Source organism: Arthrobacter tecti (genome assembly GCF_054511355.1).
Genome location: NZ_JBTNCT010000001.1, coordinates 171,626 through 402,311, shown reverse-complemented (window position 1 = coordinate 402,311; position 230,686 = coordinate 171,626). Strand labels below are relative to the sequence as shown.

At 63.8% G+C, this 230,686-nt stretch carries 205 protein-coding genes, 2 tRNA genes, 1 pseudogene and 2 riboswitches (2 of these 210 cut by a window edge); of the genes and pseudogenes, 141 read left to right on the top strand and 67 right to left on the bottom strand.

What is annotated here, in order from left to right; genetic code table 11:
* The 4 genes from ACX80C_RS01845 to ACX80C_RS01830 all read left to right on the top strand — a co-directional run.
* A protein-coding gene (locus ACX80C_RS01845) for a proteasome assembly chaperone family protein (protein ID WP_459324513.1) crosses the window boundary here: on the top strand, window positions 1–481 show its final stretch. The gene continues 596 nt to the left of window position 1, outside the view; 481 of the gene's 1,077 nt are visible here — the last part of the coding sequence; its start codon lies off the left edge, out of view; the stop codon is at window positions 479–481.
* The gene (locus ACX80C_RS01840) at window positions 453–1,862 is read left to right on the top strand and encodes an MFS transporter (protein WP_459324512.1); all 1,410 of its coding nucleotides are present in this window, start codon (window positions 453–455) and stop codon (window positions 1,860–1,862) included. Before ACX80C_RS01845 ends, ACX80C_RS01840 begins: the two co-directional genes overlap by 29 nt.
* 48 nt (window positions 1,863–1,910) lie before the next feature.
* The gene (locus ACX80C_RS01835) at window positions 1,911–3,131 is read left to right on the top strand and encodes a DUF4192 domain-containing protein (protein ID WP_459324511.1); all 1,221 of its coding nucleotides are present in this window, start codon (window positions 1,911–1,913) and stop codon (window positions 3,129–3,131) included.
* A gap of 305 nt (window positions 3,132–3,436) precedes the next feature.
* Window positions 3,437–4,675: an RNA polymerase sigma factor gene (locus ACX80C_RS01830; RefSeq protein ID WP_459324510.1), complete on the top strand. Its 1,239-nt coding sequence runs from the start codon at window positions 3,437–3,439 to the stop codon at window positions 4,673–4,675.
* Window positions 4,676–4,853: 178 nt separating this feature from the next.
* Here ACX80C_RS01830 and ACX80C_RS01825 read toward each other — a convergent pair whose 3' ends face one another.
* Window positions 4,854–5,078, bottom strand: coding sequence for a DUF7455 domain-containing protein (locus tag ACX80C_RS01825; RefSeq protein ID WP_459324509.1), 225 nt, complete (start codon window positions 5,076–5,078; stop codon window positions 4,854–4,856).
* 253 nt (window positions 5,079–5,331) lie between these two features.
* Between ACX80C_RS01825 and ACX80C_RS01820 the strand changes: the two genes are divergently transcribed.
* Window positions 5,332–7,428: a DNA gyrase/topoisomerase IV subunit B gene (locus ACX80C_RS01820; RefSeq protein ID WP_459324508.1), complete on the top strand. Its 2,097-nt coding sequence runs from the start codon at window positions 5,332–5,334 to the stop codon at window positions 7,426–7,428.
* Window positions 7,429–7,494: 66 nt separating this feature from the next.
* On the opposite strand, the gene ACX80C_RS01815 is transcribed toward ACX80C_RS01820, so the two are convergent.
* Together ACX80C_RS01815 and ACX80C_RS01810 are read right to left on the bottom strand one after the other, a co-directional pair.
* On the bottom strand, window positions 7,495–8,526 hold the full coding sequence (locus ACX80C_RS01815) for a M56 family metallopeptidase (RefSeq protein ID WP_459324507.1): 1,032 nt from the start codon (window positions 8,524–8,526) through the stop codon (window positions 7,495–7,497).
* 5 nt (window positions 8,527–8,531) lie between these two features.
* Window positions 8,532–8,903 (bottom strand): BlaI/MecI/CopY family transcriptional regulator, encoded by a 372-nt coding sequence (locus tag ACX80C_RS01810; protein WP_459324506.1) that lies wholly within the window; start codon window positions 8,901–8,903, stop codon window positions 8,532–8,534.
* Window positions 8,904–9,117: 214 nt separating this feature from the next.
* On the opposite strand from ACX80C_RS01810, the gene ACX80C_RS01805 reads away from it, so the two are divergent.
* The 4 genes from ACX80C_RS01805 to ACX80C_RS01790 are packed head-to-tail and all read left to right on the top strand — an operon-like array spanning window position 9,118 to window position 16,092.
* On the top strand, window positions 9,118–10,707 hold the full coding sequence (locus ACX80C_RS01805) for a cytochrome ubiquinol oxidase subunit I (protein ID WP_459324505.1): 1,590 nt from the start codon (window positions 9,118–9,120) through the stop codon (window positions 10,705–10,707).
* Between the two features lie 39 nt (window positions 10,708–10,746).
* On the top strand, window positions 10,747–11,769 hold the full coding sequence (cydB, locus tag ACX80C_RS01800; protein ID WP_459324504.1) for a cytochrome d ubiquinol oxidase subunit II: 1,023 nt from the start codon (window positions 10,747–10,749) through the stop codon (window positions 11,767–11,769).
* Window positions 11,766–15,125 carry a thiol reductant ABC exporter subunit CydD gene (gene cydD, locus ACX80C_RS01795; RefSeq protein ID WP_459324503.1) on the top strand — a complete coding sequence of 1,120 codons (3,360 nt, stop codon included), beginning with the start codon at window positions 11,766–11,768 and terminating at the stop codon, window positions 15,123–15,125. The genes cydB and cydD overlap by 4 nt, the downstream gene beginning before the upstream one ends.
* Window positions 15,112–16,092, top strand: a complete 981-nt coding sequence (locus ACX80C_RS01790) for a GNAT family N-acetyltransferase (protein WP_459324502.1) — start codon at window positions 15,112–15,114, stop codon at window positions 16,090–16,092. The genes cydD and ACX80C_RS01790 overlap by 14 nt, the downstream gene beginning before the upstream one ends.
* A 9-nt stretch (window positions 16,093–16,101) precedes the next feature.
* On the opposite strand, the gene ACX80C_RS01785 is transcribed toward ACX80C_RS01790, so the two are convergent.
* The gene (locus ACX80C_RS01785; RefSeq protein WP_459324501.1) at window positions 16,102–18,588 is read right to left on the bottom strand and encodes a DNA gyrase/topoisomerase IV subunit A; all 2,487 of its coding nucleotides are present in this window, start codon (window positions 18,586–18,588) and stop codon (window positions 16,102–16,104) included.
* Window positions 18,589–18,716: 128 nt separating this feature from the next.
* On the opposite strand from ACX80C_RS01785, the gene ACX80C_RS01780 reads away from it, so the two are divergent.
* Genes ACX80C_RS01780 through ACX80C_RS01765 form a run of 4 tightly spaced genes read left to right on the top strand, consistent with a single transcriptional unit; the run spans window position 18,717 to window position 24,067 of the window.
* On the top strand, window positions 18,717–21,395 hold the full coding sequence (locus ACX80C_RS01780) for a bifunctional acetate--CoA ligase family protein/GNAT family N-acetyltransferase (RefSeq protein WP_459324500.1): 2,679 nt from the start codon (window positions 18,717–18,719) through the stop codon (window positions 21,393–21,395).
* A gap of 60 nt (window positions 21,396–21,455) precedes the next feature.
* Window positions 21,456–22,130 (top strand): DUF5998 family protein, encoded by a 675-nt coding sequence (locus tag ACX80C_RS01775; RefSeq protein ID WP_459324499.1) that lies wholly within the window; start codon window positions 21,456–21,458, stop codon window positions 22,128–22,130.
* Window positions 22,131–22,138: 8 nt separating this feature from the next.
* A complete protein-coding gene (locus ACX80C_RS01770; RefSeq protein WP_459324498.1) occupies window positions 22,139–23,332 on the top strand; it encodes an alkaline phosphatase family protein in 1,194 nt (397 codons plus the stop codon).
* A gap of 3 nt (window positions 23,333–23,335) precedes the next feature.
* Window positions 23,336–24,067 carry a thymidine kinase gene (locus ACX80C_RS01765; protein ID WP_459324497.1) on the top strand — a complete coding sequence of 244 codons (732 nt, stop codon included), beginning with the start codon at window positions 23,336–23,338 and terminating at the stop codon, window positions 24,065–24,067.
* A 45-nt stretch (window positions 24,068–24,112) separates the two neighbouring features.
* Here ACX80C_RS01765 and sepH read toward each other — a convergent pair whose 3' ends face one another.
* Window positions 24,113–25,360, bottom strand: coding sequence for a septation protein SepH (gene sepH / locus ACX80C_RS01760; protein ID WP_459324496.1), 1,248 nt, complete (start codon window positions 25,358–25,360; stop codon window positions 24,113–24,115).
* A 322-nt stretch (window positions 25,361–25,682) separates the two neighbouring features.
* On the opposite strand from sepH, the gene ACX80C_RS01755 reads away from it, so the two are divergent.
* Window positions 25,683–25,982 carry a DUF4193 domain-containing protein gene (locus ACX80C_RS01755; protein ID WP_167992509.1) on the top strand — a complete coding sequence of 100 codons (300 nt, stop codon included), beginning with the start codon at window positions 25,683–25,685 and terminating at the stop codon, window positions 25,980–25,982.
* Window positions 25,983–26,007: 25 nt separating this feature from the next.
* On the opposite strand, the gene ACX80C_RS01750 is transcribed toward ACX80C_RS01755, so the two are convergent.
* The gene (locus ACX80C_RS01750) at window positions 26,008–26,469 is read right to left on the bottom strand and encodes a DUF3093 domain-containing protein (protein ID WP_459324495.1); all 462 of its coding nucleotides are present in this window, start codon (window positions 26,467–26,469) and stop codon (window positions 26,008–26,010) included.
* Window positions 26,470–26,674: 205 nt separating this feature from the next.
* Between ACX80C_RS01750 and dut the strand changes: the two genes are divergently transcribed.
* From dut to ACX80C_RS01730, 4 genes are all read left to right on the top strand, one after another.
* Window positions 26,675–27,154 carry a dUTP diphosphatase gene (gene dut, locus ACX80C_RS01745; protein ID WP_459324494.1) on the top strand — a complete coding sequence of 160 codons (480 nt, stop codon included), beginning with the start codon at window positions 26,675–26,677 and terminating at the stop codon, window positions 27,152–27,154.
* A 65-nt stretch (window positions 27,155–27,219) separates the two neighbouring features.
* Window positions 27,220–27,972, top strand: coding sequence for a DUF3710 domain-containing protein (locus ACX80C_RS01740; RefSeq protein ID WP_459324493.1), 753 nt, complete (start codon window positions 27,220–27,222; stop codon window positions 27,970–27,972).
* On the top strand, window positions 27,965–28,333 hold the full coding sequence (locus tag ACX80C_RS01735; RefSeq protein WP_459324492.1) for a hypothetical protein: 369 nt from the start codon (window positions 27,965–27,967) through the stop codon (window positions 28,331–28,333). The genes ACX80C_RS01740 and ACX80C_RS01735 overlap by 8 nt, the downstream gene beginning before the upstream one ends.
* A gap of 77 nt (window positions 28,334–28,410) precedes the next feature.
* On the top strand, window positions 28,411–29,073 hold the full coding sequence (locus tag ACX80C_RS01730; protein WP_459324626.1) for a DUF3159 domain-containing protein: 663 nt from the start codon (window positions 28,411–28,413) through the stop codon (window positions 29,071–29,073).
* A 3-nt stretch (window positions 29,074–29,076) separates the two neighbouring features.
* On the opposite strand, the gene ACX80C_RS01725 is transcribed toward ACX80C_RS01730, so the two are convergent.
* Complete coding sequence (locus ACX80C_RS01725; protein WP_459324491.1) at window positions 29,077–29,787, bottom strand: potassium channel family protein; 711 nt, start codon at window positions 29,785–29,787, stop codon at window positions 29,077–29,079.
* On the bottom strand, window positions 29,784–30,458 hold the full coding sequence (locus ACX80C_RS01720; protein WP_459324490.1) for a potassium channel family protein: 675 nt from the start codon (window positions 30,456–30,458) through the stop codon (window positions 29,784–29,786). Before ACX80C_RS01720 ends, ACX80C_RS01725 begins: the two co-directional genes overlap by 4 nt.
* A 108-nt stretch (window positions 30,459–30,566) precedes the next feature.
* On the opposite strand from ACX80C_RS01720, the gene ACX80C_RS01715 reads away from it, so the two are divergent.
* From ACX80C_RS01715 to dxs, 4 genes are all read left to right on the top strand, one after another.
* Window positions 30,567–32,543, top strand: a complete 1,977-nt coding sequence (locus ACX80C_RS01715; protein ID WP_459324489.1) for an APC family permease — start codon at window positions 30,567–30,569, stop codon at window positions 32,541–32,543.
* Window positions 32,540–33,862, top strand: a complete 1,323-nt coding sequence (locus ACX80C_RS01710; protein ID WP_459324488.1) for a class I SAM-dependent RNA methyltransferase — start codon at window positions 32,540–32,542, stop codon at window positions 33,860–33,862. Before ACX80C_RS01715 ends, ACX80C_RS01710 begins: the two co-directional genes overlap by 4 nt.
* 155 nt (window positions 33,863–34,017) lie before the next feature.
* Window positions 34,018–36,813 carry an aconitate hydratase AcnA gene (acnA, locus tag ACX80C_RS01705; protein WP_459324487.1) on the top strand — a complete coding sequence of 932 codons (2,796 nt, stop codon included), beginning with the start codon at window positions 34,018–34,020 and terminating at the stop codon, window positions 36,811–36,813.
* Window positions 36,814–37,011: 198 nt separating this feature from the next.
* Window positions 37,012–38,985: a 1-deoxy-D-xylulose-5-phosphate synthase gene (gene dxs / locus ACX80C_RS01700; RefSeq protein WP_459324486.1), complete on the top strand. Its 1,974-nt coding sequence runs from the start codon at window positions 37,012–37,014 to the stop codon at window positions 38,983–38,985.
* 10 nt (window positions 38,986–38,995) lie between these two features.
* Here dxs and ACX80C_RS01695 read toward each other — a convergent pair whose 3' ends face one another.
* Complete coding sequence (locus tag ACX80C_RS01695; protein ID WP_167992534.1) at window positions 38,996–39,229, bottom strand: hypothetical protein; 234 nt, start codon at window positions 39,227–39,229, stop codon at window positions 38,996–38,998.
* 771 nt (window positions 39,230–40,000) lie between these two features.
* On the opposite strand from ACX80C_RS01695, the gene ACX80C_RS01690 reads away from it, so the two are divergent.
* From ACX80C_RS01690 to ACX80C_RS01630, 13 genes are all read left to right on the top strand, one after another.
* A complete protein-coding gene (locus tag ACX80C_RS01690; protein WP_459324625.1) occupies window positions 40,001–43,039 on the top strand; it encodes an Rne/Rng family ribonuclease in 3,039 nt (1,012 codons plus the stop codon).
* 103 nt (window positions 43,040–43,142) lie between these two features.
* A riboswitch (TPP riboswitch) is annotated at window positions 43,143–43,260 on the top strand.
* Window positions 43,252–44,811 (top strand): bifunctional hydroxymethylpyrimidine kinase/phosphomethylpyrimidine kinase, encoded by a 1,560-nt coding sequence (locus tag ACX80C_RS01685; RefSeq protein ID WP_459324485.1) that lies wholly within the window; start codon window positions 43,252–43,254, stop codon window positions 44,809–44,811. It overlaps the preceding riboswitch by 9 nt.
* A 153-nt stretch (window positions 44,812–44,964) precedes the next feature.
* Window positions 44,965–45,273, top strand: a complete 309-nt coding sequence (rplU, locus tag ACX80C_RS01680; protein ID WP_459324624.1) for a 50S ribosomal protein L21 — start codon at window positions 44,965–44,967, stop codon at window positions 45,271–45,273.
* Between the two features lie 57 nt (window positions 45,274–45,330).
* Complete coding sequence (gene rpmA, locus ACX80C_RS01675; RefSeq protein WP_026545518.1) at window positions 45,331–45,591, top strand: 50S ribosomal protein L27; 261 nt, start codon at window positions 45,331–45,333, stop codon at window positions 45,589–45,591.
* Window positions 45,592–45,723: 132 nt separating this feature from the next.
* A complete protein-coding gene (gene obgE / locus ACX80C_RS01670) occupies window positions 45,724–47,313 on the top strand; it encodes a GTPase ObgE (RefSeq protein WP_459324484.1) in 1,590 nt (529 codons plus the stop codon).
* A 53-nt stretch (window positions 47,314–47,366) separates the two neighbouring features.
* Entirely contained in the window at window positions 47,367–48,515 is a 1,149-nt protein-coding gene (gene proB, locus ACX80C_RS01665; protein ID WP_459324483.1) for a glutamate 5-kinase, read from the top strand.
* A gap of 41 nt (window positions 48,516–48,556) precedes the next feature.
* Window positions 48,557–49,894, top strand: a complete 1,338-nt coding sequence (locus tag ACX80C_RS01660) for a glutamate-5-semialdehyde dehydrogenase (RefSeq protein WP_459324482.1) — start codon at window positions 48,557–48,559, stop codon at window positions 49,892–49,894.
* A 127-nt stretch (window positions 49,895–50,021) separates the two neighbouring features.
* Entirely contained in the window at window positions 50,022–50,258 is a 237-nt protein-coding gene (locus ACX80C_RS01655; protein WP_459324481.1) for a hypothetical protein, read from the top strand.
* 41 nt (window positions 50,259–50,299) lie between these two features.
* The gene (nadD, locus tag ACX80C_RS01650) at window positions 50,300–50,959 is read left to right on the top strand and encodes a nicotinate-nucleotide adenylyltransferase (protein WP_459324623.1); all 660 of its coding nucleotides are present in this window, start codon (window positions 50,300–50,302) and stop codon (window positions 50,957–50,959) included.
* Between the two features lie 249 nt (window positions 50,960–51,208).
* Window positions 51,209–52,162, top strand: coding sequence for a hypothetical protein (locus ACX80C_RS01645; protein WP_459324480.1), 954 nt, complete (start codon window positions 51,209–51,211; stop codon window positions 52,160–52,162).
* 18 nt (window positions 52,163–52,180) lie between these two features.
* Window positions 52,181–52,573 (top strand): ribosome silencing factor, encoded by a 393-nt coding sequence (gene rsfS / locus ACX80C_RS01640; protein ID WP_459324479.1) that lies wholly within the window; start codon window positions 52,181–52,183, stop codon window positions 52,571–52,573.
* Window positions 52,570–53,268 carry a histidine phosphatase family protein gene (locus tag ACX80C_RS01635; protein ID WP_459324478.1) on the top strand — a complete coding sequence of 233 codons (699 nt, stop codon included), beginning with the start codon at window positions 52,570–52,572 and terminating at the stop codon, window positions 53,266–53,268. Before rsfS ends, ACX80C_RS01635 begins: the two co-directional genes overlap by 4 nt.
* Window positions 53,269–53,363: 95 nt before the next feature.
* Window positions 53,364–53,439 (top strand) — tRNA-Ala (locus ACX80C_RS01630).
* Between the two features lie 57 nt (window positions 53,440–53,496).
* On the opposite strand, the gene ACX80C_RS01625 is transcribed toward ACX80C_RS01630, so the two are convergent.
* Together ACX80C_RS01625 and ACX80C_RS01620 are read right to left on the bottom strand one after the other, a co-directional pair.
* Complete coding sequence (locus tag ACX80C_RS01625; protein ID WP_459324477.1) at window positions 53,497–55,476, bottom strand: RICIN domain-containing protein; 1,980 nt, start codon at window positions 55,474–55,476, stop codon at window positions 53,497–53,499.
* Window positions 55,477–55,714: 238 nt separating this feature from the next.
* Window positions 55,715–56,380, bottom strand: coding sequence for a LuxR C-terminal-related transcriptional regulator (locus tag ACX80C_RS01620; RefSeq protein WP_459324476.1), 666 nt, complete (start codon window positions 56,378–56,380; stop codon window positions 55,715–55,717).
* 224 nt (window positions 56,381–56,604) lie between these two features.
* Between ACX80C_RS01620 and ACX80C_RS01615 the strand changes: the two genes are divergently transcribed.
* Together ACX80C_RS01615 and ACX80C_RS01610 are read left to right on the top strand one after the other, a co-directional pair.
* The gene (locus ACX80C_RS01615; protein WP_459324475.1) at window positions 56,605–57,819 is read left to right on the top strand and encodes a hypothetical protein; all 1,215 of its coding nucleotides are present in this window, start codon (window positions 56,605–56,607) and stop codon (window positions 57,817–57,819) included.
* 73 nt (window positions 57,820–57,892) lie between these two features.
* The gene (locus tag ACX80C_RS01610; protein ID WP_459324474.1) at window positions 57,893–58,615 is read left to right on the top strand and encodes a class F sortase; all 723 of its coding nucleotides are present in this window, start codon (window positions 57,893–57,895) and stop codon (window positions 58,613–58,615) included.
* A 4-nt stretch (window positions 58,616–58,619) separates the two neighbouring features.
* Here the strand turns inward: ACX80C_RS01610 and ACX80C_RS01605 are convergent, their stop codons facing one another.
* Window positions 58,620–59,567, bottom strand: coding sequence for a 5'-3' exonuclease (locus ACX80C_RS01605; protein ID WP_459324473.1), 948 nt, complete (start codon window positions 59,565–59,567; stop codon window positions 58,620–58,622).
* 369 nt (window positions 59,568–59,936) lie between these two features.
* Here ACX80C_RS01605 and ACX80C_RS01600 point away from each other — a divergent pair, with 369 nt between their 5' ends.
* Window positions 59,937–61,046: an App1 family protein gene (locus ACX80C_RS01600; protein ID WP_459324472.1), complete on the top strand. Its 1,110-nt coding sequence runs from the start codon at window positions 59,937–59,939 to the stop codon at window positions 61,044–61,046.
* Window positions 61,047–61,054: 8 nt separating this feature from the next.
* Here ACX80C_RS01600 and ACX80C_RS01595 read toward each other — a convergent pair whose 3' ends face one another.
* From ACX80C_RS01595 to ACX80C_RS01585, 3 genes are read right to left on the bottom strand one after another with little or no spacing between them, the layout of a single operon-like run.
* Complete coding sequence (locus tag ACX80C_RS01595) at window positions 61,055–61,951, bottom strand: DUF817 domain-containing protein (RefSeq protein ID WP_459324471.1); 897 nt, start codon at window positions 61,949–61,951, stop codon at window positions 61,055–61,057.
* Entirely contained in the window at window positions 61,948–62,730 is a 783-nt protein-coding gene (locus tag ACX80C_RS01590; RefSeq protein ID WP_459324470.1) for an oxygenase MpaB family protein, read from the bottom strand. The genes ACX80C_RS01595 and ACX80C_RS01590 overlap by 4 nt, the downstream gene beginning before the upstream one ends.
* Window positions 62,731–62,739: 9 nt before the next feature.
* Complete coding sequence (locus ACX80C_RS01585; protein ID WP_459324469.1) at window positions 62,740–63,825, bottom strand: aromatic acid exporter family protein; 1,086 nt, start codon at window positions 63,823–63,825, stop codon at window positions 62,740–62,742.
* A gap of 350 nt (window positions 63,826–64,175) precedes the next feature.
* On the opposite strand from ACX80C_RS01585, the gene ACX80C_RS01580 reads away from it, so the two are divergent.
* Together ACX80C_RS01580 and metE are read left to right on the top strand one after the other, a co-directional pair.
* Window positions 64,176–65,120, top strand: a complete 945-nt coding sequence (locus tag ACX80C_RS01580; protein ID WP_459324468.1) for a methylenetetrahydrofolate reductase — start codon at window positions 64,176–64,178, stop codon at window positions 65,118–65,120.
* A 34-nt stretch (window positions 65,121–65,154) separates the two neighbouring features.
* Window positions 65,155–67,482, top strand: a complete 2,328-nt coding sequence (metE, locus tag ACX80C_RS01575; RefSeq protein WP_459324467.1) for a 5-methyltetrahydropteroyltriglutamate--homocysteine S-methyltransferase — start codon at window positions 65,155–65,157, stop codon at window positions 67,480–67,482.
* 87 nt (window positions 67,483–67,569) lie between these two features.
* Here the strand turns inward: metE and ACX80C_RS01570 are convergent, their stop codons facing one another.
* Complete coding sequence (locus ACX80C_RS01570) at window positions 67,570–68,505, bottom strand: LysR family transcriptional regulator (protein WP_459324466.1); 936 nt, start codon at window positions 68,503–68,505, stop codon at window positions 67,570–67,572.
* A gap of 153 nt (window positions 68,506–68,658) precedes the next feature.
* Here ACX80C_RS01570 and ACX80C_RS01565 point away from each other — a divergent pair, with 153 nt between their 5' ends.
* The 4 genes from ACX80C_RS01565 to ACX80C_RS01550 are packed head-to-tail and all read left to right on the top strand — an operon-like array spanning window position 68,659 to window position 73,304.
* Complete coding sequence (locus ACX80C_RS01565) at window positions 68,659–70,008, top strand: NAD(P)/FAD-dependent oxidoreductase (protein WP_459324465.1); 1,350 nt, start codon at window positions 68,659–68,661, stop codon at window positions 70,006–70,008.
* Window positions 70,005–70,730, top strand: a complete 726-nt coding sequence (locus ACX80C_RS01560; protein WP_459324464.1) for a DUF1365 domain-containing protein — start codon at window positions 70,005–70,007, stop codon at window positions 70,728–70,730. Before ACX80C_RS01565 ends, ACX80C_RS01560 begins: the two co-directional genes overlap by 4 nt.
* Window positions 70,727–72,022, top strand: a complete 1,296-nt coding sequence (locus ACX80C_RS01555; protein ID WP_459324463.1) for a class I SAM-dependent methyltransferase — start codon at window positions 70,727–70,729, stop codon at window positions 72,020–72,022. Before ACX80C_RS01560 ends, ACX80C_RS01555 begins: the two co-directional genes overlap by 4 nt.
* 10 nt (window positions 72,023–72,032) lie before the next feature.
* Entirely contained in the window at window positions 72,033–73,304 is a 1,272-nt protein-coding gene (locus ACX80C_RS01550) for a class I SAM-dependent methyltransferase (RefSeq protein ID WP_459324462.1), read from the top strand.
* A 26-nt stretch (window positions 73,305–73,330) separates the two neighbouring features.
* Here the strand turns inward: ACX80C_RS01550 and ACX80C_RS01545 are convergent, their stop codons facing one another.
* Window positions 73,331–73,909: a GIY-YIG nuclease family protein gene (locus tag ACX80C_RS01545; protein WP_459324461.1), complete on the bottom strand. Its 579-nt coding sequence runs from the start codon at window positions 73,907–73,909 to the stop codon at window positions 73,331–73,333.
* A 401-nt stretch (window positions 73,910–74,310) separates the two neighbouring features.
* On the opposite strand from ACX80C_RS01545, the gene nrdH reads away from it, so the two are divergent.
* The 4 genes from nrdH to nrdF all read left to right on the top strand — a co-directional run bounded on the left by nrdH (window position 74,311) and on the right by nrdF (window position 78,317).
* On the top strand, window positions 74,311–74,556 hold the full coding sequence (nrdH, locus tag ACX80C_RS01540; RefSeq protein WP_459324460.1) for a glutaredoxin-like protein NrdH: 246 nt from the start codon (window positions 74,311–74,313) through the stop codon (window positions 74,554–74,556).
* 46 nt (window positions 74,557–74,602) lie between these two features.
* Entirely contained in the window at window positions 74,603–75,061 is a 459-nt protein-coding gene (nrdI, locus tag ACX80C_RS01535) for a class Ib ribonucleoside-diphosphate reductase assembly flavoprotein NrdI (protein ID WP_167992621.1), read from the top strand.
* Complete coding sequence (nrdE, locus tag ACX80C_RS01530; protein ID WP_459324459.1) at window positions 75,058–77,208, top strand: class 1b ribonucleoside-diphosphate reductase subunit alpha; 2,151 nt, start codon at window positions 75,058–75,060, stop codon at window positions 77,206–77,208. The genes nrdI and nrdE overlap by 4 nt, the downstream gene beginning before the upstream one ends.
* Before the next feature lie 134 nt (window positions 77,209–77,342).
* Complete coding sequence (gene nrdF, locus ACX80C_RS01525; protein ID WP_459324458.1) at window positions 77,343–78,317, top strand: class 1b ribonucleoside-diphosphate reductase subunit beta; 975 nt, start codon at window positions 77,343–77,345, stop codon at window positions 78,315–78,317.
* A 400-nt stretch (window positions 78,318–78,717) separates the two neighbouring features.
* On the opposite strand, the gene ACX80C_RS01520 is transcribed toward nrdF, so the two are convergent.
* The 8 genes from ACX80C_RS01520 to ACX80C_RS01485 form a co-directional block, all read right to left on the bottom strand.
* Window positions 78,718–79,119, bottom strand: a complete 402-nt coding sequence (locus ACX80C_RS01520) for a toll/interleukin-1 receptor domain-containing protein (protein WP_459324457.1) — start codon at window positions 79,117–79,119, stop codon at window positions 78,718–78,720.
* The gene (locus tag ACX80C_RS01515; protein WP_459324456.1) at window positions 79,097–79,495 is read right to left on the bottom strand and encodes a DUF1883 domain-containing protein; all 399 of its coding nucleotides are present in this window, start codon (window positions 79,493–79,495) and stop codon (window positions 79,097–79,099) included. Before ACX80C_RS01515 ends, ACX80C_RS01520 begins: the two co-directional genes overlap by 23 nt.
* 168 nt (window positions 79,496–79,663) lie before the next feature.
* Window positions 79,664–80,143, bottom strand: coding sequence for a hypothetical protein (locus ACX80C_RS01510; RefSeq protein WP_459324455.1), 480 nt, complete (start codon window positions 80,141–80,143; stop codon window positions 79,664–79,666).
* 226 nt (window positions 80,144–80,369) lie between these two features.
* On the bottom strand, window positions 80,370–81,521 hold the full coding sequence (locus ACX80C_RS01505) for a hypothetical protein (protein ID WP_459324454.1): 1,152 nt from the start codon (window positions 81,519–81,521) through the stop codon (window positions 80,370–80,372).
* A 475-nt stretch (window positions 81,522–81,996) separates the two neighbouring features.
* The gene (locus ACX80C_RS01500; RefSeq protein ID WP_459324453.1) at window positions 81,997–82,764 is read right to left on the bottom strand and encodes an SCO1664 family protein; all 768 of its coding nucleotides are present in this window, start codon (window positions 82,762–82,764) and stop codon (window positions 81,997–81,999) included.
* Window positions 82,764–83,312 carry a DUF3090 domain-containing protein gene (locus ACX80C_RS01495; protein WP_459324452.1) on the bottom strand — a complete coding sequence of 183 codons (549 nt, stop codon included), beginning with the start codon at window positions 83,310–83,312 and terminating at the stop codon, window positions 82,764–82,766. Before ACX80C_RS01495 ends, ACX80C_RS01500 begins: the two co-directional genes overlap by 1 nt.
* Window positions 83,313–83,321: 9 nt before the next feature.
* Entirely contained in the window at window positions 83,322–84,068 is a 747-nt protein-coding gene (locus ACX80C_RS01490) for an MSMEG_4193 family putative phosphomutase (protein WP_459324451.1), read from the bottom strand.
* Window positions 84,069–84,087: 19 nt separating this feature from the next.
* A complete protein-coding gene (locus ACX80C_RS01485; protein WP_459324450.1) occupies window positions 84,088–84,222 on the bottom strand; it encodes a hypothetical protein in 135 nt (44 codons plus the stop codon).
* On the opposite strand from ACX80C_RS01485, the gene ACX80C_RS01480 reads away from it, so the two are divergent.
* The gene (locus tag ACX80C_RS01480; RefSeq protein WP_459324449.1) at window positions 84,221–84,937 is read left to right on the top strand and encodes a VOC family protein; all 717 of its coding nucleotides are present in this window, start codon (window positions 84,221–84,223) and stop codon (window positions 84,935–84,937) included. The two genes, ACX80C_RS01485 and ACX80C_RS01480, sit on opposite strands and share 2 nt — an antisense overlap.
* A gap of 57 nt (window positions 84,938–84,994) precedes the next feature.
* Window positions 84,995–85,351: a VOC family protein gene (locus ACX80C_RS01475; protein WP_459324448.1), complete on the top strand. Its 357-nt coding sequence runs from the start codon at window positions 84,995–84,997 to the stop codon at window positions 85,349–85,351.
* A 45-nt stretch (window positions 85,352–85,396) separates the two neighbouring features.
* Here ACX80C_RS01475 and ACX80C_RS01470 read toward each other — a convergent pair whose 3' ends face one another.
* Window positions 85,397–85,597: a hypothetical protein gene (locus tag ACX80C_RS01470; protein WP_459324447.1), complete on the bottom strand. Its 201-nt coding sequence runs from the start codon at window positions 85,595–85,597 to the stop codon at window positions 85,397–85,399.
* 284 nt (window positions 85,598–85,881) lie between these two features.
* Between ACX80C_RS01470 and ACX80C_RS01465 the strand changes: the two genes are divergently transcribed.
* The 8 genes from ACX80C_RS01465 (at window position 85,882) to ACX80C_RS01430 (ending at window position 94,063) form a co-directional block, all read left to right on the top strand.
* The gene (locus ACX80C_RS01465; protein WP_459324446.1) at window positions 85,882–88,047 is read left to right on the top strand and encodes a heavy metal translocating P-type ATPase; all 2,166 of its coding nucleotides are present in this window, start codon (window positions 85,882–85,884) and stop codon (window positions 88,045–88,047) included.
* A 71-nt stretch (window positions 88,048–88,118) separates the two neighbouring features.
* Window positions 88,119–88,616, top strand: coding sequence for a hypothetical protein (locus tag ACX80C_RS01460; protein ID WP_459324445.1), 498 nt, complete (start codon window positions 88,119–88,121; stop codon window positions 88,614–88,616).
* An 80-nt stretch (window positions 88,617–88,696) separates the two neighbouring features.
* Complete coding sequence (locus ACX80C_RS01455; protein ID WP_459324444.1) at window positions 88,697–89,371, top strand: DUF305 domain-containing protein; 675 nt, start codon at window positions 88,697–88,699, stop codon at window positions 89,369–89,371.
* Window positions 89,372–89,474: 103 nt separating this feature from the next.
* Entirely contained in the window at window positions 89,475–90,938 is a 1,464-nt protein-coding gene (locus tag ACX80C_RS01450; RefSeq protein ID WP_459324443.1) for a protein adenylyltransferase SelO, read from the top strand.
* A 113-nt stretch (window positions 90,939–91,051) separates the two neighbouring features.
* Window positions 91,052–91,831 carry a thioesterase family protein gene (locus ACX80C_RS01445; protein ID WP_459324442.1) on the top strand — a complete coding sequence of 260 codons (780 nt, stop codon included), beginning with the start codon at window positions 91,052–91,054 and terminating at the stop codon, window positions 91,829–91,831.
* 101 nt (window positions 91,832–91,932) lie between these two features.
* Window positions 91,933–92,217, top strand: coding sequence for a DUF427 domain-containing protein (locus tag ACX80C_RS01440; protein ID WP_459324441.1), 285 nt, complete (start codon window positions 91,933–91,935; stop codon window positions 92,215–92,217).
* A 22-nt stretch (window positions 92,218–92,239) separates the two neighbouring features.
* The gene (locus ACX80C_RS01435) at window positions 92,240–93,268 is read left to right on the top strand and encodes an aldo/keto reductase (RefSeq protein WP_459324440.1); all 1,029 of its coding nucleotides are present in this window, start codon (window positions 92,240–92,242) and stop codon (window positions 93,266–93,268) included.
* 48 nt (window positions 93,269–93,316) lie between these two features.
* The gene (locus ACX80C_RS01430; RefSeq protein WP_459324439.1) at window positions 93,317–94,063 is read left to right on the top strand and encodes a lipoate--protein ligase family protein; all 747 of its coding nucleotides are present in this window, start codon (window positions 93,317–93,319) and stop codon (window positions 94,061–94,063) included.
* An 11-nt stretch (window positions 94,064–94,074) separates the two neighbouring features.
* Here the strand turns inward: ACX80C_RS01430 and ACX80C_RS01425 are convergent, their stop codons facing one another.
* The 3 genes from ACX80C_RS01425 to ACX80C_RS01415 form a co-directional block, all read right to left on the bottom strand.
* Window positions 94,075–94,704, bottom strand: coding sequence for an MBL fold metallo-hydrolase (locus ACX80C_RS01425; RefSeq protein ID WP_459324438.1), 630 nt, complete (start codon window positions 94,702–94,704; stop codon window positions 94,075–94,077).
* Complete coding sequence (locus ACX80C_RS01420) at window positions 94,704–95,789, bottom strand: S-(hydroxymethyl)mycothiol dehydrogenase (RefSeq protein ID WP_459324437.1); 1,086 nt, start codon at window positions 95,787–95,789, stop codon at window positions 94,704–94,706. The genes ACX80C_RS01425 and ACX80C_RS01420 overlap by 1 nt, the downstream gene beginning before the upstream one ends.
* Before the next feature lie 93 nt (window positions 95,790–95,882).
* The gene (locus ACX80C_RS01415) at window positions 95,883–96,140 is read right to left on the bottom strand and encodes a mycoredoxin (RefSeq protein WP_167992679.1); all 258 of its coding nucleotides are present in this window, start codon (window positions 96,138–96,140) and stop codon (window positions 95,883–95,885) included.
* Window positions 96,141–96,298: 158 nt separating this feature from the next.
* Between ACX80C_RS01415 and ACX80C_RS01410 the strand changes: the two genes are divergently transcribed.
* The 7 genes from ACX80C_RS01410 (at window position 96,299) to ACX80C_RS01380 (ending at window position 103,091) form a co-directional block, all read left to right on the top strand.
* Window positions 96,299–96,622: a chorismate mutase gene (locus tag ACX80C_RS01410; RefSeq protein WP_459324436.1), complete on the top strand. Its 324-nt coding sequence runs from the start codon at window positions 96,299–96,301 to the stop codon at window positions 96,620–96,622.
* A 165-nt stretch (window positions 96,623–96,787) separates the two neighbouring features.
* Window positions 96,788–98,842 carry a threonine--tRNA ligase gene (gene thrS, locus ACX80C_RS01405; RefSeq protein WP_459324435.1) on the top strand — a complete coding sequence of 685 codons (2,055 nt, stop codon included), beginning with the start codon at window positions 96,788–96,790 and terminating at the stop codon, window positions 98,840–98,842.
* Window positions 98,843–98,848: 6 nt separating this feature from the next.
* Window positions 98,849–99,472 (top strand): HIT family protein, encoded by a 624-nt coding sequence (locus ACX80C_RS01400; protein ID WP_459324434.1) that lies wholly within the window; start codon window positions 98,849–98,851, stop codon window positions 99,470–99,472.
* Entirely contained in the window at window positions 99,462–100,067 is a 606-nt protein-coding gene (pgsA, locus tag ACX80C_RS01395) for a phosphatidylinositol phosphate synthase (RefSeq protein WP_459324433.1), read from the top strand. Before ACX80C_RS01400 ends, pgsA begins: the two co-directional genes overlap by 11 nt.
* 136 nt (window positions 100,068–100,203) lie before the next feature.
* Complete coding sequence (gene pdxS / locus ACX80C_RS01390; RefSeq protein ID WP_459324432.1) at window positions 100,204–101,118, top strand: pyridoxal 5'-phosphate synthase lyase subunit PdxS; 915 nt, start codon at window positions 100,204–100,206, stop codon at window positions 101,116–101,118.
* Between the two features lie 111 nt (window positions 101,119–101,229).
* A complete protein-coding gene (locus tag ACX80C_RS01385; RefSeq protein ID WP_459324431.1) occupies window positions 101,230–102,486 on the top strand; it encodes a CapA family protein in 1,257 nt (418 codons plus the stop codon).
* A 110-nt stretch (window positions 102,487–102,596) separates the two neighbouring features.
* Entirely contained in the window at window positions 102,597–103,091 is a 495-nt protein-coding gene (locus ACX80C_RS01380) for a DUF4262 domain-containing protein (protein ID WP_459324430.1), read from the top strand.
* Between the two features lie 22 nt (window positions 103,092–103,113).
* On the opposite strand, the gene ACX80C_RS01375 is transcribed toward ACX80C_RS01380, so the two are convergent.
* Both ACX80C_RS01375 and ACX80C_RS01370 read right to left on the bottom strand, forming a co-directional pair.
* Entirely contained in the window at window positions 103,114–103,830 is a 717-nt protein-coding gene (locus ACX80C_RS01375) for a GNAT family N-acetyltransferase (RefSeq protein ID WP_459324429.1), read from the bottom strand.
* Window positions 103,827–105,845 (bottom strand): M3 family metallopeptidase, encoded by a 2,019-nt coding sequence (locus ACX80C_RS01370; RefSeq protein WP_459324428.1) that lies wholly within the window; start codon window positions 105,843–105,845, stop codon window positions 103,827–103,829. Before ACX80C_RS01370 ends, ACX80C_RS01375 begins: the two co-directional genes overlap by 4 nt.
* 127 nt (window positions 105,846–105,972) lie before the next feature.
* Here ACX80C_RS01370 and ACX80C_RS01365 point away from each other — a divergent pair, with 127 nt between their 5' ends.
* Window positions 105,973–107,190 carry a CapA family protein gene (locus ACX80C_RS01365; protein ID WP_459324622.1) on the top strand — a complete coding sequence of 406 codons (1,218 nt, stop codon included), beginning with the start codon at window positions 105,973–105,975 and terminating at the stop codon, window positions 107,188–107,190.
* Between the two features lie 17 nt (window positions 107,191–107,207).
* Here ACX80C_RS01365 and ACX80C_RS01360 read toward each other — a convergent pair whose 3' ends face one another.
* Both ACX80C_RS01360 and ACX80C_RS01355 read right to left on the bottom strand, forming a co-directional pair.
* Window positions 107,208–107,963, bottom strand: coding sequence for a type 1 glutamine amidotransferase (locus ACX80C_RS01360; protein WP_459324427.1), 756 nt, complete (start codon window positions 107,961–107,963; stop codon window positions 107,208–107,210).
* Window positions 107,960–109,231 (bottom strand): MurT ligase domain-containing protein, encoded by a 1,272-nt coding sequence (locus ACX80C_RS01355; RefSeq protein ID WP_459324621.1) that lies wholly within the window; start codon window positions 109,229–109,231, stop codon window positions 107,960–107,962. The genes ACX80C_RS01360 and ACX80C_RS01355 overlap by 4 nt, the downstream gene beginning before the upstream one ends.
* A 134-nt stretch (window positions 109,232–109,365) precedes the next feature.
* Between ACX80C_RS01355 and pdxT the strand changes: the two genes are divergently transcribed.
* The 9 genes from pdxT (at window position 109,366) to ACX80C_RS01310 (ending at window position 119,510) form a co-directional block, all read left to right on the top strand.
* Window positions 109,366–110,079, top strand: coding sequence for a pyridoxal 5'-phosphate synthase glutaminase subunit PdxT (gene pdxT / locus ACX80C_RS01350; protein ID WP_459324426.1), 714 nt, complete (start codon window positions 109,366–109,368; stop codon window positions 110,077–110,079).
* Window positions 110,063–110,821: a YebC/PmpR family DNA-binding transcriptional regulator gene (locus ACX80C_RS01345; protein WP_459324425.1), complete on the top strand. Its 759-nt coding sequence runs from the start codon at window positions 110,063–110,065 to the stop codon at window positions 110,819–110,821. Before pdxT ends, ACX80C_RS01345 begins: the two co-directional genes overlap by 17 nt.
* Before the next feature lie 44 nt (window positions 110,822–110,865).
* Window positions 110,866–111,441: a crossover junction endodeoxyribonuclease RuvC gene (ruvC, locus tag ACX80C_RS01340; RefSeq protein WP_459324424.1), complete on the top strand. Its 576-nt coding sequence runs from the start codon at window positions 110,866–110,868 to the stop codon at window positions 111,439–111,441.
* A gap of 110 nt (window positions 111,442–111,551) precedes the next feature.
* On the top strand, window positions 111,552–112,172 hold the full coding sequence (ruvA, locus tag ACX80C_RS01335) for a Holliday junction branch migration protein RuvA (RefSeq protein ID WP_459324423.1): 621 nt from the start codon (window positions 111,552–111,554) through the stop codon (window positions 112,170–112,172).
* A 20-nt stretch (window positions 112,173–112,192) separates the two neighbouring features.
* Window positions 112,193–113,296 carry a Holliday junction branch migration DNA helicase RuvB gene (gene ruvB / locus ACX80C_RS01330; protein ID WP_459324620.1) on the top strand — a complete coding sequence of 368 codons (1,104 nt, stop codon included), beginning with the start codon at window positions 112,193–112,195 and terminating at the stop codon, window positions 113,294–113,296.
* A 221-nt stretch (window positions 113,297–113,517) separates the two neighbouring features.
* Window positions 113,518–113,991: a preprotein translocase subunit YajC gene (locus ACX80C_RS01325; RefSeq protein ID WP_459324422.1), complete on the top strand. Its 474-nt coding sequence runs from the start codon at window positions 113,518–113,520 to the stop codon at window positions 113,989–113,991.
* 74 nt (window positions 113,992–114,065) lie between these two features.
* Complete coding sequence (secD, locus tag ACX80C_RS01320) at window positions 114,066–115,862, top strand: protein translocase subunit SecD (RefSeq protein ID WP_459324421.1); 1,797 nt, start codon at window positions 114,066–114,068, stop codon at window positions 115,860–115,862.
* Complete coding sequence (secF, locus tag ACX80C_RS01315) at window positions 115,859–116,875, top strand: protein translocase subunit SecF (protein WP_459324420.1); 1,017 nt, start codon at window positions 115,859–115,861, stop codon at window positions 116,873–116,875. Before secD ends, secF begins: the two co-directional genes overlap by 4 nt.
* Before the next feature lie 289 nt (window positions 116,876–117,164).
* Window positions 117,165–119,510 (top strand): RelA/SpoT family protein, encoded by a 2,346-nt coding sequence (locus tag ACX80C_RS01310; protein ID WP_459324619.1) that lies wholly within the window; start codon window positions 117,165–117,167, stop codon window positions 119,508–119,510.
* Window position 119,511: 1 nt separating this feature from the next.
* On the opposite strand, the gene ACX80C_RS01305 is transcribed toward ACX80C_RS01310, so the two are convergent.
* From ACX80C_RS01305 to ACX80C_RS01295, 3 genes are all read right to left on the bottom strand, one after another.
* Window positions 119,512–120,141: a hypothetical protein gene (locus tag ACX80C_RS01305; RefSeq protein WP_459324419.1), complete on the bottom strand. Its 630-nt coding sequence runs from the start codon at window positions 120,139–120,141 to the stop codon at window positions 119,512–119,514.
* Window positions 120,142–120,240: 99 nt separating this feature from the next.
* Window positions 120,241–121,860 (bottom strand): DUF349 domain-containing protein, encoded by a 1,620-nt coding sequence (locus ACX80C_RS01300; RefSeq protein ID WP_459324418.1) that lies wholly within the window; start codon window positions 121,858–121,860, stop codon window positions 120,241–120,243.
* 53 nt (window positions 121,861–121,913) lie between these two features.
* A complete protein-coding gene (locus ACX80C_RS01295; RefSeq protein ID WP_459324417.1) occupies window positions 121,914–122,699 on the bottom strand; it encodes a peptidylprolyl isomerase in 786 nt (261 codons plus the stop codon).
* A gap of 184 nt (window positions 122,700–122,883) precedes the next feature.
* Here ACX80C_RS01295 and hisS point away from each other — a divergent pair, with 184 nt between their 5' ends.
* Window positions 122,884–124,218: a histidine--tRNA ligase gene (gene hisS / locus ACX80C_RS01290; protein ID WP_459324416.1), complete on the top strand. Its 1,335-nt coding sequence runs from the start codon at window positions 122,884–122,886 to the stop codon at window positions 124,216–124,218.
* A gap of 7 nt (window positions 124,219–124,225) precedes the next feature.
* On the opposite strand, the gene ACX80C_RS01285 is transcribed toward hisS, so the two are convergent.
* On the bottom strand, window positions 124,226–125,473 hold the full coding sequence (locus tag ACX80C_RS01285; RefSeq protein ID WP_459324415.1) for an APC family permease: 1,248 nt from the start codon (window positions 125,471–125,473) through the stop codon (window positions 124,226–124,228).
* 114 nt (window positions 125,474–125,587) lie between these two features.
* On the opposite strand from ACX80C_RS01285, the gene aspS reads away from it, so the two are divergent.
* The 10 genes from aspS (at window position 125,588) to hisF (ending at window position 133,956) form a co-directional block, all read left to right on the top strand.
* Complete coding sequence (gene aspS / locus ACX80C_RS01280) at window positions 125,588–127,366, top strand: aspartate--tRNA ligase (protein WP_459324414.1); 1,779 nt, start codon at window positions 125,588–125,590, stop codon at window positions 127,364–127,366.
* 61 nt (window positions 127,367–127,427) lie between these two features.
* Window positions 127,428–127,564, top strand: a riboswitch (FMN riboswitch).
* Window positions 127,565–127,672: 108 nt separating this feature from the next.
* Window positions 127,673–128,359 (top strand): nicotinamide riboside transporter PnuC, encoded by a 687-nt coding sequence (gene pnuC / locus ACX80C_RS01275; RefSeq protein ID WP_459324413.1) that lies wholly within the window; start codon window positions 127,673–127,675, stop codon window positions 128,357–128,359.
* Window positions 128,356–129,429 carry a bifunctional diaminohydroxyphosphoribosylaminopyrimidine deaminase/5-amino-6-(5-phosphoribosylamino)uracil reductase RibD gene (gene ribD / locus ACX80C_RS01270; protein WP_459324412.1) on the top strand — a complete coding sequence of 358 codons (1,074 nt, stop codon included), beginning with the start codon at window positions 128,356–128,358 and terminating at the stop codon, window positions 129,427–129,429. The genes pnuC and ribD overlap by 4 nt, the downstream gene beginning before the upstream one ends.
* Window positions 129,430–130,053 (top strand): riboflavin synthase, encoded by a 624-nt coding sequence (locus ACX80C_RS01265; protein ID WP_459324411.1) that lies wholly within the window; start codon window positions 129,430–129,432, stop codon window positions 130,051–130,053.
* Window positions 130,050–130,748 carry a 3,4-dihydroxy-2-butanone-4-phosphate synthase gene (ribB, locus tag ACX80C_RS01260; protein ID WP_459324410.1) on the top strand — a complete coding sequence of 233 codons (699 nt, stop codon included), beginning with the start codon at window positions 130,050–130,052 and terminating at the stop codon, window positions 130,746–130,748. The genes ACX80C_RS01265 and ribB overlap by 4 nt, the downstream gene beginning before the upstream one ends.
* Complete coding sequence (gene ribA / locus ACX80C_RS01255) at window positions 130,745–131,389, top strand: GTP cyclohydrolase II (protein ID WP_459324409.1); 645 nt, start codon at window positions 130,745–130,747, stop codon at window positions 131,387–131,389. The genes ribB and ribA overlap by 4 nt, the downstream gene beginning before the upstream one ends.
* 41 nt (window positions 131,390–131,430) lie before the next feature.
* Window positions 131,431–131,919 carry a 6,7-dimethyl-8-ribityllumazine synthase gene (gene ribH, locus ACX80C_RS01250; RefSeq protein WP_459324408.1) on the top strand — a complete coding sequence of 163 codons (489 nt, stop codon included), beginning with the start codon at window positions 131,431–131,433 and terminating at the stop codon, window positions 131,917–131,919.
* 63 nt (window positions 131,920–131,982) lie between these two features.
* A complete protein-coding gene (locus ACX80C_RS01245; protein WP_459324407.1) occupies window positions 131,983–132,246 on the top strand; it encodes a phosphoribosyl-ATP diphosphatase in 264 nt (87 codons plus the stop codon).
* An 82-nt stretch (window positions 132,247–132,328) separates the two neighbouring features.
* Window positions 132,329–133,171 (top strand): ATP phosphoribosyltransferase, encoded by an 843-nt coding sequence (gene hisG / locus ACX80C_RS01240; protein WP_459324406.1) that lies wholly within the window; start codon window positions 132,329–132,331, stop codon window positions 133,169–133,171.
* Window positions 133,172–133,185: 14 nt separating this feature from the next.
* A complete protein-coding gene (gene hisF / locus ACX80C_RS01235) occupies window positions 133,186–133,956 on the top strand; it encodes an imidazole glycerol phosphate synthase subunit HisF (protein WP_459324405.1) in 771 nt (256 codons plus the stop codon).
* Window positions 133,957–133,983: 27 nt separating this feature from the next.
* On the opposite strand, the gene ACX80C_RS01230 is transcribed toward hisF, so the two are convergent.
* Window positions 133,984–134,628 carry a TIGR03085 family metal-binding protein gene (locus ACX80C_RS01230; RefSeq protein ID WP_459324618.1) on the bottom strand — a complete coding sequence of 215 codons (645 nt, stop codon included), beginning with the start codon at window positions 134,626–134,628 and terminating at the stop codon, window positions 133,984–133,986.
* Window positions 134,629–134,764: 136 nt separating this feature from the next.
* Between ACX80C_RS01230 and hisI the strand changes: the two genes are divergently transcribed.
* From hisI to pyk, 11 genes are all read left to right on the top strand, one after another.
* Entirely contained in the window at window positions 134,765–135,166 is a 402-nt protein-coding gene (hisI, locus tag ACX80C_RS01225) for a phosphoribosyl-AMP cyclohydrolase (protein ID WP_459324404.1), read from the top strand.
* A gap of 109 nt (window positions 135,167–135,275) precedes the next feature.
* A complete protein-coding gene (locus ACX80C_RS01220) occupies window positions 135,276–136,838 on the top strand; it encodes an anthranilate synthase component I (protein WP_459324403.1) in 1,563 nt (520 codons plus the stop codon).
* A 2-nt stretch (window positions 136,839–136,840) separates the two neighbouring features.
* Window positions 136,841–137,452, top strand: coding sequence for a Trp biosynthesis-associated membrane protein (locus ACX80C_RS01215; protein ID WP_459324402.1), 612 nt, complete (start codon window positions 136,841–136,843; stop codon window positions 137,450–137,452).
* An 87-nt stretch (window positions 137,453–137,539) separates the two neighbouring features.
* Window positions 137,540–137,851, top strand: a complete 312-nt coding sequence (locus tag ACX80C_RS01210) for an HGxxPAAW family protein (RefSeq protein ID WP_459324401.1) — start codon at window positions 137,540–137,542, stop codon at window positions 137,849–137,851.
* Window positions 137,852–138,652: an indole-3-glycerol phosphate synthase TrpC gene (gene trpC / locus ACX80C_RS01205; RefSeq protein ID WP_459324400.1), complete on the top strand. Its 801-nt coding sequence runs from the start codon at window positions 137,852–137,854 to the stop codon at window positions 138,650–138,652.
* A 50-nt stretch (window positions 138,653–138,702) separates the two neighbouring features.
* The gene (trpB, locus tag ACX80C_RS01200) at window positions 138,703–140,037 is read left to right on the top strand and encodes a tryptophan synthase subunit beta (protein ID WP_459324399.1); all 1,335 of its coding nucleotides are present in this window, start codon (window positions 138,703–138,705) and stop codon (window positions 140,035–140,037) included.
* Entirely contained in the window at window positions 140,034–140,834 is an 801-nt protein-coding gene (gene trpA / locus ACX80C_RS01195) for a tryptophan synthase subunit alpha (protein ID WP_459324398.1), read from the top strand. Before trpB ends, trpA begins: the two co-directional genes overlap by 4 nt.
* Before the next feature lie 2 nt (window positions 140,835–140,836).
* Window positions 140,837–142,027, top strand: a complete 1,191-nt coding sequence (gene lgt / locus ACX80C_RS01190; RefSeq protein ID WP_459324397.1) for a prolipoprotein diacylglyceryl transferase — start codon at window positions 140,837–140,839, stop codon at window positions 142,025–142,027.
* 271 nt (window positions 142,028–142,298) lie between these two features.
* A complete protein-coding gene (gltB, locus tag ACX80C_RS01185) occupies window positions 142,299–146,912 on the top strand; it encodes a glutamate synthase large subunit (protein ID WP_459324396.1) in 4,614 nt (1,537 codons plus the stop codon).
* The gene (locus ACX80C_RS01180; RefSeq protein ID WP_459324395.1) at window positions 146,905–148,362 is read left to right on the top strand and encodes a glutamate synthase subunit beta; all 1,458 of its coding nucleotides are present in this window, start codon (window positions 146,905–146,907) and stop codon (window positions 148,360–148,362) included. Before gltB ends, ACX80C_RS01180 begins: the two co-directional genes overlap by 8 nt.
* A 57-nt stretch (window positions 148,363–148,419) precedes the next feature.
* Window positions 148,420–149,913 (top strand): pyruvate kinase, encoded by a 1,494-nt coding sequence (gene pyk, locus ACX80C_RS01175; protein WP_459324394.1) that lies wholly within the window; start codon window positions 148,420–148,422, stop codon window positions 149,911–149,913.
* Window positions 149,914–150,027: 114 nt separating this feature from the next.
* Here pyk and ACX80C_RS01170 read toward each other — a convergent pair whose 3' ends face one another.
* Window positions 150,028–150,630 (bottom strand): ANTAR domain-containing response regulator, encoded by a 603-nt coding sequence (locus ACX80C_RS01170; RefSeq protein WP_459324393.1) that lies wholly within the window; start codon window positions 150,628–150,630, stop codon window positions 150,028–150,030.
* A 167-nt stretch (window positions 150,631–150,797) separates the two neighbouring features.
* Between ACX80C_RS01170 and ACX80C_RS01165 the strand changes: the two genes are divergently transcribed.
* Window positions 150,798–150,879: transfer RNA gene (locus tag ACX80C_RS01165), tRNA-Leu, on the top strand.
* A gap of 58 nt (window positions 150,880–150,937) precedes the next feature.
* On the opposite strand, the gene ACX80C_RS01160 is transcribed toward ACX80C_RS01165, so the two are convergent.
* Complete coding sequence (locus ACX80C_RS01160) at window positions 150,938–151,558, bottom strand: L-threonylcarbamoyladenylate synthase (protein ID WP_459324392.1); 621 nt, start codon at window positions 151,556–151,558, stop codon at window positions 150,938–150,940.
* Window positions 151,559–151,601: 43 nt separating this feature from the next.
* Window positions 151,602–152,081 (bottom strand): hotdog fold thioesterase, encoded by a 480-nt coding sequence (locus tag ACX80C_RS01155; RefSeq protein ID WP_459324391.1) that lies wholly within the window; start codon window positions 152,079–152,081, stop codon window positions 151,602–151,604.
* Window positions 152,082–152,217: 136 nt separating this feature from the next.
* Here ACX80C_RS01155 and polA point away from each other — a divergent pair, with 136 nt between their 5' ends.
* The 3 genes from polA to rpsA all read left to right on the top strand — a co-directional run bounded on the left by polA (window position 152,218) and on the right by rpsA (window position 157,993).
* A complete protein-coding gene (polA, locus tag ACX80C_RS01150; RefSeq protein WP_459324617.1) occupies window positions 152,218–154,851 on the top strand; it encodes a DNA polymerase I in 2,634 nt (877 codons plus the stop codon).
* A 62-nt stretch (window positions 154,852–154,913) separates the two neighbouring features.
* Window positions 154,914–156,206 (top strand): GNAT family N-acetyltransferase, encoded by a 1,293-nt coding sequence (locus ACX80C_RS01145; RefSeq protein ID WP_459324390.1) that lies wholly within the window; start codon window positions 154,914–154,916, stop codon window positions 156,204–156,206.
* Window positions 156,207–156,511: 305 nt separating this feature from the next.
* Window positions 156,512–157,993, top strand: coding sequence for a 30S ribosomal protein S1 (gene rpsA / locus ACX80C_RS01140; protein WP_459324389.1), 1,482 nt, complete (start codon window positions 156,512–156,514; stop codon window positions 157,991–157,993).
* A 105-nt stretch (window positions 157,994–158,098) separates the two neighbouring features.
* Here the strand turns inward: rpsA and ACX80C_RS01135 are convergent, their stop codons facing one another.
* Window positions 158,099–159,262, bottom strand: coding sequence for a class I SAM-dependent methyltransferase (locus tag ACX80C_RS01135; protein ID WP_459324388.1), 1,164 nt, complete (start codon window positions 159,260–159,262; stop codon window positions 158,099–158,101).
* A gap of 92 nt (window positions 159,263–159,354) precedes the next feature.
* Here ACX80C_RS01135 and coaE point away from each other — a divergent pair, with 92 nt between their 5' ends.
* The 4 genes from coaE (at window position 159,355) to ACX80C_RS01115 (ending at window position 165,716) form a co-directional block, all read left to right on the top strand.
* Window positions 159,355–160,566 (top strand): dephospho-CoA kinase, encoded by a 1,212-nt coding sequence (gene coaE / locus ACX80C_RS01130; protein ID WP_459324387.1) that lies wholly within the window; start codon window positions 159,355–159,357, stop codon window positions 160,564–160,566.
* Window positions 160,567–160,642: 76 nt separating this feature from the next.
* Window positions 160,643–162,724 (top strand): excinuclease ABC subunit UvrB, encoded by a 2,082-nt coding sequence (gene uvrB, locus ACX80C_RS01125; protein ID WP_459324386.1) that lies wholly within the window; start codon window positions 160,643–160,645, stop codon window positions 162,722–162,724.
* Between the two features lie 3 nt (window positions 162,725–162,727).
* On the top strand, window positions 162,728–164,500 hold the full coding sequence (locus ACX80C_RS01120; RefSeq protein WP_459324385.1) for a hypothetical protein: 1,773 nt from the start codon (window positions 162,728–162,730) through the stop codon (window positions 164,498–164,500).
* 181 nt (window positions 164,501–164,681) lie between these two features.
* Window positions 164,682–165,716 (top strand): TerC family protein, encoded by a 1,035-nt coding sequence (locus tag ACX80C_RS01115; protein WP_459324384.1) that lies wholly within the window; start codon window positions 164,682–164,684, stop codon window positions 165,714–165,716.
* 99 nt (window positions 165,717–165,815) lie between these two features.
* On the opposite strand, the gene ACX80C_RS01110 is transcribed toward ACX80C_RS01115, so the two are convergent.
* Genes ACX80C_RS01110 through ACX80C_RS01100 form a run of 3 tightly spaced genes read right to left on the bottom strand, consistent with a single transcriptional unit; the run spans window position 165,816 to window position 170,160 of the window.
* Window positions 165,816–167,084, bottom strand: coding sequence for an alpha/beta fold hydrolase (locus ACX80C_RS01110; RefSeq protein WP_459324616.1), 1,269 nt, complete (start codon window positions 167,082–167,084; stop codon window positions 165,816–165,818).
* A 38-nt stretch (window positions 167,085–167,122) separates the two neighbouring features.
* Window positions 167,123–167,602 (bottom strand): GNAT family N-acetyltransferase, encoded by a 480-nt coding sequence (locus ACX80C_RS01105; RefSeq protein WP_459324383.1) that lies wholly within the window; start codon window positions 167,600–167,602, stop codon window positions 167,123–167,125.
* A gap of 23 nt (window positions 167,603–167,625) precedes the next feature.
* Window positions 167,626–170,160: a DEAD/DEAH box helicase gene (locus ACX80C_RS01100; RefSeq protein WP_459324382.1), complete on the bottom strand. Its 2,535-nt coding sequence runs from the start codon at window positions 170,158–170,160 to the stop codon at window positions 167,626–167,628.
* Between the two features lie 202 nt (window positions 170,161–170,362).
* Here ACX80C_RS01100 and ACX80C_RS01095 point away from each other — a divergent pair, with 202 nt between their 5' ends.
* The gene (locus ACX80C_RS01095; RefSeq protein WP_459324381.1) at window positions 170,363–171,148 is read left to right on the top strand and encodes a trans-aconitate 2-methyltransferase; all 786 of its coding nucleotides are present in this window, start codon (window positions 170,363–170,365) and stop codon (window positions 171,146–171,148) included.
* Here the strand turns inward: ACX80C_RS01095 and ACX80C_RS01090 are convergent.
* Window positions 171,134–171,772, bottom strand: a complete 639-nt coding sequence (locus ACX80C_RS01090; RefSeq protein ID WP_459324380.1) for an MBL fold metallo-hydrolase — start codon at window positions 171,770–171,772, stop codon at window positions 171,134–171,136. The genes ACX80C_RS01095 and ACX80C_RS01090 overlap by 15 nt on opposite strands.
* A gap of 109 nt (window positions 171,773–171,881) precedes the next feature.
* Between ACX80C_RS01090 and ACX80C_RS01085 the strand changes: the two genes are divergently transcribed.
* The 14 genes from ACX80C_RS01085 to ACX80C_RS01020 all read left to right on the top strand — a co-directional run bounded on the left by ACX80C_RS01085 (window position 171,882) and on the right by ACX80C_RS01020 (window position 186,665).
* Window positions 171,882–172,259, top strand: coding sequence for a GntR family transcriptional regulator (locus tag ACX80C_RS01085; protein ID WP_167992794.1), 378 nt, complete (start codon window positions 171,882–171,884; stop codon window positions 172,257–172,259).
* A gap of 122 nt (window positions 172,260–172,381) precedes the next feature.
* Entirely contained in the window at window positions 172,382–175,237 is a 2,856-nt protein-coding gene (gene uvrA, locus ACX80C_RS01080; RefSeq protein ID WP_459324615.1) for an excinuclease ABC subunit UvrA, read from the top strand.
* A 63-nt stretch (window positions 175,238–175,300) separates the two neighbouring features.
* A complete protein-coding gene (locus ACX80C_RS01075) occupies window positions 175,301–176,008 on the top strand; it encodes an HAD hydrolase-like protein (protein WP_459324379.1) in 708 nt (235 codons plus the stop codon).
* Window positions 175,995–176,660, top strand: a complete 666-nt coding sequence (locus tag ACX80C_RS01070; protein ID WP_459324378.1) for a lysophospholipid acyltransferase family protein — start codon at window positions 175,995–175,997, stop codon at window positions 176,658–176,660. Before ACX80C_RS01075 ends, ACX80C_RS01070 begins: the two co-directional genes overlap by 14 nt.
* Window positions 176,661–176,703: 43 nt before the next feature.
* On the top strand, window positions 176,704–178,707 hold the full coding sequence (gene uvrC, locus ACX80C_RS01065) for an excinuclease ABC subunit UvrC (protein WP_459324377.1): 2,004 nt from the start codon (window positions 176,704–176,706) through the stop codon (window positions 178,705–178,707).
* Window positions 178,708–178,870: 163 nt separating this feature from the next.
* On the top strand, window positions 178,871–179,770 hold the full coding sequence (gene rapZ / locus ACX80C_RS01060; protein WP_459324376.1) for an RNase adapter RapZ: 900 nt from the start codon (window positions 178,871–178,873) through the stop codon (window positions 179,768–179,770).
* Complete coding sequence (locus ACX80C_RS01055) at window positions 179,770–180,801, top strand: gluconeogenesis factor YvcK family protein (RefSeq protein ID WP_459324375.1); 1,032 nt, start codon at window positions 179,770–179,772, stop codon at window positions 180,799–180,801. The genes rapZ and ACX80C_RS01055 overlap by 1 nt, the downstream gene beginning before the upstream one ends.
* A 10-nt stretch (window positions 180,802–180,811) precedes the next feature.
* A complete protein-coding gene (whiA, locus tag ACX80C_RS01050; protein ID WP_459324374.1) occupies window positions 180,812–181,792 on the top strand; it encodes a DNA-binding protein WhiA in 981 nt (326 codons plus the stop codon).
* Between the two features lie 135 nt (window positions 181,793–181,927).
* A complete protein-coding gene (locus ACX80C_RS01045) occupies window positions 181,928–182,554 on the top strand; it encodes a superoxide dismutase (protein ID WP_459324373.1) in 627 nt (208 codons plus the stop codon).
* A gap of 232 nt (window positions 182,555–182,786) precedes the next feature.
* A complete protein-coding gene (gene gap / locus ACX80C_RS01040; protein WP_459324372.1) occupies window positions 182,787–183,797 on the top strand; it encodes a type I glyceraldehyde-3-phosphate dehydrogenase in 1,011 nt (336 codons plus the stop codon).
* A 6-nt stretch (window positions 183,798–183,803) separates the two neighbouring features.
* Window positions 183,804–185,051, top strand: coding sequence for a phosphoglycerate kinase (locus ACX80C_RS01035; protein ID WP_459324371.1), 1,248 nt, complete (start codon window positions 183,804–183,806; stop codon window positions 185,049–185,051).
* Window positions 185,052–185,087: 36 nt separating this feature from the next.
* Window positions 185,088–185,903 carry a triose-phosphate isomerase gene (gene tpiA / locus ACX80C_RS01030; RefSeq protein ID WP_459324370.1) on the top strand — a complete coding sequence of 272 codons (816 nt, stop codon included), beginning with the start codon at window positions 185,088–185,090 and terminating at the stop codon, window positions 185,901–185,903.
* A gap of 19 nt (window positions 185,904–185,922) precedes the next feature.
* Window positions 185,923–186,174 carry a preprotein translocase subunit SecG gene (gene secG, locus ACX80C_RS01025; RefSeq protein WP_167992815.1) on the top strand — a complete coding sequence of 84 codons (252 nt, stop codon included), beginning with the start codon at window positions 185,923–185,925 and terminating at the stop codon, window positions 186,172–186,174.
* 116 nt (window positions 186,175–186,290) lie between these two features.
* Window positions 186,291–186,665, top strand: a complete 375-nt coding sequence (locus ACX80C_RS01020; protein ID WP_459324369.1) for an RNA polymerase-binding protein RbpA — start codon at window positions 186,291–186,293, stop codon at window positions 186,663–186,665.
* A gap of 26 nt (window positions 186,666–186,691) precedes the next feature.
* On the opposite strand, the gene pgl is transcribed toward ACX80C_RS01020, so the two are convergent.
* From pgl to tkt, 6 genes are read right to left on the bottom strand one after another with little or no spacing between them, the layout of a single operon-like run.
* On the bottom strand, window positions 186,692–187,522 hold the full coding sequence (gene pgl, locus ACX80C_RS01015; protein WP_459324368.1) for a 6-phosphogluconolactonase: 831 nt from the start codon (window positions 187,520–187,522) through the stop codon (window positions 186,692–186,694).
* The gene (locus tag ACX80C_RS01010; RefSeq protein WP_459324367.1) at window positions 187,512–188,453 is read right to left on the bottom strand and encodes a glucose-6-phosphate dehydrogenase assembly protein OpcA; all 942 of its coding nucleotides are present in this window, start codon (window positions 188,451–188,453) and stop codon (window positions 187,512–187,514) included. Before ACX80C_RS01010 ends, pgl begins: the two co-directional genes overlap by 11 nt.
* The gene (gene zwf / locus ACX80C_RS01005) at window positions 188,450–189,991 is read right to left on the bottom strand and encodes a glucose-6-phosphate dehydrogenase (RefSeq protein WP_459324366.1); all 1,542 of its coding nucleotides are present in this window, start codon (window positions 189,989–189,991) and stop codon (window positions 188,450–188,452) included. Before zwf ends, ACX80C_RS01010 begins: the two co-directional genes overlap by 4 nt.
* Entirely contained in the window at window positions 189,991–191,628 is a 1,638-nt protein-coding gene (locus tag ACX80C_RS01000; protein WP_459324365.1) for a glucose-6-phosphate isomerase, read from the bottom strand. Before ACX80C_RS01000 ends, zwf begins: the two co-directional genes overlap by 1 nt.
* A gap of 6 nt (window positions 191,629–191,634) precedes the next feature.
* Complete coding sequence (gene tal / locus ACX80C_RS00995; protein ID WP_459324364.1) at window positions 191,635–192,747, bottom strand: transaldolase; 1,113 nt, start codon at window positions 192,745–192,747, stop codon at window positions 191,635–191,637.
* 47 nt (window positions 192,748–192,794) lie between these two features.
* Window positions 192,795–194,966, bottom strand: a complete 2,172-nt coding sequence (tkt, locus tag ACX80C_RS00990; RefSeq protein ID WP_459324614.1) for a transketolase — start codon at window positions 194,964–194,966, stop codon at window positions 192,795–192,797.
* 405 nt (window positions 194,967–195,371) lie between these two features.
* Here tkt and ACX80C_RS00985 point away from each other — a divergent pair, with 405 nt between their 5' ends.
* Window positions 195,372–196,322 (top strand): heme o synthase, encoded by a 951-nt coding sequence (locus tag ACX80C_RS00985; RefSeq protein ID WP_459324363.1) that lies wholly within the window; start codon window positions 195,372–195,374, stop codon window positions 196,320–196,322.
* Window positions 196,323–196,352: 30 nt separating this feature from the next.
* Window positions 196,353–197,276, top strand: a complete 924-nt coding sequence (locus ACX80C_RS00980; RefSeq protein ID WP_459324362.1) for a dihydrodipicolinate synthase family protein — start codon at window positions 196,353–196,355, stop codon at window positions 197,274–197,276.
* Here ACX80C_RS00980 and ACX80C_RS00975 read toward each other — a convergent pair.
* The 3 genes from ACX80C_RS00975 to ACX80C_RS00965 are packed head-to-tail and all read right to left on the bottom strand — an operon-like array spanning window position 197,248 to window position 199,875.
* Window positions 197,248–198,186: a COX15/CtaA family protein gene (locus ACX80C_RS00975; RefSeq protein ID WP_459324361.1), complete on the bottom strand. Its 939-nt coding sequence runs from the start codon at window positions 198,184–198,186 to the stop codon at window positions 197,248–197,250. The two genes, ACX80C_RS00980 and ACX80C_RS00975, sit on opposite strands and share 29 nt — an antisense overlap.
* 4 nt (window positions 198,187–198,190) lie before the next feature.
* Entirely contained in the window at window positions 198,191–198,931 is a 741-nt protein-coding gene (locus ACX80C_RS00970; protein WP_459324360.1) for an ABC transporter permease, read from the bottom strand.
* Window positions 198,928–199,875 carry an ABC transporter ATP-binding protein gene (locus tag ACX80C_RS00965; protein WP_459324359.1) on the bottom strand — a complete coding sequence of 316 codons (948 nt, stop codon included), beginning with the start codon at window positions 199,873–199,875 and terminating at the stop codon, window positions 198,928–198,930. Before ACX80C_RS00965 ends, ACX80C_RS00970 begins: the two co-directional genes overlap by 4 nt.
* A 192-nt stretch (window positions 199,876–200,067) precedes the next feature.
* Here ACX80C_RS00965 and ACX80C_RS00960 point away from each other — a divergent pair, with 192 nt between their 5' ends.
* The 6 genes from ACX80C_RS00960 (at window position 200,068) to ACX80C_RS00935 (ending at window position 205,250) form a co-directional block, all read left to right on the top strand.
* Window positions 200,068–200,895 (top strand): helix-turn-helix transcriptional regulator, encoded by an 828-nt coding sequence (locus ACX80C_RS00960; protein ID WP_459324358.1) that lies wholly within the window; start codon window positions 200,068–200,070, stop codon window positions 200,893–200,895.
* Window positions 200,895–202,370 (top strand): Fe-S cluster assembly protein SufB, encoded by a 1,476-nt coding sequence (gene sufB / locus ACX80C_RS00955; protein WP_459324357.1) that lies wholly within the window; start codon window positions 200,895–200,897, stop codon window positions 202,368–202,370. The genes ACX80C_RS00960 and sufB overlap by 1 nt, the downstream gene beginning before the upstream one ends.
* Window positions 202,370–203,668: a Fe-S cluster assembly protein SufD gene (gene sufD, locus ACX80C_RS00950; RefSeq protein ID WP_459324356.1), complete on the top strand. Its 1,299-nt coding sequence runs from the start codon at window positions 202,370–202,372 to the stop codon at window positions 203,666–203,668. Before sufB ends, sufD begins: the two co-directional genes overlap by 1 nt.
* Window positions 203,668–204,036 (top strand): non-heme iron oxygenase ferredoxin subunit, encoded by a 369-nt coding sequence (locus ACX80C_RS00945; RefSeq protein WP_459324355.1) that lies wholly within the window; start codon window positions 203,668–203,670, stop codon window positions 204,034–204,036. The genes sufD and ACX80C_RS00945 overlap by 1 nt, the downstream gene beginning before the upstream one ends.
* 71 nt (window positions 204,037–204,107) lie before the next feature.
* On the top strand, window positions 204,108–204,893 hold the full coding sequence (gene sufC, locus ACX80C_RS00940) for a Fe-S cluster assembly ATPase SufC (RefSeq protein WP_459324354.1): 786 nt from the start codon (window positions 204,108–204,110) through the stop codon (window positions 204,891–204,893).
* 27 nt (window positions 204,894–204,920) lie between these two features.
* On the top strand, window positions 204,921–205,250 hold the full coding sequence (locus ACX80C_RS00935) for a metal-sulfur cluster assembly factor (RefSeq protein WP_459324353.1): 330 nt from the start codon (window positions 204,921–204,923) through the stop codon (window positions 205,248–205,250).
* A gap of 54 nt (window positions 205,251–205,304) precedes the next feature.
* Here the strand turns inward: ACX80C_RS00935 and ACX80C_RS00930 are convergent.
* Window positions 205,305–205,786 (bottom strand): annotated as a pseudogene (locus tag ACX80C_RS00930) (O-acetyl-ADP-ribose deacetylase).
* A 118-nt stretch (window positions 205,787–205,904) separates the two neighbouring features.
* Between ACX80C_RS00930 and ACX80C_RS00925 the strand changes: the two are divergent.
* Together ACX80C_RS00925 and ACX80C_RS00920 are read left to right on the top strand one after the other, a co-directional pair.
* Window positions 205,905–207,323, top strand: coding sequence for an AMP-binding protein (locus tag ACX80C_RS00925; RefSeq protein WP_459324352.1), 1,419 nt, complete (start codon window positions 205,905–205,907; stop codon window positions 207,321–207,323).
* Window positions 207,307–208,479 (top strand): thiolase family protein, encoded by a 1,173-nt coding sequence (locus ACX80C_RS00920; protein ID WP_459324351.1) that lies wholly within the window; start codon window positions 207,307–207,309, stop codon window positions 208,477–208,479. Before ACX80C_RS00925 ends, ACX80C_RS00920 begins: the two co-directional genes overlap by 17 nt.
* Window positions 208,480–208,491: 12 nt before the next feature.
* On the opposite strand, the gene ACX80C_RS00915 is transcribed toward ACX80C_RS00920, so the two are convergent.
* From ACX80C_RS00915 to ACX80C_RS00905, 3 genes are read right to left on the bottom strand one after another with little or no spacing between them, the layout of a single operon-like run.
* Window positions 208,492–209,133 (bottom strand): energy-coupling factor transporter transmembrane component T family protein, encoded by a 642-nt coding sequence (locus tag ACX80C_RS00915; RefSeq protein WP_459324350.1) that lies wholly within the window; start codon window positions 209,131–209,133, stop codon window positions 208,492–208,494.
* Window positions 209,130–209,840 carry an energy-coupling factor ABC transporter ATP-binding protein gene (locus ACX80C_RS00910; protein WP_459324349.1) on the bottom strand — a complete coding sequence of 237 codons (711 nt, stop codon included), beginning with the start codon at window positions 209,838–209,840 and terminating at the stop codon, window positions 209,130–209,132. The genes ACX80C_RS00915 and ACX80C_RS00910 overlap by 4 nt, the downstream gene beginning before the upstream one ends.
* Complete coding sequence (locus tag ACX80C_RS00905; RefSeq protein WP_459324348.1) at window positions 209,837–210,472, bottom strand: biotin transporter BioY; 636 nt, start codon at window positions 210,470–210,472, stop codon at window positions 209,837–209,839. Before ACX80C_RS00905 ends, ACX80C_RS00910 begins: the two co-directional genes overlap by 4 nt.
* A gap of 176 nt (window positions 210,473–210,648) precedes the next feature.
* On the opposite strand from ACX80C_RS00905, the gene ACX80C_RS00900 reads away from it, so the two are divergent.
* A complete protein-coding gene (locus ACX80C_RS00900; protein ID WP_459324347.1) occupies window positions 210,649–212,247 on the top strand; it encodes an ABC-F family ATP-binding cassette domain-containing protein in 1,599 nt (532 codons plus the stop codon).
* A 10-nt stretch (window positions 212,248–212,257) separates the two neighbouring features.
* On the opposite strand, the gene ACX80C_RS00895 is transcribed toward ACX80C_RS00900, so the two are convergent.
* Genes ACX80C_RS00895 through ACX80C_RS00885 form a run of 3 tightly spaced genes read right to left on the bottom strand, consistent with a single transcriptional unit; the run spans window position 212,258 to window position 213,772 of the window.
* A complete protein-coding gene (locus ACX80C_RS00895) occupies window positions 212,258–213,088 on the bottom strand; it encodes an SURF1 family cytochrome oxidase biogenesis protein (RefSeq protein ID WP_459324346.1) in 831 nt (276 codons plus the stop codon).
* A 1-nt stretch (window position 213,089) separates the two neighbouring features.
* The gene (locus ACX80C_RS00890; RefSeq protein WP_459324345.1) at window positions 213,090–213,335 is read right to left on the bottom strand and encodes a hypothetical protein; all 246 of its coding nucleotides are present in this window, start codon (window positions 213,333–213,335) and stop codon (window positions 213,090–213,092) included.
* Window positions 213,335–213,772: a DUF3099 domain-containing protein gene (locus ACX80C_RS00885; protein WP_459324344.1), complete on the bottom strand. Its 438-nt coding sequence runs from the start codon at window positions 213,770–213,772 to the stop codon at window positions 213,335–213,337. The genes ACX80C_RS00890 and ACX80C_RS00885 overlap by 1 nt, the downstream gene beginning before the upstream one ends.
* 122 nt (window positions 213,773–213,894) lie before the next feature.
* Here ACX80C_RS00885 and fabG point away from each other — a divergent pair, with 122 nt between their 5' ends.
* Window positions 213,895–214,638 carry a 3-oxoacyl-ACP reductase FabG gene (gene fabG / locus ACX80C_RS00880; RefSeq protein ID WP_459324343.1) on the top strand — a complete coding sequence of 248 codons (744 nt, stop codon included), beginning with the start codon at window positions 213,895–213,897 and terminating at the stop codon, window positions 214,636–214,638.
* A 68-nt stretch (window positions 214,639–214,706) separates the two neighbouring features.
* The gene (locus ACX80C_RS00875) at window positions 214,707–215,450 is read left to right on the top strand and encodes an SDR family oxidoreductase (protein WP_459324342.1); all 744 of its coding nucleotides are present in this window, start codon (window positions 214,707–214,709) and stop codon (window positions 215,448–215,450) included.
* 126 nt (window positions 215,451–215,576) lie between these two features.
* Here the strand turns inward: ACX80C_RS00875 and serB are convergent, their stop codons facing one another.
* The gene (gene serB / locus ACX80C_RS00870) at window positions 215,577–216,458 is read right to left on the bottom strand and encodes a phosphoserine phosphatase SerB (protein WP_459324341.1); all 882 of its coding nucleotides are present in this window, start codon (window positions 216,456–216,458) and stop codon (window positions 215,577–215,579) included.
* 167 nt (window positions 216,459–216,625) lie between these two features.
* On the opposite strand from serB, the gene ACX80C_RS00865 reads away from it, so the two are divergent.
* From ACX80C_RS00865 to ACX80C_RS00845, 5 genes are all read left to right on the top strand, one after another.
* Complete coding sequence (locus ACX80C_RS00865) at window positions 216,626–217,414, top strand: ABC transporter ATP-binding protein (protein ID WP_459324340.1); 789 nt, start codon at window positions 216,626–216,628, stop codon at window positions 217,412–217,414.
* A 17-nt stretch (window positions 217,415–217,431) separates the two neighbouring features.
* The gene (locus tag ACX80C_RS00860; RefSeq protein ID WP_459324339.1) at window positions 217,432–218,208 is read left to right on the top strand and encodes a sulfite exporter TauE/SafE family protein; all 777 of its coding nucleotides are present in this window, start codon (window positions 217,432–217,434) and stop codon (window positions 218,206–218,208) included.
* Window position 218,209: 1 nt separating this feature from the next.
* Window positions 218,210–219,019 carry a TrmH family RNA methyltransferase gene (locus tag ACX80C_RS00855; RefSeq protein ID WP_459324338.1) on the top strand — a complete coding sequence of 270 codons (810 nt, stop codon included), beginning with the start codon at window positions 218,210–218,212 and terminating at the stop codon, window positions 219,017–219,019.
* A gap of 139 nt (window positions 219,020–219,158) precedes the next feature.
* Window positions 219,159–219,413: a type B 50S ribosomal protein L31 gene (locus ACX80C_RS00850; RefSeq protein ID WP_459324337.1), complete on the top strand. Its 255-nt coding sequence runs from the start codon at window positions 219,159–219,161 to the stop codon at window positions 219,411–219,413.
* A gap of 109 nt (window positions 219,414–219,522) precedes the next feature.
* Window positions 219,523–220,596, top strand: coding sequence for a lipoate--protein ligase family protein (locus tag ACX80C_RS00845; RefSeq protein WP_459324336.1), 1,074 nt, complete (start codon window positions 219,523–219,525; stop codon window positions 220,594–220,596).
* A gap of 11 nt (window positions 220,597–220,607) precedes the next feature.
* On the opposite strand, the gene pepN is transcribed toward ACX80C_RS00845, so the two are convergent.
* On the bottom strand, window positions 220,608–223,232 hold the full coding sequence (pepN, locus tag ACX80C_RS00840) for an aminopeptidase N (RefSeq protein ID WP_459324335.1): 2,625 nt from the start codon (window positions 223,230–223,232) through the stop codon (window positions 220,608–220,610).
* A gap of 36 nt (window positions 223,233–223,268) precedes the next feature.
* Complete coding sequence (glgC, locus tag ACX80C_RS00835; RefSeq protein ID WP_459324334.1) at window positions 223,269–224,516, bottom strand: glucose-1-phosphate adenylyltransferase; 1,248 nt, start codon at window positions 224,514–224,516, stop codon at window positions 223,269–223,271.
* 81 nt (window positions 224,517–224,597) lie between these two features.
* Here glgC and glgA point away from each other — a divergent pair, with 81 nt between their 5' ends.
* The gene (glgA, locus tag ACX80C_RS00830) at window positions 224,598–225,791 is read left to right on the top strand and encodes a glycogen synthase (protein WP_459324333.1); all 1,194 of its coding nucleotides are present in this window, start codon (window positions 224,598–224,600) and stop codon (window positions 225,789–225,791) included.
* 56 nt (window positions 225,792–225,847) lie between these two features.
* Here the strand turns inward: glgA and ACX80C_RS00825 are convergent, their stop codons facing one another.
* Window positions 225,848–227,953 carry an acyl-CoA dehydrogenase family protein gene (locus ACX80C_RS00825; protein ID WP_459324332.1) on the bottom strand — a complete coding sequence of 702 codons (2,106 nt, stop codon included), beginning with the start codon at window positions 227,951–227,953 and terminating at the stop codon, window positions 225,848–225,850.
* Complete coding sequence (locus ACX80C_RS00820) at window positions 227,950–228,729, bottom strand: TetR/AcrR family transcriptional regulator (RefSeq protein WP_459324331.1); 780 nt, start codon at window positions 228,727–228,729, stop codon at window positions 227,950–227,952. The genes ACX80C_RS00825 and ACX80C_RS00820 overlap by 4 nt, the downstream gene beginning before the upstream one ends.
* A 127-nt stretch (window positions 228,730–228,856) precedes the next feature.
* Between ACX80C_RS00820 and ACX80C_RS00815 the strand changes: the two genes are divergently transcribed.
* Together ACX80C_RS00815 and ACX80C_RS00810 are read left to right on the top strand one after the other, a co-directional pair.
* Window positions 228,857–230,197 carry an acetyl-CoA C-acetyltransferase gene (locus ACX80C_RS00815; RefSeq protein ID WP_459324330.1) on the top strand — a complete coding sequence of 447 codons (1,341 nt, stop codon included), beginning with the start codon at window positions 228,857–228,859 and terminating at the stop codon, window positions 230,195–230,197.
* A gap of 2 nt (window positions 230,198–230,199) precedes the next feature.
* Window positions 230,200–230,686, top strand: the beginning of a protein-coding gene (locus ACX80C_RS00810) for a 3-oxoacyl-ACP reductase (protein WP_459324329.1). Its footprint extends 854 nt past the window's final position; the window shows 487 of its 1,341 coding nt (coding positions 1–487); the start codon lies at window positions 230,200–230,202; its stop codon lies off the right edge, out of view.

The window sequence follows — 230,686 nt, the reverse complement described above, 5'->3', positions numbered from 1 at the left end:
CACGGATGTCGTCGGGTACGTGGTCCACGTACCGCACTACCTCGCTGAGGCTGAGTACCCGCCTGCCGCCGTCACGGCAATGGAGTACCTGGGCGCCTCGATCGGTCGCGTACTTCCAACGGACAGACTGCGGGAAGCAGGGCGGGATGTCGAGCGTCAGATCGCCCGTCAGGTAGACAATTCCCTTGAAGTCCAGGGCGTTGTCTCTTCCCTGGAGAAGCGCTACGACGAGCGGTCTGAGGGTTCCGGGCGTTCGTTGCTCGTGAAGCAGAACATGGAATTGGCGAGCGCTGAGGAGATAGGGTCCGCCGTCGAAGCGTATCTGTCCGGTCCCCGTGCGGCGGATGAGCTCGCCGAGACGCTGGCTGCCTCGCTCGACGAGCAGGAGGACGACTCCACGGCCTCCGGCGAGAATTCTGACCGTGCAGGTGAGGGCTCCGTAGACCGGGGAGATGACGGGAGTTCCACGCCTGGCAACTGAAGAATCCCGCACCACGGACCGACGCGCCTGGCTGGTTTGGGGCGCCGGCGTGCTGGCGTACCTGATTGCGGTAACCCAGCGCACGTCATTCGGTGTAGCCGGCATCGAGGCCACCGAGCGGTTCAATGCCACGGCTTCGGCACTCGCGATCTTCACCGTTGCCCAACTGGTGATATATGCCGGCATGCAAATCCCGGTAGGGGTTCTGGTGGACCGGTTCGGACCGCGGGTGATGATTGTCAGCGGCGCAGCGTTGATGGCGCTTGGCCAGACACAGCTGGCTTTCGCGGAGGCAGTGCCTGCGGGGATCGTTGGCCGCCTGCTGGTGGGCGGGGGCGATGCCATGACATTCGTCGCAGTGCTGAGGCTGCTTCCGGCGTGGTTCGAGTCGCGACGTATCCCGCTGTTGACACAGCTGACAGGGATCCTTGGTCAGTTCGGGCAGATTCTTAGCGTGGTTCCGTTCCTTGCGGTCCTGCAGTACGCGGGCTGGAGCACAGCGTTCCTATCAGCCGCCGGGCTGGGTGTGTTCGCGGCCGTTCTGGGTCTGTCGATGATCCGGGATGAACCGTATGGCGCGGCGCAGCGCAGCCGTGTATCCCTCCGACAGACCGGGGTATCCCTGGCCGACGCCTGGAAGCAGCCCGGTACGCGGCTGGGGTTATGGTGCCACTTCACCACCCAGTTCTCGGGCACGGTGTTCGTGCTGATCTGGGGTTATCCGTACCTGGTGAGCGCGCAGTCGCTCCCAGCCGCCACCGCTTCTGTGCTCATGACGCTTTTCGTAGTGGTCGGCATGGTCTGCGGTCCATTGCTGGGCGTTTACGTGGCGCGTCATCCGCTGCGCCGCTCCACGATGGTGCTGGCCATCACTGCGGCAACTGCGCTCGCGTGGTTGGTGGTCCTGACCTACCCGGGACAGGCACCGCTCTGGCTGCTGGTCCTGTTCGTGGTGACGCTCGCGGTGGGCGGGCCCGGCTCGATGATCGGATTCGATTTTGCCCGCACCTTCAATCCCGCCTCCCGCCTTGGAACCGCCACCGGAATCGTCAATATCGGCGGCTTCACCGCAGCGCTGATCACGATGTTCGCTGTTGGACTGATCCTGGATCTGCTGCTTGCCAGCGGCTTCTCCAACGGAGACTTGTACGCGCTCGACTCATTCCGGATCGCTTTCTCCGTGCAGTTCCTGATACTGATCGGCGGCACTGCGGCGATTCTCGTACTCCGCCGTCGTGTAAGGGCGCAATTGGCCCGGCAATCGATCGTCGTGCCACCGCTGCGTGAGGCTCTTGCCCGCGAATTACGACGACGGCGACAGGTCCGCCGGACAGGCACTGCCCCTCCACAGTCGAAAGATTCGGGCGACTTACCCACATAGCGCGGGCAGCGCAGCCGGCGAAGTGAAATTGGCGCCAAAGTCTTATCCATGACTTCCAACGCACCCATTTCTGTCACCACTCCCGCAGATATCCTGAGTTACGTCCCGCATGTGCTTGGTTTCCAACCCCGCGAAAGCCTTGTGTTCATCACTATGGCGGGTAAGCGGGTGGGGGCAACCCTGCGGCTGGACCTCCCGAAGGACTCGGTTGATCCGTTGGATTACGCACAGGGAGTACGGGAGTACCTTGAGGCTGATTCCGCCGCGGACGGTGTGCTTATGGTCCTCTACACCGAGAAGGAGTGGACAGAGCCGGAAGCGCCGCCGTTCGCGCCACTCGTGCATTGCCTCGATCTGATCCTGGGCGCGGTGGGACTCAGGCTCCTCGACGGCTGGCTGATCAGTAGCAGTTCCTGGCGCGACTATTTCTGCGATGATGCAGCTTGCTGTCCGTGGCCGGGCCACCCCATTGCTGCCATCACCGAAAGCGTCCTCAACGCGGAACTGGTTTTTCAGGGCAGCAGTTATGAGGACTCACTGGAAGCAGCGGTGAGTTTGCCCGGATCTGTTCGTCAAGAGGACGTTCACCGGCTGACCTGCCAATACGCTGAACAGTGGGTAGGAAACTGGGAGCGAACAAGCCTTGGACACGATTCCCTGGTGCTGTGGGACAGCCTCATCGTCAGACTGCTGGATGGCGGCGCGCTCGAGACTGAACCCGAGGTGATCGCCTTCCTGCTTGCCGGGCTTACCCGCGGTTCTGTAAGGGACGGCGTGATAGTACTGGCTGGTGCGGGCCTGGATGCAGCAGCGGACGTCGCGGACCAGGCCGGGATCCTGCCGGCGGGGATGCCCCGTATCGAGCTTCCTGCAGGATGCGCTCGCCTCGTGCGAGAGCACTTGGCCAAGCGGGCTCCTGGAGAATCATTGGTCTCAGGGTCGGGCGGATCACTCTTCAGCGAGGTCTTCCTGGCGACGTCGGATCTTCCGGACTGGCAGCGGTTGGACGCCGCCTATTCCATCTTCCTGGGGTTCTCGGCCATCGCAGAGGGGGAATCACGAGCGGCGCTGCTAAGTATTCTTGGATGGCTCGAATGGGCCAGGGGCAGGGGCTCGCGGGCCCACCGCTACCTGCAGGAGGCGTTGGAGGAGAAACCCGCCTACACCCTGGCGGAGCTCCTCCTCCAACTCGTTGGATCCGGAAGCCTTGCTCCTTGGGCCCGGCGCCGCGACACTTCCTGGACCTCAGAGCCCCGAAGAGTTGCCTGAGGCGGGCGGAAGTCCACGACCGGTAGCTACGTGTGGGAGGTGATAGGGAATTACGCGCCGTTCCCAAAGCGTGCGACAATGGAACCGAGACCCGGTTGGGTTCGTGTTTCAGGTTGGAGTGCCGCAACCGGTGGAAGCTGAAGTAGTTGACTACAACGCATCCACCAGGGAATAGCGCACTCAGCGGAGCTGTTGTCTTGACGTACAGTTTCGCTGATCCGCCTGAGTTCAGGCACGGACTTGACAGGGTCATAGTGGTGTTGCCCCCTTGGTGGCGCCACACACCGCCGTATGAAAGGTTCTCTGTGTCGGCCAAGAAGACAACAGCACCGGTGTTAACAGAACCCGGTACAACTGCAACCAAGCGCAAGCCCGCTGCAACAAAGACGGCCTCAAAGGCCGGGTCCGCACGCGGCACCAAGCGCACGGCAAACGAAGGCAGCGTCGACACGAATGGTGCCGCGGCAGCCCCTGACGAGGAAGCCACGGATCAAGAGGTCGAGCCCGCAGCAGCAGACGTGGACACCGCCGAGTCGGACACCGCAGAGGTTGCCGAGGCAAGCACCGGAAGCGGTTTCGTCTACTCCGACGCGGACGATGACGATGCGCCTGCGCAGCAGGTCGTCTCAGCGGGAGCTACCGCTGACCCGGTCAAGGACTACCTGAAGCAGATCGGAAAGGTAGCACTGCTTAACGCCGAGCAGGAAGTCGACCTCGCGTTGCGCATTGAGGCAGGTCTCTTCGCTGAAGAGAAGCTTGCGGCCAACGCGAACATCGACCCCAAGCTGCGCCGTGAGCTCGAATGGGTTATCCACGACGGAAAGCGGGCCAAGAACCACCTGCTCGAAGCAAACCTTCGGCTCGTCGTATCCCTTGCCAAGCGCTACACCGGTCGCGGGATGCTCTTCCTTGACTTGATCCAGGAAGGCAACCTCGGCCTGATTCGAGCAGTAGAGAAATTTGACTACACCAAGGGCTTCAAGTTCTCCACCTACGCCACCTGGTGGATTCGGCAGGCCATCACCCGCGCGATGGCAGACCAAGCCCGCACCATCCGCATCCCTGTGCACATGGTTGAGGTCATCAACAAGCTTGCGCGGGTCCAGCGGCAGATGCTGCAGGACCTCGGACGGGAGCCCACGCCGGAAGAGCTCGCGCTCGAGCTTGATATGACCCCTGAAAAAGTGGTTGAGGTGCAGAAGTACGGGCGTGAGCCCATCTCACTGCACACACCGCTCGGTGAGGACGGCGACTCGGAATTCGGCGACCTCATCGAGGACTCCGAGGCTGTTGTGCCCGCTGACGCTGTCAGCTTCACCCTCCTGCAGGAGCAACTGCACTCGGTTCTGGACACCCTGTCCGAGCGTGAGGCAGGCGTGGTTGCCATGCGCTTCGGGCTGACCGATGGGCAGCCGAAAACCCTGGACGAAATCGGGAAGGTTTACGGCGTAACGCGTGAACGCATCCGCCAGATAGAGTCAAAGACAATGTCCAAGCTCCGCCACCCGTCCCGTTCGCAGGTGCTGCGCGACTACCTCGACTAATTCTTCTCCTGCCCGGGCAGGAGAAGAGCAGACGAAAAGGAACCCCTTTCCGCACTTGGCTGAAAGGGGTTCCTTCTGTCTCTGGTCATCTTTTTGTTTCGGGACGTTTATGTCACGGGACTTCTTCGCGAAGTTTGCCTGGGCGATCGCCGACGGACGAACGGCGTTCGCAGGCTCGCTATGGCTCTACGGTGGCCGGAGCCTTCTCATTGAGCCGGCCCGTTTCATCCTGCCACTCCGAAGTCTGCGGCCGCAGAGTACTTTCTACAGCGCGGGCATGGTGCCCGCAGAAGAGAAGCTCGCCACCGGAGGAAGAAAGGACTGCGCGGACGTATGCCTGGGCTCCGCACCGGTCGCAGCGATGCAGTGCGGTCAGCTCGCGGGTTGCTGTAGCTGTTGTCATGGGTGCCTCCTTAGTGGTTCCTGTAGTTCATATAACCACTATTCGTAGCCGTTTCTTCGCAAGCTGGGTTGGCTTTCGCTGAGCGCGTACCGCCCATGACGGCGACCGGAGGGGTGTAACAGCAAGCTACGGCATGCCTGCACGCCAGCCGATGTTGAAGCGAATATGCTGGTTACGGTGCGCCGATTTCGGTTCACAGCATCGACCACCGGTAACAAATCCGGGTATTACTCCCAAGGAGTTTCCAAGGAACGTGGCCCCCAGCTCTGAATACACAGCCCGCCATCTGTCCGTGCTTGAAGGACTGGAAGCGGTCCGTAAGCGCCCAGGCATGTATATCGGCTCCACCGACTCACGTGGACTCATGCACTGCCTGTGGGAAATCATCGACAATTCGGTCGATGAGGCCCTTGCCGGCCACGGACAGAACATCCGGGTGATCCTCCATGCAGACGGTTCGGTTGAGGTGCACGATGACGGCCGCGGCATACCGGTTGATGCTGAGCCGAAGACGGGACTCAGCGGTGTGGAGGTGGTCTTCACAAAACTGCACGCCGGAGGCAAGTTCGGCGGCGGTTCATACACGGCGTCCGGTGGGTTGCACGGTGTAGGGGCAAGCGTTGTCAATGCGCTTTCCGCCCGGCTCGACGTGCAGGTGGACCGTGGCGGGAAAACGTACCAGATGTCCTTCCGCAGGGGAGAACCAGGTCGGTTCGAGGACGAACGCAAACTCGCTCCAACGGCAAAATTCGCGCCCTTCGTGGATAGTTCCCGGCTGGAGGTCGTGGGGAGTACAAAGCGCGGCGTCACGGGGACCAGGATCCGTTATTGGGCGGATCGCCAGATCTTCACTCCCGACGCGAAGTTCTCCTACGAAGAACTGCAGGCACGTGCCAGGCAAACTTCCTTCCTTGTTCCGGGCCTGCGCATCACCCTCCGCGATGAGCGGGGCCTGCCGGGCACGGACGGTGTCATCGAAGAGGTCTTCCATCATGACGGCGGTATCTCGGAGTTCGCGGAGTTCCTTGCGATCGACCATGCGGTGACTGACGTGTGGCGCCTGCACGGCGCCGGCCGTTTCAAGGAGTCCGTGCCTGTCCTCGACGAGCACGGTCACAGCCGGATCGCTGAGGTGGAGCGTGACTGCGAGGTGGACATTGCGTTGCGGTGGGGGATCGGCTATGACACCACAGTCAAGAGCTTCGTCAACATCATCGCTACACCCAAAGGCGGAACCCACCAGGCAGGCTTCGAACAGGCACTGCTCAAAACGTTTCGCAAGGTGGTCGAATCGAACGCCCGCAAGCTCAAGGCAGGCAACGACAAACTGGAGAAGGACGACGTCTTTGCAGGCCTCACTGCCGTTTTGACGGTCCGTCTGGCCGAGCCTCAGTTCGAGGGCCAGACCAAGGAAATTCTCGGAACCTCAGCCGTACGGGCGATTGTCGCAAAGGTGGTCGAAACGCAGATCCTGGCCCGCCTGAATTCGTCGGCGCGAGCAGACAAGGCGCAGTCCGCGCTCCTGCTCGAGAAGGTCGTCGCCGAGATGAAATCCCGGGTTTCGGCGCGGGTCCACAAGGAGACCCAACGCAGGAAGAACGCCCTGGAGACCTCGTCCATGCCCACCAAGCTCGCGGACTGCCGCATTGACGACGCCGAGCGTTCGGAACTGTTCATCGTCGAGGGCGACAGCGCCCTGGGAACGGCGAAACTCGCGCGCTCCTCCGACTATCAGGCGCTGCTGCCCATCCGGGGCAAGATCCTGAACGTGCAGAAAGCATCGGTAGGGGACATGCTGTCCAACTCCGAATGTGCGGCGTTGATCCAGGTGGTCGGAGCGGGCTCGGGACGGAGCTTTTCGCTGGAGGCCGCACGCTACGGCAAGGTGATCCTGATGACGGACGCGGACGTCGACGGGGCGCACATTCGAACTCTCCTGTTGACCCTTTTCTTCCGCTATATGCGTCCACTCGTTGACGCAGGTCGCGTATTTGCCGCCGTCCCACCGCTGCACCGGGTGGAAGTGGTCGGTGCGGGCAGCAAACCGACCGAAACCCTCTATACCTACTCGGAACAGGAATTGCATCGTCTGCTCGCCACGCTGGAGCGCGAGGGTAAGCGGTACAAAGAGCCGATCCAGCGCTACAAGGGGCTCGGGGAGATGGACGCCGGCCAACTCGCGGAAACCACCATGGATCCACGCCACCGGACGCTCCGCCGTGTCCGGATCCAGGAAGCAGAAGCCGCTGAGCGTGTGTTCGACCTACTGATGGGCAGCGATGTCGCACCGCGAAAGGACTTCATTATTGCGGGGGCTGCGTCACTGGACCGGGAGCGGATCGACGCCTGACCTCCGGGCTCGGGACGCTTGAGCCTGAAGACCACGATCACGCCTGGCGGGGTAGTCCCTCGGTGTCTAGCCGAAAAGACCCGGTGCGATCAGCAGAACCGTGGGCGCCGTCAGCAGAAGGGCGGCGGCGGTCAGCACACCGATCGTCTGCGCATTGGACAGCGGGGGCTGGGGCTCGAGCAGCCTCCGGAGGCGATGGACAGTCGCCACTGAGCTGCCTTCAGCTCCAGGTTCCTCATCAGGGGCGTTCGGCGCGGCGTCCACGCGTGGTCGGCCACCTGCGGATCCGGCGCCGGATCCATCCGTAGCGGATACATCTCTACGAGATCCGTCCATTGCCGGCCCGTGGGATCCGATAGCCACGATGGCTATCGCGCCGACCAGTACTTTCTCGTCCACCTGCTTGACGGCTTCGTCGTCGGCAAGCATCTCGATCAGCTCATTGACCGCCCGCTGCGCAAGTTGCGATGTCGGCAGCCAGGGTAGCGCTGAGCGCCAGGCGGCAAAGGCCCACAGCAGCAGGTGGTGACGCTGCTTCAGGTGCGCCCGCTCGTGAATGAGGACGGCCTGCAGCTCCTTCTCCGACAGGAGGCCCATGAGGCCGTCGGAGAGAACGGTGACGGACCGTGCACCTCCGGGGAGGCAGTAGGCCACCGGAGCGGGGTGCTTGATGACGAGGGTTGATGGATTACCGTGCGAGGGCGAGCTGAGTAGATTCAGCAGGTTGCGGTGCCGGCGTCGTTGCCCCCGGATGCGCGCGTAGGTCAAGAGCAGCGTGAACACCAGGTGGGCGGTCAAAAGGCTCGCTGCGCTGAGTGCGAACACATGGACCAGGCCAAGGGTTTCAGCCGGGCGATTGTTCAACACAATGTCCCACAGGGCGCCGAGTGCCTCCAGGAGGTTATCTCCGAGTGGCTCCAGTCCCCACACGAGCATGGCGCCGATCATCGAGAGACCACCGGCGAGCGCGATCGCCTGCCACAGGATCATTGCGGTGAATGGGGACCGGGCGGGCCATTTCGCGCGGGACAGGGCGATCGGGGCAGGCCACGCCAGAACCACGGCAAGCGTGGCCAGCAAGTGCGAGGCCCAGAACACCGGTGCTAGCTGCTGCCCAGAAGCCGCCGGAGCGTGCGGGCCTCGCTCTCGGACACGCTGCCGATGAACCGCGCAAGGACTGCTTCCCGGTCCGGTGCGGTCACGAGAACCTCATGCATGAGTTCGGCGGTGTGATCCTCGCGGCTGGTCACCGCGCGGTAGCGATGAGGGCGTGTGTCCCGCTCGCGTTCCACCAGGCCCTTCTTCTCCAGGCGGGAGAGCACGGTGAGAACCGTGGTCACCGCCAGTTCCTTGCCCTCTGCCGTGCCTGCCGGAGCAAGCGCCAATGCGTCGCGAAGCACGTTCGCGGTCATGGCCCCGGGGGTGCCCCACAGCAGGTCCATCACTGTGCGTTCGAGTTCACCGAGCGTGGCCATTTCTATTCCTTTGTTGAGCATTCCTGAGCTGGACGACGGCGGTAGCCTTCGCTTTCGCCTGTACCAACCACCTCTTAACTTACAACGTTTTTGTGCAGGGTTCTACATCACGTAGAAGTAACGTTGTAGTTGTTCTACGATGTGTAGAAGAAGAATTTCTACAACACGTAGAAGTTGTGTCAGGCATCGACCGTGCTTGAGGAATCGAGGATCCATGGAAGCTCTCGAAATCGCCCGCTGGCAGTTCGGCATCACCACCGTCTACCACTTCCTGATGGTGCCGCTCACTATCGGACTGGGCCTGGTTGTGGCCCTTATGCAGACTTTCTGGTACCGGACGGGCAAGGAACACTACCTGCGGATGACCAAGTTCTGGGGCAAGCTCTTCCTGATCAACTTCATCATGGGTGTGGCGACCGGCATTGTGCAGGAGTTCCAGTTCGGACTCGCCTGGAGCGAGTACAGCCGTTTCGTGGGCGACGTGTTCGGGGCGCCGCTCGCCATGGAGGCCCTCCTGGCGTTCTTCGTCGAATCGACTTTCCTCGGGCTCTGGATCTTCGGTTGGCAGCGCTTGCCCCGTCTGATTCATCTCGGCTCGTTATGGGCCGCAGTCTCCGCTTCGGTCTTCTCGGCCTACTTCATCATCGTGGCCAATTCCTGGATGCAGCACCCGGTCGGCGTCGAACTCGTGGACGGTAGGGCGCGCATGGTCGACGCGTGGGCGGTCTTCACGAACAACACCGCGCTGGTTGCCTTCACGCACACGATCTTCGGTGCCCTCGCCGTGGCCGGCGGCTTCCTGCTCGGCATCGCCTGGTACCACCTGTGGAAGCGGCGCCACGACGGCCTGGATAGTGTCGGCGCCGACTGCCGTGTTCTTCCGGGCGGGGATGAAACTGGGGGCCGCGGCCGCACCGACCATCAGGTGTGGCTCCGCTCGGCGCGGATCGGCGCCGTCGTCGCTCTTTTGTCCTTCGCCGGCACCGCCGTCTCCGGTGACCTGCAGGCGAAGCTGATGTTCGAGCAGCAGCCCATGAAGATGGCTGCCGCTGAAGCCGCGTGCCACGACGGGACCGGATTCTCGATCCTTTCCGTCGGCAACCTCGGCGCGCAGGACTGCGATGACATTGTCGCCGTGATCGAGGTGCCCGGGGTGCTCTCCTTCCTGGCCAACGGCGACTTCACCACCGAGGTCAAGGGCGTGAACACTCTGCTCCCCGAGTACAAGGAGCAGTACGGCGAGACCTTGCCGGACGATCCGATCTACGGCGAGCGTGCCGGGATGCCGATCGACTATCTCCCGGTCATGGAGGTGACGTACTGGGGCTTCCGCATCATGATCGGCTTCGGCGCGGTGGCGGCCTTCGCGGCGCTCGTGGCGCTGTGGGTCCTGCGGAAGGGCACCGTCCCGCAGTCCCGCTGGCTCATGCGCCTTGCGGTCTTCGGGATCCTCGCGCCGTTCGGCGCCAACTCGGCCGGCTGGATCTTCACCGAGATGGGCCGCCAGCCCTTCGTCGTCGCCCCCAATCCGGATCCCAACGGTATTGACGGGGTCTTCATGTTCACCGCGGCGGCCGTGTCGCCGGGAGTCGAACTGTCGGAGCTCATTTTCTCCCTCGTCGCCCTGACCCTGGTGTATGCGGTGCTGCTGGTGGTCGAGGTGAAGCTGCTCGTCACCTACGTCCGCGGCGGCGTCGCCTCCGCGATGCCGGAACTGAAACACCAGCACGACGACGGCGACACCGACGACAATGAGCGCCCCGGTGGGAAGGACAAAGACGATGTGCTCGCCTTCGCCTACTGATCGAACTTACCGAGCGCTCCAGGGAGAGGAACCCCTCGCATGAACGAGTTGCTGCCGACGATTTGGTTCATCCTCATCGCCGTACTGTGGACCGGCTACCTCTTCCTCGAGGGCTTCGACCTCGGCGTCGGCATGCTGATGAAGGTCTTCGCCCGCACCGACCGCGAGCGCAGGGTGCTGCTGAACACGATCGGCCCGGTGTGGGACGGCAACGAGGTGTGGCTGTTGACCGCCGTCGGCGCGACGTTCGCCGCATTCCCGTTCTGGTACGCCTCCCTGTTGTCCTCCCTGTACCTGCCCCTGGTGCTCGTGCTATTGGCATTGATCTTCAGGGCGGTCGCCTTCGAGTACCGGGGGAAGATGAACAGTGATCGCTGGCGCCGCCGCTGGGACCGCGCGATCTTCGCCGGTTCGCTGACATCGGCGGCGGGCATCGGCGCTACCCTCGCTGTGACCACCACGGGTCTGCCGCTGAACGCGAATGGCGACCGGGTGGGCGGACCCTTCGCGTGGCTGAACTTCGATGCCCTCCTGGGGGCTGCCGCCGTCGTCCTGTTCTGCCTGGTCCATGCCCTGGCGTTCCTTGTCCTGAAGACGGCCGGTCCCATCCGCGAGCGCGCGCGGCGGGTATTGATCCGTCTGCTCCCCGTCGCCGTCGTACCCCTGCTCCTGTGGGGCGGGCGGGTTCACATGGCCGGTGGAACGTTCTGGACCGGAGCGCTGCTCACGCTTGCGGTGGTTGCGGTCGCGTGCGCCTGGCTCGCCCAGCGCAAGTCCCGGGACGGCTGGGGCTTCGTGTGGCTCGGTGTGTTTCTGGCGGCCAGCCTGGCCTGCATCTTCGGCTCGGCATACCCGGTTGTGCTGCCATCCACCCTGGACGAGGCATTCAGCCTCACCGTCCAGAACGCCTCAAGCTCGCCCTACACGCTGGGGCTGATGAGCATCATTGCCGCGTTCGGCGTGCCGCTCGTGCTGGCCTACCAGGGGTGGACCTACTGGGTGTTCCGCAAACGCGTAAGCGAGCAGAGCATCCCCGAAGCGCACACGGTGAGTCCGCTGTGATCGAGCGGTTGCTTGCCCGGGGCCCGGCCGGCTCGCTGGTACCCGCCGGGCCGGTCTACCTGCTCGGCTTCTTCGCCGCACTCAAGGCGGTGGGACTGGTTCTGGTTGCAGAGGCAATCGCAGCAGGGATAGCAGGCCTGGCGCAGGGAGCGCTGCCCGGAATGGATCAGTTGTGGCTCGGACTCGCCGGGGTTGGGCTGCGAGCCGTTGCCGTGTGGCTGCAGCAGGGCACGGCGCACCGGTTGGCGTATGGAGTGAAGGAACGGCTCCGGCGGCAGGCGCTCGAACGGGTTCTGGCCGACGGCGGTCCCGCGGACTCGGGCGAGGGCACCGGAGCGCTGGGCGTGTTGCTGACACGCGGTCTCGACGGCCTGGACAAGTACCACACGCAATACCTCCCGGCGCTGATCACGTGCGCCGTAGTCCCATTGATGATCGGCGCGAGGATCCTTGCGGCGGACTGGGTGAGCGCCGTCGTGATCGTCGTGACCATCCCGCTGATCCCGGTATTCATGGTCCTTATCGGCTGGCACACCCAGGAGCGCACCAGCGAAGCGCGGGCATCGCTCGACCGGCTGTCCAATCACCTGCTCGAACTCGCCAGGGGACTGCCCGCGCTGGTGGGCCTGGGACGCGCGTCGGCGCAGACACGTGCCCTGCAGGACATCAGCGCCGGATACTCGACCCGCACGATGGAAACCCTCCGCGTGGCCTTCCTGTCCTCCCTCGCGCTGGAACTGATCAGCACCATCTCAGTGGCCGTTGTCGCCGTCTTCGTCGGGGTTCGCCTCATCCACGGCGATGTGGGCCTCGAAACCGGTCTGCTCGCCCTCATCCTCGCCCCCGAGTGCTACCTCCCGCTGCGCGACCTGGGCGCCGCCCACCACGCCAGCGAGGAAGGACTCGATGTCGGGCGCCGGGTCCGCAGCCTGATCGACCGGCCGCAGGCTGCGGCACAGCCCAAGCGCGACGACGACGACGGCCCGGCCGCCCGGGCTGAGCACCTCACCGTGCGCTTCGCGGGCAGCCGCGAACCCGTACTGCGTGATGTCACTTTCGAGATCGCGCCCCGGACGATCACCGCGCTGCGCGGCCCGAGCGGATGCGGCAAGTCAACTCTGATGGGACTGCTTGCCGGGATGCCGCAACCGTCCCTCGAAACGGAGGGGAGTGTACTGCCCTTCTCCGGCCCCGTTGCGTGGGTGCCGCAGCATCCGGAACCGCTCCTTGAAACGGTGCGTCAGGAACTTGAGTTCTACGCTGCCCCGGACACGGGCGACGACGAGCTTGCCGCCGCCCTTGCCGCCGTCGGAGGGATCCGGCTCCTCGAGAAGACAACCGGCGAAGTGAGTCCGGGCGAACTGCGTCGGCTCGCGGTCGCGCGGGCCCTGCTCCGGGTGCAGGCCGCGGGTGGGACCCTCCTGCTTGATGAACCTACCGCCCATGTGGATGAGGAGACCTCCGAGACAATCCGGCAGGCGGTGGCCGGTCTACGTGGATCAGTGACCGTCCTGCTCATTGCACACGATGCGGCCACCGCAGACCTTGCTGACACCACCATCGAGCTTGGAGCTACGGCATCTTCGCCGCCGGCGGTTAGTCCCGAAACGGACAAGGAAACGGCATGCCACACTTCCGTCGTACCGAATGCTGCGGTAGCCCGCCCATCTGATTCCGGCACCTCCTCCATTCGGGGCTTCACGCGATCGGCCCGGCAGGCACTTGTCCTCGTCCGCCCCTGGTCAGCGCGGTTCCTCGCCGCACTGGCCTTCGGCACCGGCTCATCGGCCTTTGGCATCGCGCTCACGGCCCTCTCCGGCTGGCTGATTGTCCGCTCCGCCGAGCAGCCACCCATTCTCTACCTCCTGGCCGCCATCGTGGGCGTACGGTTCTTCGGCATCGGCCGGTCTCTGCTGCGGTACTGCGAACGGCTCTGGCTGCACCACGCGATTCTTCAGGCCGCTGACGCAATCCGGCTCAGATTGTGGGAAGCACTGCTCACCCGGGCTGAATCCTGGCGTTCGCTTTCCCGCGGCTCGGGCGGCATCGAACGGCTGGTGGGCGACATTGATGAGATCCGTGAGAGCGCAGCACGCGCCGTCTTTCCGCCGCTGACAGCTGCGGTGACTGGCATCGGAGCCATAACGACGACGGCGCTCATCCTCCCGACGACTGTGGGCTGGCAGGTGCTCGCCGTGGTCATCGGAATAGGAGTGGCGCCCGCTGCGGCACTACTGGCGGACCGGGCCGCAGGCGCTGCGGGGATCCGGGTCCGGGCGGCCTCGCTGGCCCAGACCACCACCCTGCTGCGTGCCTGCCCTGACGTCACAGTGAACGGACTCACAGACAGGGCGCTGAACCGCCTTGCACACCTGGATGCCCGGTCCGCCCGCCTCGTCCGCCGTAGCTCCTGGGCCGCAGGTGCCGGCCAGGCCCTCGTGATCCTCGGCTGCGGAATAGCTGCGCTGGGGATCCTGGGCGGGTCCGGGGGCCTGCCGGCCGAGGCGGTCGCCGTCGTCGTCCTGATGCAGCTTGCGCTCGCCGAACCGCTGATCCTCGGCGTGGCGGCGGTCCAGCAGTGGGGTCCGCTCGTTGCCGTCGCCGGCCGGATCAGTCCTGAGCTCCGCGCCGCCGGCGCGGAGCCGCGCCCGCATGCAGTCCACCAGGCCGGTTCCGGTGAAAAGATTGCGCTCGAGAACGCCGCTGTGGCGTACGAGCCTGGCCGACCCGTGGTTGAGGGCGTTACCCTCCGGATCCGCCGGGGGGAGTGGACCGCACTGACCGGGCCGTCAGGGAGCGGCAAATCAACCCTGATCGGTGCCCTGCTGGGCTTCCTGCCGCTGATGCGGGGACGGTACGTCATCGGAGGTGCGGAAGCCGCGACCGGGGCCGTCCCGAAGGTCGCCTGGTGCCCGCAGGAAGGTTACCTGTTCAACTCGACGGTTCGCGCCAATCTGCAGCTCGCACATGTCCCGGCCAACCCGGCGACAGAGCAGCAACTCTGGGAAGTGCTTTCCGCCGTCGGACTCGCATCCACCGTCCGGAACCGCGAGGGTGGACTCGACGCCGGGATCGGGCCGGCGGGCAACCGTCTCTCGGGCGGTCAACGGCAGCGGCTCGCTGTGGCACGGGCGCTGCTCAGCGACGCCTCCACCCTCATCCTCGACGAACCGACCGCGCACCTTGATCCGGACGGCGCCGCCTCACTGATGAGGGACCTGCGCGCGGGCCTGGGAGACCGTCCGGTTCTGCTGGTCACCCACGATCGCGGGCTTGCGCTGACCTGCGACACCGGTGTTGAACTGGCCGCCGGAACGGCCGGCGATCACCTACGCTGGGAGCATGCCTACACCTGAACTGAGGCCGGCTGACCACCAGTTGAGCTGGCGACCGATTACGAACGCCGACATTGACGGTTGGGAAGCGCTGCTGCGCCGTATGGCCGAAGTGGACAAGCCCGACTGGATCGAGCAGAAGGCAGATCTCGAGGAAGTCTTTTCCGCCTCGAAGAACGACCCTGCGCTTGACACCGTCATGGGATTCGACGAGGAGGGCACACCGCGTGCTTTCGGGCGCATCAGCGCCAACGCCGGTTCCAACCTCGTGCATGCTTTCGGCGGCGTTGATCCGGCGTGGCGGCGTCGCGGTATCGGCCGCGCCATCCACGAGTGGCAGGTTGAGCGGGCGCGCCGCCGACTCACCGATGCCGGGATCCCGGATGGCTTCATCCGTTGTTATGTCGAGGAGAACAACCCCGGACACCGGGCGCTCATGGAGGCCGCCGGCAACAGGATCACCCGCTGGTTCACCGAGATGACCCGGGATCTTTCCGAGGAGATCCCCGAGGTTGACCTGGATCCGGAATTCGAGATCGTGACCTTCAGCGATGATATTTCCGAGGCGGTTCGCCTGGCGCACAACGAGGCCTTTCAGGACCACTGGGGGAGCGAACCACGCGACGAGGAAAGCTGGCACTTCACCATCAGCCACCCCGAGTTCCGTGCAGAGTGGAGCCTCGCGGTGATCGACAACTCCTCCGGGGAAGTAGCGGCGTACGAGATCGCAAGCTATGACCCGGAATCGAAGCAACTCGTGGGACACGATGAAGGCTACACCGAGCTGCTCGGTGTCCGGCGCGACTGGCGCGGACGCCGGCTCGCTCCGGCGCTCCTCGCTGAAGCGATGCGGCGGTTCAAGGCTGACGGCATGGAAAACGCCGGCCTCGGCGTTGACACGGAGAACCCGTCCGGGGCTCTTGGCCTGTATGAGCGGATGGGCTACACACCCACCCGCCGGTCGATGGCGTTCGAGCGGCTGCTCTAGCTGTACTGATCAGGCAGGGCTCGGGCCGATCGCCTCCACGGGCTGAGAGAGGGCAATCCCCGAACCGTCACGGCGGCCGTGCTCGGTGGGCAACGCGCGGGCAACCCCGGTTGCAGATACCGCCTTGGCAGGGCCATGGCCGGCCCACGCAAGCTCAAGGTGGTCCTCGCCCTTCAGGAAGCGGTGCGCGCGCACTCCGCCCGTTGCCCGGCCCTTCACCGGATACTCCGAGAACTCCGTCACTTTCACTGAGCCGGCCGTGGTGCCCGGAAGCGCCTCGCTGCCCCCGGCAATGGTCACGACGACGGCGGCGGGATCCCCGGCGCGGACCGCGCCGAAGTGGACGACGGCGTCGTCGGCTGCCAGCTTGATGCCCGCCATGCCGCCGGCCATGCGCCCCTGGGGGCGGACCGAGGAGGCCGGGAAGCGCAACAGTTGGGCTTCCCGGGTGATGAAGACCAGATCGATGGAATCTGCTTCGTCCCCTGCCTGAGCAACCCCGATCACCTCGTCTTTCGGCTTCAGCGTGACGGCTTCGAAGTCGTCACGGTTCAGCGGATAGTCCGGGCTAACCCGTTTGACTACGCCCTGTGCGGTGCCGAGTGCGAATGCCTTGTCCAGCGGCACCAGTCCCACCAGGGACTCGCCGCGCTCAAGCGTGATGAATTCCTTGACGGACACGCCTCCGGCGAGGTTCGGGATACCGTTGGTCGGCGGCAAGGCCGGCATGTCGACCACCTGGAGCCGCAGCATCCGGCCCGCTGAGGTCACGGCGCCGATCTCGGCCCTTGCCGTGGTCGCCACAACGGACGTGTAGGCATCGTGCTTGACCCGTTGTCCGCCGTCGACGATCGGTTCCTGCCCGGTGGTGCGCGCCAGCTGGCCGGAGGTGGAGAGAAGGACCCAGCACGGATCGTCTGCGATCTCGAGCGCGAGCGGCGCCTTGGCGCCCGTACCCGCCGGTGTTGGCAGAACCGTCCCCTTGAGTGGGGCACTCGCCTCGGATTCAAGCAGGACGGTCCGCCGGGGCGTCGCAAACTGTTCGGAGATGGCGGCCAGCTCGTCCGAGACCAGCTCCCGCAGCTTCTGCTCCGAACCCAGGATCTCCTCCAGCGCGGCGATCTCCCGCCGAAGCTCATCCTGTTCCTTCTCCAGTTCTATGCGCGAGTACTTTGTCAGTTGCCGCAGCCGGAGTTCAAGGATGTAGCTGGCCTGGATTTCGGTCAGGTCATAAATGGCCATGAGCCGTTCCCGGGCTGCCGCGGCCTCGTCCGAGGAACGGATGATCTGGATGACCTCGTCGATGTCCACGATGGCGATCAGCAGGCCCTCGACCAGATGGAGGCGGTCCTTCTTCTTACCGAGACGGTACGCGGTGCGCCGCCGGACCACTGAAATGCGGTGGGTGACGTACACCTGAAGCAGTTCGAGCAGTCCAAGCGTGCGGGGCTGCCCGTCAACCAGGGTCACGTTGTTGATGCCGAAAGAATCCTCCATCGGCGAATACCGGTACAACTGGGCCAGCACCGCATTGGGGTTGAACCCGTTTTTCAATTCGATGACCAACCGCAGGCCGTGCGTGCGGTCCGTCAGGTCCACGATGTCGGAGATGCCCTGCAGCTTCTTCGCAGTGACGGCGTCCTTGATCTTCTCGATGACCTTCTCCGGGCCGACCGTGTAGGGGAGTTCCGTTACCACCAGGCCGGTCCGCCGGGCCGAGAGCTGCTCGACCTCAACCTTGGCACGGGTCTTGAAGGATCCCCGGCCGGTGGCGTAGGCGTCGCGGATACCGTCGAGTCCAACGATCTTTCCGCCGCTGGGCAGATCCGGCCCGGGGACGAAGCGCATCACGTCATCCAGGGTCGCGTCCGGATGCTCGATGAGATGCCGGGCCGCGGCGATCACCTCGCCAAGATTGTGCGGGGCCATGTTCGTGGCCATACCCACAGCGATACCGGTGGCACCGTTGACCAGCAGGTTCGGGAAGGCGGCGGGCAGCACTTCCGGCTGGGTGAGCTGATTGTCGTAGTTGGGAATGAAGTCGACAACGTCTTCGGCGAGGTGGTCGGTCATGGTGAGCGCTGCCGCCGCCAGGCGCGCTTCGGTGTATCGGGCTGCGGCCGGGCCGTCATCCAGGGAGCCGAAGTTGCCGTGCCCGTCGATCAAGGGAAGGCGCAAGGAGAAATCCTGGGCCATACGGACCATGGCGTCGTAAATTGCGGCGTCACCGTGGGGGTGCAGCTTGCCCATCACTTCGCCCACCACGCGGGCGGATTTCACATGCCCGCGGTCCGGCCGCAGCCCCATGTCCGTCATCATGTAGAGGATGCGCCGCTGCACGGGCTTGAGGCCGTCGCGGGCGTCAGGCAACGCACGCGAGTAGATCACCGAATAGGCGTACTCGAGGAAGGAGCCCTCCATTTCGGAGGTCACATCGATATCGATGATGTTCTCGGTGTAGTTCTCATCCGGTGGTGTTGCTTGGCGCCTCGCCATGGTTCCTGAAGTCCTTCAGCAGCTAAATGTTCGGATCATAAGTTGCAGTGGCACCTACAGTGGGCAGTTACACCGGTGTCGAAAGCAGGTGCTGTTGCCCGGGCGTGCCCGGCCACTACTGTGAGTCTATGGTGGCTGAGCGTCTTTACCCGCAATATTGGGAGGCGGACGTCGTGTTGCGGGACGGCTCAACGGGTCACCTGCGCCCTATTTCGCCACACGATGCGGACGCCGTCCAGGCGTTCCATCAGCGGCAGTCGCAGAACTCGATCTACCTGCGGTTCTTCACCTACAAATCCTCATTGAGCGCAAAGGAACTCAAGCGTTTCACCGAGGTGGACCATGTGAGCCGCGTGGCCTTCGTGGTCACGCGCGGCGCTGACATCATCGGTATCGGCCGCTACGACCGCCTCGACGATCCCGCCCTGGCGGAAGTCGCGTTCAACGTGTCGGACGCACACCAGGGCAGGGGCCTTGGCTCCATCCTGCTGGAACACCTTGCCGCCGCCGCACGCGAGAACGGCATCAGCCGTTTCACGGCGGAGGTGCTGCCGGAGAACCGGAAGATGATCACCGTTTTCGCGGAGGCGGGCTACGAGGTGGACAGGCATTTTGACGACGGCGTCGTGGAACTGACCTTCAACATCGACCCCACGGAACGCTCACGGGCCGTCATGGAGGCACGCGAGCACCGCGCTGAGGCGCGAAGCATGGAAACCCTCTTGACGCCGTCGTCGGTTGCCGTAATCGGCGCGAGCCGCAGCTGGGGGACCGTCGGATATTCCCTCCTGGAACACATCATCGACGGCGGCTTCACCGGCACGGTGGCGGCAGTGAATCCCGAAGCCTTCGAGCTGAACGGGATGGTTGCCTACGGATCGATCGGGGAGGTCCCCGGGCCGGTGGACCTCGCCGTCGTCGCCGTTCCCTACGACCACGTCGCGGCCGTGGTGGAAGAGTGCGGCAAGGCAGGGGTGAAGGGGCTGCTGGTCGCCACCGCGGGATTTGTCGACGACGGCGACGGACTCGCACGCCAACGTGCCCTCGTGCACAGCGCGCGGTCATACGGCATGCGTGTTATCGGACCGGCGTCCCTCGGAATAGTCAACACGGATCCTGACGTCCGGCTGAACGCCTCCATGGCGCCGCTGCTGCCCAGCGCGGGGGGACTCGGCCTCTTCAGCCAGTCTGCCGCGATCGGGGTGATGCTCCACGCGGCCGCGATGCGCAGGAACCTTGGTCTCTCATCAGCGCTCTCAGCGGGTAACCGCGCCGATGTCTCCGGAAACGACGCCATGCAGTACTGGGAGGACGATCCCCGGACCCGCGCTGTGGCGCTCTACCTCGAATCGATCGGTAACCCGCGAAAGTTCTCCCGCATTGCGCGCAGGCTGTCCAGGATGAAGCCCGTGCTTGTCGCGAAATCGGAGGTGATGGGACTGCAGCTCCCGCCCGGGCACGCCGTGCGCACCACCCAGGCGCCGGGCGGAGCGCTGGACGCCATGTTGCGGCAGTCCGGCGTCATCCGGGTTGAAACCACAGAACAACTGATGGACGTCGCCCAGATCGTGGTCGGCCAACCTCTTCCGCTTGGGCCGGGGGTTGCAGTATTAAGCAATTCACTGGCTCTCGGGAAGGTGGTGGCGGACGGTGCGGGGGCACAGGGCCTCGATGTTGTCCACCTGAACGCCGCACTCGATCTGGAGACCGGGCAATCCATAGCCCTTCCCGCATTCGAGGCTGCACTGCAGGCGGCCCTCGGCGACGCAGCCGTGCACTCCGCCGTCGTGACTCTCCTGCCGGCCGTCGGACTTACCCCGGCCGCCATTCTGCCGGTCCTACGGGCGTGCGGCGGCGACGCCGGCAAGCCGGTCGTTGCCTGCTTCACCGGTGCGCTGGACGCGGCGGAACAGGTGGAGGGTCTCGGCGCGCTGGACGACGCCGGCATCGGCGTACCGTGTTTCGGGAGCCCGGGGGCGGCGCTGGCTGCGCTTGGCGCGGTTGCGCGTTACAGCCTGTGGCGGGAAGGGGATCACGGACAGTTCGCGGAGCTTGCAGATATCGCCCAGGACGACGCCGCCGCACATTTGACCGGCGCCCTCGAGCGGGTCAGCGACGTCGGGCTAGCACGGCTGGACGGCGGGGAGACCGGGCGGCTGCTGGCAAGCTACGGTATCGGGCTGGTGCCATCGGTGCCCTTCGAAACGGATGTCGAAGCGGTTGAGGCGGCCGAAGACCTCGGCTGGCCGGTCGCGCTGAAGACCGTCGACGAGCACCTGCGGCACCGCCTGGACTTCGGGGGCGTACGGCTCAACCTTGCAGGCGCCGAGGAACTGCGGACAGCGATCGAAAGCATGCGCCGGGAACTTGCCCCCTTCGGCAATCCGGGGCTCGAAGTCCAGAAAATGGCACCCCCAGGGCAGGCATGCGTAATCCGGGCGATCGAGGACCCGCTCCTGGGCCCGGTCATCTCCTTCGGCATGGCCGGTGACGCGGTGAACCTGCTCGACGACTGGGCTCACGCCATCCCGCCGATGACCACCCTGGACGCTGCGGAACTGGTGAGGACGCCGCGTGCCGGCCGACGGCTGTTCGGCTATCAGGGTTTGCCGCCGGTCAATGTTCCCGCACTGGAAGACCTGCTCCTGCGGGTGGCGCAACTCAAGGAACGGCATCCCGAGATCGCCCTGCTGTCATTCAATCCGGTCCTGGTCTCCGCCGCTGGCCTGGCCGTCCTGAGTGCGGAACTCAGCGTCGGCAACCCGCAGCAGCGCACCGACAGCGCCCGCCGCGCACTGCGGGACTGACCCTCCCCAAGAGTTCTTCCCGGTTATGCGGGCGCCGCTGCGATAGGTCACACTGGAACCATGACTCCATCGCTGTCGGCTGAGCGCCGCGACCTGGATGCCTCCCTCGAACGTGCGGGCTTCTACCCGAGGCTCGTGGCCGACGTCGTTCATGACGCACTGGACGGGCGTGAGCCCCTCTCGCATGTGGTCCACCTCGAGACTCACTTCGAACGCACAGAGGTGCGCAGGCACATCACAGTGCTCGTCCTCACCGAGGACATGCTTGTGGTCACCCACGTCGATGACCAGCAGCTTGACGACGCCGGCGAGCTGGTCTCAGCGCAGGTATCCACCGAATCGGTACCGGTAAGCCAGATCCGCTCGGTGGTGCTCAGCTACCTCTATGCGCAACCGCAGGATTACAAGCCCTCGGATCCAGCACGCGAACTCACTTTGGGGATCGCCTGGTCCGGCGGCCAGCGGCTGGACATGGGACCGGCAAGCTGTGGGGACCCGCAGTGCGACGCCGACCACGGCTATACCGGAACCATTGCCCAGGAAGACATCGTCCTCCGCGTCAGCGCGGAGGCTGACGGCCTGCAGGCAGTCCAGAATGCCAAGTCCTTCGCGCGTGCGCTGCGCACAGTGAGCACGGCCAACCCATCGGTGGCCGGCGTCGTTAATCAGCCGCAGCCCGGCCGCCGTCAGCCGGGCCTGGCAACGCGCTTCAGCCGAGCGCACCACGGGCGGTAAAGCCACACGTGACAGGCGCTATCCTTCACCGGGAACCCCTCCCGGCAAAACCCGCGTACGGCCGCGGAACCATCGGTGAAGTATTCACCAGCTCCGCTGCCGCACTGGGCCTGCCGGGCTTCGTCAACGCACTGGATCTGCCCGTTGCCCGGCGGGTCTGCGTTGTACTCGTCGACGGCCTCGGCGCGGCCCTCCTGAGACAGCGGTCGGGGCATGCCCCCTTCCTGCGCGGCTTCCTCGACTCTGCGCGGAAGATCGGTTCGGTCTTTCCCAGCACGACGGCGGCCGCCCTCGCCTCCCTGGGCACCGGCCTGCCGCCCGGGCAGCACGGCCTGGTGGGTTATGACGTACTTGATCCGGCGCAGGGAAAGGTAGTCAACATGCTCGGCGGCTGGGATGCGAATGTTGAACCCGCCCGCTGGCAGCCGCACAGCACAGTCTTCGAACGCATCGCTGCAGACGTGCCGGTCACCAGCGTCGGGCTGCCGCGGTTCGACAATTCGGGGCTGACGCGCGCGGCCCTTCGCGGGAGCACCTACGTCGCCGGCAGTACGCCGCAGGCCCGCGTGGAAGCCGTATGCTCGGCCCTTGCAGCCAGCGAACAGGCACTGGTCTACCTCTACCTCAATGACCTGGACAAGACCGGACACCGCTCGGGTTCTGCCTCGCCTGAGTGGGGCGAGCGGCTGGAGGACCTGGACCGCAGCATGCGTAGTCTCGCCGCGAAGCTCCCACCGCACACCCTGTTTCTCCTCACGGCCGACCACGGCATGGTGGATGTCGAGCGCCGTTCCCGTATTGACTACTCGGCCGAGCGGCGCCTGACCGATGGCGTCGCCCACACGGCCGGTGAACCCCGCATGGTGCATCTCTACACCGATCCCGATCTGACGCGGTCCGGAAGGGAGAGCCTGTTGCAGTCGTGGCGGGAAGCACATGGTTCCCGGGCCTGGGTTCTCACCCGCGCCGAAGCGATCAGCGCAGGACTGTTCGGCAGCGTGGGGCCAGGAGTGGAAGCAAGGATCGGTGACGTTCTTGTCGCTGCACGGGAACCCGTAGCTTTCTACGACACCCGCCGGGTACCCGCCTCGGCGCTCGAGGTGGTAGGCCAGCATGGATCGATCACCCGGGCGGAACGGGAAGTGCCGCTCCTGACACTTAAGAAGCCCGGTCCCGCCCCCTCGCGCATCGTGGGGCGCTGACCTGTGGCCGAGCTGGTTTTCTTCTCCGGAACCATGGACTGCGGCAAATCCACCCTCGCGCTGCAGATGGACCATAATCACAGTGCCCGTGGTCGGGGAGGTCTGCTTTTCAGCTCGCATGACCGCGCTGGAGATTCGGTAATTTCGAGCCGCCTGGGCCTACAGACTCCCGCGATCGAAGTGCGTGCCGACACCAATTTCTGGGACGAGATAGTTGCACGGCGCACGCAGGGCACGCGGGTGGACTACCTCATTTGCGACGAGGCGCAGTTCTACGTGCCGGAGCAGATCGAGCAGCTCGCCCGGATTGTGGATGACATGGACATTGACGTGTTCGCCTTCGGCATCACGTCCGATTTCCGGACCCAACTGTTCCCCGGCTCGCAACGGCTCATCGAACTGGCCGACCGCACGCAGGTTCTCCAGGTCGAAGCGCTGTGCTGGTGCGGCCGCCGCGCCACACACAATGCGCGCACGGTGGACGGCATCATGGTCATTGAAGGCGAGCAGATGGTTGTCGGGGACGTTGGCGCAACGGCCTCCGAGGATGATCCCCGACAGGAGAAGCTCACCGGCGGGGGTCTGGATGCGCTGGACGCATCGGGCGAGCCGGTGGTCGGTTACGAGACCCTGTGCCGCCGGCACCATATGCGCAGAGTCACGGCACGTACGGCGCGCACCCTTGCCGGCAGTGATACTCCTCTACCGTTCGATCCTGCCGCAGCACTGCTCTGACGGGTTCTTGCCGGCTTACTGAGAGCAGCATGTTTGAGCGCCGAATCAGTCTCCCTTGGTGCCGAAAACAATCTCGTCCCAGCTCGGCACACTTGAGCGCCGCGGACGGATCTTCCGGTCTGCACTGCTTTCAGCGGCTTTCGCCCCGGAGCTGCCAGCTGTCTCAGGGGTGCTTTCAGTGCCGTGCTTGTCCTGGTCCCGCGGATGGTCCGGCGCGGGGGAGGCGTCGTCGTCAATCCGGCTGGACGGACCAGCGAGCATACTGATTTCCCTCGTGTGGGTGCTCACGCCCTCGAAGAGGCGTGGCGTGCCGTCGTCGTACGTGTCCTGGATGTCTTCGTCATCGAAGATCGACGGCGCCAGGCTCAGGCCCGGGAAGGGACGCGGCTCCGCGTCCTGATGGCCGGTATCGGATTCTGTGTGGTCCGGGCGAGGGTGAGCGGCGGGAATGTGTCCCTTCGCGAGCATGAGTGCGAGAGCGTCATCGCCGTCTTCATCGGCACCGAGCCGCTGCCCGCGACGGGACCGCAGTACATCCAGCAGTTCGTCGGACTCATCGCCGGATTGGGCGTCCGGCTCTTCTTTCCCCGTGTCGGTCTCGAAGTCGAAGACCTTGTCCGCGACCGCACTGAGCCGGCGTGATGGCAGCGGACCGTCGAGCGGCTCGAGTTCACTGAGCACCTGCGCCCACCGGTTCGCGTTAAGCACTGCACGTCGCGAGGGATTGAACGTCCACTGAGCGGGCGGTTCCTCGCCAACGGAAGCGGTGGAACCGCTTGGCAGGCCGAAGCGGACAACTACTGTCCACAGTCCGTCCGGCTTGCGCCAGGCGTCCCACTCGACGGCGTCCGGATCCACACCGAATGCCTGGAGGCGGAAACGGACCATATCTTCCAGTTGCGCCGGGTTGTCTCCGAACGCTGAGCGGTAGCCATCGTGGGACGGCACGGGCGAGGCAACCTCGACGCGCCGGGCCAGTTGCGCCATGTAGTCCCGTTCAGCGCGCACCGGACCCTCATACCGACGGACATGCTCCAGGTCCACCCCGGTCTCATCCACGATCTCCTGTGCCGTGGCGCCGGACCGTATTCTCGCCTGGATATCCCTGGGGGTGAGCGTTGGACGCTTCTGCACGCCGTCGGAAACCTCATGGCGCACCGGACGTGTGGACGGCCTGGTGCTCGCCATCCGCAGCGCCTCGTTGACGGGCAGACGGAAGGCGGCACCACCTTCGCCGCTCAACAGCAGATGACCCCCGTCCTCATCCACTCCCACCAGCCGTAGCTCCTGCATCAAAACCCTCCAGCCGACGTTTCTTTGCTTTCGGTGAAACTCTGCCATTCATGAGGTCTGGTTCCTACTTCTTCCTTGGTGTGGCGCGGAAGTTCTGTAGGTTTAGCGGATGTTAACGCGTGGACATCGCGCGATTGAGTGATTGTCCGGCCGTCCGATTGGCTTTTCGGGGGATGATCAGCAACAATCTCTGCGGTACGGGCACAAATCTTGCCCCCTCGACGTTGTGAAACGGACAGGACGCCGTGGGCTCCAAGCCCACGGAAGACCTGTCCAACGAATACGACTTGATAACTATCCACCGGAGCGTGAACAACTAACTATGGCGACTGATTACGATGCGCCGCGCAAGACCGACGACGAACTCAGCGAAGACTCCATTGAGGAGCTGAAGTCGCGTCGCACGGACAAGCAGTCTGCGGTTGTCGATGAGGATGAGGCTGATGCCGCGGAAGGGTTCGAACTCCCCGGCGCCGACCTCTCCGGTGAGGAACTTCTGGTTCGGGTCCTGCCCGCCCAGGCAGATGAATTCACGTGTGCATCCTGCTTCCTGGTGCGTCACCGCTCCCAGATAGCCAAGGAAAAGGACGGTCTCGCCTACTGCAAAGACTGCGAGGGCTAGGAATCCCGCTAAGGGATTGTGTTCCTCACGACGAGGCGGTCAGTGCGGCTTTCAGCTGCTCAGGCCGCCTCGTTGACGTTAACCAGTACGGCGTGGGGTCTTCGGCGTCCTCGATTTCGATCCTGACGACAGGAGAAATCCAGCCCCGGATGCACAGGTATGCCTTGCCATGCAGTTGCGGCCCACGCTGGGCTGTTGCCTCTGCACCAGAAAAGGTAGCAACAGCTCCAACATATTTGCGTTCAATCTGCGCCCGTCCAATTTGGAGGTCGCTGGCGGTAACGCAGATGCGGGGTGTGGAGAGGACCAGCAGGGTAGTGAGGATCGCTGCAACGACGATCGCTGCGATGATTCCAGCTTCGACGCTGATGGGGATAAAGGTGAACACAGACGCAACGGCAGCGCCGGCCACCACCACCCAGATCCACGGGGCCGGCCACAGCTTCTCTTCGTAGATAACGGTACCGGCGGGGGATCCTGTAGACATGGTTGTTAGCTAAGCACCTTTCGGGCGGCTTTTCATCCCGGCCGCGTCGTACCTCCAGTCCTGGCCGGGGTTCTACTGCGCGTCCGCAGCCGGTAGGGAAGCGATACAGTAAGGGAAGCATCAGGGCAGCGGCGCGGTAGGCGCCGGCTAACCGTAAACGGGGCCCTGGAGAATCATCGAGATCCATCCACCGTGCAGGAATAACATGCAGGAGATAGACGTGCTGGAGACCGCGGAGGCACTGTCCGTGCACATCAAGATGCTCGACGACGGCCTTGAGCCTCCCGCCTACGCTCACCACGACGACGCAGGGGCCGACCTCCGCAGCCGCATCGACTTTGAGCTCGGCCCGGGGGAGCGCGCACTTATCCCCACGGGAGTGGCCATTGCCCTGCCGGCAGGGTACGCCGCGTTCGTGCACCCGCGCTCGGGCCTGGCCGCCAAGCACGGGATTACTGTTGTCAACGCACCGGGAACCGTGGACGCTGGATACCGGGGAGAAATTGCTGTCACGCTGCTCAACACCGATACCTCGCACGCACTGGCCTTCCGTAGGGGGGACCGGATCGCGCAGTTGGTGATCCAGAAGGTTGAGTATGCGCATTTCGTTGCCGTGGACGAACTGCCTGAGTCGGTTCGCGGTGCCGGTGGGTTCGGCTCGACCGGGGGATTCGCGCCGGCTTAGGCGCAACAGCAAAGGAATCGACAGGCGGGCAACAGCCGCCGACGACATGAAGGAGGAACCCGGTCATGGTATTCGGGCGCCGAAAGAAAACAAGTCCAAACGAAGCAGTTGAGGAATCCGCGCAGGAATCCGTTTCGGAGACCGCGGAGGTCGGCGAAGACACCGATGTTGTCGCAGAAAGCCCGGTTGAAGCCGACCGCGCGGCTGCAGGGCCGTTCGACGTGTCGGAAAAGGACACCGACACCGGGTATATCGATCTGGGTGCTTTGCGGATCGGAGCGGCAGAGAACCTGCAGTTGCGCCTCGAGGTGGAGGAACGCACCAAGCGGGTCATCGCGGTCACCCTCGACATGAACGGTTCGAACCTTCAACTGCAGGCGTTCGCCGCGCCGCGATCTGTTGGTCTGTGGGAAGAGATCCGCGGCCAGATCGGCGGATCGGTCGGTTCGCAGGGTGGAACCATCGAAGAACGCGACGGTGAGTTCGGCACTGAACTGGTGGCGAAGCTTCCAGCCCAGACCCCGGACGGCCGGTCCGGCTTCCGGGTAGCCCGGTTCGTCGGCGTCGACGGACCGCGATGGTTCCTGCGCGGAGTCTTCGGCGGTGCTGCCGCCGTGGACAAGGCCGCGGCAGAGCCCATGGAGCAGCTGTTCAGAAGCGTCGTCGTCGTGCGCGGGGATCATCCCCTGCCGCCGCGTGAGCTTCTTCCACTGAGATTGCCGAAGGACGCGGGAGCGCAACCCAAACAACCGCAGGACGCGAAGGACTCCCTCGACAACCCCCTCCGCAGGGGCCCCGAGATTACCCACATTGGCTGATCCGGCCGGGCACGGGGACCTCCCGGCTGGTCACATCGCGGGAGACCGCCGCGGGCGCACTACCGGCCGGGGTTTTGTTGACCGCGTGACCATCCTTCCCCGGAGCGCCGCACCGCGCTTCTCCGCTTTCATCTCGGATGCCGCGCACAGTCCCGGCCCGGTCACCGGGGAACCACAGGCTGCTACGACGCGTTACTCCGGCACCGGTGTCCGGCTGGTCTGGACGGGACAGCGGAAGATTCCCGGAATAGATCCCGGCGTTGAACTGGCATTCGAGGGGATGCTCAGCATCGTCGACGGGGTGCCCACCATCTACAACCCGCGGTACGAAATCATCGGCCGTCTGGAGGAGACACTGTGAACGACGCCGCGAAAGACCGGACGCACCCCGCGGACAACGAGGGTCCGGCAGCGGATGCAGCCGGAGCCGGGTCAGGCATGGGTGCCTTCGCCAACCAGTACGCCGCGAAGGCAGGCGTCCGCCAGGATGCCAGCGGACGAATTGATGTCCTGCAGTCCATCGGCGGCGTACGCGGCCTCGCAGAGAGCATCCTTCCCGGCCTGTTGTTCACCATCGTCTTCACGGTCAGCCGCGACTTATCGTTATCCCTGATTGTCGCTCTCGCGGTGGCGGCCGTGTTCACCGTTGTGCGGCTGTTCTCAAGGACGCCCCTCACCCAGGCGCTCTCGGGCCTGGTTGGCGTGGCGATCTGCGCCTTCGTGGCCAACCGGACCGGCAACGCGGAGGACTTCTTCCTGCCGGGCTTCATCACCAATGCGGCCTACATAGTTGGAATGGTCATTTCAATCGCCATCAGGTGGCCCCTCGCCGGACTGCTGTTCGGATTCATCCGGGGCGAGGGCACTGAGTGGCGGAAGAACGCATCACGGGTTCGGGCCTACGTTCTCGCTACCTGGCTGATCGTCGCGGTGCTAGCCCTGCGGTTGATCGTCCAGGTGCCGCTTTACCTGGCGGACAATATCGCTGCCCTGGGAGCCACGAGGGTGGCAATGGGTGTCCCGCTCTACGCACTCGGGCTGTGGTTCGCCTGGCTGGTATCGCGGCCGGCAGCCCAGAAGGAACAGGACCCGCCCGCCTAGGCTTCAGGCGCCGTCGTCGACTGGTTCCTGGTCCGGGGTGTCCGGTTCCTCCGGTTCCGTCGGAGAGAGGGCGTCGCGCAGAGCATCCTCTGCAGCGATCGCAGCGACGAAGAACAGTTCGTCTCCGGCTTCCACCACGTCATCCTGGCTGGGAGTGATGGGTGCGTCGTCGCGCAGGATCGCCACCACCGTGCAGTCCATGGGCAGGTCGATGGACCCCAGTGTCCGCCCGATCAGGAGCGAGTCCTGCGGGACCGTGAATTCGACGATCGCCGAAACTCCGGTCTGAAGCGTCAGCAAACGGACGAGGTCGCCGATCTCCACCGCTTCCTCCACAAGTGCGGTCATCAGCCGCGGTGTGTTGACCGCTACGTCCACTCCCCAGGAGTCGTCGAACATCCAGTCGTTCTTCGGGTTATTGACCCGGCCGACGGTGCGCCCCACCCCAAACTCGCTCTTGGCCAGCAGGGACACCACCAGGTTCACCTTGTCGTCCCCGGTGGCCGAAACGACGACGTCGGCCTCTTCCAGTTTGGCGTCCTTCAGCGTGGTCAGCTCGCAGGCGTCCCCGATAAGCCAGCGGGCTCCCTTGAGCCCGCTTCGCCCAATGACCTCGGGCTTCTGGTCGATCAGGAGGATGTCGTGCTTGTTCGAAAGCAACTCCCGCGCAATGGACGAACCAACGCTGCCTGCTCCCGCAATGACAACTTTCATTCCGACTCCTCCTGCGGCTTCTTGGACAGGATCCGCGCGACCTCGTCCGTCGCCGCCGTTTCCATCATGGCGTGCACAACGTCGCCTTCCTGGTAGTTGGTGCCCCTGACCGGAAGCATCCCCTCGCCGAAGCGGGTGATGTAGGCAACCCGGACCCCGGAAACCGCCTCGATATCCTTGATGGACCTGCCGAGCCAACCGTCGTGCAGGGCCAGTTCACCCAGAATGAGCCTTCCTGAGGATTCCCGGAAGTCGCCGTTGATGCTCTGCTCCGGCAGGATGCGCCGAAGCACCTGGTCGGCGCTCCACCGCACGGCGGCGACGGTGGGGATGCCGAGCCGCTGGTAGATTTCGGCCCTGCCGGGATCATAGATCCGTGCGACGACATGCGGGACATGAAAGATCTCCCGGGCGACGCGTGTTGCGAGGATGTTCGAGTTGTCGCCGCTGGACACCGCTGCGAAAGCATAGGCGTTCTCAATCTCGGCGTTCTTCAGCGTGTCGCGGTCAAAGCCGACGCCGGTCACCTTGCGTCCGCCGAACGAACCCCGCAGGCGGCGGAAGGCGCGTTCATCCTGGTCAATGATGGCCACGCTGTGGCCTGACTCATCCAGTGTGTGCGCCAGGCTGACGCCCACCCGGCCGCAGCCCATGATTACGAAATGCGCCACTGCGCCACCCCTGGTTGTCCTTGAGAGCTGCCCGGCAGAACTTCGGTTGCACGCTGTTCCCGCCGGCACTGAATACTCCACCAAGCCTAACGCGCTAGTCTGTGGGCTGTGCTGACATTCTTCGAGGCCGCCAAGCGGGTGCTGGTGGGCAAGCCGTTCCGCAACGACCGGCTGCGGCACGAGACCCTGCCGAAGAAGATCGCCATGCCGCTGTTCTCGGCGAACGCGCTCTCCTCGACGGCGTACTCGCCCGATGAGATCCTGCTCACCCTCGCACTGGCCGGCGTAGCCGCCGTCGCTGTCTCGCCCTGGGTGGGCCTGGCCGTGATCGTGGTGCTGCTGGTGGTCATTGCGTCCTACCGTCAATCTGTCCATGCCTACCCGTCAGGCGGCGGTGACTACGAGATCGCCCGTCGCAACCTCGGCAACGGAGCCGGCGTGACCGTGGCGGCGGCGCTCATGGTTGACTACGTCCTCACTGTCGCGGTCTCGGTCTCCGCCGCCGCGCACTACCTGATTTCACTCGCGCCGGCGCTCGCGGGTAGGCAGGCCACCCTGGCGGTCGGCGCCGTCGTCGTCCTGGTCTTGGTCAACCTGCGTGGCTTCACGCGCGACGCACGCGTCCTGGCAGTGCCCACGTACATCTTCATGGCGGCCATTGCTGCCCTGTGCGTCACGGGTATCATCCAGCGGCTGACCGGCACGCTGGAGGAGGCACCCAGCGCACGCTTCGAGATCATCCCGGATTCCGCTTTCGATTCCGGGCTCGTGGGCCTTGCCGGTGCCCTGCTCATCCTGCGCGCGTTCTCCGCCGGGGCGGCAGCGCTCACCGGCGTGGAGGCGCCGAGCGCTAATGTGCCGAGCTTCAAGCCGCCGCGGGCCAGGAACGCCGCGAGTACGCTGCTGATCCTGGGTGTTGTGGCGAGCGTGCTGACCGCAGGCATCATCTACCTGGCGAATGCGACCAGGGTCCACGTGGTCCAGAATCCGGCTGACCAGCTGCTGCTGGACGGCCGGCCGGTGCCCGATTCCTACGTCCAGAACCCGGTCATCAGCCAGCTGGCGCGAACCGTGTTCGACGACGGGACACTGCCCTTCGTCATTGTCGTCTTCGCTACGGCCCTCATTCTCCTCCTGGCCGGCCATGCGGCGTTCAACGGCTTCCCGGTCCTCGCCTCCATCCTGGCGAAAGACGGCTACCTTCCGCGCCAGCTCAGTACCCGCGGAGACCGACTGACGTTCAGCAACGGGATCATGGCGCTTGGGGCAGGTGCGGTCCTGCTGATCCTCGTGTTCCGTGCCGATGTCACCCAGCTGGTGCAGCTCTACATCGTGGGCGTCTTCGTATCCTTCACCGCCACCCAGCTTGCACTGATCAAACACTGGACCCGCGAGCTCCGGAGCACCGCTGACAAGAAGCGGCGCTGGCAGATGAACAAGTCACGGGCCATCAACTCCATCGGGTTTGTCCTGACCGCGGCCGTACTCGCAGTGGTGCTGGTCACCAAGTTCGAGTTCGGCGCGTGGATAGCGGTGCTGGCGATGGTGGTGCTCTTCGCGATCATGCTCAGCATCAAGGCCCACTATGACCAGGTAGCCCGGGAGCTGGCCATCGAGGACCCCTCGGCCGTGCGTGCCCTTCCTTCGAGAGTGCACGCGGTCATCCTTGTGTCGCACGTGCGCAAGCCGGTGCTGCGCGCACTGGCCTTCGCCCGGGCATCACGCCCTTCGAAGCTGGACGCGATAGTGGTCGACGTGGATCCGGAGGAGACCCGCCGCACCCTGGAAGACTGGGACAGGCTTGAGGTTCCGGTTCCCATCACTGTTCTCGCCTCGCCCTACCGGGACACCATCCAGCCGATCATGGACTACATCAAATCCATGCGCCGCGACTCCCCGCGTGACCTTATTGTGGTCTACATTCCCGAGTACGTTGTGGGGAAGTGGTGGGAACAGCTCGTCCACAACCAGACGGCGCTACGCATCAAGACCAGGCTCCATTTCGAACCCGGTGTCATGGTGGCCAGCGTCCCATGGCAACTCGCGTCCTCTGACGCCGCCCGCAAATTCCAGGACCTCAGGTGACTCAAACTCCAGAACTCGAACTGACAATCGGCCCACCTGCCCACGGCGGACACTGCGTTGCCCGCCATGAGGGCCGGGTCATCTTCGTCCGGCATGCGCTGCCGGGGGAAGTGGTGAAGGTGCGCCTGACCGAGTACGACGACGACGCCCGCTTCTGGCGCGCGGACGCCACGGACATTGTGCGCCCCTCCGATGACCGGGTGAACCACCCCTGGCCGCTGGCCGATGCGGTGTTGGCGGGAATGCGGGGAACCCGCCCGGTGGGCGGTGCGGAGTTCGGGCACATGGACCTCGCGGTGCAGCGAAGGGTGAAGGCAGGTATCTTCGAGGAGCAGTTGGCCAGGCTCAGCAAGGTGGAGCGGAGCGTATCCGTGGAAGCGGTGCCGGATGAGTCCCCGGACGGTCTGAGATGGCGCACCCGGGTAGGATTCGCCGTGGATTCTTCCGGCCACCTGGCGATGCACGGACATCGCTCCACGGAGTTGGTGCCGGTTGCCGATATGCCCCTGGCCGTCCCCGCCATCAACGTGCTTGGACTGTGGAACGTCGATTTCACCGGCGTCGACGCTGTTGAGGTGGCGGCAGGCTCGGGTGAGGGGGAGCCACTTGTGCTGCTGACCGTCTTCGGGGACACATTGAGCCGTACCGTGCGGTCGCTCGCCGAGGCCATCCCGGGAGCCTCCGTGGCCGCCTGGAATCCGGAAAGTGGATCCCTCCAGCGCTTGCAGGGCCGCACCTGGGTCCAGGAGATCGTCGGGGAGAACCGTTTCCGGGTGACCGGGGAAGGTTTCTGGCAGATCCACCGCAGCGCCCCGCAAGCCCTTACCGACGCAGTCCTGGACGGACTCCAGCCGGAGCCCGGGCAACGGGTGGCCGATCTGTACGCCGGAGCGGGGCTGTTCACGGCGGCGCTGGCGGACCGGGTAGGGGAGTCGGGGATGGTGCTGTCCGTGGAGGGCTCTCCTGCTGCGAGCAAGGACGCCCGGCGCAATCTCCATGGCCGCGCCCACGTGGACATCGTGCAGGGCAAGGTAGAGAAGGTGCTGCGGGAACGTCGCCCGCACCTCGACGCCGTCGTCCTCGATCCGCCCAGGGCCGGCGCTGGCAGGGAAGTCATCCGGGCCATCACCGGGACGGGGGCGAAGTCTGTTCTCTACGTGTCCTGTGACCCGGCGTCGTTTGCACGCGACGTCAGCTACTTCGCCGACGCGGGTTGGAGCCTGGACACGCTGAGGGTCTTCGACCTTTACCCGCACACACACCATATGGAGTCAGTCGCGGTGCTGCGCCCGCACACAGCGGCACCCGTAGGCCGGTAACGGATAGGATGAATCTGGTTGTTCCGCGTGGTCTACGCGCAGCCTTCGGCTCTGAGCCGATACCTGTGCCGCTGCCGGCTCCTGTCTTAGGTCTTCCTAACTAGCAGGTGGCGCCCGCCGGAACAAGGATAGAAGACGGCGAGAGGAGTCCTGACATGAGTAGTGTGGACAGCTTCGGTTCCAAAGGCGTACTAGATGTCGCCGGGGCCGAATACGAGATTTTCCGGTTGAATGCGGTTGAAGGTGCCATGAGCCTTCCCTACAGCCTCAAAGTGTTGCTTGAGAACCTGCTGCGCACCGAGGACGGCGCGAACATCACCGCCGACCACGTGCGCGCCCTCGCCGGCTGGGACGCTGATGCGCAGCCCAGCACCGAAATCCAGTTCACGCCCGCCCGGGTGATCATGCAGGACTTCACGGGTGTGCCGTGCATCGTGGACCTTGCGACAATGCGGGAGGCCGTGAAGGAACTCGGCGGAGACCCCTCACGGGTCAACCCCCTCGCGCCCGCCGAAATGGTGATCGACCACTCGGTGCAGATTGACGTCTTCGGTAACTCCGATGCGATCGAGCGCAACATGGAGATCGAATACGAGCGCAACGGCGAACGCTACCAGTTCCTGCGCTGGGGCCAGACGGCCTTCGATGACTTCAAGGTGGTTCCCCCGGGCACCGGCATTGTGCACCAGGTCAACATCGAATACCTTGCCCGGACCGTCATGACCCGTGAGGTCGAGGGTACGTTGCGCGCTTACCCTGACACCTGCGTGGGCACCGACTCCCACACCACCATGGTCAACGGTCTCGGCGTTCTCGGCTGGGGCGTCGGCGGCATCGAGGCCGAGGCAGCGATGCTTGGCCAGCCCGTGTCCATGCTGATCCCGCGCGTTGTCGGCTTCAAGCTCACCGGTGAGATCCCCGCCGGCGCAACCGCAACAGACGTGGTTCTGACCATCACCGAACAGCTGCGCAAGCATGGTGTCGTGGGCAAGTTCGTAGAGTTCTACGGCGATGGTGTTGCAGCGGTGCCGCTGGCGAACCGCGCGACCATCGGCAACATGAGCCCCGAGTTCGGCTCCACCGCCGCCATGTTCCCCATCGACGAAGTAACCCTCGAGTACCTGCGCCTGACCGGTCGCTCGGATGAGAACGTCGCACTTGTTGAGGCTTACGCCAAGGAACAGGGCCTCTGGCACGACCCGTCCAAGGAAGTCCGCTTCTCCGAATATCTCGAACTCGACCTGTCCACGGTGGTTCCCTCCATCGCCGGCCCGAAGCGCCCACAGGACCGCATCGAACTGACGGACGCCAAGGAACACTTCCGCAAGGACATCCACAACTACGTCAGCAACGCCGACGAGGCTGCACTGGATGAAGCACTTGAGGAGTCCTTCCCGGCCTCCGACGTCCCAGCCATGACCTCGTCACTCAAGGCGTCCGCCGCGGCATCGGCTGACGGCCGCCCGTCGCGTCCCGTCGAGGTGAAGATGCCGGATGGCCGCGAGTTCGTCCTGGATCATGGTGCGGTCACGATCGCGTCGATCACCTCCTGCACCAACACTTCGAACCCGTCCGTGATGCTTGCCGCCGCGATCCTTGCCCGAAACGCGGTGGATAAGGGGCTGGCGTCCAAGCCGTGGGTAAAGACCTCGGTAGCCCCCGGTTCCAAGGTCGTGACCGATTACTACGACAAGTCGGGGTTGACACCGTACCTGGAGAAGCTCGGCTTCTTCATCGTCGGCTACGGTTGCGCCACCTGCATCGGCAACTCCGGGCCGCTCGAGGAGGAGATCTCCAACGCGATCCAGGGCAATGACCTCTCCGTGGCTGCCGTGCTGTCCGGAAACCGCAACTTCGAAGGCCGGATCAACCCGGACGTGAAGATGAACTACCTTGCGTCGCCGCCGCTCGTGATTGCTTACGCTCTCGCCGGAACCATGGACTTCGACTTCGAGAATGATCCACTGGGCCAGGACGAGTCCGGCGCCGATGTATTCCTGCGGGATATCTGGCCGAGCCCTTCAGAGGTCCAGCAGGTCATCGACTCCTCAATTGATGAGGCGATGTTCTCCAAGGGCTACGAGGGTGTCTTCGACGGCGACGATCGCTGGAAGGCTCTCGATACGCCTGAGGGCAATACCTTTGCCTGGAGTGAGGACTCCACCTACGTGCGGAAGCCGCCGTACTTCGAGGGCATGCAGACGCAGCCGGAGCCGGTGGCGGACATCGACGGTGCCCGCGTGCTAGCCAAGCTCGGCGATTCGGTGACCACCGACCACATCAGCCCCGCTGGTTCCTTCAAGTCGGACAGCCCGGCCGGACGCTACCTGCTGGAGCATGGCGTCGCCCGAAAGGATTTCAACTCCTATGGCTCACGTCGTGGTAACCATGAGGTGATGATCCGCGGTACGTTCGCGAACATCCGTCTGCGCAACATGCTGCTCGACGGCGTGGAAGGCGGCTTTACCCGCGACTTCACCCAGACGGGCGGCCCGCAGACCTACATTTACGACGCCGCCATGAACTACCAGGCTGCCGGCACTCCGCTGGTTGTACTGGCAGGCAAGGAGTACGGATCCGGTTCGTCACGTGACTGGGCCGCGAAGGGAACCGCGCTGCTTGGAGTCAAGGCGGTCATCGCGGAAAGCTACGAGCGTATCCACCGCTCCAACCTGATCGGAATGGGAGTCCTGCCGCTGCAGTACCCTGCGGGTGAAAGCGCAGCAACGCTGGGGCTGACAGGCACCGAAACCTTCTCAATCGAGGGCGTCACTGAACTGAATAACGGCAACACGCCGTCAACGGTGAAGATCACGGCCACGCCCGAGGAAGGCGGCGAGTTAGTCACCTTCGACGCGGTGCTCCGCATCGACACGCCCGGTGAGGCAGATTACTACCGCAACGGCGGTATCCTGCACTACGTTCTGCGTCAGTTGACGGCGGCTTCCTGACCGCCTGAGCGTCGTCATTAGCACGCCGCGTCCCTCTCATGGGGCGCGGCGTGCTTTCTTGTTCCGCCGTCCTGGAACAGGATGAACCGGCACGCACTGATGACCCGCCGCGTTAGAGTTAACAGCCAGTGACCATGCAACCGGCCGTAACACCCTTACGCCGGTGGCTCGAATCAAGAAGTACCAGAAGGAGGCGCGATGGGACTCCTGGAGACCATCCACGGCCCACAGGACCTGAGCCGGTTGTCGGGGCAGCAGCTCTCCCGGGTTGCCGCCGAGATCCGCGCCTTCCTGATCAGCAATGTCTCCCGGACCGGCGGGCATCTGGGTCCGAACCTAGGCGTTGTGGAGCTGACCCTCGGGATTCACCGCGTATTCGACTCACCGCGCGACAGCATCGTCTTCGATACCGGCCACCAGTCGTACGTCCACAAGCTCGTAACCGGCCGTCAGGACTTCGCTTCGCTGCGCCAGACGGGCGGACTTTCCGGCTACCCCTCCCGGGCGGAATCAGTGCACGACGTCGTCGAAAGCTCGCATGCCTCGTCCTCGCTTTCCTGGGCGGACGGTATTTCCCGCGCGAGGGTCCTTATGGGCGAGCCGGACCGCACGGCCGTCGTCGTCATCGGAGACGGCGCGCTGACGGGCGGAATGGCCTGGGAGGCCATCAATAACATCGCCGCGGACAAGAGGCGCCGCGTGGTGATTGTCGTGAATGACAATGGCCGCTCCTACGCGCCGACCATCGGCGGTGTTGCCGACTATCTGGCGTCGCTGCGGCCCACATTGGACACGGTGCGAACCCACCGCGTCTATGAGCGGACACTCGACTGGCTGAAGCGGAGGCTGCAGGACGGCGGACCGGTGGGGCAGTTCACCTATAAGAGCCTGCATGCGACGAAGAAGGGCATCAAGGACTGGTGGGCTCCCCAGGGTCTCTTTGAGGACCTTGGCATGAAGTACATCGGACCCATCAACGGCCATGACCTCACCGCCGTCGAGCATGCGCTGACGCAGGCGAAGAACTACGGCGGTCCGGTGATCGTCCACGCTATGACGGAGAAGGGCCACGGCTACGCGCCCGCGCGTGCCCACGAGGCCGACCAGTTCCACGCGGTGGGCATCATTGATCCGGAGACGGGCGAGCCGGTTGAAGCCGGCGGAGTGCAGTCCTGGACTTCCGTGTTCGCCGAAGAGATCGCGGACATTGCAGATGAGCGCGAAGACATCGTGGGCATCACCGGAGCTATGCTCATTCCGGTTGGGCTGCACCGGTTCGCTGCCAAGCACCCCGACCGGGTGTTCGACGTCGGCATCGCCGAGCAGCATGCGCTTACCAGCGCTGCAGGTATGGCATTCGGCGGGCTGCATCCCGTTGTGGCCCTGTACGCCACCTTCCTGAACCGCGCCTTCGACCAGCTGCTGATGGACATCGCGCTTCATCGGGCGGGTGTGACCATTGTCCTGGACCGGTCCGGGGTGACAGGGCCCGATGGCGCCAGCCACCACGGCATGTGGGATCTCTCCATGCTGCAGATCGTGCCGGGGCTGCATCTTGCTGCGCCGCGGGATGCAACCCGCCTGCGTGAGGAGTTGCGCGAGGCCGTGGCGATCGACGCCGCTCCTTCCGTAGTCCGCTACTCCAAAGGGAACGTCGGTCCGGAAGTGGAAGCCGTCGAACGGCTCGCTGACGGCGTCGATGTCCTCTGCAGGCGTCCGGCAGGGTCGCGGCAGAACGATGTCCTGGTAGTCAGCGTCGGTGCCATGGGCGAAATGGCCCTGGATGTTTCCAACCGGCTCGGCGCCCAGGGGATCAGTTCAACTGTCATCGATCCGCGCTGGGTTCTTCCGGTTGCGCGCTCGGTCATCCGGATGGCGGCTGAACACCGGATCGTCGTCGTCATCGAGGACGGCGTGCGTGCCGGCGGAGTGGGCTCCCGGATCCGGCAGGAAATGCGCTCCGCGGGCGTTGATACCGCACTCAATGAAGTGGGGTTGCCGGTGGAGTTCCTCGACCACGGGTCGCGAAGCGAAGTAATGGAACGGGTTGGGCTGACGGCGCGCAAGGTGGCGCAGGACATCGTGGAACAGGTGCTCGGAACCAAGGTCCCGGTGGCGCGGCCGCTCCCGGGGCAGGTACCTACCGCAACAGGTCAGCTGCCCAAACTCTGACCCGGTACAGCTAGCGCTTCCAGCGGACCCAGCGGTAGTTGCTGCCGTAGGCGAACTCATGAATGTATCCGCAGTCTGTGCAGATTGCGCCGTCCGAGGACTTGTTCGCCCAGTCCATGTCAAAAGCGGTCAGGCCGGCTGTGTTCAGCAGGATGTCCCGCTGGGTAAATTCGGGGTTCTGGCATACCAGGCACTTGAAGGTGTACCCCTTCACTTCCAGACCCAGGAAAGACTCTCCGCTCATCAGCCCAGCTTAGTGCGCGCCGGGCGGGGAGATTGACGGGCGTGTGAGACAATGAACGTGGCTGGTTCGGGAACCACATTCCCGAATCGGTCCAGTGACACAGCTTCCGGTTCTGCCGGCGACGCTCCTGCGGATTTTGGCACTTGTATTGGTGAACGCCGCAGAATCCGCCGGGCAGACCCCGTACTGATTTCAGCGATCGGGCAGGAAAAGCGCCACTGGTCTTCGAGTGATGCCGCGCCCCATGGTTGGCGCGACCTCGAATGACACTATAAGGACTTCCGGTAACGCGAGCACACGGACCGCGTACAGCCGACCAAGCGCCTTGCGGGCGCCGGAATGTGGACGGTGCCCCGCGAGGGTGGAGCACAGCCGAATATGGATACAAACGCATCAGATACCTCAGAGGCAACCGAGGTAGGCAACGAGCAGGCAACCGTCGAGCGCAAGCTGGCGCGAACCCGACGCAAGAAAGCGGATGACTCCGCTGCAGCGAATACGTCGGCATCGCAGACCAAGCCGGAAGCCGAAGCGGAACCTCAGCCGGAAGCCGCAGCGGGTACCTTGCCGGAGCAGGGCAAAGCCGCAGCTTCCTCCCCGCGGCGGCGTACCACCCGCAGCAGGAAAGCCGACGCCCAGACCGAAATTTCACTCCCGGCCGCACCTTCAGGGCAGCCGTCCATCGGGACGGATTCCGTTAATTTCCCGGCCGCTGACGCTCCCGCGACGGAAATTCCTGACACCGGTGTTCCTGCCTCCGAGCACACCGATATGGACGCCTCTGCCGGGCTGGAGAGCGCCGGGACGGTGCCGGAAACGGCGAAACGGAAGCCGGCACGCGCGCGCCGAACGGCCAAGGCCGGATCGGGTTCCAGCGCGGAGGAGGACCCCGGGAAATCGGCAGTCCAACCGCCTGAGACGGCGGGTATGCCGGAAACGCCCCAAAATGAACCGAAGGCACCTGTCCGCCGGCGCCGTGCGGGAACCAAGGCGGGGGCGCCCGCAGCAGGGGATGCGGAGTCCGCTCAGGGCGAGGGCGCCGTGTCCGTGGATGCGGGGTCCAGCGAGGCTGCAACCGACGCCGGATCGTCCGCAGCCGGTGCGGCGAATGGGCAGACACCGGTGCCTGAGCAGACGCCCGGGCAGGCACCAACCGAAGAAGAGGCGCCAGCCAGGACGCCCCGCCGTGCACGTACAACGCGCTCAAGGAGCAAGAAGGCAGCCGAAGACGTGGCCCCGGCGGCCGAAACTTCAACGCCGGCAGGTCCGACCGCCGACCCCCCGGCCGCGGAGGAAGCCCCTGCGGAGGAGGCGGCGTCCGAGTCCGTTGAACCCGTACCGGATGCCGGACTGGACCCGTTCGCGGTGCCGGACTCACTGGGTTCGCTGCTTTTTCACGCGCCGGACCTCAATACGGTCGTGCCCCGAAACACTGCCAAGGACGCGCCCGGCGCTGAGACGGTTACCGACGACGAGGGCGACGACGAGAGCGGACGCGGCCGACGCCGGAACCGCCGGAGCCGGAACCGTGCCGGGGATGGAGTCGCGGGAGATTCCGAGTCGTCATCGCAGGGTCCGGATGAATCCGCTGACTCTCCCGAGGCGGTGACGTCCCGCCGTCGTCGTCGCAGGCGGCGCGGCGAGGAAGATCTTGAGCTCACCGGCGGCCAGGATGACGATCCGCCCAACACCGTGACCCGGGTCAGGGCGCCGCGGCAGAACTCTGACGCGCCGTCGGACCGCGTCACCAGCGTCAAAGGTTCAACGCGCCTGGAAGCCAAGAAGCAGCGCCGCCGTGAATCACGGGATTCGGGCCGGCGCCGCCATGTCATCACCGAGGCGGAGTTCCTCGCCCGCCGAGAGTCGGTCGACCGGCAGATGGTGGTGCGCCAGCGCGACGACAGGATCCAGATTGCCGTCATGGAGGACGGCGTGCTCGCCGAACACTTCGTGTCCAAGACGCAGCAGGACTCCCTGATCGGCAACGTGTACCTCGGCAAAGTCCAGAACGTGCTGCCCAGCATGGAGGCGGCGTTCATCGACATCGGACGCGGGCGCAACGCAGTGCTGTACGCAGGCGAGGTCAACTGGGACGCTGCAGGCCTGGACGGACAGCCACGGCGGATCGAGCTTGCGCTGAAGTCGGGGGACTCGGTGCTCGTTCAGGTCACCAAGGATCCCGTCGGACATAAGGGTGCCCGGCTGACCAGCCAGATCTCATTGCCGGGCCGGTACCTGGTGTATGTACCGGGCGGTTCAATGACGGGTATCTCGCGGAAACTCCCGGATGTCGAGCGCAATCGCCTCAAGCGGATCCTGAAGGACCGGCTCCCGGAGAACGCCGGAGTCATTGTGCGCACCGCCGCCGAAGGGGCCAGCGAAGAGGAACTCACCCACGACATCAACCGGCTCAGGTCCCAGTGGGAGACGATCGAGGGTAAGGCATCGTCAACCAAGACGCTTGCCCCGGAGCTGCTCTATGGGGAACCGGACCTGACAATCAAGGTTGTCCGCGATGTCTTCAACGAGGACTTCTCGAAACTCATTGTTTCCGGCGAGGAAGCATGGGACACCATCGAGGCATACGTCATGTACGTGGCTCCGGATCTGGTTGGCCGACTTGAGAAGTGGACCCAGAACGAGGACATCTTCGCCGCACGCCGGATCGATGAGCAGATCCATAAGGCACTGGAGCGCAAGGTGTTCCTGCCCTCGGGCGGATCGCTGGTCATCGACCGGACAGAGGCTATGACCGTTGTGGATGTGAACACCGGCAAGTTCACCGGCAGCGGCGGCAACCTCGAAGAGACTGTCACCAAGAACAACCTCGAGGCAGCCGAAGAGGTTGTCCGGCAGCTTCGTCTCCGGGACATCGGCGGCATCATCGTCATCGACTTCATCGATATGGTCCTCGAAGCGAACCGCGATCTGGTGCTGCGGCGACTGGTCGAGTGCCTCGGCAGGGACCGCACCAAGCATCAGGTAGCCGAGGTTACCTCGCTCGGGCTCGTACAGATGACGCGTAAGCGGATGGGCACCGGTCTCCTCGAGGTCTTCGGTGAGAACTGTGAGCACTGCGCCGGCCGCGGCGTTGTCACGCACGATGAGCCGGTGGAACACCGCCGTCACGCTGTGTCTTCGGAGAATCACCAGCAGCACCTGCGCCAGGAAAAGATGTCCCGCAGCGAACGGAAGCGGAACCGCGTCAGGAACCAGCCGCAGGAGGAGCAGCCGCAGCCTGCCGAGCCAAAGGCCGACGACGGCGAACGCCAGGCACGTGCAGAAGCCGCACGTGCCGCGCTGGCAAACATTGCTGCTGCTACTCACGCCGCGCACGAACATGAGCACGAGCATGAGGGGCACAACGAACCGGCGGCGGCATCGAGCGCCGTGCTCACGATCAACGGTGAGAAGGTAAGCCTCCCACGGGCGGAATCGGCGCCTGGCTCCACCAGGGAAGAGCCGCGACTGACGCTGGAAAGCCTCACGGAAGCCTTCAACCGGTACCCATCGGCCGAATCCGTGGCTCGGCCGGAGACATCAGCTGAGGCTCCCCGTGGCGAGGACCAGACCGCTGCTCCGGCACAGGAAGAACAGCCCGGTTCCCGCGGGCGCCGCGCCCGGCGCCACCGTTCGGCCAGCAGCGCTCAGGGCTCTGCCTCGGACGCCACGATCGAACGCCGGGCAGGAGAGTCCAACAGTGCAGCGGGCACGCAGTACGTGGCCAAGGTGCAAAGGGACGCACCCAAAGCACCCCCGGCGGAGGAGCCGATGATCCTTGGAGTCGGAGTGCCTGCTTCCGACCTCTAAGTCTCACAGCAGCCGCTACAGGGCGCGCCGTCCCGGAAGGGAAGGCGTGCCCTGCGTCGTCTACAGGCAGGGCGGCGCCCCCTCCAGCCTGCGGTAGGGTAGACGCAGTGACACGCGGTGCCGGCATCTGCCGGCTGAGATGAAACGCGTTGAACCTGATCTAGAGATGGCCGCCGTCCGGTGGTCCTTGGCCTAGCGGAGGGATGTCGCGAATGAGTATTCGCACGCTCGTGCAGCACACAGAAGATTTTCAGTCCACCGTGCCCGGGGTACGGACCGTTCCCCGGGTGCTCAGCATCGCGGGTACCGATCCCACCGGCGGTGCAGGGATCCAGGCGGACCTCAAGAGCATCGGCGCCCACGGCGGGTACGGCATGGCGGCCGTCACTTCCCTCGTGGCGCAGAACACCCGGGGCGTCCGCTGTGTGCACACCCCGCCGTCGTCGTTCCTTCGTGAGCAGCTCACTGCGGTCAGTGACGACGTCGTGATCGATGCCGTCAAAATCGGCATGCTGGGGGACACACAAACCATCCAGACAGTCCGGGAGTGGTTGCCGCGGGCGGGAAGCGCCGTCGTCGTTCTTGACCCAGTCATGGTCGCTACCAGCGGTGACCGGCTGTTGGCCACTGACGCGGAAGACGCGCTGCGGGCGTTGGTGCCGCTTGCTGCGCTGGTAACGCCGAATGTTCCTGAGCTCGCGGTGCTGCTGAGCGAACCGGTCGCGACAACGTGGGAAAACGCACTCGAGCAGGGAAAACGGCTTGCTGCCGCCACGGGCACGGTTGTGCTGGTGAAGGGTGGACACCTTGGGGGTTCGGACTGTCCGGACGCACTGGTAGAGCCCTCGGACGGCCCGCCGCTGGTGACGGAGGTTGGCGGTCCCCGGGTGGCAACGCGGAACACCCACGGCACCGGCTGCTCCCTGTCCGCCGCGCTGGCGACCGTACAGGTTCGTACCCAGGATTGGCACAAGTCGCTTGTCCTGGTGAAGGACTGGCTACGCGGTGCCCTGGAACACGCGGACGAGCTCGAGGTAGGCCAGGGCAACGGGCCGATTCACCACTTCCACGCAATGGGGGCCCCTGAGACAACCGATCCCAGACCCTTCAGTGAGCGGGCCTGGGAGCTCACCGCGCAACACCGCGCGGCCATCGGGACGCTGGGGTTCGTGACATCGCTGGGAGACGGAACGCTGCCTGCGGACCAGTTCGCCTACTACCTCGCGCAGGATGCGCTGTATTTGCGGGACTATTCGCGGGTATTAGCCCGCGCCAGCTCCCTCGCTCCCACCGAGGCCGAGCAACTGTTCTGGGCAAGCGGGGCGAAGAACTGCCTTGAAGTGGAGTCCGAGCTGCACCGGACCTGGCTGGCCGGTAGCGAGACCATGCCCGAACAGGGCCCGGTCACCAAGGCGTATGTAGACCACCTCCTCGCGGCATCCGTCAATGGGAGCTACCCGGTTGTGGTCGCCGCTGTGCTTCCCTGCTACTGGCTGTATGCGCACGTGGGCAATACGCTCCACGCGCAATGGACTGCGGCGGGAGCCGGGCGGGAGCACGCCTACGCAACCTGGATGGAAACCTACGCCGACCCGGCTTTTGCCGAGGCCACATCGCAGGCAATCGCCTACGCGGATGCGGCCTTCGCCGGTGCTTCCGGGCTCGATCGGCGTGCCATGCTGGCCGCTTTCGAAGCCTCCGCCTGGTACGAGCACGAGTTCTTCGACGCGCCGACTCGCCTTGATTTGCGGGAATCCGCGAAATTGCCGTAATCTTGATCTTCGGTGCAGGCGCCCTCGTATGACTATTTCCGGGCGCCAGGACACCGCAAGTGCACAAGCACCTCCGGCTACGCTCATTTTCAGCGTACGGTCCCGGAGACAGTATGCAAACAGTTTTGATCGTCGAGAGAAGTGAGTTCCCAAGTGGTGTACGCGATTGTCCGCGCAGGCGGCCGCCAAGAAAAGGTTTCCGTGGGAGACCTCGTTACCCTTGACCGCGTCCCCGGTGAGGCCGGCACCAGCTTCCAGCTGCCTGCTCTCCTTCTGGTCGACGGCGAAAAGGTAACGTCAGCAGCAAAAGACCTTGCAAAGGTCACTGTTACTGCCGAGATCGTGGAGAATCTCCGCGGTCCCAAGATTGTCATCCAGAAGTTCAAAAACAAGACCGGCTACAAGAAGCGCCAGGGCCACCGTTCAGAACTCACCAAGGTCAAGATCACGGGGATCAAGTAGCCGTTACCGGTTACTCATCCACTGGTTTTCAGTTTTAGTAGAAGGCAGGCATAACAGATGGCACACAAGAAGGGTGCGAGCTCCACTCGCAACGGTCGCGACTCCAACGCCCAGTACCTCGGCGTGAAGCGCTTCGGCGGTCAGGTCGTCAAGGCAGGCGAAATCATCGTCCGCCAGCGCGGAACCCACTTCCACCCCGGCGCCAACGTTGGACGCGGCGGGGATGACACGCTGTTCGCCCTCGAGGCCGGAGCCGTTGAATTCGGTACCCGCCGCGGGCGCCGCGTCGTCAACATCGTGGGTGCGGCAGCGGAGTAGTACCCGCAACCGCACACCGCGCGTGAGCACCAGCTCAGATTTATCGGTGGGGTGAGCCAGCAAGGCTCGCCCCACCTTCTTTTAAGCCGGATAGAATCGGCATCGATGTGACATTTTCAAGAGGAGTACACCGTGGCAAGCTTCGTTGACCGGGTGGTTCTGCATGTCTCCGGCGGTACCGGCGGACATGGCTGCGTCTCGGTCAAGCGGGAGAAATTCAAGCCACTGGGCGGTCCCGACGGCGGTAACGGCGGCGACGGCGGTGGGGTGATCCTCCGCGTGGATCCGCAGACCACCACCCTCCTCGACTATCACCACGCACCGCACCGCCATGCCACCAACGGCGGCAACGGAATGGGCGACTGGCGCGAAGGCCGGAGGGGCGAAACGCTGATCCTTCCCGTGCCGGACGGCACCGTGGTCAAGACGCGCGACGGCGAAGTCCTCGCAGACCTGGTCGGGGCGGGGACCGAATACGTTGCAGCCGCCGGCGGACAGGGGGGTCTCGGGAACTCTTCGCTTTCCTCCCAGAAGCGAAAGGCACCGGGATTCGCACTGCTTGGCATTCCCGGTGATGCACGGGACGTTGTCCTGGAGCTCAAATCCATCGCAGACATCGCCCTCGTTGGATTCCCATCGGCCGGAAAATCGAGCCTGATCGCCGCTATGTCGGCTGCCCGTCCGAAGATCGCCGATTACCCCTTCACCACGCTTCGGCCGAATCTGGGTGTAGTTGAGGCCGGCGAGGTGCGGTTCACCATCGCCGACGTACCCGGCCTGATCGAGGGCGCCAGCGAGGGCAGGGGGCTCGGCCACGACTTCCTCCGGCACGTGGAACGCTGCGCTGCCCTGGTGCACGTCCTCGACTGCGCCACGCTCGAATCGGAGCGGGATCCACTCAGCGACCTGGAGATCATCGAACGCGAACTGGAGCGTTACGCGGTGGACATGAGCTACGCCGGCCCCGGCGGGGAAGTTATCCCGTTGAACGAACGTCCGCGCCTAGTAGCACTGAACAAGGTGGACGTCCCTGACGGGCGCGACATGGCACAGTTTGTTCGCCCGGAACTGGAGTCCCGGGGTTACCGCGTGTTCGAGGTTTCAGCGTCCAGCCATGAGGGACTGCGCCAACTTGGCTTTGCCATGGCTGAGATCGTGCGCGACGCCCGGGAAAAGCTCGAAGCCTTGCCGCCCGTCGTCGTTCCTCCCGTGCTGCGTCCCCGCGCAGTCAACGAAAAGGGTTTCACCATCCGGCGTGAGGAAAAGAACCTGGAACCTCTCTTCCGTGTATTGGGCGAGAAACCTGAGCGTTGGGTGAAGCAGACCGACTTCACAAATGACGAAGCCGTTGGCTATCTTGCCGACCGGCTCGCTAAATTGGGCGTCGAGGAACAGCTCTTCAAGAGCGGAGCCAAGCCGGGGGACACGGTGGTGATCGGCGAGGGTGACGGCGTCGTCTTCGACTGGGAGCCAACCATGATGGGCGGGGCTGAACTCCTGGCTTCACCGCGCGGAACTGACCTCCGTCTCGCGGAGTTCGTGCGTCCAACGCGCGAAGCGAAACGTGATGATTACCAGAGCCGCAAGGACGCGCGCGCAGCGGCCCGCGACGAACTCGAAGCCGAGCGGAAAGCCGGAATCTGGACCGAATCGGTCAACTACAAGCACTCCCGCACCGCCGCAGCATCGGCCGACAAGGACGCTCCTGCCGACGAAGACTGACAGGCGCGCGAATCAGCCGAAACCTGAAAGCAAGAACCCGACAGAAGGAATAGATGACCGCAAAGCGCTCTCTCAAGACCCGATCCGGACTGGCCAAAGCCAAGAGAATTGTTGTCAAAGTAGGTTCGTCCTCCCTCACTTCACTCTCCGGAGGACTCTCCGACGAAGCGCTGTTTGCACTCTCTGATGTGCTTGCCGCGCGCCACAACGAAGGCACGGAAGTCATCCTCGTCTCGTCCGGGGCGATCGCGGCGGGCCTGGCGCCCCTCGGCCTGGCCAGGCGGCCCAACCAGCTCTCGTCCCAGCAGGCCGCGGCAAGCGTTGGCCAGGGGCTCCTGATGGCCCGTTACACCCACGCGTTCGGTGCGCACGGCGTGACCGTGAGCCAGGTGCTTCTGACCCTGGATGACCTGATGCGGCGAAGCCACTATGCGAACGCCCACCGTGCCATGGAGCGGCTGCTGAACTTCGGCGTCGTCCCCATTGTGAACGAAAACGACACCGTCGCCAGTTCGGAGATCCGATTCGGGGACAACGACCGGCTGGCGGCGCTCGTTGCACACCTGGTGAAGGCTGATGCGCTGGTTCTGCTGTCCGACGTCGACTCACTGTATGACGGACCGCCCAAGGAAGGCGCCAAGCGGATCCCGGAAGTCCGTGGTCCCGAAGACCTGGAAGGCGTGAGCATCGGCCGGACGGGTAAAGCCGGCGTCGGTACCGGCGGCATGGTCACGAAGGTCGAGGCGGCGACCATCGCGGCCGCCTCCGGCATTCCGGCCCTGGTGACTTCCGCGGCAAACGCTGGGCCGGCACTGGCAGGGGAAGACGTCGGCACCTGGTTCAGCACAGCCGGTCGCCGTCAGCCGATCCGTCTCCTGTGGCTCGCTCACCTTGCGCGCATCCAGGGGACGCTTACGCTCGACGACGGCGCAGCGAAGGCTGTGGGGGAGCGACGGCGATCGCTACTGCCCGCCGGTATCATCTCGGTCAGAGGTGAATTCGAGGCAGGAGATCCGGTGGAGATGGTGGACCGTAACGGCGCTCCGATCGGGCGCGGACTGGTCAATTACAGTTCCTTCGAACTGCCCCGGATGCTTGGCAGATCCACGCGTGAACTTGCCCGCGAACTGGGTAGGGAATACGAGCGGTCGGTAGTCCACGTGAACGACCTAGTGGTCCTGAACACTGTTGCGCCGTCCTGAGCCCGCTGGGGTTCCGGGGCGCCGCTCGGTAGAATTGCCTGATGACTGACGTGACAACACAGCAGACTGCCCATCCGACCATCACCGACACCGCTTCCTCGAAGCAGCCGGAACCAGCCGGAAACGTTGAGCAGGCAGTGCACGCCGTCGCGGATCGCGCCAGGACTGCGTCACGGCTGATAGCGCGGGCAAACCGTGCCCATAAGGACAAGGCATTGCAGGCAATCGGCGAAGCTTTGGTAGCCCGCCGGGACGTCATTCTCAGGGCAAATGAGTTGGACCTCAAGGCCGGAGAAGCGAATGGCACATCGAAGGCCCTGCTTGACCGGCTAAGCCTCACTGAGGAACGGATCGCGGGCCTCGCCGCTGCCCTGGACAACCTTGCCGGTCTGCCGGATCCCGTGGGAACTGTGGCCCGTGGACAGACGCTGCCGAACGGCGTCCGCCTGCGCCAGGTACACGTACCCCTCGGCGTAGTCGCGGCGATCTATGAGGCGCGTCCAAACGTCACCGTAGATATCGCCGGACTGGCACTGAAGAGCGGCAACGCTGTAATCCTTCGGGGTGGAAGCGCTGCCGCGAATACCAATGCCGCGCTGCTTGGGATCATCCGTGACGCCCTTGACCGCACCGGACTGCCGGCCGACGCCGTGCAGACCGTCGACGAGTACGGGCGGGAGGGAGCAAACGTCCTGATGAAGGCACGCGGCCGGGTGGATGTCCTGATCCCGCGCGGGGGCCACGACCTCATCCAGACCGTGGTCACCAATGCCGCGGTTCCCGTTATCGAAACGGGGGAAGGCAACGTCCACATCTACCTCGATGAAGGCGCTGACGAGGAGATGGCAGTTGAGATCCTCCTCAACGCCAAGACGCAGCGTCCCAGTGTCTGCAATACGGTCGAGACGCTCCTGGTTCATAAGGATGCAAAGGCAGTCCCTGCTGTACTCAAGGCCCTGGCGGAGGCGGGGGTGCGGATTCATGCAGACGCACGGATCCAGGAAGTCCTGCCCGACGGCGTGAGCGCGGAAGAAGCCAACGACGACGACTGGGCGCGTGAGTACATGGACCTGGATATCGCGGTGGCAATGGTCGACTCCGTGGATGGTGCGCTTGAGCACATCAGAACCTGGAGCAGCGGCCACACCGAAGCCATCATCACCAACAACCTGGCCCGCTCGGAACAGTTCATTGCGGGGGTTGATTCAGCTGCGGTCATTGTGAACGCCTCCACACGATTTACCGACGGCGGCGAGTTGGGACTCGGTGCCGAAGTGGGAATCTCCACACAGAAAATGCACGCACGCGGGCCGATGGGCCTACGTGAACTGACCACCACCAAGTGGATCATCCAGGGCGACGGTCACATCCGCCGGTAGCCGCCGGCCTGCCGGGCGGGGCGTTCACGGTTCGAGCGCCGGAAAGTTAGCGCGTACCATAGTAGGGAACCAAGCGCTGGCCCGCGCCCGGTAGGCGGGCCCATCTATCATTCCCAAGGGGAGAAGAATGCTGACCATCCTCAACGTCGCAGTCGTTGCAGGCGAGACCGCTGAACACCACACAGAGCTTCCCATGCCGGCCATCGCGTACGGCGGTCTCATCATGGGTGCGCTTCTACTGCTGATGTTCGCAACCATCGCCTTCACGAGCCTGGGCCATCGTCACGAGGCCGTTGAAGAGCACGCCGACCCGCATCGCCAGCACCCGAACAAGCACGATCACGGCGAAACCTCGCAGCACTGATTTCCTTGACTGTTCCTTCCGAGACCACCGCCGGGCATGGGATCAGCCCGAACGCCCCGGCGCGCGAGGGGTCTTCCCACTGGCGTTTGGGTGTCATGGGTGGAACGTTCGATCCCATACACCACGGACACCTGGTCGCAGCAAGCGAGGTGGCGGCCGCATTCAATCTGGATGAGGTTGTGTTTGTGCCCACAGGGCAGCCCTGGCAGAAGGACGCCAAAGAGGTCAGTCCGGCGGAGCACCGTTATCTCATGACCGTGGTCGCCACGGCATCGAACCCGAGTTTCACGGTGAGCAGGGTGGACATCGATCGTCCGGGGCCAACCTATACGATCGACACCCTCCGGGACCTTCGGGCGACACGTCCGGAAGCGGAGCTTTTCTTCATCACGGGAGCGGACGCTATGGCGCAGATCCTGTCGTGGAAGAACGCCGAGGAGCTGTGGTCCCTGGCCCATTTCGTGGGGGTCACCAGGCCAGGTCACGAGTTGAGCAGTCGAGGCAAGGATGTCAGCCTCATGGAGGTTCCTGCAATGGCGATCTCCTCGACAGACTGCCGCAGGCGGGTCTCCGCGGGCGAGCCGGTGTGGTACTTGGTACCGGATGGCGTGGTCCAGTACATCGCCAAGCACGGGCTGTACCGGAAAGAGGGATCCGTCTCGGAGGATTCGTTCCAAATTGGTAAGTCCCCAACAACATGACAACCATCGGGTGAAGAAGTAATGAGCAATGGTCACGAGGCCGCACGAAGCCGGCGGTCCCTCCGGCAATCGCGCGAGAGGCCTGCCGAGGATCAGTCGCATCCCCAGGAAGCGCGGGGGCCGGAATCGCGTGGTTCTTCCGATTCGGGCAGCGCTTCGGGATCGGTAGGCCCAACAACAGAGCGCCGAAGCCGTCGGGCAGCGAATGCGCCCGTGGACGCGCCGTCACCAACGCAACCGGGGGAACGTGTGTCCCAGGCACGTGCCCGCAACCGTGAAACCCTGCGTAGCTATCGGGCCCTGGCCGACCAGCAGCAGGAGCGGGAGCAGAACGTTCCCACCCGGCGCCAGCTTCGTCTGCAGCAGCAGGCAGCTGCCCGTGCACAAGATCAGCATGCGTCTCCCTCCGAGGCTCCTACCGCCGTAGGTCCGCCGGACACCGATGCGGGTGAACGTGGCGAGATGACGGTCGAACAGGCGCTGGCTGCGCGCCAGGCGATCATCGGGCAGGCCCAGAACCAGGTCGCGATGATGGAAGCGGCGGCGAAGGACGACCCGTTCTCCGTGGATCTCGAGATACTCGCCCAACAGAAGGCGCTGGCCGAACGGGCGGCGATCCTCAACACCCGTGCGCAGAAGATTCAGCAGCTTACGCAGGAGAACCGGCAGCGCAAGCCGGTGCTGAATGACCCCACAACGGCGCACAACCTGTCGATCGTTTCTCCGGTGGAGTTCGCGCGCGGTCCGCTGTCGGAGGATCCGTCCTCGCCGGCACCCTCAACCTCGCACATCCCAGTGGTCACCGGTGCCATGCCGAAGCTTCGCGAAGCGCCCCGCGGAACGGTGGCTCCCGCCGTCATGCCGAAGAATTCCGCCCCGGATGAGCGCGAGGTCCAACCGGTTGTCACCGCCCCGGCCGTGCCCAGCCAGGAGCCGTTGTCGGCTCTCTCTCCCGATTCCGCAGGCCGGTCGCGAGTGCTTGCCCAGGCGGAGGCGATGGTCCGTGAGCAGCGTCGGCCAGGATCCGACGGCGCAACACCCATCCGCGCCCGCAGCGCCTACGGCCTTGAGCCGCTGGATGCAATGACCGCTGGCCTGGCACGTGTGCAACGCATGCGGATAGTGCAGTATTCAGTTGTCGGTTTGGGCGCCTTGGCGCTCATTACCGGAATCATGATGATTGTTGGCGGCTTTGGCGGCTGACCACACTTTAGGAGATCAGTGAGCGCATCGGAAACGTCCATCGCGATTGCCCGCACCGCGGCACGTGCGGCGTCGGAAAAAATCGCCCAGGACATCGTGGCTATGGACGTCAGTGAGCGCCTCGCTATCACAGACGTATTTCTCGTCGCCTCGGCGCCGAGTGAGCGGCAGGTGAACGCCATCGTTGACGGCATCGAGGAGGAACTGGCCAAGCAGGACCTCAAGCCGGTCCGCCGGGAAGGGCGAAGCGAAGGGCGTTGGGTGCTGCTCGACTACGCCGAAGTGGTTATCCATGTGCAGCACCAGGAGGACCGCGTGTTCTACGCGCTTGAGCGGTTGTGGGGCGATTGTCCGGCCGTGGACCTCCAGCTTGACGACGCGGTGCGTACCGGCGCCGGAGAGACTGAGTGAATCCACAGACTGCCGACACGGCAGCCGGGGACTCAAGGCCAACAGCACGGCGAATCATCTTTTGGAGGCACGGACGCACGGAATGGAACGCCCGGCGGTTGTTTCAGGGTCAGGAAGACATCCCGCTCGATGACCTCGGACGCAGGCAAGCGGCTGAGGCTGCCGTTGAGCTGAAGCATTTCTCCCCGTCATTCATCGTTTCCTCGGATCTGAGCCGCGCCTTCGACACCGCGGCTGAGTTGGGCGCTGTCACCGGACTGTCCGTTGAGACTGATGCCAGGTTCAGGGAAACGTATGCTGGCCGGTGGCAGGGGCTTGCGTTCGATGAGATCAGTCGGCGCTTTCCGGAAGAGCAGCACCTCTGGCACGAGGGCGATCCCACAATCGGTGCAGGCGGTGGGGAGAGCCGGGTCGAGGTCGGCACGCGCATGACCGAAGGCGTTAACGACGCCGCGTCCCGCCTCGAATCCGGCCAGACGGCTGTCATTGTGAGCCACGGTGGTGCCATCCGTTCCGGGGTTGCCGCGCTCATGGGCATTGCACCGGAAATCTGGGGCTCGCTCAGCGGGGTGGCAAACTGCCACTGGACTGTACTTGAGGAGCTCAATACCGCGTGCACCGGAGCTCCACGATGGCAGTTGACCGAACACAATGTCGGGTTGGCGTCGATGCCCTCCACACCCCTGGAAGGCTAGAAAAGCGCCGTTTGCCGATTTTGCGGCGGCTCGAAAATTTACTACACTGAACAAGTTGCTTCGGCCGCTCAAGGGACGATGTGAGAACTGATTTTGGGGCTGTGGCGCAGCTGGTAGCGCACCTGCATGGCATGCAGGGGGTCAGGGGTTCGAGTCCCCTCAGCTCCACCATATAAAAGCACCCCGGTTCCAGGAACCGGGGTGCTTTTGTTCGTGCCGGGGGTGGGATCAGGCGGGCACTAGATCCCATCGCTGGTTGGCTCCTGAGCTGCAGGTCCACTGAATGACCTTCGCGCCATCGGCGCTACTGGCACCGGAAACATCGAGACATTTCTGGCTGTGTTGGGCAACAACCTGGTATCCGCCTCCGGTGTCGACCAGTGAGAACTTCTGGTTTGATCCGGAGGAGCACGACCACTGCAGGATATCCGCACTGTTGGTTGTGCTTGCTCCTGAGACATCAACGCACCGGTTGCTGTGCTGCGCTACGAGGTTGAATGCACCGTTGCCTGCGTCGACCAGTTCGAACTCCTGACTGGACACACCGGAGCAGGTGGACTGCTCAACCAGAGCACCGCTGGAGGTGCTGCCGCCAGCCACGGTCATGCATTTGTCACTGTGCTGGGCAACAAGGCTCACAGTGTCCCCGGCCTGCGGACCGTCACCACCGGTGGCTGAAATCGTGTACGCGCCCACACTGCCGTAGCCCGAATAGCCGGTGGTCCGCGGGTCCCCGAAACCGGTGCCCCTGACCCGTGGGTAGTAGGTGCCGGCCGGAAGAGAACGCGTGAGTGTGGCGTCCAAGCCGAAGGAAACGGATCCACTGGACTGTCCCGACGAAGGGTTGGCGGTCTGGAGCAGGGTGCCTGCGCTGTTATACAGTTCCAGTCGCACATCGAGATTCGCACTGACGGGATTTACGTCGACCGATATGGTCAGATCGCCACCATCGTGGGCTACCGAATACGTATCGTTGTCACCTGCATCGTGGATGATGCCTTCAGCGCTGCCCGTCATCGCCGTGGCGGCGCTGATCAGGTTGCCGTGATCGTCGGAGCGAAGAGGGGCGCCGTTACTCGCCATGACCGCGAAATCGTCCTGCGATTCATTGGCATCGGCGTATTCACCCTTGCTCCAGTGAGTGATCGCCTTGTTGTACCCGACGCCCATGATCGGAGCCCAAGCGCCATGTCCGCCGTAGTAGCCTGTCGCTGAGGTCCCATCGTGGTTAAGGCCGAGGTTATGGCCCGCTTCGTGGGAGGCAACCTCGGAGAGGTTCTTCCACCCTGTGCCCACACCGCGCGTGAAGGCCCATGCAGGCTGGTAATACTCGTGACTCGAGCCCGTTGAGTCGAACACTCCCAGGTAGGCGACGCCTCCGCAACTGCAGGTCGACCCACCGTAACTTGTCGGACTCAACACCACTCGGGTGCCATAGATGGAGTCCGTCGAGCTGCTGCGCGTGATAGCGGACTGTTCCGGTTCCTTCGTGGTGACATTGATGTTCAGGGCGGCGTAATCCTCCGCCACGACCTCCCACACTTTGACTATCGTTTCGCGCTCGGAGGTGCTGAAGGAACTTGGGCTCCCGTCAGTGTCATAGGCGTCTGCGAAGTAAGGATTGCCGTTGTTATAGCTGTTGTTGAATGCTGTTCCCGTAACCTGATGTCCGTTGAAGTCGAGGTAGATCGTTCGCTGTGCGCCCGGAAGGCTGCTCAGATTGAATGCGTCAGCGGGTGCTGCGCTGAGTGCTGCGACTGAAGCATCGTCGACGTCGTGCCTATGCTTGTTCCCATGCTCGTGGCCGTGATCCGAGCCTGCCTGGTCTTGCTGATCTTTCGGTATGGCAGGTTCGACGTAGAGCGCCTGTCCGCTCTGGTCGAGCCACAGGGTTTCATCGGACTCTGCCAAGCTGCGCAGCTGGGCGACGGACTGCCCATTCAGCTTCGCCACTTCAGGCAATGACAACGCCAGCTTATCCAGGGCCTGAGCGGCAGGTTGCGGCCGCTCTAGGAAGCGCTTCTTGCCGGGCGGTAGATGAGGACTGGGGTCCGCGTTAGGAGTCGTGGTGTTTGGTGCAATCAGGTCGGTAGTGCCGGAATTCTTCAGGTCGTCCGTCTGATTGACGGCGAGGGCCGGACTGTTCATTGTAACGGCGCCCACCAGCAAGGCGCCCGCCGTTGCCAGCGGTAGAAATCGAGACCGCATGTGTTCTCCTTTGAAAATGCGAGTGATGAGTGAACCGGCAACTCCCCAACGACCAGAACATCGCCGAACCGGTTGACACATAAAAGACCGGAATCCGAATACTTGTCAATGGTGAGCGCGAAAGCGCTGAATTAATCATTCACAATCACTGCTGGCTCTGGACAGGGCAGAGACGGGCTTCTATTGTGCGATGCTGCGGGACCAATCCACTTAGCTCGTACCCTCGAAAAGGTCCGTGCTAGAGGCCGGCCTGGACAGCGGCGACGGCGAGCTGCACACGGTTCTCGACGCCGAGTTGATGAATCACACGGGTGAGCCGGGCCTTGATGGCGGTCTCGCTCAGATGCACCTCGCGTGAGATCTGGGCGTTGGTCCGGCCCTTTGCGAGCGCCCGCACGATTCGTTGGTCCCTGGTATTGAGCAGCTGTAACCGGGCAAGCACGGCGGAATCGGCCCCGCTGGTGGATTCTGCGGCCTTCCGGCGGGGGAAGACTCCCGCGACGAAGCCCCCACGGTGGGCGATACGCAACGCAGCCGCAATGTCCTCAAGAGTGAAGTCCCGGACCAGGAAGCTGCATGCGCCTGCCAGGAGCGCGGCTTCCATCTGGTCGACCGTTCGGTCCGAGCGCGGCGCCAACACGACAACCTTGACCGACGGGGCGACCCGCCGAACTTCCGGAATCGCCTCAAGAGCCCCATGGTCGGTGATTTGCGAGTCAAGAAGAAGGATGTCCGGGCTTTCCTCGCGCGCGCTGACCACGGCGTCGCGGCCGCGGCTGCTATAGCCGGTCAGCTCGACGAAGGTGGATGTGCTGAGCAGTTGAACCAGCCCGAGCCCGCTCAGGTAGTCCCCGCCAGCAACATGGACAGTCAATTGGCTCGCGTCCGAGCTATTGAGATTCACGTCTACGTGCCCCCATATGCCTCATTGGTCACCCCCCAGTGACTTTCAGCCAATCTACAGGACTTTCTAAGCATGCTTCGTAACGAAAGGATCACCATTCACGGGCCTATCGGGCCTTCCATGAGTCCGATCGGCTGTGTGACATGGGCTAGAGGAGGCGCAACACACTAGGGAATTGCGCACCCCCTGGGGGACCAGGGTCTTTTTATGAGGTGGAGTTGGACATGAATAGTCGCAAAAAATTGCTCGCTGTCGGTGCCACGGCCGCGCTTACCTCGGGGAGCTTCTTCCTGGCCGCTGCTCCGGCGCAGGCGGACATCGATTCCCCCGAATGCCTGTCAGCGCAGGCACAGTTCGAGGCCGCGCTTGCCGACGCTGACCTGAGCGCCGAAGTTGTCGCACAGTTGGGGATAGCACTTCAGGCGGTTCTGGATGCACAGGCAGTGCTGGATGGACTTGAGCTGGAAGTGGCCCTGGCTGTGGAAGCTGCGCAGGCCGAGCTTGACGCCGCTTTGCAGCTTCTCGCGGACGCACAGCTGACCGTCGATGGCCTTCAGGCGGACGTCGAGGTAATCCTTGACGGATTGCTGGCGGAGCTCTTGGTTGATCTCGGCGACGCGGAGTCCGACGAGGCACTGGCAGCAGGGGTTGTTGCTGGATTGCAGGCCCAAATCGACGCGCTCCTTCCGGGGAGCCCGCTTCTGCCGGCCCTGGAGGCCCAACTCGACGTTGCGCTGGACGTGCTTGCCGATGCGGAGGCTGTCGTCGCCGGTCTTGAAGCTGACATTTCGCTCCTGCAAAGCGGCGACCTGGATGCGATCCTTGCTGCAGACCTGGGCGCACTGTTGACGGCTGATGAGCTGCAGGCGCTGGTTGATCTCGATGCCGCCTTGGACGTTTTGGCCCAGCTCGAGCTCGACATCCTGGATCTCCAGGCTGCTTTGGACGCCGCACTGAACCTCAACCTCGACGAGATCCTCGCAGCCCAGCTGGACCTGGACATCGCCCTGGGCCTGCTCGATGATCTCCGGATCATCGTCGGGGACATCGACGTTGACGACGCCGAACTCGAAGCACTCTTCGCGGCGGCGATCGCTGCGTGCAGCGGAGCGGACGCCGGCATCGACATCGACATCATTGTCGACGTCAACGTGGACGGCTCCGATGTCAACGTTGACGGGTCGGATGACGACGACGACCACGACGGGGATGGGGCCGGTGGCGGAGGGTCCTCCTACAATGACGACGATGACAAAGTCACCGCTGCGGGTGGAACCTACCGGTCAAGCAACCGCGGGATGAATATCCAGACAGCGGCCGCGTCTACGACAGCTGAGCCTGCCAACCTCGCAGGGCTTGCCGGCATAGCAGGAGTCGGGGTACTGCTGAGCGCGGCGGCTCTCCGGATGCATTCCCGGAAGTCCTCCAACCAGGCATAGCGGTCAGGGTGCGGACGCAGTAGCCCTGCGTCCGCACCTTAGCTTTTGCGGATTGACAAGCGAAGAGGCACGCATGGATCAGGAAGCCACCACAGTAAGTAGAATCTCCGCCCGGAAGGGCGCGTGGGTGATTGTCGTCGTCGTCGCTTTTCTGGTGGCGGCGCTCAGCCTTTCGGTGCTGTTCCTCGGGCTGCCATCAGAACGCGCTGCGGACGCACTGTCGCCAGATGATCCAACCGGGGTCGTCTCACTTGAGGCGAGTGAGGAACCTGGCGAACCTGGCCTTGCGGCGCAGGCTCCCGCGCCATCAGCGACACCGACTGGCGTACCCTCCGAACAGCCGGAAGCAGAGGCGCAGGCGGGCGCACCGACCTGGTTGACCTACCCGGCAGCAGGAATCGATATGGCCATCACGCCCCTGACGCCATCACCGGCCGAGGTCGAGAGCCAGTCGCTTGTCCCTCCGCTCACCAAGGACCTCTATTGGCTCACACCGTTTGGTGCGCCGGGGGAGGGTTCGGATGACACTACGTACCTCACGGGGCACAGTTGGAACGATCAGGCTGCGCCGATGAACAGCTTGAGCACGCAGGCGGCCGTCGGCGACACCATCACTGTGCGCACTGAGGCCGGGACGGTCGAATACACGGTGGATTCGGTCACCACCCATGACAAGGACACGCTGCGCAGCAGCGATATCTGGGCGATTTCACCGCACCGGCTGGTCCTGATCAGCTGCTATACCGAGGATCTTTGGGGCAGGAATGTCGTTGTCACAGCGATGCCGAGCCAATAATCGCTCAGGTGGAGGGCGCTACCAACGGATCATTCCTGTAGGCCTTGAGGACGCGGTCAGCCGCGCCGCCGAGGTTCCATTCGACGGCTAGCCGCTTCAGCTCGCCGTAAGCGGAGGCATCAAGGGGGTGGATACGGGACTCAAGGGCCCCAAGGTCCAGGTCCCTTACGACCCCGACGACGACGGGGGCCACAGTGAGGTAGTCCGCCGCAGCCCTGAGCTTCTGTCGGATCGACGCGGACATGGTCGCGGACTCATCAACACTTGCCTCGATGATCCCGTCCAGGTCCACGAACTCCTTCAGCAGGCCCGCTGCAGTCTTCTCACCAATCCCGGAGACCCCCGGCAGCCCGTCGGACGTATCACCCCGCAGTGCAGCGAAATCCGCATACTGTCCGGGCAGAACACCGTACTTCCCTACGACCGTCACATCCGTCACGGACTCAAGCTTGCTCATCCCGCGTGCCGTATAGAGCACCCGCACGCCACTGTCGTCATCGACCAGTTGGAAGAGGTCCCTGTCTCCGGTGACTATGTCAACCGGGATGTCCGACTGGCTCGCGAGGCTGCCGATGACGTCGTCGGCTTCGTGGTCGGCAGCGCCGATCACCGGGATCCCGAGGGCGGCCAGCACTTCCCGGATCAGTGGGAGTTGACTGATCAGCCCGGGCGGGGTCTCCTCCACGTCGACGCCGCCTTTCACGACCTTCGCGACACGGTGCTCCTTGTAAGTGGGAATCAAGTCGACGCGCCACCCCGGCCGCCAATTGTTGTCCCAGCACGCCACCAGGTGAGTTGGTTCGTAGTCGGTGACGAGCCGGGCGATCATGTCGAGCAGGCCGCGCGCAGCATTCACGGGCGTACCGTCCGGCGCCTTCAGGCTGTCCGGCAACCCGTAGAAGGCACGGAAATAGAGGGAGGGAGTATCCAGAAGCATCAGTCGGTCGGCCACACCTTAGATACTGCCACGACAGGCGGCAAGGCATGGCCGGCAATTTATCCACTCGATTGAAGAAAACCCTTGAAGGTTCGAGCATTTCGGTACAAACTAGTGAGCGGGCAACTTACTCGCAAGCGAAGGTTGGGGAAATCATGAGTGGAATGATGCGGTGCCGCCACTGCCAGCGGACCTGGGTTGTGGAGAGCAAAACCGCTGAAACGGTAACCTCGCAAAACCACGCCTTCCTGAATCCCGGCCACAAGACTGTGACCGTCTGGAAACCGTCCGCGGAGCCTGCCGGCGCTTACGCCTGATGGCCCTCCCAAGCAATCGGGAAGCTCATGTGCCCGTGTCGATACCCGGCCGTGAAAGACTATTTGCATGGCAACCGAAAGCTCATCCGCCCCGTCTCCCAAGGAAGGTGTGCGGGAACGCACCCACCTCGGCCTGCTGATCGGCGATACCTGGCATTCAATCCAAACCCGGATTGCGGAGCAGCGCGGACGCGTCGAAACGATCATCCCCTACACCGGCTACGGAACCACCACCTGGATCCGGGTCCTCGGCCGGGTGGTGTTGTCCAACCCACGCGATTTGAAGCCGATAGCGGGCAAGGAAATGATGAAGCCGCTGAAGGAAGGGCTGCGGGGCTGGCGGAACTTCACCAGTGCTCCGGTCCGCTATGCGGAGGTGACGCTGGAGTTCAACGGCTCCAGCGCCGTCGTGCATGCTGATCGCGGCGGGGTGATCGATGTCCACATTGAAGCCGACCTGGAACCCGGGTGGCACAACGTACGCCTGCGGTCCGGCGACTCCGTGGTGGCGGACGCACCGGTGCGCGTCGTTGAGGACGATGTGAGGTTCGGTGTTGTGTCAGACATCGATGACACAGTCATGGTCACTGCGCTCCCGCGGCCGTTCCTCGCCGCCTGGAACACCTTCGTTCTCGACGAGCATGCCCGCACCCCCACTCCAGGCATGTCGGTCCTGATGGAGCGAATCGTCCGGAAGAATCCCGACGCGCCGGTCCTGTATCTGTCCACCGGCGCCTGGAATGTAGCTCCTGCGCTGACCCGCTTCCTGTCCCGGAACCTGTATCCGGCCGGACCGAAACTGCTGACGGACTGGGGGCCCACCCGTGACCGCTGGTTCCGTAGCGGCCAGGAGCACAAACGCTCGTCGCTGGAGCGCCTGGCGAAGGAGTTTCCCGACGTCAAGTGGCTTCTGATCGGCGACGACGGCCAGCACGACGAGGCGATCTACGCCGAATTCGCGCGCAACCACCCGGACAATGTCGCGGCGATCGCCATCCGCCAGCTTTCCGCCGGTGAGGCGGTTCTCGCCGGTGGACGGTCGAAGTCACACCCGACGGGGTCCACGCCCGGGGTCCCATGGATCTACGCGCGGGACGGCGCCGGCATGTCGGAGCAGCTGAGCGCACTGGGCATCGTGGAGGACGTTGTGCGCATTGACCCCGAAGACGAAGCCTAGGGCAGGGCTCACGGCGACCGTACGACGCCGTCACGCGCGTTCGCTGCCTTCGCGGGGGCATCGGGCGGCAGGGGTTTGTAAACCCAGGCCACGAGTACCACGGAAATGATCATGAGCAGGAACCAGGAAACAAGCTTGTCCGGTGAGACGGGATGCCAGCCGTCCGCCTGATCCGGGTACAGCCAGGCACCGGACAACGTTCCGATGTTCTCTGCCAGCCAGATGAAGGCGGCAACAAGCAGGAAGGCCAGGATCAGCGGCATTCGATAGTGCCTGCGGAACACGCGGAAGTGCATGATGCACGGACCGTAGATGACCAACACCGCGGTGAGCAGGACCCAACGGGCGTCGAAGATGAAGTGGTGGGTGAAGAAGTTCGTATAGATCCCGCCCGCGACGATCGCAGTGATCCAGCGGCGCGGATACCGGGTGAACTTCAGGTCGAACAGCCGGTATACGCGCACCATATAGGAACCTACTGCCGCGTACATGAAACCGCTGAACAGGGGCACGGCTCCCAGTCGCAGAACGCCGTCCGCCTCGTAGGACCAGGAGCCCACGTCTGTCTTGAAGAGTTCCATGACGGTCCCGACAAGGTGGAACAGGATGATGACGCGGAGTTCGCGGGCCGTCTCCAGCCTGGCGGTGATCATCAGTATCTGGATGATGATCGCGGCGATGGTCAGGAAGTCGTTTCGGGCGAGCACAGCGTCCGCGGGATACCAGAGCCGCGCACCCACAATAAGCACGAGGAGGGCGGCTCCGAAGATGCAGGCCCAACCCTGCTTGAGTCCAAAGACAACGAACTCCGCGAGCCTGGCACGGCCACCGTTGGCCGGAGCCCGGTCCAGGAAACCGTGCGCCCAGTCATCGATCCGCTGCTCCAGGGTGGTGAACTTCTTCACGCCGTCGCCTTGGGGTCCAGCCGGCGGAGGCAGTAGTTCCTGAAACCGTGCCGCATCCGCTCCGGCAGCCGCGGGTAGACGACGGCCGTCATCCGCATCAGAAGATCGAAGCACCGGTCATGACGGCTACTCCATTCGAACCGGAACTCCTCCCGTACGCCAGGAGGCAGCAGGCCGGCAGTGAGGAAACGGGCCAACGGCATGCACAAGCGCAACCAGCGCGGTCCGCTCACGGGATGAAGCAGGTCCTGCGCCAGTTTCCGCGCGGACGGGTCCACGCTCAACCCGGTCAGCCCCGCCCTGAAGTAGTCCTCGAAAGCGGATCGGTTCGGTGGCCACAGGTCCGCAGGCAATTGCAGCGCCGTGCCAATGGCCGCGTAATCGGAATAGACAAGGTCGGCAGCATCCTCATCGAGCGGGCCGTACACCCGTTCATGCACGGTGACAGCAGTGTCATACAGCGTGGCAACCACCCAGAGCTGCAGGTCCGGGTCGTAGGCACTGTAGCCGGGAGTGCCGCCGATTGCTGCTGTGCGCACCGGAGCATGCGCCCGATTGACCCGTCTCCGGACTTCAGCCCGCTGGGCTTCGGTCCCGTACACGATGGCGTACACGTACGTCATCGTGCCGCGGAGGCGGTCCAGTGGGCGGGCGGCGAAGTCGCTGTGAGCTGCAATGCCGCGGCCGATGGGCGGGTTCGCCAACTGCAGCAGGATTGCGCGGCCAGCACCGGCGAGCAGCACCCCCTCTGCGCCGATATCCGCGAGTCCCCGAACCATTCCTTCACCCTACTGGTTGGACTTGGACGCGCTGTGAGCGGCTTCGCCGGCCCTGCCCGATTCGGCCCGCGCCGTGAGGAGGATGCGGCGCAGGCTCATCCCCAGGCTGGCTGTCGCCTGCACGCGGCTGTGGGCGCCGGCCTCGGTGTCAATGTTGCGCATCAATTCCTCGAGCGTCGTCTCGGCGTCCGTCATCGCCTGCCCCTCCGGGTCCCAGTCTTCGATGGCCTCGGCAGTGCGGCTCATCGCATCCCCAAGCGGCTTGACCAGGGCAGGTGCAAGGGGAGTGACCTCGGGGCTACGCCAGATCGCCCCAGCCAATACCTCAGTCATGTCCTGCAGGTGGAAAGCGATTCGTTCCATCGCCTGAAGCGAGTGATAGTCGGCGTTGAGGTCGCGGTCGTGGCGCCGTCGTCGTACGTTGCCGCGACTGCTCGAGTCCGCAAGCTGTACGGCGGAGCGCACCTGCTGCCCAAGCTCCGTCAGCCGGCTCTGGCGCTGTGCCCACTCCTCGTGTTCGGGTGGCCAGGCCTCGTCCAGTGCTGCCGCCATGTCGGACAGCTGGCGCGCAAGTGTGCCGCGGAAGTTCTCCAGGCCACGAATGGCGCCATTGAGGTGCAGGGGTGGGAAGACGAGCATGTTGACCGCAAGGCCCACAACCACGCCCACCAGCATCTGGATGAGGTACCCGAAGGAGTATGCCTCGGGGTCGTCGCCGCCGAGGAGCAGGACAAAGAGGGAGGCGATGGGGATCCAGTCCCTGCCGGCACCGAGTTTCGGTAGTCCGGCCGCAAGCACACCCACACCGACGACGACGGCGACGCTCAACACGGATACGCTCCAGAGGAGAATCACCGGGATCGCCAGGGCGAATCCCACGGCGAGCCCGAGCAGGGTTTGCATGCCCTGACGGGCTGAACCGGCCACGGTCGGATACATGCAGGCCACTGCTCCCAGCGGCGCGTAGTACGGGTACTGTGCAGCGACGCCCGGAACATGCAGGGCGATCCACCAGGCGATCGCCGCCGCAAGCGCCGTTTTTACTGCCAGCAGCAGACGTTCGTGTGTGATGAGATGCTGTGCACGGGTGCGCACGGTAGAACTCCTAAGCATGCTTGGCATTCGCCCAGTATGACAACCGAAAATGAGAGTTCCGTGTGTTCTCGTTCGTTGGCATCGGAATTGTTGCGGACGGGCGCAACAATTCTTGATGGGCCGCGCGGCAGTGCCGTAACGTGAACGCCAAGTTACTTCCGTAACGGGTCAGCGACTCCCCTTCAGGGGAGTGTGGGTGCCCCCATGTGGGCCTGACATTTGTTTCGCAGGAGTTCCCTGGCGTGTTACGCGCTGATCAGGGCTATTTCTGCGTCCCCTTTCCTTATTACATACCGGTGTAGCCGCGCTCGAAGCGGTGCGCACGGATGTCCTAACGACCGAGGATACGAATGTCCCCACCGTCCAAATCCGCCCATTCCGTCGGCCCCCCATCGCTCGAGCCGTACCATGCGCTGTCCTACGAGCTGTGGCCGCCGCGCACCCCCAACGCCTCAGAGACGCTCTGGCGTACCATCCGGGAGCTCGAGCAGACCAGCCCCGATTACGTGTCAGTCACCTACGGTGCATCCGGCTCCAACCGGGATACCGCCTTCGAACTCCTCGGCCGCCTGCTGGGGGAAACCTCGCTCCGTCCGCTTGCGCACCTGACGTGCGTGGGCCACTCCCGGGAAAACCTGGAAAACCTGGTGGACGAACTTATCACCCGGGGCATACGGGGGATCCTCGCGCTGCGAGGCGATGCCCCGAAAGACAAGACCCTCCCGCCGGGCGATCTCTCCTATGCCAGCGACCTTGTGCGGTTGGTGCGCGAAACCGAACGCAAACGTACAGCGCACCTGTGCGCGGGCCGTCTCGCCGTCGGGGTCGCCGCCTATGCCACGAAGCATCCAGAGTCGCCGAGCTTTGATCACGACGTCGAAGCCCTCCTTGCCAAGCAGGCCGCCGGCGCTGACTTCGCCATCACCCAGCTGTTCTTCTTCCCCGACCAGTTCCGGCGCCTGATCTCCGCAGCGAGGCGCGCCGGCGTTGAAATCCCCATCATCCCGGGCCTCATGCCGCCCACCAGCGTCCGTCGCCTGGACCGCGCAAGCGAGCTGGCCGGTCTCGAGATGGACTACAGGCTCCGGGACCGCCTCGCAACTGCCGACAGCGACGCCGCCCGCCGCCGCATCGGCGTGCAGGCCACGGTGGACCTCGCCAACGCAGCGCTCGAAGCCGGTGCCCCCGGCATCCACCTCTACACCTTCAACGAGCACGCGGCTGCCCTCGACGTGCTCGAACACCTTGACCTGCGCCGGCCATCCGTCCCGGGCGGGCTGGGCCGCACCGCTTGAAAACCTTCCGAACGAACAGAACAGGAACCAAGAAATGAGCACTGAATTTCCCAAGGCAACCATCGTCGGTTACCCGCGCATCGGCCGCCGTCGTGAGTTGAAGAAAGCGGTGGAAGCGTACTGGGCGGACCGGATAACCACCGCTGAACTTGAGGAGACCGCCCGCGAGCTGCGCACAACAACCTACGGACGCCTGTCCGCGCTCGGCTTTGACGCAGGCAACTACTCCATCCCGGCGTCGTTCTCGCTCTATGACCAGGTTCTGGATACCGCCGTCACCTTCGGTGCCGTCTCAGACCGTTTCAAGGACCTGTACGACGCCGACGGCTCGCTCGGTCTCGACGCCTACTTCACGCTGGCCCGCGGCGACAAGGAACGCCAGCCGCTTGAGATGACCAAGTGGTTCGACACCAACTACCACTACCTGGTTCCCGAAATCGGTCCCGACACCGCGCTTTCGCTTGCCAACGACTGGATCCTCCGCGACGTTGCTGAAGCCGCTGAAGCCGGGTACAGCGTGCGTCCCACCCTGATCGGCCCGGTCACGTTCCTGCTGCTCAGCAAGGCCGCTGACGAGGCGCCGGCCGGCTTCAACCCGCTGTCCCGCCTCGAGGACATCCTCCCGCTGTACGTCGAGCTGCTCGGCAAGCTCGCAGCTGCCGGCGTGAAGTGGGTTCAGCTGGAAGAGCCCTCGCTCGTGGCTGACCAGGTCATCGACGAAGCAGAGGTCGCTGCCGCCGTCGAGCGTTCCTATGCTGTGCTGGCCACAGAAACCACGAAGCGTCCGGCCATCCTGGTCACTACTCAGTACGGCTCCCTCGGATCGCTGCTCCCGGTGCTGGCCGGAACAGACATCGACGCACTGCACATCGACGCCTTCAAGGGCACCGTGCCGACTGCTTCGGAGCTCTCCAAACTCGGTAATACCACCCTGGTTGCAGGCCTGGTTGACGGTCACAACATCTGGAAAGCGGACCTCGGAGTGGCCGCGCAGAAGCTGACCGAGCTTGAGGCAACGGTCGGCTCGCTCGCGGTTTCCACTTCCTCCTCGCTGCAGCACGTACCGCACGACGTCGAGGACGAGCAGCAGCTCGACGCCCAGCTCCGCAGCTGGCTCGCCTTCGCGGAACAGAAGGTCGTTGAGGTTGTCACCCTCTCGAAGCTGATCGGCAACCCGGGTGCGATCGACGCCGAAATCGCAGGCGCTGCCGAGGTCCTGTCCTCGCGGGCCGGTGCCGCCGGAGTGAACCGCAAGGAGGTCCGGGACCGCGCTGCCGCGCTCTCACCGTCGGACTTCTCCCGTGGAGACTACAACGCACGGCTCGCCGCACAGGATGAGGCCCTCGGGCTGCCGGCACTGCCGACCACCACGATCGGTTCCTTTCCGCAGACGGCCCAGGTGCGCTCTGCCCGTGCCCGCGCCAACAAGGGTGACCTTACGGCTGAGCAGTACGAGCAGCTGATGAAGGACGAGATCAAGCGCGTCATCGACCTGCAGGAGGACCTCGGCTTCGACGTCCTGGTTCATGGTGAGCCCGAGCGCAACGACATGGTCCAGTACTTCGCCGAGAACCTCGACGGTTTCGACGTCACGGTGCACGGCTGGGTCCAGTCCTACGGTTCGCGCTGCACCCGCCCCTCAATCCTCTGGGGCGACGTCAGCCGTCCGGCGCCGATCACGGTGCCGTGGGCGCAGTTCGCGCAGTCGCTGACCGAGAAGCCGGTCAAGGGCATGCTCACCGGGCCGGTGACCATCCTCGCGTGGTCCTTTGTCCGTGACGACCTTCCGTTGGGCGAAACCGCCAACCAGGTTGCGCTCGCCCTCCGCGACGAGGTCTCCGACCTCGAGGCCGCCGGTATCAAGGTCATTCAGGTGGATGAGCCGGCTCTGCGCGAACTGCTGCCGCTGCGGAAGGCAGACCAGCCCGATTACCTCGTGTGGTCCGTGGATTCGTTCAAGCTCTCTACGGCATCCGCGGCGCCATCCACGCAGATCCATACGCACCTGTGCTACTCCGAGTTCGGCGCGATTATCGACGCCATCGACGGCCTGGACGCCGACGTAACCTCGATTGAGGCTGCCCGGTCCCGGATGGAGGTGGTGCATGACCTCGAGTCCCACGGCTTCAAGCGCGGCGTCGGCCCGGGTGTGTACGACATCCACTCGCCGCGGGTTCCCGGCCAGGACGAGGTTTCCGAGCTGCTCGAGAAGGCCGTCCAGCACGTCCCGGCCCGTCAGCTGTGGGTCAACCCCGACTGCGGCCTGAAGACCCGCGGCTACACCGAAACCGAGGAGTCGCTGCGGAACCTGGTGAACGCCACAGTTGCTGTGCGTGCGCAGCTAGAGGCGCCGGTTTCCTAAACCTGTGACGCGCTGAGTGCGCAGATCACCACCTTTCGCTTCGGTGAAGCGGTGATGATTTGCGCACTCAGCGTAGTTTAACGGGCCTCAGGCCGGACGGCGGGTGATTCGCGGGGCAATGCTGCGGTTTTTCAGGATGTCCGCCAGCTGATCCATGAACAGACGCACCTGGGTGGTCTGCTTCCCGGCGATCTGCAGGGCGAAGATACTGCGGGCGAGGCGGATCTCCGGCACATCGAGGGCCACGATGCCCTGCGGTGCGTGCAGCATCGCCAGTTCGGGGACCAGCGCCGCACCCAATCCTGCGGCGCTCATCTCCAGGCTGGCGTTGAAGTCGTCGCAGTGCGCAGCGATGCGGGGGTGCAGGTTGCAGCTCGCGAAGAGCCGCTCGATGACCGTGGCATCGGCCGTGCCGGGATGATGCATGATCCAGGGCATGTCAGCCAGTTGCTCTGCGGACACGGCCGAGCCTTCCGGGATCCCCCACGCGGCGGGAAGCACCACCCGGAAGTTGTCGTCCCCGATCCATTGCCGGTTCACGGTGGACGGCCAGGCAAGTCCGCCCTGTCCCACCTGGAACACCAGCGCGAGGTCCAGTTCCCCGCCCGTCCGCAGTCCGTGGATGGTTTGCGCCGGTTCCCCGACGAAAACCTTCAGGCTGATCCCGAGTTGCTGCCACTGCGGCGTGCGCAGGAGCCGGGGGAGGGCGAACGTCGCGAGGCTGGGGAAGATCCCGAGCCGCAGTTCCTGTGACGTCGCCGCCCCGGCTTTGGCCGTGGAGGCCATCAGCGTGTCGATGTCCGTGAGCACCTTGGTGGCATGCCGGGACATCACGACGGCGGCTTCCGTAGGCACGGCGCTCCGTGCGGAGCGCGTGAACAACGTGACACCGGTATCGCGTTCCAGGGCGGACATCTGCTGCGACACAGCTGACGCCGTGTATCCCAGGCGTGCGGCGGCGGAGGCGAAGGAGCCGTGCCGGATAACTTCAAGCAGCGTTCGAAGATGAACAGGATTGACCACGTCCCCATCCTTCCACCGCACCGGATCGGTAAGAGTCACCTGACCAATCCGGTTTCGTTTCGTCTCCGAACAATATCCGAACTATCTCAAGCAGCAGGGTTAGCTTCGCACGACATGTCGTCGGCTCCTGCTGATCGCGAAAAAGGAGCTTAGATGACAGGCAGTGCCGACGACACCCACATTCCCGGACGGCGTCGTATCGCGGTTGTGGGGAGCGGTGTCGCAGGGCTTACCGCCGCCTGGATTCTCAAGCGCGACCACTCGGTGACCCTGTACGAGTCGGACAACCGCGCCGGCGGACATGCCCACACCCACCCGATGGAACTCGCGGACGGCAGCATCACGGGCGTCGACACAGGGTTCATCGTCCACAACGACCGCACCTATCCCACCCTCACGCGCCTGTTCGAGGAACTCGGTGTCCAAACGCAGGAATCGGACATGACCATGTCGGTGCGCTGCGACGGGTGCGGGCTGGAGTACGCCGGCGCCAAGGGCGGACAGGGCGTGTTCGCGCAGCCGCGGTCCTTCACCCGTGGACGCTACCTGCGCATGCTGGTTGAGATCCTGCGCTTCCAGGCAAGCGCCCGGGCGCTGCTGCGGGAAACAGAAACGGCCGACGACGACGGCGCCACGCTGGGCGAGTTCCTCAGCAGGGGGAAGTTCAGCGACTACTTCACCGCCCACTTCATGACACCCGTCGTCTCGGCGGTCTGGTCCTGTGATCCTCGAACAGCGCTTCAGTATCCCGCGCGCTACCTGTTCACCTTCCTTGACCACCACGGCATGCTCACCATCCGCAATTCGCCGCAGTGGCGAACCGTGACAGGGGGATCCGGTGAGTACGTGCGGAAGATCACCGACAGTCTCGACGAGGTCCTGCTCGGCACCCCGGTGACGGGCGTCCGGAAGGTGGCTGACGGCGTCGTCGTGACCGCGGACGGTGAATCGCGGCTCTTTGACGGCGCGGTGATTGCCGCGCACCCCGAACAGGCTCTGGCGATGCTGGGTGAACCTACCCCGCTCGAGGAAGCGGTCCTCGGTTTCCTGCCGTATTCGCGTAATCACGCACTCTTCCACACCGATGAATCTGTGCTGCCGCGAAGCGAGAACGCACGTTCTTCCTGGAACTACCGCCTGCCCGCCTGCCACACGCAGCCTGACCGCGTCCTGGTCACCTATGACCTGAGCCGGCTGCAGCGCCTTGATGCCAGCGCAGGTCGGCGGTTCCTCGTCAGCCTCGGCGAGGACCGGATCGATCAGTCAAAAGTGATCGAAACCATGACCTACGACCACCCCCAGTACACACCCACCTCGTTTGCGGCCCAGGGCAGGTTGGCAGAGCTGAGCGATGAGCTTGTTGCCTTCGCGGGCGCCTACCATGGGTGGGGATTCCACGAAGATGGTGCGCTGTCCGGCCGCCGGGCCGCTGAACGCCTCGGCGGATTGTGGCTCCTCGATACCGATGCCGACTACGGTGACCTCGTGGACTCGCCGGTATGAAACCAAGCCTCTACGCGACAAACATCCGTCACGTCCGGCGAAGCCCGCTGCGCAACGAATTCACCTACCGGAGCTTCAGTTGGTTTGTGGACCTCGACGAGCTGCCGCAGTTGCCAAGGTGGCTGCGTCCCTTTGCGGTATTTTCACCGGCCGACCATCTGGGGGACCCGGCGTCGTCGCTGCGGTCCAACGTGTCGGCCTTCCTTGCCTCCCGGGGAATCGACGACGACGGCGGCACCGTCACGATGCTGGGCAGCGCCCGGGTGCTCGGCCACGTCTTCAACCCGTTGACCCTCTTTTGGTGCCACGACAGAAACGGTGAGCCAAGCGCCGTCATCGCCGAAGTGCACAACACCTACGGTGAGCGGCACTGCTACCTCCTCCAGCCTGACCACGGCGGGCGCGCCGAGGTGGCCAAGGAGTTCTACGTCTCACCGTTCAACGACGTCTCCGGCACCTATGACATGCGCGTGCCGCAACCGGACGAGCAACTGGCCATCGCCATCACCCTCCACCGGCCGGACCACTCGCCCTTCATCGCCACCATGACCGGACGCCGGATGCCCGCCACGACGTGGAACATCATCCGCATGACCGCCGCCATACCGATGGCGCCGCTCCGGGTGGCCGTGCAGATACGGTGGCAGGGAATTAGACTCTGGCTGCGCCGACTTCCCGTCCACGCCAGAGAACACCATGAACAACAGGAGCCAGTGAGATGAGCACCACCGTCAGCCGGTCCCGCGCCAACGTCGATCCGCAGATCTGGCCGGGGATCGCATACGTTCCCTCCGGCCCGCGGACCCGCATAGCCGCGGCGCTCGCCGAGAAGATCTTCACCGCGGCCGTGAACCGGCTGCCGCTGCGGGTCGTGTACGACGACGGGACCGTGCTGGGCGGCGCACGCCTCCGCACTCTGGAAGACAACACCCCTGAGATGCGGATCCACCGGCCGGGGGACTTCTTCGCGAGGTTGGGCGACAACGGGCTCATCGGGTTGGGCGAGTCGTTCATGGCGCAGGACTGGACGGCGTCGGACCTCACATCCGTCATGGAGGTGTTCGCGGCGCAGGCAGCGCACCTCGTGCCGGTTCCCCTCCAGAAGCTGCGCGGGCTCTACTTGCCGAAGCCGCCGCGGAAGGAACGCAACAGCACAGCCAACACCCGATCAAACATCTCCCGGCATTACGACCTCTCCAATGAGCTCTTCGCGCTGTTCCTGGACAACACCATGTCCTATTCAAGCGCCCTGTTCGAAGCCGCCGGTCCGCGGCTCCTCGACGTCCGGTGGGAGGACTTCGCCGAGGCACAGCAGCGCAAGATCGACCGCCTGCTGGATCAGGCTTCGGTCGGTGCGGGGACACGCGTGCTCGAGATCGGTACGGGCTGGGGAGAGCTGGCCATCAGGGCAGCCCGGCGCGGAGCGCACGTGGTCTCAGTGACCCTGTCCAGCGAACAGAAGCAACTGGCGGAAGAGCGCATCGCAGAGGCCGGGTTCTCCGGGCAGGTCAGGGTGGAACTGAAGGACTACCGGGCGGTGGAGGGAGAGTACGACGCCATCGTGTCGGTGGAGATGATCGAAGCCGTCGGGCACGAGTACTGGGGTGTCTACTTCCAGACGATCGACCGGCTTCTCGCTCCCGGAGGGCGCGTTGCCATCCAGGCGATCACCATGCCGCACGAGCGGATGATGGCTACCCGCCGTTCCTACACCTGGATCCACAAGTACATCTTCCCCGGCGGTTTCATACCTTCCGTGCGCGCTATCGAGGACATCACGGACCGCTCCACCAGCCTGCGCGTGCGCGAGCGGCTGTCGATGGGAGACCACTACGCACAGACCCTCCGGCTGTGGGAGGAGCGGTTCCTGGCCAACAGCGCGGAGGTTGAGGACCTGGGTTTCGACGAGGTATTCCAGCGGATGTGGTTGTTCTACCTTTGCTACTCGCGCGCCGGTTTCCAGGCCGGCTACCTCGATGTCCAACAGCTGATCTTCGACCGCCGTCCCTCATGAGGAGTTCCCAGTGACCAATACGCAGCAGGACCGGCAGTCCGCAGGCATCAACCGGAACGTGGCGCCGGCCATCGCACGCATCCTGGAACCGATAGTGGGCGGAGAGCTTCCCGTACGCCTGAGCGCATGGGACGGGAGCGTTGCCGGTCCGGCTGGAGCGCCCGAAGTCCAGCTGAACAGCGCCGACGCACTGCGACGCATCCTCTGGAGCCCGGGAGAACTTGGGGCGTCCCAGGCCTACGTCACGGGAGAACTCGACGTTCCGGGCTCACTTGAGGGCGCGCTCACCCACCTGTGGACAGTGGTGGGAAACCGTGGCCTCTCAATGCCGAAGCTGACTCCCCAGCTGCTGCTCCAACTCGGGAAGCTCGCCCGGGACCTCGGCGTCCTGGGCGGACCCCTTCCCGCACCGCGGTCGCAGGCGAAGATCACGGGGAAACTGCACAGCCTGCTGCGGGACCGCGCGGCCATCAGCCACCACTATGACCTCTCCAACGACTTCTACCAGTTGATCCTGGACCGCCACATGGCGTACTCCTGCGCCTATTGGCGCTCCGAGGCACCCGACTACACGCTGGAAGACGCACAGCGGGACAAGCTGGACCTCGTGTGCCGCAAGGTTGGCCTCGACACAATGTCCAACCAGCGGTTCCTTGACGTGGGCTGCGGTTGGGGCTCACTCAGCCTGTACGCTGCGGAGCATTTCGGCGCGAAGGTCACGGGGGTGACCATCGCGAAGGAGCAGAAAGCCTTCATTGACCGGCGCATCGCCGAGCGGGGACTCGAGGACCGTGTGGAGATCCGCTTGCAGGACTACCGCGACGTGGCAGACGGGCCATACGACGCCGTCGCGTCACTGGAGATGGGGGAACACGTGGGGGAGTCGAACTACGGCGTCTACACGTCCACGCTGTTCCGGAACGTGAGGCCGGGCGGGAAGGTACTGATCCAGCAGATGTCACGCTCCGGCCGGCATCCCGGCGGGGGACCGTTCATTGAGTCCTTCATCGCACCGGACATGCACATGCGCCCGATCGGGGACACCGTCAACCTGATCGAAGGAGCCGGGTTTGAAATCCGGGGCGTCGAGGCTATGCGGGAACACTACGTCCGCACCATCGCTGCCTGGTTGGACACCTTTGAATCCAACTGGGATGAGGCCGTAGCGATGATGGGCGAGGAAGTGGCCCGGGTGTGGCGGCTCTACCTGGTGGGTGGAATGATGACCTTCCGGGACGGGCGCATGGGCGTTGACCAGATCCTGGCCCGGCGCCCGGAGTAGACAGTCCAGGCCTTCGATTTCCCAGGTCAGCCGCGGAGTGCGGCGGCCTCGCTGAGCCAGCGGGCGTAGCGTGCCCACGGGTCTTCAACGCCCGCGGCGAGCTCGGCGATGTGATCTTCGAGGACCGGCGCGACACTGAACCATTCGGAGCGTTCCAGCCGCAACTGCGCAAACTGCTGATGCCGCCGTCGTTCCACCAGCCTGTCCCCGCGCTCGAACGCGAGTACGTCATCGTGCCACAGTCTGGCGAGGCGTTGCCGGGGATTGGCGGTAGTGCCGATCTTGATCCGGTTCCGGAAGCGGATGTAGTAGACCACATCCACCCTGGGCGGAGGCAGCCCTTCGTCAAGGACATCGCCCAGCTTCCACTCGCAGGTCCCACAGACCCAGGCCGAGGGATAGCGCACACCGATCCGCGATCCGCACCCAGGACAAGCGGACGGCAGTGAGTCTGCGGTGCCCACCTCGGTACCCGCCCATTCAACGACGACGGCGACATGAGCCGCGCAGAGTGCGAACGGCGAATCGACCGCCGGACGGCCGCAGGGATGGCCGCCGTCGTCGGGAATAACGCAGGTGTTCTGCTTCTTATAGTGTTCGAACACAGGTTCGATTCTGCCCTACACTTGGTGGACCTCGCAATGGGTGCCGCGGGCCGGAGTCGATCCTCGCGACACGCCGAAGTTTGCGCGACACGCTCACAAAGTTTCTGTGCACTGAACGCTCCACAGGCTGTGGACCGGGATGGGTGGAACCGCGGATTTGAGCGCTTCCGCAGGCCTGGAAGGTGTGGATTACCTGTGGACTAACAGGCGGGTAAATGACATACTTGTAATACATCATCTTGGGGTCGGCGCCACTGCGTTGCACTAGATGTAGTATCTAGATATCGAAAACTTGCTGGCGAGGCAGTCTGGCGCATCACCTGAAGATCTTCGGAAGATGTGCGGCTTGAAGCCCACCAACATTCGCCGAATAGCAGCACTTCACAAGGGGAGTTAGGGACATGACCGTCACGGTTTACACCAAGCCAGCATGCGTACAGTGCAACGCCACCTACCGGGCTCTGGACAAGAAGGGCATCGCCTACCAGAGCGTCGACATCTCGCAGGATCCGGCGGCGCTGGAGCGGGTTCGCTCGCTCGGGTACATGCAGGCTCCCGTCGTCATCACTGACGAGGACCACTGGTCCGGATTCCGCCCTGACAAGATCAACGAGATCGCCCAGGGCGCTGTTACTTCAGTCGCCTAGAGCCCGCTGAAGCCACACCTACTCGCGAGGGGCGGATGCGGTCGGTATGACAACGTCAACCATCGATCGAGGCACAAGCGCACAGGCAACTGGGGGTGCGGTGGACACTGACGCAGCGTTGATCTATTTCTCGTCGACGTCGGATAACACGCATCGATTCGTCAGCAGACTGCCTGTCCGGTCGGCCCGCATTCCGCTCCTCACCAAAGATGACACGCTGTGCGCACACAGCCCGTACGTCCTGATCCTGCCGACCTACGGTGGGGTCAACGGAAACGGTGCGGTGCCCAAGCAGGTCATCAAATTCCTCAACGTCGAGGAGAACCGCGCGCTGCTTCGAGGCGTCATCGGCGCCGGAAACACCAACTTCGGGGACACCTACTGCCTGGCTGCGGACATCGTGGCCGCCAAGTGCGGTGTTCCCGTTTTGTATCGATTTGAGCTCATGGGAACGTCCGAGGACGTTGACCGGGTAACCCAAGGATTGGAAGAGTTTTGGACATGACCGTCGCTGAAACAGAAGCCCCCGCACTTCCCGAGCGTTTCAACGGGCTCGGCTACCACGAGCTGAACGCGATGCTCAACCTGTACGGACCGAACGGGGAGATCCAGTTCGAGGCGGACAGAGAAGCGGCGCACCAGTACTTCCTGCAGCACGTCAACCAGAACACCGTGTTCTTCCACGACCTCGAGGAACGCCTCGACTATCTCGTGAAGAACGAGTACTACGAGCGCGAAACGCTCGACCAGTACACGATGAACTTCATCCGCGGCCTTTTCGACCGCGCGTACTCCAAGAAGTTCCGGTTCGAGACGTTCCTCGGCGCGTTCAAGTTCTACACCTCGTACACACTGAAGACGTTTGACGGCAAGCGTTACCTGGAGCGCTACGAGGACCGCGTGTGCATGGTCGCCATGCACCTTGCGCGGGGTGACGAGGAACTTGCCGGCCGCATGGTGGACGAGATCATTGAGGGCCGTTTCCAGCCCGCCACGCCGACGTTCCTCAACGCCGGCAAGCGTCAGCGCGGCGAATTGGTTTCCTGCTTCCTGCTTCGCATCGAGGACAACATGGAGTCGATCGGGCGCTCCATCAACTCGGCGCTCCAGCTGTCCAAGCGCGGCGGCGGCGTGGCTTTCGCACTGACCAACATCCGTGAGGTCGGTGCACCGATCAAGCAGATCGAGAACCAGTCCTCCGGCGTCATCCCGGTCATGAAGCTCCTCGAAGACAGCTTCTCCTACGCTAACCAGCTCGGCGCCCGCCAGGGTGCCGGGGCTGTCTACCTGCACGCGCACCACCCGGACATCAACCGCTTCCTGGACACCAAGCGTGAGAACGCGGACGAGAAGATCCGCATCAAGACGCTGTCCCTCGGCGTTGTGATCCCGGACATCACGTTCGAGCTGGCGAAGAAGGACGAGGACATGTACCTGTTCTCGCCCTACGACGTCGAGCGCGTGTACGGCATGCCGTTCTCGGATGTCTCGGTCACCGAGAAGTACTACGAGATGGTTGATGATTCGCGGATCAAGAAGACCAAGATCAAGGCCCGCGAGTTCTTCCAGACCCTCGCGGAAATCCAGTTTGAGTCCGGCTACCCGTACATCATGTTCGAGGACACCGTGAACCGGGCCAACCCGATCGACGGCAAGATCATCATGTCCAACCTGTGCTCGGAGATTCTGCAGGTTTCCCAGCCCACCACCTACAACGATGACCTTTCCTATGCGGACACCGGCAAGGACATCTCCTGCAACCTGGGCTCGCTGAACATCGCGAAGACCATGGACTCGCCTGACTTCGGCAACACCATCGAAACGGCCATCCGTGCGCTGTCGGCAGTGTCCGACATGTCCCACATCAGTTCGGTGCCGTCGATCGCCAAGGGTAACGATTCCTCGCACGCCATCGGGCTCGGTCAGATGAACCTGCACGGCTACCTCGCCCGGGAGCGCGTGCACTACGGCTCCGAAGAGGGCCTGGACTTCACGAACATCTACTTCTATTCGGTGGTTTACCACGCCGTGCGGGCCTCGAACCTGCTGGCGAAGGAGACCGGGCAGACGTTCGGCGGCTTCGAGAAGTCCAAGTACGCCAGCGGTGAGTTCTTCGACAAGTACACCGAGCAGGAATGGGTTCCACAGACTGAGCGGGTCGAGGAGTTGTTCGCCAAGGTCCACATCCCCACGCAGGAGGACTGGCGTGAGCTGAAGGCCACCGTCATGGAGCACGGAATCTACAACCAGAACCTGCAGGCCGTGCCGCCCACGGGCTCGATCAGCTACATCAATAACTCGACGTCCTCCATCCACCCGGTGGCCGCGAAGATCGAGATCCGCAAGGAAGGAAAGATCGGGCGCGTCTACTACCCGGCACCGTACCTGACGAACGACAACCTGGATTACTACCAGGACGCGTACGAGATCGGCTTCGAGAAGATCATCGACACCTACGCCGCTGCCACCCAGCACGTGGACCAGGGGCTGTCGCTGACGCTGTTCTTCAAGGACACCGCCACCACCCGCGATATTAACAAGGCTCAGATCTACGCCTGGCGCAAGGGGATCAAGACGCTCTACTACATCAGACTCCGCCAGCTCGCGCTGGAGGGCACGGAGGTGGAGGGTTGCGTCAGCTGCATGCTTTAGTAGCTTCAGGCAACTAAAGTACGACGACGTCGGTGGGCCGGCATGGATGAGCCAGGCCCGCTGTCGTCGTACATTAACTAGTGGAATTAACCGCCCGTTACGGGCGAATCGAACGAACGGGACAAGGGGCCGAAATGACCGAGAAGGTTAAGTTGCTGTCGCACGTTGAGGCGATCAACTGGAACCGTATCCAGGACGACAAGGATGTCGAGGTCTGGAACCGCCTGGTCAACAACTTCTGGTTGCCCGAGAAGGTGCCCCTGTCCAACGACGTGCAGTCGTGGAACACGCTGACGCATGACGAGCAGCAGCTCACCATGCGGGTGTTTACGGGTCTGACCCTGCTGGACACCATCCAGGGCACCGTTGGCGCCGTCTCCCTGATTCCGGATGCGGTGACGCCGCATGAGGAAGCGGTGTACACCAACATCGCGTTCATGGAGGCTGTGCACGCGAAGAGTTACTCGTCGATCTTCTCGACGCTGTGCTCCACCAAGGAGATCGACGACGCGTTCCGCTGGTCCACGGAAAATGAGTACCTTCAGAAGAAGGCTCAGATTGTCATGGATTATTACCGCGGTGACGATCCGCTGAAGCGCAAGGTCGCCTCGACGCTGCTGGAGAGCTTCCTGTTCTATTCCGGCTTCTACCTGCCGATGTACTGGTCCTCGCGTGCCAAGCTGACGAATACCGCAGACCTGATTCGCCTGATCATTCGCGACGAAGCTGTGCACGGCTACTACATTGGGTACAAGTTCCAGCGCGGGCTGGAGAAGGCTACGCCGGAGAAGCGCCAGGAAATCAAGGACTACACGTTCGAGCTGTTGTTCGAGCTGTACGAGAACGAGGTCCAGTACACCCACGACCTGTACGACGGCGTGGGGCTGGCGGAGGACGTCAAGAAGTTCCTGCACTACAACGCCAACAAGGCACTGATGAACCTTGGGTATGAGGCAATGTTCCCGTCCTCGGTTACTGACGTGAACCCGGCGATCCTGTCGGCGCTGTCACCGAATGCGGATGAGAACCACGACTTCTTCTCGGGCTCGGGCTCGTCCTACGTGATCGGCAAGGCCGTCAATACTGAGGATGAGGACTGGGACTTCTAGGGGCCATGATCTAGCCCGGCCCAAAGGATAGAAACGGTCATCAGTCGCTTTGCTTGTTTCTTGAACTCTTCCGATGTGGAGCAGATCGGGTACTGAATCCGCTCTGCCTTCGGCGGAGGGTACCGTCCGGACGTCGCCGCGGCGAGGGCGTACGGCCGTTGTCCAGCGGCGCCCGTAGGGAGCCATCCACTCCGAGAAGGTCAGGGCCGGATCGACCGGAGCGGGCTCCCGCGTGACAGCGAGGATATCAAAGGTTCTGAAGCCAACGTTCTGCCCGTCGATGCCCCAGGGCGGACCGAAATGTAGTTCGTCCAGCACGCGCCGAACTCACGCCGCTTTGCCTTCGCGCGGTCGTGCCTGCGAAGACTGCCTTGTAGAGCTACTGGATGCAGCTACGCACCTACGGCGTCTGGACGACTTTGAAGATCTCGTCCGCAATCTCCGCCACCGTGTTCAGGGAGGTGCTACGGGCGATCTTGTCGACCAAGGAGGGCGACTGCCTGGCGATCTCGTCTCGAGAGATCTCGTGCCAGATCGGCAGCATCCGCTGGTCGCCGCTCACGCTCATCCCCACGATCCCGTCCAGCTCGTACTGCGGCCACCCCTTGGCGAAGAACGACTTGGACAGGATGACAACACCGAACGTGCTATGGGCGAGCCCGTAGTCGATCTTGCGGCGCAGGCTGTCCCCGATACGCAGCTCGGTCTTGTCGAGCCATACCTTGAGCCCGCGGGCTCGCAACTCTTCGGCGAGCGGCTCCGCGACCGCCTCCTTGTCCTCACCGGCATGGGAGATAAACACGTCCCAAGTCTCGCCGTTGTCGTCCGGCACGATAGGAGGACGCTCGTGGCGGATACCACTCAGGGACTGGAGTGGGGCGGACTTCGCGGTAGGCAGTGGCGGCGGATCTCACCTCTACCGAGTGCCGGACACTGGTGGCTTTGAGCCCCATGAGATCGATCGTCAGGTACCAACTGCCGGTGCGCGGTATGTGGATACGGAATGGTGTCTTCGTGACCAGACCACCGCTGTAGCGGTGGCTTCGTCCATTCTTATAGGCGTTGAGGTTGGTGCTGTCCATGAGGCGGACGTTGGCCGCCTTGCTCAGGCTGACGACGACAATGGAACCTTTCTCCAGCCGGTTCCAGTGGTACTTGAAGAATTTCGCTCCTGCCATGACGTTACTTCACCGAATCTGCTCGAGCAGCAGGCGGAGGCGCGTGGCGCCTCGGTCTGAGATTCCCTTGGCCATGACGTAGGACACCGCTTGCTCCGGAGCGAGTTGACCTGCCCGGACGTGATGTGCAAGATGATTGCGGGCGTGCTTCTTCTCGTGTGACCCGGTTCAGCCGTTGTTGCCACCGAAGAATAGCGCGTGGTCAAGGTCGGCCTTTACGTCATCGGACAGGTTGCTGGCGTTGGTACTGCCGTCCAGCAGGTTGATCGCACCGGAGTCGGACGCCCACTCGGCCAATGGGAAGCTCACGGTCTCGACCACGGCGAGCGAGTACCCGCGAGCCAGGTTGAGAGCGAGCTTCAAGGTCCGCTCGTCCGGCACGTAGGCCAGCACCGGACCACGTTCGAACCGCTCCTTGCCCTGCGGCGTGGCCTGACCACCCTCCCGAGCGATCTGTTCCAGGCTCTCGATGCCCCGAGCGTTCTGGAAAGTGTTGGTCACCAGCAGTACCTTGACGCCCTCGGCCTCGCTGCGCTCCCGGATCCAGTCGGTAGCCAGTTCTGCCGCCTCATCCCAAGGACGCTCGGGATCGTCGTCGGGCACCCAGGCGGCGGCCTGTAGGTGGGTCGTTGGGTGTAGGTCGACCACCGTGCACCTTCTTTCATGTGTTGTCGAAGTAACTGCTTCAAGCCTGTCACAAGGCACCGACAGTTTCGAGTGGCGCGCGGCCCCCGCAAGGTTGTCGGCGCGCGGGTGCAGATTTGCCGCACCTGATGGGACGCCCTGAGCGACCCCGCGCACTTATTCCTAAAGACTCGTCCCACGGTCCCAGACAACCGGTCACCAGGCTGACAAATCTCCCTGGACATCACAGCTAATGAAACGTCACCACTTCTCCCGTGTGACTTGCAGGGGTGTACTTGATCCCGACCTGGTAGCGGCGGACCTTGGCCGTGTCGTCGGGGAATTCCACTGGCACGGTGAACATTAGAGCGTTGTTCTCGGGAGCGGGCTCGCCATCACGGGTCCCGCGGATGAACCGCAGGTGGAACATGAGACCGCTCCGGATCTTGGCTTCAATCGCCTGGACGAGTTCCTCGCGACTCAGTCCATCCAGTCCAGCCCTGCGAAAGGAGGCTCTGTGGCCATTGGTCTCGCTCGTCAGATGGTTGAACCGTCGCTCGTCGAGATCAAGCTTCAGCTCTCTGAGCGGGCTCTGCATGCCACCAAGCGCAGTGAGCGTGAGCGCACTGTCTTCGTCCGCCCACTCCGGTATGCCATTGTCCATCCGGTGGTCGAGTAGCACGCCGTAGAGCGGCTCCTCCACTCCGACGAGGCGGAAACCGTTGTCTGTGGTGGGCGGGATGACGTGCGGTGAGCCGTTCTCGTCGGCTGGAACGACGAGCGCATCGTCGTCGCGGATCGCGTACTGCGGAAGCAGCATGAACGACTTGAGTGGAGTCCATGTTGAGCAGTCGATGTACCCCAAGTACGCGGCGGTCGAATCTCGCAGTGCGGCGTCCATCGTGCTGACCTGTGTTCGCGACATATTCGTGAGATAGAGGGCGTAGTACTGTTCGGTGGCCAATCGAGGAAAGTCGTCCGTGCGGACAAGGTGCTCGTCTAGTTCTTTCCAAACCCAGTCCGGCGGCGCATTGAGTATGTCGCCCTGGCTGATCGCTGTCCGATGAGGCCCGTGACGCCAAAGCGCCGGCAACCAAGCTTTCGAGAGTTCGAACCCGTAGTAGTTGCTCCCGACGGCGGTGGAGTCGAAGAGGAAAGCGACCTCCGCATGTGTCGTTCGAGGAGTCAGCGCCCATCGCAGGTTGGTGTACTTCACGCCGCCTTTGGCGAGTTCTCGGGTCGTCTCGCGATGCAACTCGTGAATCAGGTCGCCTACATGTTCGCTGTCGAGGTTGAGCGCTGTTGCACTCGAGGAGACATAGACGTTCGTGTAGTTGTTCAGCGAATGGATAGTAAAAGCGGAATCTGGCGCTTCTATAGGTGCTTCGGACTCGCTGGTCATACGCCAATAGTCTCGCAGAGCGTTCCGCTCTACCAAGTCGGTTACTCGATCAGGAGGCGCCATTGATCTACCGTCGCTGCCCTAAACCGCTCGGTGAGGGACTAGTTTTCGCTTGGATCGCGGCAGCAAGTCCCCCGTGGGTCCACACCGGCATCCTATGCACTTCAAACCGCCGACAAATGGAGACTACGCTACGGATAGCGTTTACTTGGCTGTTCGACAGGCTGTTCGACAGGCTGTTCGAACTCGTATCCTGCTTCGAGACAACGACCGGCTTGTCCTCGGCAACATCATCGGGCGCGTCGTCGATTACGAGTTTCGCTTGAGCGTCCAGCCAGGTCGACTGGGAGTGCGTGTCGAGGTCCAGCGCGACGGCAGAACCAGCTCTTAGTGGGAGGGGCACGCATAGGGCACGGAGTTGCGGACGGGCTGCAGAAGCCGCATGATTCCGCGCTTCCCGTTAGGACTGGGACCTCTAGAACAACGGCCAGGGCACCGCTGACATCCGTCCTCTTGGTGCCGGGAACCGTCCAGCGGAGCGCAACACGGCGCAGCGCTCGGTGAGTGCAGCAATTTCGTCGACGGTGAGCAGGTCCGCCAGGTCTTGGCCGAGTTCACCCTGCAATGCCTCGCTCACACGTTTGACGCCGTCGAGCTCTTCGGTGGTCAGCGGGTCTCCCAGCCAACCCCAGAGCACCGTGCGCAGTTTGGGCTCGCTGTGGAAAGTCAACCCGTGGTCAACGCCGTACCGGTGACCGGTGCTCAGGGGAAGGATGTGGTCGCCTTTACGGTCGGCGTTGTTGACGATCACGTCGAACACCGCCATGCGTCGGAGCGCCGACGTATCCTCGTGGACGAGGGCGACCATACGGCCCTGCTCGTCCTGACCTTCGAGGACCTGCTTCCATCCCGTCTCCGGTACCTCGTCCGCCGCGACGAGGTCCACCGCGTTCTGGTCAGGATCCGTCTCCTGCCAAAGCTGCACCATTCCCTCGCCGAACGGGCCGTCACGCAGCCAGGTGCGCGGGACTACGTTCCACCCGAGAGCCTCCGAGACGAGGTAGGCGGCTACCTCCCGGTGGGCCAGGGCGCCATCGGGGAAATCCCAGAGCGGACGTTCACCCGCAACCGGCTTGTAGACCACGGTTGTGTCGCCGATGCTGCCCAGGAATGTCGCGTTCGACGCCGTCGTGATGCGACCGGTGAGCGTCAGCTCGGCGGTCGCGAGGTCGGGCGCCGGCATCAGGCCTCGGGAATGGCGCAGGTGTGACCGTCGGTGTCGATGGGCTCACCGCAGAGCGCGCAGATCGGACGCCCGGCGCCCACAACTTCCCGCGTGCGCTTGGCGAACGCACGGGCGGTACCGACCGGCATCCGCACCCGCAGCACCTCGGACGCGTCAGTGTCGTCCTCGAGAAGTGCGTCGTCCTCAGCATCACCGTCGGGAAGCGGGTAGGCCTCGATGACGAGCTGCGCCGTCGTCGGATCCCACGCCAGGCTCATCACGCCGGTGCGGAACTGCTCCTCCACCGCCTCGAGTTGGTCATTGTCGACCAGTTCGATCGGTGTGCTCGTGGGAACGCTGAAGGGGTTCCCCTCGAGGGTGATGAGCTGGTCGAGGATCTCGTCGATCTTCTCGGCAAGCTGGGCCGACTGCTGCTTCTCCAGCGCGATACTCACGATCTGCTTTCCGGTGCGCACCTGCAGGTAGAACGTGCGCTGCCCGGGAACACCAATGGTGCCAACGACGACGCGGTCAGGCCAGGCAAACTCGTGAACAGTTGTAGGCATAGGACTATTTTAGGCTGATCGGGCTGATCGGGCTGATCGGGCTGATCGGGCTGATGACGGCGTGTGCCCTGCACCACCGCCCACCGGCGCATCGTCGGAGTTCACAGTGTTCGCCAGCCATGACAGATCCCCGGCTTCGGTGTTGGTTGCGTGGACCGTCGGCCGAACCGCACCGTAGTGCACGATTGAAATTGAAGCCGGACCCGCGCTGATGCGCTGGAACAGGTCGAGGTGCATGCCGAGCGCGTCGGCGAGAATGGACTTGATGATGTCGCCGTGGCTCACCGCGGCCCACACAGCCCCTGGCCCGTGCTCCGCCTCAAGGACCGCATCGCGGCGTCGGATCGCCGCTACCGATCGGGCCTGCATCGCAGCCATGGACTCGCCGCCGGGAAAGGTCACGGCGGACGGTTGCGACTGCACGACCGACCACAAATTCTCCTTGGCCAGATCGCTAAGCGTGCGGCCCTGCCACTGGCCGTAATCACATTCAGTGAGATCGGAATCGAGACTGATGTCGAGCGGGGCGCGTCGGGCGCCCGTCTGGCGCTTGAGGATGAACTGGGCGGTCTCCTGGCACCGCTCAAGGGGGCTCGACACTACGTCAAGGATGGGTACGGCCGCGAGCCGGTCAGCCGCTGCCGCCGCCTGGTCGCGGCCAATTTGATCCAGGCTGACGCCGTCGGCCCGACCGGCCAGCATGCCTGAAGCATTCGCTGTGGTGCGGCCGTGCCGCACGAGAATAACTGTCGCCATCCACCCAGCCTAGCCATGCTCACCCGCCCAGCCCGACGGCGGGACTCACCTCCGGCGGCGGGTGGCCGCCGTCGTCGTCGTGCTGGATCTTCACAGCCCTTGAAGCGCCGATGCGTTGAGCAGTGGGCTGCGACTGGCCTACGGTGAGATCCATGTACCTGGAGAATGTGGTGTTCGACGCCCTTGACCCGCAGCGACTCGGCCGGTTCTGGGAGACGGTGGTCGGCGGGGAGAGGCTCACTGATGAGCATGACGGGTTCGAAACGAGGCTCGCGATACCGGACGGACCAACACTGGATCTGTGTTTCCAGCGCGTGCCGGAGCCACCGTCGGCGGAACCGCGAATCCACCTCGACTTCCACGGCGGGTACCGCCAGGAGCAGGAGGTGGAGCGGCTGATCGGATTGGGTGCGCTCCGGCTCGATATCGGCCAGGGCGAGGTTCCCTGGGTGGTACTGGCAGACCCGGAGGGGAATCCCTGCTGTGTAATGGGGGACCGGCCAGCCTTTGAGGACACCGGGCCGATCGCGGGGATTCCGCTCGACTCGGCTGATCCTGACCGGGACGCAGCTTTCTGGTCATGGCTGACTGGGTGGACGCCCTCGACCCAAGTGCCGCGTTCCCTCCGGCACTCTTCCCGGCGGGGCCCGGTCCTCGAACTGTGTGACGAACTGCGTGCGAAGGGAAACGTGAAGAACCGGATGCACCTCGACGTTCGGCTCGATCCCGGGGAAGACCCAGATGGCATTGCGGTGGCCATTGCAGAGCGCGGCGGCCGTGAAGTGACTGCGCAGCCGAATGGGTTGCCGTGGCGGACCTACCAAGACCCTTCCGGTAACGAGTTTTGCGTGCTGCCGGCTAGCCCGTGACGACGACCGGTGGCATACGGACACAGGTTGTCCGCAATGGCCGCTAATCTCGCTGACATGGCTATTGCACGCTTTCCAACGATCGTTCTTGACTGCCCGGACCCCGAAGCGCTGGCAGCTTTCTATGGCTCCATGCTCGACTGGGAGATCAAAGGAGAGGCGGATTGGGTCGAAATCCGCGCCGACTACGGTCAGGCCATCTGCTTCCAGCAGGTGAACTCCTATGCGCCGCCCCAGTGGCCTTCACAGGAACATCCCCAACAGATGCACCTCGACATCGTTGTCGATGACCTGGACGCAGCGGAAACCGCCGTCGTCGGCCTCGGCGCTGTCAAGCACGAGAATCAGCCCGGTACCACCTTCCGGGTGTTCCTGGACCCCGCCGGGCACCCGTTCTGCATTTGCTCCAACTAGCGTTATTCCGCGACTAAGCGGTTCCCGGCTACCTCATCGGCGGGGCTATCCCGGGAACGGCATGAAGGGTACGTCCGGCTTGCCGTCGCCGTCCTTGTCCCCGTAAGCCCTCATCGCCAATTCGTCGGCCTTCTTCTCACTCCCCTGGATGTGGACGTACCCCTCCCGGAAGTCCTTCTGCTGGGCAGATGCAGCAGCGGCTTGCTTGCGCTCGAACGTGCTTTTCCTGCGCCGGAAAATGGACATACTTGGCTCCCTTCGATCCCGCAGTCCCAACGGCGCCAGGCGGAAGGCCCATCGCCGACATAGATCAAAAATACGCCCGGCCAGCGGGGAAAGCGATAGATGGCGGACGGCGTTGACGCATGAGCCGAGGTGATCGCCAACTTGGTACGACAGGCTTGACATATACCCCTAGGGGGTATATGTTTTCCAGTACCGGAGCGGGAAGTCCGAGCCCCCAATGGGCCGCTTACTCCTTGAAGGTCACCTCATACGGCAATCAAGTCGACCTCCGGAGGAGATTGACCATGAAACATCCCTCGAATGACCAACCGGCATCCGTCGAAGCGGATCACCACACGCATGGCAATACCAGCATGAGAAGCCGGACAGCTCCCGGCGCAGACAAGCACGGCGGCCATGACGCCCACGCGTCGCACGCCGATCATGAAGTGCATAGCCACGGTGAACACGCAGGGCACTCAACGGCAATGTTCAGGAATAAGTTCTGGGTCAGCCTGATACTGGCCGTCCCTGTCGTGCTGTTCAGCCACATGTTCGCCATGATTGTTGGCTACACGCTGCCCGAGTTCCCCGGCTCGCTGTGGATCTCGCCGATCCTGGGCACCATCATCTTCATCTACGGCGGTGCACCGTTCCTCAAAGGCGGCATCGCCGAACTGAAGTCCCGTCAACCGGGAATGATGCTCCTGATCGCGATGGCAATCAGCGTAGCCTTCATCGCGTCCTGGATCACCACCCTCGGCATTGGTGGTTTCAACCTCGACTTCTGGTGGGAGCTCGCGCTCCTGGTGGTGATCATGCTGCTGGGCCACTGGATGGAGATGCGCGCCCTCGGCTCGGCCGCCGGCGCGCTGGACGCCCTGGCCGCTCTGCTGCCGGACGAAGCGGAGAAGGTTACGGAGGACGGAACCGAATCCGTCCCCGTGAGTACCCTTGCTAGCGGTGATGTTGTGCTTATCCGTTCCGGTGCCCGGGTGCCGGCAGATGGCACCATCATCGACGGCGCTGCCGAATTCGATGAATCCATGATCACCGGTGAATCGCGCACGGTCTCCCGCACAATCGGTGAGGTGGTGGTTGCTGGAACGGTAGCAACCGACAACGCGGTCCGTGTGAAGGTCACGGCGGTCGGCTCGGACACCACGCTGGCCGGTATCCAGCGACTGGTTGCCCAGGCGCAGGCATCGTCGTCCAGGGCACAGGCCCTGGCCGATCGAGCAGCAGCACTGCTGTTCTACTTCGCGCTCATCTCGGGCATCCTCACCTTCGGAGCATGGCTCCTGATCGGCAGCCCGGATGACGCCGTCATCCGCACCGTCACGGTGCTGGTCATAGCCTGCCCCCACGCCCTGGGCCTTGCGATCCCATTGGTCATTGCTATCTCCACCGAGCGTGCAGCGAAAGCCGGTGTGCTGATCAAGAACCGAATGGCTTTGGAGCGGATGCGCACCATCGACGTCGTATTGTTCGACAAGACCGGCACCCTCACCGAAGGGCGCCCCGCTGTCACCGCCGTCACCTCAACGGGAGGCGTCAGCGAAGCGGAGCTTCTGGCCCTCGCGGCAGCAGCCGAAGCGGACAGCGAACACCCTGTTGCCAGGGCGATCGTCAACGCTGCGGCCGAGAACCAGGACGCGGGAGCGCTCGGATACCGGGGGAGCGAATTCTCCTCAATGACCGGCCGCGGCATACAGGCAACCGTGAACGGCTCTGCGGTGATTGTCGGTGGGCCGAACATGCTCAAGCACCTTGGCCAACAGACGCCCACGGAGATGAGCGCCACAGTCGCCGAATGGGTGGGCAGGGGAGCATCCGTTCTACATGTCGTGCGCGATGGGGTGGTCGTCGGGGCGCTGCGCCTCGAGGATCGTGTCCGTGGGGAGTCCCGGGCAGCGGTCAAAGCGCTGCAGGACCGGGGCGTGAAGGTTGCCATGATCACCGGAGACGCGCGCCAGGTCGCCGATGCCGTCAGTGCGGAGCTCGGTATTGACGAGGTTTTCGCTGACGTCCTGCCACAGGACAAGGACTCGAAGGTCGCTGAACTGCAGTCCCGCGGACTCAAGGTCGCAATGGTGGGCGACGGCGTGAACGACGCCCCGGCGCTGGCCCGCTCAGAGGTGGGAATCGCCATCGGCGCGGGCACCGACGTCGCAATGGAATCGGCCGGCGTCGTGCTGGCAGGAAATGACCCGCGGTCAGTCCTTGCGATGATTGACTTGTCCAGGGCCAGCTTCCGGAAGATGATCCAGAATCTCGTCTGGGCGACGGGCTACAACGTCCTGGCCGTCCCGCTGGCGGCCGGGGTGCTTGCTTTCGCAGGTATCGTTCTATCACCTGCGGCGGGCGCGGTTCTCATGAGCGTCTCGACGATCGTAGTCGCGCTGAACGCGCAACTGCTTCGTCGGATGAACCTCGACGCGAATCGCATCACCACTACGCCGGCGCAGTAACCGTACGACGGCGGCGACCTCCTTCCTGATCGGGGGAGGTCTAACTCGGAGCCAGGGAAAGGAGGCCAGCCATGTTAGGCAGCCGTTATAAGACGACGCGGCTTCTGGAGCTCCCGCGCGCCGCCCTGACTTTCGCCGGCCTCACCGCCGTGATCGTCGGAATCCTTGCCATGCACGTCTGGATGGGCGGACACGGTCCGACGGCAGCCCATGGCGCCAATGCCGGGCCAGCGTCGGTCATAACCGGATTTCCGACCTCCAGTAGCGGCTGGCACGACGAGGGCCATCTACACCACGAGGACACCGTCCTCGCAAGCATCGATCCCGCTGCGGTCGCAGATCCCTCTGACAGCGGTACGGCATACAGCTGCACTGGCCCCTGCGAGGACGGCATGGCGATGGGCGTATGCGTGCTGGCGCTCATTGTCGTAACCCTGCTGACCTTCCTGCGCCCGGCAGGCAGACCCGTTCCCGGCTCTGCCCTGCTGCGGTGCCTCCTGCGCGTCCGCGTACTGCCGCTCGCAATCCCGGCTCCGTCCCTGATCCGACTCTGTATCAGCCGCACCTGACGTCGGCCTCAGAGCGCCACGGCCCCGGCCGGTGCGCACTGCAACAGACACCCTACGTAGAACAGAAGGATCAGATCAGCATGAAGCAGTACCTTTCCCTCTCAGCCCTGACTCTCGCAGCCGCCATCACTCTCAGCGGTTGCGGTAGCGATGCCGGCAACTCCGCACCGGCAGGCGACGGTTCATCGTCGAGCCAGGAGACAGCCGAGACCTCAACCGAGCACAACGATGCGGACGTCTCGTTCGCGCAGCTGATGATTCCGCACCATCAGCAGGCAGTCGAGATGAGCGAGCTCATGTTGACCAAGCAGGACATCAGCCCTGAGGTATCCGACCTCGCCACCCGGATCAAGGACGCACAAGCGCCGGAGATCGAAACCATGACGGCCTGGCTGCAGGCCTGGGGTGAACCCGTTCAACCTGACGACATGGATTCCGCCGATGGCCACAGTATGGAGGGCCACGACATGGGTTCCACTGATGGAGCGGATGAAGCTGATGGATCGGATGGGGCAAATGAAATGGCCGGCATGTTGAGTGAAGACCAGATGGCCGAGCTTGAAACGGCGACCGGCAACGAAGCGGTTCGGCTCTTCCTCGAATCCATGATCGCCCACCATGACGGCGCCGTCGACATGGCGCAGGATGAGATCGAAAACGGTAAGAACGCTGAAGCGATCGCCCTCGCGGAGGAGATCGTGGAAACGCAACAGGCGGAGATTCAGCAGATGGATGAGATGCTCGCCGACCTCTAGGATCGCCACTGCCGTGGAGGGGAGGCAGCCCCTTCCCTCCACGGAACATCAGGCGAAGCGCGGTCAGGGAACAAAGGGTGCGGCCGCGGCTGTTATTCAAGGCGTGAGCGCATCAACAGCACCTACCCTGGTCTTCGGCAACAGCTTCGCCCGCGAACTCCCCGAGTTGGGAGCTCCCTGGCGGGCCGACGAGTGCAGCGACCCGCAGCTTCTTCTCCTCAACGAGCAGCTCGCAGCCGAGCTCAGCTTGGACGCCGACTTCCTGCGCAGCGCGGACGGTGTGCGCCTGCTGGTCGGCGAAGTGGTTCCGGACGGCGCCACACCGGTTGCACAGGCGTATGCGGGACACCAGTTCGGCGGGTACAGTCCGCGCCTCGGCGATGGGCGGGCACTGCTATTGGGCGAGGTGACCCACGTTGACGGCCGCCTCCGGGACATTCACCTCAAGGGCTCAGGCCGTACGCCCTTCGCGCGGGGTGGAGACGGCCTGGCTGCACTTGGCCCGATGCTGCGTGAATACATCGTCAGCGAGGCGATGCACGCCCTTGGTATCCCGACCACGCGCTCCCTCGCCGTCGTCGGCACCGGCAATTCGGTGCGCCGCGAGACACACCTTCCCGGAGCAGTCCTGGTCAGGGTGGCCGACAGCCACGTGCGTGTGGGTACCTTCCAGTATGCAAACGCAACGGGCCAAACTGACCTGCTCCGGCGTGCTGCCGACTATGCCATGAACCGTCACTACCCGGATGCAGCACAGGCGGCGAACCCATACCTCGCACTGCTCGACTCCGTCATCGCGGCCCAGGCCTCCCTGGTGGCCCGGTGGATGCTGGTGGGCTTCGTACACGGGGTGATGAATACCGACAATATGACAATCTCCGGCGAGACCATCGATTACGGGCCGTGCGCGTTCATGGAGGCGTTCGATCCATCCGCCGTCTACAGTTCCATCGACGACGTCGGGCGCTACGCCTACGCCAATCAACCGGTCGCAGCCCACTGGAATCTCGCAAGGTTCGCCGAAGCGCTCCTGCCCCTGCTCGATGAAGACCAGGACCAGGCGATCAGGCTCGCCGAAGAATCGTTGGCCGGATTCCCCGGGCTGTACAGTGCGGCCTGGACGGCGGGCATGCGTGCCAAGCTTGGCTTGACGGACCATACCGACGACGCCACATCCGCGGACCTGGCCGGTGAGCTACTCACCCTGCTCGAGGAGAGTCAGGCTGATTTCACGTCTTTCTTCCGTGTCCTCAACTCGGCGGCACGGGGAGACGCAGCGCCGGCCCGGGCGTTTTTCCCGGATCCGGCGGCCTTCGATGCCTGGGCCAAGCGCTGGCTTGCCCTCTCGCCCGACGCCGCCGCCATGGATCGCGTGAACCCCGCCTACATTCCGCGGAACCATCTCGTGGAGGAAGCCCTGGCCGCCGCTGGGCGAGGCGACCTCAGTCCCGTTGGCGGGTTGCTCAAGGCCGTGACAGCGCCCTTCGATGAGCGGGAGGGTTTTGAGCGCTACGCCGAACCTGCGCCGTTGGACTTCGGAACCTATCGCACGTTCTGTGGGACCTGAGGACTTACCACCCTCTGATTTCCGGCCGGTTGCGCCGCTGTGGTTGAGTATTGTCGCAGTAGGGCCCTCATGAGCGGGCGTTCATTTCCAGCAGGAGCGAGTGCATCAGGACAATGGCGGATTCCTATTATCGAAACCTCGGAAACGGGCGATACGAAGCAACCATCCACGCACAGGGAGCCTGGAATGACCACGAGCAGCACATGGCTCCGGCATCCGGCCTGCTTGCGCACTGCCTTGAGCGATTTGAGCCCCGTGAGAACCTGCTCATGGCCCGGATCTCATACGAGATCCTCGGTCTGATCCCACTGGACACCGTGGATGTCTCGGTGCGGATGGTCAGGCCCGGACGCACCATCGAACTGCTAGAAGCCGAAATGAACCACGGTGGCAGGACAGCGATCCGCGCCCATGCGTGGCGGCTGGCGGCCAGCGATACGGCGTCGGTCGCCGCTGCGGAGGAAGAGCCGCTGCCCGGACCCGACGACGGCGTAGAGCATGACGCCGTCGCAGAGTGGCCCGGCGGCTACATCCAGTCCATCGAGGCACGCCGCCTGCCTGGCCACCGGCCGGGCCGCGGGAGGGTCTGGCTGCGTACACCGCACCCCCTGATCGAGGGCGAGGCATCGTCGGATGTGGTCCGCCTCATTGGACTCATGGATACGGCGAACGGGATCGCCACACGCGTGCCGCCGGGCCCCGGAAGCTGGGCGTTCCCCAACGTGGACCTTCAGGTTCACCTGCACCGGCAGCCCAGGGGTGAGTGGCTGGGACTGGACACCCGTGTCACGTTCGGCGGTAACGGGATAGGCCTGACCTCGTCCGTGCTGCATGACCTGGAAGGGCCCTTCGGCCGGACCGAGCAGATCCTGACGCTTCGCAAGCTTTCCTGACCGATCATCAGGGAATGTGCGGGGCGGCGTCGTCGTTACTTTCCGGTACCGGCCATTCCAGCGCGTCCGGCGCTGGGCGGTGCAAGAGGAAGAAGGACATCATGGCCAAGGCAGTCTGGAACAACCAGGTCATCGCTGAGTCCGAGCACACGGAGATGGTGGAGGGAAACCACTACTTCCCCAAGGACAGCGTGAAGACAGAGTTCCTCAGGTCCAGCGACATGCGCACAACCTGCCCATGGAAAGGCGAGGCAAGTTACTACAGCCTCGAAGTCGACGGCGAGCTCAACGAGGACGCCGCCTGGACCTACCCGCAACCCAAGGACGCGGCAGCAAACATCACGGATCACGTCGCGTTCTGGCGTGGAGTGACCGTAACCGACTGATCAGTAACGACGAGGAGTGCATATGCAGTATCGAAATCTCGGCAACAGCGGGACCGCAGTGTCAGCGTACGCCCTAGGCACCATGACCTTCGGCGCGGAAGCCGACGAAGCTACCTCCCACACCATCCTCGACGACTACGCCGACGCCGGCGGAAACTTCATCGACACTGCTGACGTCTACACGGCGGGCGCCTCCGAGGAAATCATCGGACGGTGGCTTGCCAAAAGCTCGGCGGCGCAGGACATGGTCCTCGCCACCAAGGGCCGCTTCCCGATGGGCAAGGGCGCCAATGACCTGGGACTCTCGCGCAGGCACTTGCGCCGTGCCCTCGATGCGTCGCTGGCGCGGCTGAACGTGGACCACATTGACCTCTACCAGATGCATTCCTGGGATCCGCTGACCCCGCTCGAGGAAACACTGGGATTCCTCGACGACGCCGTGAGCGCCGGCAAGATCAGCTACTACGGCTTCTCCAACTACACCGGCTGGCAGCTCACAAAGGCCGTGCACCTCGCGAAGGCGCGCGGCTGGGATCAGGCGGTTACGCTCCAACCCCAGTACAGCCTGTTGGTGCGCGGCATCGAGGCCGAAATAGTACCGGCAGCGCTCGACGCCGGTATTGGACTCCTGCCGTGGTCTCCGCTGGGCGGCGGCTGGCTCACGGGTAAATACCGCCGGGATGCGGTGCCCGAAGGCGCCACACGCCTTGGCGAAAACCCCGAACGCGGCATGGAAGGGTGGAAGAAGCGCAACCAGCAGGAGAAGACGTGGGCGATTATCGACGTCGTACTCCAGACTGCCGAGACGCGCGGAGTCAGCGCGTCCCAGGTGGCGCTGGCGTGGGTGGCACAGCAGCCGGCGGTCACATCAGTGATCCTTGGCGCGCGAACGCCCGGGCAGCTGGCGGATAACCTCGGCGCAGCAACGCTGGAGCTGACACCCGAAGAGGTCGCGAGGCTCTCAGAGGTAAGTGCGCCGGATCTCGCGGACTATCCGTACGGTACGCCCGGAATCGAGCAGCGGAGCCGGAACATCGACGGCGGCCGTTAAGCTGGTTCCGGCCATATACGGCGGACCGGTTGGAGCTGCGCAGGAACCATGACTCAGGAATTAACGGGCGCGAGCGCCCCGGTGTGGTCCGTGCAACCTCTACAGGTGCTCTCTGATCCCTCGGCTGGAGCGGCGGTGGACCTCGAGCGCGGTCTTACGCTGCTCCGCGCCGCGGCCGAAGGTCGGCTCCCTCCCACCCTGCGGCTGTACCGACCTTCGCCCACCGTGGCCTTCGGCCAGCGCGATGCCCGGTTAGCGGGATACGCCGCCGCCGAAGAGGCCGTTCGCGCCCAGGGTTTTACGCCGCTCATCCGCAAGGCCGGCGGGCGCGCTGCCGCCTATCATCAGGGCTGCCTGATCGTTGACCACATTGAGCCGCATCCAGACGCCGTCGCCGGCTCCCGGACGCGTTTCAAGCTTTTTGGGGAGTTGCTCGCCGATGCGCTGCGACGGGTTGATGTGGACGCCGCTGTCGGCGAGATTCCCGGCGAGTACTGCCCGGGAGAGTTCAGCGTTCACGGAAACGGCGCTCAACAGGTCAAGCTGGTCGGGACCGCGCAGCGGGTAATTTCCGGCGCGTGGCTCTTTTCATCTGTGATCGTCGTCGAAGGTTCGGCGCCGATCCGCCGGGTCCTGGAAGTCGCATACTCGGCGCTCGGCCTGGATTGGGACCCCGCCACGGCAGGAGCAGCCGAAGATCTCGTACCTGGAACCACAGTTGAGAAGGTGGCGGACGCCGTCGTCGCGGTCTATCAGGCGGCGGCGGGGGGCTGGAGCCCGGCCTCCCGCATGTGACGCTTGCTCCTTCAGTGTCCGCGCGCGATCCACTCCTGCAGGTGGGGCGCTTCCTCGCCGATGCTCGTGGAGTCTCCGTGGCCGGCCCTCACCACCGTGCCGGCCGGGAGGGGCAGCAAATTATCGCGGATCGAGTTGATGATGGTCGGGAAATCGCTGTAGGAGCGGCCCGTGGCGCCCGGGCCGCCGCGGAACAGCGTGTCTCCGCTGAACAGCGTGCCGGCGTCGGGCAGGTAGAAGCAGACTGACCCGGGGGAGTGACCGGGGGTGTGGATCGCCTGGAGCGTGACGCCGGCAATGTTGAAGGTGTCGCCGTCGGCAATCTCACGGGCCGGAGCCGAGTCACCGTACACCGTGTCCCAGAGCATCCGGTCCGCGGGGTGCAGGTAGATCGGCGCCCGTACAGCGTCGAACAGGTCTCCAACGGCGCGGATGTGGTCGTCGTGTCCATGCGTCAGCAGGATGGCACGGACCTGCCGGCCGTTGATCTCCTCAACGATGGCACCAGCGTTGTGCGGGGCGTCGATGACGATGCACTCGGTGTCATCCCCGACGATCCAGACGTTGTTGTCGACTTCCCAGGTGCCGCCGTCGAGCGAGAAGGTACCCGATGTGACCAGATGATCGATTCGCGCAGCCATCAGAACTCCACCACCGAACGCAGCACCACGCCGTCGTGCATCTTCGCGAAGGCGTCCTCGACCTCGTCGATGGAAATTCGTTCAGTGACGAAGGCATCAAGGTCCAGGTTTCCCTGCTGGTAATGACTCACCAGCATCGGGAAATCCCTGGACGGCAGGCAGTCGCCGTACCAGGAAGACTTAAGCATGCCGCCGCGGCCAAACACGTCAAGGAGCGGCAGTTCAAGTTTCATCTCGGGTGTGGGAACGCCAACCAGCACAACGGTGCCGGCGAGGTCGCGTGCGTAGAACGCCTGCCGGTAAGTCTCCGGGCGTCCGACGGCGTCAATGACCACGTCCGCTCCGTTACCCTCCGTGATCTTGCGGATTTCCTCCACCGGATCGGTCTCGGTCGAGTTGACGAGATCCGTAGCGCCCAGTCCGCGCGCCAGCTCAAGTTTCCGGTTGTCGATGTCCACGGCGATAATCCGGGTTGCACCGGCGAGTTTCGAGCCGGCAATCGCGGCAATGCCGACGCCGCCGCACCCAATCACTGCCACCGAATCTCCGCGCTGCACGTTACCGGTGTTGATAGCGGCCCCGATTCCGGCCATGACGCCGCATCCCAGGAGTCCGACGGCGGCGGGATCAGCTGAGACATCCACCTTTGTGCACTGCCCGGCCGCCACAAGCGTTTTCTCGGCGAACGCTCCGATGCCCAGAGCGGGGGAGAGCTCGGTGCCGTCCTCCAGGGTCATCTTCCGGGTGGCGTTGTGCGTGTTGAAGCAGTACTGAGGCCGTCCGCGCAGGCACGCACGGCACTGTCCGCACACGGCGCGCCAGTTGAGAATTACGCGGTCGCCGGGCTGCACGTTCGTGACGCCCTCACCAACGGCGCTGACAACACCGGTTGCCTCGTGGCCCAGCAGGAACGGATAGTCATCGCTGATTCCCCCCTGCTTGTAGTGCAGGTCCGTGTGGCAGACCCCGCAGGTCAGAATGTCCACCAGGGCTTCACCGGGGCCGGGGTCCGGAACATTGATGGTGACGACGGAAGCTGGCCCGTCCTTTTCCATTACCACTACGCCCTTGACGCTGTGTGCCATTGAATACTGTCCTATCGCTGGGTTGTCTCGGACGTTCCCAGCTTAGGCATTGGCGGCGACTATTGTCTTGCGCGAGTCAGTGCCCCGGATTGGTCATGCGGCGACGCGGGCCTTGACCTCGGAGACGGAGGGGTTGGTGGCCGTGCTGCCGTCAGGGAAGATGACGGTCGGAACGGTCTGGTTCCCGCCATTGAGGGATGCCACGAGCTCCGCGGTGCCTTCGACCTCTTCAATGTTGATCTCCTGGTAGCCGATGCCCTGCGCATCGAGCTGTGACTTCAGGCGGCGGCAGTAACCGCACCACGACGTCGAAAACATGGTGATAGTACCGGCGGCGGGTGTGTAGTCCACGGTGCTCCTTTATTTCTTGAGGTCCTTGGCTGCATGTGTTGCGTCGGCATTCACAACGCAGCTCGAAGCCTGTGCATTCCCACGGCTGATTCGTCCAGGCAGCGCGCCTGCTCCGTAACAGCAGTGCCGAGGGCAGTGCACTCACGTAGTCTCGGACTATGCCGAGCCCTCAAACGCCTGACTCCAAGAAGCCCGACGCGGCCAACGCCGAACAGTTGAACGCAGTGCGGATCGCGATCAACGAGGTGGATGAGCAGATGGTGGGGCTGATCTCCCGGCGGGAACGCCTCGTTCGCCGCGCGGGATCACTCAAGCACGACGACGCCTCGGTGCGCGCGCCCGCACGGGTGGAGCAGGTGATTGCCAACGTCCGTGCGTATGCAGAGAAGCAAGACGTTGATCCAACGGTGGTGGAACAGACCTACCGGGCAATGATCGATGCCTTCATCGAATACGAACTGAAGGTACGCAGGCGACCCTAGACCTGGGAATATCCAGAGTCGGCCGCCCTGCCCGGGACGCGGGAAGGGCACGGCTGATTCGCATTGGTTGGCCACCGGCGCAACCGATACCATCAAGGGACCGCGGCGGGAGTGTTGTGCTTCAGGCTCTGCGCCACCCGCCGGTACGGTTGTTTGACCTATTGGATGTTAACCTGTTCGCCCCTACCAAGGAGACCTCACGTGTCAGCGCCCCCATCAGTCACCCTCATCGTCAACGGCGAAGAGCAGCGGGTGACCAGCGGGACCACCGGCGCGGACCTCTTCGGCGAGCAGCGGGACGTCGTCGTCGTACGGGTGAATGGCGAACTGTGGGACCTCAGCCGTACCCTCGGGGACGGCGCAGAGGTGGAACCGGTCACGATCGATTCACCGCAGGGCCTGGAAGTGCTGCGTCACTCGGCCGCTCACGTAATGGCTCAGGCGGTGCAGCAGCTACGTCCGGACGCGAAGCTGGGCATCGGTCCGTACATCACTGACGGCTTCTATTTCGATTTCGATGTTGTTGAGCCCTTCACGCCGGAAGACTTGAAGCAGCTCGAAAAGATGATGCTGAAGATCGTCAACGCCAACCAGCTGTTCGCACGCCGCGAAGTAAGCGAAGCCGAGGCGCGCGAGGCAATGGCGGATGAGCCCTACAAGCTTGAGCTGATCGGCCTCAAAGGCGGCAGCGGCGGGGACATCACCGACGACGACGGCGCTTCCGTCGAGGTCGGCGCCGGCGAACTGACCACCTATGACAATGTCGACCGTAAGTCGGGGGATATTGTCTGGAAGGATCTCTGCCGCGGACCCCACTTGCCGAACACCAAACTCATCTCCAACGCATACGCGCTGACGCGCTCCGCCGCGGCGTACTGGCGGGGCAGCGAGAAGAACAAGCAACTGCAGCGCATCTACGGAACGGCCTGGCCCACGAAGGATGCGCTGAAGGCGTACCAGGAACGCCTCGCCGAAGCCGAACGCCGTGATCACCGCAAACTCGGCAACGAGCTCGACCTCTTTTCCTTCCCGGATGAGCTTGGTTCCGGCCTGCCCGTGTTCCACCCGAGGGGCGGCATCGTCCGCAAGGCGATGGAGGATTACTCCCGCCAGCGCCACGTGGACGCCGGCTATGAGTTCGTGTACACGCCGCACATCACAAAGGGGCACCTCTACGAGGTTTCGGGCCACCTCGACTGGTACCGGGACGGAATGTTCCCGCCCATGCACGTGGATGCGGAACTCGATGAGGACGGCAAGGTGCGCAAGCCCGGCCAGGACTATTACCTGAAGCCGATGAACTGCCCCATGCACAACCTGGTGTTCCGGTCCCGCGGGAGGTCCTACCGCGAACTGCCGCTCCGGATGTTCGAATTCGGCTCCGTGTACCGTTACGAGAAATCCGGCGTCGTGCATGGCCTCACGAGGGTCCGGGGAATGACCCAGGACGACGCCCACATCTACTGCACCCGCGAGCAGATGAAGGACGAGCTCACCACAACTCTCAACTTCGTGTTGGGCCTCCTGAAGGACTACGGTCTCGACGATTTCTATCTCGAGCTCTCCACCAAGGATCCCGAGAAGTACGTGGGCGACGACGCGACGTGGGACGAGGCGACCCGCACCCTCGCCGAGGTTGCGGCAGCATCCGGTCTCGAGCTCGTACCTGATCCTGGCGGAGCTGCGTTCTACGGCCCGAAAATCTCGGTGCAGGCCCGTGACGCGATCGGCCGGACATGGCAGATGTCCACCATCCAGCTGGACTTCAACCTGCCGGAACGCTTCGAGCTCGAATACCAGGCGGCGGACGGAACCCGTCAGCGCCCGGTCATGATTCACCGTGCGCTGTTCGGCTCCATCGAACGGTTCCTCGGTGTACTTACGGAGCACTACGCCGGCGCCTTCCCTGCCTGGCTCGCACCGGTTCAGGTCCTTGCCATCCCGGTCGCGGACGCCTTCAATGAGTACCTTTTCGATGTCGTTGACAAGCTCAAGGCTGAGGGCATCCGTGCGGAGGTGGATATCACCTCGGACCGGTTCCCGAAAAAGATCCGCACTGCCAGCAAGCAGAAGGTGCCGTTTGTGCTGATTGCCGGCGGCGATGACGTCGAGGCGGGTGCCGTTTCCTTCCGCTTCCGCGATGGAAGCCAGGATAATCAGGTGCCGGTCGATGAAGCGCTGAAGCGGATTGTGGAAGCCGTCCGCAACAGGGAACAGTAGCCGCCCATGCATGAGGACGCAGGCGCCGGCGGGCAAGACGCCGACGACTCAGACGTGACGGACGGTTTCGAGTTGCCCGGAGTGCCGGATGCCTTTCAGCGCCTTTGGACGCCGCACCGGATGGCATACATCAAGGGGGGCCAGGGGCAGTTCAGCCGGCAGGAGGATTGTCCGTTCTGCGCAGCGCCTGAGCGTTCCGATGAAGATTCGCTGATTGTGCATCGTGGGCAGAATGCGTACGTGGTCCTGAATCTGTTCCCCTACAACCCAGGTCACCTGCTGGTGTGTCCGTATCGCCACGTTCCGGACTACACGGACATCACGCGCCAGGAAACGGTCGAGGTCGCAGAGCTGACCCAGACGGCGATGCACGCGCTGCGGAGTGTCGCCCGCCCTACTGGTTTCAATCTCGGGATGAATCAGGGCGTCACCGGCGGCGCGGGTATCGCAGCCCATCTGCATCAGCATGTGGTTCCGCGCTGGAGCGGCGACGGTAACTTCTTTCCGATCATCGCGCAGACCAAGGCGATCACCCAGACCCTCGACGAAGTGCGCGGGCAGCTCGCCGCTGCATGGGATGAAGCCAGTGCTGCCTGTTCCAAGGCGCCGGGGGCAGCACATGTTGAATAAGTACACGCGCACGTTCTTCACAGCGCTCTTCACGCCGTTGGCCGCACTGCTGCTGAAGTGGAAGGTAACGCCCGACGCCGTCACCGTGGTAGGGACACTCGGTGTAGCGGGCGGGGCGCTGGTGTTCTATCCGCTGGGGCAGCTGTTCTGGGGCACTGTGTTCATCACGCTGTTCGTGTTCTCCGACATTGTGGACGGCATTATGGCCCGCACCCAGGGCCGCAGCGGATCGTGGGGCAGCTTCCTGGATTCCACGCTGGACCGGATCGCAGACGGCGCCCTTTTTGCCGGCGTCGCAATCTGGTTCTTCCTGGGTGGGGGCAACAGTGCCATAGCCTTGGCCGCGCTGGCCTGCCTTGTACTCGGGATGATTGTGTCCTATGCGCGAGCCAAAGCGGAGTCGCTCGGCTACACAGCGAACGTAGGAATCGCTGAACGCGCTGAGCGCCTCGTTTCGGTACTTGTCGTGACGGGCCTGACGGGGCTCGGACTACCGGAGGTGGTGCTGCTCGCCGTCCTCATCCTGCTCGCGCTGGCCAGCGTCATCACCATCATTCAGCGCATCCGGGCGGTCAGGCTGCAGGCCACAGCCTGATCGAAGTCCGCCCGTCGGTCTGCTGTCCGGGTGCACAACTGGATCGCCGTTACGCGCAGTTGCTGACTGGCGTTTATCGGCCCGGCACGGACGTATCATGGAATGTCATCTTTTCTCTACCCTGAGGGGCCAAACTGTGTCCACTGTTGAAGAAGCTTCGACCACCGCGTCAGTGACCGGCAGCAGCCGCGTCAAGCGCGGGATGGCGGAAATGCTCAAGGGCGGCGTCATCATGGATGTTGTCACCCCGGAGCAGGCACGCATCGCTGAGGATGCCGGTGCCGTGGCTGTCATGGCGCTTGAGCGGGTGCCGGCGGACATCCGCGCGCAGGGCGGCGTATCCCGCATGTCGGATCCCGACATGATCGACGGCATCATTGAAGCCGTTTCCATCCCGGTGATGGCCAAGGCCCGGATCGGCCACTTCGTCGAGGCGCAGGTGCTTCAGTCCCTTGGTGTGGACTACATCGATGAGTCCGAGGTGCTGACCCCGGCCGACTATACGAACCACATTGACAAGTGGAAGTTCACGGTCCCCTTCGTGTGCGGCGCAACCAATCTCGGTGAAGCGCTGCGGCGCATCAACGAGGGGGCGGCGATGATCCGTTCCAAGGGTGAGGCGGGCACCGGCGATGTTTCGAACGCCACAATGCACATGCGTAAGATCCGTTCGGAAATTTCGCGCCTGAGTTCCATGGCTGAGGATGAGCTGTACGTTGCCGCGAAGGAACTGCAGGCTCCGTTCGAGCTGGTGAAGGAAGTTGCCGCCGCAGGCAAACTTCCTGTGGTGCTCTTCACGGCGGGCGGCATCGCTACCCCGGCTGACGCCGCGATGATGATGCAGCTTGGTGCTGACGGGGTGTTTGTCGGCTCCGGCATTTTCAAGGCGGGGAACCCGGCGGAGCGAGCGGCTGCCATCGTGAAGGCCACCACCTTCCATGACGATCCTGACATGGTGGCCAAGGTTTCCCGCGGCCTTGGCGAAGCGATGGTCGGCATCAACGTGGACGAAATTCCGCAGCCGCACCGCCTTGCTGAGCGCGGCTGGTAACCCGAAGCGATCAGTAAAAGGAAGGGGTCGGATGAAGAGTCCGGCCCCTTCCGCCGTTCCCAGACGGTGAATTCCGTCCGGCGGAGAAACCCAACGGCCTATCCTGAAAGCGTGGATAGGCGGAGTTTTCGTGGGGGAGCGGCGGCGCTGGCAATGCTGCTGGCACTGTCAGCCTGCGTCGGTGCGGATCAGGTCCCTGCAGGCAGTACCGACGAAAGCGCGCCGACAGCGAGCACGCGTACGCTTCAATCTCCGCCCGACCCGTCGCCGTCGATCCCCGCCGAGTCCCAAGGCTCGGGCGGAACCCCTGTTCCGAGCGGTCCTGCGTGCCCGGCGGCTGCATGCACCAGCGTCGTCGTCTCAGGGGACCTGCTCCTGCACGAGGCCCTGTGGGAGCAGGCGCGGGCGGACGGCGGAGGCTCCCTCGACTTCGGCGAACTCCTTGCCGCCCAGGAGGAGTACGTAGCGCCGGCGGACCTCGCAGTCTGCCACCAGGAAACTCCGCTCGCTGAGCCGGGCGGACCCTTTTCGGGTTTCCCGGCCTTCAATGTCCCGCCTCAGATAACGGATGCCGTGGTTGAAGTCGGCTATGACGCCTGCACAACGGCGAGCAACCACACAATCGACGCGGGTACAGCCGGACTCAACCGCACGCTGAACACGCTGGACCGCGCTGGACTCGAACACACTGGCTCATACCGCAGCCCCGACGCCGTTGAACCGTTAATCGTGGATGCCGGGGACGCCCGCATCGCCGTCATCACCGGAACCTACGCGCTCAACGGACTGGTTCCCGAGTTCCCCTGGCAGGTGGATTTGCTGGATCCGGCGGCAATGATAGAGAAGGCGCGTCAGGCACGTGCTGCGGGCGCCGATCTTGTCCTCGCTGCAGTCCACGCGGGTGACGAGTACGCCGATTACGCCAATGCACAGCAGCAACAGGTTGCGCACGCATTGGTGGACAGCGGCGAGTTCGACCTCATCTACGGTCATCACAGCCATTCCGTGCTGCCGATTGAGAAGTACAACGGCGTCTGGATCGTCTACGGACTGGGCAATACCCTCGCCGCCCACGTGACCCCCGACATCCGGAACACCGAGGGCATCCTGGCCCGGGCAGACTTCCAACAGAACGACGACGGCGTGTGGCACGTTGAGGAACTTCGCTGGCTCCCAGCCACCTGGAACGGGCCCGGACACCGCTGGTGTCCGGTCGCCGCCGATCAGCTCGAGCAGATGGCGGCAGAGGGCACCGCCTGCGTGAGCGCCGCCGAGGACGTTGCCAGCCGTGAGCGCACCAAAGCCACCGTTGAGTCGATGGGCGCTGCAGAGGACGGCGCTGGGGAGTGGGTGCTCCAGCAGCCATAACGTGTCCGGCACCGACGCCCCGACACGTTTTGTCAGAGCCGGAGGGAAGACTGACTTCACCGCCTGTTGAGGGCGGGGCAGGTCATCCCATGCGGCAACAGGAGGCAAATATGTGCGATATGTGTAACGGGGCAACCTGGGACGAGGTCGTTGAGCAGACTAGAGAACGTGTGGCGCGCAGCGGCGTCCAGCTTCAGTACGTGTACAGCACAACCACCAGTCCACCCGTCTGCTACACGGTCGGCCTTACCGTCCATGGGGCTCCGGAGATTCTGCTGACCGGCCGGATGATGGAAGAGACAGCCGATATGCTCAACACGCTCGCGGACATGGTGGTGAACGGACGGCTGGTGCTGGTGCCTGAGCTGGAGGTTCCACTCAAGGAACGCAGGGTACATCTGGCTCCACTGGAGATTCCAGGGGACGTGCTGCTTATCGCAGATGAAATCTACGGGAAGAAACTTCGGGCGCTCCAAGCGGTTTGGGCAGATGACTCGGACCAGCTGCCGTGGGAGCAGGATGTCGCTGACGTTCTCACCCAGCCACTGTTCGGATCACCGCCGCGGCGTGTGCTGCAGGGTGGCCGATGGCAGCGAATTGATTGATGGCCGTTACGGCAGAACGCTCTCACCGGTCGAGGTGCAGCCACCACGTCTGGCCGCGTCCAATCAGGTCGAAACCCCGCCGGGAGTACAGCTCATATCCCGCCGGGGTGGCATTGAGCGCCAACTCCTTCGCGCCAGCCGCTGCAGCCTGACCCCCGGCAGCGGCCAGCAGCGCTGTCCCGAGTCCGCGACGGCGGTGCTGGGGAAGCACCTCCATGTTGAAGATACCTCCCAGAGTGCTGGAGCCGCCCGCGGAACGGTCGAAGAAGGAATAAGCTGCACCGGCGGCCGCGCCATCCACGCGGGCAAGCGCGTGCCATGCCCGCGCCGGTGCAGCGCTGACCACCGCCAGTTCGGCGGCGAGAACACCGGAGTACTCAGGTACTGCCGACGTAAGCTCCACGCCGTCCGTGCGGAATGTGGAGAGCGCATCGGCTGGCGCGCTCATCCACCAGGGCTGCCACCCGGGTGTGAATCCGAACTCCGCCAGACCGGTTGCACGCACAGCGGCGTTCAGCCAGACGCCGACTGTCTGAACGCCCAGGCGGACCCCCTCGGCCAGGCCCGGCCCCAACCCCGCCGTGGAGATTCTTGCGGGGAACATCAGCATGAGTTCTGAGCGCGCAGGCAGCCAGATCCAGTCGCACTCGTGGGTGGAGAACGTGCGGCCGCCGGTTGCCTGTGCCAGCGCGGCGTACCAGGACCGCTGGAGACGTTGGCAACCGGCGATCGTCGTCATGCCTGTTCGGCCAGGCCCCTGCGCTCAAGAAGCGGCTCAATGCTGGCGGCGCGTCCGCGGAAGGTCCTGAACGCTTCGAGGGGATCAACACTGTATCCACGTGAGAGCAACTCCTTGCGGAAGTGTTCTCCGTTTGCCCGGGTCAGGCCGCCGGCTTCCTTGAACCATTCGACGGTGTCCGCGTCCAGCACTTCACTCCAGATGTAGGCGTAGTACGCGGCAGAGTAGCCGCCGCCGAAGATGTGCTTGAAGTATCCGGTACGGTAGCGCGGCGGTACCGGTGCGTAGTCCACACCAGCCTCACGCAGTGCCTGCTGCTCGAAGGCGAGCGGATCCTCCACCGTGGCTCCGGGGGAAAGTTCGTGCCATGCGAGGTCAAGCAGTACTGCCCCGAGGTACTCGGTCGTGGCGAAACCCTCGCCCCACTGCTGCGCGGCCAGGAGCTTGTCGATCGTTTCCGCAGCCAGGGGTTCTCCGGTCCGGTAGTGGCGCGCGTAGTTGTTCACCACCTCCGGCCACAGGATCCACATCTCGTTGACCTGCGAGGGATATTCGACGAAGTCACGCGGCACCGACGTCCCCGAGAACAACGGGTAGGTGACGTCCGAGAACAGGCCGTGTAGCGCGTGGCCGAACTCGTGGAAGGTGGTGCGCATCTGATCGTAGGTCAGGAGCGTCGGTTCCCCTGCCGGCGGCTTGGACACGTTCAGGTTGTTGACGACGACGGCGCGCGTCCCGGTGAGCCGGGCCTGCTCCACGAAGGAGTTCATCCAGGCGCCGCCGTTCTTGGTATCACGGGTGTAGTAGTCGCCCAGGAACAAACCGAGCTCGGTGCCGTCTTCCTCACGGACCTCCCAGACCCGTACATCCGGGTGGTAACCCTGAAGATCATCCCGCTCATGAAACGTGAGCCCGTACAGCTTGTTGGCTGCGAAGAAGACGCCGTCCTTGAGAACGCGTTCCAGTTCGAAGTAGGGGCGGAGGGAAGCCAGGTCAACATCGAACCGTTCGGTTCGGACCTTCTCCGAGTAAAACGCCCAGTCCCACGCTTCGATGGGGTGTCCGGCCGCCGCCTCGAGTTCCTGCGCCTCGGCGCGGGCATTCCGTACGGCCGGCTTCGCGAGCCGGTCGAGCATCTGGTGAATGGCATCCAGCGACGGCGCGGTCTGGTCATCCGTTGCCAGCGCGGCATGGTTCTCGAAGCCGAGCAGTGCTGCGCGTTCGGCCCGCAGTGCGGCCATGCGGGCAGCTACCCCGGTGGTGTTGTTGGCATTGTCGCGGAAGCCCCTGTTGATCGATGCTTCGTACAGACGCTGACGGGTCTCGCGGTTGGTAAGTGTCTCCAGCGCCGGCTGGGCGGTGGGAAGGATGAGGGTGAGCAGATACCCGTCCGGGTGTCCGGCAGCCTTTGCGGCATCTCCCGCAGCGGCGAGGTCGTCCTCGGTGAGCCCGTCCAGCTCAGCGGGATCCGCGACCAGCACAGCGGAATCGTTCATCTCCCTCATGAGGCGCTGCGAGAAGTCAGTGCTCAGCCGCGAGAGTTCTCCGTTCAGCTCCCTCAGGCGTTGCTGGGCTGCGGGGTCTAGTTGTGCACCGGCACGGACGAAGCGCTGCCGGTACTCCTGGACCAACCGGGCCGATTCTGGGTCAAGGCCTTCCACCGGCACTGCGTTGACCCGCTCGAACAGCAAGCCATTGAGGTAGATGTTGTCTTCGTGGGCGGCCATTTTCGGCGCGATTTCCTGCTCGATGGCCTGAATGCCCTCCGTCGAGTGGGACGAGGAGTTGTTGTAGAACACAAGCGCCACCCGGCGAAGCGCGTGCCCGGCGCGCTCGAGGGCGATGATCATGTTTTCGAACGTCGGCGGTTCGGTGTTGCCGGCAATTGAGTCCAATTCGGCGAGATGCCCGCTAAATCCGGCCTCGAAGGCGGGCAGGAAATGTTCCTCGCGGATCTGGGCGAAAGGCGGCAGCTGGTACGGCAGTGTACTCGTGGTGGAGAAAGGGTTGCTCATGAGAACCAACCTTTGCACAACGGGCGTCACCTCTCCAGCGAATACCGCTTCTTCGAGTAGCTCCGACCTATCATGGAAGCTCACGATCGAGGAGGACGTAGTGGCTGGTCGCTGGCGAACCGCAGGGATGTCGGGGTTGGGAATCATACTGGCGCTGGCGTGTTCGGGTTGCATGGGGGTGGGCGAGGGGCGCACCACCGAGGGAACACAGCAAACGGCCACGACGACGCCGCCGCCTTCTGCAAGCACCGAACCCGAGCCGTCTGCCGAGCCAACCCCCGAACCGACCCCGGGCAAGGGCCCGGACTGTCCCACTGACCGGTGTTTCACGCTCATGGCCTCCGGTGACCTCCTGGTTCATCCCCAGCTCTGGGACCAGGCGGCGGTAGACGCCCGGAGAACCGGGAACGGAACACTCGACTTCGAGCCCCTGCTGGCGGGCCAGCGGCCCTATATCGAGAACAGCGACCTCGCGGTGTGCCATATGGAAACCCCTGTTGCCACCCCGGATGGGCCGTTCAGCGGCTATCCCCAGTTCAACGTTCCGCCCCAGATCCTGGATGCGGCCAAGGCCGTTGGCTACCAGGCCTGCACCACGGCCAGTAACCACACGATCGACGCCGGTACCGAGGGGCTCGTTCGAACACTCGACACGCTCGACCGCCTGGGTCTTGAGCACACGGGTTCCTACCGTACTGAGCAGGACGCGCAGGAACTCATGATCCTTGATGCGCCTGCAGCCAAGGTGGCGGTCATCGAAGCGACCTATGGACTGAACGGGCTCATCCCGGAGTTTGACTGGCAGGTGGACATGCTGGATGCCCCGACGATGATCGCCAAGGCGGAACGCGCGCGGCAGGAGGGCGCCGACGTCGTTATCGCGGCAATTCACGCCGGGGATGAGTACGCGTCACTGCCCAACCAGCAGCAAATCGACCTGGCCCATGCGCTCGCGGACAGCGGGGCAGTCGACTTCATCTACGGGCACCACACCCACTCGGTGCTGCCCATCGAGTACTACAACGACACCTGGATCGTCTACGGACTCGGGAACGGGGTTACGGAACTCTCTCCGGTCTATGACGTCAACAATGAGGGCCTTACCGTCCGCGCGCAGTTCGCAGAGGAGGACGGCGAGTGGACGGTCAGCGACCTGGCATGGGTTCCCTCGGTGATCGTCCGGGATCCCTACCGCTGGTGCTCGCTCGCACCCGACCAGGAGCCGGGCTCCTGCTCGACGGTGGAGCACGAGGAGGCGGTCAAAGCGCGCACCCTGGCGACCATTGAAACGTACGGCGCGTCCGAGGACGGCGCGCACCAGTGGCTGGTGTCCGAGGAGGACTGACCTTTCGGAGAAGACGCTCAGCGCGGGCGGGTGCCCGCGTGCTGCCGTGCGAGTTCGGCCAGGCTGTCGTCAACCTCGCCGGGTTCGAAGAATCCATACTTGCGCGTTACTGCCTGTTCGATCAGGAAGTCTGCGACAGCGGGGTTCTTCGGCAGCAGGGAACCGTGCAGGTAGCTCGCCACGATATTGAGGTGGCGCGCGCCCTCGTGGTTGTCGGTCGAGTTGTTGCCCTCACCCTTGGTCACCGTGGCCAGTGGTTTTACCCCCGGGCCCAGGAACGTCTGGCCACTGTGGTTTTCATAGCCGTGGATGTCACCGAATTCCTCGCTGCGGGCCACCACATTGCCGATCAGGCGTTTGTCGCCGCCGTGCGTTTCAATGTCCAGGACGCCGATGCCCGGAATCAGTGTGCCGTCGTGTGTCTTGAAGAACCTGCCGAACAACTGGTACAGCCCGCAGATCGCAAGCATCGGGGTTCCGTCCTCGGCGAGGGCACGCAGGTGTGCAGCGTTGGACTGAAGATCCTGCTGGATCACCACCTGGCCACTGTCCTGACCGCCCCCGCCGATCAGGAGGTCCACCTCGTCCGGGAAGGTATCACCGGCGTTGTGCTCGAGAAGCACGGCGTCGTAGCCGTGCCAGGCCAGGCGCTGGTTGAGCACAAGAACGTTGCCCCAGTCGCCGTAGATGTTCATGTCCCGCGGATAGAGCTGCAGGATGCGCACAGTTCCCTTGCTTGGAAGCTGTTCATTCGAAGTGTTGCCGGTAGTCATGACACCACTTTCACGTCGGTGATTCTGGAAAGGCCCCGCCGGATGGCGAGCATCGCGGTGTAGGTGCAGAAGATCCGCTTCGGACGGCCCTGGGCGCTGCGGATGAACGTTCGCAGAGCCGACCCGGTGTCGGTTTCCACTGCTCGGGCGGGAACGTCGTCGTACTTTAGCCGGAGCGCCATGTCGTAGGCGCGCACACCGCTGACCATGTCAACGCCGCCGTCCTTCAGGCTGTCGAAGTCCACATCCCACAGCCAGGACATGTCACGGCCGTCAGCGTAATTGTCATTGATCGCGATCATGGTGGCGTATCCGGCTGCGTCGAAGGACTTCAGGCCGAGGCGGAACCCGCTCGGGTTCTTCACGAGAACCAGTTCCAGCGGCTGCCCGTCCACCACGAGCGATTCGCCGCGCCCGAATGCCGGCTCCACAGCGGCAAGGGACGCCAGCAGCGGTGCGCGCTGGACATCGCCGCCCATGATCACCCGGGCAGTAGCGAGCGCAGCGGCGGCGTTGAAGATGTTGTAGACCCCGCGCAGGCTGAGGTCCACGGTGCTGGTTTCACCGTCCATCGTGAGTGAGGCAGTGTTCCCGTCCACCGTTTCCAGTACGACGTCGGCGGGCAAGTCCGATGCGGGGGCGGTGCCGGTGGCGCCGCGCAGTTCGTCGTCGCTCGGGAAGGTTCCCCGAAGCGATTCGTCCAGGCCGAAGTAGGTGATCGCTGTCCGGGGTATGGCTGAGGCGATCGAAGCGACCCGCGGATCCTCCCTGTTCAGAACCACGGTGCCCGTTGTCTTGCGCGCTATCTGCTCCAGTAGCCGCGTGGTTTTGTCGATCTCGCCGAAGCGGTCCAGCTGGTCGCGCAGCACATTCAGCAGCAGGCAGTGCGTAGGCGGAACGAGGTTGACGAAGTGCACCGCGTGGGCTTCATCGAGTTCGAGCACCGCGACGTCGGCGTCGAGGCGCCCGCGCAAGTCCACCTCGCCAAGGAGGGCCGCAGCCACACCCCGCGTGAAGTTGCTGCCGGTCCGGTTGGTGAAGACCTTCAGCCCCTGGCCCTGCAGCAGCTCGACCACCATCTTGGTGGTAGTGGTTTTCCCGTTGGTGCCGCTGACGACGACAACGCCCCGTGGCAGGTTCCGCAACGCCCTGGCCATGAATCCGGGGTCGATCCGCTCAACAACGAGGCCGGGAAACGCGGAGCCGCCGCCGCGCAGCCGGGAAGCGGCGCGAACCGCTTTGCCCAGGGGGACGCTCAAGCTAGACAGGGCAGACATAGGTCCTAACTTATCGCGGTTTGGAACCTGTCCGGGCATGGCACCCGAGAATGCCGTCGTCGTTGGCATGGTTGGTCATGACGCCGATTCGGCGCATGAGAGGGGTGCCAACCTAGAATGGAGCGGTGACTTCCACCAACCCATTGCCCGGCTCGCCCGTGCGCGTCGGCGTCCTGGCCGTGCAGGGCGACGTCCGCGAACACATCCGTGTGGTCGAAAAGCTCGGCGGGAGCGCAGCGGCTGTGCGTCGGCCCGGTGAGCTGGCGGAGCTCGAAGGGCTCATCATCCCGGGCGGCGAATCCACCACCATGGACAAACTGACCCGCGCTTTCGAACTCGCCGAACCGCTGCGGGAGATGATCCGTGGAGGGTTCCCCGTCTACGGTTCCTGCGCGGGCATGATCATGTTGGCGGATACCATCGCTGACGCAGCTCTCGACCTGCGGGGAAACCCGCAGCAGACACTGGGCGGACTGGACATAGTGGTGCGGCGGAACGCGTTCGGTCGGCAGCGTGAATCCTTCGAAACGGACCTTGACTTCGCCCAGCTCCCGGGGAACGGCGAGCCGGTCCGGGCGGTGTTCATCCGCGCCCCCTGGGTGGAGAAAGTGGGGGAGTCCGTTCAGGTCCTCGCGCAGGTTGACGCGCCGGATACCCCGCCGGCTGAACACGGGGCTGAACAGGCCGGGGCAAAGCCGGTAGCTAGAATTGTTGCAGTTCGCTCTGGAAACCTGCTCGCAACGAGCTTCCACCCGGAGGTCACTGGTGAGCACCGGATCCACGAGTTATTCCTATCCATGATCGCGAAGAGAAGGGCAGAGCATGTCGGGGCACTCTAAATGGGCTACCACTAAACACAAGAAGGCCGTGATCGATGCCAAACGCGCCAAGTCCTTCGCCAAGCTGATCAAGAACATTGAGGTCGCCTCGCGTGCCGGCGGTGCGGACATGTCAGGCAACCCGGCGCTGGAACTTGCCGTGCAAAAGGCCAAGAAGACGTCGGTGCCCAATGACAACATCGACCGCGCAATCAAGCGCGGTGCAGGCCTCACCGGCGAGGTGATCGATTACTCGGAGATCATCTACGAAGCACGCGGCCCACAGGGTTCAGCCCTCCTCATCGAGTGCCTGACCGACAACAAGAACCGTGCTGCCTCGGAGGTCCGCGTTGCCATTACGCGCAACGGCGGCACCATCGCCGACCCCGGTTCCGTGGCGTACCTCTTCTCACGGAAGGGCGTTATCACCCTTCCCCGGAAGGAGCTGAGCGAGGACGACATCCTGATGGCCGTCCTGGACGCCGGTGCCGAAGAAGTTACGGAATCCGGTGATTCCTTTGACGTGCATTCGGAGCCTTCGGATCTGCGCGCCGTCGTCGCGGGGCTGGAAGAGGCCGGAATCGAGTATGAGACAGATGAGGTTGAGTTCGTACCCTCGATGCAGGTGGAACTCGACGCCGACGCCGCGCGCAAGTTCCTCAAACTGGTCGACGCTCTCGAAGAGCTCGATGATGTGCAGAACGTGTACTCCAACGCTGATCTCAGTGAGGACGTCCTTGCCGAGCTGGACAGCGACGATTAGTCCTTCCACCGCAGGCACCGCCGCGTGAGAAGGAGCACCCCGGAATGACGGTGCGCGTGATGGGTGTGGATCCCGGACTGACGCGCTGCGGACTCGCTGTCGTCGACGTTGAGCCGAACCGTCGGGCCACGCTGGTCGCCGTCGGGGTGGTGGGTACGCCGGCGGACCAGAGCCTTGACAAACGGTTGCTGAAAATTGCGGAGTCGGTGGATATCTGGCTGGACGCCCACGCACCGGCGGTCCTCGCCGTCGAACGTGTCTTCAGCCAGCTCAATGTCAGCACAGTCATGGGTACGGCGCAGGCCTCGGGAGTGGTGATCGTCGCGGCGGCGCGGCGCGGCATTCCGGTGGCCCTTCACACGCCGACCGAGGTCAAGGCGGCGGTCACCGGCAACGGCCAGTCGAATAAAGCCGCTGTTACCAAGATGGTGACGAAGATTTTGCGGCTCTCAACCGCACCGACACCGGCCGACGCCGCAGACGCACTGGCGCTCGCCATCACGCACGCGTGGCGCACGGGCGCGTCGTCGTCGGCACAGTTGCAGTCCGGCAGCACGGGGCTCACGGCGGCCCAGCGCCTGTGGGCTGAAGCGGAAGCAAAGGCCCGACGACGGCGGTGAGGTAGCGCTCCTTCGGTGTGGCGGTTGCCGGAATGCCCAGTGCGGGCCGTACGCTGATTCGTAGATATGTTCGGTGATATTCCACTTCGACCAGCTTGGAGCCGCAGCGCATGATTAGCTCTTTGACCGGAACCGTCAGCCACGTGGACCTGCATTCGGCAGTCCTGGATGTAAACGGGTTCGGAATGCTGGTTCAGGCGACGCCGCAAACGCTCTCCAACCTGCGTGTCGGTAATCAGGCCAGGGTCTTCACCGCTCTGATCGTCCGCGAGGATTCCATGACTCTGTTTGGTTTCTCGGAGCCGGAGGAGCGCGAAGTATTCGAAACCCTGCTCGGTGTCAGCGGCGTAGGTCCGCGGCTGGCGCTGGCTGTACTCGCCGTACATACCCCGGAGGTCATCCGCGTTGCTGCGTCCTCGGGCGATGACAAGGCGTTCAGCAAGGTGCCGGGCATCGGACCGAAGGGGGCCCGGCGAATCGTGCTGGAACTGGCCGACAAACTCGTGCCGCTCGAATCCGGTCCAACCGCTGCGGCGTCGAATCCCTGGCAGGGGCAGGTGCTCGCGGCGATGATGGGCCTTGGCTGGTCCGAGAAAGACGCCGGAGCCGCCATTGACGCAGCCGTTCAGGACTCGCCCGAGGTTGCCGCCGCCGGCAATGTGGGGTCCATCCTGAAACTCACTCTCCGGCGGCTCGGCCAGGACGGCGCGCGCGCGTCCGTGCGGTCGTAGGAGTTCACATGGCAGAGAGTATGGAAGGCCACAACGAGCAGCCGCTCATTTCCGCAGCAGTCGATCCGGAGGATCGGGCCGTCGAAGCGGCACTGCGCCCCAAGAACCTTGATGACTTCGTGGGCCAGGCACGGGTCCGGCGTCAGCTTTCCCTGGTCCTGGAAGCGTCCAGGCTCCGCGGCCGGAGTGCCGACCACGTGCTCCTCTCAGGACCTCCCGGACTTGGCAAGACCACGCTGGCAATGATCATTGCGGCCGAGATGAACGCGCCGCTCCGCATCAGCTCCGGCCCGGCCATCCAGCACGCCGGTGACCTCGCGGCGATCCTTTCGTCGCTGACCGACGGCGAAGTGCTGTTCCTTGACGAGATCCACCGGATGTCGCGCCCCGCCGAGGAAATGCTCTATATGGCAATGGAGGATTTCCGGGTAGACATCATCGTCGGTAAGGGCCCGGGTGCCACAGCTATCCCGTTGGAACTGCCGCCGTTCACACTGGTTGGCGCCACCACCCGCGCGGGCCTCCTGCCGGGACCGTTACGCGACCGTTTTGGATTCACGGGGCATCTGGAGTTCTACTCCACGGAGGAACTTGAGCTTGTGCTGCGGCGTTCGGCGATGATGATGGATATGCGCGTAAATTCTGCGGCGTTCGCCGAGATCGCCGGGCGCTCGCGAGGCACGCCGCGAATCGCCAACCGGTTGCTGCGCCGTGTCCGTGACTGGGCGCTGGTTCACTCGGTCGATGTCATCGACGCCCGTTGCGCTTCAGCTGCCCTCGACATGTACGAGGTTGATGCAAAGGGTCTTGATCGCCTCGACCGATCGGTGCTGACCGCACTGGTCACCAAGTTCAACGGGGGGCCGGTGGGCCTGTCCACCCTTGCCATTGCGGTGGGGGAGGAACCTGAAACGGTGGAGACAGTCGCCGAGCCGTACCTGGTGCGCGAGGGGATGCTCGGGCGTACGCCACGCGGACGGATCGCCACTGCAGCGGCCTGGGAGCACCTCGGCCTGGCAATGCCGCCGACAGTGGCAGCAGCCATGCCGGAGGACCTTTTCTCGGTGTACCAGGAGGTCAGTGACACCGGCTCCGGCAACTATCTCGACAACAGCGCCGGATAGAAGCAACGCCTAAGGAGAGGATTGCCCGAAAGTGCTGCACCGGGGCTGGTGCGCGTGTTCGGGGCTATACGGCTTACACTGATATGACGTGCGGCACACCGTGCGGCCATCGTTGTGGAATCACCATTCGGACCGGCCGCACAGGGCCGCGGAAATCGGCGTCGGAATCGCACCCGCTGCGGCCTGACTGCGCTGACCAAATATAGGAACGGAACTTTTCTGTGCTCGCAAATGTAGTTGCCCAGTCCACCGAACAGACCGGTGGCGGATTCGATATCTTCACCCTGCTTCTTCCCCTGGCCCTCGCCTTCCTGATTTTCACCATGTTCCGGAAGCAGCGGAAGATGAAGAAGCAGGTTGCCGAGCAGCGCACGCAGATGATCCCGGGTACGGACGTCATGACCAACTTCGGCCTGTTCGGAACCATCGTCTCGTTGGATGAGGACAACAACAAAGCGCTCATCGAGATTTCTCCGGGTGTGACGGCTACGGTGCACTCCCAGACGCTCAGCAAGGTGGTCACACCCGAGCCTGTAGCCGAAGCGGAGCACACGGAGACAGTGCCCGACGACGCCTCCTCGCTCACCGACTCACCAAACGAGGCGGATCGCCCGGTCAAACCCGAGACAGCCGAAGAAACCGCTGAGCGGTTGAACCGCGAGAACGCCCGCGATCGGAACGACAAAGAGCAGTAGTAGCCGACGCCCGTCGCAGCTGCTGCGGCGGGAATTCGAAGTCTCACGTTTCCAACACGAAGGATTCACCCACCATGGCACCATCCGGACCGGGCTCGGCGGCCAAACGAACACTCGTTTGGCTCGGCGTAGTCTTTGCACTCCTTGCGCTGTTGCTTGGCGGCGGCTCGCTGTGGAGCAACGCCAGCTGGGCTCCCAAGCTCGCCCTCGACCTTGAAGGCGGCACGCAGATGATCCTCGCGCCCCAGGTACAGGGCGGCAGCGAGGAGATCACCCCTGAGCAACTCGACCAGGCGGTCGAGATCATTCGCCAGCGCGTGGACGGCAGCGGCGTAGCTGAAGCGGAGATCAGCACCCAGTCCGGCCAGAACGTCATTGTTGCGCTTCCGGGTATCCCGGACCCGGAAACCAGGGAGCTCATCCAGGCTTCCGCCCAGATGGAGTTCCGGCCGGTGTTGCTCGGCGGGGCCGGACAGGCCCCGGCAGCAGAAACGCCGACTCCGGAGGACCAGCTGCCCACGCCGTCGGCGGAACCCACCGGTGCAAGCGACCCCAACTGGATCACCCCGGAGCTCATACAGGAGTTCGAGTCGACCGATTGCACCAGCCCGGAGGCTTTGGAGCCGGCGGTCGAGCCAGCACCTGCAGACCAGCCGATGGTCGCCTGCGAACCCGACACCATGGGCAAGTACATTCTTGGACCGGTCGAGGTTAGAGGGACCGATATCGAATCTGCGGACTTCGGGATGGCCACCGGACAGGGGGGTCAGTCCCTGAACCAGTGGGTTGTGAACATCGACTTCAATGATGAGGGAACGGAAAAATTCCGTGAGGTAACCGAACGCCTGTTCGCGATCGGCCAGGGCGACCCCAGGAACCAATTCGCAATCGTGCTCGATGGCGTCATCGTCTCCGCGCCGACCACGAACGCGGTCATCCCCGACGGCCGCCCGCAGATCAGCGGCAGCTTCACCGAGGAGTCCGCTGCGGCCCTCGCTGAGCAGCTGAAGTATGGTGCGCTGCCCATCAGTTTCGAGATCCAGAGTGAGCAGCAGATTTCCGCCACCCTTGGTGCAGACCAGCTTCGCCTCGGTATGATCGCCGGCATTATCGGGTTGGTGCTGGTCGCCGTTTACTCGTTGTTCCAGTACCGGATGCTCGGACTGGTCACGATCGCCTCGCTCGTCGTGGCGGGCGGTCTTACCTACCTGGCCATCTGCATCCTCGGTTGGACCGAGAACTACCGTCTATCCCTTGCAGGTGTGGCGGGCCTGATCGTGGCAATCGGCCAGACCGCGGACTCCTTCATCGTCTACTTCGAACGAATCAGGGACGAACTCCGCGACGGACGCGGGCTGGTGTCCGCCGTGGAAAACGGTTGGCGGCGCGCCAAGAGGACCGTCCTTGCATCCAAGGCGATGAACCTTCTAGCCGCCGTTGTCCTTTACTTCGTGGCAGTTGGAAACGTGCGCGGGTTCGCCTTCACCCTGGGCCTGACGGCTATCGCGGACCTCATCGTCGTTTTCCTCTTCACGCACCCCATGATGCGATTGCTCGCGATGACCCGCTTCTTCGGTGAAGGGCACCGCTGGTCCGGTCTTGATCCATCTCGGCTTGGCGTACTGCCGCTGTACCGTGGTGCTGGACGCGTACGCCACAAGCCGGTCGAGAAGCCTGCAGTCGAGCTCCGCGGCCGCAACAAGGCGGCCGCCGGTGAGGCGGAACGCCGCACGACTATCGCTGAACGCCGGCTTGCCGAGCAACAGAAGGCTGCCGGACGGGACAAAGACGCACAGCAACCCGAAACAACGAACGACCACGAGGCTGTCGCCGCCCGAGGGCGCGGATCCCAGGAAGGGGACAACCGATGAGCCGGTTCAGTTTTGCGGAGTTCGGCAACGAGCTCTACTCCGGTAAGCGATCCTATCCATTCGTCGGCAAGCGCAAGCTGTGGTTCATCATCGCGGGCGCCGCGGTGCTGATTTCCCTGTTGATTCCCGTCATCAAGGGTGGGTTTAATCTCGGAATCGACTTCCGCGGCGGATCGGAATTCACCGTCTCCAATGTGCAGGACACCAACGTCGCGGCCGGCGAAGAAGCGGTGACCGGCGTTGTGCCGGAGGCCATTCCGCGAGTTACGAATATCGCTCCGGAGACAATGCGCATCCAGACCGAGCGGCTGAGCGATGACCAGACCCTGGAGGTCAGGGACGCGCTTATCGGCGCCTATGGTGTGACCGGCGAAGATGTTACATCCAACTTCGTTGGGCCCACCTGGGGCGAGGACGTGAGCCGCCAGGCAATCATCGGCCTGATTGTATTCGTGGTGTTGGCGGCTGCGCTGATGGCGATTTACTTCCGAACGTGGAAGATGTCCGTAGCGGCGATGGCCGCTCTCTTCGTGGTCATGGTCACCACCGCGGGGATCTATGCCCTGAGCGACTTCGAGGTGACGCCGTCCGCGATCATCGGGTTCCTCACGATCCTGAGTTACTCGCTATATGACACCGTGGTGGTCTTCGACAAGATCCGGGAGAACACGGCGGACCAGGACGTATCCGTTAAGCGGACCTTCGGTGAGCAGGTGAACCTTGCGGTGAACCAGACACTGGTCCGATCCATCAACACTTCAGTGGTGGCGGTCCTTCCGGTTGCTGCCATCCTGTTCATCGGCGCCATGCTGCTCGGAGCGGGCACGCTCAGGGACCTCTCCCTTGCCCTGTTTGTCGGAATCATCATCGGAACGCTGACTACGGTCTTCGTGGCAGCTCCCATGTACGCGATGCTTCGGATGAACGAGCCCGAGATCCGCAAGCAGGAGAAGAAGGTGCTGCATCGGCGTTCCCTCGAAGCGAAGGGTGAAGAGAGCACAGTCCCAGCCTGACAAGGTGCGCCGCTCACCCCTGAACCACGTTGCCCGGTACTTGAATCAAAGTGCCGGGCAACGTCGTATCCGAAGCGTTCGGCGCCCGGGCCGACTTCGTGCACGCTGAACGTGGACATCGGTGGTGCGGTGAGTGGATAAACTTGGATAGTCAAGCAGGAATATGGGATGTTGAAGCATTGCCGGTTCCGGCTGGAACTGTCAGGGCATAGACGAAGAGGGGTTATGGGTGGCTGAAGCCAGTGGTCCCGGACGCCCGTCCGGAACCGGATCCACCACCGGTCCGGGCGTGGATTCGAGCGCGGATACGGTCCGGCCTGCGGCGGCCACGACGGCCCGTCCCGCATCTGCTCAGCCCGTTCAGGACAATGATCAGGGAAATACCCCGGGACGCCGTGAGCGCACGCGTGCCCGTCTGGCCCGGCTGGCGGGCAGGGGACCTACCGGCTACTCGCCCGTCCTCGAACCTCTCCTGCGTACGGTGCGGGCGAGCAACCCCAAGGAAGACCTCGAGTTCATCAAGCGTGCCTATGAGGTAGCCGAGCGTAGCCATGAGGGGCAGAAGCGCAAGAGCGGGGACCCTTACATCACCCACCCGGTAGCGGTCGCGACCATCCTCGCCGAGCTCGGTATGACGGGCACTACGCTTGCTGCGGCGCTGCTGCATGACACCGTGGAGGACACCAGCTGCACCCTCGATGACATCCGCCGCGACTTCGGCCAGGAAGTGGCGATGCTCGTTGACGGTGTGACCAAGCTGGACAAGGTTTCGTTCGGCGACGCCGCGCAGGCCGAGACCGTCCGGAAAATGGTCGTTGCGATGGCGAAGGACATCCGGGTGCTGGTCATCAAGCTCGCCGACCGCCTGCACAACGCCCGCACCTGGCGGTTCGTCTCGCCGGAGTCATCGGCGCGGAAGGCGCGCGAAACCCTCGAGATCTTCGCACCGCTGGCGCATCGGCTTGGTATGAACACCATCAAGTGGGAACTTGAGGACCTTTCATTCGCTGCCCTCCACCCGAAGGTCTATGAAGAGATCGTCCGAATGGTGGGGGACCGTACCCCGGAGCGGGAGAAGCACCTCAACCTTGTTCGCGACCAGATCGGCGAAGATCTGCGCTCCGTGAAGATCAAGGCAATGATTACCGGCCGCCCCAAGCACTACTACTCCATCTACCAGAAGATGATCGTCCGGGGGAAAGACTTCGACGACATCCATGACCTCATGGGCGTGCGGGTTCTGGTTGATAGCGTTCGCGACTGTTACGCGACCCTTGGCCAGCTGCATGCGCGGTGGAACCCGCTTCCGGGCCGGTTCAAGGACTACATCGCGATGCCGAAGTTCAACATGTACCAGTCTCTGCACACCACGGTGATCGGGCCGGGCGGACGACCCGTTGAGATCCAGATCCGCACCCACGACATGCACCGACGTGCGGAGTACGGTGTCGCAGCACACTGGAAGTACAAGAATTCCGGCGGGGCGCGCAGCAGTGAAGCTCCGGACAACAGCGACATGGGTTGGCTTCGCAGCCTCGTGGACTGGCAGCAGGAAACTTCCGACCCGGATGAATTCCTTGATTCGCTCCGGTTCGAGATCAACGCGCGGGAGGTATTCGTCTTCACCCCGAAGGGTGAGGTCATGGCCCTGCCCGCGGGCTCCACTCCGGTGGACTTCGCCTACGCCGTACACACCGAAGTGGGGCATAGGACCATCGGCGCCCGCGTCAACGGCAAGCTGGTGCCGCTCAACAGCGAGCTGAATCACGGCGACTGGGTGGAGATTTTCACCTCCAAGGCTGAGGGAGCGGGACCAAGCCAGGACTGGCAGGGATTCGTCAAGAGTCCGCGCGCCCGTAACAAGATCCGGCAGTGGTTCACGAAGGAGCGTCGGGAAGAAGCCATTGAGAAGGGCAAGGACCAGCTGACGCGCGCTATGCGTAAGCAGAACCTGCCCCTGCAGCGCATGATGACCCACGACGCACTGCTGGCCGTCGCCCAGGAGCTGCGGCACGCTGACATCTCCGCTCTTTACGCAGCCGTTGGGGACGGTCATTCCTCGGCCCAGAACGTCATCGAGCATCTGGTGGCCCTCATGGGCGGCCATGCGGGTGCCGAAGAGGACATCGCCGAAACAGCGGTAGCCACCCAGCCCCGGCGGCCCAAATTTTCCGATTCCGGGGTCACCGTGCGCGGGGTGGGCGACGTCTGGGTAAAGCTCGCGCGCTGCTGCACACCGGTGCCGCCGGACCCCATTGTCGGATTCGTAACACGCGGCTCAGGTGTCTCGGTGCACCGTACCGATTGCCGGAACGTGCAGGAGCTGCGCGACCAGCCGGACCGGATCGTCGACGTCGAGTGGGCGCCGACCCAATCGAGCGTGTTCCTGGTGGAGATCCAGGTGGAAGCGCTGGACCGGAAGAGCCTGCTCTCCGACGTCACCCGCGTCCTTTCCGAGAACCATGTCAACATCCTCGCCGCGAGCGTGAATACCTCAACCGATCGTGTGGCGCTGTCACGGTTCGCGTTTGAAATGGGCGATCCGAAGTATCTCAGCCACATCCTGAGCGCGGTACGTCGCATAGACGGTGTCTTCGACGTCTACCGGACCACAGGTGCGCAGCGCCGGCTCTGAACTAGCACCGCAACGCTTCCCTGAGGCGGGAAAGCGCACGTGCCTTCCCGGGCACCCTGGCCGAACTCTCCAGCGAGAGAATCACCAGTTCCAGCGGGCACCGTAACTCGGGGATGGACGAGATTCGTCGAAGGGCCTCCACTGCCCAGTCGTCCTGCCCGTGGATGGCAGTATCCAGCGCAGTCCGCAGGGGAGAGGTGACATCGACTCCGCCGATCGTGTGGAGGTCGCACGGCCCGAGTGTGACCTGATGCATCACCGCGTCGCTGAACGGCGGTAAAGCTGTAGTCCGCCGGCGGTGGTCGGTAACCAGGCTGACGATGGCCGGTGCTTGGGCGCATCCGTATACCCACGCTGCGCTTTGGCGGGCCAGCGCTACACGGTGCTGCAAGGCTCGGGGAACAACGTTGATGGCGGACTGTGCCCTGATCGCGGGTGTGGCGGGCTGATCGGTTCGCACATACGAGTTTCCGCAAACGTGGACCATCAGGCCATCCAGCTGCATGGCCTGCAGCTCCACTTCGCTGAAGAGTGTCCCGCCGTGGAAGAGCACCCCGCCGGTGGAGTTCACGGCAAGGTTACGGCGTGGAGGGTACCGGGCCGGCAGCGGCTGGCCTTGCGTGAGCGACATGCATCAAGCTTCCCCAACAGCCGGGAAAAGGGAAAGTCCCGGTTGCGCCGTTGTGGATAACAGTGCAACCGGGACTTCACCGGTGATGCGCAGAATGGGCTAGGCGAAGTCCTGGGCTGACTTCTGGAGCATGTCCAGCCACTGCTTGCGGGCATCGAGTGCCTCACGGGCAGCGGCGATACGCCGTGCGTCGCCTTCTTTCTCTGCTGCTGCCAGATCCTCTTCCAGGGAAGCGATGGTGTTCTCCAACTGGGACAGCGCGCTGTTGGTGCGCGCCTTCGTCTCAGGATTGGTGCGCTGCCAGTGCTCGTCTTCGGCGGCTTTGACGGCGTCCTCGACTTCGCGCAGCTTCGCTTCGACCCGGCCCATATCCCCGCGCGGAACTTTCCCCGCTTCCTCCCAGCGATCGCGGATGGACTGCAGGGCCTTGCGCGCCGCGGTGGCGTTCTTCACCGGCAGCAGTTGGCGTGCTTCCACCAGGAGCTGCTCCTTAACTACCAGGTTGGCCCCGTACTCTTCGTCAATGGCTTCATTCGCGTTCTTCCGCGCGGAGAAGAATTTGTCCTGTGCAGCCCGGAACCGCGCCCAGAGGGCGTCGTCGTCCTTCCGGCTTGCCCGCTTCGAGGCCTTCCACTCATCCATGAGGCGGCGGTACTCCGCGGCGGTGTGTCCCCAGTCCGTTGACGTGGACAGCTCCTCGGCCCGCCGGATCAGAGCTTCCTTGGCGTGCTTAGCCTCCGCGTTGTCGCTGTCCAGCTGGGAGAAGTAGGCGCGACGGTGCCGGTCAAACACGGTTCGTGCGGAACGGAACCGTTTCCACAGGGCGTCCTCGGTGCCTCGCCCCAACCGCATGCCGGACTTCTGTGCCGACTTCCACTGCTCAAACAACTCGTTCATGCGGGTGCTGCTGGCTTTCCACTGCACCGTGGACGGATCGCGTCCGGAGATTTCCTCAGCCTCCGTAACGATTGCCTCGCGCGATTCAAGTTCGCGGGCGCGCGCGGCGTCCTGTTCGGCCTTCTCACCGGCTTCCAGTTCGGTGATTAGCGTGGCGAGGCTGTCCAAGCGCGCCTCGAGTGCCCGGACGTCGCCCACCATCTTTCGTTCAGCGACCTGCTCGCGAAGGTGCGCAGCGGTCTTTTGCATGTCCGTGGACGGAGCTTTCGCGTGTACCCGCTGCTCCAGCAGCGTGACCTGCCCCGCGACGTCGTCGTACTTTCGCACGAAGTAGCCGAGCGCCTCCTCGCGCGTGGCATCCGGATACTGGCCTACCGCGAACTCTTCGCCGTCGACGATGAGGAAGACGTGGCCGTCTTCCTCAACCCGCGCAAATCTCGCAGCCTCGGCCAACGGGGTGCTGTGGATCGGAGGGGCGACGACGGCGGCCGGCGCGGCGGGTCCGCCGGGGCGCGGCGCCATGGCGGCCGGCGTGGGGCGCGGGGAGCCGGGCTTCCCAGGGCGGGGCCCTGGCGTCGGCGTTGCTGCTGTCTCGGACTGTACGGGCTCCGGCGCTGCCGATTCAGCCGTCTCCGTTACCGGTTCAGGGTTTGCCCCTTCTTCAGCCGTCTCCGTTACGGCTTCAGGGTTCGCCCCTTCCAGCTGGGGCTCAGCAACAGGCGCGGCCGGTTCAGCTGCTGCTTCGGCATGCTCATGGTTCCCGGCCTCTGCAACAGCGGCGTCGGTTACGGGCGTTTCGTCGGATTTCTGACTGTTTGTCACCGCTAGAAGTCTTTCGCTCGATGGATGGCCTGTCAGGGCCGTGTCCTGTGGAGTTACCGCAGGGTTAATGAGTCTATCGTCACAGGGGTTGCTGGTGGACCGTCCTCGCCGCCGCCCTCAACTCCGGCATCCGCAATTCCCTGAACCACCTCAAGACCCGAGGTCACCGTGCCCATGATGGTATAGCCCCCGGTGTCCTGCGGGATCTGGGAGTCCTTATACACAATGAAGAACTGCGTCCCGTGGCTGTCTGTGCTTTGGCCGCGGGCCACGGCAATGCTGCCGGCCGGGTACCTGCCGTCTTCCGGTGTATTCTCCACCGGACCCCACTGGTAGTTGGGGTCGGAGGCGCCGTCACCGTTCAGGGAACCGCACTGCAACACGCCCATGGTCTCCGCTGTTGTCAGCCGATGGCAGCTCTTGCCGGCGAAGAAGTTCTCCTCCGCCAGGGACTTAAAGACTGCTACGGCCTGCGGGGCGAGGTTCGCGTCCAGTTCCACGCCGATGTCGCCGGCGCTGGTGGCGAGGGTCCCGGTGAAGACCTCGCCATCGACCGTGGCAGGATCGGGAATGTCGGCGGCCTTGGCGCTTGGCTCGACGGGGTCCGTGGGACTAACGCCGGGTGCATCCTCGAGCACGTCCATCTGCGCAGCTGTCGGGTTGGAGCTGAACCAGAAAAGCTGCAGCGAAACCGCCAGCGCCAGCACCACTGCGGCAGCGACACCGGCGAACAGGCTGTCCCTTCGTCGTCGTTGTACTTGTGCCCGATTCAGTTCGCGCTTCGCCTCGATCTGTGCGATGTGGCGGCGCATGTCGCGCCCTCGGCGGTCGGCGGCCACGATCCCTCCCAAGTTCAGCCGGTGGGTGGCGCGGCGTTGCACCGGTTAGCACGGCACCGCCCAGAGCCCATAAAATGATTGCCGCACACAGTGTAGGCATAGTCGGATCTGTGCTGCTTCCATTTTCGTTGGCCGTCGTCCCGAACCGGATGCTTGCCGGCGTCGTTCGCTAGGAGTTGTATAAATGGCACGAAAGTCGTCGTTGTCCGGATTTCCTGAGTGGCTCCCGCAGGAGCGCCTCGTGGAACTCCATGTCCTGGACACCCTGCGGCGGACTTTCGAGTTACACGGGTTCTCGAGCGTTGAGACCCGCGCGGTAGAGACGGTGGGCCAACTGCTCCGCAAGGGTGAGATCGACAAAGAGGTCTACGCGGTCTCGCGGCTCCAGGAAGAGGAATCCGCCCGCTCGAACGGTGAAGACGCGCTGGCACTGCACTTCGATCTGACCGTTCCCTTCGCGCGCTACGTAGTGGAAAACGCCGGCCATCTCGCCTTTCCGTTCCGTCGCTACCAGATCCAGAAGGCCTGGCGCGGTGAACGTCCGCAGGAGGGCCGGGCACGCGAGTTCACCCAGGCCGACATCGACGTTGTGGGCGACGGTTCGCTGCCGTTCCGCTACGACGTCGAGCTTGCCCTGGTGGTCATCGAGGCCCTCGGCGGGCTGCCCATCCCGGACTTCCAACTGCGCATCAACAACCGCAAGCTTGCCGAAGGCTTCTATCGGGGCATCGGCCTGACTGACACGGCCGGCGTTCTGCGAAGCATCGACAAACTGGAAAAGATCGGATCGGAAAAGGTCGCCCAGCTGCTCAGGGAAGAAATCGGGGCTACTGATGCGCAGGCAGAGGCGGCGCTGAAGCTCGCCTCGATCCGCACCGAGGACACCTCCTTCGTCGGCCTGGTCCGCGGGTTGGGGGTCGCTGACCCGCTTCTGGATGAGGGTCTGGCGGAGCTCGAGCAGGTCATCGCCGAGGCGTCGAAGCGGGCACCGGGCAGGGTACTGGCAGACCTCAGCATCGCCCGGGGGCTCGATTACTACACGGGGACGGTCTATGAAACGGTCCTGGTGGGGCATGAATCGCTTGGCTCGATCTGTTCGGGCGGCCGCTACGATGCCCTGGCCAGCAAGGGCAACCGGACCTTCCCGGGCGTCGGCCTGTCCATCGGCGTCACCCGCATTGTGACCCGGATCCTGAGCCAGGGCTTCGCGGCAGCTTCCCGGCAGGTCCCGACGGCGGTGCTGGTCACCCTCGCGAACGACGATTCGTGGTCTTCGGCGCAGGACGTCGCCGCCGGGTTGCGCAGCCGGGGTGTTCCCGTCGAGGTTGCCGCTTCTGCGGAGAAGTTCGGCAAGCAGATCAAATTTGCCGACCGCCGCGGCATTCCGTTTGTGTGGTTTACCTCCGAGGACGGCTCGCATGAAGTCAAGGACATCCGCTCGGGGGAGCAGGTGCCGACGGACCCTGCAACCTGGACTCCGCCGGCAGAGGATCTCTGGCCCGCTGTGTCGCCGCAGTAGGACCGGTTTACGAGACGTGCCGGCGGTGCACGAGGACGGCGACCGCCCTCCCGCCGAGCCCGACGGCAAGAACCGCCGTCATCGTCAGGACTGAAACCGGCGGCAGGGTGAAGGCGAGCACGAGGCATCCGAGCAGTCCGATGACGTTCAGCGCCCGCGGCGCATACCAGGGCCGCGAGCTGAGCGTGATCGCAGACAGGTTGGCCACCGCATAGTAGATCAGTACGCCGAAGCTGGAAAACCCGACGACGGTCAGTATGTCCGTCACCAGCAGAAGGACAACGACGACGACGGCGGTCGCCACCTCGGCGACGTATGGCGTCGCGTGGCGGGAAGACACCGCGCGGAACATGCGCGGCAGGTCCCCCTCGCGCGCCATTGCCAGGCTCGTGCGTGCGATTCCGCTGATCAGCGCGAGCAGGGCCCCCAGACTGGCCAGGGCCGCCGCTACGGTGACGGCGATTGCTGGAATCGACTCCCCTGCAGGAAAGACCTCCGTAAGCGGTGCCGTTGACTCGGCTAGCGCCCCGGCGCCCAACGCGCGAAGCAGCGCGAAAGCGAGCAGGAGATAGAGCGCGAGCGTGAACCCGAACGCGCCGAAGATCGCCCTGGGAATGTTGCGTGCGGGATCGCGGACCTCCTCACCCATTGTGGCGATCCGGGCGTAACCGGCGAACGCGAAGAAGATGAGTGCCGCGGCCTGCAGCACACCCCACGGGGATGCTTCGAGAGGGACCGGGACTGCGGCGGTGCCGGCGTCGGGCCGTGCAAAAGCAGCGACGATGACGAAAGCCAGCACCGGGACAACCAGCGACACAATGATCCGGGTCATCAGTGCGGTGCGGGTGACGCCCAGCAGGTTGACGGCGGTCAGGGCGGCTACGGCTGCGACTGCGGTGGGCTTCTCCCAGCCGGGGGCGGCGTACAGCCCGAAGGTAAGTGCCATCGCGGCACAGGAGGCCGACTTGCCGGTCAGGAAGCTCCACCCGGCCAGGAATCCCGGCCAGGCGCCGAGCTGGCGGCGACCGTAGAGATAGGCCCCGCCGCTGAAGGGGTGGACGGCCGCGAGCTGGGCGGACGCGGCGGCGTTGGCGTAGGCGACAAATCCGGCGAGGACAACGGCCAGCGGGAGGAGCGGCCCGGCGGCGACGGCGGCTGGTGCGAATACCACGAAGACGCCGGCGCCGATCATCGATCCAACGCCCACCGTCGTCGCATCGAAGCCGCCGAGTTGCCTGTTCAGTGCCTGCGACATTCGCCGGTTCCCTTTCCGATGACTTCGAGGTGGCCGAAGGTGCGTGCGTTCCAACGGTAAACTCGAACGGATCGATCGAATTTCTCTAGAGTCAATCACACCGGAAGGAATGCTGTGCTGCGCACACATGACCTTGGTTCGCTACGGACCGGGCACATTGGACAAACCGTAACCCTCGCCGGATGGGTGGCCCGCCGTCGTGATCACGGTGGTGTGGCATTCCTGGATCTGCGCGATGCCTCAGGTGTTGCCCAGGTGGTGGTGCGGGAGGAGGACGTGTTCTCTTCCCTGCGCAACGAGTACGTCCTGCAGATTATCGGCACCGTCGAGAAGCGTCCGGAGGGCAACGAGAATCCCGCGCTCGGAACGGGCGAAATTGAAGTCATTGCGGAGAAGGTGGAGATCCTCAACACCTCGGATCCGCTGCCCTTCCAGATTGATGAGCACGTGGAGGTCGGCGAGGAAGCCCGGCTGAAGCACCGCTACCTCGATCTTCGACGTCCCGCACCGAACGCCAACCTCCGGCTGCGTTCGGAGGCCAACCGTGTTGCCCGGGAGCTGCTGCACACAGACGGCTATGTGGAGATCGAAACGCCTACCCTGACGCGTTCCACTCCGGAAGGCGCCCGCGACTTCGTGGTGCCGGCCCGTCTTGCACCCGGTTCCTGGTACGCGCTCCCGCAGTCGCCGCAGCTGTTCAAGCAGCTCCTCCAGGTGGGCGGGTTCGAGAAGTACTACCAGATTGCGCGCTGCTACCGCGACGAAGACTTCCGCGCCGACCGGCAGCCCGAGTTCACCCAGCTGGATATCGAGGCGAGCTTTGTTGAGCAGGACGACATCATCGCCCTCGGCGAGCAGCTGGTAAAGGCCCTCTGGCGCCTGATCGACGTCGAGATCCCGACGCCCATCCAGCGCATGACATACGCCGACGCGATGGCATGCTACGGCTCCGACAAGCCTGACCTCCGCTTCGGTCTCGAACTGACGGAACTTACCGAGTACTTCAAGGACACGGAGTTCGGCGTGTTCAAGGCCGCGTACGTGGGTGCGGTCGTGATGCCCGGCGGTGCCGCCCAGCCGCGCCGCCAGCTTGACGCGTGGCAGGAGTGGGCAAAGCAGCGTGGCGCGAAGGGGCTCGCGTACGTCCTGATCGACGACGACGGCAGCCTCCGCGGTCCCGTTGCGAAAAACCTCACGGACACCGAGCGGGAGGGCCTGGCCGCCGCTGTGGGAGCGAAGCCGGGTGACTGCATCTTCTTCGCCGCGGGTGAGAAGCCGTCGTCGCGCGCGTTGCTGGGCGCTGCGCGCGTCGAGATCGGGCACCGGACGGGGTTGATCGACCCCAGCGCCTGGGCGTTCGTCTGGGTGGTGGATGCGCCGATGTTCGAGCCCGCCTCGGAGGCTGTGGCGGCCGGTGACGTTGCCGTCGGATCCGGAGCATGGACGGCGGTGCACCACGCCTTCACCTCACCAAAGCCGGAGTATGTGGACAGCTTCGATACGGACCCGAGCAGCGCGCTGGCGTACGCGTACGACATCGTGTGCAACGGCAACGAGATCGGCGGCGGGTCCATCCGTATTCACCAGCGTGATGTCCAGGAACGCGTTTTCGCGGTCATGGGGTTGAGCGCGGAGGATGCCCAGGAGAAGTTCGGCTTCCTGCTTGAGGGCTTCAAGTACGGCGCGCCTCCGCATGGCGGTATCGCCTTCGGTTGGGACCGCGTGGTTGCTCTCCTGGCAGGTACCGACTCCATCCGCGACGTCATTGCCTTCCCGAAGACCGGCGCCGGCTACGACCCGCTGACAGCCGCTCCAGCACCGATCACCGCGCAGCAGCGCAAGGAGGCAGGCGTCGACGCAAAACCAGTCGAGAAGCCGGACGCGAGAGGTTGATCTCACTTCGTGACGCGCGGAGCGCGCGCATGTCACAGGTGTGAAAGAATATCCCTCGTACAACGTGCTCCGGGGTCGGTGTAAGTCCGAACCGGCGGTTATAGTCCGCGACCCGCGCGCTGCTGGAGACAGCATCAAACGGTTGAGCCGGTGAAATTCCGGCACCGACAGTTAAAGTCTGGATGGGAGAAGCATGTGCAGCCCTTGGGTGTGCACCGTTGTCGGCGTTCGCGCGTCGATTCCCGGTGTCCGCCGGGCGCTGTGTCGTTAACCCTGGAGCCGCAATTACGAGCTTGAGGGATCGACATGGAATTTCTGCGGTGGCTCTTCGAAGCCCAGATCTTCATCGGAGGCAGTCCGCTGCTTGTCCGGGAAGTTCTCGGGAACGTCTTCGGCCTGCTGAGCGCCCTGGGCGGCATGCGCCGGAAAGTCTGGGCCTGGCCCGTAGGCATCGCCGGGAACCTTCTTCTACTCACGGTTTTCCTCGGCTCGGTCTTTGGCGGTGTATCGACGGCGAACCTGCTCGGACAGGCCGCCCGGCAGGTCATGTTCATCGCTGTGGCAGTCTACGGGTGGCGCCGCTGGCGGCAAGCCCGCTCCTCCGCTGGGACCGCCATTACACCGCGCTGGGCATCGAGCCGCACGCGAGTCGGCCTTGTCGCCGCCATGATCCTCGGTACCGTGGCGCTGACGCCGCTGTTTCGGGCGTTGGGCTCCTACGAGCCGGTCTGGGCGGATGCCTGGACCTTCGTCGGTTCCCTGCTTGCCACCTTCGGCATGGCGAAGGGATGGGTGGAATTCTGGCTCATCTGGGTGACTGTCGACGTGGTCGGCGTCCCGCTACTTTTCAGCGCCGGCTACTACGCGTCCGCCTTCATGTACCTGTTCTACGGCATTTTCACGCTCGTGGGCTTCGTGGTGTGGGCGCGCGCGCAGCGCAGGTCCCAGACCGATGAACAGCTCGCCGCGAGCGCTGAACCGAGCCTGCCATGACTGCCGGGACCGGCATCACCGCGGCGGAGATGATGGCCATGGAGAACGCCCTGCTGCTGGCCGGACAGGGAGTGCGGGGAGCGAATCCGCTGGTCGGGGCTGTCATCCTCGACAACGACGGCGCCATGGTCGCCAGTGGCGCGCACCGGGGAGCAGGCACTGACCATGCGGAGATCGCCGCCCTCAAGAACGCCGCCCAGCAGGGCATCAATCCGTCCGGGTGCACCATGGTGGTCACCCTCGAGCCGTGCAACCATACCGGCCGCACCGGACCCTGCACCCAGGCTATTGCCGGGACGGGAATCCGCCGGGTGGTGTATGCGGCGGCAGATGCCAACCCAACGGCAGCAGGGGGTGCGGCGTGGCTCGCCGGGCAGGGGATCGACGTCGTCGGCGGACTTCTTGCCGAAGCCGGCGAGGAACTGAACCGGCGCTGGGGGAAGGCAGTTCAGGAGCAGCGTCCGTTTGTGACCGTCAAGGTTGCGCAGAGCCTGGATTCCCAGTCCGCCGCAGCGGACGGCTCAAGTCAGTGGATAACCGGTCCGCATGCCCGCGCTGACGGCCACACGATTCGCGCGCGGGTCGATGCCGTGCTGGTCGGCACAGGAACTGTGCTCTCCGACGATCCTCAACTGACTGCTCGTGCACTCGATGGCGCTGATGCGCCCCGCCAGCCGCTTCGGGCGGCAATGGGTTTCCGGAACATCCCGGAGGGTGCAGCGATCCGCGGAGAAGGATTTATCCACCTCCGAACCCATGACCCGCACGCGGCGCTGAACGAGCTTCATAGCCGCGGTGCCCGCCATGTCCTCGTGGAGGGCGGACCACAGTTGGCCGGTGTGTTCCTCATGGCCGACCTGGTGGACGAACTCTTCACCTACATTGCACCGATGCTGCTTGGTGCGGGCATCCCGGCGTTCCAGCGGCTCGGCGTCGCAACACTCGCTGACGCGCATGTGTGGCGGCTGGACCCGGACGGCGCAGCGCCTCTCACCCAACTGGGCGACGACGTCCGCCTGCATTTCAAACCCATTGCGCCTCCTCCGGCGCACCCAGCGAAAGGTTCGTGAGTGTTCACAGGAATAGTGACCGGACAGGGTACAGTGGTCGCCGTCCAGCAGGACGGGGACAGCGCGGTACTGGAGTTCGACGCCGGGGAAACCGGGCTTGGCCTGCAGCCCGGCGGGTCAATCGCCGTGAATGGCGTCTGCCTCACAGCGACAGAGAACAACGACTCGCGGATCCGCGTCGATGTGATGGGCGAAACGCTCACCCGCACGACAACCGGGGAGCTGGCACCGGGGGACTCCGTCAACCTGGAACGCTGTGTCCCGGCCGGTGGACGGCTGGATGGGCACGTGGTCCAGGGCCACGTCGACGGCGTGGGCGCTTTGCTCGAACGTGAGGACCTCGGCTCGTGGGAGCGGCTGCGTTTCAGCGTACCCGCACCGCTTGACCGCTATGCGGCCCGGAAGGGTTCCATAGCGGTCGACGGGGTGTCCCTCACGGTAACGGCAGTAAGCGATGCGGGGACGGCAGAGCCGTGGTTCGAAGTCGGCCTCATTCCGACCACCCTGAGTGAAACCGGCCTCGGCGCCAAGGTTGCCGGCGACCGGGTGAACCTTGAAATGGATGTCCTCGCCAAATATGCCGAGCGGCTGCTGGGCTTCGCTTCGAACGGAGGCCAGGGATGAGCGCGCCGCAGACAGCACGGAGCACGGAGACCGCACAGGCGGGAACCAGCGGCGCCGGTGTGCCGGCCATTGCCCTTGACCCGGTGGAGGCGGCGGTGGCAGCAATCGCCGCGGGGCGTGCCGTCGTCGTCGTCGATGATGCGAACCGTGAGAACGAGGGTGACATCATTTTCGCCGCGCAGTTCGCAACGCCGGAACTGACGGGGTGGACCATCCGATACTCCTCGGGCGTGCTGTGCGTTCCGCTGACGAGTCTGGCCGCGGATCGACTGGACCTGCCCGCCATGGTCGCTGACAACCAGGATGCCAAGCAGACGGCGTACACCGTGTCCTGCGACGCCGCCCAGGGGGTGAGCACCGGTATCAGCGCGGCTGACCGGGCGCTGACGGCGCGGACACTGGCGTCGCCGTCGTCGTCGGCCGCCCACCTCACCCGGCCCGGGCACATGTTCCCGCTGCGCGCCGTGGACGGCGGCGTGTCAGTACGGCGGGGCCACACGGAGGCAGCGATTGACCTGTGCCGGCTCGCGGGCGTGGAGCAGGCAGCGGTGATCGCCGAAGTCGCACACGACGACGGCGCCATGATGCGCCTGCCCGCGCTACGGGAATTCGCGACGGCGCACGGCGCCCCACTGATCTCGATTGAGGACCTGGCTGCCTATCTTGCTGCGCCGGGAGCTGGGAGCGTCGAATGAGCACGCTGACGGGCGGGCCCGAGGTGGCAATCCCGACGGCATTCGGGGCCTTCCGCGCGCGGGCGTGGACCGTGTCAGAGTCAGCTGTTGAGCATCTGAGCATGTCCGCGCCGGGAAGCGGGGAAGAAGACGTGGCCCCATTGGTGCGCCTGCACTCCGAATGCCTGACCGGGGACGTCTTCGGTTCCCATCGGTGCGACTGCGGCGAACAGCTGGACCAGGCCCTGGAACTCATCCAGGAACAGGGTGGATCGGTGCTCTACCTGCGCGGTCAGGAGGGCAGGGGGATTGGGCTCGCGAACAAGCTGAGGGCATACGCGCTGCAGGAGAACGGCGCGGACACCGTCGAGGCGAACGAGCAGCTCGGACTGCCCGTGGATTCCCGCGACTACCAGGTGGCCGCGGGGATCCTGAAGGAGCTTGGGATGCCCCGGATCCGGCTGCTCAGCAATAATCCGCTCAAACGCGACCACCTTGAGCGCTACGGAATAACAGTTGTCTCAATGGTGCCTTCGCACATTCCGTCGCGGCTGGAGAACAGGCATTACCTCGAAACCAAGCGCGACCGCCTGAACCACCAGCTCTCCCACCTGCAGGAGCATCTGGATAAGCCGCAGGAAAAGATCGTCCAGCAAAGCTGAACGCCCTCCCAACTATCACCGTTACTTCCATAAGGAGAACCATGAGCGGCCACGGCGCGCCCAGTATTGACCTCACCACCATCACCGAGTTTGCCCTGCAGAAGCCTGTCCGGCTTGCCGTCGTAGCTGCGAGCTGGCACACCGCGATCATGGACGGGCTCCTCGACGGCGCCAGGCGCGCAGCCGCGGAGGCGGGAATCGAGCCGGACGTTCTGCGCGTTCCCGGGAGTTTCGAGTTGCCCGTCGCCGCGGCGAGGCTGGCACCCTATTACGACGCCGTCGTCGCTCTCGGTGTTGTGATCCGCGGTGGCACACCGCATTTCGACTATGTCTGCCAGGCCGCGACCTCGGGGCTCACCGAGGTCAGCGTCCGCACCGGCGTGCCGGTGGGCTTCGGAGTCCTCACCTGTGACACGGAGGATCAGGGACTGGAGCGCGCGGGCCTCGCCGGCTCGAGCGAGGACAAAGGTTATGAGGCCACCGTCGCCGCCCTCACCACAGCGGCGGTACTAGGCCCCTGGAGCCGGTAGAGCTTCGTCACATACTTTGGGCCGGATACGGCGTATTCGTTTCTACCCAGTAACCTAGGCAGAGTGAAATCCTTCGACACCCTCTTTGCCGAGCTGAGCGAGAAAGCCTCCGCCCGTCCTTCCGGGTCACGTACGGTGGCCGAGCTGGATTCGGGTGTGCATGGCATCGGCAAGAAGGTCGTGGAAGAGGCAGCCGAGGTCTGGATGGCCGCGGAGTACCAGTCGAACGAGGAAGCAGCCGAGGAAATCTCCCAGCTGCTCTATCACCTCCAGGTGATGATGATCGCCAAGGGGCTCACGCTCGAGGACGTCTACAAGCATCTCTAGCCGCGCGCCGGGCATTCCTTGACGAATTCCGCGCGTGGCCCCTGTGAGCCTGCCCCAAGGAAACCCTCCCAGAAGGAACCCCATGCTTCGAGTAGCAGTCCCCAACAAGGGATCCCTGTCAGAATCGGCCTCCGCCATGCTCGGCGAATCAGGCTACCGCCAACGCCGCGACACCCGCGAGCTGGTCATGGTGGATCCGGAGAACGAGATCGAGTTTTTCTTCCTCCGTCCGCGTGACATCGCCGTCTACGTCGGTGCAGGCACGCTCGACGTCGGAATCACCGGCCGCGACCTCTTCCTGGACGCACAGGTGGACGCGGAGGAGCTGCTGCCGCTTGGCTTCGGTGCCTCAACCTTCCGCTTCGCCGGTCCCGTAGGCCATTTCTCCTCCGTGAAGGAGCTCGACGGACGCCGGCTGGCCACCAGCTACGACGGCCTGCTTCGCGCCTTTCTCGCCGAGCAGGGAGTCGATGCCACAGTGGTCCGCCTGGACGGAGCGGTGGAGTCCTCCGTGCGCCTCGGCGTCGCGGACGCTATTGCCGACGTCGTCGAAACCGGTAACACCCTCAAAGCGGCGGGGATGGAAATTTTCGGGGACCCGATTCTCCGCAGTGAGGCTATTCTCATCGGCCGTAAGGGCGCTGCCCCCGAAGGACTGGACATCCTCATCCGACGCCTGCAGGGCGTTCTGGTTGCACGTCAGTACGTTCTCCTTGACTACGACATCCGCAAGGAGCTGGTGGACGAGGCGGCGGCGCTGACCCCGGGGCTCGAGTCGCCCACCGTTTCGCCGCTTCGCGACTCCGAGTGGGTTGCGGTGCGCTCGATGGTGAAACGGAACCGCACCAACCAGATCATGGACGAGCTGTACGACCTCGGCGCACGTGCCATCCTGGTCAGCACCATCCACGCCTGCCGGATCTAGCAAGGGAACTTCTCATGAGCGTGGCAATCCGCGTTATCCCGTGCCTTGACGTCGACGCCGGGCGGGTAGTGAAGGGAGTCAACTTCGAGGATCTCCGTGATGCCGGCGATCCGGTTGAACTTGCCCACCGCTACGACCGCGCCGGCGCTGACGAACTGACGTTCCTCGATGTCACTGCGTCATCGAGTAATCGCGACACCACCTTCGATGTTGTCGCGCAGACCGCTGAGGAAGTCTTCATCCCACTCACAGTCGGCGGAGGCGTGCGGGAGATTTCCGACGTCGACAGGCTCTTGAGGTTCGGCGCGGACAAGGCGTCCATCAACACCGCTGCCGTAGCACGTCCCCAGGTTATCGATGAAATCACGTCGCACTTCGGTTCGCAGGTTCTGGTGCTGAGCCTTGATGCGCGCCGTACCCACGACGCCTCCACACCATCGGGTTACGAGGTGACCACACATGGCGGACGGAAAGGCACCGGGATCGACGCCGTTGCCTGGGCGCGTGAGGCGGCTGACCGGGGCGTGGGGGAGATCCTGCTGAACTCGATCGACGCAGACGGTACGAAGCAGGGCTTCGACCTGGCGATGATCCGTGCAGTCCGCGCAGCGGTGAAGGTTCCCCTGATTGCTTCCGGAGGCGCGGGCGAGCCTGCCCACTTCCCGCCCGCGGTGGAGGCGGGAGCCGATGCGGTGCTCGCGGCATCGGTATTCCACTTCGGTCCGGTGAACGCTATCGCCGAGGTGAAGAAGGCAATCCGCGACGCCGGTTTCCCGGTCAGGTAAGCCGGACCGCCCCCGGTAAGGTGGCCGTCACAGACCTACTTCAGCACTGTCCAGCAGGGCGACGGCGTCGGGCTGGCCCTCGAAAGTGACCAACGCGTGCCGCGTACGGCCATGTGCGTGCATCAGGAGTTCCCCGGGCTCGCCGACGATCGCCACCGAAACGGGTGCCCGCTTTGCCACATGGCGCGGACCGTCCGGCCGAACGAGCACAATGCCGAGGTCCACCCCGCGGTAGAGGATGGCTGCACGTTTGATCAGCTCGTCCCAGAGGGCGTTCGAATATTCTTCATCCAGCGCGCGTGGCGCCCACCGGCTGCGTGCGCGGCGGACGTCCTCGGTATGGACGAAATACTCGATGAGGTTAGTGCTCGCATCGATCGACGGAATCCGCATCGGCGAGTAGAAAGGGTGGCCCTTCTGGAAGTCGTCGACCAACTTCTCGTAGGACGCGGCTGTTGCGGATTTCGCCGCCAGCTTGCGGGTAGCCTTCTCGGAAACGACGGCTAGGGGCTTGATCACAGCGCCGATTCCCACGCTCGGCCGGTGGCCGCGCAGATAAAGGTGGGCAGCGAGCTCCTTGGTCTGCCACCCGTCACACAGCGTAGGGGAGTGAGGCCCGGCCGCAAGGAGTGTTTCGGCAAGGACAACACGTGAGGGATCTACGAAATGCATCACTGCTGAAAATAGCATGACAGGCTGCATTCCTGCGCTGCTGTCCGGGCGATTCGCAGGTGCTTACCTCGCCGGTTCCTTCCGACGTACACCCTCATGCGAAGTTGCCTTGGCGCGCGCGACTAGAATCAATGCGATGTCACTTCACCCTGCCACCCCGGATCCTGCTTCTGCAGACTCGCAGCCCACCCTCGACCCGGCGGTCGCCGGCGCGCTGAAACGGGACGCCGCCGGGCTCGTCGCGGCAGTTATCCAGGACCACGCCACCGGCGAGGTGCTGATGCTCGGTTGGATGGATGATGAAGCGCTGCGCCGCACGCTCACCACGGGAAGAGTGACCTTCTACTCGCGTTCCCGCCGGAAGTACTGGCGCAAGGGGGACACCTCCGGCCACAAGCAGTTCGTGAAGTCTGTTGCGCTGGATTGCGACGGCGATGCCCTGCTGGTGCGCGTGGACCAGTTGGGCGCCGCTTGCCACACCGGCACGCGGACCTGTTTCGAGGGCAGGGGACTCGACGCAGTTGTCGGTTCCAGATGACACGCTCCGGCTAATTCAAAGACGAAGAACGGCACTGCCGGACAATCAAGCAGGCAGGAATCACAGCGGGCGCATCTCTTGGGTGTGCAGAAAAAGGAAGATGCAGCACATGGACGAGCTCGGAGTGATCAGCCCCAGCCTTGAGGAGTTCCGCGCGCTGGCGCAGGACAGGCGCGTCATACCTGTTCACCTGACGGTGCTTGACGACGCGCACACGCCGATCGGGATCTACCGCAAGCTCGCGGACTCTCATCCAGGCACGTTCCTGATGGAATCGGCTGCGGAGGGCGGCGTGTGGTCCCGCTATTCGTTCATCGGAGTCAATTCGCGGGCTACCCTCACCACAGAGTCTGGAGAGGCGCGTTGGTTAGGTGTTCCGCCGGCCGGAGTACCTGTGGACGGCAACCCGGTCGAGGCGCTGCGAAAGACCGTCGAGGCCCTCCAAACCCCCCGATTCGAAGGCCTTCCACCCTTCACCTCGGGCATGGTCGGTTTCATCGGCTGGGAATCGGTGCGTCACTGGGAACGCCTGACCTCCCCGCCGGAAGACGACCTGGACCTGCCCGAGCTCGCCATGAACCTGGTGACTGACATGGCGGTCCATGACAACACGGGCGGGAAGGTCACCCTGGTCGCGAACGCGATCAATTACGACAATTCCTCCGAACGGGTGGACGAGGCGTGGCACGAGGCAGTGGGGCGTGTGAACAGCATGCTCTCCAGGCTCGGGACTGCCGCGGACCAGCCGGTGTCAGTACTTGCCGGGGGTCCGGTTGATACAGCCACCCTGATGTCGCGGGTCCACGAACGCTGGGACCGTGACCGCTACCTCGCCGCGATTGAAAAGGGCAAGGAGGCGATCATCGAAGGCGAAGTCTTCCAGGTGGTGATTTCGCGCCGCTTCGAGCTCGACTGCGAGGCGTCGGCGCTGGACGTCTACAGGGTTTTGCGGACCACTAACCCGAGCCCCTACATGTACCTCTTCAGCCTGCAGGATGCCGCCGGACGTGCCTACTCCATCGTGGGTTCCTCGCCCGAAGCCCTGGTGACGGTCAACGGCGCAGAAGTGATCACACACCCCATCGCCGGGTCGCGGCCGAGGGGGAAAACGGGTGAACAGGACCGCGCGCTGGCCGAAGAGCTGCTTGCGGACGAAAAGGAGCGCGCCGAGCACCTCATGCTGGTGGATCTTGCCCGCAACGACATCTCGAAGGTGTGCCGTCCCGGAACCGTGGACGTAACGCAATTCATGGAGGTGGAGCGATTCAGCCACATCATGCACCTGGTGTCCACCGTGGTCGGTGAGCTTGACCCGTCGAAGTCCGCCTACGACGTCCTGGCGGCGACCTTTCCCGCCGGCACCCTCTCCGGGGCTCCCAAGCCGCGCGCGCTACGCCTGCTCGACGAACTCGAGCCCCACAAGCGCGGAATCTACGGCGGGGTGGTCGGCTACTTCGATTTCGCGGGAGACATGGATATGGCGATCGCAATCCGCTCGGCCCTGCTCCGCGACAACCGGGCGTACGTGCAGGCCGGGGGAGGCATCGTCGCGGACTCTGATCTTGAGGCCGAAGCGCTCGAGAGTGTGAACAAGGCCGCTGCGCCCCTCCGGGCGGCGCTCATCGCGTCCAGTCTCAGCCCGGCCACCGATGCAAGAGTTGGGAGAGAGTGAGCATGACCAAGGAACCACCGGCACCGGGTGCAGCGCCGCTGAGACGACGCAAGGGCATAGTGGTTCTGGCAACCGTCGTTGCAGCGCTGGCGGCGTTCGGAAGCACAACCCAGACCTGGTTATCCGTTCTGCTCCCGCAGGACGCGGTGCAGACACCGTCAATCCAGGTGCCGGGATCCGACGCCGCCACGGCAGTGACCGCGTTCGCCCTTGTCGGTCTCGCTGCGGCCCTGGCCGCCTCCATCGCCGGAACCATTGCACGCTGGATCATCACGCTGATCCTGATGGTCGCTGGCGCCGGAATTGTTTGGAGCAGTCTCGCTGTCATCCTGGATCCGCTACCCGCGGCAGCACCGGCGATCGGTGACGCGTTGGGGGTAAGCGCACCGCAGGGCGTGTCGGTGTCTATTACGCCCATGCCGTGGGTCGCCGTCGTCGCCGGCATTCTGCTGATCATTTGCGCGCTCTGGATTCTTGGCGCTGGTCGCCGTTGGAATGCCGCGCGCCGCTACGAGAAGTCCGTGCGAAGAAAGCCTGCGACGGCGACCAACAGGAACGCGGACGAGATCGACAGTTGGGACAGCCTGAGCAGGGGAGAAGACCCCACCCGCTGACGAGGGGCTCTGTTTTCACGACATCAACGAGCTGTTCGAATCAATGGCAGAATGGACATCAGACACAGCACCACAAGGAGATGCACCATGGCTAGAACTGCGCCCGCAACCCAGTCCAGCGACGACGCCCGCATGGCCGGCCACTCGGCTTCGCATGATGAAACCATCGGACACGGCAACAGTCCTGCCGCGTGGACCTGCGTGTTTGTCATGCTCGCGGGCGCCGCGCTTTCCTCCTTCGCGTATATCTTTGCAAGCACCGAGGGAAATCACGACGCCGGAACCCTCCTGTTCTGGATCGGTGCGCTCGTCATGGTGGTGGGCCTGGTCCTCGGTGTTGTGCTGAAGAAAGCCGGCTACGGGGTTGGCGGGCACAAGCTTAAGAACTCCGAGCACTAAGTGAGCGTTCTGGACGACATCATTGACGGGGTCCGGGAGGATCTGACAGCACGCAGGTCGCGGGTGACGCTGGAAGAGGTCCGAGCCGCGGCTGAGCAGGCGCCGGCTCCGCGCGATGCCTATGACGTGCTGAACGCATCCAACGGCGGCGTCCGCGTCATCGCCGAAGTCAAACGGAAGAGTCCCTCGAAGGGGAGCCTGTCTGAGATCCGGGACCCCGCGGAACTGGCTGCGGCGTACGAACGCGGCGGTGCCGCCGTCGTCAGCGTGCTTACGGAGGAACGCCGCTTCGGTGGTTCGCTGGCGGACCTGGACGCCGTCAGGGAATCGGTGAACCTGCCGATCCTCCGTAAGGATTTCACCGTCGATGATTACCAGATCTGGGAAGCACGGGCGCATGGGGCGGACCTGATCCTCCTCATTGTCGCAGCCCTGTCTGACGAGGAACTCCGTACCTTTCTCGCCCTGACGCACGAGCTGGGAATGAATGCGCTGGTTGAGACGCACACTCCGGAGGAAGTGGAACGCGCCGTCGCACTCGGGGCCCGCATCATCGGGGTAAATGTACGAAATCTGAAGACCCTGGACATCGACCGCTCGGTGTTCGGGACGCTGGCGGCCCTCATCCCAGCGGGCGTGGTGGTAGTGGCTGAATCCGGCGTGCGGGACATCGCAGACGTCGAGCAATTCGCCGCCCAGGGCGCCCGAGCGGTCCTGGTCGGAGAAGCTCTGGTTCGCCATGAGAACCCCGAGGCCACCGTGCGCGACTTCATGCGCACCGGCCGCGCATTGCACAACTGACGCCGTTCCGCGGCTTCAAAGCACCCGAATCACGACAGGACAGCAGGTTCATGACCGACACGCCACATCCACTGCCCGGTGTCGAAGACGCTGCCGAGGCGTTCCTCTCCGGGGAACACGCCGGCGGCTCTCTGCAGCATGCCCAGGGTCCCTACTTCGGTGCCTATGGCGGGCGTTGGATGCCTGAATCGCTGATCGCTGCGCTGGATGAGCTGGAAGAGACTTTCGAGAAGGCGAAGGCAGATCCGGACTTCCTGGCGCAGGTCGCTGAACTCAACCGGAGCTACTCCGGCAGGCCGTCCCTGCTGACCGAAGCCCGCAGGTTTTCTGAGCACGCCGGCGGCGTGCGGGTTTTCCTCAAGCGCGAGGACCTGAACCACACCGGATCCCACAAGATCAACAACGTCCTGGGCCAGGCACTGCTCGCCAAGCGCATGGGCAAAACCCGCGTGATCGCGGAGACCGGCGCCGGGCAGCACGGTGTTGCCAGCGCGACCGCTGCAGCTTTGCTCGGACTCGAGTGCGTTGTCTACATGGGCGCGGAAGACTGCCGCCGGCAGGCCCTGAACGTGGCGCGCATGCAGCTCCTGGGCGCGGAAGTCATCCCGGTCACCAATGGATCCCAGACGCTCAAGGACGCGATCAACGACGCCCTACGCGACTGGGTAGCCAACGTCCACACAACGCACTATCTGCTTGGCACCGCGGCCGGAGCCCACCCTTTCCCCGCCATGGTCCGGTACTTCCACGAGGTGATCGGCGAGGAGGCGCGCGAGCAGATCCTCGAAGCGACCGGCCAACTGCCCGACGCCGTCTGCGCCTGCATCGGCGGCGGCTCGAACGCCATCGGGATCTTCCACGGCTTCCTCGATGACCACGGCGTCGCCTTGTACGGATTCGAGGCCGGCGGCGACGGCGTCGAAACCGGCCGGCACGCAGCGACCATCACGCTGGGTCGGCCGGGTGTCCTCCACGGCGCGCGGTCCTACCTGATGCAGGACGACGACGGCCAGACCATCGAGTCGCACTCCATCTCCGCCGGGCTGGACTACCCGGGGGTCGGTCCTGAGCACTCCTACCTCGCCGATATCGGGCGGGTCGCTTATGAGCCGATCACTGACGCCGAAGCGATGGAAGCATTCAGCCTGCTGTGCCGGACTGAAGGCATCATCCCGGCAATAGAGTCCGCTCATGCCCTTGCCGGCGCGTTGAAGGTGGGCAGGCGGCTCGCCGAGACCGGGACCGGGAGTGCAGCCGAGAAGGTTGTCCTGGTGAACCTGTCAGGTCGCGGGGACAAGGATGTGGCCACGGCCGCTGAGTGGTTCGACCTGCTGCCGGAAGACAGCGCCGAATCCGAGATCGGGCAGGAAGGGGAGCAGCTATGACAACCACCATTTCGAGCAAGGCTGCGGCTGCAATCGAGAAGGCGCGGTCGGAAGGCCGCACCGCACTGATCGGTTACCTGCCGGCAGGCTTTCCGAACGTTGAGACCACGGTCGAAGCCGGTGTCGCGATGGCGGAGAACGGCGTGGATCTCATCGAGATAGGCATTCCGTACTCCGATCCGGTCATGGACGGACAGGTCATCCAGGAAGCCACCGTCGAAGCGCTGGCGAATGGGTTCGCTGTCCGGCAGATCTTCGATGTGGTCGCAGGGATCACCAGCCGCGCTGACGTGGCTGTGCTGGTCATGACCTACTGGAACCCGGTCATGCGCTTCGGCGTCCGGGAGTTCGCTGGAAGGCTTGCCGAAGCAGGCGGTGCAGGGCTCATCACCCCGGACCTGATACCCGACGAGGCTGCAGAATGGATCGCAGCATCCGACGAGTTCGGCCTGGACCGGGTCTTCCTCGTGGCGCCCTCGACCTCGCCTGAACGCATGGAAATGACCGTGCAGGCCACACGGGGGTTCGTCTACGCGGTCTCGATCATGGGCATCACCGGTGCACGCGCCTCCGTCAGTTCCGCGGCGCGGGAAGTCGTGGCTGCGGCGCACAGCGCGGGGGCAGAACGGGCCTGCGTAGGTCTTGGCGTCTCCACCGCTGAACATGTCCGTGAGATCGGAGCCTATGCCGACGGCGTGATTGTCGGTACAGCGCTTGTTGCGGCGCTCCGCGACGGCGGCGTTCCCGCGGTCACCGAATTGACCAAGAGCCTGCGCTCCGGTTCCCCGAAGGGCTGATCATGATCCCCGCCAGCATCCCGAGTCCTCCCGCCGAATGGGCGAGCTTCACCATTGGCCCTGCGACAATCCACCTGTATGCGCTGTGCATCCTTGCAGGCATTGTGGTCGCACTTCTGCTCACGTCCGCGCGGTGGAAGAAATTCGGCGGCAACCCGGACGTGGTGTGGGATGTGGCCATCTGGGCGGTCCCGTTCGGCCTGATCGGCGGTCGGCTCTACCACGTCTTCTCCTCACCGGATGCTTATTTCGGTCCGGACGGGGACCTGTCCCGGATTCCGCGCATCTGGGAAGGCGGCCTCGGGATCTGGGGAGCGGTTGCCCTTGGAGCGGTTGGAGCGTGGATCGGGTGCCGCCGTGCCGGCGTTCGCCTCTCGGCCTTCGCTGACGCTGCAGCCCCGGGTGTACTGCTTGCACAGGCCATCGGGCGTTGGGGCAACTGGTTCAACCAGGAACTCTTCGGCGCTCCGACGAAATTGCCGTGGGGTCTCGAGATCGATGCGGACCACCCCAACTTTCCGCCGGATGCGGACCCGGGAACATTGTTTCACCCCACATTTTTGTACGAATCCCTCTGGAACCTGGTCGGCGTTGCACTTCTGCTCCTGCTCGATCGCAGGTTCGGGCTGCGCGGCGGCCGCATGTTCTGGCTGTATGCCGCGTACTACACCGCGGGTCGCGTCTGGATTGAGGCATTGCGAATCGACGACGCCGAACTGATCACCATCTTCGGCCTCACGCAGCGTCTCAACGTCTGGACCAGCATCCTCGTGCTGGTGGGTGCCCTTGTCATTTTCGTCTACCTCACCAGGAAACAGCGGGGAACGGACCAGACGTCCGTCTACCTTCCCAGCAGGGCGCCCGAGCCCTCCGCAGGGGATGCCGCCGGTGAGACATCCGCGGCGCCGTCGTCGTCCTCGGAAGAAGGCATCACAGGGAGCACCGGCTCTGATGGTGAGAATCCTGACAAAGACGCCGAGGGTAAGAAAGCCGCAGGTGAAGATTCCGCCAAGGCTGGATCCGTAGTCGTGGATGGACGTAACGGTAAGGGAACAGAAGTCCAGCCATCGGACACATCGGCCGCAATGCGGACCGGTCATGGTAATCTCTCAGAAACAAAAGACGCCTCAGGCCCGTCCGCCCCGCCGGACGCAGCCGCTGAGGAACCCCGGGAATCAGACTCCCGAAAGTAGCGTCCACCCAGGCCACCGCCCTCTTGGACGTCCGTCACAGCGTCGTGGCCCTGTTCGGTACAACAGGCTAGCTCACCGGCTTCGCGCCGTACCGGCAGGAAATGATTCAGGCCGCACCGTTCCAAATCGTTGCCCGCAGTCCCTGCTGGCGGCTGGCAGGCCGGTCATACAATGTGCACATGTAATTGGCGCTGCCAGTAAGTGAGGCACCTGCGCCCGGGGCCAGAGCTGTCCCCTCCCGACGCTCCATCATGGGGGAAGGACTCTTTCTATGACTGCACCCAATGGCATCACTGCACCAGCCACCGTAAAGGCCGGCAACTCCTCCGCAGCCGAATCACCGTTCACCCGCTTCGCGGACTATCCCGAAGCCGCAGGGCTGTACAACCCGGAGAACGAGAAGGACGCCTGCGGCCTCGCGGTCATCGCGACGCTGCGCGGCGAACCCGGCCATGACATCGTCGACGCCGCACTTACTGCGCTGCGAAACCTGGAGCACCGTGGTGCGGTCGGTGCTGATGAAGGTACGGGCGACGGCGCCGGCCTGCTGACGCAGGTCCCTGACGAGTTCTTTCGCGCCGTCGTCGACTTCGACCTTCCTGCTGCAGGCACGTATGCGGTCGGCACCGCGTTCCTGCCCGCCGAGGCCAAGGAAGAGGCAACTGCCCGTGCAGGGCTTGAGTCCCTCGCCGAATCGGAGGGCCTGCTCGTTCTCGGTTGGCGCGAAGTACCCATCACCGCGGACCTGATCGGCGCGATGGCCAGGGCATGCATGCCTCACTTCGTCCAGCTGTTCCTTGCACCCGTGAACAGCGACGCCAGGGACCTCGACGCGCGCGCTTTCCGGTTCCGGAAGCGTGCCCAGAACAAGTACGGTGTTTACTTCCCGTCCCTGTCCTCGCGCACCATGGTGTACAAGGGAATGCTCACCACGGCGCAGCTTGAGCCGTTTTACCCGGACCTGTCCGATCCCCGCTTCAAGACCAAGCTCGGTATTGTGCATTCACGGTTCTCCACCAACACCTTCCCGTCCTGGCCCCTGGCCCAGCCGTTCCGCGCCATCGCGCACAACGGAGAGATCAACACGGTCAAGGGCAACCGCAACTGGATGCGTGCCCGCCAGTCCCAACTGGCGCACCCGCTGCTGGGCGAGTCGCCCGAGGAACTGTTCCCGATCTGCACCCCAGGTGCGTCGGACTCCGCCTCCTTCGATGAGGTAGCCGAGCTGCTCATGCTCGCAGGCCGTCCGATCACGCACGCGATCATGATGATGATCCCGGAGGCATGGGAGAACCATGCCTCCATGGACCCCGCCCGGCGTGCCTTCTACCAGTACCACTCCATGTTGATGGAGCCCTGGGACGGGCCCGCCGCCGTCTCGTTTACTGACGGGCGCCTGGTGGGTGCCGTGCTCGACCGCAATGGGCTGCGACCTGCCCGTTACTGGGTCATGGAGGACGGACTCGTGGTGCTGGCTTCCGAAGTGGGGGTCATCGACGTCGAAGCATCGAAGGTGGTCCGGAAGGGACGTGTCTCCCCGGGCAAGATGTTCCTGGTGGACACCGAGGACGGCCGGATCATCGAGGACCAGGAGGTCAAGGCCGAGATCGCAGCGGCGAACCCGTGGGGCGAGTGGGTCAAGGAGAATCTGCTTGACCTCAAGGACCTGCCCGAGCGCGAACACGTAGTGCACACCAAGGCCTCCATCAACCGTCGTCAGCGCACGTTCGGGTACACGCAGGAGGAGTTGCGCATCCTGCTCGGCCCAATGGCGAAAGCCGGGGCCGAACCCCTGGGAGCCATGGGTTCGGATACGCCGGTTGCCGTGCTTTCGAAGCGCCCACGGCTTCTGTTCGACTACTTCGTGCAGTCCTTTGCGCAGGTCACCAATCCGCCCCTCGATGCCATCCGCGAGGAACTGGTCACGTCGATGGGCATCACGATCGGCCCGGACGGAAACCTCCTGTCCGCAAGCCAGGTGCATGCGAAGCAGATCGCTCTGACCTTCCCAGTCATCAACAATGATGAACTGGCGAAAATCGCCAATCTGGAGTCCGACGACGGCGACCGCCTCACGGTGCGCATCCGCGGGCTCTACCGGGTCGACGGCGGCGAAGCGTCGCTTCGCGCCCGGCTGGCGGAAATTTGCGAGCAGGTTTCAAGCGCCATCAACCGCGGTATCCAGTTCGTGGTGCTCTCCGACCGCGATTCGAACGCGCAATGGGCGCCGATTCCGTCGCTGCTGCTGACTTCGGCGGTGCATCACCACCTGCTCAAGAGCGCAAACCGCACCAAAACCTCCCTGGTTGTGGAAGCCGGAGACGTGCGGGAAGTGCACCACGTTGCTGTGCTCATCGGTTACGGAGCCTCCGCCATCAACCCGTACCTCGCGATGGAAAGCTGCGAGGAATTGGTGCGCAACGGCGATATCCGCGGAGTCACAGCAGAGCAGGCCGTGGCGAACCTGATCAAGGGACTCGGCAAGGGCGTGTTGAAGATCATGTCCAAGATGGGCATTTCAACGGTCAGCTCGTACTGCGGTGCCCAGACGTTCGAGGCACTGGGGCTTTCGCAGGAGCTCGTCGACGAATACTTCCATGGCACGCAGACCCAGTTGGGCGGTGTGGGGCTGGACGTCATCGCCGCTGAGGCTGCCGCCCGCCACGAGAACGCGTACCCCGAGGACGGAATCGAGGACCCATACCGGAGCCTCGACAATGGCGGCGAGTACCAGTGGCGCCGCGAAGGCCCACCGCACCTGTTCAATCCCGAGACAGTCTTCCGGCTGCAGCATGCCACGCGTGAACGCCGCTACGACATCTTCAAGTCCTACACGCGCGGCGTTGACGACCAGTCGCGCGAGCTCATGACCCTCCGTGGCCTGCTCGGATTCAGGAAGGGTCTCCGTCCGGCCGTGCCGCTGGAAGAGGTCGAGCCGGTTTCGAGCATCGTGAAGCGGTTCTCCACGGGTGCAATGAGCTACGGATCCATCTCGCAGGAAGCACACGAGACACTCGCCATCGCGATGAACCGGATCGGAGCCAAGTCCAACACGGGTGAGGGCGGCGAAGATGTGGACCGGCTGCTGGACCCGGAACGCCGTTCGGCCATCAAGCAGGTTGCTTCCGGGCGGTTCGGCGTGACAAGTCTCTACCTGACCAACGCGAACGATATCCAGATCAAGATGGCCCAGGGCGCCAAGCCCGGCGAGGGCGGTCAGCTGATGAGCCAGAAGGTGTACCCCTGGGTGGCACGGACGCGCCACTCGACGCCCGGCGTCGCGCTGATCTCGCCTCCGCCGCACCACGACATCTATTCCATCGAGGACTTGGCGCAGCTGATTTATGACCTCAAGCGCGCCAACACCTCTGCCCGCGTACACGTAAAGCTCGTGTCCGAGGTGGGTATCGGCACTGTTGCCGCCGGAGTGACCAAGGCCAAGGCCGACGTCGTTCTCATTTCAGGACACGACGGCGGAACCGGTGCCAGCCCGCTAAACTCACTGAAGCATGCCGGTGTGCCCTGGGAACTAGGGGTTGCCGAAACCCAGCAGACACTGATGCTGAACGGACTGCGCGACCGCGTGGTGGTCCAGGTAGACGGGCAGCTGAAGACCGGGCGCGACGTGCTCATTGCTGCGCTTCTGGGAGGCGAGGAGTTTGGCTTTGCGACTGCGCCGCTCGTTGTTTCGGGCTGCATCATGATGCGCGTCTGCCACCTTGATACCTGTCCGGTGGGTGTTGCCACCCAGAACCCGGAGCTGCGGAGCCGCTTCACCGGGAAGCCTGAGTTCGTTGTGAACTTCTTCGAGTTCATCGCCGAGGAAGTCCGTGAACTCCTGGCCGAGCTGGGCTTCCGCACACTCAATGAGGCGATCGGGCACAGCGAGGTGCTGGACGCCCAGAAGGCGGTGGACCACTGGAAGGCTGACGGCCTGGATCTTGATCCGATCCTGCGCGGCAACGAGTTCGGTGACGATGCGCCGCTGCGGAACATGTTGCCGCAGAACCACGAGCTGGACCAGCACTTCGACAATAAGCTGATCGACATGAGCAGCGATGCGCTGAATCACCGTGCGCCCGTGCGGATCACGGTAGACGTCGTTAACATGGACCGTTCCGTCGGCACCATGCTTGGACACGAGGTTACTCGGCGCTTCGGAGTGGAGACCCTGGCCACGGACACCATCGACGTCACGCTTACCGGCCAGGCCGGGCAGTCCCTCGGCGCGTTCCTGCCTGCTGGCATCACCCTGCGTCTGTTCGGAGATTCGAACGACTACGTGGGCAAGGGTCTCTCCGGGGGCCGGATCATAGTCCGCCCGGACCGGGCGAACGTGTTTGCCGCCCACCGCAACGTCATCGCAGGCAACGTCATCGGCTACGGTGCCACGAGCGGTGAAATCTTCCTCCGCGGGCAGGTGGGGGAGCGGTTCCTCGTGCGCAACTCGGGTGCAACCGCCGTCGTCGAAGGCATCGGCGATCACGGCTGCGAATACATGACCGGTGGGCAGACGCTCATCCTCGGGCGAACCGGCAGGAATTTCGGAGCGGGTATGTCCGGGGGAACGGCGTACGTGCTGGACCTCGAGGAGCACCGGATGAACACCCAGGCCCTGAGCAGCGGGGAACTCGCGCTCGTGGAGCTGGATGCCGAAGACGTTGAGATTGTCCGCCAGCTGCTTATCAGGCATCTGGAGGAAACGGAGTCCCCGCTCGCCGCTGCGCTGCTCGATGATTTCGAAGGTACAGTTCCCCGGCTGACCAAGGTTCTGCCAAGGGATTACGCACGGGTTCTCGACGCGCGGGCCGCAGCCATTGAAGAGGGTCTCGATCCTGACGGAGAAGAGGTCTGGAACAGGATTTTGGAGGTTACCGGTGGCTGATCCACGTGGATTCATGAAAGTTCGCGAACGTCAGACGCAGCCGCGTCGCCCCGTTCCGGTCCGGATCATGGACTGGAAGGAAGTGTACGAGGCCCAGGAGAAGGGCGTCCTGAAGAGCCAGGCCGGCCGATGCATGGACTGCGGGATTCCGTTCTGCCATCAGGGTTGCCCATTGGGTAACCTCATTCCCGAGTGGAACGACCTGACCTGGCGGGATAAGGGCCGGGAAGCCATCGACCGGCTCCATGCCACCAACAACTTTCCGGAGTTCACGGGGCGTCTGTGCCCGGCACCGTGCGAGGCCTCCTGCGTGCTGGGCATCAACCAGCCGCCGGTGACCATCAAGCAGGTCGAAGTCTCAATCATCGACGAGGCCTTCGACAACGATTGGGTGCATCCTCACCCGCCGGAGCGGCTCACCGGCAAGACCATCGCCGTAGTCGGCTCCGGCCCCGCCGGGCTAGCTGCTGCACAGCAGCTCACCCGGGCCGGACACACGGTTGCCGTGTATGAGCGCGATGACCGGATCGGCGGGCTGCTGCGCTATGGCATCCCTGACTTCAAGATGGAGAAAATCCAGCTCGATCGCCGTCTCGAACAGATGAGGGCCGAAGGCACACGCTTCCGGGCCGGCGTCGACGTCGGTCGTGATATCAGCTGGGACCAGCTGCGCCGCCGGTACGACGCCGTTGTTGTCGCCACAGGAGCGACCATCCCACGCGACCTGCCCATTCCCGGCCGCGAACTCGACGGCGTCCACTTCGCCATGGACTATCTGGTCCAGGCGAACCGCGTGGTCGCCGGGGATGAGGTCGAGGATCAGCTCCACGCCGAGGGAAAGCATGTGGTCATCCTTGGCGGAGGCGACACGGGCGCGGACTGCCTCGGCACGGCGCACCGGCACAAGGCCGCCTCTGTCACCACCCTCGCGATCGGCCAGCAGCCGCCGGCGGAACGCGCCGACCACCAGCCCTGGCCTACGTTCCCGACGCTCTTCGAGGTTGCCAGCGCTCACGAGGAAGGCGGTGAGCGCACCTATCTGGCGTCAACCGTCGAGTTCGTCGGTGAGAATGGCCGGCTCAAGGCGGTCAGGGTTGCCGAGACGGAGTTCGTCAACGGACGGCGCGTACCCAAGGCCGGCACTGAGCGGGACATTCCGGCTGACCTGGTGTTCCTGTCGCTGGGGTTCACAGGCCCGGAACCGGCACGGATTACAGAGCAACTGGATGCCGCATTCGATGATCGCGGTAACGTTGGGCGTGATGGCTATTACATGACCAACACCCCCGGGATTTTCGTCGCTGGAGATGCCGGACGCGGTCAGTCGCTAATCGTTTGGGCGATCGCCGAGGGGCGCGCCTGCGCCGCCGCGGTGGATCAGTGGCTGATGGGCCGCACAAAATTGCCCGCACCGGTGGCACCGACCGACCGCGCTATCAACGTCCTGTAAATCACCGGAGCACGAGCGCACAGCAGTCAACGAATAACTAGACGACAGGCAAGGTTTATGAGACGCGCAAAGATAGTTGCCACATTCGGACCGGCGATCGCAAGCTACGAGAACACGCTCGCAGTGCTTGAGGCCGGTGTGGATGTTGCCCGAATGAATATGAGCCACGGGGATCATTCCGTGCACAACCAGACCTATGAGTTCGTTCGGAAGGCGGCGGAGGAGCTCGGCCGCCCGGTGGGGATTTTTGCCGACCTGCAGGGCCCGAAGATCCGTCTGGGACGTTTCGCGGACGGACCGCACATGCTCCTGCCGGGCGACATCTTCACAATCACCACCGAAGACGTCGAAGGAACGGCTGAGCTGTGCTCGACAACCCACAAGGGGTTGCCGCAGGACGTCAATGTCGGAGACACGCTCCTTATCGACGACGGCAAGGTGGCGCTGCGCGCGATCGAGGTTGACGACGTCCGGGTCAAGACCGAAGTGACGGTAGGAGGCGCGGTTTCCAACAACAAGGGAATCAACCTCCCAGGAGTCGCGGTCAACGTTCCGGCGCTGAGCGACAAGGATGAAGAAGATCTTCGCTGGGCAATCCAGCGCGGCGTCGACATGGTGGCGCTGTCTTTCGTGCGCAACGCCGCCGACGTTGACCGGGTGCACGAGATCATGGACGAAGAAGGACGCCGTGTCCCCGTGATCGCCAAGATCGAGAAACCGCAGGCGGTGGACGCGATCGAGGAAATCATCGACGCGTTCGACGCGATCATGGTTGCCCGAGGTGACCTGGGCGTTGAATTGCCCCTGCAGGACGTCCCGATTGTGCAAAAGCGCGCGATCGAACTCGCGCGCCGCTGGGCGAAGCCGGTCATCGTAGCAACCCAGGTTCTTGAGTCGATGATCGACAATCCGCGTCCCACCCGCGCAGAAGCATCGGACTGCGCCAATGCTGTGCTCGACGGTGCCGATGCAGTGATGCTCTCGGGCGAGACCAGCGTGGGCAAATATCCGATCGACACAGTCCGCACAATGGCCGACATCATTGAGTCGACTGAGAAGCACGGTCTGGACCGCGTTCCTCCGCTCGGCAGCAAGCCGAAGACCCGCGGCGGGGCAATCACGCGGGCGGCGCTGGAGATTGCTGACCAGCTCGATGCGAAGTACATCTGTACATTCACGCAGTCGGGCGACTCCGCTCGTAGGCTCTCACGGCTTCGTCCAATGAAACCGGTCTTTGCTTTCACGCCGGTCCAGTCCACACTCAACTGGATGTCGCTGTTCTGGGGTATCCAGCCTCTGCTGGTGGAGTTCGCCCAGCACACTGATGAGATGACAGCCCAGGTTGACCGGGTTCTGTTCGAACAGAAGCTCGTTGAGCTCAATGACCTGGTGGTCATTGCTGCCGGATCGCCTCCGGGACAGGCCGGATCAACCAACTCCATCAAGGTCCACAAGGTGGGCGACATCGCGGACGCCGGACAGCTTCCCGAGGGTTACAGGCCAAGCAAGGAGAAGGTCGGTCCCTGGCCCGTGAAGAACACCGGCCAGTAGTAACGGCTACATCAGGATTCGCATCTAACAGCAGGGCCCCGATCAATGATCGGGGCCCTGCTGGGTTGACACGTAATTGTTTGCCGGCGCCCGGCTTTGCGACGACGGCGAGGATCAGTTGACCTGGTTGATGATGGTTTCGGCGACCTCGCGCATGCTGAGGCGGCGGTCCATCGAGGTCTTCTGGATCCAGCGGAACGCCTCGGGCTCGGTGAGGCCCATCTTGGTGGTGAGCAGACTCTTGGCACGCTCAACAAGCTTGCGCGTGGCGAACTGTTCCTGAAGGTCGGAGACCTCGTTTTCGAGCGCCTTGATCTCCTCATGGCGGGACAGTGCAATTTCGATTGCCGGCACGAGGTCGGCGGGCGTGAACGGCTTGACGACGTACGCCATGGCGCCGGCGTCGCGGGCGCGCTCCACGAGCTCTTTCTGGCTGAAGGCGGTCAACAGGACCACTGGGGCAATGCGGGCCTTGACGATGTGCTCAGCCGCCGTAATGCCGTCCATGATCGGCATTTTGACGTCCATCAGCACGAGGTCCGGCTTGTGCTCCTGGGCCAGTTGAACGGCTTTCTCACCGTTGTCGGCCTCTGCAACCACTTCATAACCCTCACCGCGCAGGATTTCCACAATGTCGAGGCGGATGAGCGTCTCATCCTCGGCAACTATGACGCGCCGTGCCGGGCTCGTGGCAGTTGAGTCGCGGGTTTCAGACACTGGTGGCTCCTTGATGTGCGTCTATGGTTCTGGTTGATCTGGGGGGCACGCTCACAGCCGGTGCCCCGGTTCACTGCAACAGCCTATCGGCATGTAGAGTGGATTCGCGCACTGGGGAGGGCTTGAGTCACGTATCTCACGTCCATCCCGCGGATAGGCGCCACCTGGCCCGAATGGCGGAATTGGCAGACGCGCTGCACTCAAAATGCAGTATCGAAAGGTGTGTGGGTTCGAGTCCCACTTCGGGCACATTTCTTCATCGCGGGTTCTGCTGAAGCGGGTACTCCCGCTCGCTCAGGGAATCGCGTTATTCGAAGCGTGTCGCATCACCCATGCCGTGCCGCACAACTTCAGCGAAACCGTTGGAGAAGTCGACAACGGTTGTCGGCTCAGCGCCGCATTCGCCGGAATCCACGACGCCGTCCACGTGGTGCTCCAGCAGTTCCTTAATCTCCCAGCCTTCGGTGGGCGGCTGTTCCTGATCGGGTAACAGCAACGTGCTGGAAAGAAGCGGTTCCCCGAGTTCCTCCAGGAGCGCGCTGACCATCCGGTGGTCAGGGATGCGTACTCCTACGGTTTTCTTCTTGGGATGAAGCAGCCGGCGGGGCACCTCCTGGGTGGCACGCAGGATGAAGGTGTAACTGCCCGGAGTCACTGCCTTGATGCTACGGAACACGTCGTTGTCGACGAGAACGAACTGACCCATCTGCGAGAAGTCCCGGCACACAAGCGTGAAGTGATGCTTGTTGTCGAGCTTGCGGATGGTGCGGATGCGGTCCAGGGCGTCTTTGTTGCCAATCTGGGCGCCGAGGGCGTAGCAGGAGTCCGTCGGGTAGGCGATCAGACCGCCGGACCTCACCATGTCCGCCACCTGCGCGATGGCGCGCGGCTGCGGATCCTGCGGATGGATATCGAAGAATCTCGCCATGCCCACAGCTTACGTCTCTTAGAACGGCGGCGATCACGTTATGTCAGCCGCGGATCAGATTGGTGATCCGCGCGGTGGACAGCCGCCTGCCCGCTTCGTCGGTCATGACCACTTCATGGGTGGTGAGCGTGCGCCCGAGGTGAATTGCGACGGCGGTGCCGGTGACCACGCCGGATGCAGCGGATCGATGATGGGTGGCACTGATTTCAATTCCGAGAGCTTGTCGGTCCGGCCCGGCGTGGAGGCCCGCGGCGAATGAGCCAAGCGTCTCGGCGAGCACCAGATGCGCACCGCCGTGCAGGATTCCGGCCACTTGCTGGTTGCCCTCGACAGGCATCGTCGCCACCATGCGCCGTGCCTCCATCTCTTGGAACACAATGCCCATTTTCGCAGCCAGCCGGCCGATACCGTGGCCCCGCAGCCACTCGTGCATCGACTCGGGAACACCCGCGGCGAGCAGCTCCTCACGGTACGGGTGGGCGTCGTCGTCTGAGCCGGGGCCGGGAATGAAAATGTCGTTCATGGCAACTAGGCTGGCACCTGTGAGCCAAACAAACCAATCTGCCGACGCCGGCGAGCAAACAGACCCCACAACGGGTGCCGGAGCGCCCACAGACACCCTGGAGCGTTCGCGTCTGCTGGTGATCGACGGCCACTCCATGGCTTTCCGTGCGTTCTACGCATTGCCCGCAGAGAACTTCTCCACGGATACGGGTCAGCACACCAACGCCGTTTACGGGTTTACCGCCATGCTGATCAACCTCCTGCGTGACCAGGACCCCACCCACGTAGCGGTCGCCTTTGACCTGGACACACCCACCTTCCGCGATGCGGAATACTCGGAGTACAAGGGTGGGCGCTCACGCACCCCGGAGGAATTCCATGGACAGGTGGACCTCATCATCAAGGTGCTGGAGACCATGCGGATTCCCACGCTGTCAATGGACGGCTATGAGGCAGATGATGTGCTGGCTACCCTGGCCGTCGATGCCGCGGACCTCGGCTGGGACGTCCAGGTGGTCAGCGGAGACCGCGATGTGTTCCAGTTGGTGAATGACCGGGTCACTGTGCTGTACCCGAAGCAAGGCGTGACCAACATTCCGCAGATGGACGCCAAGGCCGTTGAAGAGAAGTATTTCGTCCCGCCTCACCTCTACTCGGATCTCGCAGCTCTGGTAGGAGAAACCGCGGACAACCTCCCGGGTGTGCCGGGCGTTGGTCCGAAGACTGCGGCGAAGTGGATTCTAAAATACGGCGGGCTCGACGGAATACTCGAGAACCTGGATTCGATCGGCGGCAAGGTCGGAGACGCTCTTCGCGAGAATATTGAGAACGTCAAGCGGAACCGGCGGCTTAACCGGTTGCTCACCGACCTTGAGCTGCCGGTGGACCTGCAGGCCATGAAGGCGCAGAATCCGGACCGCGACGCCGTGGAGGAGCTCTTTGACGCGCTCCAGTTCAACGTGCTCCGGAAGCGTCTTTTCGACCGCGTCGGCGAAGATGAGCCCGAGGCGGCGGGCGCCGAAATGGCTCCGCCTCCGCACCGGGTCCTCACAGGTGCTGAAGAACTCACATCCTGGCTGAACGCCACCAACCAGGCCACAGCCGCGGTGCAGGTGGTGACCCGCTCCACGAGCGGGGGAGAGGAGGCAATCGGCGTTGCCCTCGTGACGGCGTCGTCGGCTGCATATGTACCCTTCGAGGAGCTCGACGCCGAGGCGGAGCGCGTGGTCGCTGCCTGGCTGGAAGACCTGGATGCGCCCAAGGTGGTCCATGACTACAAGGCCGCCTACAAGCTGCTTTACCATCGCGGCTTCACCCTTGCCGGTGAGGTGGACGACACCGCAATCTCCGGCTACCTGATCCAGCCTGACCGCCGGAGCTATGAACTCGCCGATCTCAGCCAGTTCCACCTCAGACTGGCGGTCCCTGCCGCGGCGGGTGCTGCCGGCGGCCAGCAGGCGCTGGCCATTGAGGAGGAAGACGTGGCAACGCCTGCTGTCGCTGCTGCTTACGCGGCACTGGAGCTCAGTCGCCACTTTTCCGGCCAACTGGTTGAACGCGGTGCCAATCAGTTGCTCGCAGGGCTTGAACTTCCGCTGTCGGAGGTCCTGGCGCAGATGGAGCTGACCGGAATCGCCGTGGCTGTGGATGGCCTCGACCGGCTGTATGAGGACTTCTCCGCCACCATGGCGAGCACCAGCGCCGAAGCCTTCCGGATCATCGACAAGGAGATCAATCTTGGCTCACCCAAACAGCTGCAGGCAGTCCTTTTCGACGAATTGGAGTTGCCGAAGACCAAGAAAATCAAGACCGGCTACTCCACGGACGCAGATGCGCTGACCGATCTGATCGTGAAGACGGGGCACCCGTTCCTCGAGCAGTTGCTCGCGCACCGTGATGCCTCGAAGCTTCGCCAGACGGTTGAGGGTTTGCGCAAGTCGATCGCGGATGACGGCCGTATCCACACCACGTACGTGCAGACCATCGCCGCTACCGGGCGGCTCTCGTCGATGAACCCGAACCTGCAGAATATCCCGATCCGCTCGGATGAGGGGCGCCGGATCCGTGAGGCTTTCGTGGTTGGTCCGGGCTACGAGTGCCTGATGACGGCGGATTACTCACAGATCGAAATGCGCATCATGGCGCATCTTTCGGGCGACGAGGGGCTCATCGCAGCGTTCAACGAGGGTGAGGACCTGCATCGCTTTGTGGGTTCGCATATCTTCAGCGTTGCACCCGAGGACGTCACCAACGCCATGCGCTCGAAGGTGAAGGCGATGTCCTATGGCCTGGTTTACGGCTTGAGTTCCTTCGGCCTGTCAAAGCAGTTGACCATTTCGGTGGATGAGGCGCGTAACCTCATGCGTGATTACTTTGACCGCTTCGGGGCGGTGCGGGATTACCTCCGGGGGATCGTCGAGCAGGCACGCAAGGACGGCTTCACCTCCACGATCGAGGGCCGCCGCCGTTACCTGCCGGACCTCGCGAGCGATAACCGGCAGTTGCGCGAGATGGCTGAGCGCGCAGCGTTGAACGCGCCCATCCAGGGCTCGGCAGCGGACATCATCAAGAAGGCGATGCTCGGTGTTGAGGAACAGTTGCGAGTGCGCGGACTGGCTTCCCGGATGCTGCTTCAGGTGCACGATGAACTGGTTCTTGAGGTCGCAGCCGGGGAGCGGGACGAAGTGGACCAACTGGTGCGTGCCGAAATGGCGGGCGCTGCAGACCTTTCGGTGCCGCTGGACGTATCCGTGGGAACCGGCATGAGCTGGCATGAAGCCGCGCACTAGCGCTGGCCCGCTCCGTTCAAAGGGCACTAGGCTGGCTGATTGTGACTGCACATACTGAAACTGTGGCAACTGGCATGCGCATCGAAACCTTTACAGTCGAAGCAGGGACCGACACAACAGCCGGCGGTCAACTCGCCTCCTGGTTCGAGGGCGTGAGCTTCGGCTTCCACGAGAACCGCAGGGAGAACGAGGACCTGCCGAACCTTGTGGAGGCGTTCGCGGCGGACCGGCGGACGGTGTGGGGTGTCTACGACGAGCAGCCAGGGCCGCACGCCTGGGATCCGCGCGTTCCGGTGGCCACGTACGCGACGATGGTCAACACTCTCAACGTCGGCGGAGGACGGCTTCTCGACGCGCACCTGGTGACAGCTGTGACGGTGCGCCCCACCCACCGGCGTCGCGGTTTGCTTCGCCGCATGATCACGTCCGACCTGCAGGGTGCGGCAGATCGCGGTCTCGCGATTGCTGCGCTCACGGCCTCCGAGGCAACCATCTATGGGCGCTTCGGGTTCGGGGCAGCAACGTTCACCACCAGTGTCGAGGTCGACGTTCGGGAGCGCTTCGCGGTGACCGCGCCCGCTTACGGGCGGGTCGAGGTAGTGGAGCCGGACGCCGTCGTCGGGCTGGCGAGGGAAATCTTCGCGGGCTTCCATGGCCGCTACCTCGGTTCGATCGGGCGGCAGTTCGCCTATGCGCGGCGGGCCTCAGGGCTCTGGGGCGATGAGCGCCCACAGCCGGACAAGGGTGTGCGGACGGCAGTTCATTACGACGGCGACGGACGGCCGGACGGCTACGTCACCTACAAGTTCGCTGGCTGGGAGAACACGCCGTACACGATGCGGGTGAAGGATCTCGTGGCGACCTCCGACGCCGCCTACCTGGAGCTGTGGCGTTTCCTCGGATCGCTCGACCTGGTGGAACGGGTAAGTTTCAACCTCGCCTCTGTGCAGGATCCTCTTCCCTGGGCGCTCTCTGATCGCCGGTGCAGGGGTCTGTTGGGCGAGGAAGATGTGCTGTGGCTCCGAATCCTCGATCCGGTCGCTGCGCTCCAGGCACGGCACTACGAGGCGGACGGCTCGCTGACCCTGACGATCGCCGATGGTCTGGGGCATTCGGCCGGCAGCTTTGAGCTGACGGTAACGGGCGGCGTCGGTTCGGTCCGCAGGGTGGACGAAGGGACGCCGGCCGATATCGCACTCGACGTCGCAGCCCTCGGTTCGATCTACCTTGGTGGAGTAGACGCACGGACCCTTGCGAGTGCCGGTCAGATCCGGGCGGCCTCGCCGGAGGGACTGGACCGCGCGGACCATCTGTTCAGCGTTGCCCGGCAACCTTACTGCATCACGCATTTCTAAGCGGAAGTGCACGTCCCGGTCGCGCCGGAGCATCCGCCGACGCGCTTTGACCTGCTTTGCCGCCGGAGGCTAGACTGGGTAGGCGTGTCGCGCGCACGGTGATCCGTCTCGGTCAGTGAGACTGCGGTGGGACTGCCACGAGGCGTACGCAAGCTCTACGGAGTTCCCCGGAACTCCACCGTATTTCCACATTCCAATTGCCCACATCCGGGCAGGCTCCAGACGGCGAGTGCATTGAGTTGCGCCCGTCATACGGTGCCGTGACGCCCGGATCAATACATAATCCACAACGGAGCCCCAACTACATGACCATCACCACCACCGAGAAGCCAGGTGCCCCTCAGGTCGCTATCAACGACATCGGCACTGCTGAGGACTTCCTTGCAGCCATTGACGCCACCATCAAGTACTTCAACGACGGAGATCTCGTTGAGGGAACGGTAGTCAAGGTTGACCGTGACGAAGTCCTGCTCGACATCGGTTACAAGACCGAAGGTGTCATTCCTTCCCGCGAGCTTTCCATCAAGCACGATGTCGATCCGGGGGACGTGGTCTCCGTTGGTGATGAGGTTGAAGCGCTTGTCCTCACCAAGGAAGACAAGGAAGGCCGTCTGATCCTGTCCAAGAAGCGCGCTCAGTACGAGCGCGCCTGGGGCGACATCGAGAAGGTCAAGGAAGAAGACGGCGTCGTCACCGGTACCGTCATCGAGGTCGTCAAGGGTGGCCTCATCCTCGACATCGGGCTCCGTGGCTTCCTTCCCGCATCGCTCGTGGAAATGCGTCGTGTACGCGATTTGGCTCCGTACATCGGTCAGCAGATCGAAGCCAAGATCATCGAACTGGACAAGAACCGCAACAATGTTGTGCTTTCCCGCCGTGCCTGGCTCGAGCAGACGCAGTCCGAGGTCCGCTCCACCTTCCTCAACAAGCTCGAGAAGGGCCAGGTCCGTCCGGGCGTCGTTTCCTCGATCGTCAACTTCGGTGCATTCGTGGATCTTGGCGGCGTAGACGGCCTGGTTCACGTTTCCGAGCTGTCCTGGAAGCACATCGACCACCCGTCCGAGGTTGTTGAGGTTGGCCAGGAAGTTACCGTCGAGGTCCTCGAGGTGGATCTGGACCGCGAGCGTGTATCCCTGTCGCTGAAGGCTACGCAGGAAGATCCGTGGCAGACCTTCGCACGTACGCACGCACTGGGCCAGGTTGTACCGGGCAAGGTCACCAAGCTGGTTCCCTTCGGTGCGTTCGTTCGCGTCGAAGACGGCATCGAAGGTCTCGTGCACATCTCCGAGCTGGCTGTCCGCCACGTCGAACTGGCTGAGCAGGTTGTCTCAGTTGGTGACGAGCTGTTCGTCAAGGTCATCGACATCGACCTCGAGCGCCGGCGCATCTCGCTGTCCCTCAAGCAGGCCAACGAGGGCGTTGACGCCGACAGCACGGAGTTCGATCCCGCGCTGTACGGCATGGCTGCCGAGTACGACGAAGAGGGCAACTACAAGTACCCCGAGGGCTTCGACCCCGAGTCCAACGAGTGGCTCGAGGGTTACGAGACTCAGCGCGCCGCCTGGGAGGCTCAGTACGCTGAGGCCCAGTCGCGTTGGGAGTCCCACAAGAAGCAGGTCGAGCAGCACGCTAACGACGATGCAGCTGCGGCCAACGAGCCTGCTGAGTCCGGCACCACCAGCTACTCCTCGGAGCCGGTTGTTGAGGCCAACCAGGGCGCTGGCACCGGCACCCTGGCGTCGGATGAGGCGCTGGCTGCCCTGCGCGAGAAGCTTACCGGCAACTAAGGTTTCCTTACCTGTAGGAGGGTCCCCGCTCGTCTCGAGCGGGGACCTTCTTGCATTCCCAGTAAATCCACTCTCCAATAGGTGACCGTTAGACGCACCAAACGGTCACCTATTGGGGAGTGGATTCCTCGTCGAGACTGTCACCGTGAATTTGGGGTTGCGCGCCACCTGGCGGGTTGGGCCGACGCGCTTCTCCAACGCACCGCGGTACTGCAGATGGCTGTTCCAAACGGTCCACAGCTCGCCGCCGGGACAGAGCACACGTGCGGCGGCGTCGAACAGCTTCAGCGCAATACCGGCATGCACCGTGTGACCCGAGTGGAAGGGTGGGTTCAACACCACCAGATCAGCGCTACCGTCGGGTTGCTGTGAGAGCGCGTCATCGCGAACGACGACGACGTGCCCGCCAACGCCGTTGGCTTCCACGCTCGCCCGGGTAGCCGCCACGGCCGCCGTCGAAGCGTCGGATGCGGTGACGGAAAGTCCTGGTCGGGCCAAAGCAAGATAGGCCGCAATGGTGCCGTTGCCGCACCCCAGATCGATTGCATGCTGGGATGCGCGGGCCTCGCTGAGGTAGGGGAGCAGGAAGCGCGTACCGGGGTCCAGCTTCGTTCCGCCGAAGGTGGCGCCATACGCCCGAAGCTGGAGGGGAAGTTCAAGGCCCGCATCGTGCGCCGAAGCTTTGGGGAAGAGATTGGGCCCGGCTGCCAAGGGATGCCGCGCCGTCAGTACCCTGGACTTCTGGCGTGCCAGGCCGGCCGTAACGCTGCCGAAGTACTTCTCGAGCAGTTGCGACATCGCAGGCGCCATGTGCTTCACTCTTCCGCCTGCCAGCAACGTCACGTCACTCGCAGCATTCGAAGCAATGTGCCATGCAACTTCTTCGAGCGCATCGAGTGAACGGGGCAGTTGCAACAGGACATACCGCGCGCCGTCGAACAAAGTCGCGTCCAGCGCACGGGACGTGAAGCTGTGGGCCATGCTGGAGCGCTCGGCGTTGGCGGCCAGGGCGCGTTCGCCCGTGATTGAGTCCTGGTGGACGCGGATGTCCGTTGCTCCGAGGTGCTGGGCCCCCAGTGTCAGGGCGCCGTAGGCATCCCCGACCACGACAACTTCACCGGGGGAAGCAGACGGCAGTTGGTCCGCGACGGTATCCAGAAGCAAACGGTCGGTCGCGTCCGAGGCGAACAGGTTCTCGGTCTCTATGTCCGGCCAGCGTCTCAGGTTTTCGAAGCCATATCCGGACGCCGTGCCGCTCCTCGCATTCACCCACCAAGTCTAGACACCGGAAGCGCTCGGCTTTGGTACCGCTCCAGATATCCGGGCGGAAGGGGCGGATCGACACCGGTAGCCTTACATTCATGCTGAGGGTTGGATTGACGGGCGGCATCGCGGCGGGAAAGTCGCTCGCCGCGTCCGCACTACGGGAGCTGGGCGCTGTCCTCATTGACGCCGACCAGCTGGCGCGCGAGGTTGTCAAGCCAGGGATGGACGGGCTGCGCGAAGTGGTGGACGCTTTCGGGTCGGAGGTCTTGCTCCCCGACGGATCACTTGACCGGGCCCGGCTTGGTGCGCGGATTTTTGACGATCCGGACGCGCGCTCCATGCTCAACGGCATCATCCACCCCCGCGTCCGGCGCAAGGCCGCCGAAGCGGAAGCGGCCGCAGACACGTCTTCGGAGGGCGCCGTCGTCGTTGTTCATGACATCCCGCTGCTGGTGGAGACCGGCCAGGAGGACAGCTTTCATCTTGTGCTCGTGGTGGACGCGCCGGAGGAAGAACGCGTCCGGCGGATGATTGACAATCGAGGCTTCACTGAGCAGGAGGCTCTTAGCCGCATTCGCGCCCAGGCGGAAACCGTTACGCGTAACGCTGCAGCCGATGCCGTCCTCGATAATTCGGGCGGCAGCGATGATCTGCGGGATGCGGTGCAGCGCGTGTGGGTGCAGCGGCTCCTGCCGTTCGCGGAGAACCTCCAGCACGGGCGGGTGGCGAAGCGTCGGGGTGGCCCTGTGTTGGTCGAGAATCCTGACTGGTCCCGGCAAGCGGGGCTGCTGGTGCGGCGGTTGAGCAGGGTGGATTCGCGCATCCTCGGCGTTCATCACATCGGATCGACGGCGGTGCCCGGGCTCCCGGCCAAGGATGTCATCGACCTGCAGCTTACTGTCTCTTCCATGCAGGAAGCCGATGAGCTGTCCAGTGCGCTTGCGGTGGCAGGATTCCCTACGTCGCCTGAACCTTCACCGGATACCGTTCCCGACCGGCCGCAGGAGGAGACACGGCTTCACTGCAATGCCGATCCCGGGCGTCCGGTCAACGTGCATGTGCGTCTGTACGGGTCTCCGAATTGGCGGTTTGCGTTGGCCTTCCGGGATTGGCTTCGGGCGAATCCCGACATGGCTTCGGCCTATCTCGCGGAGAAGGAACGGTGCTTCGAGATTCACCGGGATGATGCAAGCAACGCCGGTTACGCCGAGTGCAAAGAGGACTGGCTCACGAACTATGCGGCCCCTCGGATGGAGGCCTGGATTGACGACGCCGGCTGGTCGCCGGAGCGCTCATCGGCCCTTTGAGAAACACATTCAGCCGCGAGCAAAGAACGGCCTTTGCGGACAGTGGTTGTCCGCAGGCTGGCGGTAACGTAGAACCATGAGTCTTGCGCAGGAGATCAACCGTGTCGTGGCACCGTTCGAGGTGGTCAGCGAATACCAGCCGGCCGGTGACCAGCCGACGGCCATCAAGGAACTCGCGGAACGGATCAACGCCGGTGAGAAGGACGTTGTCCTGCTCGGCGCAACCGGCACCGGCAAGAGCGCAACCACGGCCTGGCTGATCGAGCAGGTGCAGCGGCCAACGCTCGTCATGGTGCAGAACAAGACCCTCGCCGCCCAGCTGGCCAACGAGTTCCGGGAATTGCTGCCGAATAACGCCGTCGAGTACTTCGTCTCCTACTACGACTACTACCAGCCCGAGGCTTACGTTCCACAGACAGACACCTTCATTGAGAAGGATTCATCGATCAATGAGGAAGTGGAGAGGCTTCGGCACTCCGCAACGAATGCGCTGCTGACCCGTCGCGATGTCATCGTCGTGGCCACCGTGTCCTGTATTTATGGCCTCGGCACGCCGGAGGAGTATGTGTCCGCGATGGTCACGCTGCGCCGGGGCCAGGAGATGAACCGGGATGATCTGCTGCGGCACTTCGTCTCGATGCAGTATGTGCGCAATGACATGGATTTCCACCGGGGAACCTTCCGGGTGCGCGGAGACACCGTTGAAATCATTCCGATGTATGAGGAACATGCAATCCGCATCGAGTTCTTCGGCGACGAAGTGGAGCGCATCTATACGCTGCATCCCCTCACCGGCGAAGCGATTCGTGAGGAGACCGAGATGTATGTTTTCCCGGCATCCCATTATGTGGCCGGTCCCGAGCGTATGGGACGGGCGATTACCCGGATCGAGGACGAACTGCGGGAGCGCCTGCAGGAGCTTGAGTCGCAGAACAAGCTGGTCGAGGCGCAGCGGCTCCGCATGCGCACCACCTATGACCTCGAGATGATGCAGCAGATGGGTTTCTGCAACGGCATTGAGAACTACTCGCGCCACATCGACGCACGGACCCAGGGGAGCGCGCCGCACTGCCTGCTCGACTATTTCCCGGATGACTTCCTGCTGGTGGTGGATGAGTCACACGTGACCATTCCGCAGATCGGCGCCATGTATGAGGGCGACATGTCCCGTAAGCGCACCCTGGTGGATCACGGGTTCCGTCTGCCATCGGCCATGGATAACCGGCCGCTGAAGTGGGACGAATTCCTGGAACGCATCGGGCAAACCGTGTACCTGTCGGCCACGCCGGGCAAGTACGAACTCAGCAAATCGGACGGTTACGTCCAGCAGATCATCCGTCCCACCGGGCTCGTGGACCCCGAGGTGATCGTGAAGCCGAGCAAGGGCCAGATCGATGACCTGCTCGGTGAGATCCAGACACGCGTGGAGCGCGACGAACGCGTACTGGTGACCACGCTGACCAAGCGCATGGCTGAGGACCTCACGGGCTACCTGCTCGAACACGGCGTGAAGGTCGAGTATCTCCATTCCGACGTCGATACGCTGCGCCGCGTTGAGCTCCTACGGGAGCTGCGCCTCGGCACGTTCGATGTCCTGGTGGGCATCAACCTGCTGAGGGAGGGCCTGGACCTTCCGGAGGTCTCGCTGGTCAGCATTCTCGACGCGGACAAGGAGGGCTTCCTCCGCAGCTCCACCTCGCTCATCCAGACCATCGGCCGCGCCGCGCGCAACGTGTCTGGGCAGGTGCATATGTACGCAGACCGCATCACCGATTCAATGGCCAGGGCTATTGACGAGACCAATCGGCGGCGCGATATCCAGGTTGCCTTCAACAAGAAGCACGGAGTGGATCCGCAGCCACTGCGGAAGCGGATCGCGGACATCACCGATTCCCTTGCCAGGGAAGACGCCGACACGCGGGAGCTGCTCGAGAAGACCTCAAAGGGTGCCAAGGGCAAAGGCAAGGGAAGAGCCGTTCGGGCCGACGGCCTGGCAGCCGTTCCCGCCGAGGATCTCACTGACCTGATCAGCCAACTCACGGCGCAAATGCATGCCGCGGCTGAAGAATTGCAGTTTGAGCTGGCAGCACGGCTGCGTGACGAAGTCGGCGATCTGAAGAAGGAACTGCGGCAGATGCAGTCCGCCGGGCACGCCTGATCGATGGCCGAGGATCCACGGAGAAGCACCTTCACGGAAATCCGGGTCCACGGGATTGGGGATCATGAGTACTTCACCAGTCTCGGGTTGCCCCGTGAGAAACGCTTAAACGCCTGGGTGCAGGTCGCCGAGCCGCCACCGTTGCCCGAGCATCAACTCCGGATCGTCAACTGGTCCCGTTCGCACCGCCGCAGAACGGGATTCCTTTGGTATCTGGCTTTTCCTTTCACCCTCGTCAACGTGGCCGGCCGCATGGAATCCTCGGCGGTGCACCGGCAGGGAAGCGGCAATGGCATGCTGCGTGCCCTGGTCTTCGCGGTGGGTGTGATCCTCACGGTGTCGCAACTTGCCTGGTTGGTGGTGCTCGGCGAAACTTTGCTCCGGTATATTCCGTTGCCGCCGCCGGCCTTGCATACGGTACCGGTAGTGGCCGGCCTGCTTCTCGCGGGCTGGTTGCTGTACCGGTACCGGAAGGTTGTCCGGCGCCAGTCAGAGCGCAGGGGCCAGGCGTTCATTCCCGCACTTGTCCACGGCGTCGTCGTCGTGTGTGCTGTAGCGTTTCTCGCCCTGGTCCGCCCTGCGCAGGTTCCGTGGAGCGGCTGGCCGTCGGCACCAACCCCTGTGGGGACGAGTCAGCTCGACGCCATGGCGCTCTGGATCGCGATCAGCATCTCGACTTCCTTCGTTGCCGCGCTCGCTCTTGCCGCCCACTATCACGCTGCAGGGAGGCAGGAGCGGCAAGCGCGTGTACCACTCGTTGCGGCGGGCCTCCTTCTGCCGGTGGCCGTCGTCCTCATGCATGCACTTACCGCCCTGGTGCGAATGGTCCTGGACAACCTCCTCGCCTACGTAACGGGACTCTTCGGACTGGCCCAGCGCCGCTTACCCGTTGGAATTCTCCTTCCCTACGACAACCCGTCCGACGCCGGCGACAGCCGCCTCGATCTTTTTCCCTTCCTCGCGCTGATCGCGGCCGTAACGGCTTTGGTGGCCGCCGCCGTCGTGCTCGGGATCGCGAAAGACCCTGGACTTCCGCCACTATTCCGGGGCAAGGCGGCACGCGGTCGCTGGTGGCATGAATTCACTGAAGCCGCGCCGGGCTTGCTACCCTTCATGCTGCCGTTGGCGGTCCTGCTGGCCGCCGCGGGCATGACGACGGCGATTATCCTGGGCGAGGGCAGGCTCGGCGGCCCCTGGCTCGCGCTGGCAATACTTGTGCTTCAACTTTTCGGCGCGGCGGTGGTGCTGGTAATGCTTCTCGGCCAGCTTCGACCGGTGCGCGAGGTTCTGGGCAAGATCGCCGATATTGCCGGGTTCTGGCCGGTCCGTGATCATCCGCTCGCAGGTTCGTCGTACCGGGATGCCGCGGTGTCGGGCATTTCCGAACTCGTGGAGCACTACAGCGACGGCGTTGTCCTGGTTGCCCATAGCCAGGGATCCGTCATCTGTGCCTGGCTCGTTGCCCATGGGTCAGACGGGCACGCTTCGCGCGAGCGGCCGCACCTGGTGACGGCCGGCTCACCGCTGGCATCCTTGTACGCCGCGTTTTTCCCGTCCGCATTCAGCCCGGAACTCTTTGCCGATGTTGTCGGAGGAACCCGCAGCTGGGTGAATTTCTGGAGGAGGACCGATCCAGTTGCATTTGCCGTCCCGTGGGCCGAGAACCGCGTCCTGGCGGATCCAAGGGAAGACGGCGTTGCCCGCAGTCACAGCGACTACTGGACGGAACCCGCTGTTATGGAACACATCGAATCCCTGTCGCGGCGGCAGGACTGACTGCGCCGCATATTTCCGGATCGCTCCGGCACACCGGTAGGATAGAGCGGACGTAGGGGAGTATCCATTCGCGCTACGAACGTCAACACGCAGACCGCAGAGGTTCTGCCGGGCGTAGCGGCCGCGCATGATCGCGGTGGAGAGACTTGCGGTTCCCGTTGTACCTCCGAAAGGGTTCCTAGTGCTTGAACTGCCCCTTGCCTTCGAAATAGGCACCTTCGTCGTCCTGGGCCTTGTGCTCCTGTTCGACCTGCTGCTCGTTGTGAAGCGCCCCCACGAACCATCCATGAAGGAAGCCGGCCTCTGGGTCGCCTTCTACGTTGGTCTCGCCCTGATCTTCGCTGTCCTGATGTTCGCTTTCACCGGACCGGAATTCGGCGGCCAGTTCGTGGCTGGTTGGGTGACTGAATACAGCTTGAGCATCGATAACCTGTTCGTGTTCATCATCATCATGGCCCGTTTCTCGGTGCCCCGGAAGTACCAGCAGGAAGTGCTGATGGTGGGCATCATCATCGCCCTGATCCTGCGCGGAATCTTCATCCTCCTCGGCGCCGCGCTGATCAGTAACTTCTCCTGGATCTTCTACATCTTCGGTGCGTTCCTGCTCTGGACGGCCTACCACCAGGCCAAGGACTCCGGTGAAGAGGAAGAGGACAAAGAAAACAAGATCATCGCCAAACTCCGCGGCGTGCTGCCGATGTCTGAGCACTACGACGGCAACAAGATCCGCACCGTGGTCAACGGCAAGAAGGTCTTCACCCCGATGCTGATCGTGTTCATCACCATCGGCCTGACCGACCTGATGTTCGCTGTTGACTCCATCCCGGCGATCTTCGGACTGACCGAAAGCCCGTTCATCGTGTTCACCGCGAACCTGTTCGCGTTGATGGGGCTGCGGCAGTTGTACTTCCTGCTCGGCGGGCTGATGACGCGCCTGGTCTACCTCAAGCACGCCCTGTCGCTGATCCTGGCGTTCATCGGTGTGAAGCTGATCCTCCACGCCCTACACGAGAATGAGCTGCCCTTCATCAACGGCGGCCAACACATCGAATGGGCACCGGTGATCCCGACCTTCGTATCCCTCGGGATCATCATGGGCATCATCGTCGTGGCTGTCGTCGCCAGCCTGCTCAGCCCCAAGGGCAAGCAGGCGAAGGTTGACGCCGAACTCGCCGCGGATGCAGAGCGCGCCCGCACAGGCGGGCCCGACGCCTAGTCAAGTACGCACGTAAAGCGCCGGTTCGGTATCTACCGAACCGGCGCTTTTATCGTCGGGAGTTCAGTTCTAAGACAAACCGAGAGACCGGAGAACCTGCTACCGGCCGTGTGCCAGGGCGAGGAGCCGGTTGAAGATAGCTTCGCCGTCGTCGTGAATGCCGTCGTGATGAAAGTCCGCTGTCTCCCACATCCGAAGGCCCTTCACTGCCCCTGCCGTTTCCAGGGACAGGTCGCGGTCAACATAAATGTCTTCCGAGTAGACCGCCGCGGCAGCGGGAACGGTGTTGCGCGCCAGTTGCGCCGGGTCGTACAGCGGTCCCCAGTTGCTGATGGATGCCAGCTGCTCCGCTGTTTCCCTCAACGGAACCAGGGCAGGGTCTTCGTCGAAGTACCACGGATAGACCATTTCGCCGATCAGGAGCGGTTCAGCGGCCTCGGGAAGAAACTGCGGGAGCTCCTGAAGTACGCGCCACGCCGCCCATCGCGAGGCTTCACCCTGACAATAGATCGACTCGTGGAGCACCGCATAGAGCGGGTTGGACCGCCGGCTCACAAGAGTCTGCACCTGGTCCAGAAAGACCGGCGACAGGCGTTCACCGGCTTCGGTGGTGATGAACGCGTCCTCCAACAGGTAGTGCAGGCCGTCAACCCTTACATTCCCGCCGAGGTAGGAGCCGACCAGCTGGAACCGCCGCGCAGTGAGGCGTTCACCGGAGGGAAGCCGTTCATCGACCTCTTCAAGGTGGCGGGCGATGCGAGTGAGGACCTTACGGTCCTCGGGATACCTACCGAAGTACTCGGCATTCCGCGCGGCGACCCGCCGGAAGGTATGCCGGTATACCCGCTCGGCCGGCCCGGCCAGCGGAGCCAAGCCGCCCGTGATGAGGGCGCACGCCATTCCTTCCGGCGCGAAGGAAAGGTAGGTCAGCGCGCAGAATCCGCCGAAGCTCTGGCCGAAGACCGTCCAGGGATCCGCGCCGAGTGCTGCCCGGATGGCTTCGGCGTCGGCAACAATCGAATCGGCACGAAAATGGCGGAGGTACTCGGCCTGCTGAAGGGGAGTACCCCTGCCTGGCAGCGTCCGTTCGTCGGCAGGTGTCGAAAGGCCGGTACCCCGCTGGTCCAGCATCAGGATGCGGAACTCACGCGCTGCTGCCTTCATCCAGCCGGCGAGCTGCGTGACGCGGCTTCCCCGGCCGCCCGGCCCTCCCTGAAGGAACAGGAGCCAGGGCAGGCGGGCGGTCTCGTCCTCGCTGTGCTCCGTTGAACTGTATTCCCTTGCGAAGACGGTGATGGATTCGCCGTCGGGATCTGCATGATCGAGAGGCACACTGAACCGGTGACCCGTACTACGCATTCCTCGCATGTGGCGGGTCGGCTCGCTCTCATGCGACGTAGCGGTCATCAGCAGGCCCGGGCGAAACGGGTCAGCGGACCACCCGTCAACCGGAAGGTGGTCCATTCATCCTGGGGGAGGGCCCCCAGACTCCGGTAGAAAGCGATCGACGGTTCATTCCAGTTCAGGACCGACCACTCAACCCTCGCGTAGCCACGCTCCGCAGCGATGCCGGCCAGATTCTGCAGGAGGGCCTTCCCGTAACCGGATCCACGCGATTCCGGCCGCACGTACAGGTCCTCCAAATAAATCCCGTGAACGCCTTCCCAGGTGGAGTAGTTCAGGAACCAGAGTGCGAATCCCTGGATGCCGCCGTCGTCCTCGGCGATGGAGGCAAAAATGCGGGGGTTCTCCCCGAACAGTGCTTCCTCGAGTCCCTCAACGGTGTTGCGGACCGCGTCCGGCTCCTTCTCGTACACCGCGAGTTCGTGAATTAGTTGCAGGATGGTGGGCACGTCTTCCCGACGTGCATTCCGGATGGGAGTCATGCCTACCAATGTAGCGCCGAGCGCTACGGCCCGCCGACGGAGGTGACGGCGACCACGGGTACGCCCGCCTCGTCGGACGCCGCGAGGTCAATGACCGCGTTGATGCCCCAGTCCTGGTCGCCGGAGGGGTCCTTCAGGATCTGCCGGACCTCCCACTTGCCAGGCAGTTGCCGAATGAAGAGTAGTGCCGGACCGCGTGCGTCGGGGCCGTCGTCGATGTCGTCGTGGTCATCGAAATAACCGTCCATCGCCTCCGCCCAGCGGTCGGCGTCCCATCCTGAGTCACCATCGAGCCGGCCGAGAGCCTCTTCATTCTCGGCAGCGAACAATTGCACACGCTGGAACATTTCGTTGCGGACCATGACGCGGAAGGCGCGTTCATTGGAGGTGACGGAGTCCGGTTCCGGAGGCAAGTCGACATGCTTGGGATCCCGATCCTGCACTCCGGCCGCCAACTGCTCCCATTCGTCGAGGAGGCTGGAATCCACCTGGCGAATCAACTCACCGAGCCATTCGATAATGTCGGTCAGATCCTCGCGGAGGGCATCGCGCGGTACGGTCTGTCGAAGGGCCTTGAAGCAGTCGGCGAGGTACCGCAGCAGGATACCCTCGGAGCGGGCGAGGCTGTAGAAGGCAATATTTTCACCGAAGTTCATTGCCCGCTCATACATGTCCCGGACAACTGACTTCGGGCTCAACTCAAAGTCTCCCAGCCACGGCGAACCGGACCGGTACGTCTCGAACGCCTGGAAGAGGAGTTCACCCAGCGGTTGCGGGTAGGAGATTTCCTCGAGGCGTGCCATCCGCTGGTCGTATTCGACGCCGTCGGCCTTCATCGCCGCTACGGCCTCGCCGCGCGCCTTTTTCTCCTGCGCACTGAGAACCTGCCGGGGTTTCTCGAGGGTTGCTTCAATGACGGAAACGACATCGAGCGCGTAGGAAGGTCCTTCAGGATCGAGCAGCTCGAGCGCGGCGAGCGCAAATGGGGACAACGGCTGATTAAGCGCGAAGTTGGCTTGCAGGTGGACCTTCAGGCGTACGGTGCGGCCCTCGTCATCGGGTTTGTCCAGCCGCTCGACGATCCCGGAGTTCACGAGCTCGCGGTAGATGCTGATGGCCCGGCGCAGGTGCGCGAACTGCCTGGCCTGCGGTTCGTGGTTTCCGCGCAGCAGGTTCTGCACCGCGTCCAGTGGGTCGCCGGGGCGTTCCAGCAGGTTCAGCAGCATGGAGTGCGTGACGGCGAAGCTGGATCCGAGCGGCTCCGGAGTGCCTTCCACCAGGCGGTCATAGGTGGGTTTGCCCCACGACACGAATCCCTGCGGCGGCTTTTTCCTCACCACCTGGCGCAGTTTCTTCTGGTCATCGCCGAACTTCGCAACCGCCTTGGCCATTGCCTTGGTGTTCTCCACAACGTGATCGGGTGCCTGTACGACGACGGTGCCCGCGGTGTCGTAGCCCGCCCTACCGGCGCGCCCGGCGATCTGGTGAAACTCCCGCACGTTGAGCAGGCGGGTGCGGACGCCGTCGTACTTGCTCAGCGCAGTCAACAGTACGGTGCGGATCGGCACGTTGATCCCCACACCCAGCGTGTCGGTTCCGCAAATCACCTTGAGCAGTCCTGCCTGCGCCAGTTGTTCCACCAGACGGCGGTACTTCGGAAGCATGCCGGCGTGATGCACGCCGATCCCGTGGCGAACCAACCGGTTCAGGGTCTTCCCGAAACCGGATGAGAATCGGAAGGAAGCAATGAGCTCCGCAATGCGGTCCTTCTCCTCCCGGGTACAGACGTTGATACTCATCAGGTTCTGTGCGCGCTCAATCGCCTCCGCCTGGCTGAAATGCACCACGTAGACCGGCGCCTGGTGCGTGCCGAGCAACTCCTCGAGCGTCTCCTGCAGCGGGTCTTCGGAGTAGTAGAAGTTCAGCGGGATGGGCCGGTCGGCTGAACTGACCAGTACCGTCGGACGCCCGGTGCGGGCGGTCAGGCCGGTTTCGAAGCGTTCGACATCGCCGAGAGTTGCGGACATCAGCAGGAACTGCGCCTGCGGAAGTTCCAGCAGGGGGACCTGCCAGGCCCAGCCGCGTTGCGGGTCTGAATAGAAGTGGAACTCGTCCATGATTACTGTTCCGACGTCGGCCGGCGCACCTTCGCGGAGCGCGATGTTGGCGAGGATCTCTGCGGTGCAGCAGATGATCGGCGCATCCTGGTTGACCGCCGAGTCACCAGTGACCATGCCGACGTTCTCAGCGCCGAATGTGGCGCACAGGGCGAAGAACTTCTCGGAGACGAGAGCCTTGATGGGCGCCGTGTAGTAGCTTCGACGACCTTCGGAGATGGCGTGGAAATGCGCAGCGACTGCCACGAGGGACTTTCCCGACCCGGTAGGCGTTGCGAGGATCACGTTGTTGCCGGAAACGAGTTCCAGGACTGCCTCATCCTGCGCCGGGTACAGGGTGATGCCCTCGCCCTCCGACCACGACTGGAACGCCGAGTACACGGCGTCAGCGTCAGGGCTGCCTGGCGGTTCTGTCTGGGGGAGGTGCTCCTGGATACTCATGGGCTCTAAGCCTATCGGTAGGGTCCCGGGGCGAGCGCAGCGAGGTTCGGGGGGCCGGTGGGCGCTATCGGTAGGGTCCCGGGGCGAGCGCAGCGAGGTTCGGGGGGCCGGTGGGCGCTATCGGTAGGGTCCCGGGGGGGGGAGCGCAGCGAGGTTCGGGGGGCCGGTGGGCGCTGTCGGGGAACACCGATACGCTCGTTGTATGCGCTGGGACCCCACACAATATGCACTTTTCTCCGATCACCGTGCGAGGCCGTTCTTCGACCTTGTGGGCCGGATTGAGCATCCCGCTCCCAACCGGATTGTGGATCTCGGTTGCGGCCCCGGCGAACTGACCGCTGTACTGGCCCGCCGCTGGCCTGACGCTGAAGTGGTCGGAATTGATTCGTCCCCGGAGATGGTCGAACGCGCTCGGGCCCTGCCCGATAAGCCCGCCAACCTGACTTTCACCGTGTCAGACGTCCGCGATTTCTCGGTCGAGGCGGGCACCGACGTCGTTATTTCCAATGCCCTCCTGCAGTGGGTGCCGGGTCATCAGGCGCTGCTGGAACATTGGGCAAACGGGCTGGAGGCCGGGGGTTGGCTCGCGATGCAGGTTCCTGGGAACTTCTCCTCGGCCTCACATGTGCTGATGCGCGAGCTTGCGGATTCTCCGCGTTGGAAGCCGGAACTGAACGGAGTCCTGCGGCACGACGACGCCGTCAGCGAGCCGGGCGGGTATCTTCGCCTGCTGCGTGGGGCAGGTCTCGAGGTTGACGCCTGGGAGACCACGTACCAGCACCTTTTGCAGGGGAAGGACCCGGTACTGGATTGGGTCCGTGGCACGGGCCTGCGCCCGGTACTTGCCGTTCTCGAACCAGACGACGCCGACGAGTTCGAGCGTTCGTATGCGGCCCTCCTTGCTGAGGCCTACCCCACAGGAGCTGACGGCACGGTCTTTCCTTTCCGGCGAATTTTCGCTGTGGGGGTTAAGCTACCAGCCGCGTGAGCGCCACTCCTCCAGGGCCGGCCGCTCGGCCCCGAGTGTGGTGGACCTCCCGTGGCCGGGATGAACCACGGTCTCGTCCGGAAGGACATTGAATACTCGTTCGACGACGTCGGTGTAGAGGGAATCGAAGCGGGCGGGATCGCCGCCCGTGTTGCCGACGCCGCCCGGAAACAGCGAGTCACCGGTGAATAGGTGCGGAGATCCGGCCGGGTCCCGATAGAGGAGTGCAGTAGATCCCGGAGTGTGGCCGCGCAGCGAGATCGCTTCAAGGTCAAACCCCTCGAAGTTCCCGACATCGCCATGGTCGAGGGGCACGTCCGTGGCTACGGCGATGTCCTCGACATCCGCTGTTCCGGCTGCGGTCTTCATCCCTGTTGCCTCGACGATGTCCGCAAGGGCACCCACATGGTCCCAATGCGCGTGCGTGGTGACCACGAGGGTCGGCTTCGCCGTTGAGGAGGTGTCCCGGGCGCCCTCGGCGAGGAGCGCCAGGATGGCGCGGGCGTCGTCGGCCGCGTCGATGAGAACCTGTGCCCCGCTCGTCTTGGCGGTCAACAGGTAGACGTTGTTGTCCATCTCGCTCACTGAGATGCTGCGGATGGTCAGATCCCGAAGGTCATACATGCTGGCCAGTGTAGACCCGGCGTTACGCCACAGGGAATGGCGATGGAGAAGCGTCGAAGCGCGTGGCAGAATGTGAGCACCCGTCCAACGTCGTTCAGGAGCGCGCACTGTGAACTCTGATGTTACGGCGTGGCTGCGGATTGACCCGGCGAGTTCAGTTCCGCCGTATGAGCAGCTGCGCGTGCAGATTCTGGACGCCGCGAATGACGGCTCGCTGCCCGTCGGAACCCGGCTCCCACCCGTGCGCACGCTGGCGGGACACCTTGGAGTGGCGGTGAACACGGTCGCGCGGGCGTACAGGGAGCTTGAACAGGCACACATCGTCGTGACCCGGTCGCGGGCGGGTACGGTGGTGGCTGCCGCCGGGGACGAAGCGCGCCGGAAAGCCGCGGAAGGCGCCGCAGAGTACGCACGTCTGGTTAAGGCGAACGGCATCACCGAGGATGAAGCGGTCTCCTACCTGAGGGCCGCACTGCGCCGTCGGTGAACATCGCCGGGGACACGCCGTGAATTCCGGCGTTCGAATATGTTTTCGAACGCTGTTTCCACTAAAGTGAAATGGTGTCTATTGCAACCTCCCTGGATTCCGGACTCTCCCATCCTGACAAGATGCCGCAGGATCTCTCACGGCTGATCGTCAAGGGAGCCCGGGAACACAACCTGCGAAACGTAGATCTCGATCTTCCGCGGGACGCAATGATTGTCTTCACGGGCCTGTCCGGTTCCGGTAAGTCCTCATTGGCGTTCGACACCATCTTCGCCGAGGGGCAACGCCGGTACGTCGAGTCGCTCTCGGCCTATGCGCGCCAGTTCCTCGGCCAGGTGGACAAGCCGGACGTCGACTTCATTGAGGGCCTGTCGCCGGCCGTATCCATTGACCAGAAGTCCACCAGTAAAAACCCCCGGTCCACCGTGGGCACCATTACCGAGATCTATGACTACATGCGGCTGTTGTGGGCACGGGTGGGCCGGCCGCATTGCCCAGTGTGCGGTGAGGCGGTCGCAAAGCAGACTCCGCAGCAGATTGTGGACCAGCTGATGGAGCTCGAACAGGGCACCCGGTTCCAGGTTCTTGCCCCGGTGGTACGTGGCCGTAAGGGCGAATTCGCAGATCTCTTCCAGGATCTCGCTGCCAAGGGCTACTCGCGCGCCAGGGTGGACGGAGATCTGGTGCAGCTCACCGACCCTCCGAAGCTGGGCAAGCAGTACAAGCACACCATCGAGGTCATCGTGGACCGACTGGTGGTCAAGGACGGGGTTCGCCAGCGCCTCACCGACTCCATCGAGACCGCCCTCAAACTGGCCGAGGGCAGGGTGCTTGCTGACTTCGTGGATCTTCCGGCGGAGGACACTCATCGGATCCGGGCGTTCTCGGAGAACCTGGCCTGCCCCAACGAGCACCCACTCGCCATCGACGAGATCGAGCCGCGTTCCTTCTCCTTCAATAACCCGTTCGGTGCCTGCCCTGCGTGCACCGGCATCGGCACCAAGCTCGAGGTTGATGAGGAACTGGTTGTTCCGAACCCCGATCTCTCCCTGGGCGAGGGCGCTATTGCGCCGTGGGCGCTCGGCACAGCAACTCTTGAGTACTGGACGCGGCTTCTCGAAGGGCTGTCCAAGGAACTCGGCTTCTCCATGGACAAGCCGTGGAGCAAGCTCCCCCAGCACGCGCGGGACGCGGCGCTGTACGGCAAGGACCACAAGGTGGTTGTGCAGTACCGCAACCGTTTCGGCAGGGAACGCAAGTACAGCACGGGTTTCGAGGGTGCTGTTCAGTACATTCACCGCAAGCACCTTGAAACTGAATCCGACTACGCACGGGACCGCTACGAGGAGTACATGCGGCAGGTGCCGTGCCCTGAGTGCGGCGGAGCGCGCCTCAATCCTGCTTCGTTGTCCGTGCTGATCAACGGACGCTCCATCGCCGAAGTCTCCGCGATGCCCATGCGGGAGTGCAGTGACTTTTTGAACAACCTGGTCCTGACGGGCAGGGAGGCGCAGATTGCGTCGCAGGTGTTGAAGGAGATTCAGGCACGCCTTCGGTTCCTCCTCGACGTTGGGCTCGAATACCTCAACCTGGAACGTGCAGCAGGCACGCTCTCCGGAGGTGAAGCGCAGCGCATCCGTCTTGCCACGCAGATCGGTTCCGGTCTGGTAGGCGTTCTTTATGTGCTCGACGAACCGTCCATCGGCCTCCACCAGCGTGACAACCGGCGCCTCATCGAAACATTGACGCGGCTGCGCAACCTTGGCAACACCCTTATCGTCGTCGAGCATGACGAAGACACAATCAACGAGGCCGACTGGATCGTTGACATCGGTCCGGGTGCAGGCGAGCACGGGGGACAGGTGGTCCATTCGGGTCTGCTCGAGGACCTCCTGCGGAATGAGCAGTCAATCACCGGGGACTACCTCTCCGGCAGGCGGAAGATCGAACCGCCGGCCAAGCGCAGGAAGATCGATCGCTCGCGTCAGCTCAAGGTAGTTGGGGCACGCGAGCACAACCTGAAGGGCGTCGACGCAACATTCCCGCTGGGAGTGCTCACCGCGGTTACCGGAGTCAGCGGGTCGGGTAAATCCACGCTGGTCAATGAGATCCTGTACAAAGTACTGGCGAACAAGCTGAACGGCGCAAAGCAGGTTGCGGGGCGTCATCGGCGTATCGACGGGTTGCAGCACCTGGACAAAGTCATCCATGTGGATCAGGGCCCCATCGGGCGGACGCCGCGTTCCAACCCGGCAACCTATACCGGGGTGTTCGACAACATCCGGAAGTTGTTCGCAGAAACCACAGAGGCAAAGGTGCGCGGGTACCTGCCCGGAAGGTTCTCCTTCAATGTGAAGGGCGGGCGGTGCGAAGCCTGCTCGGGTGACGGCACCCTGAAGATCGAGATGAACTTCCTGCCGGACGTCTACGTGCCGTGCGAGGTGTGCCACGGCGCGCGGTATAACCGGGAAACCCTTGAGGTGCACTACAAAGGCAAAACCATTGCGGATGTCCTCAACATGCCGATCGAGGAGGCAGCAGAGTTCTTCGCCGCCTTTGCGCCTATCGCCCGGCACCTAAGCACCCTGGTGGACGTCGGTCTCGGCTACGTCCGTCTGGGGCAGCCCGCCACCACGCTGTCCGGCGGTGAGGCCCAGCGCGTGAAGCTCGCGAGCGAATTGCAGAAGCGTTCAAATGGCCGAAGCATCTATGTGCTGGATGAGCCCACCACCGGGCTGCACTTCGAGGACATCCGAAAATTGCTGCAGGTGCTTCAGGGATTGGTGGACAAGGGCAACACCGTCATCACGATCGAACACAACCTCGACGTCATCAAGAGCGCCGACTGGGTGATCGACCTTGGACCGGACGGAGGTTCAGGGGGCGGCGAGATCATCGCAACCGGGACTCCCGAACAGATCGCCGCCACCCAGGAGAGCCATACCGGGAAGTTCCTCGCGGAGACCCTTTCCGCCTAGCGAAGTATTCCTTATCCGGCATGCAATTACCGGGCGGGTGTTCGGCTATGGGAAACTTGCCCGGTGACGAATACAAGGTTCCTGATTCTTTTCGACCTCGATGGCACGCTGGTCGATCCTGAGGGGGCTATCACGGGTGGGATCGCCGACGCTCTGCGAAACAGTGGGCTGCCTGTACCGTCGCCGGATCAATTGAGGCAGATGGTCGGTCCTGCCCTGGTTCGGTCCCTGATTGACATTGCCGGGATTCCGGAGCGCCGCGTAGACGAGGTTGTTGCCAAATATCGCGAGAAATATCGCACCACCGGGATGGCACTGAGCCGTCCCTATCCAGGCATTGTTTCCGCCATTGGGCAGCTGAACGAGCGTGGCCATCTCTTGGCGGTTGCAACGCAGAAGCCTGAATGGCTCGCGCTCGAACTGCTAGGCGTACAGCAAATGGCGGGGCTTTTCGCTTCAGTCCACGGCTCGCCGGCTGTCGAACGCGAGGCTGCGAAGCTGGACGGCAAGCGGACAATCATCGCCGCAGCATTGGCCGCGCATGCCGGGAACTACAGCCACGCAATCATGGTGGGCGACCGCTCCCATGACGTCGACGGTGCGGCAGCGAACGGGCTCGATTGCGTGGCAGTGTCGTGGGGGTTCGGCACCACCGAGGAGTTCGCGGCAGCCAACGCGGCCGTCGTCGTGGACTCCGCGGAAGCTTTAGTCCGCTACCTGGACGACCGCGTGAGGCAGGTTTCAGGGACGGTGGTCCATGGGCGTCTATGACCTCACCAGGAGCAGCACACGCGGGCTGATAGCGGGGCTGTGCAGACCAACCGTCGTCGGGTTGCAGAACGTGCCGACCGGCGGCGGCTTCATCGTTGCGCCCAACCATCTTTCCTTTCTGGACAGTGTGCTTGTGCAGGCACTGATGCCGCGACCTGTTGCCTTCTTCGCCAAAGCCGAGTACTTCACCGGTACGGGGGTCAAGGGCGCCCTCATGCGCTCCTTCTTCCAGGGTGTGGGTTCCATCCCGGTGGAGCGCGGCCAGCAGGCGGCAAGCGTGCAGGCCCTCAAGACGCTTCTGGGGATGCTGGAGGCGGGGGACGGCGTAGGAATCTACCCGGAAGGTTCGCGCTCCCGCGACGGCCTGCTCTACCGAGGGAGAACCGGCGTCGGCTGGCTCGCGCTGACCACGGGAGCTCCGGTGGTGCCTGTTGGCCTTCTCGGCACTGATTTGCTGCAGCCTGCGGACAGGCGATGGATCAGGCCGCAACATTTCACCATGAAGATCGGTGAACCGTTGTACTTCGAGAAAACAGGATCGAATCATTCGCTGCCTGCCCGCCGTCAGGTAACGGACGCCATCATGGATGCCATAGCGGAACTGACAGGCCAGCGTCGAGCTACCGGATACAACAAGAGCACAGCGGAGTAGGCGCCGTCACGGGTAGCCCGTCTGCCGCCGGTAGGATGAAACGGTGGCAGATCCAGCAACATACCGGCCCAAAACCGGCGAAATTCCGCAGGATCCGGGGGTATATAGATTCCGGGACCAGCATCAGCGGGTCGTCTACGTGGGCAAAGCCAAGAATCTCAGGTCACGGCTGAACTCCTATTTCGCCAACCCACAGTCATTGATGCCGCGGACCCGTGCCATGGTGCACACCGCCGCCAGTGTGGAGTGGACGGTCGTCGGTAGCGAGCTCGAAGCCCTCCAGCTCGAATACACCTGGATCAAGGAGTTCAATCCCCGGTTCAACGTCATGTTCCGGGATGACAAGTCCTACCCCTACCTGGCGGTGACCCTCGGGGAGAAGTATCCGAGGGTACAGGTGATGCGCGGGGACCGGAGGAAGGACACCCGGTACTTCGGGCCGTTCTATCCGGCCAAGGCAATCCGTGAGACCGTTGACACCCTTCTGAGGGTTTTCCCCGTACGCACCTGCAGCTCCGGCGTGTTCAAGCGCGCCGAGCGCTCGGGCCGCCCATGCCTCCTCGGCTACATCGATAAGTGCTCCGCGCCATGCGTTGGCAGGGTTTCCGCGGATGAGCACCGCGAGCTGGCGGTACAGTTCTGCGACTTCATGTCCGGTCAGGCCGGCCGCTTCATCCGGGACCTGGAGCAACGGATGGCGGCTGCCGTAGCGGAACTGGATTACGAGGCGGCGGCGAGAATCCGCGACGACATCGCCGCCCTTAAACGGGTCTTTGAGCGCAACACGGTGGTACTGAGCGAAGATACTGACGCCGACGTATTTGCCCTGGCGGAGGATGAGTTGGAGGCAGCCGCCCAGGTTTTCCACGTGCGCGGCGGCCGCATCCGCGGCCAGCGTGGCTGGGTGGTTGAGAAGGTCGAGGACATGAGCACCGCAGACCTGGTGGAACATCTGCTGCAGCAGGTTTACGGCGAAGGAAACAGCAGCAACAACCGCATCCCCCGCGAGGTCCTTGTGCCCGTGCTTCCAAGCAACGAAGAACAGATGCGTGAGTGGCTGCGCGGTCTGCGCGGGGCGCGGGCTGATATCCGGGTACCGCAGCGCGGTGACAAGGCAACCCTTCGTGGGACCGTCGAGCAGAACGCCGCCGATTCCCTTCGGCTGCACAAGAGCCGCCGCGCCGGGGACATCACCACCCGCTCTGCAGCGCTGCAGGAGCTTCAGGAAGCACTGGACCTTCCGCAGCCGCTCATGCGCATCGAATGCTTCGACATCTCGCATGTGCAGGGAACCAACGTGGTCGCCTCCATGGTTGTGGTGGAGGACGGGCTGCCCCGCAAGGCCGATTACCGCCGCTTCTCGATCACCGGCGATGCCGCACGGGATGACACCGCATCCATGTACGACGTCATCTCCCGCAGGTTCCGCAACTACCTGGCGGAGCAGAACCCCCTGGATTCCCTGCCGGGAGAAGGGAACGACGACGACGGCGGCGGGCCGGTTGCCGATTCCACCCGTCCGGTGGCGCGCCAGAAATTCGCGTACCCGCCTAACCTCGTCGTGGTAGACGGCGGCCAACCCCAGGTCCGGGCAGCTGCACGGGCGCTCGGCGACCTGGGCATCGACGACGTGTTCGTCGTCGGGCTTGCCAAGCGCCTGGAGGAGGTGTGGCTGCCGGAGGGTGATTTCCCGGTCATTCTGCCGCGGGCCTCGGAAGGGCTCTTCCTGCTGCAGCGGATTCGTGATGAGGCGCACCGCTTCGCGATCGCCTACCACCGGCAGAAGCGCGGGAAGTCCATGACGGTATCTGCGCTTGACGACGTGCCGGGCCTCGGCCCGGCGAAGCGCCGTTCACTCCTCAAGCACTTCGGCTCGGTCCGCAAACTGCGTAACGCGAGCGTCGAGGAGCTCCAGCAGGTACAGGGAGTGGGTCCGGCATTGGCGGCGGTAATCCGCGGCCAGCTTGCGAAGGAAGGTTCCGGGAACGGCAGTGACGCCCCGCCCACGGCGGTCAATATGACGACCGGCGAGGTACTGGAATCCTAGCCGGCAACGAGGGGTCCCCAGACGAGCGAAGCGAGTCTGGGGAGGTCCGGACGCGTTAGGGTAGAAGCTGGAGGCGCGGCCGTACACCGCCCGGTCCAACGGATCTCGGGCGAGGAACGGCGCGGTGTAATTCGGGTGCAACGGTGGGATGGAATCGAAGAATATGAAAGAGGCTGACGGACTGACGCCGGTCAAACCTGCCGAATCCGAACTGCTGGTCGTCACCGGGATGTCCGGTGCCGGGCGTAGTACGGCCGCCAACGCGCTGGAGGACCACGGCTGGTACGTCGTTGAGAACCTTCCCCCGCAGATGCTCAGCACCCTGACCGAGATTGTCTCCCGGACGCCGGAATCGATTCCCAAGCTCGCCGTCGTCATCGATGTGCGCAGCAAGGAATTGTTCCAGGATGTGCAGGGGTCACTCGCTTCCCTGCGGGCCGCGGGAATCACGTATCGGGTGCTGTTCCTGGACGCCGCCGATGACACGCTTGTCCGTCGGTTCGAGCAGGGGAGACGCCCACACCCGCTGCAGGGAGACGGCCGCATCCTCGATGGGATTTCCGCCGAGCGGGACGTTCTGAAGGAACTCAAGCATGCTTCGGACCTGGTCGTGGACACCACCCAGCTGAATGTCCACGCCCTGGCGACGCAGATCACCGAGCTGTTCTCGGATTCAGGGCCCATCGTGCTGCGGCTGAACGTCATGAGCTTCGGCTTCAAGTACGGGCTGCCGGTGGACGCGAACTTTGTTGCGGACGTCCGCTTCATACCGAACCCGCACTGGGTGCCGGTTCTCCGTCCGCAGACTGGCCTGGACGGGCCCGTTCGGGATTACGTGCTCACCGCGAACGGTGCATCCGAGTTCGTCGACCGCTATGTCAACGCGCTCGAGCCCGTCCTTGAGGGGTATCGCCGCGAGAACAAGCATTACGCCACCATCGCCGTGGGCTGCACCGGCGGAAAGCATCGCTCGGTCGCGGTAACCGAAGAGATTGCCCAGCGCCTCGCACAACTGCCGAGACTGCAGGTGATGGCGCACCACCGTGATCTCGGGCGGGAATAGTGGCGATCCTGACCGGTTCGCTGCCGCTCATTCCGGCTACGTCGACCTCCCGTTCGGGTCCCGGCGCGCAGGACAGCGCGCCGTCGGTCGTTGCACTGGGTGGCGGACATGGCTTGTCGGCGTCGCTGTCGGCGTTGCGCCTGCTCACCTCGGAGTTGACGGCGGTCGTGACAGTGGCCGACGACGGCGGCTCCTCCGGGCGCCTGCGGCGTGAGCTTGGCGTGCTTCCCCCCGGTGACCTCCGGATGGCGCTTGCGGCACTGTGTGACGATACAGACTGGGGCAGGACCTGGCGAGACGTGATGCAGCACCGCTTCGCCTCGCGCGACGGCGTCGAGGGCTCCCTGGACAACCATGCTCTGGGCAACCTGCTGATCGTCACGCTCTGGGAGCTTCTCGGCGATCCGGTCGCAGGTCTGCAGTGGGCCGGGGCGCTGCTTGGTGCGCGCGGCCGGGTCCTCCCGATGGCCAGTGTTCCCCTGACCATCGAGGGGGATGTGCTCTCCGAGAAGGACGGCCGGCTCCAGCTGCATACAGTCTCCGGACAGGCCGAACTCGCGGTTGCGGGCAGCGCGGGAAACGTCAGTAGGGTTCGTCTTCTGCCAGAGGACGCTACGGCGTGTGTGGATGCGCTGAACGCGATCGAGCTGGCGGACTGGGTCATCCTCGGGCCGGGTTCCTGGTACACCTCCGTACTTCCGCACCTCCTGTTGCCTGAGCTCCGCGACGCCCTGTGCACCACAACGGCGCGTCGCTGCCTGACGATGAACCTCAGCAATGACACAAAGGAAACCCAGGGCATGAACGCCGTCGACCACCTGGGCGTGATCCGGCGCTACGCCCCTGATTTCAGGGTGGACGCGGTAATCGCGGATCCGTCGGTGGTGGCTGACAGGGCAGAGTTCGAGGCCGCAGTGAAGGAAATGGGCGGCCGGACGATCTTGGGTAAAGTAGGCTCTTCAAGCGGCGGACCCGTTCATGACGCCTTGCGTCTGGCAACGGCTTACCACGACATGTTCGGCGAATTCTAGGAGGGTGTCTGTGGCGTTGACCGCGGATGTTAAAGAGGAGCTCTCGCACCTCGACGTCAAGAAATCGTCGGTACGTAAAGCCGAAGTCTCTTCCCTTCTTCGCTTTGCCGGCGGGCTTCACATCATTTCCGGGCGCATCGTCATAGAGGCAGAGGTCGATCTCGCCTCAACGGCGAGACGGTTGCGGAGCGCCATAGCAGACGTATACGGACACAACAGCGAAATTATCGTGGTGTCCGGCAACGGACTGAGACGCGGCAACCGATACGTCGTGCGCGTCGTGCGGGACGGCGAATCGCTCGCCCGGCAAACCGGGCTCCTGGACAACCGCGGCAGACCCGTTCGTGGGCTGCCATCCGCCGTCGTCAACGGCTCCGCCGCGGACGCCGAAGCTGTCTGGCGTGGAGCCTTCCTCGCACACGGCTCGCTCACCGAACCTGGCAGGTCCTCGGCACTGGAAGTCACTTGTCCCGGCCCTGAGTCCGCGCTGGCGCTGGTGGGGGCCGCGCGAAGGCTTGGAATAACCGCCAAGGCGCGCGAAGTCCGCGGCGTCGACCGCGTGGTAATCCGTGACGGTGACACCATCGCGGTCCTGCTGACCCGGATGGGTGCCCACGATGCGCTCATGGTCTGGGAGGAACGGCGGATGCGAAAGGAAGTACGCGCCACCGCCAACCGCCTCGCTAATTTCGACGACGCCAACCTGCGCCGCTCCGCCCAGGCCGCCGTTGCGGCAGGAGCACGCGTGGAGCGGGCCCTGGAGATTCTCGGCGAAGAGGTGCCCCAGCACTTGAAGTACGCAGGGGAGTTGCGCGTGGCGCACAAGCAGGCAAGCCTTGATGAACTCGGGCGGATCGCGGACCCGCCGATGACCAAGGACGCTATTGCCGGCCGGATCCGGCGGTTGCTCGCTATGGCTGATAAACGGGCAACGGATCTGGGTATCCCGGGCACCGAAGCCAATGTGACCGCCGACATGTTGGAAGAGTGAATCCGTGCATAGGATGGAGAAGCGGCCCTCCGCAGGAAGCACTGCTTCCCGCCGGGATGGGTAACGGTCCCTTCGGGACCACCGCGCAAGCTGGGATTCAACCCCGCAAGAGCAACACAGGACATGGAGGATTTCGTGAGCGAATACGTATTGCCTGAATTGAACTATGACTACGCGGCCCTGGAGCCGCACATCTCCGCGCGGATTATGGAGCTTCACCACAGCAAGCACCATGCCGCCTACGTCAAGGGCGCGAATGACGCCATGGCGCAGCTTGCCGAAGCCCGTGAGAAGGGGGACTTCACCAACATCCCCAAGCTGTCCAAGGACCTCGCCTTCCACACTGGCGGTCATGTGAACCACTCGGTCTTTTGGAACAATCTCTCGCCTGAGGGGGGCGACAAGCCAGAGGGCGAACTGGCGGCGGCACTCGATGACGCGTTCGGCTCGTTCGACGCATTCCGCGGTCAGTTCACTGCGGCAGCGCTGAGCCTCCAGGGCTCGGGCTGGGCTTTCCTTGCCTACGAACCGATCGGCGGCAACCTCGTCATTGAGCAGCTCTACGACCAGCAGGGCAATGTTGCGGTCGGTACAACACCGCTGCTGATGCTCGACATGTGGGAGCATGCCTTCTACCTGGATTACGTCAATGTCAAGGCCGACTACGTGAAGGCCTTCTGGAATATCGTCAACTGGGCCGACGTCTCCCGGCGCTTCGAGGCTGCACGCACCCACGCGACCGGACTCATCACGCTCTCCTGATCCGGCCCGCTGTGTCCCGGCGTAACCTTTCCTGCCCAGTCGGGCAGGAAAGGTGCCCCGGTGCGTAAGATGGTCATTGTCGCGTGCGTCACAGCAGGACATGGACCCGCGACCTCCCCCACGCTCCAAAACGCGCACAGTGCGGTGCAATGTATTTCAGACGCCGAACGGTCCGCCTTCCGTGTGAGGACGACAGCCGCCGGCAACAACCCCTATCAAGGAGATAGCAACAGTGACTACTCGTGTAGGAATCAATGGGTTCGGCCGCATTGGACGCAACTACTTCCGCGCAGCCCTGGAACAGGGCGCTGATCTTGAGATCGTCGCAGTCAATGACCTCACAAGTCCCGAAACCCTGGCGCACCTATTGAAGTACGACTCCGTCACGGGCCGCTTGGCCGCAAGCGTGGAAGTTGCCGACGGCGCCCTGGTTGTTGATGGAAAGACCATCAAGGTGCTAGCCGAGCGTGATCCCGCGAACCTGCCCTGGGGAGAGCTGGGCGTGGACATCGTGGTCGAGTCCACCGGCTTCTTCACCAAAGCCTCAGATGCGCAGAAGCACATCGACGCCGGTGCCAGGAAAGTGCTCATTTCCGCTCCGGCGTCGGATGAAGACATCACAATTGTCCTCGGTGTCAACGACGATCTCTACGATCCCGAGAACCACAACATCATCTCCAATGCTTCCTGCACTACCAACTGCCTCGGGCCCCTCGCGAAGGTCCTGAACGACAGCTTTGGAATCGAGCGTGGCCTGATGACCACGATCCACGCCTACACTGCGGACCAGAACCTGCAGGACGGTCCACACAAGGACCTCCGCCGTGCGCGCGCAGCAGCCATCAACATGGTCCCCACGTCCACCGGAGCCGCCAAGGCGATCGGCCTCGTGCTGCCCGAGTTGAAGGGCAAGCTGGACGGCTATGCCATCCGTGTTCCCGTCCCCACCGGTTCAGCCACCGACCTCACGGTAACGGTGGGCCGGGAGGTCTCCGCCGAAGAAGTCAACGCCGCCTACAAGTCCGCAGCAGCCGACGGTGTACTCAAGGGCTACCTCACGTACACCGAAGCGCCGATCGTTTCCTCCGACATCACCACCGATCCCGCTTCGTGTATCTTTGACGCCGGGCTGACCAAGGTCATCGGCAACCAGGTGAAGGTTGTGGGCTGGTATGACAACGAGTGGGGCTACTCCAACAGGCTGGTAGACCTCACCGAGCTCGTCGCCGCCAAGCTCTCCTAGGCGAACATGGGATTTGCATCGCTGGATGAATTGCTGGCTGACGGCGTCAGCGGAAGGCGTGTTCTGGTCCGGTCGGACCTGAACGTCCCTCTCGACAGTGACGTGCCAAACCTGCGGGTAACGGACGACGGCCGGATCCGCGCATCGCTTCCCGTTCTGGAGAAGCTCACGCAGGCCGGCGCGAGCGTGATTGTTCTCGCACACCTCGGCCGTCCCAAGGGAGCTCCGGAGGAGAAGTACTCGCTGAAACCCGCTGTGGACCGCCTGGCGGAGCTTGCGGAGTTCAACGTGACGCTTGCCGGAGACGTCACGGGCGGCAGTGCCCGCGAACACGCGGCGGCTCTCGTTGGCGGCGAAGTCCTCGTACTGGAGAATGTGCGCTTCGATGCACGGGAAACCAGCAAGGACGACGCCGAGCGTGGACTGTTTGCGGACGAGTTGGCACAGCTGGCCGGCCCGGACGGTGCCTATGTCGACGACGCTTTCGGGGCAGTCCACCGGAAGCATGCGAGCGTGTATGACATCGCGCACCGTCTGCCCGCCTACCAGGGTGACCTTGTGAAGGCGGAGGTGGATGTGCTGCAGCGCCTCACCAAGGAGCCTGAGCGGCCATTCGTGGTGGTTCTCGGCGGTTCGAAGGTGTCGGACAAGCTGGCCGTCATCGAGAACCTGATCGGTACCGCTGACCGTTTGCTGATCGGCGGCGGCATGGTGTTCACTTTCCTTGCTGCCCAGGGGCACCCGGTAGGGTCCAGTCTGCTCGAGAAAGACCAATTGGACACTGTCCGCGGCTACCTCGCCCGTGCGGCGGAAGCCGGCACCGAGATTGTTCTGCCAACCGACATCGTGGTTGCGGAGAAGTTCGCTCCTGACGCCGCTCATGAAAGGGTGACCGCGGAACGGATGGAGACTACCCGCTTCGGCGGCTCCGGTATTGGGCTGGATATCGGACCTGACTCCGGGGCACTCTTCGCCGGGCACATTTCCAGTGCCCGGACGGTGTTCTGGAACGGGCCTATGGGAGTCTTCGAATTCGATGCTTTTGCAACGGGGACGCGTGCGGTTGCCCAGGCCCTGGCGAAGGCAACTGCTTCGGGCGCTCTCACCGTAGTCGGCGGAGGAGACTCCGCAGCAGCGGTTCGTGCGCTCGGCTTCGATGAAGCCAGCTTCGGGCATATTTCCACCGGCGGCGGAGCGAGCCTGGAATACCTGGAAGGCAAGGAACTTCCTGGGCTAACAGCCCTGCAGCGCTGACAACCCACTGGCACCACCATTAGAACTGGAGCACGAATGACCTCCTCGACGAACGGTAAGTTTGACCGCCGTCCGCTGATCGCCGGCAACTGGAAGATGAATCTCGATCACGTCCAGGGCATCACACTCCTGCAGAAGCTTGCATGGACGCTTGACGATGCCAACCATGACTACGGTCGCGTTGAAGTGGCGGTTTTCCCGCCGTTCACCGATCTGCGTGGAGTTCAGACTCTGGTCAAAGGCGATGACCTTCACGTGGTGTATGGGGGCCAGGATCTCTCACCGCATGATTCCGGTGCCTATACCGGGGATATCTCCGGCCAGTTCCTGGAGAAATTGGGCTGCACCTACGCCCTCGTCGGGCACTCCGAGCGCAGGATGATCCACCAGGAAAGTGACGAGGTGCTGAACCAAAAGGTGCAGGCAGCTTACCGGCACAATCTCGTTCCCGTTCTCTGTGTTGGAGAAGGGCTTGAGACCCGACAGTCCGGCCGGCACGTGGAGCACAGCCTCGACCAGCTGCGGCAAGGGGTCCGCGGTCTCAGCGCCGATCAGGCCGCCGAGCTGGTAGTCGCATATGAACCGGTATGGGCTATTGGCACCGGGGAAGTGGCCGGGCCCGAAGACGCCCAGGAAATGTGTGCTGCCATTCGGGCCGAGCTCGCCTCGCTGTTTGATGACTCCGTAGCGGCCCGTACCCGGCTTCTCTACGGCGGTTCCGTGAAGGCGTCAAACGCCGCCTCCATCCTGAAGGAGCGCGACGTCGACGGCGTGCTGGTCGGTGGAGCGAGTCTTGACGTGTCCGAGTTTGCTAACATTGTCAGGTTCGAGCACCATCTGGTGACCGACTAGGTCACACTGAAAGGTCACTGTGGAAATTCTCCGTATCATTCTGTTGGTACTGCTGGGCATCACCAGCCTGCTGCTCACGCTGCTGATCCTGCTCCATAAGGGGCGCGGCGGCGGCATGTCCGATATGTTCGGCGGCGGTATGACCACCAGCATGGGATCCTCCGGTGTCGCTGAGCGAAATCTCAACCGCTTCACGGTCGCGCTCGGTTTGGCCTGGGGTGTCGTAATCATCGCCCTCGGGCTGATCCAGCGTTTTTCCGGCGACTCCTGACCCAGCGCTTAACAGGGTCGGAATCCGCACCCGATCCAAGCCATCTGAGCGTCACCACCGTTAGGCGTACACTGAACCTCATCGCAGGTCGTGTGCGGTACTGATGGGAGTAATCCATGGTGAACGCGGGACACGCTTTTAAGGGCACAAGAATAGGCACCGAGTACAGTTCGGGAGCGTCGGGCAGGCACCTCGATGCCGAGAGGAAGGCCGCCTCGGTCGACCGGATCGTGGTCAGCTACTGGTGCATGGAAGGTCATGAAACCAGGCCGACTTTCGCAAAGCTCAGCGATCCGGAAATTCCGGAAGTCTGGGAGTGCGGTCGGTGTGGCCGCCCCGCAGGCAGATCACCGGGCGTGGACCTGAGTATCGACGGTGACGAGCCCTTCAAGAGCCACTTGCAGTACGCGAAGGAGCGGCGGACAGAAGCCGAAGCGATGAAGGTCCTCGAAGACGCGCTCCGGCAACTTCGGGAGCGGCACGCCCTATAAGGGCAGGTCAGGCTAGCCGACTGGTGTTAGCGTTCAGGGTTCCCTGAACCCTCTTCGGAGGCGTCTTCCGAACCGATCAGCCGCCCCGGCAGCTGACTGGCAGCTTCCTGATCAACCAGCCACAGAGTCTTTTTATGGCCACGTGCGCCCGCAGCCGGAACCTGTACCGGGCCTGCACCTGCCAGGGCCAGCCCGACTGCGCCGGCCTTATCCTGCCCGGCCACTCCCAGCCAGATTTCCTCGGCCGAGTTGATCGCCTCAAGAGTAAGACTGACACGTTCGGACGGCGGTTTCGGTGAACCGGTGACGCCGATTACGGTCTGCCCTTTGGCGCGGATACCCGCCATTTCCGGGAACAGCGAAGCGATATGAGCGTCAGGCCCTACCCCGAGGAGAAGTACGTCGAAACGGGGCAGGCGTGGGTCGCGAAGCTCAACCTCTGCTGCGGCATCCTTGTCCGCGGCTTCCTGGAGCTTTCTGGCGTAGTCGGCCGCGGCATCGTCCTGGCTCTCGAAGTCCCCGGCCGCACCGAACTCGTGGACACGATTCGGGGAAATCTTCAGCTCATCAAGAAGGGCAGCACGTGCCTGCACGGCGTTCCGTTCGGAGTGATCAAAAGGGAGGAATCGCTCGTCTCCCCACCAAAAATCAACCGCATTCCAGTTGACCGCCGAACGAGCGGGGGATTCGGCCACGGCACGCAAAGCACCGATACCCAGCGTTCCGCCCGTCAGCACCACAGTGGCAGTACCCCGCTCGTTCTGGATATCCACGAGGCGGGTGATCAGACGCGCCGCGACTGACGCAGCCAGCAGGCCGGAATCGGGATGGACACTGACTTTCGGTTCAGCGTTCACTGGTTCGTACGCTCCTTAGGTTCGTCCGTGCGAGCCCTTCGGTGATGACCTCCCCGAACACATCGTCCGGGTCCAGCCTCCGCAGCTCCTCCGCCAGACAGTCTTGCAGGCTGCGACGTGGCAGGGAAATTCGTTGCACCGGCTGATCCGGCTGATAGAGCTCGGCAACGGAGCGGTGGGGTCGGTTCAACTCGACGTCGCCCGTTGCTCGGCTGAGCCTGACCCGGTGCAGTCCGGTCCCTGGCGGCCCGGCCGCGATGGTGACAGGCGTATTCAGGGCCAGCGTAAGCCACGCGGCAAGCAGCACAGTACTGGGGGAGTCTGATGCACCTTCCACAGTGACCGAGGTGATCGGCGAACCATCCAGCTGTTCCATCACCGCCGCCAGTTGGATGCGCCAGTTGGTCAGGCGGGTCCAGGCAAGGTCAGTATCGCCGGCCGCGTATGTCCGGCGGATGTTGAACAGTGCCGCCGTCGGATCTGACTCGTTGGCGGAATCAGTGATCCTGCGGTGGGCGATGCTTCCGATCGAGGTACGCGACGCGGCTTCCGGGACACCATGCGGCCACCAGGCCACGATCGGCGCATCGGGCAACAGGAGAGCCGAGACAAGCGACTCACTTTCGCTCGCGAGCTGTCCGTAGCCCTTGAGGACGATCACTTCCGAAGCTCCGGCGTCACCGCCTACCCGGATTTGTGCATCCAGGCGCGTCTGCTCCGTCGCGGCTCCCTCAGCCAGGACTATTATGCGGCATGGGTGCTCGCGGCTGGCCTCATTCGCCGCGAGGATCGCCTCCTCCTCATGACCGGATCGTGTGATGACGACGAGGGTGAGTACACGCCCAAGGGCAACAACGCCGCCCTTGTCGCGCATGGTCATGATTTCCTTGGAAACCTTCGATGTTGTTGTATCGGGAAGATCGACGATCATGGCCGCCTCCAAGTCCTTCCGTCGCGTTCCAGCAGTTCATCAGCCGATGCCGGACCCCAGCTGCCGGGAACGTACTTTTCCGGGGCGGACGCCAGTGTTGCCCAGTACTCCTCGAACGGATCGAGAATCTTCCACGACAGTTCCACTTCCTGGTGACGCGGGAAGAGCGGCGGCTCGCCGAGTAGTACGTCGAGGATGAGCCGCTCGTATGCTTCCGGACTGGATTCGGTGAACGAGTGGCCGTACCCGAAGTCCATGGTGACGTCGCGTACTTCCATCTGCGTGCCTGGAACCTTTGATCCGAAGCGGATGGTCGCTCCCTCATCCGGCTGAACACGAATGACGACTGCGTTCTGTCCGAAGTCGCCCTCGCCGTGGTCGCGGAATAGGAGGTTCGGTGCGCGCTTGAAGACGACGGCGATCTCCGTCACCCTGCGTCCCAGGCGCTTTCCCGCGCGCAGGTAGAACGGTACGCCGCTCCACCGCCTGGTATTGATATCGAGCCGAATGGCCGCGTAGGTCTCCGTGGTGGACCGGGCCGGAATGCCGTCCTCGTCGAGAAAGGCGTTGACCAGCTCGCCGCCTTGCCAACCGCCGTCGTACTGGCCGCGGGCGGAGTGGGTTGAGAGGTCCTCAGGCAGCTTGACTGCCGCGAGTACCTTCTCTTTCTCCGCGCGCAGGTCCTCGGCATTGAAGGAGATCGGCTCCTCCATGGCCGTCAGTGCAAGCAGCTGCAGCAGATGGTTCTGAATGACGTCGCGGGCCGCGCCAACGCCGTCGTAATAGCCGGCTCGCCCTCCAATGCCGATGTCCTCGGCCATGGTGATCTGGACATGGTCAACATAGTTTGCGTTCCAAAGCGGCTCAAAGAGCTGATTCGCGAACCGGAGCGCAAGGATATTCTGGACCGTTTCCTTGCCCAGATAGTGATCAATCCTGAACACCGCGTCCGGTGGAAAGACCTGTTCGACGATGCTGTTGAGCTCGCGCGCCGATTCCAGGTTGTGTCCGAAGGGCTTCTCGATCACAACCCGGCGCCACTTACCCTCTTCGGCCTGCGCGAGGCCGTGCTCAGAGAGTTTCTGACAGACGAGTTCGAACGCCTTGGGCGGGATGGACAGGTAGAACGCGTGATTGCCGCGGGTTCCCCTGGTGGCGTCGAGTTCTTCGACGGTCTTCTTGAGCTCGACGAAGGCGTCGTCGTCGTCGAAGTTGCCCTGCACAAAGCGGATACCGGCGGACAGTTGCTCCCAGACGGTGTCGTTGAATGGCGTGCGCGCATACTGCTTCACCGAAGAGCGGACCTCCTCCGCAAACTGCTCATCGCTCCAGTCGCGTCGGCCGAAGCCAACGAGCGCGAAACTCGGTGGAAGCAGTCCGCGGTTCGCGAGATCATACACAGCCGGCATGAGCTTCTTGCGGGCGAGGTCGCCCGTCACACCGAACAGGACAAGCGATGACGGACCTGCGATCCGGTTGAGCCGCCGGTCCCTTGGATCTCGGAGGGGATTCCTGCTTCTGCTGTTGTTCTCCGGCATTACCCGTTTCCGTCTTTAGCTGCAGTACCGGACAGGTGTTCAATGACCTCGCGCAACTGCTTCACGCCGGCAGCACGATCGGCGAGGTGCAGGCGCAGCACCGGGCGTCCGGCATCCTCAAGGACCTGGGCGTCTCCTGCAGCCTGTGCGGAAATGAGCTCGCCGAAGGTGAACGGCCTTTCCGGGATGGAAAGATCCTCCTGCGGAGCGCCTGTGATCTGGAGATAGGCACCGACCGCAGAGCCGCCTTTGTGGAATTGGCCGGTCGAGTGAAGGAATCGCGGACCCCAACCGAAGGTCACCGGGCGTCCGGTTGTCCTTGCGAGCTCCGGACGGATTTCCGCCAGCGCAGCTTCACCGATTCGGTCGAGGTACGCCTGAACAGCCAAGTAACCGCCCGGCTCCAACGCGCCGAACAGCGCCTCAAGCGCTTCGCCCAGCGTGCGCGCTGTTCCGAGCAGCGTCGCACCGCCACGAACCTCGACGGCGCCGTCAACGAAGTTCGGCGCCGCGGCTTCCGGTTGGGCATCAAGGAGCCCGCGGGCTGCCTTCTTCGCTGCTTCAACGTCGGGCTGGTCGAACGGGTTGATTCCGAGAAGTCGGCCGGCCACGGCGGTCGCGAACTCCCACACCAGCAGGTGGCTCCCGAGGCTTCCTCCGACGGCTACAGCGTCACCAACCGGTTCCGCGTTCGCGTCCGGCGAGACCAGGTGCACAGCGAGGACGTCGGAAGCGCCCGAGGACAGCTCTGGTGCATTCTGTTCTACGACTACGGGAAGCACACCGGTTCCAAGCTTCCCGGTGGACTCGGCAATGAGTTGCTCCACCCAGTCACCGAGTCCGGCAATGCCGGAACCCTCGTCTACGAAGACGATTTTGTCGCGGAGCGGGAGGGTCGCGCCCAGTACCGCCCCGAGGCGGAGACCGACGTTGCCGGGGTCGTCATCGCCGAGGAACTCACTGATCGACTCGGCGTCGTCGAGCAACGCCGAGATGTCCGCACCGGCAAGGCCGGAAGGAACCAGACCGAAGGCGGTGAGGGCCGAATAACGGCCGCCGACGTTCGGGTCGGCGTTGAACACAGCCCGATAGCCGGCCGCGCGCGCAGACTCATCCAGCGGTGAACCGGGATCGGTCACGATAATGATGCGGCTGCGCGCGTCTACGCCCGCGTCGGTGAAGGCCTGCTCGAAGATCCGCCGCTGGGAATCTGTCTCCACGGTGGAACCGGACTTCGACGAAACCACGATTGCCGTTGTTTCCAGCCGGTCGGCGAGCACCTTAACGATCTGGTCCGGATCGGTTGAATCCAGGACCGTAAGTTCCACCCCGGCAGTCCGGGTGATGACCTCGGGCGCGAGCGAGGATCCGCCCATGCCGCACAGCACCAGGTGATTCACGCCGTCGGCTGAGAGGTCGGTGCGGAGCCGCTCAATGGAAGGCAGCAAGGCGCGGGAGGCTTCGATCAGGTCAACCCAGCCGAGCCGGATCGCTGCTTCCTCTTCTGCTTCGGGGCCCCAGAGTGTTTGGTCCCTGGCCATGATGCGCGAGGCCACCTGATCCTGTACGAGCTCAGGGGTAGCACGTTCAATTGCTTCGGCGGCCGCCCCGGATGCGTTGACGTAGAGGGTTGCCATGGACGCCTAGCCCTTCGCCGATTCGAGCGCCGTGTTGACGGTTTCCAGAAGCTCTTTCCAGCTGACAACGAACTTGTCTAGGCCCTCTTCCTCGAGCAGCTCGACAACCTCCTTGTAGGAGATCCCGAGGTTCTCGAGGCGGTTCAGGAGTTCGTTCGACTCGTCGTACGCGCCGGTTACGGTGTCCCCGGTGACCTCGCCGTGGTCAGCGGTGGCCTCAAGTGTCTTTTCCGGCATGGTATTCACAACGCCGTCAGCGACCAGGCCGGTTACGTACAGGGTGTCGGGGTATGCGGGATCCTTCACACCGGTCGAAGCCCAGAGTGGACGCTGCGGGCGGGCACCCCCGGCGGCAAGAACCTGCCACCGCTCAGAGCTGAACGCTTCCTCATACACCTGGTAGGCGAGGCGCGCATTTGCCAGACCTGCCTTGCCGCGCAGTCCCGCAGCCTCGTCGGTGCTGAGGGCATCCAGGCGCTTGTCGATCTCGGCATCCACCCGCGAAACAAAGAACGAGGCAACGGAATGGATAGTTGAGAGGTCGTGGCCGTTCTCCTTTGCCTGCTCGAGCCCGAGCATGAAGGCGTTGATCACGGCACGGTAGCGTTCGAGCGAGAAGATCAGCGTGACGTTGACGCTGATCCCCGCGGCGAGAGTTGTCGAGATGGCCTCAAGACCCTCAACCGTTGCCGGGATCTTGATGTGGACGTTGGTGCGTTCGACCGCGTCGAAGAGACGGCGTGCCTCCGCGATTGTGCCCTGGGTGTCGCGGGCAAGTCGTGGATCGACCTCGATCGAAACCCTGCCGTCAACGCCTCCGGTCTTCTCGGCAACCGGCGCGAAGACGTCGCACGCCTGCGCCACGTCGGTGGTCGTGATCTCGAAAACTGCGGTGTCGACGTCGGCCCCGGCGGCAGCGAGCTGCTTCACCTGGGCTGAGTAGGACTCGCCGTTCTTCAGGGCTGCTGCGAAGATGCTCGGGTTCGTGGTGACGCCGACGACGTCGCGCTCGGTGATGAGCGCCTTCAGGGTGCCTGAGGTGATCCGCTCGCGGGAGAGGTCGTCCAGCCAGATGGACACGCCGGCGTCAGAAAGGGCCGCGGTGGGGGTGGGAGTCATTGGTTTTTCTCCTTGAACCAGGTGGATTGTGCTGATCTGTGGGCGGACTACCGGCGGTCGCCGGTGGTGGAAGCTGACGCTCCGGCGGCCGCTGAGGTGCCGTCCGGGGCGTTGCGCGTGTCGGCTGCCGCAATGGAGTCCCGTGCTGCCTCGACCACTGCCTCCGCAGTGATGCCGAACTCCCTGAACAGGGTCTTGTAGTCGGCCGAAGCGCCGAAGTGCTCCAGCGAGACGGACCTGCCGGCGTCGCCGACCAGTTCACGCCAGCCCTGCGCCACGCCGGCCTCGACCGAGACGCGGGCGCGGATGTTCGAGGGAAGTACCGCTTCGCGGTAAGACTCGTCCTGCTGGTTGAACCACTCCAGACAGGGCAGCGATACTACGCGCGCTGCGATGCCTTCCTTCTGCAGTGCGGAGCGGGCCTGGACTGCCAACTGGACTTCGGAGCCCGTCGCGATCAGGATCACGTCGGGTTCGCCGTCGGGAGCTTCCGCAAGCACATAGCCACCCTGCGCAACACCGTCCGCCGACCCAAAAGTCTCACCTGTCGCCTGGCCCTGTCCGCGTTCCCAGGTAGGAATATTCTGCCGGGTGAGCACGATGCCTGCCGGATTCGACGTGTTCTCCAGGATGGTTCGCCACGCCACGGCGACCTCATTCGCGTCACCTGGGCGGACGACGTCGAGCCCTGGAATGGCGCGCAAGGACGCCAGCTGCTCCACCGGCTGGTGGGTGGGACCGTCTTCACCGAGCCCGATGGAATCGTGGGTCCAGACATAGATTGCGGGGACGCCCATGAGCGCGCCCAGCCGGATCGCCGGACGCTGGTAGTCGCTGAAGATAAGGAACGTGCCGGAAAAGGCCCGCGTGCTGCTGTGCATCACGATGCCGTTGACGATGGCAGCTGCCGCATGTTCGCGAATACCGAAGTGCAGCACCCGGCCGTAGGGGTTGCCGGCCCACGCTTCAGTCTGCTTGGACGCGGGGACGAACGACGGCGATCCTTCAATAGTGGTGTTATTCGACTCGGCGAGATCCGCGGAGCCACCCCAGAGTTCGGGAAGCACCGGGCCGATGGCGCTCAGGACCTTGCCCGAGGCCGCACGGGTGGACACGTCCTTGCCTGCCTCGAACGCGGGAAGGCTGGCTTCCCATCCTTGAGGCAATTCGCGGGCAGCGATGCGCTCCAGTGTGGCCGCGCTGTCCGGATTGGCCTGCTTCCAGGCGTCGAAGCCCTCTTCCCAGGCGCTGTGGGTTTCCCGCCCGCGGTCAACGACCTTGCGTGCGTGAGCGAGCACTTCATCGTCCACCTGGAAGTGCTTCTCCGGGTCGAGACCAAGGATTTCCTTCAGTGCAGCCACTTCGTCCTTGCCGAGAGCGGAGCCGTGGATCTTGCCGGTGTTCTGCTTGTTCGGGGCCGGCCAACCGATAATGGTGCGCAGGGATACGATCGACGGCCGCGACGTTTCAGCTTTTGCTGCAGTCAGGGCGCGGTACAATTCCGCAACGTCCTCGACGTACTCGCCGGTCTTGGTCCAGTCGACGCGCTGGGTGTGCCAGCCGTAAGCCTCGTAGCGCTTCAGCACGTCCTCGGTGAACGCGATGTCGGTGTTGTCTTCGATCGAAATGTGGTTCTCGTCGTAAAGAACAACGAGGTTGCCCAGTTCCTGGTGTCCGGCGAGGGACGAGGCTTCCGAGGTGACGCCTTCCTGCAGGTCGCCGTCGGACGCTATAACCCACACGGTGTGGTCGAACGGACTCTGTCCCTCGGGCGCTTCGGGATCGAATAGTCCGCGCATCCGGCGCTGGGCGTACGCGAAACCGACAGAGGACGCCAGTCCCTGTCCAAGCGGTCCCGTGGTGATCTCGACACCGGCGGTGTGGCGGTATTCCGGGTGGCCGGGAGTCTTCGAGCCCCAGGTGCGCAGGGCCTTCAGGTCATCAAGCTCAAGGCCGTAGCCGGAAAGGAAGAGCTGAACATAAAGGGTGAGCGACGTGTGCCCGGGGGAGAGCACGAAGCGGTCCCGTCCGGTCCACTCCGGGTCCGTAGGATCATGCCGCATGAGTTTCTGAAAGATCAGGTACGCGGCGGGAGCCAGGCTCATGGCCGTACCCGGGTGCCCGTTCCCCACTTTCTCCACGGCGTCCGCCGCGAGTACGCGGACGGCATCAACCGCGCGGTCGTCCAGTTCGTTCCAGTCCAGTTCCTGCTTTTCCAGCTGTGGCACGTTTACCGGGCCCCTCTCTTTACGTCACGGCCAGCGCCGCGGCGCCGAGTGAGGCTGCGCTGCGGAGGCCAAAGTCCCCGAGGCCAGCCGGCCGTTCACCGTTGAAAACTTGAATACTGTTGCGTCTGACCCAGACTAGATCCCCATGCGCGCAACGGATTGAAGCAAACATCCATCGGCACGGGCGTGATCCAGGCGATACATGCAACCTTAGCGCTTTCAGTCCGGAATGGGCTGTGGCCGACAGATTGTGAAGGGTCACACAACGAAACGAAATGAGCCCGGACGATTCCGGTGCAGGTGGCCGCGCTTCTTCTACGCGCTGTAAAAGTGGCGGTGGATGCGGGTATGATGGCGAAGGACTTTATCCTCACTTCAGAAGCAGAGCATCCTCCAGTGAACATCGACCAAGCCGCAGCCGCGCCCAGCGTGCATCAGGCCGGCAGTGGCCTTTCCCGCAAGCTACGGGCATACCTGGCGCTGACCAAACCGCGGGTCATTGAGCTGCTTCTGGTGACAACCCTGCCCACGATGATCTTTGCGCAGGGCGGCTTTCCATCGCTGGGTCTTGTACTGGCAACCATGGTGGGCGGGGCTTTCGCGGCGGGCAGCGCAGGGGCATTCAACTGCTACATCGACCGCGATATTGACAAGGTCATGCACCGCACCGGGAACCGGCCGCTCGTGACCGGGGAGGTCACACCCCGGGAGGCACTGGTTTTCGCCTGGGCACTCGGTGTTGCCGCCGTCGTCATTCTTTGGTTCGGCGCAAACCCGCTCGCAGCATGGCTGGGCGTGGCCGCAATCTTCTTCTACGTCGTCGTCTATACGCTCATTCTGAAGCGCCGTACAGCGCAGAACATCGTGTGGGGTGGGGCGGCAGGTTGCATGCCCGTGCTGATCGCCTGGGCCGCTGTGACCGAAACAGTGCAGTGGCCGGCTGTCGTACTCTTCCTGGTGATCTTCCTGTGGACGCCACCGCATTACTGGCCGCTGTCCATGAAGTACAGCGAGGATTACAACGCGGCGAACGTGCCCATGCTGGGAGCGATCGCCGGGGCATCAGTAGTGTCAGTCCAGGTTGTTCTGTACGCGTGGGCAACGGTGGTCTGTTCGCTGTTGCTTGTTCCCGTCGGTGGTGCGGGGTGGGTATACACAGTTGCGGCTGTTGCCGGCGGCGGCTGGTTCCTCCTCGAATCGCACAAGCTGCACGCTGCTGCACGATCCGGTGCGGTCACCGGAAAGGTAGCCATGAAGGTCTTCCACGGATCCATCAGCTACCTGACGGTACTTTTCCTCGCGCTCGCCATTGACCCATTCGTAGGCGGACCTATTTTCGGCGCATAGCTCGCTTGCCGACCACCTAGGATTGTGGTCATGGTCTTTACCGGCGTTGTTGCCTATCCCGTGACCCCATTCGACGCTGACGGCGCAGTCAGCTTTGCTGAACTTAAACTCCTCATCGGCGGACTCGCTGATTCCGGTGTGGATACGGTAACCGTCCTTGGCTCCTCTGGCAGCTTTGCCTACCTTGATGCCGCTGAACGCGAACGGGTGCTTGCCGAGGCAGTCGACGCGGCGGGCGATCGCATTCCGGTTGCCGCCGGGATCAGCGCGGTTGCCACACGTGATGTCGTGGCCGGCGCAAGGGCGGCTCAGCGGAACGGTGCGTCGGGGCTCGTACTCTCGCCGGTCTCCTACCTGCCGTTGACCGATGACGAAGTGACAGCGCTCGTTGAGGAAGTTGCTGCTGCTACCAGCCTGCCGATCTGCCTCTATAACAATCCGACGACCACCCAGTTTTCTTTCGGGCTGGAGCTGGTCGCACGGCTCGCCGGCATTGAGACGGTCACCGGCTTCAAAGACACCGCCGCATCGCCGGACGAATTCGCCGACCGCGTGCGTGTGCTGCGGCACCTGGTGGATATTCCGCTGAGCCACGGTGCCAGCGGCGACACCCTCATCGTCACGGGTGAAGTGTTCGGTGATGCCTGGCACACAGGGCTGGCCGCACTTCTTCCTGCCGCCTACCGGGAGTTCCGGCAAGCGGTTGTTTCCGGAGACGAGGCCCGGATCGCCCTTGAACGCTCCCGCCTGCTGCCCGTGGTCAATGCCGTCCAGCGCCTGCGCAAGCTCAGCGGATTGCACGCCCTCGCCAAAGCATGCGGTATCGATGCCGGTGATCCCCGGCCGCCCTTGCTGCCCATCGCGGGCAGTGATCAACGGGAGTTGGCGCGCCTGGCCGACGCGTTCGATGACCTGGAAGAGTCCGTCAGCCGGCGGGGGCAGACCGCCGGGTGAACCCCGTATAGAGTGCGTGCGCCGTCGCGGCCGTCAGGACGGACGCGCCGAGCATGTGGAGAGCCACCAGCGCGACCGGCAGGTGCAGGAAATGCTGCAGATACCCGATTGCGCCTTGTGCCAGCACGACGACAGCGAGCAGCACGACGGCGGCGCGCAGCCGGCGGGCAACGTCCGTGCGGTACGCGACCACCACCAGGATCAGCACGGTGAGAACCAAAAGGTATACCGGGGCCGCGTGGATCCGCGTCATCAAATCAGGGTCGAGGTTGTTCCGGGCGGCACCTGCGTCACCGGCGTGGGGGCCGGAACCGGTAACGACGACGCCGAGCAGCACCGCGACCGCGACCAGCGCGGCGGCTGCCACAAGGAGTTGACGCAGCAGCGGGGTCGCACGCGGTTGCCAATCAGACGCAGCCTCAGCAGGTGTGAGCCAGGTGCGGTTGAGAAGTACCGTAGCGATCGTGATCAGGAGCATCGAGATGACGAAGTGCCAACCAACCACCCAGGGATTGAGCCTGGTCCAGACCGAGATGCCGCCGATGACCGCCTGCAACGGGATCCCGGCGAGGAGCAGCACTGCCGGAAGGAAGAGATCAGGGCGTTCCTTGCGCAGACGCCAGATGGAGGCCAGCATGGCGACGGCGATCGCCGTCAGTACGAACGTCAGCAGCCGGTTTCCGAACTCGATGACGCCGTGAATTCCCATCTCCTGGGTCGCGATCATCGAATCAGCGGTGCAGCGGGGCCACTCAGGGCACCCCAGACCGGATGCGGTCAGGCGGACCGCGCCGCCGGTGACAACAATGAGGATCTGCGACACAAGGGAAGCCAACGCGAGCCCCCGGACCGCAGGAGTAACTGCAGTGGGGAGTCGGTTCATCATCGTGGCGAGGGAGAGTTGCGTCATGTTCCTAACTCCATTTGAACCAGCGGACAGCAGCCAGGCCGGCAACTGCCGCCCAGCCGCACAGTAGGGCGAAGGATGCCAGATCCAAGGTGCCGTCCTGGAGCGCGGCCCGCAGGCCGTCACCAAGGGCGGACGAGGGCAGGAGACCGACAAGCGGTTGCGCTGCTTCGGGAAGGCTGCTGCGCGGGATGACGGTTCCGCCGGCGGCAGCGAGCAGAATCCAGAGGAGATTGGTGACCGCGAGCGTCGCCTCGGGCCGCAGGGTTCCTGCGATGAGAAGTCCAAGCGCCGTGAACGCTGCGATGCCCGGAACCAGTATGAGAAGCGCCGGAAGGATACCTTCCATGGCGGGCTGCCAGCCGAATAGGACAGCAGCTGTCGCGATCACGGCGAGTTGGATCACCAGCACTGCGCCCACTGCAACCACTTTGCCCAGGATGAGCCCGCCACGGCCGAGGGGCGTTGTGGACAGAAAGCGAAGCACTCCGTACCGGCGGTCGAAGCCCGTGGCGATTCCCTGGCCCGTAAATGCCGTTGAAAGCACGCATAGGGCGATGACTCCCGGTGCGCCCGATTCGAGCCGTGGCGCTCCGAGCACATCGAAGAGGGGGGTCAGTGCGATCGCCGTGAGCGCCAGGACCGGCAGCGCGATCGCGAGGACGAGCTGCTCGCCGTTGCGGAGCATCGCTGCAGTTTCGTATCCGCCGTGCCGCAGGACCCTGAAGGGGAAACGGGTTGCGCTCATCGGATGCCCCTGCCCGAGATGTCGAGGAACACGTCTTCCAGCGAACGCGCGGTAAGGACAATGGACGCAGGCAGAACGTCGTTATCCGCCCACCACCGGGCAATAGTTGCGAGATCCTCGGGCGTCAACGGGCCGGTCACCCGGTAGTTTCCGGGAGTGTGCTCACCGGCCTCGAGGTGCGGAAAGCGGGATACCGGCAATTCAAGGCCAGGCGGAGCCTCGAAGCGAATTTCCCTGACGGCATCCTTCGCGTGAGCGGTGAGTTCCGCGACAGTACCTTCCCGGACCGTACGCCCCTGGTCAATGATGTACACGTAGTCAGCCAGACGCTGCGCGTCGTCGAGGAGATGCGTGGTGAGGATGATCGCGAGGCCCTCGGAGCGAAGTTCGTTAATCAGGTCGAATACGATGTGGCGCGACTGCGGGTCCAATCCCGCGCTCGGCTCGTCGAGAAAAAGTACTTCAGGATTCCCTACCAGCGCGCAAGCGAGGGCGAGACGCTGCTTCTGGCCACCGGAAAGCCTTCGGATGGTGGTCGAAGCGAAGCCGTCGATGCCCAGGCGCGGGACAAGGTCATCCAGCCCGCGCGCCGCCGTATACATGCTTGCGACGTGCCGGAGCAGGGAGAGTGGACGGAGCGCCGGCGGCAAACCGCCCTCCTGCAGCATGATGCCCACCCTGCTGCGAAGTTGCGCCCCGGCGCGCCAGGGGTCCTGACCCAGCAGGCGGACGCTGCCTCCACTTGGCCGCTGGAGACCTTGGGCGCACTCGAGCGTTGTGGTCTTGCCGGCGCCATTGGCACCAAGCAATGCGGTCACGCGGCCCTTGTGCGCGGTGATGTCGACACCGTCGAGGACCCGGACCATCTTCCCATCCAGGGTTGCGACCGGGCCGAAATCCTTGACGAGCCCGCGTACTTCAAGGGCGGCAGGGGAGTGTGGCACCGAACAATTCTACGGCACGTAGTAGCTGGCCTGTTGTGGGCGGTGGATAGCCTCTCCTTACTGGATGCAGGTTCTCCAATGGAATAGATTAGGTCATGGTTCTGTTTTCTATTAGACAGATGCCATCGGTTGACCCGACCCTGCCAGAAGCATGATCAACAAGCGTTTTGTACCCGATTAGAGGAGGCCGCGATGTCCCATCCAGTTGCGCCTCGGCCTGCGGTACCGGCTCTGATCCACGCTGAGCGCCCTGAGGCAGATTCGCGGCGCACCGCAGATGAACGCACCAGGGACAAGGTCCTGTCCGCTGTCCTGGAGCATGGCCCCGTCAGCGCTGCTGAGCTCGGAGACAGGCTCGGTTATACGCCGGCAGCAGTCAGGCGCCATCTCGACGCCCTCTCGAAAGACGGGTTGATCGAAGTGAAGCTCATCAGCAACGCATCCGCGGGTGCGGGGCGTCCAGCGCGGCGATACGTACTCAGTCAACGTGGACAGACGCGACTCGGGAACGACTACCTGCACATCGCGCAGGCGGCGCTCGGGCAGCTGCAGGAGGTGGCGGGCCCGGACGCAGTTCGCCAGTTCGCGGCGAGCCGCTTCGCCTCGATGGAGGAGCGGTACCGTCCTGTGGTGGAGGCGGCGGGTGACCTCCTGGAGGAGAAGGCAATTGCACTGGCTGACGCCCTCACCAATGACGGCTTTGTGGGATCCACCCGGGTGGTCGGCCGGAACGCCCCGCAAGCAGCTATGCTCAGCGTGCAGCTGTGTCAGGGGCACTGCCCCATTCAGGAACTCGCCGCGGAGTTTCCGGACTTCTGCGAGCAGGAAACCGAAGTGTTCGCGAGACTGCTGGGCGTCGATGTGCGCAGACTTTCAACGCTCGCGAGCGGCGGGCACGTATGCACCACCCACATTCCCGTGGGTCGGCGGAGCCAGGCGTTACCACGCAGTTTGCCTGGGGAGCCGCCGCAACCACTACAGATTTCAGAGAACTCCAACCATCAGCAAGGAAGGCCGTGATGACGGATCAGACAGATCAGAAGGCATTGGTTCCCGACACCGTGCCGGCAGGAGTGATCAGCGACATCCTCGAGAGGAATCCGGAGCTGCACGGCATCGGGACCTACGAGTATGGCTGGGCTGACAAGAACGACGTCGGCGCGAATGCGCGGCGCGGTCTGAACGAGGACGTAGTCCGTGACATCTCCGCGAAGAAGAGCGAGCCCGAGTGGATGCTGGACATGCGGCTGAAGGGGCTGAAGTACTTCGACCGGAAGCCCATGCCTGCGTGGGGAGCGGACCTGTCGGGTATCGACTTCGACAACATCAAGTATTTTGTGCGTTCCACGGAGAAGCAGGCCACCAGCTGGGAAGACCTGCCGGACGACATCAAGAACACCTACGAGAAGCTCGGTATCCCCGAGGCAGAACGGAACCGCCTGGTATCCGGCGTTGCAGCGCAGTACGAGTCCGAGGTGGTGTACCACCAGATCAACGAGGAACTCGAGCGCCAGGGTGTCATCTTCATGGATACCGACACCGCATTGCGTGAGCATCCTGAGTTCTTCGAAGAGTACTTCGGATCGGTTATTCCCGTGGGCGATAACAAGTTCGCTTCCCTGAACACCGCGGTGTGGTCGGGCGGGTCTTTCGTCTACGTGCCTCCCGGGGTCCATGTGGAGATCCCGCTGCAGGCCTACTTCCGGATCAACACCGAGAACATGGGCCAGTTCGAGCGCACGCTCATCATTGCGGACGAGGGCTCCTACGTTCATTACATCGAGGGCTGCACGGCTCCGATTTACACGTCGGATTCGCTGCACTCGGCCGTGGTGGAAATTGTGGTCAAGAAGAACGCGCGTGTCCGGTACACCACCATCCAGAACTGGTCGAACAACGTTTACAACCTGGTGACCAAGCGCGCCATTGCGCATGAGGGCGCCACCATGGAGTGGGTCGACGGCAACATCGGTTCCAAGGTGACCATGAAGTACCCGGCGGTCTACCTGGTGGGCGAGCACGCCAAGGGCGAGACCCTGTCCATTGCCTTCGCGGGTGAAGGCCAGCACCAGGACACCGGTTCGAAGATGGTTCACATCGCCCCGAACACGAAATCCTCGATCATCTCCAAGTCCGTTGCGCGCGGTGGTGGACGTGCGGCCTACCGCGGCCTGGTGCAGGTGCGGGAAGGGGCAACGCACTCGGCGAACACGGTCCGCTGTGACGCGCTGCTGGTCGACACCATTTCGCGTTCGGACACGTACCCCTACGTGGACATCCGGGAGGACGACGTAACCATGGGCCATGAGGCCACCGTTTCGCGCGTCAGCGAAGAGCAGTTGTTCTACCTGATGTCGCGCGGTATGCCCGAAGACGAGGCGATGGCAATGATCGTGCGCGGCTTCATCGAACCGATCGCGCGCGAACTTCCCATGGAGTACGCGCTGGAACTGAACCGCTTGATCGAACTCCAGATGGAAGGAGCCGTAGGCTAATGGCCGAAACCTCACAGTTGAACCCTGAGTTGACCGACGAGAAGGCCCGCCTCGGCGCCCCGTCCGGCGAAGAGAAAATCGCAATTGACGGTTTCACCGAGGAAGGCGAGAACCTTTCCCCGCTGAATACCGGCACCGAACAGCACGGTGCACGCAGGCACAGCCACGGCGACGAGCCGGTTGTCCCGGAAGCTTCCCGCGGCGAACGCCTCAAGTCATACAAGCTCGCAGACTTTGCGCCTCTGACCGGCCGTGAGGAGGACTGGCGGTTCACTCCGCTGAAGCGCCTTCGCGGATTGCATACTGATGCGCTGACGGGTGAAGGGCCCGAGGTTACGGTGTCCGGCGCGTCGAACGTCACGGTAGAGACGGTGAAGCGCAGCGACCCCCGCTTCGGATCCGCAGCCGTTCCGGAGGACCGCGTCTCGGCAGCCGCGTGGGAAGCAGTGCAGACTGCGACCGTTGTGACCATCCCGGAAGAGACCATCGCTGACTGCGAAGTCACGGTGGCCGTGCGCGGCACCGATCGCGCGGTGGCAGCGCAGCACCTCATTATCGAGGCACGCAGGTTCTCGAAGGCAGTGGTGGTCCTCGATCACCAGGGCAGCACCACCCTCGCACAGAACGTCGAGATCCTCGTGGGTGACGGCGCAGACCTCACCGTCGTGAGTGTGCAGGAATGGGACGACGACGCCGTCCACGTCTCTTCGCAGCAGGCGAAAGTGGGCCGCGACGCGCGTTTCAAGCATGTTGTCGTCAGCCTCGGCGGGGACCTCGTGCGGCTCACGCCGTCGTCGTTCTTCACCGCACCCGGCTCCGAGGTGGAGATGTACGGCCTTTATTTCGCCGACGCCGGACAGCACCTGGAGCAGCGGTTGCTCGTTGACCACGCCGTTCCCAACTGCAAGTCACGGGTCACTTATAAGGGTGCACTGCAGGGCCAGGACGCCCACACGGTCTGGGTTGGCGACGTCCTTATCCGTAAGGAAGCCGAAGGAACGGATACCTATGAGGTCAACCGGAACCTGGTGCTCACAGACGGCGCCCGGTCCGATTCGGTTCCGAACCTCGAGATCGAAACGGGACTGATCGAGGGCGCGGGTCACGCCAGTGCCACCGGACGGTTCGACGACGAGCACCTGTTCTACCTCATGGCCCGCGGAATTGATGAGAAGACGGCACGGCGTCTGGTGGTGCGCGGATTCCTCAACGAGGTGATCCAGCAGATCAAGGTTCCCGTCCTCGAAGAGCGCCTCACCGAAGCGGTGGAGCGTGAACTGGCTGCAGGGAACCTCTGATGACTGAAGCATTGGAAGCGCCCCGAGGCGAACTGGTCTGCAACGTCAACGATATTGAGGTGAAGCAGGCACTACGGATCCTCATTGACGATTATCCGGTGGCGATCGTCAAGGACTCCGACGGCGGCATCCACGCTATCGGCGACACTTGCTCGCACGCGGATATCTCTTTGTCGGAGGGCGATGTCGAAGGCTGCAAGATCGAGTGCTGGGGTCACGGCTCCCAGTTCGACCTGCGGAGCGGGATGCCGCTACAGTTGCCCGCCTACGAGCCGGTCCCGGTTTTCGCGCTCGAGATCCACGACGGCGAGGTCTACGTGGACATCACCACTGTGACCAATTCCGCCCCTGTACCTGACCGCGGCTAACGAAGTTCCAGCCGCCCCAATTCCACACGAAGCAAACCTGCAGCGGCAGGATGCAAAAGGAGAACCCACAGATGTCCACCCTTGAGATCAAGGACCTCCACGTCAGCATCGAAACTGACCAGGGCACCAAGCCCATCCTCAAAGGCGTCAGCCTGACCATCAACACGGGCGAAACCCACGCCATCATGGGGCCCAATGGATCGGGCAAGTCCACGCTGGCCTCTACTATCGCGGGTCACCCGCGGTACACCGTCGACAGCGGTTCCATCACTCTTGACGGTGAAAACGTGCTCGACATGAGCGTCGACGAGCGGGCGCGCGCCGGCCTCTTTCTCGCTATGCAGTATCCGGTGGAAGTACCCGGGGTCACGATGACCAATTTCCTCCGCACCGCCAAGACGGCGCTCGACGGCGAAGCTCCGAGCATCCGTCACTGGACCAAGGATGTGAAGGAAGCGATGTCGCAGCTGCGCATCGACGCTGACTTCGCACAGCGCAACGTCAACGAGGGCTTCTCCGGCGGCGAAAAGAAGCGCGTCGAGATCCTGCAACTTGAGCTGTTCAAGCCGAAGTTCGCGATCCTCGACGAGACCGATTCCGGCCTCGACGTCGACGCGCTGAAGGTTGTTTCCGAGGGCGTCAACCGCGAGCACAGCAAGGGCGAGATGGGCACGATGCTCATCACCCACTACACGCGAATCCTCCGCTACATCAAGCCCGACTTCGTCCATGTGTTCATCGATGGCCGGATTGCAGAAGAAGGCGGCCCTGAGCTGGCCGACCGGCTCGAAGAAGAGGGTTACGACCGCTTCCTCGTTCCCGGCGCGGCGTCGGCACCGGCCACCGCCGGCGCGTAGCAACTCCGGCGGAAGAGAGGTACTGAGATGAGCGACACTAATGCAGCGCAGACGTCCCTTGAGGACATCGAAGAGTCGCTGAAGGACGTCATCGACCCGGAACTCGGCGTGAATATTGTTGACCTTGGCCTGTTGTACGGAATCAAGTACGCCGACGACGGGGCGCTCCTGATCGACATGACCCTGACCACGGCGGCCTGCCCGCTCACAGACGTGATCGAGGAGCAGGTCGGCCAGTCGCTGGACGGCCTCGTGGACGACTGGCGGCTGAACTGGGTCTGGATGCCCCCGTGGGGTCCGGAGAAGATCACTGAAGACGGCAGGGACCAGATGCGGGCTCTCGGCTTCAACATCTAGCGTTCATGAGAAGGCGGCAGGCACGGTGCCTGCCGCCTTCTTCCATGTGCGGGTTCACGCGCGGATTTCATCATGGACGTGCTGGAAGATTTCAGCCAACCGCCTCGAGAAGAGGACGAACGTGACCGTCCGGACGCTGCCGTCGTACTCCTTCACAGCGCCAAGCCCAACCCGGGCCACCGTCTCCGGGTCCCACCCGAAGATCCCCGCGCTGATTGCCGGGAAGGCGACTGACTTGGCGCCGACGTCGTCCGCGATGGTTAGGCTGCGCCGGAAGCACGACTCCAGCAGCGCCGGCCTGTCTGCCCGGCGTGCCGATTGGGTCCGACGGTATGAATGACCCAGGTTGCCCGAAGCGCAAAGCCGGGCGTGGCGACAGCCTCGCCTACCGGAAGGCCGCCCGTTAGCGCGTCTTCGCGAACTGACCGGCAGGCTTCCAGTAATTCCGGACCTGCCGCCGCATGAATGGCGCCGTCAACGCCACCGCCGCCCAGCAGCGACGAATTGGCGGCGTTGACGACGGTGTCAACGTCCATAGCGGTGATATCTCCTTCAATGATTCTGATGTCGGGTGCGCTCATGGCATCCGCCGTCCGGATGGTGGTTGGTAAGGGGAGGGGACCTGCACTGGAATCATGCGCACAGGTTAGTACATTGGACGTACCGACAGAAGAGAAAGCCGCCATGCCATTCATCAACCGTCTCCTGTCCTGGGCGGACGCCGAGCCCGGGCGTCCCGCCGTCGTCGTCGGCGAACAGGCGCTCTCCTATGGCGACCTGGCAACAAGGGCAGCGGAACATGCCCTTTCAGGGGACGCGATGGTTGCCCTGGAACCAGCAGACCCCATCTCCTTCACGGTTGCGCTGACCGCCGTTGTGGGCCGCGGCCGATGTGCGGTTGTGCTTGACCCGGCGTGGCCTGCAGCTGTGCGTACGCGGATGCTTACGGAGTTGCAGCTTGGCGACTCTTCGCGGGCGACTGGGCTAGCAAGTACCGGAAGCGCGCTTGCCGATGGGCTCGAGGATTCGCTGTTCTACTGCGGGTTCACGTCCGGAACCACGGGTGCACCGAAGGCGTTTGTGCGGACGGTCGGATCCTGGTCGCGTTCGCTTGAACGCAGCGTGGCCTACTTCGGCATTGCGCCGGGCTCCCGGGTCTTCGCTCCCGGTCCCTTGTCCGCAAGCCTCAGTCTTTACGCTCTGGCCGAGTCGCTGTTCGCCGGTGCCACTTTTCACGCGCTGGGCACCGGTCTGCGGTCCCTGAGGGGTCCGCGCATGGGGGAGGTGCTCCGGTCAGCGCGCATTGAGCACTTCGTGGGCGTTCCCGCGGCGCTGCGGCTCGGGTTGCAGCGCGCTGCAGGCCCGCTTCCTGACCTGAAGTGTGTCGTATCCGGTGGATCCAAGCTGTCCGATGCGGAGACAGCCTTGATCCGCGAGGCCGCTCCGCAGGCGCGAATCTTCGAGTATTACGGCGCCTCCGAGCTGAGCCTCGTGACGGCGAAGCGGGTGGAAACGTTCCGCACCAATGATGTCGGACAGCCGTTTCCCGGCGTTCAGCTGAGGATCGGAGGGAACGGGGCAGAACGGCACGGAACCGTGTGGGTGCGGACCGATACAGCGATCGAGGGCTACCTGGCCGGTGACGACGGGCTCGCCTTTCAGCGCGAAGGGGACTGGGTGACGGTCGGCGATCAGGGCTGGATTGACGACGCCGGTGCGCTGCACCTGACTGGCCGGCGCGCCGACATGGTGGTGAGCGCGGGCACGAACGTCTACCCCACAGAGGTGGAGTTGGCCCTGGCCGCAGCCGGGTATCCCGTTGCCGTCGCGTTCGGTGTGCCGGACCCGCAGCGGGGCTCATCGGTTGCCGCGGTGATCGAGGTGGGCACCGAAACGTCGATCGACGCCGCGAAGATTCGCGAGCAGCTGCGGGCCACACTTTCGGCAGCCAAGGTGCCGCGCGCGCTGTACCGAACCGCCCGCCTCCCCATTACGGCGGCAGGCAAGCCGGACCGTGTCGGCCTGCGCAACCTGATTCTCGCGGGGGACGGTGCCCTTGAACGCGTCCGATAGCGCCCGGCCGGAGTCGCGCCGCGCCGTCGTCGTTCTCGCACGGCGGTCACCGTTTGGCCGACTGGCCGGGGCGTTCCGGAACCTCGAGGCGCATGAGCTGCTGGCGCCGGTGCTGGCTGCATCGGCCCGGGACTCGGGAGTGAAGCCGTCCGAGGTGGATGACATCATCATCGGGAACGCAACGGGCGGCGGCGGGAACGTTGCCCGTCTCGCTGCGCTCACGGCCGGTTTTCCAGCGAGCGTTCCCGGACTTACCGTGGACCGGCAATGTGCGTCCGGGCTGGATGCGGTGGTGCTGGCGTGCAGGTTGGTGGAGGCGGGAGCGGGTACCTGGTTCCTGGCGGGGGGAGTCGAGAGCTGCAGCACTGCGCCGCTGCGTGCGAGGCGCCTGACGTCCGCGGCCGGCGCGCCGGACTTCTACTCCCGGGCGCGGTTCGCTCCCGATTCGCACGGCGACCCGGATGCGGGTCAGGCAGCCGAAAATGTCGCAAAGCGCTACGGCATCGACCGCCACACCCAGGATAACTATGCCCTGCAGAGCTACAGCCGCGCAGCTGCGGCAGCGGGAGTCATGGCGGCGGAAATTGTCCCCGTCGCGGAATGTAGCTCTGATCAAACACCCCGACGCAACATGACCGGCGCGCTCCTGTCCCGGTTCACGCCCGCTTTCGATCCCTTGGGAACCGTCACCGCAGGCAACTCCTGCGCCGATGCTGACGGCGCGGTCGTCATCACGGTCACCACCCTTGAACAGGCGCGGGCACGCGGGGTCGAAACCGTGCTCGAGTTCGCCGGGTCTGCCGCGGCCGGTGGCGAAACAGCTCTCTTCGGAACCGCCGGCGCCCACGCTGTAAGGAAGCTGCTGCCTGCAGTCCGGCTGGAACCGGCGGATATATCAACGTGGGAGTTCAATGAGGCTTTCGCCGCGCAGGTACTGGCGTCGGCGCAGCTGATGCAGGTGGAGCCGCAGTTCCTCAACCGGAATGGAGGGGCGCTCGCTTACGGCCACCCGTACGGAGCGTCCGGGGCGATGCTCGTCGCCAACCTCCTGCGCCAGAGAGTCCATGGCGAGTACGACGACGGCTGGTCGGTCGCCGCTGTCAGTGCGGCCGGCGGGGTGGGAACCGCTGCGGCGTTCCAGACGGTTCGGCTCTAGCGTCGGACGCAACTAGAACGCGTCGTCGTCGGTCTTCGCTTCGCCAAGGCCGCGTGCCGCGAGCGCCTCGCCGGTCTGCTGGGCGTAGGCGACCGCGCCGATGAATACCGGCAGGATCAATGCACGGAGATTACGCTCAAGCCCCCTGGCGCGTGCTGCGTCGCGGGCGTCCCCGGCCGACCCCACCAGGACAGGAATACTCCGAAGCATCAGGGAGACGGTGAGCCCGAACCGTTCCGGGTCCGCGCCGAGGAACCGTAGCGGCCGCGCCAGGGAAACCAGGCCGTCCAGGATGCGGTGACTCTCGGTGGAAAGGGTGATCAGCAGGGCGGCGAGTACGCAGACAACGATGTTTCCCACCACGAGGAAGGCAGCGAGCGCCCCCGCGGTGACCACCTGGAATGCTCCGAGGATGAGGATCAGCGGCCACATCCTTCCAAGCGGACCGAGCATAAGTTTGAGCGAGAGACGAGCGCCCGCTGTGTAGGCAATGCTCACAACTCCCAGGGCGGCGAGGGTCACCCACCATGCGTTCAGCACCAGCACCGTTACGGACAGCGCGGCAACGGCAAGGAACTTGGCCCAGAGGGGGGCAGCATGAAGGACAGAACGCCGCTGGACGTACGAGCCGAGCAGGCTCGCGTGCCCCCTCACCGTCGCCCGTCCGCTGCCGAGGTGCTCAGGCTGGCTTCCCGGTAGGCCGCTACGGCATCGGAGGGCGCGCCGTCGTACACGATCCGTCCGGCGTCCACCACCAGTGTCCGATCCGCGTCGAGGGCGAAATCGAGCGAGTGGGTGGTGAAGATGACCTGTTGATCGAGCCCGCGGAAAAGCTTCCGCACCCGGTCTTCATTGCGGAGGTCGAGCAGGGTGGTTGGTTCATCGGCGACAAGGACGCTCGGGTCGCACGCAAGCACTGTGGCGAGCGCAAGCAGTTGCCGTTCACCGCCGGAGAGGTCATAAACACTCTGGTCCGCAAGATGGCCCAGGTTGAACCTGCGTAACACCTCCTCCGCCGCAGCCCGCCGCTCGGCCGGCTGACGATGACGACGGCGAAGGGATAGTTCGATGTCTTCCCTCCCGGTCGGCATGATCAGCTGGAAGAGGGGGTCCGTGAACATGAACCCGACCCGTGCGCGCACCGCAGAACCACGACGTCCGGTATCCAGCCCGTCAACGCGGACCCGCCCGGCAGTGGGAGGCACCAGCCCATTGATCAGTTTCAGCAGAGTGGACTTACCGGAACCGTTGGCCCCGATCACGCTGATGCGGCGTTCGGTAAGCGACAGCCGCAGCGGATGAAGAATAACCCGTGATGCCGGCTCGTCCGCCTGGACCTTGGCGTCGTCGAACTCGATCATCGCGTACCGGCGACGCGGCCCTGGAGGCGGGGGAACGCCTTCACGACGCTCAAGCCGATAGCCGCCGCTGCCAGGTTCTTGAGGATGTCCCCGGGCAGGAAAACGACGTCGGCCGCGACGGCAGCCGGTAGGTCGAGTTTCGCGTTGACCATCATTCCGACGATCCCCAGTGGATGGGTGATCAGTAGGCTGGTGACAGTGCAAGCTGCAAAAAGGGCAAGGAACTTCAGGCGTCCGATCCTGCGGAAGATAAGGCGCGCCAGGAAACCTACCGCCATGGCCGCAAGGGGGAAGGCGATGATGTATCCGGCCGACGGTCCAAACAGGATTCCGATGCCGCCACGGAACTGGCTGAAGATGGGGAGACCGGCTAGTCCGACGGCGACATAGAGCCCGAGCGCTGCACCCGCACGCCAGGGCCCTAGGACGATTCCGGTCACCATGATTGCCAGTGTTTGCAGGGTTATGGGCACCCCGACCTGACCCACCGGGATAGCGGGTAGGATGGCACTGGTGGCCACGACGGCCGCGAAGACCGCGATCAGCGAGAGATCGGTTGCGTTCCAGGACCTGCGGGCAGGCTTCACAGTCTCGGTGGGGGAGGACCGCGGAATCTGATTCGTCTGCTGCATCGTGAAGCTTTCTGTTAGATCTATACAACGGTGGGCTGCTACCTTCCGAGGTTAGTGCGGAAAGAAGTGAAGTCCTTTGTAGGTTTCCTACAACATTGACCTCCGTTAGGGACGTTCGGCATCAGATGCCGTCCACATCCGAAGAAGATGCCAAAGAATGGGAAAGGCCGAGCCACGTGATTTCCGTGTCGAATCTTGAATTGCGCGCGGGCGCGAGGCTGCTCATGGACGAGGTGTCCTTTCGGATCGACCGTGGGGACAAAATAGGACTGGTCGGGCGCAACGGTGCAGGTAAAACGACGCTGACCCGCGTCCTGGCAGGCGAAGGACTCCCTGCGTCCGGTACGGTCAGCCGCAACGGAGAAATCGGCTACCTCCCCCAGGATCCGCGCACCCCGAACATGGATCAGCTTGCACGCGATCGGATTCTCTCCGCACGCAATCTTGACGTCGTCGTCGGGAAGCTGCGCGAGACACAGGAGCTGATGGCGAGCGATGATCCTGCAGTACGCGACAAGGCAATGGGCCGCTATGACCGGCTCGAGGCCGAGTTCCTCGCCCACGGCGGGTACGCCGCGGAAGCCGAGGCGGCAGCCATCTCCTCGAACCTCGCGCTTCCCGAGCGCATACTGAACCAGCCGCTCAAGACCCTGTCCGGAGGCCAGCGGCGGCGTGTGGAGCTCGCCCGCATCCTGTACTCCGGTGCCGAGACGATGCTCCTTGACGAGCCGACCAACCACCTCGATGCAGACTCCATCACCTGGCTGAGGGACTTCCTGAAGAATCACCAGGGCGGCCTGATCGTCATCAGCCACGATGTAGAGCTCCTCGAGGCGACCGTGAACAAGGTGTTCCACCTGGACGCCAACCGGACCACCATCGATCTCTACAACATGGGTTGGAAACGGTACATTCAGCAGCGCGAGACCGACGAACGGGCCCGCAAGCGCGAGCGCGCGAACACCGAGAAGAAGGCCCAGGTTCTCATGGACCAGGCCAACAAGATGCGGGCGAAGGCCACCAAGGCAGTAGCTGCCCAGAACATGGCCAAGCGCGCTGAGCGCATGCTTTCGGGTCTTGATGCCGTGCGTGCCCAGGACAGGGTGGCCGCACTTCGTTTCCCGGAACCTGCCCCGTGCGGCCGTACTCCGATGACGGCTGAGGGCCTGAGCAAGTCCTATGGATCGCTCGAGATCTTCACGGATGTGGATCTCGCAATAGACCGTGGTTCGAAGGTTGTCATTCTCGGACTGAACGGCGCGGGTAAAACCACGCTACTGAGGATGCTGGCGGGAGTCGACTCGCCCGACACCGGGCGGATCATGCCCGGTCACGGCCTTAAGGTCGGCTATTACGCCCAGGAACACGAAACCCTGGACACGGAGCGCACAGTGCTGGAAAACATGCGCTCAGCAGCTCCGGACATGCGCGATGCCGAAGTCCGTGGCGTCCTCGGGTCCTTCCTGTTCTCGGGGGACGACGTTGACAAGCCTGCCGGGGTTCTCTCCGGCGGCGAGAAGACGAGGCTCGCCCTGGCGACGATCGTTGCTTCGTCGGCCAACGTCCTGCTGCTCGATGAGCCCACGAACAACCTGGACCCTGCCAGCCGTGAGGAAATCCTCGGCGCGCTCCGGAACTACTCCGGCGCCGTCGTACTGGTTAGCCATGACGAGGGCGCTGTCGACGCGCTGAAACCGGAACGGGTGGTCCTCCTGCCCGATGGCGTTGAGGATCTCTGGAACGACGATTACCTGGAACTGGTAACGCTGGCCTGACCCATCCGCCTCAGAGACCCTGGGCGTCGAGGATGGCGTCTTCCTCCTGCTCGGCGGTCGGGCGACGGCGCACGCGCTCAGGGCGCTGATCGTGAATGCTCTCCCCATCTTCCAGATGGTCTATCCGGTACTGCTGGCGCGCGGCATACCCGAGTCCCACGAAGAGCAGCACTCCGAAGGCGAACCACTGCATGGAGTAGGACAGGTGCGGGCCCAGATCGATCGTGGGCTTGGCTGGAGCGACCGGCGCTGTTGCCGGCGCGGGCGTTTCACTCGCCAGCAGGCCGTAGGCGGCACCTTGGAGGGGATAGCCGACCTGTTCCTGATAAGCCGGAAGGTTGATCGACGCCAACTGCCCGGACGGCGCTGAACGGTCCAGTGCCGGTTCCCCCGGGCGAATGCGCGCGGTGACCGTGACTTTTCCCTCGGGTGCCGGCGGCACGGTGTCCGGGCGTCCCGCTTCTTCATTGCCAATGGGAAGCCACCCGCGATTGATGACGACGGCGGTCCCGTCGCCAAGCTTCAGGGGAACCAGGACCTCATATCCAGGCCGGCCGTTGAGGGGGCGGTTGCGAACAATGCGTTGGTTGGCGGAGTCGTAGACCCCGGTCAGTGTGACCGGCGTCCACTCGCTGGCCTCCCCGAAGGAATTGAACAGCCCGGGCGTGTAGGGAACGGGCGGCCGGTCGTAATTCGCCTGCACTGTGTTCACCGTCGCGGCAGCCTGATCGCGGCGGTCCAATTGCCATAAGCCAAGCGCAGAGCAGGCGGCTGCCAGCACGAGAACCAGCGCCAACCAACCGAACCAGCGCGGCGTCGCAAGATATTTGAGGAGCAGCACGTTACTTCCGGTCACCTTCCAGCGGAACAGTCTGCTTCCAGAGGCCGCGAGTAGTGAGGTATTCCTCCAACCAGCCGCGGTGTTCCGCGCACGCGAGCCACACCTTGCGGCGGTCAGGCGTATGAATTCGGGGATTGTTCCACAGCAGCTGCCAGGAGGCGTTGTCCCGGCAGGCCTTTCGCGAACACGTTGGTTGTTCCGGCCCCGGAGTAGATGCCGTACCGGAAAGTTGGTCGAAAATACTCACTATTGCTCCTTCCCGTCCTGTCCGGTCTGTGTTTCCGATTGCGTCTGCTGCATGTCTGGTTCCTGCGCCTCCTGCTCCTGGACTACCTCGCCCTGCAGCGTGACCGGGCCATCCTCCCGCGTCCCGGCGACAGGCGCTTCCAGTTCGGGAGCCGGTGCCCGGTCCAACAGAGCTTCGCTGTGAGCGAGATTGCTGGTGTCACTACCTCCGTTGGCGATGATCACCGCGAAATACGGCAGAAAAACAGCCCCGGCGATCATGACCCACTGCAGCCAGCCCTCAACCACGAACACCAGGATGAGACAGACCATGCGGATCCCCATCGACAATGAGTACTTGATCATCCGCTGGCGCATCTCATCGCTGTGCGCCTCACGGGCATCACTGATGTTATGGATTTCCGGGCGGCGTTTCGACTGATGGTTCGGCTTGATCATCACTCTCCAAGGGACCCTTCCATTGTCTCACTCAGCCTCCCGTTGTTAAAGTTCACGGGCTGCGACGGCAGGACCGATAGGATCGAACGGAGAAAACGACCGGAACAACTGAAGGAACATTCGTGCAGGATCAGAACACCGCGGCTATACCTACAACGACGGCGGGCCGTAGCGTCCTGGTCACCGGCGGGAATCGGGGAATTGGTCTTGCCATCGCGCAGTCGTTCCTCGCTGCGGGTGACAAAGTAGCTATCACGTACCGCAGCGGCGACGTACCGGAGGGCATGCTCGGTGTCCGGGCAGACGTCACTAGTTCCGAAGAGATCGACACGGCGTTCCGTGAGGTCGAGGAGGCTCACGGTCCGGTGGAAGTACTCGTGGCCAACGCGGGTATCACGCGCGACACCCTGCTCCTTCGGATGAGCGAGGAAGATTTCACCGACGTCATCGACACGAATCTGACCGGATCCTTCAGGGTCATCAAGCGGGCATCCCGTGGAATGCTCCGCCTGCGCAAGGGACGGGTCATCCTCATCTCGTCGGTGACGGGGCTTTACGGTTCGCCGGGCCAGATCAACTACTCCGCGTCCAAGGCAGGGCTGGTCGGAATCGCCCGATCCCTAACCAGGGAGTTGGGCTCGCGGGGCATCACGGCCAACGTGGTGGCGCCCGGGTTCATCAACACAGACATGACCGCTGCCCTCCCGGAAGAGACGCAGAAAAACTACCTCTCGTCCATTCCGGCCGGACGGTTCGCAGAAGCCACCGAGGTAGCCGACGTGGTGCGCTGGGTCGCCAGCGACGAAGCGGCGTACATTTCGGGAGCCGTGATCCCGGTCGACGGCGGCCTCGGCATGGGCCACTGAGCGGCCCGGCAAACTATCACCGGTCATGACCCGGTATTGAGCTAGAACAATCTGAGGAGAAACTTTCTATGGGTGCACTGGATGGCACAAAGGCAATCGTCACGGGCTCATCGCGCGGAATCGGGGCGGAGGTGGCGCGTCTGCTGGCAGAGGACGGCGCCGCCGTCGTCGTCAATTACCGCCAGAAGGCGCCGCGGGCCAACAAGGTGGTTGCCGGGATCGAAGCTGCCGGTGGGCAAGCGGTCGCCGTGGGCGCTGATCTCACAGCTCCGGAGGGCACCAAGGCGCTCGTGGACGCGGCCGTTGAGAACTTCGGGGGCCTGAACCTGCTCGTGCTCAACGCGTCCGGCGGGATGGAAGCCGGGCTGGGTGACGATTACGCGTTGAAGCTCAACCGGGACGCCCAGGTCGGCATGCTGAACGCCGCCATCGGGGCAATGCCGGCCGGCTCGCGCGTGGTCTTCATCACGAGCCATCAGGCGCATTTCATCAACTCGGTGGAAACCATGGACGCCTATGAGCCGGTTGCGCGAAGCAAGCGTGCAGGTGAGGACGCATTGCGCGAGCTGATTCCGAACCTGACCGAGCGCGGTATCAGCTTCGTTGTCGTCTCAGGCGACATGATCGAGGGAACCGTGACCGCAACTCTCCTGGATCGTGCTGCTCCGGGCGCCATCGAGGCACGGAGGCAGGAGGCCGGCCGGCTGTATTCCGTAGAGGAGTTCGCTGCGGAGATCTTCAGGATGGTCAGCGCCGACGTGCCTACGGGCCACACCGAGTACGTCGGCGGGGCGAAACACTTCACCCGCTGACGGTTTGATCGGGCGGGCTGATCGTCGTTTCGCCCAGCTACCTCCGAGCGGGCGGATAGAACGTACTTTCCACGGGGGACCGGTTATATCCGGCCACTCGATCCTGAATGTGTCGGTGATGGAGCGCTAAAGCCTGACGAAGTGCCGCACAACGTCCAGGTACTGGAAGTCGACGGCGGCGTCTGCGGCCGAACGCACGGCGGGCTTGGCGTTGAACGCAACGCCGAGCCCGGCCGTGGCCAACATGTCGAGGTCATTCGCTCCATCTCCGACGGCGATCGTCCGGTCCAGGGGAATCCCGGCGGCTTCGGCCCAGGCCCGCAAACACCGCGCCTTTTCTGCCCGGTCCACCACCGGTCCGATCACCGTTCCCGTCAGTGTGCCGGCGTCGACGCCGAGAAGGTTTGCCTTGGAATGGGTCAATTGCAGCCGCGCCGCAAGCGGTTCGAGGATCTGGCTGAATCCGCCCGAGACCACTGCAACGACGTGGCCGGCCTCCAGGAACGCCTCAACAAGATGCTCTGCTCCGTCGCTGAGCTCAATGCGCGTCCCCACATCGCTGATCACTTCTTCCGAGAGCCCCGCGAGCACGGCAACCCGCGCGTGCAGGCTCTGCGCGAAGTCCAGCTCGCCGCGCATCGCTGATTCGGTGACGGCAGCGACTTCCGCCTCCCGGCCGGCATGGGCCGCCAGCAAGTCAATGACTTCCTGCTTGATCAACGTCGAGTCGACATCCATGATGAGCAACTTGGTTTCCGCCCCCAGAAGGGAGGGCGGGACGACGGCGATCCCTGTATGCCCATTCACGAGGGAGGCAACCGCCCGGCGAAGCTCGTCTATTCCGCCGTCGAAACTGGCAGTGAGGTTTGCGACCGAGTAGTGGTCGTGGTCGTGCGTTTCCTCGAGGACGACGACGGCGCCCACCTCACCAAGTGCACGGCGCACTTCCTGACGACGTGTATCCTCCGGCAGGGCGCCGAAACTGACCACCCTGAATGTCTCAGTCACGTGCCGTTGCGCCTTTCCTCGATCCGCCAGTCACCTGCCCATTATGGGTGTCGGATCGATGCCGCGGGAAACGCGTGACGGAGCGTGCAACACAGTCCGCTGCCGCACGCCTGCGCCTGATGTTCTGGTTAACGTCGAAGGGTGCTCTTGGCCTAATGTCTAGTGTCATGAGTGATGTTCTGGAACTCTCCGGGGTGAGCATTGTCCGCGGTGGAAAGACACTGCTGGACGGCGTTGACTGGCAGGTCGCTGAGGGCGAGCGCTGGGTGGTCATGGGCCCCAACGGTGCGGGCAAAACCACCCTCCTGCAGATCGCCGGCGCACGCATCCACCCCACCCACGGGGTAGCGGGCATCCTCGACGAAGTCATGGGCGCCGTGGATGTTTTCGAGCTGCGTCCCCGCATCGGTCTGGCGTCGGCGGCCCTGGCGTCCCAGATTCCAGAGCACGAGACGGTTCTCAACGTGGTCGTGACGGCGTCCTATGGTGTGACCGGGCGCTGGCGCGAGCAGTATGAACGTCTTGATGAGCGCCGGGCCTTCCGGCTCCTCGAGGCCTGGGGCGTGGCCACCTTCATGAACAGGCCCTTTGCATCGCTGAGTGAGGGCGAGCGGAAGCGCGTTCAGATCGCCCGCGCCCTCATGGCGGATCCGGAACTACTACTCCTCGATGAACCGGCAGCGGGCCTTGACCTGGCCGGTAGGGAAGACCTCATCGCGCGGTTGAGTGAACTCGCAGCGGATGAGGAATCGCCGGCCATCGTCCTGGTGACCCATCACCTCGAAGAAGTCCCGCCTGGCTTCACGCACGCCATGCTCCTGAAGGACGGGGCAGTGGTGGCTGCGGGACCGATCGGGAACGTCCTGGTCGAGAAGCACCTGAGCGCTGCTTTCGACACACCGCTTGAGGTAACACTGCGTGATGGCCGCTACAGCGCCGTCGCACGTGCCCAGTAGCCGCCGGCTGTAACACTATGGACTTGCTGCGCGATGCGCTCATCCTGCTGGGCGGGCTGTGGGCTGGAACGATCAACACCATTGTCGGCTCCGGAACCCTTGTCACTTTCCCCATCCTGCTGGCACTTGGCTATGCACCCGTAACCGCCACAATCAGCAATGCGATGGGGTTGGTGGCAGGCGGTGCATCTGGTGCCTGGGGGTACCGGAAGGAACTCAAAGGCAACGGGCGGACACTCGCCAAACTCTTGCCTGCTTCAATTCTTGGCGGCATCATCGGAGCGGCGCTGCTGCTGAACCTGCCCGAAAGCGTCTTCGGGATCGTCGCGCCCTTCCTCATCGTGATCGCTCTCGGGTTCGTGATCTTTCAGCCCAAGCTCCAGCGCTGGGTACGTCGCAGGGCTGAGGAAAGGCCCACCACCAGGTCCCATCCCATAGCGCTCACCGTCCTCGTGTTCCTGGCCGGGGTGTACGGCGGGTACTTCGTCGCCGCCCAGGGGATTCTGTTGGTCGGAATCCTCGGTGTCTTCCTCCACGGTTCCATGCAGGCCGCCAACGCCATGAAGAATGTGCTGGCGCTCGCTGTGAATCTGATCGCCGCGGTCTCCTACATGATCTTCGCCTTCGACAGGATCGACTGGTGGGTTGTCCTGCTGATCGGAGTCGGTTCCCTCGCCGGCGGGTTCATCGGGTCCTTGGTGGGCCGCCGCCTTTCCCCGGTGATTCTTCGTACCGTGATAGTAATTCTTGGACTGGTGGCGCTCTACACGATGATTGCCCGATTGGTGGGCTGAAATGGCGATTGAGCGGCTGAGAACGGCAGAGGACCCGCGGGTTGTCGACTACATCAGCCTCACCGACACCCAGCTTCGGCGGAGGTTGGAACCGGCGCAGGGTTTGTACATCGCCGAAAGTACCAAGGTGCTCCGCCGGGCGGTCGACGCCGGGCACACCCCGCGCTCCTTCTTCCTCACCGACAAGTGGCTACCGGACCTTCAGGACATCCTCGCCCGCTTCCCCGATGTCCCCGCCTACATCGGAACGGAAGCCATCCTCGAGCAGATAACAGGGTTTCACCTGCACAGGGGCGCGCTGGCTGCAATGAACCGACCCGCGCCGGTCCAACTGGAAGAGGTACTGCGCAGCGCCCGCCGCATTGCTGTCATTGAGGACATGGTTGACCACACGAACCTCGGCGCCGTTTTCCGCTCCGCGGCGGCGCTCGGCGTCGACGCCGTCCTGGTGACGCCGCGCTGCGCGGATCCGCTGTACCGGCGGTCGATCAGGGTGAGCATGGGCACAGTATTCCAGGTGCCGTGGGTCCGGCTGGAGTCCTGGCCCGAAGCGATCGGGGTGCTTCAGTCGCGCGGATTTCTCGTTGCGGCACTGGCGCTGGAGCCCGGAGGCATTGACCTGCAGCAACTGTCCGGGCGGAATCCGGACCGTCTTGCGTTGATCCTGGGCACGGAGGGGGACGGCCTGATGCTGGCCACCCTGGAGCGTGCCGACCTCACCGTCCGGATCCCCATGAATCCGGTAGTGGACTCGCTCAACGTCGCTGCCGCCGGTGCAGTTGCATTCTGGGAGTGCCGGTTACGCGGCTGAAAGCCGGCGGGCCGTAGACCGGCCGTCCCTTTTAGCGCATTCGGTGTCGTTGCGATAGAGTTGGTTGCTGGCCTGCGGGCCGCAAACTTTCAAGCTCCCGGTGCCTGGCAAAATCCAGGCAACTACAGAAGGTAATACTGTGAAGTCTGATATCCACCCCAAGTACTCGACAGTCGTTTTCCGCGACCTCGCCTCCGAGAAGTCGTTCCTCACCCGGTCCACCGTTACGTCGAATAAGACTGTTGAGTGGGAAGACGGCAACACCTACCCGCTGGTAGAGGTGGAAATCTCTTCGGAGTCGCACCCGTTCTACACCGGCAAGCAGCGCATCATGGACTCCGCCGGCCGTGTCGAGCGCTTCAACCAGCGCTTCAAGGGCTTCGGCAAGAAGTAGTCCAGGCCGAAATTCTTTGCTGAACCCGAACCGGAATGCCGGTTCGGGTTCAGTGGTTTAAGGCATTAGGCAGACCGGACGGGTTCAAACAGCGATACGGAGGTGGCGCGTGGAGCAGGACGCAGCAGCGCAGCATCATGGCGAGTACAAGGTGCCGGGAGGAAAGCTGGTGGTGGCCGATGTCGACGTCGTGGACGGCAGGTTCTCCTCCGTCTCCATCAATGGCGATTTCTTCCTTGAACCCGATGAAGCCCTCGACGATATCAATGCCGCCATCCAGGGTCTGCCTGTCGAGGCGTCGCACAGCGAACTAACCGGGTCTATCCGGAACCGGCTGCGCCCGGGTGCGCAGATGCTCGGATTTTCGCCGGAATCAGTGGCGACCGCCGTCCGGCGCGCGTTAGGCAAGGCATCAGCCTGGACGGACCACCGCTGGGAGATCATCGGCCCAACCCCCTTGTCCACAGCCATGCACGTTGCGATGGACGAAGTCCTGACCCGCGAGGTGGGTGAGGGGCGCCGCAGTCCCACCCTGCGCTTCTGGGAATGGGAGAGCCCGTCGGTAGTCATCGGCAGTTTCCAGTCCGTACGTAACGAAGTCGACGACGACGGCGTCCGCCGCCACGGCGTTAGCGTGGTCCGTCGCATCAGCGGTGGGGGAGCGATGTTCATGGAACACGGCAATGCCATCACATACTCCCTCTACGTTCCGCAGTCCCTGGTGGACGGTCTCAGCTTTGCGGATTCGTACCCCTTCCTCGACGAGTGGGTGATGGAAGGATTGAAGAAGCTCGGGATCACGGCCTGGTACCAACCGCTGAACGACATCGCGACGGACCTCGGGAAGATCGGCGGTGCGGCGCAGAAGCGGCTGAGCAATGGCGGCCTGCTCCACCACGTCACCATGTCCTACGACATCGACGCGGACAAGATGCTGCAGGTGCTGCGGATCGGGCGCGAGAAACTTTCCGATAAGGGCATCAAGAGCGCGAAGAAGCGGGTGGATCCATTGCGCCGCCAGATAGGATTGTCCCGCGAGGAAATCATCCGGGTCCTCAGCGATACGTTCCGGGAACGCTACGGCGCAGTCGATGGAACGTTCAGCTCCGAGGAACTATCCGCTGCCGAAGGGCTGGTAGGCAGCAAGTTCGGAACGCCCGAGTGGCTCTACCGGGTCCCCTAACCATTTCTCCCTTATCCCACCTCGGCTGGTTTCATGGCAACGGCCTGCGCGCGCAGCGCGCGCAACAGGTGGTCCCGCTCTTCGATCACAATGCGTCGCAGGGAGTGCGGGGCGTCGGGGTGTTCGCTGAGCCATGAATCGGTCATTGCAATGACGGAGTGGTTTTCAGGAACAACGCCCGGCTCCAGATCCTGCTCGCCCGGGTATAGCCCCCGTACTATGCGGGCGGACATCTCGATCGGAAGGCTGGTCCACACCCGCTGGATCTCATTGAAGTAGGGACGTAGATACGGTTCTTGCAGTTCCGCCGGTCCTTCGCGGAAGCCGGAGATGGTGGCGCTGAGGAGTTCGTTGGACAACCGGTCCCCGAAGATCACTTCCTGCCAGGCCTTGGCCTTGACGGCGGCATCGGGGACGATCGTGCAGGCGGTGGTGAAACCGGTTCGCCCCGAGGCTGTATGGTCGCGTTGCAGGGCGGCTTCCAGCTCGTCGATACTCGCAAGGTTCTGTGCAGCGAGTCCTTGCCACAGCTGCCAGCCCAGCTCGTCGTCGATGACCAGGCCATCGAGGACACGCGTCCCCTCAAGCAGCCCGCGCAACAATCCCGAATGCGTGCGGGTCTTCCGCGATGTTGATGCCAGCGCACGGGCCCACACGAGCTGATGGTCTGTTCCCGGCTCGGCTTCCTCGAGCCCGCGAACCAGACAAGCAGCGAGCCGCTCGCGCAGCTCATCACGGTCATGCGCCGGCGCGTACTGCTCGACGGCGTGACGAGCGTTCTGAAGCAGCTGAGCAAGGACGCCCACGCCCTGTTCCCTTGGAGCAACGCGCTCGACGGCACCGAGATAGTCTTCGGCGTTCAGTAGCGCATCGCGGGTTGAGGACCACAGCGCAGCAAGACAGATGGCGCGGGCGAGTGGCTCCTCGAGCCGGTCGGCAGATGAAAGGAGGGTAGCGACGGAGCGCTCGTCAAAGACGAGCTTGGCGTAGGTGAGGTCGTCGTCGTTAATGAGCAGGAGATCCGGTTGGACGTGTCCGGTGAGGGCCGGAACCTCGGTGCGGTCGCCGTCGACGACCAGCTCGTGGGAAGCCGTTCGCAACAACCTGCCGTTCTCGTCGAAAGAGTACAGCCCGAGCCGGATGCTGTGCGGCCGGGGCGCCGGTTCTGCGGTGACTGGATCGACCGCGTGCTGGAGGATCGCCACCGAGGTATAGGCGCCGTCGTCGTCGGTTGCTACCTCTGCAGCCAGTTGCGGCACACCGGAGGTCTGCAGCCAGCGCTGCGCCCAGGCGGACATATCCCTCCCGGAAGCGCTTGTGAGGGCACCGAGGAGGTCTTCCAGGGTGGTGTTCGAGAACGCATGGTCATGGAAGTAGGAACGCGCTGCAGCGGTGAAAGCATCGAAACCGGCGTAGGCGACCAGCTGTTTCAGGACGGACGCGCCTTTTGCGTAGGTAATGCCGTCGAAGTTGAGTTTGGCTGCTTCGAGATCGGGGATATCCGCAACGATCGGATGGGTTGAAGGCAATTGGTCCTGAAGGTATGCCCAGGCCTTCCGCCTGTTGGCGAACGTGATCCAGGACGTTTCTGATCCCATCGCTTCCGCCACCGCAAGAGCACCCATGAAGTCGGCGAAGGACTCCTTGAGCCAGAGATCGTCCCACCAGGTCATGGTCACCAGATCGCCGAACCACATGTGCGCCATCTCGTGCATGATCGTGTTGTCACGCGACTCGTACTGCGCGTGGGTGGCGCGGGACCGGAAGACATAGGACTCCGTGAACGTGACGAGCCCCGGGTTCTCCATGGCGCCGAGGTTGTACTCCGGTACGAATGCCTGCTCATACTTTCCGAACGGGTAGGGGTATTTGAACAGATCGTGGAAGTACGTCAGACCGCGCCGCGTTGTTTCAAAGATTCGTTCAGCATCCAGGTTCTCCGCCAGGGAACGGCGGCAATAGGCTGCCAGCGGGATCCGCAGTACGTCGCCGTCGCCGACAATTCCCGTCCACTCATCACGCGTGACCGCGTATGGGCCAGCCAACACGGTGGTGATGTAGGTCGAGATGCGCATCGTCGGCTCGAAGTGCCTGGTGGCGGTGCCGTCGTCGTGTCGGTCCAGCCCGCATTCCGCGGCGTTCGAGGCGACGGACCACCCCTCCGCCGCCCGTACATGGAAGGTGAAGGGCGCTTTAAGGTCCGGCTGCTCAAAGCAGGCGAAAACCCGGCGGGCGTCCGCGGGTTCGTATTGCGTGTAAAGGTAGGTTTCGCCGTCGGCCGGGTCCTCGAACCGGTGCATTCCTTCGCCGCTGCGGCTGTAGAGGGCGGTGCCCTCAATCACGACAGTATTGTGCGCCGCGAGGCCTTCAAGGGTGATTCGGGCGCCGGAAACAACCCTGTCCACGTCGAGGGCAGTCCCGTTGAGGGTGACGCTCTCAACTCCGCCGTGGATGAAATCGAGGAAGGTCTCGGCGCCCGGCCTGGAGCATTCGAAGGTCACCACTGACCTTGAAGGGAAGCCGGCGGATTGGGCATCCCGTGCGTTGCTGAGGTCCAGGCTTACGTCGTATTCCAGGACGTTGGTGATGGCGGACCGGCTTGCCGCTTCGTCGCGACGGAGATTCTCGTTATGCACCGGCCCATTCAATCACGGCGGCGCCGCCGGAGGCTTTCAGGGCTCAACTTCCTGACCTTTGCTGAGGATAGTCAGCCCTGAATCCGTCACGGTGAAGCCACGGCTCAGGTCGAGTTCCCGGTCCACGCCGATCTTCGCACCCGGCGGAACGTGGACATTCTTGTCGATGATCGCCTTCCGAATCACTGCACCCGAGCCGACGCTCACGCTGTCGAGGAGGACGGATCCGCTCACGTCTGCGCCTTCGTCCACGAAGACGTCCGTGGCAAGGATTGAACTCTGGACTGACCCGCCCGAGATCACCACCCCGTTGGAGACCACCGAATCGTGCGCGACTCCTGAAACACCGGATGCGCTGCGCACGAACTTCGCGGGAGGCGAGATGCTCTGCCGCGTGTAGATGGGCCACTGGAGGTTGTAGAGGTTGAACAGCGGCAGCGGGGTGATGAGGTCCATGTTGGCGTCGTAATAAGAGTCGAGGGTGCCGACATCGCGCCAGTACTGGCTGTCCCGTTCGGTGGAGCCGGGAATCTCATTGGTGGTGAAGTCGTAAACAGCGGCGTCGCCGCGCTCCACGAAGTAAGGGATGATATCCCCGCCCATGTCGTGCTTGGTGTTCAACCGAGCAGCGTCTGCATCGAGCGCCTGTACAAGTGCATCGGTGTTGAATACATAGTTCCCCATGGATGCAAGGAAACTGTTCGGGTCATCCGCCAGCCCGGGTGTTGACTGGGGCTTCTCCACAAACGCCGAAATCCGGCCGGGGTCCGCGGCATCCACCTCGATCACCCCGAACTGGTCCGCGAGGTGGAGCGGCTGCCGGACCGCCGCGACGCTCACCGACGCGCCCGAGTTGATGTGCGCCTGCACCATTTGCTCGAAATCCATCCGGTACACGTGGTCGGCACCGATGACGACGACGATGTCCGGCCGTGCATCATGGATCAGGTTCAGGGACTGGTAGATAGCATTTGCGCTGCCGAGAAACCAGCTTTTGCCGCGGCGCTGCTGTGCTGGAACGGAGGCGATGTACTGCTGCAGCTGGGTGGACATGCGCCAGGTCTCGGAGATGTGCCGGTCCAGGCTGTGGGATTTGTACTGGGTGAGGACGACGATCTGCAGATAGCCGGAGTTGACCACGTTCGATAACGCGAAGTCGATCAGCCGGTAGCTGCCCGCAAAAGGGACCGCGGGCTTCGCCCGATCCGCCGTGAGCGGCATCAATCGCTTGCCCTCACCGCCTGCCAGAACAACCGCGAGCACCTTCTTGACAGCCACGGACAACCCCTCCCTGTTCTTTCGACCGAGTGTTACGTCCTGCAACTCACACTAGAGGACCGGCAACCGCTGCACTACGTTGGGAAGGTGCGAGTAGACATTGTGACAAAAGAATTCCCGCCGGAAATCTATGGCGGCGCGGGCGTCCACGTAGCGGAGCTGAGCCGGGTGCTCGCAGACCGCATTGACCTCATGGTTCACTGCTTCGGCGGTGAACGGCCCGAGAAGTTCCACGGTGCCACGGTCCGTAACTACGGGGTGCCGGCTGAGCTGAGCGAGGCGAATGCTGCCGTCCAGACCCTCGGCACGGATCTGTCGATGTTGAGCGGGATTTCCGGTTCCGACGTTGTGCATTCGCACACGTGGTACGCCAATATGACGGGCCACCTCGCCTCGTTACTGCACGGGATTCCCCATGTCCTCACCGCGCACAGCCTGGAGCCGCTGCGGCCTTGGAAGGCCGAGCAGCTGGGCGGTGGCTACGCGCTTTCCTCCTGGGTTGAGAAGACCGCCTATGAGGCTGCCTCCGCCGTGATCGCTGTGTCCGCGGGCATGCGCGAGGACATCCTGCGCTGCTATCCGGCAGTGGAGCCCTCGCGTGTCCATGTGGTGCATAACGGCGTGGACACCGTCGCCTGGAGCCCGGACGCTGACGACGACGCCGTGCGCGAGCTTGGGATCGACCCGGATCGGCCCAGCGTGGTCTTCGTCGGCAGGAACACCCGTCAGAAGGGCGTGCCGTACCTGTTGCGGGCAGCAGCCAAGCTGCCCGGTGATGTCCAGCTGGTGCTCTGTTTGGGTGCCGCGGATACCCCGGAACTCGCTTCCGAGACGTCGCGCCTTATCGATGACCTGACAGCGCAGCGCGGCTCAGTGATCCTCATCGAGCGGATGCTCCCGCGGCGCGAGCTGATTCAGGTACTCAGCCACGCGACCGTCTTTGCATGTCCGTCAATCTACGAACCGCTCGGTATTGTCAATCTTGAGGCGATGGCCTGCGGCGCGGCCGTGGTCGCCAGTGCGACGGGCGGCATACCCGAAGTGGTCGACGACGGCGCTACGGGCACGCTCGTTCCGCTTGAGCAGGTCCAGGACGGAACCGGCACGCCGCTGGATCCGGACTTGTTCGTCAGGGATTTCGCGGATGCGCTCAACGCCCTGGTGGCCGATCCGGCACGTGCCCGCTCCATGGGCGAACTGGGGCGTAAGCGGGCCGAGCAGCACTTCTCCTGGGATACCATCGCCGGCTCCACGCTGGATATCTACCGCTCGGTACTCTGACCTTCACCGGGGCCGGGGAAGGTCAGAGCACGCGGGGTGGTGGCTGCCTGGCGCTCCTAGCCCCGCTGCGACCGTTTGTCCGCTTCCGCTTTCCTTAGGATGACGGTTTTCTCATCGACCGGTGCGTGCCCGCTGGCCCGCACCGCACGTGCGTTCTCGCGCGCTTTGTCCTGGCGCTTCTGCTCCGCCCCCGTTGCGATTGCAGCCCGCAGGTGCTCCGCTCCGTAGCCGAATGCGTTCACGAGGTCGACCGCATGCGGACGGATCTTGAGTAACAGACGGTTGATGTAAGGACCGAGTGTGCGTGCACGCTGGGCCGAAAGCCGACCGTTCATGAGGTACCAGGAGAGATTTTCCTCGATCAGGCACAGCCCGAACAGGTCCCTGAGCCAGGTGAGGACCTGCCGCGTGCCGGCATCCGACGTGTTCGCGAGCGCGGACGTGAACGCTTCCCACTGAAGCAGTTCTGCATGGGCGCGCGCGGCTTGAATCAACTCCTGTTGGTGCTGGTTGAAGACGGCAGCTGCATCCGCGGGCGGGAGGCGGCGCGCCCCGCGCAGCGCCCCGGCAAGCTCACCGACCATGGAATCCACGCGTCCGCACAACAGCTCGTGCTGTGTCCGCTCGTCCCGCAACGCAATGGCCGATTTCCGCTCCGAACCGGTGTCGACAACGGATTGAAGCACCTGGCGCAGACCGGTGCGGTGCAGGGTCCGCTCCGCCGCCTGGGTGACGACGAAGCGGGCGAGCACGCCGAAATCGACCCCCTGGAATTCCTTGGCGTAGTCGGCGAGAAGGCGCTTTGCCACCAGTTGCAGCAGGACGTTGTTGTCGCCTTCGAACGTGGTGTAGACATCGAGGTCCGCCCGCAGGGAGGTGAACCTGTTCTCGGTCAGGAATCCCGCGCCGCCGCACGCCTCGCGACACTCCTGCAGGGTGTCGAGCGCGAGCCAGGTTGAGAGCGGCTTCAGCGCTGCGGCGAGGGTTTCGAGGTCCTGCCGGTCCTCGTCCGTGTCGTGCTCTCCGGAGAAGACGCCGTCGAACTTTTCCAGCAGTTCCTCGTGCGCGAAGGAGGCTGCATATGTTGCCGCGAGACGCGGCAGGAGGCGCCGCTGATGCAGCTGGTAGTCCAACAGGACTTCCTCCGAGAGCTCGGAGGCGGTGGTGAACTGGCGACGCTCGACGGAGTACTGGATGGCGGTCTTGAGCGCCAACTTGCTGACGGCCACCGCAGCTCCGTCGAGTGAAACCCTGCCCTGTACGAGGGTCCCGAGCATGGTGAAGAAGCGTCGCCCCGGCGAGTCGATGGGGGAGGTGTAGGTTCCGTCCGGCGCAACGTCGCCGTAACGGTTGAGGAGGTTGGTCCTGGGCACGCGCACCTGTGTGAAGTGGAGCCGGCCGTTGTCGATGCCGTTGAGTCCTCCCTTCAGCCCGTCATCCTCTCCGCCGATTCCGTCCAGGAAACTGCCCGACTCGTCACGAAGCTCCACGTAGAAGGCATGCACGCCGTGATTGACGCCGCGGGTAACCAACTGTGCGAAGACTACGGCGGCACGCCCATCCAGCGCGGCATTGCCGATGTAGTCCTTCCAGGCGGCGCGGAAGGGCGTGTGCAGGACGAATTCGTCCGCATCGGAATCGAACGTTGCAGTGGTCGCGATACTTGCGACGTCGGACCCGTGTCCGGTTTCCGTCATTGCGAAGCAGCCGGGTATGTCCATGTTCATGATGCCGGGCAGCCACTTGCGATGATGCTCCTCGCTGCCGAGATGTAGGACCGCGGCACCGAAAAGGCCCCACTGGACACCGGCCTTGATCTGAAGTGAGGGATCGGCGACCACCAACTCTTCGAAACCTGCGATGTTCCCACCGTGGTCGTCGGAGCCACCGAGTTCCTTCGGGAATGCCCTGTGGACAGCCTTACTTTTGACAAGGTGGTGCAGCTGTTCGAGGCAACGGGCCCGATGTTCGGAAGAGGAAAGCCCTTCGACCTTGTGCACTGCCGGGTCACCCGCGAGCTCGCGGGCTGTCCGTCGCGAGGCGGCCCAGCGCCCCAGCAGCTGCTCCCCAAGCGCCGCCACATCCACGACGGCGGCGTCGTTGTCCTGGATTGCGACTGTTGCGGGTACTGAAAGCTCAGGGCGGGTTGCGGTTTGGGTCATGATTGGTCCTTTGAACGTCGAGCTGTGCCCGGTGTGAACGGATGGGAAGCGTGTGGGACGGACGTAGGGATGCCGTCGAGCAGCCAGCCGGTGATCGCGTCCGCGAGATCTGCCTCGGTTGGCCGGTGTTCACCATCAGGGGTGGATAGCCATTGCTCACCAGCGGCCCGCACCATACCGATTGCCGCGCGCGGCCAGAGCGTCAGTGTCCGTGTCTTCGCGCTGTCCGTCACGCTGTGGCCGAGATACTCGTCCAACGGCCGGGCAAGCATGGCGGAAACCGCGTCGAAGAAGCTGCTGAGGGCCGCGGATCCCTCCAGGGAAGGGGTTACGCCCTCCTGGTTTGGCTGGGTGACGAACACATAGACATTCGGTGACGTCCCTGCCATCTGCAGATAGGCCGACACCATGGCATGCAGTCCTTCGCGCGGAGTGGTTGCTTTGCGGGCGGCGTCGAACAGTTGCTCCTGCATCTGGCTTACGACCACCTCACCCATTGCTCGCTGCAGTCCGGCTTTGTCCCCGAAATATCGGTAAAACACGGATTTGGACGTGTCTGCAGCGGAAGCGATGTCTTCCATGGAAGCGCCCGGGCCGATCCGGTGCACGGCTTTGCGTGCTGTCTTGATCAGGGCGTGCCGCCGGTTCTCGCGATGTTTCTCCCATCGGCTGGAGCGTCCGTCGGCCGACTTCTCCGATGCAGCCGTACCACGGGCAGGATTGCCACCGGGGTTCGGTGACGCGTCCCGGTTGCGGGTAATGAGTGGCCGATTCACGATACCCAGCGTATCAGGTACGCTGGGTATCAAACACTTGCGATCGCGCGGATTCTTCTGCGGTGATCAGCGGGGCGCCCTCGACGGACGTCCAGTAGGAAATCCGTGTGCCAATCAAGGAGCATCCATGAATACCGACGAAGCACAGCAAAATCCCGCGGCGCGAACCAGCCGACCGTCGGAGGCCAAGGCGCGTCCCGCCGTCGTTATCGGTGGGAACCGTATCCCTTTCGCACGTTCCGGCGGACCCTACGCCTATGCCTCCAACCAGGAGATGCTGACGGCCGCCTTGAACGGACTGGTGGCCCGGTTCGGACTCCAGGGGCAGCGGGTCGGTGAGGTTGCGGCCGGCGCTGTTCTGAAGCACTCACGTGATTTCAACCTGACACGCGAGGCGGTCCTCGGATCCGCGCTGGCTCCCGATACGCCGGCCTATGACCTGCAGCAGGCGTGCGCCACGGGCCTTGAGACGGTTGTCGGACTGTCGAACAAGATCAAGCTCGGACAGATCGACTCGGGGATCGCCGGGGGCGTTGATTCCGCGTCTGACGCACCCATAGCCGTGAGTGAGGGTCTGCGGCGGGTACTCCTTGACCTGTCCAGGGCGCGCAGTACGCCACAAAAGGTCGCCGCGCTAAGGAATTTGCGGCCCGCCCACCTCAAACCGAACGCGCCTGGAACGGGAGAACCCCGTACCGGCCTCTCAATGGGGGAGCATCAGGCGATAACGACGGCGCGCTGGAACATCGGCCGGCGCGCACAGGACGAGCTAGCGCTGGCCAGCCACACGAACATGGCTGCTGCCTACGACCGCGGGTTCTTCGATGACCTGGTGACGCCCTTTCACGGCGTCGCCCGGGATGGCAACCTCCGTGCAGACACCTCACTGGAGAAGCTTGGCTCCCTGAAACCTGTCTTCGGGCGCAGCCTCACAGCCGAGGCCACGATGACGGCGGGTAACTCGACGCCGTTGACGGACGGTGCCGCTGTGGTCCTGCTCGGATCAGAGGAGTACGCCCATCAACACAGCCTCCCCATGCTCGCGAACGTAATCGACGCTGAGGCTGCAGCAGTCGACTTCGTCCACGGCAAGGAGGGCCTGCTGATGGCTCCGGTCTATGCCATGCCGCGCCTGCTCGCGCGTAACAACATGACGTTCGCGGATTTCGACTTCTTCGAGATCCATGAGGCGTTCGCCAGTACCGTGCTGACTTCACTGGCTGCCTGGGAGGACGAGGACTTCTGCCGGAACCAGCTCGGACTGTCGGGGGCGCTTGGAACCGTGGACCGGAGCAAGCTGAACGTGAACGGATCTTCCCTGGCGGCCGGCCATCCGTTCGCCGCAACCGGTGCGCGGATTGTCGCCTCCCTTGCCAAATCGCTCGCGGAGAAAGGCTCCGGACGTGGACTTATCTCGGTCTGCGCCGCCGGTGGACAGGGTGTGGTTGCCATCCTGGAGGCACGATAACCGTGACGGATACCTACCTCAACCTTGTGAACTCCGGGCCGTTGAACAAGGTCGCCAAGGCGATCGGCCTGCCTCGTCCGGTACCTCTGCGCCGATACGAGCCTGGTGCTCCGCTGGTTCCGGGTCCAGTGCTCGTTCTGGGCGCTTCAGCCGGCGCCGACCGACTCGCGTCATCCCTTCTTGCATGGAACCTGGATGTGCGGCGACACCTGCGGCCCAAGGAAAAGGCCGGCGCCGTCGTCGTCGTTCTCGATGACGTAGCAAGCCCCGGCGCTTTGTCCGCTACATTGCTGGAGCTCGGCGGCGTCCTGCGGCAGCTGATGCCGGGCGGGCGGGTGATAACAGTTTCCCGGTCCGCTGAAGCGCAGACCGACCCCGCCGTCACGGCTGCGCGGCAAGGCATCGAAGGCGCGTTGCGCAGCGTGGCGAAGGAGCTCCGTGGCGGTGCGACAGCAAACGGGGTTGTCCTGGGGGAGGCCGTGGACATCG

Coding starts and splice junctions, on each gene's coding strand:
- sufB (WP_459324357.1), top strand. CDS start 200,895: ATGACGGATCAGACAGATCAGAAGGCATTGGTTCCCGACACCGTGCCG.
- ACX80C_RS01285 (WP_459324415.1), bottom strand. CDS start 125,473: ATGTCGCAGGCACTGAACAGGCAACTCGGCGGCTTCGATGCGACGACG.
- ACX80C_RS00935 (WP_459324353.1), top strand. CDS start 204,921: ATGAGCGACACTAATGCAGCGCAGACGTCCCTTGAGGACATCGAAGAG.
- ACX80C_RS01785 (WP_459324501.1), bottom strand. CDS start 18,588: ATGGCGAGGCGCCAAGCAACACCACCGGATGAGAACTACACCGAGAAC.
- ACX80C_RS01100 (WP_459324382.1), bottom strand. CDS start 170,160: ATGAGTATCCAGGAGCACCTCCCCCAGACAGAACCGCCAGGCAGCCCT.
- ACX80C_RS01465 (WP_459324446.1), top strand. CDS start 85,882: ATGAAACATCCCTCGAATGACCAACCGGCATCCGTCGAAGCGGATCAC.
- ribD (WP_459324412.1), top strand. CDS start 128,356: ATGACTGCCGGGACCGGCATCACCGCGGCGGAGATGATGGCCATGGAG.
- lgt (WP_459324397.1), top strand. CDS start 140,837: ATGATCCCCGCCAGCATCCCGAGTCCTCCCGCCGAATGGGCGAGCTTC.
- ACX80C_RS01590 (WP_459324470.1), bottom strand. CDS start 62,730: ATGGTTCGGGGACTCGCGGATATCGGCGCAGAGGGGGTGCTGCTCGCC.
- ACX80C_RS01120 (WP_459324385.1), top strand. CDS start 162,728: ATGGCCGAGGATCCACGGAGAAGCACCTTCACGGAAATCCGGGTCCAC.
- ACX80C_RS01370 (WP_459324428.1), bottom strand. CDS start 105,845: ATGAGCAACCCTTTCTCCACCACGAGTACACTGCCGTACCAGCTGCCG.
- ACX80C_RS01010 (WP_459324367.1), bottom strand. CDS start 188,453: ATGATCGTCGATCTTCCCGATACAACAACATCGAAGGTTTCCAAGGAA.
- ACX80C_RS01755 (WP_167992509.1), top strand. CDS start 25,683: ATGGCGACTGATTACGATGCGCCGCGCAAGACCGACGACGAACTCAGC.
- hisG (WP_459324406.1), top strand. CDS start 132,329: ATGCTTCGAGTAGCAGTCCCCAACAAGGGATCCCTGTCAGAATCGGCC.
- ACX80C_RS01440 (WP_459324441.1), top strand. CDS start 91,933: ATGGCCAAGGCAGTCTGGAACAACCAGGTCATCGCTGAGTCCGAGCAC.
- acnA (WP_459324487.1), top strand. CDS start 34,018: ATGAGTAGTGTGGACAGCTTCGGTTCCAAAGGCGTACTAGATGTCGCC.
- ACX80C_RS00815 (WP_459324330.1), top strand. CDS start 228,857: ATGAATACCGACGAAGCACAGCAAAATCCCGCGGCGCGAACCAGCCGA.
- ACX80C_RS01215 (WP_459324402.1), top strand. CDS start 136,841: ATGACCAAGGAACCACCGGCACCGGGTGCAGCGCCGCTGAGACGACGC.
- ACX80C_RS01480 (WP_459324449.1), top strand. CDS start 84,221: ATGTACCTGGAGAATGTGGTGTTCGACGCCCTTGACCCGCAGCGACTC.
- uvrB (WP_459324386.1), top strand. CDS start 160,643: ATGAGTCTTGCGCAGGAGATCAACCGTGTCGTGGCACCGTTCGAGGTG.
- ACX80C_RS01580 (WP_459324468.1), top strand. CDS start 64,176: ATGTCCCCACCGTCCAAATCCGCCCATTCCGTCGGCCCCCCATCGCTC.
- rapZ (WP_459324376.1), top strand. CDS start 178,871: ATGAAAGAGGCTGACGGACTGACGCCGGTCAAACCTGCCGAATCCGAA.
- ACX80C_RS01070 (WP_459324378.1), top strand. CDS start 175,995: ATGGGCGTCTATGACCTCACCAGGAGCAGCACACGCGGGCTGATAGCG.
- ACX80C_RS00855 (WP_459324338.1), top strand. CDS start 218,210: ATGGCGATTGAGCGGCTGAGAACGGCAGAGGACCCGCGGGTTGTCGAC.
- ACX80C_RS01730 (WP_459324626.1), top strand. CDS start 28,411: ATGGGTGCCTTCGCCAACCAGTACGCCGCGAAGGCAGGCGTCCGCCAG.
- ACX80C_RS01810 (WP_459324506.1), bottom strand. CDS start 8,903: ATGGCCACGCTCGGTGAACTCGAACGCACAGTGATGGACCTGCTGTGG.
- ACX80C_RS01475 (WP_459324448.1), top strand. CDS start 84,995: ATGGCTATTGCACGCTTTCCAACGATCGTTCTTGACTGCCCGGACCCC.
- coaE (WP_459324387.1), top strand. CDS start 159,355: ATGCTGAGGGTTGGATTGACGGGCGGCATCGCGGCGGGAAAGTCGCTC.
- trpA (WP_459324398.1), top strand. CDS start 140,034: ATGACAACCACCATTTCGAGCAAGGCTGCGGCTGCAATCGAGAAGGCG.
- ACX80C_RS01445 (WP_459324442.1), top strand. CDS start 91,052: ATGGCGGATTCCTATTATCGAAACCTCGGAAACGGGCGATACGAAGCA.
- polA (WP_459324617.1), top strand. CDS start 152,218: ATGGCTTTCCGTGCGTTCTACGCATTGCCCGCAGAGAACTTCTCCACG.
- ACX80C_RS01840 (WP_459324512.1), top strand. CDS start 453: ATGACGGGAGTTCCACGCCTGGCAACTGAAGAATCCCGCACCACGGAC.
- ACX80C_RS00825 (WP_459324332.1), bottom strand. CDS start 227,953: ATGACCCAAACCGCAACCCGCCCTGAGCTTTCAGTACCCGCAACAGTC.
- ACX80C_RS01410 (WP_459324436.1), top strand. CDS start 96,299: ATGCCGAGCCCTCAAACGCCTGACTCCAAGAAGCCCGACGCGGCCAAC.
- ACX80C_RS01020 (WP_459324369.1), top strand. CDS start 186,291: ATGGTGAACGCGGGACACGCTTTTAAGGGCACAAGAATAGGCACCGAG.
- ACX80C_RS01600 (WP_459324472.1), top strand. CDS start 59,937: ATGGCAACCGAAAGCTCATCCGCCCCGTCTCCCAAGGAAGGTGTGCGG.
- ACX80C_RS00865 (WP_459324340.1), top strand. CDS start 216,626: ATGAGTGATGTTCTGGAACTCTCCGGGGTGAGCATTGTCCGCGGTGGA.
- ACX80C_RS00960 (WP_459324358.1), top strand. CDS start 200,068: ATGTCCCATCCAGTTGCGCCTCGGCCTGCGGTACCGGCTCTGATCCAC.
- ruvC (WP_459324424.1), top strand. CDS start 110,866: ATGACGGTGCGCGTGATGGGTGTGGATCCCGGACTGACGCGCTGCGGA.
- ACX80C_RS01380 (WP_459324430.1), top strand. CDS start 102,597: ATGTGCGATATGTGTAACGGGGCAACCTGGGACGAGGTCGTTGAGCAG.
- ACX80C_RS01500 (WP_459324453.1), bottom strand. CDS start 82,764: ATGCCGGCGCCCGACCTCGCGACCGCCGAGCTGACGCTCACCGGTCGC.
- ACX80C_RS01775 (WP_459324499.1), top strand. CDS start 21,456: ATGACTCCATCGCTGTCGGCTGAGCGCCGCGACCTGGATGCCTCCCTC.
- ACX80C_RS00945 (WP_459324355.1), top strand. CDS start 203,668: ATGACTGAAGCATTGGAAGCGCCCCGAGGCGAACTGGTCTGCAACGTC.
- ACX80C_RS01740 (WP_459324493.1), top strand. CDS start 27,220: ATGGTATTCGGGCGCCGAAAGAAAACAAGTCCAAACGAAGCAGTTGAG.
- ACX80C_RS01780 (WP_459324500.1), top strand. CDS start 18,717: ATGGTGGCTGAGCGTCTTTACCCGCAATATTGGGAGGCGGACGTCGTG.
- ACX80C_RS01090 (WP_459324380.1), bottom strand. CDS start 171,772: ATGTATGACCTTCGGGATCTGACCATCCGCAGCATCTCAGTGAGCGAG.
- ACX80C_RS01425 (WP_459324438.1), bottom strand. CDS start 94,704: ATGGCTGCGCGAATCGATCATCTGGTCACATCGGGTACCTTCTCGCTC.
- sepH (WP_459324496.1), bottom strand. CDS start 25,360: ATGCAGGAGCTACGGCTGGTGGGAGTGGATGAGGACGGGGGTCATCTG.
- ACX80C_RS01685 (WP_459324485.1), top strand. CDS start 43,252: ATGAGTATTCGCACGCTCGTGCAGCACACAGAAGATTTTCAGTCCACC.
- hisS (WP_459324416.1), top strand. CDS start 122,884: ATGGCACGAAAGTCGTCGTTGTCCGGATTTCCTGAGTGGCTCCCGCAG.
- ACX80C_RS00980 (WP_459324362.1), top strand. CDS start 196,353: ATGGTCTTTACCGGCGTTGTTGCCTATCCCGTGACCCCATTCGACGCT.
- ACX80C_RS00910 (WP_459324349.1), bottom strand. CDS start 209,840: ATGATCGAGTTCGACGACGCCAAGGTCCAGGCGGACGAGCCGGCATCA.
- ribB (WP_459324410.1), top strand. CDS start 130,050: ATGAGCGCGCCGCAGACAGCACGGAGCACGGAGACCGCACAGGCGGGA.
- uvrA (WP_459324615.1), top strand. CDS start 172,382: ATGCCGCAGGATCTCTCACGGCTGATCGTCAAGGGAGCCCGGGAACAC.
- sufC (WP_459324354.1), top strand. CDS start 204,108: ATGTCCACCCTTGAGATCAAGGACCTCCACGTCAGCATCGAAACTGAC.
- ACX80C_RS01345 (WP_459324425.1), top strand. CDS start 110,063: ATGTCGGGGCACTCTAAATGGGCTACCACTAAACACAAGAAGGCCGTG.
- ribA (WP_459324409.1), top strand. CDS start 130,745: ATGAGCACGCTGACGGGCGGGCCCGAGGTGGCAATCCCGACGGCATTC.
- pyk (WP_459324394.1), top strand. CDS start 148,420: ATGAGACGCGCAAAGATAGTTGCCACATTCGGACCGGCGATCGCAAGC.
- nrdH (WP_459324460.1), top strand. CDS start 74,311: ATGACCGTCACGGTTTACACCAAGCCAGCATGCGTACAGTGCAACGCC.
- ACX80C_RS00970 (WP_459324360.1), bottom strand. CDS start 198,931: ATGAGCGCAACCCGTTTCCCCTTCAGGGTCCTGCGGCACGGCGGATAC.
- tal (WP_459324364.1), bottom strand. CDS start 192,747: ATGACTCCCACCCCCACCGCGGCCCTTTCTGACGCCGGCGTGTCCATC.
- nrdF (WP_459324458.1), top strand. CDS start 77,343: ATGACCGAGAAGGTTAAGTTGCTGTCGCACGTTGAGGCGATCAACTGG.
- ACX80C_RS01835 (WP_459324511.1), top strand. CDS start 1,911: ATGACTTCCAACGCACCCATTTCTGTCACCACTCCCGCAGATATCCTG.
- ACX80C_RS00860 (WP_459324339.1), top strand. CDS start 217,432: ATGGACTTGCTGCGCGATGCGCTCATCCTGCTGGGCGGGCTGTGGGCT.
- ACX80C_RS01825 (WP_459324509.1), bottom strand. CDS start 5,078: ATGACAACAGCTACAGCAACCCGCGAGCTGACCGCACTGCATCGCTGC.
- tpiA (WP_459324370.1), top strand. CDS start 185,088: ATGACCTCCTCGACGAACGGTAAGTTTGACCGCCGTCCGCTGATCGCC.
- ACX80C_RS01375 (WP_459324429.1), bottom strand. CDS start 103,830: ATGACGACGATCGCCGGTTGCCAACGTCTCCAGCGGTCCTGGTACGCC.
- ACX80C_RS01400 (WP_459324434.1), top strand. CDS start 98,849: ATGCATGAGGACGCAGGCGCCGGCGGGCAAGACGCCGACGACTCAGAC.
- ACX80C_RS01610 (WP_459324474.1), top strand. CDS start 57,893: ATGGATCAGGAAGCCACCACAGTAAGTAGAATCTCCGCCCGGAAGGGC.
- ACX80C_RS01105 (WP_459324383.1), bottom strand. CDS start 167,602: ATGACTCCCATCCGGAATGCACGTCGGGAAGACGTGCCCACCATCCTG.
- ACX80C_RS01690 (WP_459324625.1), top strand. CDS start 40,001: ATGGACGCCTCTGCCGGGCTGGAGAGCGCCGGGACGGTGCCGGAAACG.
- ACX80C_RS01750 (WP_459324495.1), bottom strand. CDS start 26,469: ATGTCTACAGGATCCCCCGCCGGTACCGTTATCTACGAAGAGAAGCTG.
- ACX80C_RS01490 (WP_459324451.1), bottom strand. CDS start 84,068: ATGGCGACAGTTATTCTCGTGCGGCACGGCCGCACCACAGCGAATGCT.
- ACX80C_RS01805 (WP_459324505.1), top strand. CDS start 9,118: ATGGAAGCTCTCGAAATCGCCCGCTGGCAGTTCGGCATCACCACCGTC.
- ACX80C_RS01110 (WP_459324616.1), bottom strand. CDS start 167,084: ATGCGAGGAATGCGTAGTACGGGTCACCGGTTCAGTGTGCCTCTCGAT.
- ACX80C_RS01160 (WP_459324392.1), bottom strand. CDS start 151,558: ATGGCGAGATTCTTCGATATCCATCCGCAGGATCCGCAGCCGCGCGCC.
- ACX80C_RS01435 (WP_459324440.1), top strand. CDS start 92,240: ATGCAGTATCGAAATCTCGGCAACAGCGGGACCGCAGTGTCAGCGTAC.
- secD (WP_459324421.1), top strand. CDS start 114,066: ATGGCACCATCCGGACCGGGCTCGGCGGCCAAACGAACACTCGTTTGG.
- ACX80C_RS01035 (WP_459324371.1), top strand. CDS start 183,804: ATGGGATTTGCATCGCTGGATGAATTGCTGGCTGACGGCGTCAGCGGA.
- nrdE (WP_459324459.1), top strand. CDS start 75,058: ATGACCGTCGCTGAAACAGAAGCCCCCGCACTTCCCGAGCGTTTCAAC.
- secF (WP_459324420.1), top strand. CDS start 115,859: ATGAGCCGGTTCAGTTTTGCGGAGTTCGGCAACGAGCTCTACTCCGGT.
- gltB (WP_459324396.1), top strand. CDS start 142,299: ATGACTGCACCCAATGGCATCACTGCACCAGCCACCGTAAAGGCCGGC.
- ACX80C_RS00905 (WP_459324348.1), bottom strand. CDS start 210,472: ATGCAGCAGACGAATCAGATTCCGCGGTCCTCCCCCACCGAGACTGTG.
- ACX80C_RS01790 (WP_459324502.1), top strand. CDS start 15,112: ATGCCTACACCTGAACTGAGGCCGGCTGACCACCAGTTGAGCTGGCGA.
- thrS (WP_459324435.1), top strand. CDS start 96,788: ATGTTAACCTGTTCGCCCCTACCAAGGAGACCTCACGTGTCAGCGCCC.
- ACX80C_RS01615 (WP_459324475.1), top strand. CDS start 56,605: ATGAATAGTCGCAAAAAATTGCTCGCTGTCGGTGCCACGGCCGCGCTT.
- ACX80C_RS01495 (WP_459324452.1), bottom strand. CDS start 83,312: ATGCCTACAACTGTTCACGAGTTTGCCTGGCCTGACCGCGTCGTCGTT.
- ruvA (WP_459324423.1), top strand. CDS start 111,552: ATGATTAGCTCTTTGACCGGAACCGTCAGCCACGTGGACCTGCATTCG.
- dxs (WP_459324486.1), top strand. CDS start 37,012: ATGGGACTCCTGGAGACCATCCACGGCCCACAGGACCTGAGCCGGTTG.
- ACX80C_RS01660 (WP_459324482.1), top strand. CDS start 48,557: ATGACTGACGTGACAACACAGCAGACTGCCCATCCGACCATCACCGAC.
- ACX80C_RS01470 (WP_459324447.1), bottom strand. CDS start 85,597: ATGTCCATTTTCCGGCGCAGGAAAAGCACGTTCGAGCGCAAGCAAGCC.
- pgsA (WP_459324433.1), top strand. CDS start 99,462: ATGTTGAATAAGTACACGCGCACGTTCTTCACAGCGCTCTTCACGCCG.
- ACX80C_RS01455 (WP_459324444.1), top strand. CDS start 88,697: ATGAAGCAGTACCTTTCCCTCTCAGCCCTGACTCTCGCAGCCGCCATC.
- ACX80C_RS01555 (WP_459324463.1), top strand. CDS start 70,727: ATGAGCACCACCGTCAGCCGGTCCCGCGCCAACGTCGATCCGCAGATC.
- rpsA (WP_459324389.1), top strand. CDS start 156,512: ATGACCATCACCACCACCGAGAAGCCAGGTGCCCCTCAGGTCGCTATC.
- metE (WP_459324467.1), top strand. CDS start 65,155: ATGAGCACTGAATTTCCCAAGGCAACCATCGTCGGTTACCCGCGCATC.
- trpB (WP_459324399.1), top strand. CDS start 138,703: ATGACCGACACGCCACATCCACTGCCCGGTGTCGAAGACGCTGCCGAG.
- rpmA (WP_026545518.1), top strand. CDS start 45,331: ATGGCACACAAGAAGGGTGCGAGCTCCACTCGCAACGGTCGCGACTCC.
- ACX80C_RS01230 (WP_459324618.1), bottom strand. CDS start 134,628: ATGCATTTCGTAGATCCCTCACGTGTTGTCCTTGCCGAAACACTCCTT.
- ACX80C_RS01420 (WP_459324437.1), bottom strand. CDS start 95,789: ATGGCACACAGCGTCAAGGGCGTAGTGGTAATGGAAAAGGACGGGCCA.
- ruvB (WP_459324620.1), top strand. CDS start 112,193: ATGGAAGGCCACAACGAGCAGCCGCTCATTTCCGCAGCAGTCGATCCG.
- ACX80C_RS01095 (WP_459324381.1), top strand. CDS start 170,363: ATGCGCTGGGACCCCACACAATATGCACTTTTCTCCGATCACCGTGCG.
- dut (WP_459324494.1), top strand. CDS start 26,675: ATGCAGGAGATAGACGTGCTGGAGACCGCGGAGGCACTGTCCGTGCAC.
- cydB (WP_459324504.1), top strand. CDS start 10,747: ATGAACGAGTTGCTGCCGACGATTTGGTTCATCCTCATCGCCGTACTG.
- sufD (WP_459324356.1), top strand. CDS start 202,370: ATGGCCGAAACCTCACAGTTGAACCCTGAGTTGACCGACGAGAAGGCC.
- ACX80C_RS01365 (WP_459324622.1), top strand. CDS start 105,973: ATGTCGGGGTTGGGAATCATACTGGCGCTGGCGTGTTCGGGTTGCATG.
- ACX80C_RS01220 (WP_459324403.1), top strand. CDS start 135,276: ATGGACGAGCTCGGAGTGATCAGCCCCAGCCTTGAGGAGTTCCGCGCG.
- zwf (WP_459324366.1), bottom strand. CDS start 189,991: ATGCCGGAGAACAACAGCAGAAGCAGGAATCCCCTCCGAGATCCAAGG.
- ACX80C_RS01460 (WP_459324445.1), top strand. CDS start 88,119: ATGTTAGGCAGCCGTTATAAGACGACGCGGCTTCTGGAGCTCCCGCGC.
- ACX80C_RS00885 (WP_459324344.1), bottom strand. CDS start 213,772: ATGATCAAGCCGAACCATCAGTCGAAACGCCGCCCGGAAATCCATAAC.
- proB (WP_459324483.1), top strand. CDS start 47,367: ATGACCGCAAAGCGCTCTCTCAAGACCCGATCCGGACTGGCCAAAGCC.
- ACX80C_RS01430 (WP_459324439.1), top strand. CDS start 93,317: ATGACTCAGGAATTAACGGGCGCGAGCGCCCCGGTGTGGTCCGTGCAA.
- hisF (WP_459324405.1), top strand. CDS start 133,186: ATGAGCGTGGCAATCCGCGTTATCCCGTGCCTTGACGTCGACGCCGGG.
- ACX80C_RS01305 (WP_459324419.1), bottom strand. CDS start 120,141: ATGTCGCTCACGCAAGGCCAGCCGCTGCCGGCCCGGTACCCTCCACGC.
- hisI (WP_459324404.1), top strand. CDS start 134,765: ATGTCACTTCACCCTGCCACCCCGGATCCTGCTTCTGCAGACTCGCAG.
- ACX80C_RS01725 (WP_459324491.1), bottom strand. CDS start 29,787: ATGAAAGTTGTCATTGCGGGAGCAGGCAGCGTTGGTTCGTCCATTGCG.
- ACX80C_RS01655 (WP_459324481.1), top strand. CDS start 50,022: ATGCTGACCATCCTCAACGTCGCAGTCGTTGCAGGCGAGACCGCTGAA.
- ACX80C_RS01565 (WP_459324465.1), top strand. CDS start 68,659: ATGACAGGCAGTGCCGACGACACCCACATTCCCGGACGGCGTCGTATC.
- ACX80C_RS00975 (WP_459324361.1), bottom strand. CDS start 198,186: ATGACGCAACTCTCCCTCGCCACGATGATGAACCGACTCCCCACTGCA.
- pnuC (WP_459324413.1), top strand. CDS start 127,673: ATGGAATTTCTGCGGTGGCTCTTCGAAGCCCAGATCTTCATCGGAGGC.
- ACX80C_RS01360 (WP_459324427.1), bottom strand. CDS start 107,963: ATGACTACCGGCAACACTTCGAATGAACAGCTTCCAAGCAAGGGAACT.
- ACX80C_RS01485 (WP_459324450.1), bottom strand. CDS start 84,222: ATGGATCTCACCGTAGGCCAGTCGCAGCCCACTGCTCAACGCATCGGC.
- ACX80C_RS01560 (WP_459324464.1), top strand. CDS start 70,005: ATGAAACCAAGCCTCTACGCGACAAACATCCGTCACGTCCGGCGAAGC.
- ACX80C_RS01505 (WP_459324454.1), bottom strand. CDS start 81,521: ATGACCAGCGAGTCCGAAGCACCTATAGAAGCGCCAGATTCCGCTTTT.
- ACX80C_RS01625 (WP_459324477.1), bottom strand. CDS start 55,476: ATGCGGTCTCGATTTCTACCGCTGGCAACGGCGGGCGCCTTGCTGGTG.
- ACX80C_RS00875 (WP_459324342.1), top strand. CDS start 214,707: ATGGGTGCACTGGATGGCACAAAGGCAATCGTCACGGGCTCATCGCGC.
- ACX80C_RS01695 (WP_167992534.1), bottom strand. CDS start 39,229: ATGAGCGGAGAGTCTTTCCTGGGTCTGGAAGTGAAGGGGTACACCTTC.
- ACX80C_RS01210 (WP_459324401.1), top strand. CDS start 137,540: ATGGCTAGAACTGCGCCCGCAACCCAGTCCAGCGACGACGCCCGCATG.
- nrdI (WP_167992621.1), top strand. CDS start 74,603: ATGACAACGTCAACCATCGATCGAGGCACAAGCGCACAGGCAACTGGG.
- ACX80C_RS01155 (WP_459324391.1), bottom strand. CDS start 152,081: ATGAACGACATTTTCATTCCCGGCCCCGGCTCAGACGACGACGCCCAC.
- ACX80C_RS01000 (WP_459324365.1), bottom strand. CDS start 191,628: ATGGCAACCCTCTACGTCAACGCATCCGGGGCGGCCGCCGAAGCAATT.
- ribH (WP_459324408.1), top strand. CDS start 131,431: ATGAGCGGCCACGGCGCGCCCAGTATTGACCTCACCACCATCACCGAG.
- ACX80C_RS01515 (WP_459324456.1), bottom strand. CDS start 79,495: ATGGCAGGAGCGAAATTCTTCAAGTACCACTGGAACCGGCTGGAGAAA.